207 protein-coding genes, 3 tRNA genes, 1 other RNA gene, 7 pseudogenes and 1 other annotated feature (2 of these 219 running past the window's edge) are annotated in these 230,151 nt (G+C 55.2%); of the genes and pseudogenes, 130 read left to right on the top strand and 88 right to left on the bottom strand.

Features of this window, described 5'->3' with window-relative positions; all coding sequences use genetic code 11:
* The 38 genes and pseudogenes from tssM (ACR8BN_RS11390) to ACR8BN_RS11205 all read left to right on the top strand — a co-directional run.
* Positions 1-2,340, top strand: a pseudogene (gene tssM, locus ACR8BN_RS11390) (type VI secretion system membrane subunit TssM) (it extends 1,289 nt beyond the left edge of the window).
* A gap of 14 nt (positions 2,341-2,354) precedes the next feature.
* Entirely contained in the window at positions 2,355-3,071 is a 717-nt protein-coding gene (gene tagF / locus ACR8BN_RS11385) for a type VI secretion system-associated protein TagF (RefSeq protein WP_434746947.1), read from the top strand.
* Positions 3,072-3,087: 16 nt separating this feature from the next.
* Positions 3,088-4,101, top strand: a complete 1,014-nt coding sequence (gene tssA / locus ACR8BN_RS11380; RefSeq protein ID WP_031292999.1) for a type VI secretion system protein TssA — start codon at positions 3,088-3,090, stop codon at positions 4,099-4,101.
* Between the two features lie 81 nt (positions 4,102-4,182).
* Complete coding sequence (gene tssB, locus ACR8BN_RS11375; RefSeq protein ID WP_010246114.1) at positions 4,183-4,716, top strand: type VI secretion system contractile sheath small subunit; 534 nt, start codon at positions 4,183-4,185, stop codon at positions 4,714-4,716.
* Entirely contained in the window at positions 4,713-6,212 is a 1,500-nt protein-coding gene (tssC, locus tag ACR8BN_RS11370) for a type VI secretion system contractile sheath large subunit (protein WP_434746946.1), read from the top strand. The genes tssB and tssC overlap by 4 nt, the downstream gene beginning before the upstream one ends.
* A gap of 138 nt (positions 6,213-6,350) precedes the next feature.
* On the top strand, positions 6,351-6,563 hold the full coding sequence (locus tag ACR8BN_RS11365) for a hypothetical protein (protein ID WP_434746945.1): 213 nt from the start codon (positions 6,351-6,353) through the stop codon (positions 6,561-6,563).
* 240 nt (positions 6,564-6,803) lie between these two features.
* Positions 6,804-7,286 carry an Hcp family type VI secretion system effector gene (locus ACR8BN_RS11360; RefSeq protein WP_031592956.1) on the top strand — a complete coding sequence of 161 codons (483 nt, stop codon included), beginning with the start codon at positions 6,804-6,806 and terminating at the stop codon, positions 7,284-7,286.
* 50 nt (positions 7,287-7,336) lie between these two features.
* Positions 7,337-7,828, top strand: coding sequence for a type VI secretion system amidase effector protein Tae4 (locus tag ACR8BN_RS11355; RefSeq protein WP_137228646.1), 492 nt, complete (start codon positions 7,337-7,339; stop codon positions 7,826-7,828).
* Positions 7,825-8,184, top strand: a complete 360-nt coding sequence (locus ACR8BN_RS11350) for a T6SS amidase immunity protein Tai4 family protein (RefSeq protein ID WP_434746944.1) — start codon at positions 7,825-7,827, stop codon at positions 8,182-8,184. Before ACR8BN_RS11355 ends, ACR8BN_RS11350 begins: the two co-directional genes overlap by 4 nt.
* A 9-nt stretch (positions 8,185-8,193) precedes the next feature.
* Entirely contained in the window at positions 8,194-8,589 is a 396-nt protein-coding gene (locus tag ACR8BN_RS11345) for a lysozyme inhibitor LprI family protein (protein WP_434746943.1), read from the top strand.
* Between the two features lie 396 nt (positions 8,590-8,985).
* Positions 8,986-10,857: a type VI secretion system-associated FHA domain protein TagH gene (tagH, locus tag ACR8BN_RS11340; RefSeq protein WP_434746942.1), complete on the top strand. Its 1,872-nt coding sequence runs from the start codon at positions 8,986-8,988 to the stop codon at positions 10,855-10,857.
* The gene (locus ACR8BN_RS11335; protein ID WP_010246078.1) at positions 10,854-11,645 is read left to right on the top strand and encodes a PP2C family protein-serine/threonine phosphatase; all 792 of its coding nucleotides are present in this window, start codon (positions 10,854-10,856) and stop codon (positions 11,643-11,645) included. The genes tagH (ACR8BN_RS11340) and ACR8BN_RS11335 overlap by 4 nt, the downstream gene beginning before the upstream one ends.
* 10 nt (positions 11,646-11,655) lie before the next feature.
* Positions 11,656-12,630, top strand: coding sequence for a hypothetical protein (locus ACR8BN_RS11330; protein ID WP_434746941.1), 975 nt, complete (start codon positions 11,656-11,658; stop codon positions 12,628-12,630).
* A gap of 16 nt (positions 12,631-12,646) precedes the next feature.
* Complete coding sequence (locus ACR8BN_RS11325) at positions 12,647-13,474, top strand: type VI secretion system accessory protein TagJ (RefSeq protein ID WP_425025430.1); 828 nt, start codon at positions 12,647-12,649, stop codon at positions 13,472-13,474.
* Positions 13,464-14,039 (top strand): type VI secretion system baseplate subunit TssE, encoded by a 576-nt coding sequence (gene tssE, locus ACR8BN_RS11320; RefSeq protein WP_010246069.1) that lies wholly within the window; start codon positions 13,464-13,466, stop codon positions 14,037-14,039. The genes ACR8BN_RS11325 and tssE overlap by 11 nt, the downstream gene beginning before the upstream one ends.
* 2 nt (positions 14,040-14,041) lie before the next feature.
* Positions 14,042-15,913, top strand: coding sequence for a type VI secretion system baseplate subunit TssF (gene tssF / locus ACR8BN_RS11315; protein WP_434746940.1), 1,872 nt, complete (start codon positions 14,042-14,044; stop codon positions 15,911-15,913).
* Positions 15,910-16,956 carry a type VI secretion system baseplate subunit TssG gene (gene tssG, locus ACR8BN_RS11310; protein ID WP_434746939.1) on the top strand — a complete coding sequence of 349 codons (1,047 nt, stop codon included), beginning with the start codon at positions 15,910-15,912 and terminating at the stop codon, positions 16,954-16,956. Before tssF ends, tssG begins: the two co-directional genes overlap by 4 nt.
* A gap of 54 nt (positions 16,957-17,010) precedes the next feature.
* Complete coding sequence (gene tssH / locus ACR8BN_RS11305; RefSeq protein ID WP_083068313.1) at positions 17,011-19,620, top strand: type VI secretion system ATPase TssH; 2,610 nt, start codon at positions 17,011-17,013, stop codon at positions 19,618-19,620.
* Between the two features lie 27 nt (positions 19,621-19,647).
* The gene (locus ACR8BN_RS11300; RefSeq protein ID WP_434746938.1) at positions 19,648-21,153 is read left to right on the top strand and encodes a serine/threonine protein kinase; all 1,506 of its coding nucleotides are present in this window, start codon (positions 19,648-19,650) and stop codon (positions 21,151-21,153) included.
* A 16-nt stretch (positions 21,154-21,169) separates the two neighbouring features.
* The gene (tssI, locus tag ACR8BN_RS11295) at positions 21,170-23,887 is read left to right on the top strand and encodes a type VI secretion system tip protein TssI/VgrG (RefSeq protein ID WP_434746937.1); all 2,718 of its coding nucleotides are present in this window, start codon (positions 21,170-21,172) and stop codon (positions 23,885-23,887) included.
* 13 nt (positions 23,888-23,900) lie between these two features.
* Entirely contained in the window at positions 23,901-24,461 is a 561-nt protein-coding gene (locus ACR8BN_RS11290) for a hypothetical protein (RefSeq protein ID WP_031592972.1), read from the top strand.
* 260 nt (positions 24,462-24,721) lie between these two features.
* Positions 24,722-25,156 carry a hypothetical protein gene (locus ACR8BN_RS11285; protein WP_434746936.1) on the top strand — a complete coding sequence of 145 codons (435 nt, stop codon included), beginning with the start codon at positions 24,722-24,724 and terminating at the stop codon, positions 25,154-25,156.
* Positions 25,157-25,233: 77 nt separating this feature from the next.
* Positions 25,234-25,596 carry a hypothetical protein gene (locus ACR8BN_RS11280; protein ID WP_109654369.1) on the top strand — a complete coding sequence of 121 codons (363 nt, stop codon included), beginning with the start codon at positions 25,234-25,236 and terminating at the stop codon, positions 25,594-25,596.
* Between the two features lie 58 nt (positions 25,597-25,654).
* Complete coding sequence (locus tag ACR8BN_RS11275) at positions 25,655-26,095, top strand: DcrB-related protein (protein WP_010246011.1); 441 nt, start codon at positions 25,655-25,657, stop codon at positions 26,093-26,095.
* Between the two features lie 3 nt (positions 26,096-26,098).
* Complete coding sequence (locus tag ACR8BN_RS11270) at positions 26,099-30,607, top strand: RHS repeat-associated core domain-containing protein (RefSeq protein WP_434746935.1); 4,509 nt, start codon at positions 26,099-26,101, stop codon at positions 30,605-30,607.
* A 17-nt stretch (positions 30,608-30,624) separates the two neighbouring features.
* Positions 30,625-30,840: a hypothetical protein gene (locus tag ACR8BN_RS11265; RefSeq protein WP_424997987.1), complete on the top strand. Its 216-nt coding sequence runs from the start codon at positions 30,625-30,627 to the stop codon at positions 30,838-30,840.
* 367 nt (positions 30,841-31,207) lie between these two features.
* The gene (locus ACR8BN_RS11260; protein WP_424997986.1) at positions 31,208-31,678 is read left to right on the top strand and encodes a hypothetical protein; all 471 of its coding nucleotides are present in this window, start codon (positions 31,208-31,210) and stop codon (positions 31,676-31,678) included.
* A 455-nt stretch (positions 31,679-32,133) separates the two neighbouring features.
* Positions 32,134-33,096, top strand: a complete 963-nt coding sequence (locus tag ACR8BN_RS11255; RefSeq protein ID WP_434746934.1) for a hypothetical protein — start codon at positions 32,134-32,136, stop codon at positions 33,094-33,096.
* Complete coding sequence (locus ACR8BN_RS11250; protein WP_434746933.1) at positions 33,096-33,677, top strand: hypothetical protein; 582 nt, start codon at positions 33,096-33,098, stop codon at positions 33,675-33,677. Before ACR8BN_RS11255 ends, ACR8BN_RS11250 begins: the two co-directional genes overlap by 1 nt.
* 429 nt (positions 33,678-34,106) lie before the next feature.
* The gene (gene dgcN, locus ACR8BN_RS11245) at positions 34,107-35,114 is read left to right on the top strand and encodes an N-acetyltransferase DgcN (RefSeq protein WP_434746932.1); all 1,008 of its coding nucleotides are present in this window, start codon (positions 34,107-34,109) and stop codon (positions 35,112-35,114) included.
* Between the two features lies 1 nt (position 35,115).
* The gene (dgcA, locus tag ACR8BN_RS11240) at positions 35,116-36,081 is read left to right on the top strand and encodes an N-acetyl-D-Glu racemase DgcA (RefSeq protein WP_434746931.1); all 966 of its coding nucleotides are present in this window, start codon (positions 35,116-35,118) and stop codon (positions 36,079-36,081) included.
* Positions 36,082-36,096: 15 nt separating this feature from the next.
* A complete protein-coding gene (locus tag ACR8BN_RS11235) occupies positions 36,097-37,962 on the top strand; it encodes an ABC transporter ATP-binding protein (protein ID WP_434746930.1) in 1,866 nt (621 codons plus the stop codon).
* A 22-nt stretch (positions 37,963-37,984) separates the two neighbouring features.
* A complete protein-coding gene (locus tag ACR8BN_RS11230) occupies positions 37,985-39,526 on the top strand; it encodes a glutathione ABC transporter substrate-binding protein (RefSeq protein WP_115758428.1) in 1,542 nt (513 codons plus the stop codon).
* An 82-nt stretch (positions 39,527-39,608) separates the two neighbouring features.
* A complete protein-coding gene (locus ACR8BN_RS11225) occupies positions 39,609-40,541 on the top strand; it encodes an ABC transporter permease (RefSeq protein ID WP_060680040.1) in 933 nt (310 codons plus the stop codon).
* Complete coding sequence (locus ACR8BN_RS11220) at positions 40,538-41,422, top strand: ABC transporter permease subunit (protein WP_033786129.1); 885 nt, start codon at positions 40,538-40,540, stop codon at positions 41,420-41,422. The genes ACR8BN_RS11225 and ACR8BN_RS11220 overlap by 4 nt, the downstream gene beginning before the upstream one ends.
* Before the next feature lie 2 nt (positions 41,423-41,424).
* Complete coding sequence (locus ACR8BN_RS11215) at positions 41,425-42,468, top strand: P1 family peptidase (protein WP_434746929.1); 1,044 nt, start codon at positions 41,425-41,427, stop codon at positions 42,466-42,468.
* Complete coding sequence (locus ACR8BN_RS11210; RefSeq protein ID WP_010669960.1) at positions 42,465-43,286, top strand: M55 family metallopeptidase; 822 nt, start codon at positions 42,465-42,467, stop codon at positions 43,284-43,286. The genes ACR8BN_RS11215 and ACR8BN_RS11210 overlap by 4 nt, the downstream gene beginning before the upstream one ends.
* Positions 43,287-43,688: 402 nt before the next feature.
* Positions 43,689-44,597, top strand: a complete 909-nt coding sequence (locus tag ACR8BN_RS11205) for a LysR family transcriptional regulator (RefSeq protein WP_434746928.1) — start codon at positions 43,689-43,691, stop codon at positions 44,595-44,597.
* 447 nt (positions 44,598-45,044) lie between these two features.
* On the opposite strand, the gene ACR8BN_RS11200 is transcribed toward ACR8BN_RS11205, so the two are convergent.
* Positions 45,045-45,758, bottom strand: a complete 714-nt coding sequence (locus ACR8BN_RS11200) for a hypothetical protein (RefSeq protein WP_434746927.1) — start codon at positions 45,756-45,758, stop codon at positions 45,045-45,047.
* 281 nt (positions 45,759-46,039) lie between these two features.
* Between ACR8BN_RS11200 and ACR8BN_RS11195 the strand changes: the two genes are divergently transcribed.
* Genes ACR8BN_RS11195 through ACR8BN_RS11185 form a run of 3 tightly spaced genes read left to right on the top strand, consistent with a single transcriptional unit; the run spans position 46,040 to position 52,009 of the window.
* On the top strand, positions 46,040-47,251 hold the full coding sequence (locus ACR8BN_RS11195; RefSeq protein ID WP_434746926.1) for a DNA cytosine methyltransferase: 1,212 nt from the start codon (positions 46,040-46,042) through the stop codon (positions 47,249-47,251).
* Complete coding sequence (locus tag ACR8BN_RS11190; RefSeq protein ID WP_434746925.1) at positions 47,248-50,217, top strand: ATP-binding protein; 2,970 nt, start codon at positions 47,248-47,250, stop codon at positions 50,215-50,217. Before ACR8BN_RS11195 ends, ACR8BN_RS11190 begins: the two co-directional genes overlap by 4 nt.
* On the top strand, positions 50,210-52,009 hold the full coding sequence (locus tag ACR8BN_RS11185; protein WP_434746924.1) for a response regulator receiver domain: 1,800 nt from the start codon (positions 50,210-50,212) through the stop codon (positions 52,007-52,009). Before ACR8BN_RS11190 ends, ACR8BN_RS11185 begins: the two co-directional genes overlap by 8 nt.
* A gap of 371 nt (positions 52,010-52,380) precedes the next feature.
* Here the strand turns inward: ACR8BN_RS11185 and ACR8BN_RS11180 are convergent, their stop codons facing one another.
* Positions 52,381-52,716, bottom strand: coding sequence for a hypothetical protein (locus ACR8BN_RS11180; RefSeq protein WP_434746923.1), 336 nt, complete (start codon positions 52,714-52,716; stop codon positions 52,381-52,383).
* A 33-nt stretch (positions 52,717-52,749) separates the two neighbouring features.
* Positions 52,750-52,935, bottom strand: a pseudogene (locus ACR8BN_RS11175) (acyl-CoA dehydrogenase); the annotation flags it as partial.
* Between the two features lie 64 nt (positions 52,936-52,999).
* Between ACR8BN_RS11175 and ACR8BN_RS11170 the strand changes: the two are divergent.
* From ACR8BN_RS11170 to ACR8BN_RS11160, 3 genes are all read left to right on the top strand, one after another.
* Positions 53,000-54,146 (top strand): IS3 family transposase gene (locus tag ACR8BN_RS11170; RefSeq protein WP_434746922.1). Its coding sequence is split into 2 segments (ribosomal slippage): positions 53,000-53,247 and positions 53,246-54,146, totalling 1,149 coding nucleotides; the frame shifts between segments, so codons are not numbered across the junction.
* A gap of 217 nt (positions 54,147-54,363) precedes the next feature.
* Positions 54,364-55,191, top strand: a complete 828-nt coding sequence (locus tag ACR8BN_RS11165; RefSeq protein ID WP_434746921.1) for a hypothetical protein — start codon at positions 54,364-54,366, stop codon at positions 55,189-55,191.
* A gap of 605 nt (positions 55,192-55,796) precedes the next feature.
* On the top strand, positions 55,797-56,705 hold the full coding sequence (locus ACR8BN_RS11160) for a hypothetical protein (RefSeq protein WP_434746920.1): 909 nt from the start codon (positions 55,797-55,799) through the stop codon (positions 56,703-56,705).
* A 273-nt stretch (positions 56,706-56,978) separates the two neighbouring features.
* Here the strand turns inward: ACR8BN_RS11160 and ACR8BN_RS11155 are convergent.
* From ACR8BN_RS11155 to pth, 3 genes and pseudogenes are all read right to left on the bottom strand, one after another.
* A pseudogene (locus tag ACR8BN_RS11155) lies at positions 56,979-58,162 on the bottom strand (tyrosine-type recombinase/integrase).
* 214 nt (positions 58,163-58,376) lie between these two features.
* Positions 58,377-59,468 (bottom strand): redox-regulated ATPase YchF, encoded by a 1,092-nt coding sequence (gene ychF, locus ACR8BN_RS11150; RefSeq protein ID WP_010245885.1) that lies wholly within the window; start codon positions 59,466-59,468, stop codon positions 58,377-58,379.
* 108 nt (positions 59,469-59,576) lie between these two features.
* Complete coding sequence (gene pth, locus ACR8BN_RS11145; protein ID WP_010245882.1) at positions 59,577-60,164, bottom strand: aminoacyl-tRNA hydrolase; 588 nt, start codon at positions 60,162-60,164, stop codon at positions 59,577-59,579.
* 255 nt (positions 60,165-60,419) lie between these two features.
* Between pth and ychH the strand changes: the two genes are divergently transcribed.
* On the top strand, positions 60,420-60,695 hold the full coding sequence (ychH, locus tag ACR8BN_RS11140; protein WP_010245880.1) for a stress-induced protein YchH: 276 nt from the start codon (positions 60,420-60,422) through the stop codon (positions 60,693-60,695).
* Here ychH and ACR8BN_RS11135 read toward each other — a convergent pair.
* The 4 genes from ACR8BN_RS11135 to lolB all read right to left on the bottom strand — a co-directional run bounded on the left by ACR8BN_RS11135 (position 60,692) and on the right by lolB (position 64,619).
* Entirely contained in the window at positions 60,692-61,843 is a 1,152-nt protein-coding gene (locus tag ACR8BN_RS11135; RefSeq protein WP_434746919.1) for a GGDEF domain-containing protein, read from the bottom strand. The two genes, ychH and ACR8BN_RS11135, sit on opposite strands and share 4 nt — an antisense overlap.
* Positions 61,844-62,057: 214 nt before the next feature.
* Complete coding sequence (gene prs, locus ACR8BN_RS11130) at positions 62,058-63,005, bottom strand: ribose-phosphate diphosphokinase (protein WP_010245874.1); 948 nt, start codon at positions 63,003-63,005, stop codon at positions 62,058-62,060.
* Between the two features lie 136 nt (positions 63,006-63,141).
* Entirely contained in the window at positions 63,142-63,999 is an 858-nt protein-coding gene (gene ispE / locus ACR8BN_RS11125; protein ID WP_031594612.1) for a 4-(cytidine 5'-diphospho)-2-C-methyl-D-erythritol kinase, read from the bottom strand.
* Positions 63,996-64,619, bottom strand: a complete 624-nt coding sequence (lolB, locus tag ACR8BN_RS11120; RefSeq protein WP_031594611.1) for a lipoprotein insertase outer membrane protein LolB — start codon at positions 64,617-64,619, stop codon at positions 63,996-63,998. Before lolB ends, ispE begins: the two co-directional genes overlap by 4 nt.
* Positions 64,620-64,835: 216 nt before the next feature.
* Between lolB and hemA the strand changes: the two genes are divergently transcribed.
* Genes hemA through kdsA form a run of 6 tightly spaced genes read left to right on the top strand, consistent with a single transcriptional unit; the run spans position 64,836 to position 70,157 of the window.
* Positions 64,836-66,092 (top strand): glutamyl-tRNA reductase, encoded by a 1,257-nt coding sequence (gene hemA, locus ACR8BN_RS11115; RefSeq protein ID WP_010669985.1) that lies wholly within the window; start codon positions 64,836-64,838, stop codon positions 66,090-66,092.
* Positions 66,093-66,134: 42 nt separating this feature from the next.
* Positions 66,135-67,217: a peptide chain release factor 1 gene (prfA, locus tag ACR8BN_RS11110; RefSeq protein ID WP_010245863.1), complete on the top strand. Its 1,083-nt coding sequence runs from the start codon at positions 66,135-66,137 to the stop codon at positions 67,215-67,217.
* Complete coding sequence (prmC, locus tag ACR8BN_RS11105) at positions 67,217-68,050, top strand: peptide chain release factor N(5)-glutamine methyltransferase (RefSeq protein ID WP_311975844.1); 834 nt, start codon at positions 67,217-67,219, stop codon at positions 68,048-68,050. Before prfA ends, prmC begins: the two co-directional genes overlap by 1 nt.
* Positions 68,051-68,073: 23 nt before the next feature.
* Positions 68,074-68,466, top strand: a complete 393-nt coding sequence (locus tag ACR8BN_RS11100) for a SirB2 family protein (RefSeq protein ID WP_434747583.1) — start codon at positions 68,074-68,076, stop codon at positions 68,464-68,466.
* Between the two features lies 1 nt (position 68,467).
* Entirely contained in the window at positions 68,468-69,277 is an 810-nt protein-coding gene (sirB1, locus tag ACR8BN_RS11095) for an invasion regulator SirB1 (RefSeq protein WP_010669988.1), read from the top strand.
* 25 nt (positions 69,278-69,302) lie between these two features.
* Positions 69,303-70,157, top strand: a complete 855-nt coding sequence (gene kdsA / locus ACR8BN_RS11090; protein WP_010669989.1) for a 3-deoxy-8-phosphooctulonate synthase — start codon at positions 69,303-69,305, stop codon at positions 70,155-70,157.
* Positions 70,158-70,215: 58 nt separating this feature from the next.
* Here the strand turns inward: kdsA and chaA are convergent, their stop codons facing one another.
* The gene (gene chaA, locus ACR8BN_RS11085) at positions 70,216-71,307 is read right to left on the bottom strand and encodes a sodium-potassium/proton antiporter ChaA (protein WP_039391743.1); all 1,092 of its coding nucleotides are present in this window, start codon (positions 71,305-71,307) and stop codon (positions 70,216-70,218) included.
* A gap of 373 nt (positions 71,308-71,680) precedes the next feature.
* Here chaA and chaB point away from each other — a divergent pair, with 373 nt between their 5' ends.
* Positions 71,681-71,911, top strand: coding sequence for a putative cation transport regulator ChaB (chaB, locus tag ACR8BN_RS11080; protein WP_010245846.1), 231 nt, complete (start codon positions 71,681-71,683; stop codon positions 71,909-71,911).
* Positions 71,912-72,137: 226 nt separating this feature from the next.
* Positions 72,138-72,812, top strand: coding sequence for a gamma-glutamylcyclotransferase (locus ACR8BN_RS11075; protein WP_434747582.1), 675 nt, complete (start codon positions 72,138-72,140; stop codon positions 72,810-72,812).
* A gap of 73 nt (positions 72,813-72,885) precedes the next feature.
* Here the strand turns inward: ACR8BN_RS11075 and ACR8BN_RS11070 are convergent, their stop codons facing one another.
* The 8 genes from ACR8BN_RS11070 to ACR8BN_RS11035 form a co-directional block, all read right to left on the bottom strand.
* Positions 72,886-74,313 carry a serine/threonine protein kinase gene (locus ACR8BN_RS11070; RefSeq protein ID WP_434746918.1) on the bottom strand — a complete coding sequence of 476 codons (1,428 nt, stop codon included), beginning with the start codon at positions 74,311-74,313 and terminating at the stop codon, positions 72,886-72,888.
* A 44-nt stretch (positions 74,314-74,357) separates the two neighbouring features.
* On the bottom strand, positions 74,358-75,311 hold the full coding sequence (locus tag ACR8BN_RS11065; RefSeq protein WP_010245838.1) for a hypothetical protein: 954 nt from the start codon (positions 75,309-75,311) through the stop codon (positions 74,358-74,360).
* Positions 75,312-75,325: 14 nt separating this feature from the next.
* Positions 75,326-76,102, bottom strand: coding sequence for a PP2C family protein-serine/threonine phosphatase (locus ACR8BN_RS11060; RefSeq protein ID WP_031590518.1), 777 nt, complete (start codon positions 76,100-76,102; stop codon positions 75,326-75,328).
* A complete protein-coding gene (tagH, locus tag ACR8BN_RS11055; protein WP_031590517.1) occupies positions 76,099-77,235 on the bottom strand; it encodes a type VI secretion system-associated FHA domain protein TagH in 1,137 nt (378 codons plus the stop codon). Before tagH (ACR8BN_RS11055) ends, ACR8BN_RS11060 begins: the two co-directional genes overlap by 4 nt.
* 36 nt (positions 77,236-77,271) lie before the next feature.
* Positions 77,272-77,970, bottom strand: coding sequence for a type VI secretion system-associated protein TagF (gene tagF, locus ACR8BN_RS11050; RefSeq protein ID WP_010245828.1), 699 nt, complete (start codon positions 77,968-77,970; stop codon positions 77,272-77,274).
* Between the two features lie 13 nt (positions 77,971-77,983).
* Entirely contained in the window at positions 77,984-80,098 is a 2,115-nt protein-coding gene (gene tssM / locus ACR8BN_RS11045; RefSeq protein WP_115765327.1) for a type VI secretion system membrane subunit TssM, read from the bottom strand.
* Entirely contained in the window at positions 80,098-81,315 is a 1,218-nt protein-coding gene (gene icmH / locus ACR8BN_RS11040) for a type IVB secretion system protein IcmH/DotU (protein WP_010669997.1), read from the bottom strand. Before icmH ends, tssM (ACR8BN_RS11045) begins: the two co-directional genes overlap by 1 nt.
* An 85-nt stretch (positions 81,316-81,400) precedes the next feature.
* Positions 81,401-81,892, bottom strand: coding sequence for a hypothetical protein (locus tag ACR8BN_RS11035; protein WP_010245819.1), 492 nt, complete (start codon positions 81,890-81,892; stop codon positions 81,401-81,403).
* Between the two features lie 488 nt (positions 81,893-82,380).
* Here ACR8BN_RS11035 and ACR8BN_RS11030 point away from each other — a divergent pair, with 488 nt between their 5' ends.
* The 7 genes from ACR8BN_RS11030 (at position 82,381) to cobA (ending at position 94,296) form a co-directional block, all read left to right on the top strand.
* The gene (locus ACR8BN_RS11030; RefSeq protein WP_039391751.1) at positions 82,381-83,595 is read left to right on the top strand and encodes a nitrate regulatory protein; all 1,215 of its coding nucleotides are present in this window, start codon (positions 82,381-82,383) and stop codon (positions 83,593-83,595) included.
* 262 nt (positions 83,596-83,857) lie between these two features.
* Positions 83,858-85,108, top strand: a complete 1,251-nt coding sequence (locus ACR8BN_RS11025) for a CmpA/NrtA family ABC transporter substrate-binding protein (protein ID WP_083068218.1) — start codon at positions 83,858-83,860, stop codon at positions 85,106-85,108.
* Positions 85,109-85,119: 11 nt separating this feature from the next.
* Complete coding sequence (gene ntrB, locus ACR8BN_RS11020; protein WP_010245811.1) at positions 85,120-85,992, top strand: nitrate ABC transporter permease; 873 nt, start codon at positions 85,120-85,122, stop codon at positions 85,990-85,992.
* Between the two features lie 10 nt (positions 85,993-86,002).
* Positions 86,003-86,791, top strand: a complete 789-nt coding sequence (locus ACR8BN_RS11015) for an ABC transporter ATP-binding protein (protein WP_163657407.1) — start codon at positions 86,003-86,005, stop codon at positions 86,789-86,791.
* Positions 86,792-86,801: 10 nt separating this feature from the next.
* Complete coding sequence (gene nirB / locus ACR8BN_RS11010; protein WP_434746917.1) at positions 86,802-90,866, top strand: nitrite reductase large subunit NirB; 4,065 nt, start codon at positions 86,802-86,804, stop codon at positions 90,864-90,866.
* Entirely contained in the window at positions 90,863-93,481 is a 2,619-nt protein-coding gene (locus tag ACR8BN_RS11005) for a nitrate reductase (RefSeq protein WP_434746916.1), read from the top strand. Before nirB ends, ACR8BN_RS11005 begins: the two co-directional genes overlap by 4 nt.
* Positions 93,481-94,296 carry a uroporphyrinogen-III C-methyltransferase gene (gene cobA, locus ACR8BN_RS11000; protein WP_115387617.1) on the top strand — a complete coding sequence of 272 codons (816 nt, stop codon included), beginning with the start codon at positions 93,481-93,483 and terminating at the stop codon, positions 94,294-94,296. Before ACR8BN_RS11005 ends, cobA begins: the two co-directional genes overlap by 1 nt.
* A gap of 546 nt (positions 94,297-94,842) precedes the next feature.
* On the opposite strand, the gene ACR8BN_RS10995 is transcribed toward cobA, so the two are convergent.
* Entirely contained in the window at positions 94,843-95,196 is a 354-nt protein-coding gene (locus tag ACR8BN_RS10995; protein WP_227024285.1) for a DUF6404 family protein, read from the bottom strand.
* Between the two features lie 109 nt (positions 95,197-95,305).
* Positions 95,306-96,118, bottom strand: coding sequence for a DeoR/GlpR family DNA-binding transcription regulator (locus tag ACR8BN_RS10990; RefSeq protein WP_010245789.1), 813 nt, complete (start codon positions 96,116-96,118; stop codon positions 95,306-95,308).
* Between the two features lie 352 nt (positions 96,119-96,470).
* On the opposite strand from ACR8BN_RS10990, the gene ACR8BN_RS10985 reads away from it, so the two are divergent.
* The 8 genes from ACR8BN_RS10985 (at position 96,471) to ACR8BN_RS10950 (ending at position 105,672) form a co-directional block, all read left to right on the top strand.
* Positions 96,471-97,268, top strand: a complete 798-nt coding sequence (locus ACR8BN_RS10985; RefSeq protein ID WP_163657413.1) for a GolD/DthD family dehydrogenase — start codon at positions 96,471-96,473, stop codon at positions 97,266-97,268.
* A gap of 55 nt (positions 97,269-97,323) precedes the next feature.
* Positions 97,324-98,259 (top strand): D-ribose ABC transporter substrate-binding protein, encoded by a 936-nt coding sequence (locus tag ACR8BN_RS10980; RefSeq protein ID WP_010670004.1) that lies wholly within the window; start codon positions 97,324-97,326, stop codon positions 98,257-98,259.
* Positions 98,260-98,304: 45 nt separating this feature from the next.
* On the top strand, positions 98,305-98,916 hold the full coding sequence (locus ACR8BN_RS10975) for a DUF2291 family protein (RefSeq protein WP_010245779.1): 612 nt from the start codon (positions 98,305-98,307) through the stop codon (positions 98,914-98,916).
* 10 nt (positions 98,917-98,926) lie between these two features.
* Complete coding sequence (locus tag ACR8BN_RS10970) at positions 98,927-100,459, top strand: sugar ABC transporter ATP-binding protein (protein WP_434746915.1); 1,533 nt, start codon at positions 98,927-98,929, stop codon at positions 100,457-100,459.
* Positions 100,460-100,686: 227 nt separating this feature from the next.
* Positions 100,687-101,754, top strand: a complete 1,068-nt coding sequence (locus tag ACR8BN_RS10965; RefSeq protein ID WP_010245772.1) for an ABC transporter permease — start codon at positions 100,687-100,689, stop codon at positions 101,752-101,754.
* An 11-nt stretch (positions 101,755-101,765) separates the two neighbouring features.
* Entirely contained in the window at positions 101,766-102,563 is a 798-nt protein-coding gene (locus tag ACR8BN_RS10960) for a glucose 1-dehydrogenase (protein ID WP_083068203.1), read from the top strand.
* Positions 102,564-102,736: 173 nt separating this feature from the next.
* Positions 102,737-104,170 (top strand): YchO/YchP family invasin, encoded by a 1,434-nt coding sequence (locus ACR8BN_RS10955; protein ID WP_181815140.1) that lies wholly within the window; start codon positions 102,737-102,739, stop codon positions 104,168-104,170.
* A gap of 272 nt (positions 104,171-104,442) precedes the next feature.
* On the top strand, positions 104,443-105,672 hold the full coding sequence (locus ACR8BN_RS10950) for a methyl-accepting chemotaxis protein (protein WP_223265938.1): 1,230 nt from the start codon (positions 104,443-104,445) through the stop codon (positions 105,670-105,672).
* A 194-nt stretch (positions 105,673-105,866) separates the two neighbouring features.
* Here the strand turns inward: ACR8BN_RS10950 and ACR8BN_RS10945 are convergent, their stop codons facing one another.
* From ACR8BN_RS10945 to ACR8BN_RS10935, 3 genes are all read right to left on the bottom strand, one after another.
* On the bottom strand, positions 105,867-106,067 hold the full coding sequence (locus ACR8BN_RS10945; RefSeq protein WP_227024284.1) for a hypothetical protein: 201 nt from the start codon (positions 106,065-106,067) through the stop codon (positions 105,867-105,869).
* 102 nt (positions 106,068-106,169) lie between these two features.
* Positions 106,170-106,664: a MarR family winged helix-turn-helix transcriptional regulator gene (locus ACR8BN_RS10940; RefSeq protein WP_411555682.1), complete on the bottom strand. Its 495-nt coding sequence runs from the start codon at positions 106,662-106,664 to the stop codon at positions 106,170-106,172.
* A gap of 322 nt (positions 106,665-106,986) precedes the next feature.
* Positions 106,987-108,531 carry a methyl-accepting chemotaxis protein gene (locus ACR8BN_RS10935; RefSeq protein ID WP_031590498.1) on the bottom strand — a complete coding sequence of 515 codons (1,545 nt, stop codon included), beginning with the start codon at positions 108,529-108,531 and terminating at the stop codon, positions 106,987-106,989.
* 551 nt (positions 108,532-109,082) lie between these two features.
* Here ACR8BN_RS10935 and ACR8BN_RS10930 point away from each other — a divergent pair.
* On the top strand, positions 109,083-110,639 hold the full coding sequence (locus ACR8BN_RS10930) for a putative bifunctional diguanylate cyclase/phosphodiesterase (protein ID WP_115758405.1): 1,557 nt from the start codon (positions 109,083-109,085) through the stop codon (positions 110,637-110,639).
* Positions 110,640-110,715: 76 nt separating this feature from the next.
* On the opposite strand, the gene ACR8BN_RS10925 is transcribed toward ACR8BN_RS10930, so the two are convergent.
* Complete coding sequence (locus ACR8BN_RS10925; protein ID WP_031590496.1) at positions 110,716-111,789, bottom strand: porin; 1,074 nt, start codon at positions 111,787-111,789, stop codon at positions 110,716-110,718.
* Positions 111,790-112,718: 929 nt separating this feature from the next.
* On the opposite strand from ACR8BN_RS10925, the gene ACR8BN_RS10920 reads away from it, so the two are divergent.
* The 6 genes and pseudogenes from ACR8BN_RS10920 (at position 112,719) to spy (ending at position 119,606) form a co-directional block, all read left to right on the top strand.
* Positions 112,719-113,939: an aspartate aminotransferase family protein gene (locus tag ACR8BN_RS10920; protein WP_115758403.1), complete on the top strand. Its 1,221-nt coding sequence runs from the start codon at positions 112,719-112,721 to the stop codon at positions 113,937-113,939.
* Positions 113,936-114,967 (top strand): arginine N-succinyltransferase, encoded by a 1,032-nt coding sequence (gene astA / locus ACR8BN_RS10915; RefSeq protein ID WP_031590495.1) that lies wholly within the window; start codon positions 113,936-113,938, stop codon positions 114,965-114,967. Before ACR8BN_RS10920 ends, astA begins: the two co-directional genes overlap by 4 nt.
* Positions 114,964-116,433 carry a succinylglutamate-semialdehyde dehydrogenase gene (astD, locus tag ACR8BN_RS10910; RefSeq protein ID WP_434746914.1) on the top strand — a complete coding sequence of 490 codons (1,470 nt, stop codon included), beginning with the start codon at positions 114,964-114,966 and terminating at the stop codon, positions 116,431-116,433. Before astA ends, astD begins: the two co-directional genes overlap by 4 nt.
* Positions 116,430-117,757: pseudogene (gene astB / locus ACR8BN_RS10905) on the top strand (N-succinylarginine dihydrolase). Before astD ends, astB begins: the two are co-directional and overlap by 4 nt.
* A 50-nt stretch (positions 117,758-117,807) precedes the next feature.
* Positions 117,808-118,803, top strand: coding sequence for a succinylglutamate desuccinylase (astE, locus tag ACR8BN_RS10900; RefSeq protein WP_163843409.1), 996 nt, complete (start codon positions 117,808-117,810; stop codon positions 118,801-118,803).
* A 308-nt stretch (positions 118,804-119,111) separates the two neighbouring features.
* Entirely contained in the window at positions 119,112-119,606 is a 495-nt protein-coding gene (spy, locus tag ACR8BN_RS10895; protein ID WP_010245731.1) for an ATP-independent periplasmic protein-refolding chaperone Spy, read from the top strand.
* Positions 119,607-119,679: 73 nt separating this feature from the next.
* Here the strand turns inward: spy and cho are convergent, their stop codons facing one another.
* From cho to ACR8BN_RS10875, 4 genes are all read right to left on the bottom strand, one after another.
* Positions 119,680-120,540, bottom strand: a complete 861-nt coding sequence (gene cho, locus ACR8BN_RS10890; RefSeq protein WP_434746913.1) for an excinuclease Cho — start codon at positions 120,538-120,540, stop codon at positions 119,680-119,682.
* A 67-nt stretch (positions 120,541-120,607) separates the two neighbouring features.
* Positions 120,608-121,498, bottom strand: a complete 891-nt coding sequence (gene yddG / locus ACR8BN_RS10885) for an aromatic amino acid DMT transporter YddG (RefSeq protein ID WP_434746912.1) — start codon at positions 121,496-121,498, stop codon at positions 120,608-120,610.
* Positions 121,499-121,558: 60 nt separating this feature from the next.
* Complete coding sequence (gene nadE, locus ACR8BN_RS10880; protein ID WP_010670018.1) at positions 121,559-122,383, bottom strand: ammonia-dependent NAD(+) synthetase; 825 nt, start codon at positions 122,381-122,383, stop codon at positions 121,559-121,561.
* A 118-nt stretch (positions 122,384-122,501) separates the two neighbouring features.
* Positions 122,502-123,704 (bottom strand): multidrug effflux MFS transporter, encoded by a 1,203-nt coding sequence (locus ACR8BN_RS10875; RefSeq protein WP_022625759.1) that lies wholly within the window; start codon positions 123,702-123,704, stop codon positions 122,502-122,504.
* A 302-nt stretch (positions 123,705-124,006) separates the two neighbouring features.
* Between ACR8BN_RS10875 and osmE the strand changes: the two genes are divergently transcribed.
* The gene (gene osmE / locus ACR8BN_RS10870) at positions 124,007-124,342 is read left to right on the top strand and encodes an osmotically-inducible lipoprotein OsmE (RefSeq protein ID WP_010245718.1); all 336 of its coding nucleotides are present in this window, start codon (positions 124,007-124,009) and stop codon (positions 124,340-124,342) included.
* Positions 124,343-124,408: 66 nt separating this feature from the next.
* On the opposite strand, the gene ACR8BN_RS10865 is transcribed toward osmE, so the two are convergent.
* The 6 genes from ACR8BN_RS10865 to hxpB form a co-directional block, all read right to left on the bottom strand.
* A complete protein-coding gene (locus ACR8BN_RS10865) occupies positions 124,409-124,801 on the bottom strand; it encodes a DUF6515 family protein (RefSeq protein ID WP_039391785.1) in 393 nt (130 codons plus the stop codon).
* Positions 124,802-124,989: 188 nt separating this feature from the next.
* A complete protein-coding gene (locus ACR8BN_RS10860) occupies positions 124,990-126,381 on the bottom strand; it encodes an L-cystine transporter (RefSeq protein ID WP_010670021.1) in 1,392 nt (463 codons plus the stop codon).
* A gap of 151 nt (positions 126,382-126,532) precedes the next feature.
* A complete protein-coding gene (locus ACR8BN_RS10855) occupies positions 126,533-127,123 on the bottom strand; it encodes a metal-dependent hydrolase (protein ID WP_434746911.1) in 591 nt (196 codons plus the stop codon).
* Positions 127,124-127,263: 140 nt separating this feature from the next.
* Positions 127,264-128,025 carry a 2-dehydro-3-deoxy-D-gluconate 5-dehydrogenase KduD gene (gene kduD / locus ACR8BN_RS10850; RefSeq protein WP_083068184.1) on the bottom strand — a complete coding sequence of 254 codons (762 nt, stop codon included), beginning with the start codon at positions 128,023-128,025 and terminating at the stop codon, positions 127,264-127,266.
* Between the two features lie 16 nt (positions 128,026-128,041).
* A complete protein-coding gene (kduI, locus tag ACR8BN_RS10845; protein WP_031590488.1) occupies positions 128,042-128,878 on the bottom strand; it encodes a 5-dehydro-4-deoxy-D-glucuronate isomerase in 837 nt (278 codons plus the stop codon).
* 173 nt (positions 128,879-129,051) lie between these two features.
* Positions 129,052-129,720, bottom strand: coding sequence for a hexitol phosphatase HxpB (hxpB, locus tag ACR8BN_RS10840; RefSeq protein ID WP_039391791.1), 669 nt, complete (start codon positions 129,718-129,720; stop codon positions 129,052-129,054).
* Between the two features lie 146 nt (positions 129,721-129,866).
* On the opposite strand from hxpB, the gene ACR8BN_RS10835 reads away from it, so the two are divergent.
* The gene (locus ACR8BN_RS10835; protein ID WP_434746910.1) at positions 129,867-130,403 is read left to right on the top strand and encodes a YniB family protein; all 537 of its coding nucleotides are present in this window, start codon (positions 129,867-129,869) and stop codon (positions 130,401-130,403) included.
* 12 nt (positions 130,404-130,415) lie between these two features.
* Here the strand turns inward: ACR8BN_RS10835 and ACR8BN_RS10830 are convergent.
* Positions 130,416-131,308 (bottom strand): annotated as a pseudogene (locus ACR8BN_RS10830) (fructosamine kinase family protein).
* A gap of 78 nt (positions 131,309-131,386) precedes the next feature.
* On the bottom strand, positions 131,387-131,704 hold the full coding sequence (ghoS, locus tag ACR8BN_RS10825; protein WP_434746909.1) for a type V toxin-antitoxin system endoribonuclease antitoxin GhoS: 318 nt from the start codon (positions 131,702-131,704) through the stop codon (positions 131,387-131,389).
* 350 nt (positions 131,705-132,054) lie between these two features.
* Here ghoS and ACR8BN_RS10820 point away from each other — a divergent pair, with 350 nt between their 5' ends.
* The 15 genes from ACR8BN_RS10820 to ACR8BN_RS10750 all read left to right on the top strand — a co-directional run bounded on the left by ACR8BN_RS10820 (position 132,055) and on the right by ACR8BN_RS10750 (position 145,861).
* On the top strand, positions 132,055-132,816 hold the full coding sequence (locus ACR8BN_RS10820) for a DUF481 domain-containing protein (RefSeq protein ID WP_031590484.1): 762 nt from the start codon (positions 132,055-132,057) through the stop codon (positions 132,814-132,816).
* 246 nt (positions 132,817-133,062) lie between these two features.
* A complete protein-coding gene (thrS, locus tag ACR8BN_RS10815; RefSeq protein ID WP_010245687.1) occupies positions 133,063-134,991 on the top strand; it encodes a threonine--tRNA ligase in 1,929 nt (642 codons plus the stop codon).
* Positions 134,992-134,994: 3 nt separating this feature from the next.
* Entirely contained in the window at positions 134,995-135,546 is a 552-nt protein-coding gene (gene infC, locus ACR8BN_RS10810; RefSeq protein WP_029519030.1) for a translation initiation factor IF-3, read from the top strand.
* 99 nt (positions 135,547-135,645) lie between these two features.
* Positions 135,646-135,843, top strand: a complete 198-nt coding sequence (gene rpmI / locus ACR8BN_RS10805; RefSeq protein ID WP_010245683.1) for a 50S ribosomal protein L35 — start codon at positions 135,646-135,648, stop codon at positions 135,841-135,843.
* A 44-nt stretch (positions 135,844-135,887) separates the two neighbouring features.
* Positions 135,888-136,244: a 50S ribosomal protein L20 gene (rplT, locus tag ACR8BN_RS10800; protein WP_003853267.1), complete on the top strand. Its 357-nt coding sequence runs from the start codon at positions 135,888-135,890 to the stop codon at positions 136,242-136,244.
* A gap of 117 nt (positions 136,245-136,361) precedes the next feature.
* Positions 136,362-136,487, top strand: a sequence feature (Phe leader region).
* On the top strand, positions 136,367-136,411 hold the full coding sequence (pheM, locus tag ACR8BN_RS10795) for a pheST operon leader peptide PheM (protein ID WP_106120997.1): 45 nt from the start codon (positions 136,367-136,369) through the stop codon (positions 136,409-136,411). It overlaps the preceding feature by 45 nt.
* Positions 136,488-136,558: 71 nt before the next feature.
* Entirely contained in the window at positions 136,559-137,542 is a 984-nt protein-coding gene (pheS, locus tag ACR8BN_RS10790; RefSeq protein WP_434746908.1) for a phenylalanine--tRNA ligase subunit alpha, read from the top strand.
* 14 nt (positions 137,543-137,556) lie between these two features.
* Entirely contained in the window at positions 137,557-139,944 is a 2,388-nt protein-coding gene (gene pheT, locus ACR8BN_RS10785) for a phenylalanine--tRNA ligase subunit beta (protein WP_039391798.1), read from the top strand.
* A gap of 4 nt (positions 139,945-139,948) precedes the next feature.
* On the top strand, positions 139,949-140,251 hold the full coding sequence (ihfA, locus tag ACR8BN_RS10780; RefSeq protein WP_003853259.1) for an integration host factor subunit alpha: 303 nt from the start codon (positions 139,949-139,951) through the stop codon (positions 140,249-140,251).
* Between the two features lie 179 nt (positions 140,252-140,430).
* A complete protein-coding gene (gene btuC, locus ACR8BN_RS10775; protein WP_031590482.1) occupies positions 140,431-141,414 on the top strand; it encodes a vitamin B12 ABC transporter permease BtuC in 984 nt (327 codons plus the stop codon).
* 50 nt (positions 141,415-141,464) lie between these two features.
* On the top strand, positions 141,465-142,010 hold the full coding sequence (locus ACR8BN_RS10770) for a glutathione peroxidase (protein WP_031590481.1): 546 nt from the start codon (positions 141,465-141,467) through the stop codon (positions 142,008-142,010).
* Entirely contained in the window at positions 142,011-142,760 is a 750-nt protein-coding gene (btuD, locus tag ACR8BN_RS10765; RefSeq protein ID WP_434746907.1) for a vitamin B12 ABC transporter ATP-binding protein BtuD, read from the top strand.
* A gap of 68 nt (positions 142,761-142,828) precedes the next feature.
* Positions 142,829-143,287, top strand: coding sequence for a C40 family peptidase (locus tag ACR8BN_RS10760; RefSeq protein ID WP_010245666.1), 459 nt, complete (start codon positions 142,829-142,831; stop codon positions 143,285-143,287).
* Between the two features lie 295 nt (positions 143,288-143,582).
* The gene (locus ACR8BN_RS10755) at positions 143,583-144,329 is read left to right on the top strand and encodes an EAL domain-containing protein (protein ID WP_250863658.1); all 747 of its coding nucleotides are present in this window, start codon (positions 143,583-143,585) and stop codon (positions 144,327-144,329) included.
* A gap of 80 nt (positions 144,330-144,409) precedes the next feature.
* Positions 144,410-145,861 carry a protein adenylyltransferase SelO gene (locus ACR8BN_RS10750; protein ID WP_434746906.1) on the top strand — a complete coding sequence of 484 codons (1,452 nt, stop codon included), beginning with the start codon at positions 144,410-144,412 and terminating at the stop codon, positions 145,859-145,861.
* A gap of 7 nt (positions 145,862-145,868) precedes the next feature.
* Here ACR8BN_RS10750 and ACR8BN_RS10745 read toward each other — a convergent pair whose 3' ends face one another.
* Together ACR8BN_RS10745 and ppsR are read right to left on the bottom strand one after the other, a co-directional pair.
* A complete protein-coding gene (locus ACR8BN_RS10745; protein ID WP_434746905.1) occupies positions 145,869-146,915 on the bottom strand; it encodes a 3-deoxy-7-phosphoheptulonate synthase in 1,047 nt (348 codons plus the stop codon).
* 151 nt (positions 146,916-147,066) lie between these two features.
* Positions 147,067-147,894 (bottom strand): posphoenolpyruvate synthetase regulatory kinase/phosphorylase PpsR, encoded by an 828-nt coding sequence (gene ppsR / locus ACR8BN_RS10740; RefSeq protein ID WP_010245652.1) that lies wholly within the window; start codon positions 147,892-147,894, stop codon positions 147,067-147,069.
* A gap of 438 nt (positions 147,895-148,332) precedes the next feature.
* Between ppsR and ppsA the strand changes: the two genes are divergently transcribed.
* Positions 148,333-150,717 (top strand): phosphoenolpyruvate synthase, encoded by a 2,385-nt coding sequence (ppsA, locus tag ACR8BN_RS10735; RefSeq protein WP_434746904.1) that lies wholly within the window; start codon positions 148,333-148,335, stop codon positions 150,715-150,717.
* 69 nt (positions 150,718-150,786) lie between these two features.
* On the opposite strand, the gene rprA is transcribed toward ppsA, so the two are convergent.
* Both rprA and ydiK read right to left on the bottom strand, forming a co-directional pair.
* An RNA gene (gene rprA / locus ACR8BN_RS10730) (antisense sRNA RprA) lies at positions 150,787-150,894 on the bottom strand.
* A gap of 292 nt (positions 150,895-151,186) precedes the next feature.
* Positions 151,187-152,305 carry an AI-2E family transporter YdiK gene (gene ydiK, locus ACR8BN_RS10725; protein WP_033767089.1) on the bottom strand — a complete coding sequence of 373 codons (1,119 nt, stop codon included), beginning with the start codon at positions 152,303-152,305 and terminating at the stop codon, positions 151,187-151,189.
* 205 nt (positions 152,306-152,510) lie between these two features.
* Between ydiK and ydiJ the strand changes: the two genes are divergently transcribed.
* A complete protein-coding gene (gene ydiJ, locus ACR8BN_RS10720) occupies positions 152,511-155,564 on the top strand; it encodes a D-2-hydroxyglutarate dehydrogenase YdiJ (RefSeq protein ID WP_434746903.1) in 3,054 nt (1,017 codons plus the stop codon).
* 33 nt (positions 155,565-155,597) lie between these two features.
* On the opposite strand, the gene ACR8BN_RS10715 is transcribed toward ydiJ, so the two are convergent.
* The gene (locus ACR8BN_RS10715) at positions 155,598-156,002 is read right to left on the bottom strand and encodes a hypothetical protein (RefSeq protein WP_031590472.1); all 405 of its coding nucleotides are present in this window, start codon (positions 156,000-156,002) and stop codon (positions 155,598-155,600) included.
* A 388-nt stretch (positions 156,003-156,390) separates the two neighbouring features.
* Between ACR8BN_RS10715 and sufA the strand changes: the two genes are divergently transcribed.
* From sufA to ACR8BN_RS10680, 7 genes are read left to right on the top strand one after another with little or no spacing between them, the layout of a single operon-like run.
* Positions 156,391-156,765 (top strand): Fe-S cluster assembly scaffold SufA, encoded by a 375-nt coding sequence (gene sufA, locus ACR8BN_RS10710; RefSeq protein WP_010245637.1) that lies wholly within the window; start codon positions 156,391-156,393, stop codon positions 156,763-156,765.
* A 7-nt stretch (positions 156,766-156,772) separates the two neighbouring features.
* The gene (gene sufB / locus ACR8BN_RS10705; protein WP_003853227.1) at positions 156,773-158,266 is read left to right on the top strand and encodes a Fe-S cluster assembly protein SufB; all 1,494 of its coding nucleotides are present in this window, start codon (positions 156,773-156,775) and stop codon (positions 158,264-158,266) included.
* Positions 158,267-158,308: 42 nt separating this feature from the next.
* The gene (gene sufC, locus ACR8BN_RS10700) at positions 158,309-159,055 is read left to right on the top strand and encodes a Fe-S cluster assembly ATPase SufC (RefSeq protein ID WP_010245631.1); all 747 of its coding nucleotides are present in this window, start codon (positions 158,309-158,311) and stop codon (positions 159,053-159,055) included.
* Positions 159,030-160,310: a Fe-S cluster assembly protein SufD gene (gene sufD, locus ACR8BN_RS10695; RefSeq protein ID WP_039391819.1), complete on the top strand. Its 1,281-nt coding sequence runs from the start codon at positions 159,030-159,032 to the stop codon at positions 160,308-160,310. Before sufC ends, sufD begins: the two co-directional genes overlap by 26 nt.
* Entirely contained in the window at positions 160,310-161,533 is a 1,224-nt protein-coding gene (gene sufS, locus ACR8BN_RS10690) for a cysteine desulfurase SufS (RefSeq protein ID WP_434747581.1), read from the top strand. Before sufD ends, sufS begins: the two co-directional genes overlap by 1 nt.
* A gap of 21 nt (positions 161,534-161,554) precedes the next feature.
* Entirely contained in the window at positions 161,555-161,971 is a 417-nt protein-coding gene (gene sufE / locus ACR8BN_RS10685) for a cysteine desulfuration protein SufE (protein ID WP_010245623.1), read from the top strand.
* Positions 161,972-162,026: 55 nt separating this feature from the next.
* A complete protein-coding gene (locus ACR8BN_RS10680) occupies positions 162,027-163,052 on the top strand; it encodes a L,D-transpeptidase family protein (RefSeq protein WP_115387596.1) in 1,026 nt (341 codons plus the stop codon).
* A gap of 81 nt (positions 163,053-163,133) precedes the next feature.
* On the opposite strand, the gene ACR8BN_RS10675 is transcribed toward ACR8BN_RS10680, so the two are convergent.
* From ACR8BN_RS10675 to ACR8BN_RS10650, 6 genes and pseudogenes are all read right to left on the bottom strand, one after another.
* Positions 163,134-163,370 (bottom strand): major outer membrane lipoprotein, encoded by a 237-nt coding sequence (locus ACR8BN_RS10675; RefSeq protein ID WP_009090492.1) that lies wholly within the window; start codon positions 163,368-163,370, stop codon positions 163,134-163,136.
* Between the two features lie 304 nt (positions 163,371-163,674).
* The gene (pykF, locus tag ACR8BN_RS10670; protein ID WP_010245613.1) at positions 163,675-165,087 is read right to left on the bottom strand and encodes a pyruvate kinase PykF; all 1,413 of its coding nucleotides are present in this window, start codon (positions 165,085-165,087) and stop codon (positions 163,675-163,677) included.
* Between the two features lie 344 nt (positions 165,088-165,431).
* Positions 165,432-165,508 (bottom strand) — tRNA-Val (locus ACR8BN_RS10665).
* Between the two features lie 11 nt (positions 165,509-165,519).
* A tRNA-Val gene (locus tag ACR8BN_RS10660) sits at positions 165,520-165,596 on the bottom strand.
* A 3-nt stretch (positions 165,597-165,599) separates the two neighbouring features.
* Positions 165,600-165,676, bottom strand: a tRNA-Val gene (locus ACR8BN_RS10655).
* Between the two features lie 152 nt (positions 165,677-165,828).
* A pseudogene (locus ACR8BN_RS10650) lies at positions 165,829-167,201 on the bottom strand (MATE family efflux transporter).
* A gap of 202 nt (positions 167,202-167,403) precedes the next feature.
* Between ACR8BN_RS10650 and ACR8BN_RS10645 the strand changes: the two are divergent.
* Complete coding sequence (locus ACR8BN_RS10645) at positions 167,404-168,063, top strand: riboflavin synthase (protein ID WP_010670039.1); 660 nt, start codon at positions 167,404-167,406, stop codon at positions 168,061-168,063.
* A 336-nt stretch (positions 168,064-168,399) separates the two neighbouring features.
* On the opposite strand, the gene cfa is transcribed toward ACR8BN_RS10645, so the two are convergent.
* Together cfa and punC are read right to left on the bottom strand one after the other, a co-directional pair.
* Positions 168,400-169,548: a cyclopropane fatty acyl phospholipid synthase gene (gene cfa / locus ACR8BN_RS10640; RefSeq protein WP_010245604.1), complete on the bottom strand. Its 1,149-nt coding sequence runs from the start codon at positions 169,546-169,548 to the stop codon at positions 168,400-168,402.
* A gap of 309 nt (positions 169,549-169,857) precedes the next feature.
* Positions 169,858-171,060 (bottom strand): purine nucleoside transporter PunC, encoded by a 1,203-nt coding sequence (punC, locus tag ACR8BN_RS10635; RefSeq protein ID WP_039391828.1) that lies wholly within the window; start codon positions 171,058-171,060, stop codon positions 169,858-169,860.
* A gap of 107 nt (positions 171,061-171,167) precedes the next feature.
* Here punC and punR point away from each other — a divergent pair, with 107 nt between their 5' ends.
* Positions 171,168-172,073, top strand: a complete 906-nt coding sequence (gene punR, locus ACR8BN_RS10630) for a DNA-binding transcriptional activator PunR (protein ID WP_010245598.1) — start codon at positions 171,168-171,170, stop codon at positions 172,071-172,073.
* On the opposite strand, the gene purR is transcribed toward punR, so the two are convergent.
* A complete protein-coding gene (gene purR, locus ACR8BN_RS10625) occupies positions 172,070-173,095 on the bottom strand; it encodes an HTH-type transcriptional repressor PurR (RefSeq protein ID WP_010245595.1) in 1,026 nt (341 codons plus the stop codon). The genes punR and purR overlap by 4 nt on opposite strands.
* Positions 173,096-173,376: 281 nt before the next feature.
* Between purR and ACR8BN_RS10620 the strand changes: the two genes are divergently transcribed.
* Positions 173,377-173,466: a YnhF family membrane protein gene (locus tag ACR8BN_RS10620; protein WP_010245592.1), complete on the top strand. Its 90-nt coding sequence runs from the start codon at positions 173,377-173,379 to the stop codon at positions 173,464-173,466.
* A gap of 47 nt (positions 173,467-173,513) precedes the next feature.
* On the opposite strand, the gene ACR8BN_RS10615 is transcribed toward ACR8BN_RS10620, so the two are convergent.
* Positions 173,514-174,311, bottom strand: coding sequence for a C40 family peptidase (locus ACR8BN_RS10615; protein WP_434747580.1), 798 nt, complete (start codon positions 174,309-174,311; stop codon positions 173,514-173,516).
* A gap of 365 nt (positions 174,312-174,676) precedes the next feature.
* Between ACR8BN_RS10615 and ACR8BN_RS10610 the strand changes: the two genes are divergently transcribed.
* Entirely contained in the window at positions 174,677-175,012 is a 336-nt protein-coding gene (locus ACR8BN_RS10610) for a Grx4 family monothiol glutaredoxin (RefSeq protein ID WP_170933470.1), read from the top strand.
* Between the two features lie 43 nt (positions 175,013-175,055).
* Here ACR8BN_RS10610 and rnt read toward each other — a convergent pair whose 3' ends face one another.
* From rnt to ACR8BN_RS10590, 4 genes are all read right to left on the bottom strand, one after another.
* Positions 175,056-175,724 carry a ribonuclease T gene (rnt, locus tag ACR8BN_RS10605; protein WP_010245582.1) on the bottom strand — a complete coding sequence of 223 codons (669 nt, stop codon included), beginning with the start codon at positions 175,722-175,724 and terminating at the stop codon, positions 175,056-175,058.
* A gap of 120 nt (positions 175,725-175,844) precedes the next feature.
* The gene (gene gloA / locus ACR8BN_RS10600; RefSeq protein ID WP_010245580.1) at positions 175,845-176,252 is read right to left on the bottom strand and encodes a lactoylglutathione lyase; all 408 of its coding nucleotides are present in this window, start codon (positions 176,250-176,252) and stop codon (positions 175,845-175,847) included.
* A 116-nt stretch (positions 176,253-176,368) separates the two neighbouring features.
* Entirely contained in the window at positions 176,369-177,466 is a 1,098-nt protein-coding gene (locus ACR8BN_RS10595) for an alkene reductase (protein ID WP_010245578.1), read from the bottom strand.
* A 50-nt stretch (positions 177,467-177,516) separates the two neighbouring features.
* The gene (locus ACR8BN_RS10590; RefSeq protein WP_039391834.1) at positions 177,517-178,113 is read right to left on the bottom strand and encodes a TetR/AcrR family transcriptional regulator; all 597 of its coding nucleotides are present in this window, start codon (positions 178,111-178,113) and stop codon (positions 177,517-177,519) included.
* A 175-nt stretch (positions 178,114-178,288) separates the two neighbouring features.
* On the opposite strand from ACR8BN_RS10590, the gene ACR8BN_RS10585 reads away from it, so the two are divergent.
* The 4 genes from ACR8BN_RS10585 to ACR8BN_RS10570 all read left to right on the top strand — a co-directional run bounded on the left by ACR8BN_RS10585 (position 178,289) and on the right by ACR8BN_RS10570 (position 180,694).
* Positions 178,289-178,528: a DUF1289 domain-containing protein gene (locus tag ACR8BN_RS10585; RefSeq protein WP_010245573.1), complete on the top strand. Its 240-nt coding sequence runs from the start codon at positions 178,289-178,291 to the stop codon at positions 178,526-178,528.
* A 68-nt stretch (positions 178,529-178,596) separates the two neighbouring features.
* The gene (locus tag ACR8BN_RS10580; protein WP_137227604.1) at positions 178,597-179,493 is read left to right on the top strand and encodes an aldo/keto reductase; all 897 of its coding nucleotides are present in this window, start codon (positions 178,597-178,599) and stop codon (positions 179,491-179,493) included.
* Between the two features lie 84 nt (positions 179,494-179,577).
* The gene (sodC, locus tag ACR8BN_RS10575) at positions 179,578-180,096 is read left to right on the top strand and encodes a superoxide dismutase family protein (protein WP_010245567.1); all 519 of its coding nucleotides are present in this window, start codon (positions 179,578-179,580) and stop codon (positions 180,094-180,096) included.
* 130 nt (positions 180,097-180,226) lie between these two features.
* The gene (locus ACR8BN_RS10570; protein ID WP_031590459.1) at positions 180,227-180,694 is read left to right on the top strand and encodes a hypothetical protein; all 468 of its coding nucleotides are present in this window, start codon (positions 180,227-180,229) and stop codon (positions 180,692-180,694) included.
* On the opposite strand, the gene ACR8BN_RS10565 is transcribed toward ACR8BN_RS10570, so the two are convergent.
* From ACR8BN_RS10565 to ACR8BN_RS10555, 3 genes are read right to left on the bottom strand one after another with little or no spacing between them, the layout of a single operon-like run.
* Complete coding sequence (locus ACR8BN_RS10565; RefSeq protein ID WP_208442748.1) at positions 180,695-182,695, bottom strand: FUSC family protein; 2,001 nt, start codon at positions 182,693-182,695, stop codon at positions 180,695-180,697.
* Positions 182,692-183,549 (bottom strand): efflux RND transporter periplasmic adaptor subunit, encoded by an 858-nt coding sequence (locus tag ACR8BN_RS10560; protein WP_143990165.1) that lies wholly within the window; start codon positions 183,547-183,549, stop codon positions 182,692-182,694. The genes ACR8BN_RS10565 and ACR8BN_RS10560 overlap by 4 nt, the downstream gene beginning before the upstream one ends.
* Positions 183,550-183,554: 5 nt before the next feature.
* On the bottom strand, positions 183,555-183,791 hold the full coding sequence (locus ACR8BN_RS10555) for a DUF1656 domain-containing protein (RefSeq protein WP_010245554.1): 237 nt from the start codon (positions 183,789-183,791) through the stop codon (positions 183,555-183,557).
* A gap of 150 nt (positions 183,792-183,941) precedes the next feature.
* On the opposite strand from ACR8BN_RS10555, the gene slyA reads away from it, so the two are divergent.
* Positions 183,942-184,379, top strand: coding sequence for a transcriptional regulator SlyA (slyA, locus tag ACR8BN_RS10550; protein ID WP_010245551.1), 438 nt, complete (start codon positions 183,942-183,944; stop codon positions 184,377-184,379).
* A 40-nt stretch (positions 184,380-184,419) separates the two neighbouring features.
* On the opposite strand, the gene slyB is transcribed toward slyA, so the two are convergent.
* Complete coding sequence (slyB, locus tag ACR8BN_RS10545; RefSeq protein ID WP_010245548.1) at positions 184,420-184,887, bottom strand: outer membrane lipoprotein SlyB; 468 nt, start codon at positions 184,885-184,887, stop codon at positions 184,420-184,422.
* Between the two features lie 282 nt (positions 184,888-185,169).
* Here slyB and anmK point away from each other — a divergent pair, with 282 nt between their 5' ends.
* Positions 185,170-186,291 (top strand): anhydro-N-acetylmuramic acid kinase, encoded by a 1,122-nt coding sequence (gene anmK, locus ACR8BN_RS10540; RefSeq protein WP_033767108.1) that lies wholly within the window; start codon positions 185,170-185,172, stop codon positions 186,289-186,291.
* Between the two features lie 46 nt (positions 186,292-186,337).
* On the opposite strand, the gene ACR8BN_RS10535 is transcribed toward anmK, so the two are convergent.
* From ACR8BN_RS10535 to ACR8BN_RS10525, 3 genes are all read right to left on the bottom strand, one after another.
* On the bottom strand, positions 186,338-186,571 hold the full coding sequence (locus ACR8BN_RS10535) for a DUF4060 family protein (protein WP_010245542.1): 234 nt from the start codon (positions 186,569-186,571) through the stop codon (positions 186,338-186,340).
* 229 nt (positions 186,572-186,800) lie between these two features.
* Positions 186,801-188,012 (bottom strand): diguanylate phosphodiesterase, encoded by a 1,212-nt coding sequence (locus ACR8BN_RS10530; RefSeq protein ID WP_031591516.1) that lies wholly within the window; start codon positions 188,010-188,012, stop codon positions 186,801-186,803.
* Between the two features lie 100 nt (positions 188,013-188,112).
* Positions 188,113-188,634, bottom strand: coding sequence for a GNAT family N-acetyltransferase (locus ACR8BN_RS10525; RefSeq protein WP_109653615.1), 522 nt, complete (start codon positions 188,632-188,634; stop codon positions 188,113-188,115).
* Between the two features lie 289 nt (positions 188,635-188,923).
* Here ACR8BN_RS10525 and ACR8BN_RS10520 point away from each other — a divergent pair, with 289 nt between their 5' ends.
* On the top strand, positions 188,924-189,157 hold the full coding sequence (locus ACR8BN_RS10520) for a hypothetical protein (protein ID WP_010670048.1): 234 nt from the start codon (positions 188,924-188,926) through the stop codon (positions 189,155-189,157).
* A gap of 151 nt (positions 189,158-189,308) precedes the next feature.
* Here the strand turns inward: ACR8BN_RS10520 and ACR8BN_RS10515 are convergent, their stop codons facing one another.
* Genes ACR8BN_RS10515 through ACR8BN_RS10505 form a run of 3 tightly spaced genes read right to left on the bottom strand, consistent with a single transcriptional unit; the run spans position 189,309 to position 191,155 of the window.
* Entirely contained in the window at positions 189,309-190,457 is a 1,149-nt protein-coding gene (locus ACR8BN_RS10515; protein WP_434746902.1) for an MFS transporter, read from the bottom strand.
* Positions 190,454-190,993: a TetR/AcrR family transcriptional regulator gene (locus ACR8BN_RS10510; protein ID WP_434746901.1), complete on the bottom strand. Its 540-nt coding sequence runs from the start codon at positions 190,991-190,993 to the stop codon at positions 190,454-190,456. The genes ACR8BN_RS10515 and ACR8BN_RS10510 overlap by 4 nt, the downstream gene beginning before the upstream one ends.
* A gap of 3 nt (positions 190,994-190,996) precedes the next feature.
* A complete protein-coding gene (locus ACR8BN_RS10505) occupies positions 190,997-191,155 on the bottom strand; it encodes a hypothetical protein (protein ID WP_161793188.1) in 159 nt (52 codons plus the stop codon).
* Positions 191,156-191,535: 380 nt separating this feature from the next.
* On the opposite strand from ACR8BN_RS10505, the gene ACR8BN_RS10500 reads away from it, so the two are divergent.
* A complete protein-coding gene (locus ACR8BN_RS10500; RefSeq protein ID WP_010670051.1) occupies positions 191,536-191,811 on the top strand; it encodes a hypothetical protein in 276 nt (91 codons plus the stop codon).
* A 114-nt stretch (positions 191,812-191,925) separates the two neighbouring features.
* Here ACR8BN_RS10500 and ACR8BN_RS10495 read toward each other — a convergent pair whose 3' ends face one another.
* The 4 genes from ACR8BN_RS10495 to treZ all read right to left on the bottom strand — a co-directional run bounded on the left by ACR8BN_RS10495 (position 191,926) and on the right by treZ (position 199,261).
* Complete coding sequence (locus tag ACR8BN_RS10495) at positions 191,926-192,690, bottom strand: SDR family NAD(P)-dependent oxidoreductase (RefSeq protein ID WP_163792768.1); 765 nt, start codon at positions 192,688-192,690, stop codon at positions 191,926-191,928.
* Between the two features lie 126 nt (positions 192,691-192,816).
* On the bottom strand, positions 192,817-194,892 hold the full coding sequence (gene glgX, locus ACR8BN_RS10490) for a glycogen debranching protein GlgX (RefSeq protein ID WP_434746900.1): 2,076 nt from the start codon (positions 194,890-194,892) through the stop codon (positions 192,817-192,819).
* 59 nt (positions 194,893-194,951) lie between these two features.
* Positions 194,952-197,480: a malto-oligosyltrehalose synthase gene (gene treY, locus ACR8BN_RS10485; protein ID WP_434746899.1), complete on the bottom strand. Its 2,529-nt coding sequence runs from the start codon at positions 197,478-197,480 to the stop codon at positions 194,952-194,954.
* Positions 197,477-199,261: a malto-oligosyltrehalose trehalohydrolase gene (gene treZ / locus ACR8BN_RS10480; protein ID WP_434746898.1), complete on the bottom strand. Its 1,785-nt coding sequence runs from the start codon at positions 199,259-199,261 to the stop codon at positions 197,477-197,479. Before treZ ends, treY begins: the two co-directional genes overlap by 4 nt.
* 426 nt (positions 199,262-199,687) lie before the next feature.
* On the opposite strand from treZ, the gene ACR8BN_RS10475 reads away from it, so the two are divergent.
* Positions 199,688-199,984: a hypothetical protein gene (locus tag ACR8BN_RS10475; RefSeq protein WP_434746897.1), complete on the top strand. Its 297-nt coding sequence runs from the start codon at positions 199,688-199,690 to the stop codon at positions 199,982-199,984.
* A 54-nt stretch (positions 199,985-200,038) separates the two neighbouring features.
* Here ACR8BN_RS10475 and ACR8BN_RS10470 read toward each other — a convergent pair whose 3' ends face one another.
* Positions 200,039-201,295: a mechanosensitive ion channel family protein gene (locus ACR8BN_RS10470; RefSeq protein ID WP_010245507.1), complete on the bottom strand. Its 1,257-nt coding sequence runs from the start codon at positions 201,293-201,295 to the stop codon at positions 200,039-200,041.
* A gap of 222 nt (positions 201,296-201,517) precedes the next feature.
* Between ACR8BN_RS10470 and ACR8BN_RS10465 the strand changes: the two genes are divergently transcribed.
* Positions 201,518-203,176: a methyl-accepting chemotaxis protein gene (locus ACR8BN_RS10465; protein WP_425021624.1), complete on the top strand. Its 1,659-nt coding sequence runs from the start codon at positions 201,518-201,520 to the stop codon at positions 203,174-203,176.
* 67 nt (positions 203,177-203,243) lie between these two features.
* On the opposite strand, the gene katE is transcribed toward ACR8BN_RS10465, so the two are convergent.
* The gene (katE, locus tag ACR8BN_RS10460; RefSeq protein ID WP_137227611.1) at positions 203,244-205,508 is read right to left on the bottom strand and encodes a catalase HPII; all 2,265 of its coding nucleotides are present in this window, start codon (positions 205,506-205,508) and stop codon (positions 203,244-203,246) included.
* Positions 205,509-205,897: 389 nt separating this feature from the next.
* Here katE and zinT point away from each other — a divergent pair, with 389 nt between their 5' ends.
* From zinT to ACR8BN_RS10445, 3 genes are all read left to right on the top strand, one after another.
* The gene (zinT, locus tag ACR8BN_RS10455) at positions 205,898-206,545 is read left to right on the top strand and encodes a metal-binding protein ZinT (RefSeq protein WP_022625726.1); all 648 of its coding nucleotides are present in this window, start codon (positions 205,898-205,900) and stop codon (positions 206,543-206,545) included.
* Positions 206,546-206,685: 140 nt separating this feature from the next.
* Positions 206,686-207,006 (top strand): type II toxin-antitoxin system RelE/ParE family toxin, encoded by a 321-nt coding sequence (locus ACR8BN_RS10450; protein WP_137227612.1) that lies wholly within the window; start codon positions 206,686-206,688, stop codon positions 207,004-207,006.
* Positions 206,999-207,283, top strand: a complete 285-nt coding sequence (locus ACR8BN_RS10445; protein WP_064704402.1) for a helix-turn-helix domain-containing protein — start codon at positions 206,999-207,001, stop codon at positions 207,281-207,283. Before ACR8BN_RS10450 ends, ACR8BN_RS10445 begins: the two co-directional genes overlap by 8 nt.
* 105 nt (positions 207,284-207,388) lie before the next feature.
* Here the strand turns inward: ACR8BN_RS10445 and ACR8BN_RS10440 are convergent, their stop codons facing one another.
* Positions 207,389-207,754, bottom strand: coding sequence for an MmcQ/YjbR family DNA-binding protein (locus ACR8BN_RS10440; protein ID WP_010245482.1), 366 nt, complete (start codon positions 207,752-207,754; stop codon positions 207,389-207,391).
* 101 nt (positions 207,755-207,855) lie between these two features.
* On the opposite strand from ACR8BN_RS10440, the gene ACR8BN_RS10435 reads away from it, so the two are divergent.
* Entirely contained in the window at positions 207,856-208,866 is a 1,011-nt protein-coding gene (locus tag ACR8BN_RS10435; protein ID WP_064704401.1) for a UV damage endonuclease UvsE, read from the top strand.
* Here ACR8BN_RS10435 and ACR8BN_RS10430 read toward each other — a convergent pair.
* The 3 genes from ACR8BN_RS10430 to ACR8BN_RS10420 all read right to left on the bottom strand — a co-directional run bounded on the left by ACR8BN_RS10430 (position 208,859) and on the right by ACR8BN_RS10420 (position 211,207).
* Positions 208,859-209,722: an SDR family oxidoreductase gene (locus ACR8BN_RS10430; RefSeq protein ID WP_434746896.1), complete on the bottom strand. Its 864-nt coding sequence runs from the start codon at positions 209,720-209,722 to the stop codon at positions 208,859-208,861. The two genes, ACR8BN_RS10435 and ACR8BN_RS10430, sit on opposite strands and share 8 nt — an antisense overlap.
* 89 nt (positions 209,723-209,811) lie before the next feature.
* Positions 209,812-210,660: a manganese catalase family protein gene (locus tag ACR8BN_RS10425; RefSeq protein WP_031591488.1), complete on the bottom strand. Its 849-nt coding sequence runs from the start codon at positions 210,658-210,660 to the stop codon at positions 209,812-209,814.
* 289 nt (positions 210,661-210,949) lie between these two features.
* Positions 210,950-211,207, bottom strand: a complete 258-nt coding sequence (locus ACR8BN_RS10420; RefSeq protein ID WP_022625723.1) for a biofilm development regulator YmgB/AriR family protein — start codon at positions 211,205-211,207, stop codon at positions 210,950-210,952.
* Between the two features lie 538 nt (positions 211,208-211,745).
* Between ACR8BN_RS10420 and ACR8BN_RS10415 the strand changes: the two genes are divergently transcribed.
* Complete coding sequence (locus ACR8BN_RS10415; protein ID WP_010245468.1) at positions 211,746-211,970, top strand: hypothetical protein; 225 nt, start codon at positions 211,746-211,748, stop codon at positions 211,968-211,970.
* Positions 211,971-212,079: 109 nt separating this feature from the next.
* On the opposite strand, the gene ACR8BN_RS10410 is transcribed toward ACR8BN_RS10415, so the two are convergent.
* Positions 212,080-212,331, bottom strand: coding sequence for a hypothetical protein (locus ACR8BN_RS10410; protein ID WP_033779254.1), 252 nt, complete (start codon positions 212,329-212,331; stop codon positions 212,080-212,082).
* Between the two features lie 336 nt (positions 212,332-212,667).
* Here ACR8BN_RS10410 and umuD point away from each other — a divergent pair, with 336 nt between their 5' ends.
* The 5 genes from umuD (at position 212,668) to ACR8BN_RS10385 (ending at position 215,871) form a co-directional block, all read left to right on the top strand.
* A complete protein-coding gene (gene umuD, locus ACR8BN_RS10405) occupies positions 212,668-213,087 on the top strand; it encodes a translesion error-prone DNA polymerase V autoproteolytic subunit (protein ID WP_031591483.1) in 420 nt (139 codons plus the stop codon).
* Positions 213,088-213,089: 2 nt separating this feature from the next.
* Entirely contained in the window at positions 213,090-214,358 is a 1,269-nt protein-coding gene (gene umuC / locus ACR8BN_RS10400; protein WP_109654322.1) for a translesion error-prone DNA polymerase V subunit UmuC, read from the top strand.
* 151 nt (positions 214,359-214,509) lie between these two features.
* Positions 214,510-214,785 (top strand): hypothetical protein, encoded by a 276-nt coding sequence (locus tag ACR8BN_RS10395; protein ID WP_033767133.1) that lies wholly within the window; start codon positions 214,510-214,512, stop codon positions 214,783-214,785.
* Positions 214,786-214,970: 185 nt separating this feature from the next.
* Positions 214,971-215,585, top strand: coding sequence for a TetR/AcrR family transcriptional regulator (locus ACR8BN_RS10390; protein WP_124889934.1), 615 nt, complete (start codon positions 214,971-214,973; stop codon positions 215,583-215,585).
* A 145-nt stretch (positions 215,586-215,730) separates the two neighbouring features.
* The gene (locus tag ACR8BN_RS10385; protein WP_237164958.1) at positions 215,731-215,871 is read left to right on the top strand and encodes a hypothetical protein; all 141 of its coding nucleotides are present in this window, start codon (positions 215,731-215,733) and stop codon (positions 215,869-215,871) included.
* A gap of 286 nt (positions 215,872-216,157) precedes the next feature.
* Here the strand turns inward: ACR8BN_RS10385 and ACR8BN_RS10380 are convergent, their stop codons facing one another.
* The 4 genes from ACR8BN_RS10380 to ACR8BN_RS10365 all read right to left on the bottom strand — a co-directional run bounded on the left by ACR8BN_RS10380 (position 216,158) and on the right by ACR8BN_RS10365 (position 217,931).
* Entirely contained in the window at positions 216,158-216,430 is a 273-nt protein-coding gene (locus tag ACR8BN_RS10380; RefSeq protein WP_064704398.1) for a hypothetical protein, read from the bottom strand.
* 444 nt (positions 216,431-216,874) lie between these two features.
* A complete protein-coding gene (locus tag ACR8BN_RS10375) occupies positions 216,875-217,105 on the bottom strand; it encodes a YgdI/YgdR family lipoprotein (protein WP_010245445.1) in 231 nt (76 codons plus the stop codon).
* A gap of 15 nt (positions 217,106-217,120) precedes the next feature.
* Positions 217,121-217,354: a YgdI/YgdR family lipoprotein gene (locus ACR8BN_RS10370; protein ID WP_039391948.1), complete on the bottom strand. Its 234-nt coding sequence runs from the start codon at positions 217,352-217,354 to the stop codon at positions 217,121-217,123.
* Positions 217,355-217,727: 373 nt separating this feature from the next.
* Positions 217,728-217,931 (bottom strand): hypothetical protein, encoded by a 204-nt coding sequence (locus ACR8BN_RS10365; RefSeq protein ID WP_003848989.1) that lies wholly within the window; start codon positions 217,929-217,931, stop codon positions 217,728-217,730.
* A gap of 188 nt (positions 217,932-218,119) precedes the next feature.
* Between ACR8BN_RS10365 and ACR8BN_RS10360 the strand changes: the two genes are divergently transcribed.
* The 4 genes from ACR8BN_RS10360 to pdxY all read left to right on the top strand — a co-directional run bounded on the left by ACR8BN_RS10360 (position 218,120) and on the right by pdxY (position 221,448).
* The gene (locus tag ACR8BN_RS10360; protein WP_010245432.1) at positions 218,120-218,434 is read left to right on the top strand and encodes an MliC family protein; all 315 of its coding nucleotides are present in this window, start codon (positions 218,120-218,122) and stop codon (positions 218,432-218,434) included.
* 25 nt (positions 218,435-218,459) lie between these two features.
* Positions 218,460-219,116, top strand: a complete 657-nt coding sequence (gene pdxH, locus ACR8BN_RS10355) for a pyridoxamine 5'-phosphate oxidase (RefSeq protein WP_311977016.1) — start codon at positions 218,460-218,462, stop codon at positions 219,114-219,116.
* A 140-nt stretch (positions 219,117-219,256) separates the two neighbouring features.
* A complete protein-coding gene (gene tyrS, locus ACR8BN_RS10350) occupies positions 219,257-220,531 on the top strand; it encodes a tyrosine--tRNA ligase (protein ID WP_010245429.1) in 1,275 nt (424 codons plus the stop codon).
* A gap of 56 nt (positions 220,532-220,587) precedes the next feature.
* Positions 220,588-221,448 (top strand): pyridoxal kinase PdxY, encoded by an 861-nt coding sequence (pdxY, locus tag ACR8BN_RS10345; RefSeq protein ID WP_010245428.1) that lies wholly within the window; start codon positions 220,588-220,590, stop codon positions 221,446-221,448.
* 83 nt (positions 221,449-221,531) lie between these two features.
* Here the strand turns inward: pdxY and gstA are convergent, their stop codons facing one another.
* Positions 221,532-222,137 carry a glutathione transferase GstA gene (gene gstA, locus ACR8BN_RS10340; protein ID WP_033757533.1) on the bottom strand — a complete coding sequence of 202 codons (606 nt, stop codon included), beginning with the start codon at positions 222,135-222,137 and terminating at the stop codon, positions 221,532-221,534.
* Positions 222,138-222,305: 168 nt separating this feature from the next.
* Positions 222,306-223,784 (bottom strand): annotated as a pseudogene (gene dtpA / locus ACR8BN_RS10335) (dipeptide/tripeptide permease DtpA); the annotation flags it as partial.
* A 669-nt stretch (positions 223,785-224,453) separates the two neighbouring features.
* On the opposite strand from dtpA, the gene ACR8BN_RS10330 reads away from it, so the two are divergent.
* Positions 224,454-225,149, top strand: coding sequence for a CTP synthase C-terminal region-related (seleno)protein (locus ACR8BN_RS10330; RefSeq protein ID WP_039391880.1), 696 nt, complete (start codon positions 224,454-224,456; stop codon positions 225,147-225,149).
* Positions 225,150-225,188: 39 nt separating this feature from the next.
* On the opposite strand, the gene ACR8BN_RS10325 is transcribed toward ACR8BN_RS10330, so the two are convergent.
* From ACR8BN_RS10325 to ACR8BN_RS10305, 5 genes are all read right to left on the bottom strand, one after another.
* On the bottom strand, positions 225,189-226,532 hold the full coding sequence (locus tag ACR8BN_RS10325; RefSeq protein ID WP_134160024.1) for an enolase C-terminal domain-like protein: 1,344 nt from the start codon (positions 226,530-226,532) through the stop codon (positions 225,189-225,191).
* Positions 226,510-227,853 carry an MFS transporter gene (locus tag ACR8BN_RS10320; protein ID WP_039391884.1) on the bottom strand — a complete coding sequence of 448 codons (1,344 nt, stop codon included), beginning with the start codon at positions 227,851-227,853 and terminating at the stop codon, positions 226,510-226,512. The genes ACR8BN_RS10325 and ACR8BN_RS10320 overlap by 23 nt, the downstream gene beginning before the upstream one ends.
* Positions 227,854-228,110: 257 nt before the next feature.
* Complete coding sequence (locus ACR8BN_RS10315; RefSeq protein WP_010670074.1) at positions 228,111-228,830, bottom strand: HPP family protein; 720 nt, start codon at positions 228,828-228,830, stop codon at positions 228,111-228,113.
* Between the two features lie 207 nt (positions 228,831-229,037).
* Positions 229,038-229,670, bottom strand: a complete 633-nt coding sequence (gene nth / locus ACR8BN_RS10310; protein ID WP_031591465.1) for an endonuclease III — start codon at positions 229,668-229,670, stop codon at positions 229,038-229,040.
* Positions 229,667-230,151, bottom strand: the 3' portion of a protein-coding gene (locus ACR8BN_RS10305; RefSeq protein ID WP_010245400.1) for an electron transport complex subunit E. The gene runs 220 nt beyond the window's last position; the window shows 485 of its 705 coding nt (coding positions 221-705); its start codon lies beyond the right edge, outside the window — the gene reads right to left on this strand; the stop codon is at positions 229,667-229,669. The genes nth and ACR8BN_RS10305 overlap by 4 nt, the downstream gene beginning before the upstream one ends.

The raw sequence follows: 230,151 nt of genomic DNA, 5'->3' as shown, positions 1-230,151 counted from the left end.
TAAGGTCGATAAAGAGTCGCCCATCCCGCAGAACAAAGGGCAGAGCTTCTTCCTGAAAGGGGTACTGGAAAATGTGATTTTCCAGGAGTCCGGTCTGGCGGGCAGCAACCGCTGGTGGGAGTTGCGCAACCGCGCCGGACTCTGGTCGGGCTATCTGGCGCTGCTGCTGATATTGCTGGTGGCCGGGGCGCTGTGGCTCACCAGCTACAGTAAAAACAAAGCCTATCTGCAGGAGATGGCCGCTAAAGCGCCTCAGGTTGAACAACTGGGCGATCAGCTTCAGCAGCAGGTCAATGGCGATCTCTTTGCGCTGGTGCCTTATCTCAACACTCTGTTGCACCTGCCGGAGAGCGCCGACTTCTCACTGGAAGCACCGCCGCTGACGCGCCGCATGGGGCTTTATCGCGGCACCGAGGTCAGCGATGCCACCCGTGCGCTCTACGACAAGGCACTGAAACAGCTGCTGTTGCCACAGGTGGCGCAGAACATCACCCGCTGGCTGCGTAATGACAACGGCAGTGATGCTGACTACAGCTACGAAGCGCTGAAGGCGTATCAGATGCTCTATCAGCCAAAGCACTACGATGGCAAATTCCTGCAGGCATGGCTGATGCTCAACCTGTCACGCGAACTGCCGCAGAACGTCACTCAGCAGCAGGTGAAACAGCTGGCGTGGCACCTGCAACAGTTGCTGGAGACGCAGATTCACTCGTCGCCGTATGCGAAGGATGAAGCGCTGGTAAAGCGCGAGCAGGCGCTGATTAATCAAATGCCGCTGTCACAGCGCGTCTATGGACGGCTGAAGCGCCTGCTGCAACGTGATGACAGCCTGCAGCCGGTGACGCTGGCGGCGTTGGGTGGCCCCCAGAGCGAGCTGGTGTTTTCCCGCAAAAGCGGTAAATCGGTCAATGACGGTGTGGCGGGTCTCTATACGCCGGATGGCTACTGGCAGCACGTGGATAAGCAGATTGCCCCTGTGACCCAGGCGTTATATCAGGACGATCTCTGGGTGCTGGGCGGCGCGGCGCCGCAGCAGAAAAGTGATCAGACGGATCTTGCGGTGCGCCAGCTCTACGTGCAGGACTATATCCGGCAGTGGGAGCAGTTCCTCAGCGACATTCAGCTCAACAGCAGCGCCGATCTGTCGCAACGCATCAACACTGCCCGTTTGCTGTCGGGCAACCATTCGCCGCTGCGCCAGCTGGTGATCAACCTCGGTGGTCTGCTGACGCTGAACCGGGCGCAGCCGGATGAGAAAACCGCGCAGGCAGCAAAGCCGTCGGATAACAGCGCCACCCGCACCCTTGAAGCGCTGTTTACCTCTCCCGAGGCCAGTGCCGCGCGCGGACAGGCTGCCACCCAGGCATCACCGGAGCAGGCCGTCGCGCTGCACTTTGCGCCGGTTCTGGAGCTGGCCCAGCCGCTGCAGCAGGGCAGCAAGGTGCTGGCGGTGGATGACTTCCTGCATCAGATTGATGATCTCTATCGCTACCTTACCGCCGTGCAGGATGCGGCGAACAGCGGGATGCCCCCCCGGCCAGCGATGCCATCAGTCGTCTGCAGGCCAGTGCCGGCCGTCTGCCGGGTTCATTGCAGAACATGGTTTCCAGCATGGCGGTGGGTGCCAGCAGCGACGCACAGCGCCGCGATATGGATAACGTCCGTAAGCGCATCACCATGGAAGTGGGCAGTTTCTGCCGCCAGGCGATCGCCGGTCGCTATCCGCTGGTTCGCTCTGCGCGCAGTGAGGTCACACCAGACGATCTGGCGCGGATGTTTGCACCCGGCAGCGGCATGATGGACAGCTTCTTCCGCGACAACCTGGCCAGCAAAGTCGACACCACCAACGCGGCGTGGCGCTTTACGCCCGGCATTGACGGTAAAACCCTGCCGGGTGGCGAAGCCCTGCTGCGGCCCTTCCAGCAGGCGCAGTCAATTCGCGATGCCTTCTTTGCCAATGGTGCGACCACGCCTGGCTTTCGCGTCACGCTGCGCACGGTAAAAATGGATAACGACATCCTTAACCTGACGCTGGATGTGGATGGGCAGATTTTACGCTACAGCCACGGACCGCAGGCGGTGCAGATGGTCAGCTGGCCCGGCCCCGGCGGCACCAGCCAGGTGCGGATGCAGTTGGGTCTGACCAACGGCACCACCTCCACGCTGGTCACCAGCGGTCCCTGGGCGCTCAATCGCTTCTTTGACCGCGCCCGGCTGACTGCGGCAGGCGGTCTGACCCGCGAAGCGAGTTTCAGCGTGGACGGTCATCAGGTCACGCTGTCGTTCACCCCTGGCAGCATTCGTAACCCGTTCCAGCTTCCCGGCTTTAGCTGCCCCTGAAACAGGACCCGACAATGACTCATTACGCTGCACCCTGCTGGTACGGCAAAGTGCCCAGCGCGGGCGACTTTGTGAAGCGCCGCTTCCCGGACGTGCTCTATCGCCAATGGTCCAGCTGGTTTCAGGTGGGCCTGCATCACTGGCAGAGCAGTCAGGATAGTGATAACGCCCCGTCGCGCCCGTTCCTCAACGCGCCGGTCTGGAATTTTGTGGTGCCGCCGATGCTGGGCAGTCAGCTGATTCAGATGGGCTGCCTGATTGCCGCGCGTGACAGCGTGGGCCGTAACTACCCGCTCTGCGCGCTGCGCCACTTCACGCCCGCCGAGTGGTCGCCAGCCCTGCTGGCGCGCTCCGGCGAGTGGTATCAGCAGGTCGGCAACACGCTGCTGCGGGTGGTGCAGGGCGGCGGGTCACCGGAGCAGCTGGATCAGGCGCTGATCAGCATTCCTCAGCCGCAGCCGCCGCAGGAGTCGGACGAGACGTCAGACATTCTCAACGTCATCGGGCATGGCGATACCCCTTCGACGCTGAACTGGACACTGCCGGGCGAGAACTTCGACCCGCAGTTCTACACCAGTTTCTGGTGGACCAATCAAAGCGACGGTTTCCCGCTTTATACCCAGGTTCACAGCGGTAATTTTACCGCCCAGCTCTTTTCGTTGCTGTTTGATCCGGCCGGTGGGGCAAAGCCGGGACGAAACGGACTTTATCCCCCGATGTTTGAATCCTGAGGCGACACGCATGACGATGAATACAGAGGCTCTGCTGGCTCCGGTGAGCGAGGACAATCCCGGCGGCGATAACCTGGAGTATCACGCCGATTTTCAGGCGATGGAGCAGGCCAGCGCCGGTAAAGCGGAGCAGCAGTTCGGCAATACTATCATTCCGGCAGAACCGGCCGACTGGAACAGAGTTGAGAAGCTGGCGATAGCGCTGCTGGCGCGCAGCAAAGATTTACGGGTAATGCTGGCGCTGACCCACGCCTGGACCGAACTGAAAGGGCTGCCGGGCTATGCCCAGGGCCTGAAGCTGATTGAACAGGCGTTGTTGCTCTACTGGGAGCCGCTGTGGCCCCGGCTGGAGGAGTTTGGCGAGCAGGATCCTTTCTACCGCATTAATGCGCTGGCGTTGCTGGGTGACAAAACCGATCTGAGCGGCGCGGTGCGTCAGTGCTGGCTGCTGCGCTATCCCTCTGACGGCATCACGCTGCGCGATGCGGCCGCCCTGTGCGACGGCAGTAAAACCGAAGTCGCGGACTATCCTGGAGGCCTGCCGCGTCTGATCGACGAACTGGCGCGCGGCGACCAGCCCGGTATTGAGGCGGTGCTGCAGATTCATGAGCGGCTGCAGACCATCTGCGAAACCGTGACCGAACGGCTGGGGGAAGCCGCGGTGCCGGAACTCACACAGCTGCGCAGACAGATTGCGCTGATCGCTGAACGTTGCCAGGCCACCGATCTGAATGCGCTGATCCCCACAGCCGCCGTGGAACAGCCCGCAGAAACCGCGGCATCGCCTGCACCGGCCAGCCCGCGCGCTGCCGCTGACTGGCGCACGGTGCAGATCAGTTCCCGCGCCGACGCGCAGCTGATGCTGGAGAAAGTGAAGCTCTACTTCACCCAGCATGAGCCGAGTCATCCGGCCCCGCTGATGATCGACCGTGTACAGCGCTTAATCGAGCGTGACTTTCTGGAGATCATCCGCGAACTGGCACCCGACGGCGTACATCAGCTGGAAACCATTTTCGGACGTCGCGATTAAGCAGGCGTGACGCACACACACTCAGCGGGACCTGCGCGCCTGCTGTGACACTTTATCCGCGCATCATGTATGGAGAAAACCATGGCAACAAGCAAATCCAGTGGGCAGAAGTTCATTGCCCGCAATCGCGCGCCTCGCGTTCAGATTGAGTATGACGTGGAAATTTATGGCGCGGAACGCAAAATCCAGCTCCCGTTTGTAATGGGCGTGCTGGCGGATCTGGTGGGTAAACCGCTGGAGCCACAGCCAGGCATTGATGACCGTAAATTCATGGAAATCGACATCGACAACTTCGATGAGCGCATGAAAGCACTGAAGCCGCGCGCCGCGTTCCAGGTAGACAATACCCTGAATGGCGAAGGCAAGCTGAACATCGATCTGACCTTTGACAGCATGGATGACTTTTCGCCGGACGCGGTGGCCCGCAACGTGGAGCCGCTGAGCAAGCTGCTGGAAGCGCGTACCCAGCTGGCAAACCTGCTGACCTATATGGACGGCAAAAATGGCGCAGAAGAGCTGATTGGTAAGGTGCTGCAGGATCCTACACTGCTGCAGGCCCTGACCCATCTGCCAAAGCAGGATGAGGCCACTGAAGGTAAGGAGCCGCAGGCATGACGCAGACTTCACAACAACCGCAGTCGCAGGGCGCAGCCAGTTTCAGTCAGGATGAGTTCAGCGCGCTGCTGAATAAAGAGTTCCGGCCAAAAAGCGATCAGGCACGTGCTGCGGTCGAAAGCGCGGTGAAAACCCTGGCGCAGCAGGCGCTGGAGAACACCGTTACCGTCTCCAGCGATGCCTATCGCACCATTCAGGCGCTGATCGCGGAGATCGACGAAAAGCTGTCGCAGCAGGTGAACCAGATTATTCACCATCCGGAGTTTCAGTCGCTGGAGAGCGCCTGGCGCGGCCTGAGCTATCTGGTGAACAACACCGAAACTGACGAGATGCTGAAAATCCGCTTTATGAGCATCTCCAAGCAGGAGCTGGGTCGTACTCTGAAGCGTTACAAGGGTGCCGGCTGGGATCAGAGTCCGCTGTTCAAGAAGATTTATGAGCAGGAGTATGGTCAGTTCGGCGGCGAGCCGTTTGGCTGCCTGGTGGGCGACTACTACTTCGACCACAGCCCGCAGGATGTTGAGCTGCTGGGTGAGATGGCGCGTATCGGCTCAGCCGCGCACTGTCCGTTTATCACCGGCACCGCGCCCGAAGTGATGCAGATGGAGTCCTGGCAGGAGCTGGCGAATCCACGCGATCTCACCAAAATCTTCCAGAACACCGAATATACTGCCTGGCGCAGCTTGCGTGAGTCGGAAGATGCACGCTATCTGGGTCTGGTGATGCCGCGCTTCCTGGCGCGTCTGCCTTACGGCATCCGTACCAACCCGGTCGACAGCTTTGACTTTGAAGAGCAGACCGATGGTTCGGATCATGGCAACTATACGTGGAGCAATGCGGCTTACGCGATGGCCGCCAACATCAACCGCTCCTTCAAAGAGTATGGCTGGTGCACCGCAATCCGCGGCGTGGAGTCGGGCGGGGCAGTGGAAAATCTGCCGTGCCACACCTTCCCGAGTGATGACGGCGGCGTGGATATGAAGTGCCCGACCGAAATCGCCATCAGCGATCGTCGTGAAGCCGAACTGGCGAAAAATGGCTTTATGCCGCTGGTACATCGCAAAAACTCTGACTTCGCTGCCTTTATTGGTGCGCAGTCACTGCAGAAGCCGATGGAGTATCACGACGCCGATGCCACCGCCAATGCCCGTCTGGCCGCGCGTCTTCCTTACCTGTTCGCCTGCTGCCGTTTCGCGCACTACCTGAAGTGCATCGTGCGCGACAAGATCGGCTCCTTCCGTGAGCGTGATGAAATGGAACGCTGGCTGAACGACTGGGTGATGAACTATGTCGATGGCGATCCGGCTAACTCCTCGCAGGAGACCAAGTCACGCAAGCCGCTGGCGGCTGCCGAGGTGAATGTGGAAGAGCAGGAGGATAATCCTGGCTATTACTCCGCGAAATTCTTCCTGCGTCCGCACTACCAGCTGGAAGGGCTGACGGTTTCTCTGCGTCTGGTCTCTAAGCTGCCGTCGCTGAAAAATGATAATGCATAAGGGCTGAAAGGGAGTCGTGATGCCGGGGATGACCTGGCATCATTCATCCTCTGAATTACAGGTTTATCAGGCGCGAAAGGTTTTTGCGCCTGATGGCTGACAGAAAGGTTGCTGAGATAAATGTCAGGGAGGAACAGGATGCTTAAAAAATCAGCTTTGCGCTTGCTGCATTATCTGCTGGTTTTTATTTCTTCTCTTATTTTAATCACCTGTGCAGGTTATTACCTTTTCTTCTGTGACTGGAATATCACGATAATGGGGAAAATAATTAACGGCATTATGATTACTACTTCAGTTACTGCATCGTTCGGTTTTTACTGGGCGGCGGATAAGCTAAGAGAAATTTATTAAGTGCATATCTGCTTCCTGAATGCCTGTCAGAACCTCGATTTCTCATCATGAGAAATGAATAAATCCATTGCCCGGCCCGGTGCCCGGCAACGCAATATCTGAAATATGGTTTATGACGATATTTCAGAAGCAAGGCAAAGGTAAAATATGGACTGTTTTATTCAGCCCCATGCTTTTCTTTTTGCCATATCCTTGCTTTTTTTGAAAGCAATAATCTCAACCAATAAAGAGTGAAAGATAATGGCTATTGATATGTTTATGAAGGTTGACGGAGTCACCGGCGAGTCTAAAGACTCAAACCACTCTGGCTGGACTGATATCACCTCTTTCTCATGGGGTGCTTCTCAGCCAGGCAACATGTCTGTTGGCGGCGGCGGCGGTGCCGGTAAGGTTAACTTCAACGACCTGCACGTTAATGCACTGATCGACAAATCCACCACGGCGTTGCTGAAGAACTGCGCAAGCGGTAAACATCTCGCTAAAGTTGAACTCTCAATCTGTAAAGCGGGTGGCTCTCAGGTTGAGTATGCACGCATTACCCTGGAAGACGTTCTGGTGACCGCTGTGAATTACAATGGCTCCGACAACGGCGATACCCTGGGAATGACCTACTCCTTCCAGGCTTCTAAAGTGAAGCAGCAGTACTGGGAGCAGAGTTCTTCCGGCGGCAAAGGCGCAGAGAGCAGCGCCGGCTGGGACATCAAAGGCAACAAAGAAGCGTAATATTTTATAGCCGCCTCCCCTTCGGGGGAGGCTTTAAAAGGAGTTCTGCTATGGCACATTTGAGACCTCAGTTTTCGGCCGCCTGGAATCGCTTCTCTGAAGTCAATGTAGGAGTAGAGAAGGTGGGGGAAATACTGGGTGGAAAAGTAGAGGCGAATATCACCGCCGGAATTTTCGAGAATGCCTGCCCAATAAGAATGAGCTATGTTCTTAATTACACTGGTGTTCATGTTCCCGCAAACAGCCGTTATGCGACCGTAACGGGTAAAGACAAAAAGCGTTATATGTTTCGCGTCAACGATATGATGGACTTTTTAGTCGGTGCGTTTGGTCAGCCAGACCTGACTGTGACCTCACCAAAACCCGGCTCATTTAACGGTAAGCAGGGGATCATTGTGTTTCAGGGGAGTGGCTGGAGCAATGCCCGTGGGCACGTGACACTCTGGAACGGCAATATCTGCTCTGATACCTGTCACTTCCTGGGTGGCGCAGAAAATGGTAGTTTTGTTCCTGATGTTGCCTCCTTGTGGATACTGAAATGAAAAAATTCCTGATGTTATTTGCTCTGACTTTATCTCCTGCGGCGCTGGCGATAACGCCACCGGTGCCAGACTCCTTTAAGCAACCGGAGATTTTCAGCAACTGGCTTCTGAACCGTTGTGCAGGAAAAGTTGCGACTGACAAGGCTTTCACCGATGATGCATTTAAAAGCGCGTCAGCCTGGTTAGAGGTAAGCCATCTCCCTGTTGAAGCATTCAGTGATGGTGATAAGTTAATCAATGCGTATCTGAAGATGAACCTGACTGGCTCGGTCACAGGAAACTTCAATATGATGAAATGCACGTTGCTTTCGCAAAGTCAGGATGCAAAAACTCTCTATAATAAGTATAAAAAATAGATATCTCATATGAAAAATTTTTTATTTTTAATGCTGTGTGTCTCAGTTATTTACGTTCCCCCCGTCCACGCGATGAGTGATTGCTCAAAGGGAAATAACGTTCAGGAAGCTAATGAATGTGCAGAAAAAAATAAAACAGAGTCAGAGCTGAATTTAAATAAAGAGTACAAGGCTGCGAAGGCTCGAATTGAGAAAATTTATAAGGGCCATGGTGAGGAGTCAAGCCAGTATAGAAGCGCCTTTGTTGATACTCAGCGTAACTGGCTTAAATACCGTGATAGTCAGTGCGGTCTTGAAGCCTATGCCGCTGAACAAGGCAGCGATGCTTATGTGAGTGCCATAAATTTCTGTATTGACCGTCTCGATCAGGAACGCACCGCGATTCTGAAGCAGTTGCCTTATTGATTATGCCTCTGGCTCATTTCTTTCCCGGCCTGACACACTCTTCATAGTGGATGGTGAATGTTGTGGTGCAGTGTCAGGCCAAAGCCTTATTGCCACCAGATGATCTTGTTTAAATGAAATTCATACAGGTCAATCATTTTTTATTTATATAAAATCAATGCCTATTCTTTTCCGTATTAACGTTGTGCCATTTTAATTCGAAAATTTATAAGCTGTGATGTAATGCATTTAATTTATTAAGCAGTTGCTCTGTTAATTTAATTAATAAATTTATCGCCACTATTATTTAAGATAAAAACAACTCCCAAAATTAAATCCCCCCGCTCTCTATACCCCGCGCCTTTCCCCGAGAGGTGCGCGGTATAGATGCCGAACCGCTAACCGCAGGAATCCGTTATGCGCTTTACGATAATAACGACTAAACCCGGCCAACAGCCGCCGCAAACTCATTGTGATTTCTTTCCGCCCGGCGGCACCATTGGTCGCGGCGTGGATAACAATCTGGTGCTGCCGGATGACGATCGCACACTCTCCCGCCTGCAGGCGATTGTGCACATCACGGCAAATGGCGAATGTCGCCTGACCAACCGTGGCAATGTGACGCGCGTGTTACTCAACGATATTCCGCTGGAACGCGGACGTCAGGTTGAGCTGCAGGATGGAGACATACTGGGCATTGATGATTACCAATTGCTGGTCAGCGATCTCAACAGTGTGCAGCAGCCGCAGAGTGAAAGAGCCGTTCCGCGTCCTGAGCCGGTGCAGCCCGTAGCACCCGTCCGCGAACCGTCAGCGGAAAAAGCCAGCACCACCGCCGCCATTCCCAGCGAAATCTGGGACAGCCTGGCGAAAGAGTTTTCGATTTCGGACGATCTCTCTAAACGCAAAGCTGCGCCAGAGATGCCCGAGGCCCATCCGCTGACCGCGCCCGCTCGTCCTGACCGAAATCCGGAAGATCCGCTGGCTCAGCTGATTAACGACGCGCCGCTGGATTATGGGCAGCAGCCAAAAAACAGCAGCCTGTTTGATGAAGGCGATGCGCTGTTCGGACAGCAGAGTATTTTTGACGACCGGACGCCAAGCACGCTGTCTGCTCAGCAGAACACGGCGCCACCGCAGGCTGAAACGCCTGCCGCTGAACTTGATCCGCTGAGCCTGTTTGACGGTGAGAGCAGCGTGGATGCGCGCAACCATGATGATCCGCTGGGTCTGATGATGGGCAACGCGGTGCCGCTGGCCCAGCCGGAGCTGACGACGCCGAAACCGGCCACGTTGCATGTGCCACCTCAACCGGTGGCAAAAACTGAGCCGATGGCCGCACGTTCATCGGAGCAGGATCCCGCCAGCCTGACCGACATGGATCACTCACCGCTGTTCAGATTCGACGAATCACAGCATGAGACTCACAGCCAGCCTCACCCTGAGGCACAGCAGCAGTCGCCGCTGATTGACGAGGCGCTGCCCGGCCAGTCTGACGCGATAAATCCACAGATCGACTACGGCGGAATTACGCTGCCCACGCCGCAAGCGGTACAGCGTACGCCATCCCCGACGCCGAAAGGGCGGTTGCGCATCGATCCCGTTGCTTCCGGTCGCCACCATGCCGCCGCTGCGCGCCCGACGACACCCAGCGAAAGCAGCGGTGATGCCCTAAAGGGCGAACTACTGGATGCGTTGCTGGAGGGAATGGGTCTGCGCGACCTGCAGCCGACGCCGCAATTTGACCGTGAGCAGATGCTGCAATTCGGGCAGATGCTGAGCATGTTTTCGCAGGGCACGGTGGCGCTGCTCTCTTCGCGTTCGATCCTCAAGCGCGGGGTGAAGGCAGACATGACGGTGATCCTCGACGACGCCAACAACCCGTTCAAGCTACTGCCTTCGGGCAAAACCGTCTTAATGCAGATGTTTGGCAGCCGGATGCCGGGCTTTATGCCGCCGCGTCAGGCAGTGCGTGATGCGCTGATCGATCTGCAGGCGCACCAGCTGGGCATGATCGCCGGTATCCGCGCCATCATCGCCTCAATGCTGCAATCCTTTAATCCGGAGCAGCTGGAGGAGGAGGCGCGTCAGGCGGGATCGGTGTCACGTATCGGCCTGCCTGGCAGCCGTAAAGCGGCCCTCTGGGAGCATTTTGTTGAGCGCTACGGCGAGACGGCGGGCGAGATCGAAGATGATTTCCACACCCTGTTTGGCGAAGCGTTCCTGCACGCCTATGACCTGGAAGTTAATCAGTACAAAGACTCACAAACCCACACGGATGACGCATGAATATCACTATTGCCTCGACGTCGAATCAGGGCGATCGCGCCAGTAACCAGGATCAGATCGGTGATGTCATCGGTAAGCGCTCGGCCTGCTTTGTGGTCTGCGACGGTGTAGCCGGGTTTCCCGGCGGGGACATCGCGGCATCGATTGCCCGCAGCAGCCTGCTGCAGTCTTTTGATGGCGATGCGCATCTCAATGCGCAGTCGATTCGTAACTACGTCAATCAGGCGAATCACGCCATACGCCAGCAGCAGAAAGCCAGCAGCGAACACAGCCGGATGGGCACCACGCTGGTCAGCCTGTTCATCGACCGCGACTACCATCTGGCCTGCTGGGCCCATGCAGGCGACAGCCGCCTCTATCTGTTCCGTCGCGGCTATCTCTATCTGGTCACCACCGACCACAGCCTGGTGCAGCAGATGAAAGATGCCGGACATCGCACCGAAGGCATCAACAGCAATCTGCTCTATTTTGCGCTGGGTATGGGCGATGAGCAGCGCGACGCCAGCTACAGCGAGGTGGTCGGGATTGAAGATGGCGACGCCTTTTTACTCTGCACCGATGGTTTCTGGCACGGCGTGACGCTGGAACAGATGCAGCAGTCGCTGCACATGGTGAATACGCCGGAAGAGTGGCTGACGCTGATGCAGCAAATCATCAGGAACGATCAGCCGGATCAGGGGCAGCAGGATAATTTCAGCGCGCTGGCCGTCTGGATTGGATCACCTCAGGACACCACCTTGCTGCACTCGCTCTCTGAAGCGGCGCAGTTCTTCCCTCTGCGAGATTGAGAACGCCAACATGAAATATGGATTACTGGGTCTGGCTGCGCTGCTGCTCAGCACGCACGCTTATGCTGAAAACTATCGCATCGTACAGTCCCCGGCACAGAAACTGGATGTCTGGATTGATGACGTAAAAAACAATCAGCTGTCGAGCTGGTGTAACAGCACCATTAACCTGCGCATCGTCACCCTGGGCGAAAAAAACGCCGCGGTGCTGAAAGATTTTCTGCCGCGCGTTGCCGGACTGATGGCGTCACAGTGTAAACCGCTGCAACAGTTGCACTGGCAACTGACCGATGCGCAGGGGAGTGAAATTGCTACTGGCAGCGCCGCCCGTGCGCAGCAGTGGAAAACCGTGGTGACGCCGCCCGTGACTCAACCGGTCCAGCCGACGGCTACGGCGGTCCCCGCAGACGCACTACGCAACGCCGCTCAGGCCGACACGTCGCCGTGGCTGCAATTCAGTCTGCTGGACGGCTGCCATTTCCGTACCTGGTGGCAGCACCCGGCACAGGGCAGCGCGCTGTTTGTTCCGGCAAATCAGGGGCTGATCTGTGGTTCGGATGGCTGGCTAAGCGGACACAGCCGCCTGACGCAACAGGGTAACGGCGCACCTGCGGCAGTCGGCGTGACTTTCGTGCAGGGTTTTCCGGTGATGGGGCTGAGCAATCAGTCGCCCACTGCCGAACTGCATATCACCACGGTCAACAGTGAACGCATGGTGCTGAGCAATGAAAAATCCCCGGATAGCTGGCTGATTCTGCCGTTCAGCAACCGCTTTAACGGCTGGCAGGCAACTCGTCAGGTGGTGGTGCAGATGCCCGTCAGCGAAGCGGCCGATCAGAGCGCGCTGCAGGCACGTCTGCAGGAAGTCCGTAAAGTCTGGTCGCCGTGGATCAGTGGCGATGCCGCGCTGAGCGTGCAGCTGGTGGAAAAACTCCATCCTGAACTGAAAGATCCCGCCGCTGCGGTCTACCGCACCCTTAACTGACGCAAAAGGAGTTTGCATGGAATCCTTACAACACCGTCTGGCCAGCGCCACCCTCGGTGAGACGCTCGCTGACGTGACCCGCCAGATTCAGGCAAATCCGGCGAATGCTGACCTGCGGGCCGCCTTTGTGCAGCTGCTCTGTCTTTCCGGCAACTGGGCGCGCGCGCAGACGCAGCTGCAATCCTGGCTGGCGTTAAGCCCACAGGCGCAACCGACAGTTAATCTGCTGCAACAGGCGATCGCCGGTGAGCTGCAGCGTGACGCGGTGCTGCGTGGCGAGGTCGACCCGGTGCTGCCGGGCAGCGCCTGGCACTGGTGCGACACACTGCTGGCCGCCTTGCAGGCCGAGGTAGCGGGTGATGTCGCGCGCGGCAGCACGCTGCGGGCTGAAGCGCTTGAGCTCGCGGCTGCCAATCCTGGCACCGCGACGCAGCAGGATCAGCCCACCGCATTCAGCTGGCTGATGGATGGCGACAGCCGTTTCGGGCCAGTGTGTGAAGTTATCAGTCAGGGCCGCTATTACTGGATCCCGTTTGCCGCCATTCGTGAGATGCAGTTTCAGGCACCCGCCAGCGTCACCGATCTGGTGTGGCGTCACACGCGTGTGCAGCTGGTTGATGGCAGCGAGCAGGTGTGCCAGATTCCGGCGCGCTATCCGCTGCTGGCGGCATCTGACGAACGTTTTCTGCGCGCCAGCGTCACCGAATGGCAGCCGCTGGGCGACGATCCGGACCAGTTCATCGGTCAGGGGCAAAAAATGTGGCTCAGTGACAGCGCGGAATTTTCGCTGCTGAGCCTGCAGCAGGTCGCGTTTGACAGCGTTGAGTCCGCCGATGAGCCATGATTCAGGCGCGCAAAACGACGGCTATGCCCAGCTGCATGGCGGCTTTCGCGCGCGTAAAAAACGCGATGCGTTAACCGCCCGCGACAAGCTGCAATCCTCGCTGCTGGATCGCCTGACCGACAACGCGCCGGATAAACAGCAGGAAGCGGATAACAGCATGCTGATCACTCACAGCACCCTGCGCCGCCACGTACTGCGCGATCTGCAGTGGCTGTTCAACACCATCAACAACGAAGCGCAGCAGGATCTCAGCGGCTTTGATCAGGTGCAGCGCTCTGTCTGGAACTTCGGTGTGGCACCGCTGGCCGGGCAGAACGTCTCCGATATCGAATGGCAGGATATGCAGCGCAAAATGACCAACGCCATTCTGCACTTCGAGCCGCGCATCCTGCCGCAGGGTTTACAGGTGCGCTGCGTCAGCGATCTCGGCTCGCTCAGCCTGCACAACGTGCTGTCGATTGAGATCAAAGGGCGGCTCTGGTGCGTGCCTTATCCGCTGGCGTTTCTGTTCCGCACTCAGGTTGATCTGGAGAGCGGTCATTTCGAACTACAGGATGCAGGGTAATCATGGACAGCAATCTGCTCGACTATTACAACCGTGAACTCGCCTACCTGCGTGAGATGGGGGCCGAGTTCGCTGCGCGCTACCCTAAAGTGGCAGGACGTCTTGGCATGCGCGGCATTGACGTGGCGGACCCCTATGTCGAGCGGCTGATGGAAGGTTTTGCCTTCCTGACGTCGCGCGTGCAGCTGAAGATGGATGCGGAGTTTCCGCGTTTCTCGCAGCGTCTGCTGGAGATGATTGCGCCATCCTATCTCTCGCCAACGCCGTCAATGGCGATCGCTCAGCTGACGCCGGACAGCCGCAAAGGCGACATCACCCAGGGCTTTCGCGTGCCGCGCGGCACCATGATGGAGAGCCAGAACCTGAAAAAAACCGGCGTGACCTGCAGCTACACCACCGCGCACGATGTGGTACTGCATCCGCTGCGCATCAGTGAAGCCAGTCTCGGCGGCGTGCCCGGCGATCTGCCCTCTGGCGAGCTGAAACTCGGCGGTCTGGGCGCGGTCAGTGCGCTGCGTATCCGCATCAGCTGCGAAGGGATCTCCTCGCTCAGTCAGCTCAGCGTGGACGATCTGATGCTGTTTCTCAGCGGCCCGGATATCCAGGCACTGAAACTGCTGGAGCTGCTGATGCAGCACCGGGTGGGAATCGTGCTGCAGTCGGTTGAGAAGCGTCCGCAGCGTCAGGTGCTGACGGATGACGCGTTACAGCAGCAGGGCTTTGCGCCGGAGCAGGCGCTGCTGCCGGACGATCTGCGCAACTTCGACGGCTATCGTCTGTTGCAGGAGTATTTCGCCTTTCCGGCGCGCTTCCAGTTCATCAGCCTGAGCCAGCTGGCCCCGTTTCTGCGCCGCTGCGACAACGCCATGGCGTTCGACATCATCATTCTGCTCGATAAGGCGGACAGCGCGCTGGAAAGCGTGGTCGATCACAGCCATCTGGCGCTGCACTGCACGCCGGTCATCAATCTGTTCCCGAAAACCGCCGAGCGCCTGAAGGTCAGCGACAGCCAGCATGAATATCATCTGGTGGTGGATAACATCCGTCCGCTGGATTATGAGGTGCACTCGGTGCAACGGCTGTTCGCTACGGTAGAGAGCAAGCGGGAAGAGCAGGTCTTCCGTCCGTTCTGGAGCACCTTCAGCGGTGACCAGGGCGATTACGGCGCCTATTTTTCACTGCGCCGCGAACAGCGCACGCTGTCAGAGCAGGCGCAGCGCTACGGCACGCGGACCGGTTACATCGGCTCAGAAGTCTTTTTGTCGCTGGTGGATGAGCATCACGCGCCGTGGCACGACGAGGTGCGCTATCTCTCAGCCGACGTGATGTGCACCAGTCGCGATCTGCCGCTGATGCTGCAGCAGGATCAGGGCAACTTCGTGATGCCGGACTCCATTCCGGTGTCGGAACTGAAGCTCTGCAAAGGGCCGACGCCTCCGCGTCCGGCGCTGGCCGAGGGACTTTCCGCGTGGCGGCTGATCAGCCATCTGCAGATGAACTACCTCAGCCTGATGGACAGCAGCGACGGAGAAGGCGCGGCGGCGCTGCGCCAGTTGCTGAGCCTCTACGCCAACCTGGCGGAAGCACCGGTCGCACGTCAGATTGACGGCATCCGCCACTGTACGCTCAGCGCGGTCAACCGCCGCGTGCCGGAACCGGGTCCGGTGGTGTTTGCGCGCGGCGTCAGCATCACGCTGGAAGTGGATGAGCAGGCATTTTCGGGAGCCAGCCCGTGGCTGTTCGGCAGCGTACTGGAGCGGGTCTGTGGCCGCCTCGTGGCGCTCAACAGCTTCACGGAGTTCACCCTGAACAGCCAGCAGCGTGGAGAAGTGGGCTACTGGCCGCCGCGCATGGGCCGGAAAGCGCTGATATGAGTGGCGAAAAGGTGATTTCGCTGCCCCGGCTCACCCGTCTGCCGGATGATTTCTGGCAGCGGGTGATGGCCGCGCCGTGGCGCTACGATCTGTTCCAGCTGCTGCGGCGGCTGGATGCGCAGGGCGGTCAGCGCTATCCGCTGGGCCGTGCGCCGCTGCCGAAGTTCGAATCGGTGCGCATCGGTCAGACGCCGTCACTGGCGTTTGCGCCCGCCACCGTCGCCAGCGCCACGCCGCGTGACGAGGCGGGACGTCATGAGCTCTCCATCTACAGCTTCGGCCTGTTTGGCCCCAACGGCCCGCTGCCGACCCATCTGACCGAATATGTGCATGAACGTATCGTGCATCATCAGGATCACAGCCTGTCGGCGTTTGCTGACCTGTTTCACCATCGCGCTACGCTGCTTTTTTATCGTGCCTGGGCCGATGCGCAACCGACCGTGTCGCTGGATCGCCCCGACGACAGTCGCTTCCTGAACTATCTCGCCTGCCTGGCGGGTATCGGTTTACCGGCCCAGCAGCAGGCCAGCTCGCTCAGCCTCCATGCCCGACTGATGCTGGTGGGCCACCTCAGCCGCCACGGCCACGATGCCGAAGGGCTGGTGCGCATTCTGCGCCACTACTTTGGCGTGCCGGTCAGGCTGACGCAGAACCTGCCGCACTGGCTGACGCTGGACAGCCGCGATCAGGCCCGACTGGGCGCGGGACGCCATATGCCCCGGCTGGGCGCTTCTGCATTTCTCGGCGTGGCGGTGCGCGACGTGCAGCACCGTTTTCGTCTGCACCTGGGACCGCTCAGCGCCGCGCAGTATGCCCGCTTTCTGCCGGACGCTCCCGGCGCGCAAGAAGTGCGCGACTGGGTGCGTCACTACCTCGGCATCGAAATGCAGTGGGATCTCAGCCTGATCCTGGCCGCTGACGAGGTGCAGGGTGTGGCGCTGGGTGGAGATGCCCGACTCGGCTATACCAGCTGGCTGGGGCATGCGCCGCAGCCGCAAGATCGTGAAGATTTTATGTTTGAGGTTGAGGCTGATTCGCGCTAGCCCAGCCGCTTTTCCTGTTACACAGCCTGCGTCTTTCATTGAAGAGAGCCCCCTATGTCAGAAATCAGCCGTGCCGTGCTATTCGGCAAACTGGATACGCTGTTATTTACCTCGCTGGAAAGCGCCACCGCCTTTTGCAAACTGCGCGGCAATCCCTATGTCGAACTGGTGCACTGGCTGCATCAGCTGATGCAGCAGCAGGATGGCGACTTACAGCAGGTCATCACACATTTTTCACTGGATGAAAAGGCCCTGACTCAGGACATTGTTGCCGCGCTGGATCGCCTGCCGCGCGGTGCCAGTGCGGTCTCCGACCTCTCCGAGCATATCGACAGCGCCGTTGAACGGGCGTGGGTTTACGCCTCGCTGAAATATGGCGCGACCCGCATTCGCGGCGGCCATCTGCTTATCGGCATGCTGAAAACCTTCAACCTGGCCAGCGTGCTGAAAGGCATCTCCGGTCAGTTCAGCCGCGTCAACGCCGATGCGCTGCTGGCGGAATTCGACACGCTGCTCAGTAACAGCAAAGAAGCGCAGCAGGCGCTGAGCGCACCGGCGGATGCTGGCGGCGCACCGCCCGCCGCCAGTGGCAGTACGCTGGCACAATATGCGCAGGACCTGACGGCGCGTGCCCGTGAAGGCCGTATCGATCCGGTGACCGGACGTGACGACGAAATCCGCCAGATGGTCGATATCCTGATGCGTCGTCGCCAGAACAACCCGTTGCTGACCGGCGAAGCGGGCGTCGGCAAAACCGCGGTGGTCGAAGGCCTTGCGCTGCGTATCGCGGCGGGCGATGTGCCTGCGCCGCTGCGCGATGTGCAGCTCTGGCTGCTGGACATCGGCATGCTGCAGGCGGGTGCTGGTATGAAAGGGGAGTTTGAAGCGCGACTGCAGGCGCTGATCAATGAGGTGCAGTCCAGCCCGACGCCGATTGTGCTGTTTGTTGATGAGATCCACACCCTGGTCGGGGCAGGCGGTCAGCAGGGCACCGGTGATGCCGCCAACCTGCTTAAACCGGCGCTGGCGCGTGGACAGTTGCGCACCATCGGCGCGACCACCTGGGCCGAATACAAAAAGTACATTGAGAAAGATCCGGCGCTGACCCGTCGCTTCCAGACCGTGCAGGTGCAGGAGCCGGATGAAGCCAAAGCGATTCTGATGCTGCGCAGCACCGTCAGCGCCCTGGAAAAACATCATCGGGTGCTGTTGCTGGATGATGCGGTCAGTGCGGCGGTGAAACTGTCGCATCGCTACATTCCGGCGCGCCAGCTGCCTGACAAAGCGGTGGCGCTGCTGGATACCGCCTGCGCCCGCGTGGCGGTCAGCCAGGGTGCGCAGCCCGCGGCGCTGGAAGATTGTCTTCACCGTCTGGCGGCGCTGGAGATTGAAGCAGAGATCATCGAACGTGAAATCCGGGTGGGCCTGGGCGACGCCACCCGCCAGCAGGCGATTGCAGCGCAGCGCACTGCGCTGGAAGCCGAGCGGGATGCGCTGCAACAGCGCTGGCTGCAGGAGCGCGAACTGGTCGAGACGCTGATTGCGTTGCGCGCCCGCTGTGTGACAGAAGAGGATGCGGCGCTGCGTGAACAGCGCGATGCGACGCAGCAGCAGCTTACTGCGCTGCAGGGCGACACGCCGCTGCTGTTTGCCGCCGTCGATGCAGGCGTGGTGGCTGCCGTGGTGTCGGACTGGACCGGCATTCCGCTGGGCAGAATGGTGAAGAATGAGATCGACGCGGTGCTGAATCTGGCCGATACACTGAACCAGCGGGTCATCGGCCAGCGTCACGGTCTGGATCTGATCGCCAGACGGGTACGCACCTCGCGCGCGCGCCTTGATAATCCCAACAAGCCGGTCGGTGTGTTTATGCTGTGCGGGCCTTCCGGTGTGGGTAAAACCGAGACCGCGCTGGCGCTGGCCGAGTCGCTGTATGGCGGCGAGCAGAACATCATCACCATCAACATGAGTGAGTTTCAGGAGGCGCACACCGTCTCGACGCTGAAAGGCGCACCGCCGGGCTACGTCGGCTACGGCGAGGGCGGCGTGCTAACCGAAGCCGTTCGCCGTCGCCCCTACAGCGTGGTGTTGCTGGATGAGATTGAGAAAGCCCATCCGGATGTGCATGAACTCTTCTTCCAGGTGTTTGATAAAGGCTGGATGGAGGATGGCGAAGGCCGGCACATCGATTTCCGCAACACCATCATCATTCTGACCTCCAATGTCGGCACGCAGTTAATCAGCGCGATGTGTGCCGATCCTGAACTGATGCCCGATCCCGACGCCCTGAGCACCGCGCTGCGTAAGCCGCTGCTGGAGGTGTTCCCGCCTGCGCTGCTCGGCCGCCTGCTGGTGGTGCCGTATTACCCGCTCAGCGACGCGATGCTGGCGGAGATTGTGCGGCTGCAGCTGGCGCGCATTGTGCGTCGTCTGGCCGAGAACCACGGCATTGAGGCGCAGATCGACGAGTCGGTGGTGAGCCAGATTGTGCAGCGCTGCACCGAAGTCGAGTCGGGCGGTCGCATGGTGGATGCCATCCTTACCAACACGCTGTTGCCACAGATGAGCCAGATCCTGCTGAGCGCCCATGCCCGCGATGAACGCTATCGCCGCGTCGATGTGCGTTGTGAGCAGGGTGAATTTGTCTGCCAGTTCGCGGTTTAAAGCCTGGCTATCAGAGAGTAATTGAATATGTCGGAACATGATCAACCCCTGAATGTCCCCAACGCCTTGCCGCTGGGTTACCGCTTCAATGAGTTTGAAATCAAAGAGGTCATCGGCGGTGGCGGCTTTGGCATCGTCTATCGCGCCTGGGATCACCAGCTTGAGCGTGATATCGCGATCAAAGAGTTTATGCCCGCCTCACTGGCAGTGCGCAGCGATGACCTGAATCTGGTGCTGCGCAGCGAGCGGTTCAGCAAGACCTTTCACGCCGGACTGAACAGCTTTATTCAGGAGGCGCGGCTGCTGGCGCGCTTTAATCATCCCAACCTGCTGCACGTGCTGCGTTTCTGGGTGCAGAACGACACCGCCTATATGGGCACGGTGTTCTACAGCGGCACCACGCTCTCGAACTTCAGCGAACGCAATCCGCAGTCGGTGAATGAGGCCTGGATCCGTCGCATGTTGCCACCGCTGCTGGGCGCGATCAAAACCATCCATGAAGCGGGCTATCTGCACCGCGATATTTCGCTGGATAACGTCCAGATTCAGAGCAGTGGCGAGCCGATCCTGCTGGACTTCGGGTCGGCGCGTAAAACTATCGGCAATCTGTCGGATGAGAGCGAGACGATGCTGCGTCCCGGCTATGCGCCGATTGAGCAGTACAGCGACAACGACGAGAGCGAGCAGGGCGCGTGGACCGATATCTACGCGCTGGGCGCGGTGCTGCATACCCTGATTACCGGTGCGCCACCGCCGGTCAGCGTGGTGCGCAGCATCGAAGATAACTACCAGCCGCTGGTGCAGCGTCGTATGGCGGGCTACTCGACGGCACTACTCAGCGCCGTCGATCGCGCGCTGGCGCTGAAACCGGAAGATCGCCCTCAGAGCATTGATGATTTTGCTGCGCTGATGGCGCTGCCGGAACGTGAACCGGAACCGCTGCTTAGCGCAACAATCAGCGGACCGGGCACCATGCTGGTGCCGATTGAAGAAGAAGAGGAGGTGATCAAACCCGCCTCGAAACTGAAAACGCTGCTGGGACACCGTTTTGCACTGCCGGGCCTGGTTGCCGCTGGCGTGCTGGTCGGCCTGGGCGCCGGTCTGCTGATGTCACGCGGTAACGAACAGACACCGCCGGCTGAGATCGCGCAGAACGACGCGTCTGCCGTCACCGTCGCGCCGGTTAACCAGCCGGTTGCCGCGCCACCAACCCAGGCTGAAGCCTCACCGGATACGGTTGCCAGCACTCCGGCTCAGACGTCTGAGCCCGCGCAGACCGCCGCGCGTGAACCCGATCCACAACCGGCACCACCGCCCGCGCCGGTCGCCCAGGTCTATATCCGTCTGCAGCAGGGTGAACGCGTTCAGGTGAACGGTCAGCCGCAGGCGCTGGTGCCGGCGGTGAATGGCTTCGCCACGCTGCAACTGGCACCGGGCAACTACACCTTTGCCATCAGCGGCCAGAGTGGCACCCGCGAACAAACGCTGAACATCAGTGAAGAAGGTGTCTGGTTGCTCGATCCACACAGTTAATAGTCAGGGATTACTTATGTTCTCACGCATTACTGCACAGCTGCCGGCGGACGGCCTGCTGTTCCATACCCTTAAGGGCACCGAGACGCTGTCCCGTCCGTTTGTGCTCACCGCTGAACTGCTGGCCACCGACGCGCGCATCGACCGCCACGCCCTGCTGGGGAAGCCGGTGACGTTTACGCTGCCGACCGATGGCCTGATGAACGCGCTGAGCCCGCGCTACCTCAACGGCAAAATCACCCGGGTGGCGGTGCGCAGCCAGGAGCTGAGCGGCACCCGCTACGCGGTCTATGCGCTGACGGTCGAGCCGGACCTGTGGCCGATGAAGCGTGACCGCAACCTGCGCATCTTCCAGAGTCAGACGGTGCCGCAGATTGTGCAGACGCTGCTGAAGGAGTACGGGGTCAACGTGGATACACGCCTGGCGGGTAGCTACCGGGTGTGGGAGTACTGCGTACAGTATCAGGAGAGCAGCCTGGACTTTATCAGCCGCCTGATGGAGCTGGAGGGGATTTACTACTTCTTCCGCCACGAGGCGGACAGACACACGCTGGTGCTGTGCGACGCGCCGGACCAGCATCAGGCGTTTCCGGGCTATGAGACCATCGCCTATCACGTCACCCCGTCGGGCGGCGTGGTCACGGAAGAGGGCATCAGCCAGTGGTCGCTGGCGGAGAGCGTGACGCCGGGCATCTACAGCACCGACGACTACGACTTCCGCAAGCCGAACGCCTGGATGCTGCAGGCGCGGCAGAACCCGGCGTCGCCGGTGCCGGGGTCGGTGGACGTCTACGACTGGCCGGGCCATTTTGTCGACCACAGCCACGGCGAGTCCTACGCGCGCATCCGTCAGGAAGTGTGGCAGGCCGAGCACCACAGCGTCAGCGGGTCGGGCACGGCCACCGGCATCGCGCCGGGCTTTACCTTCTCGATCATCAACGCGCCGCACTTCAGCGACAACGGCGAGTATCTGGTGACCTCGGCGACCTATGACTTTGCTGAAAACAGTTACGCCAGCGGCGACACCGGCGACAGCCGTCACAACATCCACTTCATGGTGCTGCCGTCGTCGGTGACCTACCGCACGCCGCCCGAAACGGCGTGGCCGAAAACGCACGGCCCGCAGACCGCGAAGGTGGTGGGGCCCAAAGGCGAGTCGATCTGGACTGACCGCTACGGCCGGGTAAAGGTGAAGTTTCACTGGGACCGGCTGGCGAAGGGTGACGACACCAGCTCCTGCTGGGTGCGCGTCTCCAGCGCCTGGGCGGGCCAGGGATTTGGCGGGGTGCAGATCCCCAGGGTCAACGACGAAGTGGTGGTGGACTTCATCAACGGCGATCCGGATCGTCCGCTGATCATCGGTCGGGTTTACAATGAGGCAAGCATGCCGCCGTGGGCGCTGCCGGCAGCGGCGACGCAGATGGGGTTCCTGAGCCGGTCGAAGGATGGCACGGCGGACACCGCGAACGCGTTAAGGTTTGAGGATAAGTCGGGTGAGGAACACCTGTGGATTCAGGCGCAGAAGAACATGGATACGCATGTTAAAAATGACGCCAGCCATTCAGTCGCCAACAATCACAGCCACTACGCGGGCGGCAATGAGCTCTACCGTGTCGAAACCAACCGTGTCCACGGTGTAAAAGGTGGCGAAGAGCGGCTGACCGGTAAGAGCAAACTCGATGCGGTGGTCGATACCTATGTAGTGGGTTCGGGGACTAAACTTCGCCTTGAATGCGGAGAGAGTGCTATCGAACTGAATGCGAACGGCCAGATCAATATTGTGGGCAAGGGCTTCAATATTTTTGTGCAGGGTGATGGTCATATCACCACCTCTGGCGGCAAACTGAACCTGAACACGGATGGCGCGAAGCCGGGCACAAGCGCACCGGGCTCCAGTCATAAACAAAACATCAGCCAGGCCGTAGAGAATCTGTTCCCGCCGAAGCAGAAAGGACAGGCGGCTCCGGCTGCGCCAAAAGCTGCGGCGGCACCGGCGAAAGGGGCGGCTGCACCGTTAGCCAATACTGCTTCTGGCGATAAGAAGAGCAAATATGACTACTCGGTAGATGAGATGGTCAAAAAACAAAAAGGGCTTAAAGCCACGCCGGTGAAATGGGATAAAACTAAAAAAGGCTTCGTAAACGCCACCGAGGACGATATCAAAAAATATGTCGATCCTGCCAACCACATGGAAGGCAAAGACAAATATCAGTTTGTGGATCTTTCCTCCTCATCTGGGATCAGTAAAGATGATATGAGCACTTTCCTTAAGGATAAGGGCACGCTGTCCGGTCAGGAACAGACTTATCTGGATGCGGCAAAAAAATATAATGTTAATGAAGCGTATCTGGCTGCCCATTCCGCGCTGGAGACGGGAAATGGCACCAGTGAGTTAGCCAAAGGCGTCATGGTTAATGGAACCAAAGTTTATAATATGTACGGCATAGGCGCGCTGGATGGCAATGCGGTGCAAACCGGCGCTAACTACGCTTATAAACAGGGCTGGACAACACCCGCGAAGGCCATCGATGGTGGTGCTAAGTGGATATCTGATAAGTTTGTTGGCTCTGGTCAGAATACTTTGTATAAAATGCGCTGGAATCCGGCCTCGCCGGGAACACATCAGTATGCGACAGATGTTAACTGGGCTACGGCTCAGACAACCAGCATGAAGAAAATGTTCGACAGTTTTCCGAATGCGAATCTTTCTTATGACATACCTGAGTTTAAATAAGGGACTGATAAAAATGATTTTTCCTATGAGAAAGGCAGTATTTTTGTTTGCGCTGCTGTTCCCTGCCGTTCAGGTAAATCTGGCTACTGCGGCGGCAAGCATTACGGCCCCTGCTGCCTTAACAGCCGCTGACTTTAGTGTGAAAATCAATAATCATCCTTTTACCTTAGGTGATAAATGGAGCGATGAGACTCAGAAGCAGGCGGGCACGCAGATAAGTGAAAACTTTGTTGGCGATGTGCCTGCCGGTGACACCAGTTTTAAGTACTACCAGCACAAATATGATGGTTTTGAAATCTACACTGCCAATCTGTTCTGGCAAAAAGAGCAGCGTGATATCGACAGCTACCTTATTGCACAGATCACCATCAACACTCCTGCGATCAAAACAGCGAGAGGCGTAGGACCAGGCGACAGCCAGGATGTGCTGGTCAGTAAATATGGTCAAGGCACAGTGGATGACAGTGATAATCAGCATTGGTTATATTATGATGCTGATAACAAACGCATGTCATTTCAGTTAGAGCATAAAAAAATCAGTCATATTATGATGACGATTAATACGGATGAATAATAACAACCCTGCGTGATACGTCACGCAGGATTAAATTAACTTATTAATCTTATTTTTTTGATTAAATAATTTTAAGTCCGCTAATAGGTTTTAATTTCCTGCTCCTGAAGTATGTGACCAATAAAATAAATGCCACATTCATTCAAGACCTGGTTAACTGTATACAACAGCATGCCATCTGGCGAGTTGAATGATTATTTAAAAAGAGAATAATCAATATGGTAAAACAGTGCTACTTAATTCACTCCTCAGGTAAAACTATGAAGTTATTTGTTAAAGTGATGCTCTTGATGATATTTATAGTTTGCCCGATAGGCATTGCAACAGCTTCAGGAACACAAGTGTCTTTTTCTCAGTACAATAGCTTAGACAATGTTTCAAAGATCTTTAGTGACCAGGATGTTGTCTCCACTTTAAAATCTGTTTTAGGTAATGAGTATAATGATTTCAGCCAGAACTTTGATGTTTTTGGAGAACCCCATAAAACAGATGGCGGCGGTATATTCGTTGAGGGCTGGTTAAAAGATCTCTATCTTGTGCAAGCATCCGCATTCGTGATACAGGCAGATGGCAAAGTGTATGCTGCCTGGATGATGCCTCAAAACAACAAAATACATTATGTCACTAACGCGCCTGAAGGTAACAAAGTTCAGGAGGATATAGCAAGCTGGTCTAAGCGTTTTGATAATGAATAGTCTGCCATCCAGGATGAGTAATTTAATCGATAATCGCGTGATAATTATATCTTAGCCAAGTTTCATGACAGGTTTAAATGATTAAAATTTTATGCATTTTAATGTTTTCATATCCGCTGATGACTTCTGCAAATGATTTTTGTCAACGGATGGCTAGTAACGCTAACGCAAAAGGCGTGCGTTTCGACAATACAGATAATGTCTACAGGGTTGGCGGGTCAGGACGGCTGCAATTTTATTCTGCACCTGATGGCCGTTGTGTAGAGAAAGACGTTTTTGTGGTGCCTGGCAATGAATTATATGCTTACGTCGAATATGGAAAATATTACAGCGTAATGTATGTGGCTAATGACGGAAATCAGGCTAATGGCTGGGTAGAAAAAGAAAGATTGATTGAATCACACACGGGTATCGCACCCGATTATGATGCAAATAAATAGTTACTCCTTCTGCTGTTAATAACATTACATTTTTACTTTCCCCATATGGATATCTATTATGCATTACCAATTCAATGAGGGCGCCTTTGCGCTTTTTCCTGCTGCCTGGCAGGACACCACCATGAATATTCTCCGCGATGAAGCCAGTGGGCTGGCATGGGTTGTGAGCCGTGGCGTTATTTCTGAGGGCAGTGATGCGGAAAAAGAGTTCCAGCGTCAGTGGGACACATTGCGGAGTCAGATGGGCCATATCCAGCAGACTGAATTTGTACGTTTGATGGCAGGTGTGGATAACACATTACACGCGGTTGAAGTTGAAACCGTATTTGACCGTAACGGGCAGGCAGTGTGGCAGAAACAGCTGGCTACACAGGTGCCTGACTCGAACATCTTAATGATTTTTACGCTCTCAGCCATGCGTCCATTCAATGAAGAAGACGGACAGCGCTGGAGTGCATTTAAACAAAGCCTGAGTCTGAACAATCCACGGAAAGCATAACCTATGGATAACCCTGCTGCCCGCGTGGGCGACGAGATCATTCACTCCAGCATTTTCGCTGATATCACAAGCATTGTGGCTGAAGGTGCGGCCTATGCCGTCATTGGTGCCGCAGTGGGTGCAGCTATCGTCTCGGCAGCGCCCCTGCTGGGTACAGGGGCGGCAGCGGCGAGTGTAGCAGCCGTGGGTAACAGTTGCCTGCTCAGCGGTATTCTGGGTGGTGTACTGGCCAATGCCGTTGGTCTGTCACAAGAGATCAGCAAAGCGGCCGATGGGCTGGGAAACATGATATTCCCGCCGTCACCCGCCGGAGTAATCGCCACTGGATCAGTGAATGTCTACGTTAATGGTCTTTTAGCCGCACGCGCGGCCGGGATGCTCACGCCCGGCGAGACACCGCCACCGGAACCACAATCGCCGCAGAGCTTCGCCGACTATGGCGGCATGTTGCTCTCTGCGGTCGGCCAGTTTGGCAGTGCAATGTGGCAGCCCACGGTAGCCTCCGCCGATGCGGGCACCTCTCCGCTGGAGCAGGACAAAGTGGCCTGTGAAAAACACAGCGCACCGCAATATCTGGCTCAGGGATCGAAAAGCGTCTTTATCAATGGCCAGCCTGCGGTGCGCGCAAAGGATAAAACCACCTGTGACGCCACCGTGAGCGACGATGTTTCCCCCAATGTCATCATTGGTGGTGAAACTGTCACGGTCAGAGAGATCAAAAGTGGCAAGGTGCCAGGTCTGGCCGTGATGATGATCGGCCTTTCCCTCATCCGTGGTCGCCCCAGTCAGATCATCAAAAACATGCCCTGCGCGCTGGCCGGTGCCGTGGGCGGTATGGCGGCGGACATGGCTATTAACGCGGCCTTCTCGTCGCTGTTTCCGGTTCATGCGGCGACCGGCGTCAAAGTCCTTAATGATGATGCCGAGCGCGATTTTTTCCTTCCAGGACGTTTCCCGCTCAGTTTTCAGCGCAGCTATAACAGTCTGACTCAGCGCGCTGGCTTGTTTGGTCAGGGCTGGGCCACGGTGTTTGACAGCTACCTGACGCTGGAAGGGAATCGGGCGACCTGGTTTGATGACAACGGGCGCGAACTGAGTTTTGACGTTCCCGGTGAAAAAGAGGTGCTCTACAGCATCAGCGAAGGGCTGATGGTACGGCGCAACGAGTCTGGCGATATCGCCATTGCCGATGACGACGGTGCGGTATGGCGTCTTTACAGACGCACGGCCGCTGATCCTCAGGTACTGCGGCTAACTTCACTGAGCGACGAGTACGGTAATGCGCTGGAGATGGGCTGGGATGAACAGGCCCGCCTGGTACGTATCCATGACGCGCCGCTGGCAATTGACGTCACGCTGCACTACGACGACAAACAGCATACGCGGCGCCCGACATCAGCCAGCCATTTTGATGGCGATCAGCACTGGCCACTGACGCGCTGGACCTACAATGATCGGGGCCAGCTTGCCAGCGTCACCGATGCCGCAGGCGTTGTCTCACGACGCTTCCGTTACAACGATGACGGGTTAATGGTCTGGCATCAGCTGCCGGGCGGGCTGGAGAGTGAATATCGCTGGCAGAAGCTGGATCACTGGCGCGTTGTAGAAAACCGCACCAACAGCGGTGATGGCTGCCACATGCATTACGATCTTGAGGCGGGCATCACGCGCGTGTCGACCTATGACGGTCAGCAGCGCGAACATCACTGGAATGCTGCGGGCCTCATCACCTGTTTTATCGACGAGCGGGGCGAGAAGTGGCGCTACGAGTGGGATGAAAACGAACTCCTGACGCGTCGCATCGATCCGCTGGGCAACGCGGTGAGCTTTACCTATGACGATCTGGGCAACCGTGTTGAAGAGAAGGATGCTGACGGTGGTGTGCAGGCGGTGCAATGGCTGTCACACCGTTCGCTGCCCACGGTTGTTGCCGGAGCAGACGGTTCCACAACGAAATACTATTACGATCCCCATCACGGCCTTGAACGCGTTGTTGATGCGCTCGGGCAAAGCACGCTCTATCAGCGGGATGAGTTCGGACTGGTTGTCGAGGAGACTGACGCAGCAGGTAACAGCTACCGCCGTGAGTTTAACGATGCCGGCCAGGTTATCCGTGAAACCGACTGTTCAGGGCTGACCACGCGCTACCGTTATCATCCCCTGGGCTGGCTCAGCTGTGTCATCGCGCCGGATGGTGAAGAAACCCGTTATCACTATGATGCAGCAGGCCGTCCTCTTCAGCTGGAACGCGCAGAAGGATGGGAAGAGCGGTTGCACTGGAGTGAAAACGGACTGCCGCTGGCCTATGAATCGGCTGATGGCAAGCGCAGTGAATTCCGTTACGACAATGTCGGGCGCTTGATCGCCAACCGTAATGCACAGGGTGAGACGGTTCAGCGAAGCTGGGACAGCCGTGGCCGGTTGACGGCGCTGCAAAACGAGAACGGCGAGCAGTATCAGTTCGAGTGGGGCGCAGATTCTCTGTTGCTGGCCCAGGTCGGGCTGGATGGCGTTGCCACGCGATACGACTATGATGCGGCGGGCCGCACGGTATCACGCACCTTTGCCGCCGGACATCCTCAGTCCATTACCCATCGCTATCACTGGAGCCGTGCGGGGCAACTGCTGGCGCGGACCACGCCGGAAGGCCAGACGCGCTATCACTACAGTGGCGGCGGCCAGCTGGGTAAAGTGTCGCAGCATCTGCCGCTGTCTGACACCGAGTGGAGCCAGCAGGCCGAGCAGGAGATTACCTTTAAGTATGATGCGCTGGGCCGCATCGTTACTGAGCAGGGGGAGCAGGGCGAACTGGCCTGGGAGTATGACGCGCTGGGTAACTGCACAGCCTTAACACTGCCGGATGGTCGTAATCTCAAGCAGCTTTACTATGGCAGCGGCCATCTGCTGAGCATCGCGTTAGACAACCTGCCGGTTACCGAGTTTACCCGTGACACGCTGCACCGGGAACTGAGCCGGACACAGGGCGGCCTGACCATGCGCAGTGAGTACGATCGGTTAGGCAGACTGCGCCGCCGTGACGTGTTTAAGGGTGACTCACAGCGACCTGCACCGCGCGTCTGGTCCCGCCGGCGCGACTTCGATTACGGCAACAACCTGATCCGTGAAGAGCGCGACGATAATCCGTTCAGCCAGACATTATGGAACTACGATAACGCCGGCCGGCTGTTGTCACAGGACGGTGCGCAGCCGGGTAATGAACAGTGGCGCTGGGATAGCGCAGGCAACCCGCTGGATCGCCATAGTGCCGCTCATGTCATGCACAACCGTGTCACTGAACTGAACGGTATCCGCTGGCAGTACGATATCCATGGCCGTACCACTGAGAAAGATGACGGTCACACCCGCTGGCGTTATCGCTATGATGGTGAGCATCGACTGACGGATGTGATCAGCGAGCCGCGGGACCGCAATAAGCCGCGCACTAAGGTGAGTTTCCGCTACGATCCGCTTGGGCGCCGCATCAGTAAAACCAGCCAGCAGCTTTTACAGGGAAGACCGTCTGGCAACGCCGTCACGACGCGCTTTGTCTGGGAAGGCTACCGCCTGCTGCAGGAAATCCACGACGGGATCCCGCTGACCTACGTTTACAGCGACAGCCAGAGCTATGAGCCGCTGGCGCGTATTGATGGTGTGGAAAGCCCGGAGATTTACTGGTTCCATAATGCGGCCAACGGAATGCCGGAGCTGCTGACTGACGGTGAAGGGCAAAAAGCCTGGGAAGGTATCAACAGCCCGTGGGGCAAGCTGCTGCGTGAATCCAGCCAGCGGATGCCGGTCGTTCAGCAGAACCTGCGTATGCAGGGCCAGTACCTGGACCGGGAAACCGGACTGCACTACAATCTGTTTCGTTATTATGATCCGGACAGCGGACGGTTTACCCAGCAGGATCCGATAGGGCTGGCGGGCGGGATCAACCTTTACCAGTATGCACCGAATGCGCTGGGGTGGGTGGATCCGTGGGGGTTGAGTTGTAAGAATGCGTGGAATGCATTCCAGAAAAACACTAAAGGTGTGTTCTCAAGTAGAGGGTGGGCGGCAAAAGCTTATAAGGCAGTTCGCGGTAGGGATAAAGTTACTAATCCTTTCCCTAATCCTAAAACTTACCTTGAACCTGCTTATGTCGCTAAGCATTTATCGATGTTTAAAGATGGTGTTTCTAAAATAACATGGGGTGTAAACCGTGCAGAAATAGGACCTCCTGATGGTCATTTCGTCATGCCTAGTTTTGTTGCAGATGAGATGATAGCTAAATCTGGCGGTAATATTGCTAAATTAGAGAATCTGTTAGGTTTAGAAAAAGGCGAATTAGGGAATTCTCCTGTTCGAGTTGATATACCAAGCCCACAAGGAGTAAGGATGCCAACCGGAAATGAGCCAGGAGCAAATGATTATTGGTTGCCGGGAGGTAAAACTTCAGGCGGTGTTCCAGAAGCTGTAATTGATCAAACACCTGTTAGTGATGCTACAATTACTGACATAATTAAAAAATAAATTTTAGCGAGAATGACATGAATAAAAAAATTTTTAGTGGTTATGGTATTGATATTGTAAAAAGAGATGGCTTTTTTTATATACAATATAACGATGGAAGTTTAGTAGGTAAAGAGATTGAGTCTAAAATAAGTGAAGATGAAGCTCTAAAAGCGCAAAAAAGCCCTAAAGATGCCTCTGAGATAATTCTTTTGACACAAAAAAGAGATGGGATTAATACACCCAGGTTTTAAAATATGTTGCTGAGGTTTGATGGAGTTTATAATTATTTTCCTTGAGCCTCAAAATTTTACTTTATTATAGCTATATGTTATAAACCACGCTTTTTGGGACCCGCTTTTTAATGAGGAAGGTGAAATGTAAATTCTATGTGTTTTTTTAAGATCACACCATTTGGTTGTCATCAGGCTTTGCAAGTTGGTTTGGATCCAAAAGTTCCAATGCGTTCAAAGGCAAGACTATATGAGGTTACAGAAGATATATATTTGTAGCCAGAAGGCGTGCTAAAGCTATTCCTAAACATGGAGAAGTAAGAGGACGGCAGTTCTATATACCGGAAGAGGCTCGGTTTAAACTGAAACCTGGAAAAGTAATTGATATATGAAAAAAATGATTTTAGAAGAGAATGGTGCTTTGCTTGTGGATGGAAGTAATATAGAAATTTCTTCTTACGAAAGATTTATTAATTCTTCGTTTTTTAAATCATCTGATGATCTTATAATTGTAGGGGAATATTATTTTTCTGCGAAAAATGTCATGTGGCACAATGAACCGTTCCATGTGCAATTTAGGCCTGCTGTTTTTTCTATTAATAAGAGCGTGTTCCTGATCAGTAAAACAGGTGATTTTTATAAAAGTCTATCTGATTGGGAAAAAAGAGCCAATGTAAAGGCTTTAAAGGAGGAAGAAAAAAGAATGTTTGAATGGATGCTAAATAGATATCCTAATAATTATAAGGGTGAATTAAAGGAACCTCCTTATGGTCATGTTTGGAGTTTTGAATGGGGGGAGATAACTGTACAGTCGGAAGAGAAATCATTTAATTGTGGGATATATATTGAGTGGAATTAATTTAAATTGTCAGTCCTATTGAGATGTTATTTGATAATGTTGGTGTAATAAAATCTTAACAAGATTCCATTATTTACAAGTTAGTCATTGATAATGAATACGAATGTCCGGTAGCAGTTTGTTTTGTGTTTCCGTAATGCTGACAGGAATAATAAATAGACTCACTGGCGATATTTTCATTATGATAAGGATTTCCTGATGAATGTTATTTCAGATGGTAAATAATCTGTTATAGTATTTTTCTGATGGAATTTATGGCTGCTGTTTGATGTCATTATTGCAGTGTTGATAAATAGAACAACTGGCATTTTTAATTCAATCAGAAAATGATAGGCTTGTTCGTGGATTGCATAATTACTGATATATAATCCTGGTGCAATAATGAGGAATTTTTCTCTTCGAGTTTAAGATCTAAACAACTCTATTTTATCATTATGAGCCTATAAGGAGATAACATGAACCTGCCAGGAATGAATCCCGAGAATAACTTACCGGGTTATGACATCGCCAGGATGACCGGTTATGGGGCACCTGATTTTGATTTCAAAGCGCTGGGTGCAGCAATGGATTGTACTCGGGAGTTTTATCAGGCTGGCATCATCTATGCAGATGGCGCACAGCGTTATCTTGTTCGGCCTGGTCAGCGTCATCCTAATGGTCAAAGTGGTATCGTTACACATCTGATTGTGACCAAAACGCCTAAGCAAGCCACAGCGTCTAATACGGGCAAGTCACTTAGTGAAGCCGTAAGCGTAACCTCAATGGGAACGGAGATTGCCTCGACCGTGCTTTCCTGTGGTGCAATGATTATTACTGCTGGCGTAGCGGTTATCGGCGCTTCAGCAACGCCTATAACCGCTGGCAGTAGCGGGGTGCTTGTTGCTATTGGTTATGCTGGCGCTGCCGCAACAGGCGTGCAATGTGTCAATGGTATTTACCGGGTATATGATCTGGTCGAAAACGGTGGTGAAAACGTAGCGTGGCTGGACTCTCAGGATTGGTACGTTGCCACTTCAACGTCCCTTGACCTTATTTCATTAGCCAGTGTGGGCGGTGCGTTAAAAGAAGCCCTGGCAACATGGCGAGCGATGAAATCAGTCTCTTCTTTAAAAGCAACGGAGTGGCTCAGGAACTATCCAAGGCAGGACCGGGCTCGCCTTACTGAATTAATCATTAAGGCACAAAACCCTGGTATAAGTAATAAAGAGCTTAAAGCCGCCATCCGTGCTGGACTTTATCCAAAGCGTTTCCCTGTAGAGTCGGTGCAAAAAGAACTTGTTAAGCAACTCGCGCAGGTTGTCACGAGCGCAGCGGCTGTGGCAGGCAGTGCTGTCAGTGGTATCATTGCTACTCCAGGTAACGTGCCACGTTCCGGGCGCTATATTGTGGGAACAATTCAATCACTGGCGGTATTTTAATGCAATTTCTATCATGGCTTGTCGGGCGAAGTATCACTGAACTACTGCAACATGGTCGCGAAATAGATCAGGTGATCGCACGGCAGGATGATTCCATACTTGCCCGTTCCACTTCAGAGCTCGAGCGCTATTTTAAACAGCCTTCTGAGGCGCTGCCCCGGCAAAATGGCTTCCCCGTTGCAATCGTGCTGATGCTGTTGCTGGTTGCATTTGCATTTAATCTGCTGACGTTTCTGCACGCTCTACCTCCGCTCAGTCCACAGATACATGCGTTGAGTTTTTTTGTTCCCTCGATCGTCGTTATAGGCGTGATACTCACGGCCAGTTACCTGCTTGCGCGAGGCCATACAGCCGGTGTGGCAGGGCTGGCTTACGTCTGTGCGATGTTGCTTATATCGACCGTTTTACTCTTGAGCTACAGCGTTGTTACGGCTAGCCACTCGGGCCTGTGGCTGATTCTGGCACTTGCGGCTTTGGTGGGTGCGCGCTGGATACTTAATGGGCAGGCTTTCATCCTGTTTGCCATTTACTGCCGGACACAACGCCTCGCCAGCGTCGCCCGGCAGCGGCGCATGAAATAACCCATACTGGTCTGCAGTTCTGTTATCGCGGAATACCCATTCCGCGACTCTGGTCATACCATCTACTTTCTCTCAAACCTGAGACCTGAAAGCAAAAACCGGGTGCAAGATGTCCAGATTAAGTATTGATAATGAGGGTAGCCCGAAGATTTACTGAACAGCTTTGTTACAGTAGCGGCCTTTTACCTTCTCCTGCTCCGGTCCATAGCCCATCCCTTCTGCCAGCATAAACATCTCCTTTTCCTATGGCTCGCCCCATATTTTAATCCATACCCTGTCCAATCCCCCTTAAAAACCTACCCATCATCACTATTACCTCTGGCTATAACCTGCTGTTATACCCTCCTGCTAAACAAGCATTCGTCACCTTTCAGAGCGCATGAAATAGTGGTTTCAGAACCTGATCTTTTGGCTGAAACGAGAGACAACATGCTAATCCCACAACCCTATTTACTCTTTCTTGGCGATGTTACCGATCCCCTTGCGGCAAAAACGGCGCGCGGTATTCATATCTGGCGGCCGGAGCAGTGCGTTGGCGAAATTAAACTGCCGGGCTGCACGGTCAGTCTGGGTCTGGATGAACTGGATATTCCCGGCGCCAAAGCGCGCGGCGCAAAAACGCTGGTGCTTGGCACTGCCAACGCCGGGGGCTACCTGCCAGCGCACTGGCTGGAAACGATCAAAGGTGCCATCAAAGCAGGCTTGAATGTGGCCAGTGGTCTGCATCACCGACTGGTGGATGAACCGGAACTGGTGGCGCTTGCGCAGGCTTCGGGTGTTGAGCTTTTTGACCTTCGTCATATGCGTCCAGCGCTCAGTGTGGGCAGCGGTAAGAAGCGTTCAGGTAAGCGGATACTGACCGTCGGTACGGACTGCTCAGTGGGCAAGATGTACACCTCACTGGCGCTGGAAGCGGCGATGCGCGCGCGTGGCCTGAAAGCCGTTTTTCGTGCCACGGGGCAGACCGGGATTCTGGTCGCAGGGGAGGGCATTGCTGTGGATGCGGTCATCGCTGATTTTATTGCCGGTGCAGCAGAAGCGCTGTCACCGGCGAATGACGAGGACCACTGGGATATCGTTGAAGGTCAGGGCTCACTGTTCCATCCCTCCTATGCGGGCGTGAGTATGGGGCTGATGCATGGTGCACAACCACACTGGCTGGTCATGTGCCATGAAATGGGACGACCTCACATGCGTCATTTGCCACACCAGCCCATGGTCAGCCTGCAGGTATGCGTTGAAGCCAATCTGCGTGCCGCGCAGGTTACCAGTGAGTCCGTTCAGCTGGCTGGCTTTGCTATCAACACCTCCAATTACAGCGAAGAAGAGGCGCTCGCTTATTGCGCCGAAATCAGCGCTGAGTTTGGCTTACCGGCCACAGATCCGGTGCGTTTTGGTATTGATGAGATCGCCGCACTGCTTCAGGAGCGTGGCTGAAATGAGAAAGTTGCAGATTGATGTGGTGGAGCTGCCGCTGGCGCGACCCTTTGCTATCGCACGGGGTACCCGCACCGCCGTGACGGTCATCCGTGTCACGCTGGAGCAGGAAGGATTCATCGGGCAGGGCGAATGTACACCAACGGCTCGCTACGATGAGACACCGGATAGCGTTAAGGCCATGCTCGAAGCGGTACGCACTGACGTGGAGTCGGGCCTCAGCCGTCATGATCTGCAACACCGCTTACCCGCCGGTTCAGCGCGCAACGTGCTGGACTGTGCGCTATGGCGACTTGATGCCGCACGGGCTAATCAAACGCTTTGGCAAAAGAGCACCTGCTCTCAGCCAGAGTCGGTCATTACGGCAGAAACCCTTAGCCTGGATACGCAGGAATGTATGGCTCTCGCGGCAGCGGATGCCGTATCACGTGGCGCCCTCCTGCTCAAAATTAAGCTCGACCGTAATGCGATCCTGGAAAAAGTAGCAGCGATTCGCGCGGCGGCGCCGCATGCCACGCTCATTATCGATGCCAATGAAGCCTGGTCGGGTCTGGAACTGGAAAGCCTGCTGGTGGCACTGAAGGCCTTCAACATCGCGATGGTGGAGCAACCCCTTCCCGCCGGACAGGATCATGACCTGAAACGTTTCAAACATCCCATACCGGTCTGTGCCGATGAGAGCTGCCATACGCGGGCGGATATTGCCGGATTACGCGATCGCTACGAGATGATCAACATCAAGCTGGATAAGTGCGGTGGCCTGACAGAAGCGCTGGCGATGGTGGATGAAGCGCGGATGCTCAATATGCGCATTATGGTCGGTTGCATGCTGGGCTCGTCACTGGCCATGGAGGCCGCATTGCCCGTCGCGGTTAACGCTGAGTTCGTCGATCTGGATGGCCCCATCTGGCTTGCCGCCGACAGTTCTCCTTTCCTGAGCTACTCCCAAGGCCGTATCTGGCTATAACTCTGTGAGGCGACGATGACGGACACACAACGTACTTCCCCTGCAACCCGCGCTGCCTCTGCCTCTCCCGTGCTGGCGATTCAGGATCTCAGCGTGTCGTTTCATGGACGCAGCGGTGAAAATCAGGCACTCAAAGGCATCAGTTTTGCCATTCATCCAGGTGAAATCGTCGCCGTCGTGGGTGAAAGCGGCTCAGGCAAATCTGTCACGTCGCTGGCTGTGATGGGCCTGCTGGCAAATAACGGCCGTGTCGATGGCGGCAGCATGCAGTTCCGCGACCGCAGCGGAAAAGTGCATGCGTTAGAAACGCTGGATGATGCTCAGCGCCGCACACTGCGTGGCCGTGAAATGGCGATGATCTTTCAGGAGCCCATGACCTCGCTGAATCCGGTGCTGCGCATTGATGATCAACTTACCGAGGCATTACGCGATCATCAGCAGTGCGACAGAAAGCAGGCCCATGCGCGGGTGCGTGAATTGCTGCGGCAGGTGCGTATCGCCGATGTGGACCGCGTCATGAAAAGTTATCCGCACTCGCTGTCAGGCGGCATGCGGCAGCGTGTGATGATTGCGCAGGCCCTTGCCTGTGATCCGCAACTCCTGATTGCCGACGAGCCTACCACAGCGCTGGATGTCACCGTACAGGCACGCATTCTCCATATTCTGCGTGAGCTGCAACGTGATAAACAAATGGCGGTTCTGTTTATTACTCATGATATGGGCGTGGTAGCGGAAATCGCCGATCGCGTAGTGGTCATGCTGCGTGGCGAAGTGGTAGAGCAGGGAACCGTGTCTGAGATTTTTGCCGCCCCGCAGCATGCGTATACCAAAGCGTTACTGGCGGCAGTACCAAAACTCGGCGATATGCGGGAACACACGTGGCCGCAACGCTTTCCTCTGCCCGGTGCCCGCGAGGCTGTGCAAGGCGAACAGCATACCGCTCGCTATGACGTGGCGCCGCTGCTGGATGTGCGCGGATTAAAAGTCTATTACCCGATTCGCAGCGGCATCTTATCGAGCCTGACGCATCACGTGCATGCGGTTGAGCAGATTGATTTCAGTCTGTGGCCAGGTGAAACCCTGGCCATCGTGGGTGAAAGCGGCTGCGGCAAATCGACAACCGGACGGGCGCTGATGCGCCTTATCAACAGTGAAGCTGAAAGTATTCACTTTGAAGGCAAGGAAATCTCTGACCTGAAAGAGGCAGAGTTCCAGCCGCTCCGCCGTGAAATTCAGATGGTGTTTCAGGATCCCTATGCGTCACTGAATCCCCGCCTGACGGTGGGTTTCACCATTGCCGAGCCGTTGCTGTTACATGGCATGGTCTCTTCGCTTGAGCAGGCTTCCCCACAGATAGATGCGCTGCTGAAGAGCGTCGGTCTCCTGCCAGAGCACGCGCGTCGTTATCCGCACGAATTTTCTGGCGGTCAGCGTCAGCGTATTGCCATTGCCCGCGCCATGGCGCTGAAACCGAAAGTGATTATTGCTGATGAAGCGGTATCGGCCCTTGATGTCTCGATTCAGGCGCAGGTGGTCAATCTGATGATGGATCTGCAGCAGCAAACGGGCGTGGCGTGGATTTTCATCTCTCATGATATGGCGGTAGTCGAGCGTATTGCTAATCGCGTAGCGGTGATGTACCTCGGTCAGATTGTGGAGCTTGGACCGCGTCAGTCGGTATTTAATCAGCCGCAACATCCCTATACCCAACGTCTGCTGGCCTCCGTGCCGGTAGCGGATCCCGAAAATCGTCAGCCCCGTATTTTCGATGACAGCGAAATCCCCTCGCCGTTGCGTAAGGTGGGCGAAACGGTCACTAAAACCCGATATCGGCAGGTTGCCCCCCAGCACTGGGTAGCTGACGGCATTGCATTGCAATAATCCTTAACGACCAGGAGAATTTATGAAAACGCTGTTTCGCCGTACTTCGCTCGCCCTCGCATTGACGACGACGCTGGTCATGACTGCGCAGGCACAGGATCTGCGCATTTCAATGTATGCCGATATCACGGGGCTGGATCCGCACGACACCTCGGATAATGTCAGCTACTCGGTTCAGAGCGGCATCTTTGAGCGCCTTTTCCAGTTTGATTCCCGGATGAAGCTGCAACCCTGGCTGGCGACCGGTTATACCTCTAATGACAGTGCCACCGAATTTACGCTGACGCTGCGCAAAGGCGTTACCTTCCAGGACGGTACCCCTTTTGATGCAGAAGCCGTCAAAGCGAACCTTGATCGTCTGGCAGATCAGAAAAAAGGGCTGAAGCGTAACAGCCTCTACAAAATGATTGATAAGGTCACGGTGCTGGCACCCGACCAGGTAAAAATCGATCTGAATCAGTCGTTCGGTGCCTTTATCAACACTCTGGCGCATCCTTCCGCGGTGATGTGGAGCCCGTCAATTCTTAAGCAATATCCGGACGAAGCGCAGTTGCGACTGCATCCGGTGGGAACCGGTCCGTTTACCTTTGTTGACTGGAAACCAGGCAAAGCCGTTACGCTGGCCAGATATGCAGGTTACTGGCAGCAGGGATGGCCAAAAGTCGACCATGTCATCTTCTCTCCGAGTCCCGAAGATGCGACACGTGTCGCCGCATTAAAGTCGGGTCAGGTGGATGCCATCTGGCCATTGCCTTCAGACCTCATCGCAGCCGTTCAGCAGGACAGCCACCTTTCCATTCAGCGCGATCCGAGCATTTATCTTTATTACATGGCGATCAACACGCAGCACAAGCCGCTGGCCGATGTTCGGGTGCGTCAGGCAATCAACTATGCGATTGACCGTAATCTGTGGCTGAAAGTGGCCTTTGCCGGTCTGGGCAAACCTGCCACATCCGCGATCCCGGAAGGCGTACAGTTCTATCAGAAACAGGGCGATCCTGATTACGGCTATGCGCCGGATAAGGCCAAAGCCTTGCTGAAAGCGGCGGGTTATCCGGAGGGACTGGATCTTAAGCTCTGGGTGACCAACGCCACGGCCAGCGTCCGTGCCGCTCAGGTGCTGAAAGCGCAACTGGCCACGGCAGGCATTCGTGCCACGGTAACACCGATGGATTCCGGCACGCGCAACGCTAAGTTGTGGGGCGTTCAGGACCCGAAAAAGGCGGAGTTTGACCTCTACTATGGCGGCTGGTCGACCTCTACGGGGGATGCCGACTGGGCGCTGCGTCCGCTGTTTGCCACCGAGTCCTGGGTTCCGACCTCGTATAACGTCTCCTATTTCAGTAACCCTGATGCAGATAAAGCGATTGCTGCCGGGCTGGCGACGGCCGATCCGGCAAAGCGTGGCATCGCCTATGCGCAAGCGCAAAAGGTGTTGTGGAAAGAAGCACCGGTGGCGTTCCTTGGCACGCCAGACAATCTGGTGGGCAAGCGCAACACGCTGAGCGGCGTTTCGATGCTGCCTGATGGTAATTTACTGTTCACTCAGGCGTCCTTTAAATAAGACGGTCTCTTCTTCCTCGTCCCCTGTCCGGAACGGATGAGGGACGCGAGGAGGCCAGTCGCACCTCATTTCAGGGAATGGCATGTTTGCATACATCATTCGCCGATTGCTGGAGATGATCCCGGTTTTGCTGGTGGTCTCGTTGCTGGTTTTCGGTTTTATCAAGCTCATGCCGGGCGACCCGGCGCGTATTTATGCCGGACCGGATGCGCCTGTTGAGGCGATCGAAGCGGCGCGTCAGCACCTCGGGCTTAACGATCCGCTGCCGCAGCAGTATCTCCACTGGATCGGCAGCCTGTTGCAGGGCGATCTGGGCACCACGTATCGCACCCAGCAACCGGTGCTGGAGGTAATCAAAGAGGGCTTCATGCCGACGCTGTGGCTCGCCTTAGCGGGTTTTACCTGGTCCGTCATTCTCGGTTTATTATTCGGCGTTATGGCTGCACTGAAACGTGGAAGATGGCAGGACTGGACGCTGATGAGCGTGGCGGTCGGCGGCATTTCGATGCCAGCCTTCTGGCTGGGGCTGTTGCTCATCCAGTTCGTCGCGATGCCTTTTGGGCTGTTCTCGGTCAGCGGCTTTAACAGGGCCAGCGATATAGTCCTGCCCGCCATCACGCTGGGTTCGTCGGTTGCGGCGGTAATGGCGCGCTTTACCCGTTCGGCGTTTCTTGAGGTGGCGCAGGAAGATTACGTGCGTACCGCCAAAGCCAAAGGGCTGCGTAACCGCCTGGTGACGTGGAAACATGTGATGCGTAATGCGCTCATCCCGGTAATTACCATGCTGGGCTTGCAGTTCGGTTTTCTGCTGGGCGGATCCATCGTGGTGGAGAGTGTTTTCAACTGGCCAGGATTAGGCTGGTTATTGATTGAGTCGATCAAAGCGCAGGATCAGCCGGTGATTCAGGCGCTGGTGATGCTGTTCGTCTTTGAATTTATTGTGATTAATCTGCTGGTCGATCTGCTTTACGCGGTGGTTAATCCGGCCATTCGTCTGCGACAGGAGCCAAAATGAGTATTCAATCGCTGACTGAAAATCCGCCTCAGATTATTCGTTCACCGTGGCGCGATTTCCTGCACGCTCTTGTGCGGAACCCTCTGGCGCTGGTCTCAGGCGGGTTTGTGCTGCTGTTGATTGTGGTGGCGATTTTTGCGCCCTGGCTGGCGCCCTGGGATCCCATGGCTCCGGACTGGATGGCGTTATCGTCGCCACCAACAGCGGCACACTGGATGGGGACCGACGAACTGGGGCGCGACCTGCTCAGCCGCATTATCTATGGAGCGCGGATCTCGCTCTATATCGGCGTGCTGTCGGTGACGATCGGCATGCTGGTCGGGGTCATGCTGGGCTTACTGGCGGGCTATTACGGCGGTTGGGTTGATATGCTGATCATGCGCGGTGCCGACGTATTATTCGCGTTCCCGGGTATGTTGCTGGCCATTGCGGTGGTGGCGCTGCTGGGGACGGGTCTGAACAATGTCATTATCGCCGTCGCGGTATTCAGCGTGCCGGTATTTGCCCGCATCGTGCGGGCTTCGACGCTCTCTCTGAAGCAGGCTGCCTATGTTGAAGCCGTGCGCTGTGCCGGTGCGCCAGACAGCGTCATTATTCTGCGGCATATTCTGCCCGGCACGCTTTCCAGCGTGATTGTCTATTTCACTATGCGCATTGGCACCAGTATTCTGACAGCGGCGGGCCTGAGTTTTATTGGACTGGGTCCGGAACCGGACGTGCCTGAATGGGGCAATATTCTGGCGATGAGCCGAAGCATGATGATGGCCGGATCGTGGCACATGAGCGTATTTCCGGGGCTGGCGATCTTTATTACCGTGCTGGCATTCAATCTGCTTGGGGATGCGCTGCGCGACACGCTCGATCCAAAACTCAAGGGCTGACTATGGATTTCCAACAATTGCAGCGTGAACTGCTGCTGAAACACTGGCGTGACCTGCGTCAGCTTGGGCAGCCGCGAAGCGCCTGCGGACCCACTAATCGAATCAGCGATGTTGCGGGCGTGCGTGTCGGACATTACACGCTGAATGAAGGCGAAAAGCAGACTGGCGTAACCGCTATCGCCCCGCCGGGCGGCAATCTGTTTCTCACGCCGCTGCCGTGTGGGGTTGAGGTGCTTAACGGTTTTGCGAAACCCGTCGGACTGGTTCAGATAGAGGAGCTTGGCGTGCTTCAGACGCCGATTCTGCTCAGTAACACGCTGGCGGTCGGCACGCTGTTTACCACGCTGGTGCGGGATGCCATCAGTCGTAACCCGGAACTGGGACGAACACTGCCCACGGTCAATCCGCTGGTGCTGGAGTGCAACGATGGCTGGCTGAATGATATCCAGGCGCTGGCCATCACTGAAGCGATGGCGCAGGAGGCATTGCAGACGGCCTCAGCAGACTTCGCGCGCGGCAGCGTCGGCGCAGGGCGCGGGATGAGCTGTTTCAGCCTCAAAGGGGGCATCGGAACCGCCTCGCGGGTTATTCCCTCGCTCAACGCCACGCTTGGCGTGCTGGTGCTGGCCAATTTCGGCGCACTGGAAGCATTAACGCTCGATGGCGTTCGGGCTGGCGAGATGATTGCGCCGCTGCTGGCCGGGGAGACGCCGCAGCTGGATGCCGGTTCGGTCATCATCATCATGGCGACGGATGCACCGCTGGACGCACGTCAGTTAAAGCGCATCGCGAAGCGAGCCGGTGCCGGCCTGGGACGGCTGGGCAGTTACTGGGGCCACGGCTCGGGCGACATTGCGGTGGCGTTTTCAACGCAACCTCTGCCGCAACCGCCACAGGACGACACGCTGGAGCCGCTGCTTGCTGCAGCGGCAGATGCAACTGAACAGGCTGTACTGGATGCTTTGCTGAGCGCTGAGGCTGTTACCGGCTTTCGCGGTCATCATCGCCCCTCACTGACGCAGATTCTGGATAGATTAACGACATGAAAATTTTTATCTCGGCCGACATTGAAGGCATCGCGGGGGTCATGCGCCCGGAGCAATGTACACCCGGCCACCCGGAACATCAGCTGGCCCGTGGTCTGATGGAGCAGGAAGTGAATGCCGCAATTGAGGGGGCTTTTGCAGGCGGGGCAACGGAAGTGGTGGTGGCAGACAGCCATGCGCAGATGACCAATTTGCGTGCGGAAAATATCGATCCCCGCGCCCGGCTGGTGCAGGGAAAACCCCGTGTCCTGTCGATGGTGGAAGGGATAGAGCAGCAGACGTTCGACGGGCTGTTTCTGGTGGGATTTCACAGCGCAGCAGGTGAACCCGGCGTACTGGCGCATACCATCAACGGCCGGGCATTCTGGCGTATCCATATCAATGGTCTGGTGATGGGAGAAACCGATATTTATGCGGCCGCCGCTGCTGAGCACGGCACGCCATTGCTGCTGGTCACCGGTGACGATCAGTTACAGAGCTGGATTGCGGAACACTACTCAGCAGTCAATTACGTCTGTGTAAAACGCGCCATTTCTCATACCTGCGCGGAATCAATCAGCCCACAAGCGGCACAGCGTGCGATCGCTGCCGCAGCAAGCGCCGCGCTGCAACATCCCCCTCAGGTGAGCACGAGCCGCCTGACGGCACCTTACGCTATGCGCCTTCAGGCCACTAAACCGGTGCTGGCCGATCTGTTCAGCCTGATCCCCGGCGTCACGCGCCTGGATGCCGTTACCGTGGCGTATCAGGCGGAGAATATGGAGACGTTAATCAGCTTACTCAGTGCATTCTCCTATCTGGCGAGTACTCAGTCGTAGCGACTTTATACCCGGGCTGCCTGCAACATCAGCCCGTCAAGCCCGCCGTTCCGGTTCTCCTGAAACCACGCTGCCAGGCACACGCCTGTATTGCGGACTGTGCATACGCATCTTCCCTCTGACGAGTCAGAATCGTTGCTGGCTTAAATCCGCTCAACTCGCGCTGCGGACCAGCGCTCCTTTAACTGCACCACGGCAGCGCGAAACCCGCTCCCTGCAGAGGCTTCAGACGGGACTGCCGGGTGCGGATGGGGGCGAGACAGGCAACTGAGCCTGCACCGGTTTTGCGGTACAGTTTTTGCAACAGGATAATGATTTCTTTCTCACCCTCCGCCCGGGCCTGATCGTGCAGCCTGTCGGAGAGGCCTTCGTTTTCGGTATTCCATCCAGGGTAAAATAGTCATGCGGCTCCGCCATATAGAGGTCTTTCAGGCCATCGTACAGACCGGCAGCATCAGCGCTGCGGCGCGCTTGCTTAATGTCTCGCAGCCCAATATCAGCCGTGTGCTGAATCATGCTGAGCAGCAATTGGGATTTGCGCTGTTTGAGCGACGTATACAGGGAATGAGTGTGACGGCAGAAGGACGACGCCTTCTGCCTGAAATAGACGATCTCTGCCAGCGCCTGCAATCTATCACCCAGCTCACGGAACAGCTGCGGCGGGGCGAAGGGCAGTTAGTTCGCGTCGGCGCGGCTCACGCTTTTGGTCAGATGGTTTTGGCACCCGCATTAGTCACCTGGCGGCAACAGATGGCCTCGGTCAGTGTCGAACTGGTCACCGAGCACTTTAGTACTTTATGCCAGATGATTCTGGATAATCAGCTCGATTTCGCGCTGGTTTTTGGTCAGCAGGTCGATGCGGATCTTCTGGCTGAACCTCTGTTTCAGTCTTCGATGGTCGCGTTGTTACCGCTCAATCATCCCCGTAATGAACCCGTTACGCTTGCGTGGTTATGCAACAATAATTTACTGATGATGCAGACTCAGGATCCGCTTGGACGCGTACTTCACCGAGCGCTGCGCGATAAAAAACTGAATCCCGCCGTGTCGTTGTCGATTAAAACCTATTCGGTCATTGCGGATATGGTGCTGGCAGGCGGCGGCACGGGCGTCGTGGATCTCTTCACCGCCTGTCGCTATGCCGAACAGCTAAAGCTGCTACCCATAGCACAGCCCCTGCCGTTTGAAGTGATGCTGATCAGCCGCCGTGACCAGCCACAGTCGCAGTCCACTCTGCAACTTAAGCAGGTGATCCGTAACAGACTGTGGGAGATCGCCCGGCAGTGTGAAACGCAGTTTATGGGTGGCTGAATAAGCGCCGCTTTCAGGTGAAGAGCAGGGGAAGATGGGTGTGCTCAGGCAGCATCAGATTCGCTCGCTGACTTTTGCACCAGAAATCGTGGAGCCCGAACAGTGAATCTTTTTTAAGGTAATGATTCCTGCATTGTTGAAATGTGCTGACAGAGACTATTGAGACGGCGTTGAAATAAAAAATCCACGCAGATGCGTGGATTTATTCTGTGATCTTCATGAGATTCAGTTAAACCCCATGAGACAACAATCTTTAATCAGACGTTGAACTGTGATTAGTTATTTATTCTTTTGATTTAATGTATTTTTATTTGATTTTTAATAATTCGTACTCATTTATGTACTCACTTTCTCAAAAGCAGCAATTTAGGAAGTATGGCATTCACTTTTGACCGAAAACTGGTCAAAAAATCCATGCGTTGGTGATCAATGGTGTCCATTACACCGTTATTCCCAAACCACCTCAGTTGCGAGATAGTTATGTATTACTGAGCGGACTGTCAGTATGCCTTGTTGAAATACCACGTATCGATAGATGTCATCTTGAACATTAACCCAACCATCATCTAAGTCTTGACCTGTCATGACACGAGTCATCATTCTACTTCCAACTTCTGGCCAGCCAGCAAAGGGTCCACCAGCTTCTTCGAAGTCGTTACGTTGGATTTGATTCATAGACATCAGCGGAACGGCACTTACAGAGACTGGATCGTCCAACATTGGCTCTCCGTACTCGTAGAAAGCATGGCCTCTGGCATTTTTCAAAATAACCCGATGTATGCGTTCTATTTCAGGTAGCCAAAGAATCTGCTGTCTGCCATATTCATCCACTGTAATCTGCTTAGCTGCCTGTAGTCGAGCAGCCAGGGATGGGTTACGTGTAAGTGCCCTCCCGATTTTTGGATTTCTCTGCGCTGAAGGGTCTGTGCTTCCTGCCTCCACACAACTCAGAAAAGTAACGAAGTACTCTTCATCCAATGAGAAGCCGGTATTACATTCCTTGCATACTTCGACTTGTGGTACATGGGGCGGCAGAGGTCTTTCTAGTAACCCTTTTGTCGGGACGTGATCTCTGTTGGTATGAAGGTCAATAATGGGTGAACTGCAATGGATACACCAGGCTTTGTGCCTATCATCGGTAAAATGCTCTATTTTTTCCATACATCCTCTCTAAATGTCATATTGCTATTGCTTTTTTGTTCTGTAAGCCACGCAGTTTCAACGATTAAAAAGTTACTGATGCATAAACCAGCCATCCCATATACATAGAAACTAGTATCAATCCTGTTGTTAGTCTCAGTAAAGAGTGTTTGGTGCTTTTGATATCATATAGATAACACGGATCACACGATTTTCTGCTAGTAACATTAACTGGGGGTATCTGATGCAAATGTTGCGTATAATGCTGGCATCAAAACTTGAAAAGTCTGAGTAAGATTAAATTGAAAGCTATTGATTTATTTGCTGGTGCGGGAGGTTTTTCGCTAGCAGCCTTTGAGGTTGGCATTGATGTTCAAGCTGCAATTGAACTCGATAAGCAAGCCTCTGATACTTATTACCACAACCTTGTTGAGAAGCTTGGCGCACAAACTCAGGTGTTCTCCCAAGACATCAATGATGTTGATATTGGCTCTATGATGAAGTTTCAGGGCATCAAGCAGGGGCAGCTTGACATTTTGCTTGGTGGTCCGCCATGTCAAGGGTTTTCATCACATCGTATTAACGATGCAGGAAAAGATGACCCAAGAAATGCTCTATTGATACGTTACTTTGACTTCGTTAAGAATCTAAGACCAAAAGTATTTCTGGTTGAAAATGTGCCGGGCCTCCTTTGGCCTCGCCATGCAGAGTATTTGAACAATTTTATCGCTCTCACGAGAGCACATGACTACCACATCGTTGGGGATCAACCCTTCATTCTCAATGCGAGAGATTATGGTGTTCCACAGAGCCGTAAGCGTGCTTTCATACTTGCAGTAAGAAAAGATATATGCACCGATGGTTTTGAATGGCCTCCAAAAGCGACTCATACCAAATCGGGTACAAGAGTGTGGTCAACATCTTCAACTGTGTTTGAACGTCCTCCTCAATCAGTATTAATTGAGCTGAAAGATAGGCTTATTGAGAAATTTGACTTCACAGTGGAAGATGCTGAAACCTGCATTAAGGCGTTAATGTGGGGCAAACCCGTAGCTTCCAATGATCCATGTCATGTTCATATGATGCATTCTCCTGAACTGACAGCTCTTTTTGAAAACACCCCTCTCTTGGGGGATAGAACTGAATCAGGAAGGATATTGGATTGCCATAAAAATTACAGTGGGCATCTGGATGTGTATGGAAGAATCTATCCCCATATACCATCGAATACTGTTACTACGGGTTGTAATAACCCTTCGAAAGGCCGTTTTGTTCATCCGTGGCTACCACAGGGGATTTCTCTTAGGCATGCGGCACGGTTACAGACATTTCCTGATGATTATGCTTTTTTGGGGGGATCAATGTCTGTTGCTAAACAAATTGGAAATGCTGTCCCTGTGGAACTTGGTAAAGTGCTGCTGGGATCAATAATGAAACTACTATCAACGCAGCCTTCCCATGAGGTTGAAGATAATGCCAGGGAAGTAGATTATGGTAAGGAATGTACAAAATGACGCAACATGTTACGTTTCAGACTAGAGCAAGGACGATTGACCATTTAGGGCGAGAACAGATAGCTGACTGTCCGACAGCTATATCGGAGCTTTGGAAGAACGCTTATGATGCTTATGCCAGACAAGTAAGTCTTCATATCTTTGATGGGGATATGAAGATTTCGGCCGTTGTTGATGATGGCCACGGTATGAATCGTAATGAATTTGAATCTAAATGGCTCATTGTTGGGACGGAATCAAAAACTAATGGTTTCTCTATTCCTGAATTTGATCGAGATGGTTTACCAGAACGTCCAAAGCAAGGTCAGAAAGGAATTGGTCGCTTGTCATCGGCAGCTTTGGGACCACTGCTATTACTCATCTCCAAACGAAAAAACAGTGATTATGTTGCGGCCCTTATAGATTGGCGGTTGTTTGAAAACCCATTCTTATTTTTGAATGATGTTCAAATCCCTGTCAGCGAGTTTAACCGTAAAAATGATCTATCAGAGGTACTTCCACAACTATTTGACCAGATGATGGGGAATATATGGGGTAGCTCAGATGATCCTGCGCGCACAAAACGGATCGCGGATGCATGGAGTGCCTTTAGCAAACAAGAAACTGAAGATGGATTAGAAGTTACTACTCAAGAAAAAATCGAAGAAACACTGATACAAGACGTATTCAAAGATGAGCATTTCAGCAAATGGGCAGTATGGTCGGGCGATTCGGCCCATGGAACAGCCATGTTTATCGCTGATGTTCAATATGACATCTATATCCAGTTATCAAATACCGACCCTAATCAAGCTGACGACACAGAGAAAAGTACTCGTGAGAGATTTTTCCAAACGCTTTCAAATTTCACTGACCCCTTTTCCCGTAATGATGAACCTACAATAGATAATTTTTCATACAATGTTACGGGTTGGATTAATAATACTCCAAGAGTTATTATTGGAGAGAATAGAGAATTTGATCTAAGAAACCTTGAAGATTTGGAACATATCATTGAGGGGGAAGTTGATTCTGATGGATATTTTAAGGGACGGGTTAAGGTTTTTGGAGAGTGGATTGAAGAATATACTATTAAACCAAAGCAAGTCTATAAAACACGAAAAGATAGTGCCTTTGGTCCTTTTCATATACGAATTGGAGCTTTTGAACGAATCTATAACAGTTCTTCACTAAATGAATCTCAACATGCGAACTTTATAGAACAATCAGATAAATATGGTGGTCTCAGAGTATATCGTGATGGGCTGCGAGTTATGCCATATGGAAGGGCTGATAGTGATTATTTTTCAATAGAAGAGCGCCGTTCTAAGAATGCTGGCCGATACTTTTGGTCGAATCGACGCATGTTTGGGCGTATCGCTATAACTCGCGAAAATAACCCTAATTTAAAGGATAAAGCGGGCCGAGAAGGATTTATTGAGAACCGCGCGTCTAAACTTTTTCGTGAAATTGTTGAAAAGATTCTTCTGGATTCTGCTGACAAACACTTTGGTAGGCTTGCAAAAGAACGACAAAGCACAATTGATGATCTCAGAGAAAAGAAAGCTCAGTTAAAGGCTGATGAGGATAGGAGTAAATTACTTAACAAGGAACGCACACGTATACGGATGTCAATAAAACGTAACATGGCATCTCTAGTAAACCTTGTAACCACATTATCTGAATTTAAAGATAATCTGGCAGGTAGATTGAGTTTAGATTCAATTGATGATCTACAAGCGCTTAAGAAAACTACCGATGAATTTATTGAGATAATTCAGAGTTATTCATTGAGTCCTATACCTACAAATCTTGGTCGTTTGGAAGAGGATTATCGGGCTTATAGGAAAGAGGAATTACTGTGCAAAGAGATGATCAAGGATCTCTCATATGCAATAAACAAAGCTATTGCGGATTCTACACAAAAAAGTGACTACGAAAAAGCACATGAAGTTTATCGTAGTAAACTGGCAAGTATCAATAATAGCATCACAAGATATGCTGCCCGCGGTAAAGAAATGCTCGTCAAGCAGCAAGTTGAACTCGAAGAGTTAATTAAAAATTGCCGAGAGCAATATAAACTTGTTATGGAAGAAAGTCTTGAGGACTTAGACCTTGCGAGAGTATCATTGCCAGCAGTGCTTGAGAAATTAGATTCCGAACAAGAGAAAGTTGAAATAGAGAATGCTCAAAAATTATCTCCATATGTTACAGCACTTGAGCGTATTAATGAACAGATTGATCTGGAAGGTCTCGCCATCCACAGCATGAATGAGTCCGTTCGTTATAGAGACGAATTAGCTCGGTTGCATTCGCTGGCGCAGCTCGGAATTACAGTCGAAATTATCGGTCATGAACTTGATGGATTAGATCAAGAGCTTACCTATGCATTGAAAGTGATAAAAGATGATCAGTTGACTCCTACCCAAGAGAAAAACATCGATGTAGCATTAAATTGCCATAACTCATTAATCGATAAGCTTAAATTTCTTTCTCCTCTAAAATTATCCGGGAAGAAAGAGATTCAGAAGATTACAGGTTTAGGTATAGAGGAATATATTACAGGGTATTTTTCTAAACAACTCTCGAACGCAGATATAAAGCTTTCATGCACTCCTGAATTCAGAAATATATCGATTATGGATTTGCAGTCACGAATCTTTCCAGTATTTATAAATATAATAAATAATTCTATATATTGGGTGCAGAGGCTCGAAGGCAATAATAAAGAGATATTATTATCATTTAGGGATAATGAAATATATATAAGTGATGATGGCCCTGGCGTAGATGTTGATGATCTCGGAAGTCTCTTCACACTGTTTTTCACCCGCAAGCAAAAAGGTGGAAGAGGTGTAGGGCTTTATCTATGTAAACAAAATCTGATGGCTGGCGGACATAGTATCCGTTATGAGGTTCGAGATACTTTTAAAAAACTTAGCGGTGCAAATTTTGCGATTGCATTTAAAGGATTAATCAATGACTGACATGACAACGACTTATCCTGAGCTCATAAATGAAGCTTTTATAAAACCTATCCGTAACGTCACAGTTATTGATGATGAATATCCTACTCTTATATCACTGATTGAGTCGCAAGGCCAAGTTATTAATGGTGATGCTGAGACTATTGCATTAAGAAATGCTAATACAGAACGTCTTAAAAAAATCATTAATATGTGTCATTCCGATTATAAGTGGAGTATAGATGTTTTTAACGGTGAATCACCAAATTTCGGAGGGGAGGTAGATATACCACCTCATATTCATCACAGCGATTTGATCGTATTAGATTACCATTTAGATGGTGATGCATCGGCAGATAATGGTGCGCGTGCGCGTAAAATCATCCAATCGCTTGATCGAAACAATCACTATAATATAACCTTGGTGCATACAAAAGGGTATGAGGACGACATTAAGGATGTTTTCATTGAGGTTTTGAAGGATTTTATGCGTGTTGACTCTTCCCATGTTCTCATTCCTTCAGACGATAAAGTTGAAGAAATGAACATCTGGTTAGATTCTCATGATGATGGTAGAGACTATCAATGGATTAACTCAGACATAAATCTACTTGAAGTCTTAAAAATATACTGTTCAGTAACTCCGGATAAATGTATTAATCCAAACAAACCAGAACATCCACTTCATGCTTTTGTGCCTGAGATAAATGATGTGGCACAAGAGTCAGGCTTAGATTGTTTCGATCTTATGAAATGGCGATTTCATGATATCCTGAAGCAAAATGAAATAGAGTTTGAGAAAAATGCCAGAGATGACTTAAGATGGTATTGGGGGAATGATACTAATTTTATTAGTACAGGTAAGACTTTCATTTCAGTTATTAGAAAGAGTTCGGAAAGTCCTAAAGACGAACTGATAGGTGCACTTAACATTGCCTTAACTAAACACAATGCATCACCGATGCATCTCTTGATGGCGAAAATGCGCTATGAGATGGATGAAAATGGCATTGAGCAAGCATCAAGAATCATCAGCAACAAATATGCCCAAGCTGGGTGGCTTTACAACCTTCTTAAAAATGCTGGTGATGATTCAGCTCACGATAAGGCGATTAATTTGCATTGGGAGCAGTTGGCAACAGCTTCACGATTAGTTCTTCGCGATTTTTCTAAAAAAATAATGACAGTAGCTGAGAATGACTGTCCTTCGAATGAGAAGGGGTTTGTTCAGAAATTTTTCAAAGAATGCATGGGCGATAAAAATCTAGCCGTAGGGCATCTTAATGCTTTCTCTTGTTCTTTGCCAGTAAGCAATGACCATCTTATAACGGGTACCGTTTTAGATATTGAAGGTGAAATATGGGTATGCATTACACCAGCCTGTGATTTAGTACCCAAACAAAAGATTACTCAATGGCAATCACGCATTGGTGAGTCTCATAAAGTTTTTAAAGCAGTAAGATTTGACAGTGCGAAATTGAGCAAGGCAAATAGTAATGCAAACTGTAATGAATATATCTACCTTAATATTGATGGTACACCAAAAGCCTATTGGTTGGGGAACGATAATCCGACTTGGGATACATTTTACGCAGGAAATTTAGGCCGCTATGGAGATGGGCATACTGTGACGCTAACTGCTGTTCGCGAAGATGCTACAGTTGATGGTAACCCATTAACTATACGGTCATTAGCTGCTCACGCTATTGCAGAGTTACGTTATGAGTATGCTCTGAATCTATTGCATAAGTTTGGTTCATCGCAGACCCGTGTAGGGCTTGATTTTCAGGAGCAAAACAGTATGTGGGCTTAGCACTTGATTTGAGTCCACCAGAACATTGTTTTTATACAGATATTAATTAATATGATATTCGGTTCAGGCTCGCAAAGTACTTCAAGTAAGAGCCTGAACACGTATAGTGGCTAAATATCATGTAGAAATGTATGATGATTGTTGGTGGCATCCTTTATTATCAATTGCATTAGCCATGTTAATTAAGGGTTGGGTTGAATGATTGCAGCTATATATAAAATAGAGCTAAGATGATGATGGTATTAAATAGATTTTGGAGGACGTTAACCCCCTGTCTATGGAATAAACCAAGAGCCTACTGGGGGCGGCTCTTGGTTAGCTTGTTACTATCTTAATTGATTGTTTTTTATTTTATCGCAAAGTGTGAAATTTTATAAACCTGACACGTTTATATAGAATCGTCCTTTACCCTCATCAGTTTTCTGTATTCGGTAGGTGATTGGCAAAGAATTTTGTAAATCTGGTTTTGTAAACGTTAAATCGGCCGCACACTGATAGACATCAAGACCTGATTCATGGCTAATTGTTCTGACATTTTCTACTGAAATCCGTACATCCCTATCTAGCGTCATCCCTTTCTCGATTGTCTTTCTGGCAATATCCACGACCAGATTTTTTGCATCATCACTACTACATTTTGGCGTTTTCTCGCCGCAGCCAGCCAGCAAACCAGCAGCAATTAATACCAGAAGTATTGCTTTTTTCATCTATAGTTCCTTCGTAAATTAATGATACTTTTATTACTCATTAAATAGACCATCCATTGCGCCTGCCGCAGAAGCCCCGCAGTATCCCTCGCAACCACGAGTCATCACGCTGGCCTTACCGTTTTTCAGTTCACTAATTACTGCAACACACTGGCTGTTATTGTCATTCCAGACCCAGCGACGCTTCTGGCTTTCTCCAGCAGCTATTTGCTGTGCTGTCTGAATCGCCACGGGTTTAACAGACACCTCAGAGTCATTTAAGATGGCTTAAAGAGAGGTGCACATGATCGGTAAGCGTTATCCCGAAGAGTTTAAAATTGAAGCAGTCAAACAGGTTGTTGATCGTGGTCATTCTGTTTCCAGCGTTGCAACACGTCTCGATATCACCACCCACAGCCTTTACGCCTGGATAAAGAAGTACGGTCCGGAATCTTCCACTAATAAAGAACAGCCAGATGCTCAGGCCGAGATCCGCCGTCTCCAGAAAGAGCTGAAGCGGGTTACCGACGAACGGGACATATTAAAAAAGCCGCGGCGTACTTCGCAAAGCTGTCCGACTGAGGTACGCCTTTATCCGTGACAACACCTGTTGCTGGCCTGTTCGCCTGCTCTGTCGGGTGCTGGATGTTCATCCCAGTGGCTTTTACGCCTGGCTTCAGCAGCCGCATTCACAACGCCATCAGGCAGATCTGAGACTGACAGGACAGATTAAACAGTTCTGGCTGGAATCGGGATGCGTCTATGGTTATCGCAAGATCCATCTGGACTTGCGGGACAGCGGTCAACAGTGCGGAGTCAACAGAGTCTGGCGACTGATGAAACGTGTCGGGATAAAGGCTCAGGTCGGATACCGGAGCCCGCGGGCACGTAAAGGCGAGGCCAGTATCGTGTCGCCCAACAGGCTCCAGCGGCAGTTCAATCCGGATGCTCCGGATAAGCGTTGGGTAACGGACATAACCTACATCAGGACCCACGAAGGCTGGCTGTATCCTGCCGTGGTTGTTGATCTGTTCTCACGCAAAATTATCGGCTGGTCCATGCAATCCCGGATGACAAAGGACATTGCCCTGAACGCACTGCTGATGGCTGTATGGCGGCGTAATCCCCAAAAACAGGTGCTGGTTCACTCGGATCAGGGCAGTCAGTACACAAGCCATGAGTGGCAGTCGTTCCTGAAATCACACGGCCTGGAAGGCAGCATGAGCCGTCGCGGTAACTGCCACGATAATGCGGTTGCAGAAAGCTTTTTTCAGTTACTGAAACGCGAGCGAATAAAGAAAAAGATCTACGGAACGCGGGAAGAAGCCCGCAGCGATATTTTTGATTACATCGAAATGTTTTATAACAGTAAGCGTCGACATGGTTCTAGCAATCAGATGTCACTGACAGAATATGAAAACCAGTATTATCAACGGCTCAGAAGTGTCTAGATTATCCGTGGCGATTCACACTCCATTATGATCTGCTCAAGTATCATTCAATTAAAGATACTCAACCTAGCGTACTCTGACATTGCTTTCTGCTTTAACTGGTGAGATAAAGAATGCGCAATGTAACGTGCTTGCAATAAGAGTTAATCGCAACTCATGATGGGAACAAGCCACTTTGGTATATTCGGTATAATCATAACCAGGTAATGTTAAGTCAATGAAGATACAGGTAGAGGTTTTTAATAATAACGTTGCAAAGAAAATCACAACTCCTGAGCTTAATGGGGAAATTTTTGCATTCGACAGAGATAATATTGATGCACTTGATAGATTAAATATCATTAATAAAACGCCAATGTGTTACATTCTTTATCACGATTATTATGATCGAAGCATTAATAAAAATGAAATATATATTGGTCAGACTGACACGGGAATGATAAGAATAAAAACACACCATAGGGAGAAAGATGACTGGAATAAAGGGTTGATAATTTTCTACGGAATGCCTTCGTTTGATGTAATATTCAAACTTGAAAGTGATTTAATTCAGTTAGCTAGAATTTCGTTGAAATACCATGTCTTGAATATAAAAAATGAAAGCAGAGGGAATTTGTGTGATTGTCAAGAGGAACGATATGATGTGTTCCTTGATAAAATTCAAGACGTATTAAATGCCATTAATATAGATATCTTTGCGAGAAAAATTGATGGTGCATTTACCTTTGATTCTCAAACCAACCTGAAAGCATCATTAATTAAATGCTCACCTCCTTACGAGATAATGGTTCTCGCAGGAAGCTTTGCTGAGGATTTTAAACTTGGATATACTGGGAATTTATTCAAGAAAAATAACGTAAGCACTGAGATACGTGAGAAGAAAACCACAATCATGAGTCGTAGAATAATAAGTGAACATATATCTGAAGCTAACTATTATACTTTCAATATTGACACGCATTTCATAATTGAAGAGGCTGAAAAAATGGCTTTGTATAAATTTAAAAATGTTAACGGATTAAGTATGCACAAATTTATTGACTAGATATATATCATATGTAATCTGATTTTTTGTTATGTTGGTTTTACAAGAACGAAGAGGAAATGAGGAGATTGATAAATCGTGACAAGCTCCTCGTCATTTATTAGCTAAAATCAAACCTACTTAACAGAATAAGTATCCTCTAATAAGTTTTTAGTACCGAGGGATTTGCACATTATAGTTAAAGGCCATTTAGCCCAAGCTTGCTTACCATCGATTAGCAGACGTAAAGTCTGCAATGTCAACTAATGAAACTGAGCGGATATTTGCACTTTTCTCTTTCGGTAATGCAGCAAACCAGCTGGAGCTAACTGAGCGTAAAACCCAGCGACTTATGAACCGCTTTAGTGAATCGTATGCTGCACGGTTAGTCAGCCTTCGTGATGGAAAGCCTGAAAATCATCGGTTTCCGGAAACTAAGTGCAATTTGATGCGGGTCAACGTACGCCATAATTATGGTAGATTATAGATGGTTGAGTGGGCTACAATAGCGTTGAAATTTTTTAGGTTTATAAAGTTAAGAATGTATCGAGATCCGAAAATTAATTATTGATTTCTATTGTCAAAAGAATTTATGCAAGGTGCAATTTATTAAGGAATGAATGATTGTGAATAAAATTATCAGAATCGACTTTTTAGAAGATACAGAGAAAGAGTATTATGCAGCACTCTCATGGCTCAATGATCTAGGAGTGAAAATAGACGCAAGTAGGCTGATGCAAACCTATAAGAGAGTAATAAAATCAAAAAAAGAGCAGTTGAGTCCCGATGAGGTTTGGTCATCATTGGAGTTACATGAAGCTCATGAGTTATATAAAACATTTTCTGAGCTTCCGGAACTACATGAGAACATTCGTGTAAATTTAAAGAAAATCATAAAGGGTCAATTATTTCTTAAGGACGAAGTAATATCAGGCACAGCTAACAATGGCCGAAATTATATGTTTGAGCTGTCGATGGTTGAGTACTTCATTAAACGCGAAATACATATTCGATTCGATTCCAAAGCAGATTTCAATATTGCCACCCCATCTGGTAATGTCTTCTTTGAGTGTAAAAGACCAGCATTAGAATCTACATTGCTAACAAACACGTTAGAGGCTTTCAAGCAGATTAATAATAGAGGAACGCCATCCGACTCAGGTGTGGTATGTATATCTTTGAGTCGAATAATCTGGGAAAAAATGAAGAGTGGGATATTAAACTCTAAACTAGATGATATAACAAGCTATGTGTTAAATTTAGCGAATGAAGAGTTAGGAACTATAAAACGGTGTTGGGACTTCAATAAGCATAAGAAAACCATATTAATTATCACTGATATCAAAGTTCCATTTGTGAATCCTGAAACCAATGATCTTTTATTTTTTCAACATAAAAACTTTAATTTTAGATATTGGGAGATGCACCTTGCCCCACCATGGAATTATGAAGTTATCACAAGGGGTATTATATCCAAGGCAATAATCAATCAATTTGAAAATGAAAACATGGCAAACCCTATAATGGCAAAGTAATCTGATCGCCTAACTGCGCATACTGCCCTCATAAAAAGATGGAAAATCTGCAGTGACCTTTTTTATGAACTTAAATTTTCAATTATTTCCATCTGGGGAAGTTTCGGGGTTTCTTGTTGAGGTATAATTATCTTTTGTGATTAGAATGTAAATCCTTTACTTGGGGTACAACTATTTCCACCACCGGCTGGGAGTATCCACAGTCCGCTCTTGGCACAAAGTGGACCCTGAGGAATGAGTTCTATCCTCGTGTTTCACTAAGTGCAATAAGTTCTACTCGAATTCTGCTACCCATTTGCCCAACATGTCAGCCCAATCCTGCATCATCACTTTACGTTCATCAAGATAGGTCGCATGGTTATATGTGCGGCGAACATTGTTAGTATCAGCATGTGCAAGTTGAGCTTCAATAGCATCAGGTCGATAGCTCATCTCGTTTAAACGTGTACTGCCTGTAGTTCTGGTAGCATTTGGGCTATAAGTACCACTCCAACCGAGTCTTTTAAGTAGCTGACGCAGTGAATGCGATGTCATCGGGCCACGTGGGTTATCTCGGCCCGGAAAAAGGTGCTGTCGATGCCCGGTTAATCCCCGTAGCGTTTTGAGCATTTTGACTGCTTGGGAGGGAAGGGGAATAACATGCTCTCTGCGAGCTTTCATGCGCGTCGCCGGAATGGTCCACAATGCGTTATCAAGATCGAATTCTGCCCATTCTGCCTCGGTGACTTCGGCTGGTCGCGCCAGCGTCCACCACATTAGCCACATGCAATAGTTAACCTGATATGTGCCGCGACTGTTATCAAAACAGCCTAATAGCTTCCCGATTTGCTGTGGATTCAATGCCTGTTTGTGCTGAGTTTTGTTTGCCGGAAGTGCCTTACGTACCGGCCAGACAGGATCACTGTCTGCTCTGAGCGTTGCTACCGCCAGCTCAAAAATGGATGAAATTGTACGTCGGGCTTCAGCGGCAACAGTTGGAGCGCCGCGTTTAGCGGTTTCCTGAAGAATTTTAAGAATGTGGTGTGGGGTTATCTCCCTGATAGGGAGCTTACCGATTGTGGGTAAAACCACACGTTCAAGCATATCCAGTCGGCGTGTTTTGGTAATTTCGGCCCAGTCTTTCATCTGCAACCACTCTTTGGCGATTAGCTCAAAGGTGTTAGATGCGTCATTGACCTTGCGGATCTTATCTAACTGACGAGCCTGTATCGGGCTAACTCCATCTGCAACTTGCTTTCTCGCTTGCTCACATTTCTCTCGCGCTTCGGAGAGCTTTACCGCCGGGTACTCACCCAACGCAAACATGCTTGATTTACCGTTGAGTTTAAACCGATAGCGCCATGCCTTTTTGCCATTGGGTTTTACTTCGAGGTAGAGACCATTAAAGTCGTTGATTCGATGAAGTTTTTCTTTCGGCCGGGCACTGCGGCACTGCGGCATTGCGTATCAGTGAGCATAGCGGGTCCTTGTCTATTTCTTATACCGTTATTGTACTCACCTAAAATGTTAATGGAAACGGATTGTACTCATCTATGTACTCATTTTAGACTGCGCTTCCATGAGATAACATGAGACAATGTGGAATAAAAAATCCACGCAAATGCGTGGATTTAATTGTTTTCTGTGATCTTCATGAGATTCAGTTAAACCCCATGAGACAACAATCTTTAATCAGACGTTGAACAGGAAGTTCATCACATCGCCATCTTTCACGATGTACTCTTTGCCTTCTGAACGCATCTTGCCGGCTTCTTTAGCACCTTGCTCGCCTTTATAAGCGATGAAATCTTCAAACGCGATGGTCTGGGCGCGGATAAAGCCTTTCTCGAAGTCGGTATGGATTTTACCGGCGGCCTGTGGAGCCGTCGCGCCAACCGGGATGGTCCAGGCACGTACTTCTTTCACGCCAGCGGTGAAGTAGGTCTGCAGGTTCAGCAGGGAGTAACCGGCGCGGATAACGCGGTTCAGGCCTGGCTCTTCCAGTCCCAGCTCTGCCATGAACTCGTCACGGTCTTCATCTTCCAGCTCAGCAATGTCCGACTCAACGGCGGCGCACACGGGCACCACGACTGAACCTTCCGCTTCGGCGATAGCGCGCACCTGATCCAGGTACGGGTTGTTCTCGAAACCATCTTCATTGACGTTAGCAATGTACATGGTGGGTTTCAGGGTCAGGAAGCTCAGATAGCGGATTGCCGCTTTGTCGTCCTCATCCAGATTCAGTGAACGCAGCATGCCCGCTTCAGAAAGATGCGGCAGGCACTTCTCCAGCGCAGCCAGCTCGGCTTTGGCATCTTTGTCGCCGCCTTTGGCTTTCTTCTGCACACGCTGAATCGCACGTTCACAGGTTTCAAGATCGGACAGCGCCAGCTCGGTGTTGATCACATCAATATCTTCAGCCGGGTTCACTTTACCCGCCACGTGGATGATGTTGTCGTTTTCAAAGCAGCGCACCACGTGGCCGATCGCTTCGGTTTCACGGATGTTGGTCAGGAACTGGTTACCCAGGCCTTCACCTTTTGACGCGCCTTTTACCAGACCGGCGATATCGACGAATTCCATGGTAGTCGGCACCACGCGCTGCGGCTTAACAATCTCAGAAAGCTGGTCGAGACGCAGGTCAGGCATCGGCACCACGCCCGTGTTTGGTTCAATGGTGCAGAAGGGGAAGTTAGCCGCTTCGATGCCCGCTTTAGTCAGCGCGTTAAACAGAGTGGATTTACCGACGTTCGGCAGGCCCACGATACCGCATTTGAATCCCATGGTTTGATACCCTTTATAACTGGATGGACAGTTCGCCAGAAGGCGGACTGTCGGAGACGAATTGAAAAATTTCGCGCATTATACACGGAATCACGACGATTCGGGCGTTTAAGCAGGCTTGAAGGCGTGCAGCCGGTTCATCGCCTTGATACGATCCTCTTTCAGCCACAGTTCGGTGCAGCGCGCCGCCTCATCAATGGCATCATCAATCAGCTTCTGCTCACTGGCGGGCGGCTTGCCCAGCACAAATCCGGTCACCTTGTTGCGATCACCGGGATGCCCGATACCGATGCGCAGCCGATGGAAATTGTTGTTGTTGCCCAGTTTGCTGATGATATCTTTCAGCCCGTTATGGCCGCCATGCCCGCCGCCCTGCTTGAACTTCGCCACGCCGGGTGGCAGATCGAGTTCATCATGCGCCACCAGGATCTCTTCTGGCGCGATGCGATAAAAGGTCGCCATCGCCGCCACGGCTTTCCCGCTCAGGTTCATAAAGGTGGTCGGCACCAGCAGGCGCACATCCTCTCCGGCTATCGCCAGGCGCGCGGTATAGCCATAGAATTTGCCTTCCTCTTTCAGTGACTGATTGTGGCGCTCAGCCAGTAAATCCAGATACCAGGCACCCGCATTGTGGCGCGTGGCGGCATATTCAGCGCCTGGATTGGCAAGGCCCACAATCAGTTTAATGCTGCTCACAATGATTATCCTGCTGTTATCGCGAAAGGGCGTTAGTTTACTTCGCCACGAGCGAGATGACAAAGTACAAGCATCGAAATGGTTCATGACGGTGATTAATCATTTTCCATCTGAATCAACAGGCTGCAATCAGGACCAGTTAATTATTTATGGCTGATGTGTGATCCAGTCCGCAACGTTATCGTCACCCATTGCCTAAGCTTATGGCACTTAACATTGTGTGCGGTTATTGACTCATATGGATGGAGGTGCAGCATGAAACATCAACACTGCCGCGTAGCGGGTAACAGCTTGATGGTACTGGGATTAGTCACAATGGTGCTGGGCGTGGGTTTCTCAATTATGAACCAGCTTCCCTCGCTTGATCTGCCAGATGCGCTGGCGCAGGGCGCAATCTTAGGCATCTTTGTTGGTGCAATGATGTGGCTGGTCGGGGCGGGTCTGAGTGGTCGTGAAAAGGTTGAAGATCGTTATTACTGGCATCGTCACTATGACAAACGTTGTCGCCGGTCGCACAATTCTCACCATTAACTGATGCCAGCAGTGACCGGATGCTGCGCGATGCGGTTCCGGCCGCTGGCCTTGGCGTGATAGAGCGCTTTATCCGCCAGCGTGAGTAAATCGTCAAAACCCTGCTGCTGATGTGTGACAGTGGCAAACCCAATGCTTACCGAATAGGCAATTGAATTGGGTTGTGACGCACAGACCTCCCGCCGAATTGTCTCGCACCAGGCCTCTGCCTCTGTTGCCGCCGCCGGAATTATCGCCGCAAACTCCTCTCCGCCCAGTCGCGCAAAACGCCCCTCGGCTGGTATCAGCCCTCTGACAATGTCGCAAAAGTGAATCAATATCTGGTCGCCCTGTTGATGGCCATACCGATCGTTAATGCTCTTAAAATGATCCAGATCGAACAGTATCGCGCTAAAGGGCCGGTTCTGACGGCGGCATCGCGCCACAATCTTCTCTGCTTCATTAAATAAAGCACGACGATTCCAGACGCTGGTCAGAGGATCGTGCATCGAGGCATGCTTTAAGACTGACTGCATCTGTTCATTCACCATGGCCAGGATAGTAAATGTCAGACCGATGACAAACAGAATCGATTCCAGGATGACGTAAATCGAGAAGTTTGATCCGCCAATGGCGCCAGGCAGCGTGCTGGGAATAGCGCTGTCCAGAAACAGGCGAGCGAGATGAAACAGCAGATGGATCCACAGCAGCAGCTGTGCAGGCCAGAAAGTTGCCTTTAACGTGTCACGTGCCAGCCAGACCAGCTGGATCAGTGCGGCAGTATAGGCGATGCAGGCGATGCAGAGCACCAGCACCCGTTTGGGTAAGCTGTAATAGAATGCCGGGAAACAGCAGAGGAGTGCCCAGAGCAGGGCGCCCAGCAGCCAGTGAGTGCCGATGGGCTTGCCGCAGAAGCGCCGGAACGCATTTAACAATCCGCCGTAAGCCAGCATCACTAAAACGTTACCCACTGCAACGGGCAGGAAATGCAGGCCACTGCTGCGCAGGCTACTTAAGAATACCGCAATCAGGGTAAAAACCAGCGACAGGCAGGTGAAGCCGAGAACGCGATCATACTGCGATCCGATCCAGGCAAAAAACATGATGATGCTCAGAAACCCCAGCACATAAAGCTCGCAGACAAATAACGTATAGATATCCAGGCTCATGGCGGTCAGGGTTCTTATGAAAAGTGCGCTGCAAATTACCACTTAACGGCACAGGGCAGAAGCGGGAAACGCGGCGTTTTATCAAAAGAGTGGGTGGCGTTGGAAACAGGCGATTTTGGGGAAATTTATCGCGAAAATATCAGAAAAGGAAGCGCGTTAATCGGGCACCCGGCAGGCATAAAAAAACCGGGCACAGGGCCCGGTTCCGCGAAGATTAATGCTCGAACATTGCCGAGATTGATTCTTCGTTACTGATGCGGCGAATGGCTTCGGCCAGCATGCCAGATAAGGTCAGCGTGCGCACATTCGGCAGTGACTTAATCTCCTGAGAGAGTGGGATGGTATCGCAGACGATCACCTGGTCGAGTACAGATTTACGCAGGTTTTCAACCGCATTGCCGGAGAAGATCGGGTGGGTCGCGTAAGCAAATACGCGTTTAGCACCACGCTCTTTCAGCGCTTCAGCCGCTTTGCACAGCGTGCCGCCGGTGTCGATCATGTCGTCGACCAGCACGCAGTCGCGGCCAGCAACGTCACCAATGATGTGCATCACCTGAGAAACGTTCGCGCGAGGGCGACGTTTATCGATGATGGCCATATCGGTGTCGTTCAGCAGTTTAGCGATAGCACGGGCACGTACTACGCCACCAATATCGGGAGAAACAACAATCGGGTTTTCCAGACCGATCTGCATCATATCTTCCAGCAGGATCGGACTGCCAAATACGTTATCAACCGGGACGTCGAAGAAGCCCTGGATCTGCTCGGCGTGCAGGTCAACCGTCAGAACACGGTCAACACCGACGCTGGAAAGGAAGTCTGCCACTACTTTAGCGGTGATAGGTACACGCGCGGAACGCACGCGGCGATCCTGACGGGCATAACCAAAGTAGGGGATGACTGCGGTAATACGACCAGCAGAAGCACGACGCAGCGCGTCGACCATCACAACCAGTTCCATCAGATTATCGTTGGTGGGGGCACAGGTGGACTGGATGATGAAAATATCACCACCGCGTACATTTTCGTTGATCTGTACGCTCACTTCACCATCACTGAAACGTCCTACAGCGGCGTCTCCCAGGCTGGTGTAAAGGCGGTTGGCAATACGTTGTGCTAGTTCCGGGGTGGCGTTACCAGCAAATAGCTTCATATCAGGCACGAGAAGAACCTCAGGCTTTGCGTCCAGAGAATGAACGGCATGACTGTAACCGGCGCGTACGGTCATGTGCGTTCACACGGGTGTGTTGATGCGAAACGTGCAGTGTCCGGAACGTGGTGACACTGTCACGCATTCGCTAATCGCCTCGCAGGGTACGCTGTAGCGGCGAAACATTTACGCCCCGGGCTACAAATGCGCGTACCCCATTCGGGGCAAGCTCCAGCACCTGGCGGGCAGCAGACTCGGTGTCGAATTCAGCAAACACACAAGCGCCCGTGCCAGTCAGGCGTGACGGCGCGTATTCTAGCAGCCAGGAAACAAGCTCATCAACCTCACGAAAACGTTTTCTTACCACTGCTTCACAATCATTGGTGAAGGGTGAGGCTAAAAGCGTCGATAAACTGCGCGATGGAGTATCTCGCGTCAGTTCGGGGTCGTTGAATACTACTGGGGTGCTGATATTCACGCCGGGATGGGCGACAAGATACCACTTTTCTTTCGGCTCTGCGGGATGAAGTTGTTCACCCACCCCCTGGGCGAAGGCCGCGAAGCCCTGGACAAACACCGGCACATCCGCGCCCAGCTTCACGCCCATCGCTGCCAGCTCATCCGGCGTGAAGCCGGTTTGCCACAGATGATTCAGCGCCACCAGTACGGTTGCCGCATCAGAGGAGCCGCCACCGAGACCGCCACCCATGGGCAGGTTTTTCTCAACGGCAATCTGCGCGCCCGCGTGAGCGGACAGGCGGTGGTTATCCTGCGCCGCCTGTTTCAGCATGTTTGCGGCGCGGACAATCAGGTTATCCGCATCCGCAACACCTGCCACGGGCGTTAACAGTGTAATCGAGCCGCTTTGATCGACGGTAATCTGCAACTGGTCACCGTAATCAAGAAACTGAAACAGCGTCTGCAGGTTGTGATAGCCGTCGGGACGACGGCCGGTGATGTAGAGAAAAAGATTCAGTTTTGCCGGGGCAGGCCAGTGGGTGATCATTGAACGGTCCAGCCGTCCATACGCAGTTTAATCCGCTGGTCACCCTCTTTCAGCTCCAGGCTCGAAGGCAGCGGCGGGGTGACTTTGCTGTCGTAGCCCCCGATAGAGACCTGCCAGTTCTGACCGTCGCGGCTGTAGTTCAGGCTGCTCAGCTGATAGCTCTCGTTGAGCTGATAGTCGGTGGCATCACCTGGCAGACCCATCATCCACTGGCGCAGATTCGCCAGCGGAATGTTCATGCCGGTCAGCTGCGAAATCATTTTCTGCGCATCGTTGCTGACGTAACGCTTGCCTTTGTTATCGACGATCTGTACCACCGAGCCCTGCGCATCCAGCTGCAGTTCGGTGCTGCCCAGCGGATTGGTCAGCAGCAGGCGATAGCGATCGGGCGCGGTCTGCTGCCAGTTGAAGCGGGCATAGACTTTCTGCTTGTCAGAAAGATAGGCAAAGGCGCCGCGGGTCTGATAGTGCGTGACCTTTGAGACCGCCTGCTGATGCTGTTGCCACTGTGGCGCGGTAACGCTGGGGCCCGGGCCTTGCGGTTTGTTGACGCTACAGGCTGCCAGCAGCACGCTGGCAAGGGGCAAAAGGCGCAACAGATTGCGTGGTGAATTAAGCATCAAGTGGTCATCTCCTCGGACACATTTATTATTCGTAACGGATAACGCTAACCGTCCCGGTTTTAACCGTCAATGCTGTTATGCAGCAAATTGAGCACGATCGGGTTAATCTTATTACAGTCATAGGCTTTGTATGGCTTTTCTTGATCTGCCGCATCTTGTAGAATGCGCCTCACAAAACCCTGACATTATTGGGACATCCCAACCAAAACCGCTATGACGCTGCTCGCTCTCGGAATCAATCACAAGACAGCCCCCATTGCTCTGCGCGAACGCGTCTCGTTCGGGCCGGAGACGCTTGAGCAGGCGTTAAACAGCCTGTTATCACAGCCAATGGTGCAGAGCGGCGTGGTGTTGTCCACCTGTAACCGGACTGAACTCTACCTGAGTGTAGAGCAGCAGGCCGACTTACAGGCGCGTCTGGTGAGCTGGTTATGCAATTATCATCAGCTGGATGAAGAGGATGTGCGAAACAGCCTCTACTGGCATCAGGATAACGAGGCGGTCAGCCATCTGATGCGCGTTGCCAGCGGACTCGACTCACTGGTGCTGGGCGAACCGCAGATCCTCGGTCAGGTGAAAAAAGCCTTTGCCGACTCATCACGCGGTCAGGCGCTGAGCAGTGAACTGGAACGCATGTTCCAGAAAACCTTCTCGGTTGCCAAGCGCGTGCGTACGGAAACGGATATCGGTGCCAACGCGGTGTCGGTGGCGTTTGCCGCCTGTACGCTGGCCCGTCAGATCTTCGAATCGCTCTCTTCCGTCAATGTCTTGCTGGTTGGCGCTGGTGAGACCATTGAGCTGGTGGCGCGTCATCTGCGTGAACATCAGGTCAAAAATCTGATTATCGCCAACCGTACCCGCGAACGTGCCGAAACACTGGCGTCGGAAGTGGGTGCAGAGGTGATCACCCTGGCGGAGATCGACGCCCGTCTGGCAGAAGCCGACATTATTATCTCGTCCACCTCCAGTCCGCTACCGATTATCGGTAAGGGGATGATGGAGCGCGCGCTGAAAGCGCGACGTAACAAGCCAATGCTGCTGGTCGATATTGCGGTTCCGCGCGACGTAGAGCCGGAAGTGGGCGACCTGCCTAACGCCTATCTCTACAGCGTGGATGACCTGCAGGCGATCATCGAGCAGAACCTGGCGCAGCGCAAAGCGGCCGCGGTTCAGGCCGAAAGCATCGTGGTTCAGGAAAGCAGCGAATTCATGGCATGGCTGCGCTCACAGGGCGCGGTGAATACGATCCGTGAATATCGTTCTCAGGCGGAAGAGATCCGCGCTGAGCTGGAAGGCCGTGCGCTGCAGGCGCTGCAGCAGGGTGCCGATCCGCAGAAAGTCATGCAGGAACTGGCGCACAAGCTGACCAACCGTTTAATACACGCTCCAACCAAATCACTTCAGCAGGCCGCCCGCGACGGCGATAATGAACGCCTGCAGATTTTACGCGACAGCCTGGGTCTCGATTAGGCACACCGCTGTCGCCACCTGTTACGGGAATCCCACATTTAAATGAAAACCTCTATAGTTGCCAAACTGGAAGCCCTGCAGGAGCGCCACGAAGAAGTGGAAGCGATGCTGGGCGATGCAGGCGTGATCGCCGATCAGGAGCGTTTCCGTGCGCTGTCACGCGAATATGCTCAGCTGACCGATGTGACCCGTTGCTTCCGCGACTGGCAGCAGGTGCAGGAAGATATCGAAACCGCGCAGCAGATGCTCGACGATCCTGAAATGCGTGACATGGCGCAGGAAGAGTTACAGGAAGCGCGTGAGAAGAGTGACGTTCTGGAGCAGCAGTTGCAGGTTCTGTTGCTGCCGAAAGATCCCGACGATGAGCGCGCCTGTTTTATCGAAGTGCGCGCCGGAACCGGCGGCGATGAAGCGGCGATTTTCGCCGGCGATCTCTTCCGCATGTACAGCCGCTATGCCGAAGCGCGTCGCTGGCGCGTGGAGATCATCAGCGCCAATGAAGGCGAGCATGGCGGTTACAAAGAAGTGATTGCCCGCGTCACCGGCGAAGGTGCCTATGGACGCCTGAAGTTTGAGTCAGGCGGCCATCGCGTGCAGCGCGTGCCGGAGACCGAATCCCAGGGCCGCATTCACACCTCAGCCTGTACCGTTGCCGTGATGCCGGAAATCCCGGAAGCGGAACTGCCGGAAATCAATGCGGGCGATCTGAAGATCGATACTTTCCGCTCATCCGGCGCAGGCGGTCAGCACGTTAACACCACCGACTCCGCTATTCGTATTACCCACCTGCCAACCGGTATCGTGGTGGAGTGTCAGGACGAACGTTCACAGCATAAAAACAAAGCCAAAGCGCTGGCGGTGCTGGGCTCGCGTATTCACGCTGCAGAGATGGCCCGCCGTCACGCCGCCGAAGCCAGTACCCGACGCAACCTGCTGGGCAGCGGCGATCGTTCTGACCGTAACCGCACCTACAACTTCCCGCAGGGCCGCGTGACCGATCACCGTATCAACCTGACCATCTACCGTCTGGATGAAGTGATGGAAGGGAAACTCGACAGCCTGATTGAGCCGATTGTTCAGGAGTACCAGGCCGATCAACTGGCGGCGCTGGCTGGTCAGGATTAATGGATATTCGTCACTGGCTGAAACAGGCGGTCGCCACGCTGTGCGGTGGTGACAGTCCGAAGCGTGACGCAGAGATCCTGTTAGGTTTTGTGACCGGAAAATCACGCAGCTGGTTAATCGCCTTTGATGAAACGGTGCTCAGCGATGAGCAGCTGACGCAGCTGGATAGCCTGCTGGCGCGTCGCGCCCGCGGTGAGCCGGTGGCGCATCTGGTGGGCGAACGCGAGTTCTGGTCGCTGCCATTGCGCGTCAATGACGCCACGCTGATCCCGCGCCCGGATACCGAACTGCTGGTTGAACAGGCGCTGGCACATCTGCCCGCAGCACCGGCAACCATTCTGGATATGGGCACCGGCACCGGAGCGATTGCGCTGGCGCTGGCCAGCGAGCGTCCCGATTGTCAGGTCACCGGCGTGGATCGCATTGAAGCCGCCGTTGAGCTGGCGAACAGTAATGCGCAGCAGCTCAGCCTCACCAACACCACCTTTCTGCTCAGTCACTGGTTCCAGGCGCTGACGCCACAGCGCTTTACCCTCATTGTCAGCAACCCACCCTATATAGATGCCAGCGATGTTCATCTGGAGCAGGGCGACGTGCGTTTTGAACCGCGCAGCGCGCTGGTGGCGGATGAAGCGGGACTGGCGGATCTGCGCACGCTGATCGAGCAGGCGCCCACATGGCTGCTGCCGGGTGGCTGGCTGCTGCTGGAACATGGCTGGCAGCAGGGCGAGGCGGTGGCCACGCTGATGCGGCAAAAAGGCTATCACGCCGTGCAAACCGTCGACGATTACGGCGGCAACCCGCGTGTGACCTTAGGTCAGTTCCCTTCATAAAAGCGCTTTGAAAAGGATTCATGATGTTAGCCTTTTATCCCCTGATTAAAAATCTGCACATCTTAACGGTGGTGCTTACCGTGACGCTGTTCCTGCTGCGGTTTTACTGGCTGCGCCGTGGATCGGCAATGATGACGAAACGCTGGGTGCGCATCCTGCCGCACGCTAACGACACCCTGTTACTGCTGACCGGCGTCTCGCTGGTGATGATTACCCACTTCTATCCCTTCACGCCGCAAGGAAGCTGGCTGACGGAGAAGCTTTTAGCGGTTATCATCTACATCGCCTTAGGATTTGTGGCATTGAGTCGCCGTCCACGCACTGATCGCACCCGCTGGATCGCTTTTCTGGTAGCGTTAATCGCCCTGGTGACCATCATTAAGCTGGCGCTGACCAAAATGCCGTTATGGGGATAGCATGACCTCGACCGAACAATTAGATTTCAGCCAGACACCGCTGTGTGAAGCGGTGATTGGTGCCACGCTTGCCATCCGCGCCGATTTCCCGGCGTTGTCGGTGGAAGCACAACTTGCGGCGTTAGTCGCCGAAGCACGTGACTATGTCAGCCATACCGAAGATGCTGACATGCAGCTCGAAAAGCTGCTGGAGCTGTTCTATCGCCAGTGGGGATTTTGCGGTGCCAGTGGCGTCTACAATCTTTCTGATGCTCTCTGGATCGACAATGTGCTGAAGACCCGTCGGGGCACGGCGGTGTCACTGGGCGTTATCCTGCTGCACATCGCCGCCGAGCTGGAACTGCCGCTGATGCCGGTGATCTTCCCGACGCAGCTGATTCTGCGCGCCGACTGGATTGATGGCGATAAGTGGATGATCAACCCGTTTAATGGCGAAACGCTTGACCGGCACACGCTGGAAGTGTGGCTCAAAGGCAATATCAGCCCGACAGCGCGTCTGTATGACGACGATCTCGACGAAGCCAAAACCGTCACCGTGATGCGCAAGATGCTCGACACGCTGAAAGCGGCATTGATGGAAGAGAAGAAGATGGAGCTGGCACTGAACGTCAGTCAGGTGCTGTTGCGTATCGATCCTGACGATCCCTACGAAATCCGCGATCGCGGTTTGATCTATGCGCAGCTGGAGTGCGAACATATCGCCCTGAATGATTTAACCTACTTCGTTGAGCAGTGTCCTGAAGACCCGGTCAGCGAAATGATCAAAGTTCAGATTCACGCAATCGAACAAAAACAGGTCACGCTGCACTAAGCGGACCCACTGAAAAGGAAAGGGCATGACACAGAAAGTCGTGAGTATTGGCGATATCAAAGTCGCAAACGATCTGCCATTTGTGCTGTTTGGCGGGATGAATGTACTGGAGTCGCGCGACCTGGCGATGCGCATCTGCGAACACTACGTTACCGTCACCAGTAAGCTTGGTATTCCTTACGTATTCAAAGCGTCATTTGATAAAGCGAACCGCTCCTCTATTCACTCCTATCGTGGCCCAGGCCTGGAAGAGGGGATGAAGATTTTCCAGGAGCTGAAGCAGGCATTCGGCGTCAAAATTATCACCGATGTGCATGAAGCGTCCCAGGCGCAGCCGGTATCTGAAGTGGTTGATGTGATCCAGCTGCCCGCGTTCCTGGCGCGTCAGACTGACCTGGTGGAAGCGATGGCGAAAACCGGCGCGGTCATCAACGTCAAGAAGCCCCAGTTCGTCAGCCCGGGTCAGATGGGCAACATCGTTGATAAGTTCGCTGAAGGTGGCAACGAGCAGGTCATCCTGTGCGATCGCGGCAGCAATTTTGGCTACGACAATCTGGTTGTCGACATGCTCGGCTTTAACGTGATGAAGAAAGTCACCAAAAACAGCCCGGTGATTTTCGATGTCACCCATGCGCTGCAGACGCGCGATCCGTTTGGCGCAGCATCAGGTGGTCGTCGTGCTCAGGTGGCTGAGCTGGCGCGTGCCGGTATGGCGGTCGGCATTGCCGGTCTGTTTATCGAAGCGCACCCGGATCCTGAACACGCCCTGTGTGACGGCCCGTCCGCGTTGCCGCTGGATAAGCTGGAGCCATTCCTGGTGCAGATGAAAGCGATTGACGACCTGGTGAAAAGCTTCCCGGAACTCGATACCAGCAAATAAGTTTGCTGCAAAAAAAGAGCGATTAATCGCTCTTTTTTTCGCCTGAAATCCGGTGACGTTACAGCATGATGGTCATCAGATAACCGATAAACAACGCCAGATGCGCGGCTCCATTCAGTACATTTGTGCGCCCGGTCGAGAAGGAGAGCTGACAGAGAAGCAGCGACGCCATCATAATCACCATCTGCGGCGGCTCCAGACCAAATATCAGCTCCTGTCCGGTCAGGGTGGCAATAATGGTTACCGCCGGTACCGTGAGTGAGATGGTCGCCAGCACCGAACCAAAGAAGAGGTTCATGGCGCGCTGCACCTGATTCATTAGCACGGCCTTAATCGCCCCCAGGCCTTCCGGTGAGAGGATCAGCAGGGCCACCAGGAAACCGGTAAACTGTGCCGGTGCATTCAGATCCGTCAGCAGGCTTTCCAGCGTATTAGCATTCATCTTGGTCACGGCAATGACCGCAATCAGATGCACGATCAGCCAGCTGGTATGCCAGAAGCTGCTGTGGGCCGACGGTTTGCCATGATGCGGGTCGCCATCATCGCTCTCATCTTCATGCTCATAGACAAACAGGCTCTGATGGGTTTTGGTCTGAATCAGCAGGAACACGCCATACATCGCCGCTGAAATCGCCGCGATCAGCAGTGCCTGAGTGACAGAGAAATTACCGCCCGGCAGTGCGTTGGGAAACACCAGCACCAGAATCGCCAGGGGAAAGATAGCGATCAGGTATTGCTTCACGCCCGCCAGATTCACGTATTGCGTCGCAAACTTATTACCGCCCAGCAGCAGCGCAAAGCCAACCAGTCCGCCGGTTACAATCATCACGATCGAATAGAGCGTATCGCGCATCAGCCCGGGTGCGGCATCGCCGGTCGCCATCAGCGCCGAGATCAGGCTCACTTCCAGAATCACCACGGAGAGACTCAGGATCAGAGAGCCATAGGGCTCGCCCAGCCGGTGCGCCAGTACGTCGGCATGTCGTACAACGCTAAAGGCGCTGCTCAGAATGGCAACCAGCGCCACTAAGTTGATACCGACTACAATCGGAAATGATGTGGTTGCACCAAAAAAATAGAGTATACCCAGCGTGATAAGGGGAAGTATCAGCGAGAATTCCTTGTGACGTGTTTTTTCATGTGAAGGCATTCACCATCCTCTCTGGTTAATGATTATCCGGACACAGCGAGTGCTGCTGTTAGAAATATAATCAGTTTTAGGGCAGGGCGCAGTTTATCTTTTCACCGGTCCGAACGGGAGAAATTTACGGCTTTTTACTTAAATTCAATAAATGGTCGAAGCGGTATTAACCTGAAGTTATCTCAAATATTGCAATATTAATCAGGCCACAACAACTTCTCTTTATCCATCTATCTGACCGAAAAATGCCGGAAAATCTGCTTATCATTGTAACTTGTGTGGCCTGTTTGTGGTTTTTAATTTGAAGTGGAGATAAGTGGCTGTTTGTATTTTTGTTCTGTTGCGCCAGGCTTAACAGGAATCCATAAACTGAGGAGCCGTTATGCCTTACTCTAAACGAACCGACTTACCTGACAACGTAAAACACGTGCTTCCCGCGCATGCGCAGGATATCTATCAGCAGGCATTTAACAGCGCGTGGGAAGAATATAAAGAGGCTAAGGATCGACGCGGCGATGATTCGCGGGAAGAGGTGGCGCACAAAGTCGCCTGGGCAGCCGTGAAGAAAGAGTATGAGAAAGGTGATGACGATAAGTGGCATCCTAAACGTTAACGCCGTCGCTAGCCTGTTCACGCCAAAGGGCCAGGATTATCTGGCCCTTTTTTTCATCTTCGCTATAAGGTTTATCTGGTTTTTTTTAACCTGCTACCGGAATCACGCTTGTAACCCCGCGCGGAAATAGATTAATGTCAATTTGATGAACGAAACGCAGCGCCGTTTTGGAGATCATGTTACAGGAGCCATTCTGCAGGACGCCGTTGACGTTGAGGAGGTCGCATTGCTTACCCGGGAATTTCTATTAAAAGCGGATTGTAAAACGTCGTTCGGGGATATCGAAGAGGCGTTGCTCTGGAGTTGCGAGCAGCGCGCGGCCTCGCTGGCAGCCACCCTGGCCTGTCGTCCCGATCACAGCCCGGTATGGATCTTTGGTTACGGCTCGCTGATGTGGAACCCGATTTTTGAGGCGGATGAAGTGGCGTCCGGTTCGCTGGAGGGCTGGCACCGTGCTTTCTGCCTGCGGCTGATTGCCGGACGTGGCACCGCCACGCATCCCGGCCGCATGCTGGCGCTGAAGCAGGGCGGCAGAACCACGGGTCTGGCGTTTCGTCTGCCGGAAGAGCGGCTGCATGAAGAGCTGGCGCTGCTGTGGAAGCGTGAGATGATCACCGGCTGCTATCTTCCTACCTGGTGTGAATTACAGCTGGAGGATGGTCGCAGCGTCACTGCGCTGACCTTTATTATGGATCCGCGTCATCCGCTGTATGAATCGGACTCCTGCCCGGAGGCGATTGCGCCATTAATTGCCGCGGCCACTGGCCCGCTCGGCTCCAATGCGCAATATCTGTTTGCTCTGGAAGAGGAGCTGACCCGGCGCGGCATGGAGGAGGAGAGTCTGAGCTGGCTGGCCCATCAGGTGCGGACACTGCAGCAAGCCTGCCTGAAGCAGGCCTGAATCGGGGCTTAAGCAGAGTAAAAGGGCGCGACAGTGTCGCGCCCTTTTACGATCCGGCTGCAGTTTACCGGGCTTAGTTACCCGGATTAATCAGCCATGTACCGGGCTTATCGATGGTCAGGGATTGTGTGTGCGTCTTACTGCCATTCTTAACGTCAATTTTGTACTGTCCCGCCGCCAGATTCAGCGCGGCAAATCCGCTGCTGCCCGGTTTTACCTCAACCGGCTGTCCGTTAAGCACCACGCTTTCACCGCTCTCCAGCTTAAGATAGACGGTCGCCAGCGCGGCCGGAACGGCAGCGGCTGACGGAATCGATGCGGGCGCCTGCGTCATGGCTGAGCTGTTGTTTACCACCTCTGGTGTGGCACTGTGGCGATTCGCCAGCCAGGTGGCGACAACCACGGCCAGAATAGCCACGGCAGCCAGGCCCAGCAATCCAGGCGACAGTTTACGCACCGTGCGCGGCGTCACCGGATCGGCGGACGCGGCGGCATGATTCATCGCCATTACCACCGGCGCAGCAGCCTCCACCGGCTCCTCGACAGGCAGAGCAGGCGATTCACCCGGCACCGGGAAGCTGTTTACCACTGCTTCCACATCACTGACCGGCAGATCAATCAACGCGGCAAAGGCATCAATCGTTTGTGGGCGATCGCCTGGCTTCATTGCCAGCGCGCAGTCGATGGCATGCAGCAGCGGCAGTGAGTAGCCTTCTGGCTGGCGTTCCACCAGCGGCTGATAATTATCTTCAATGCAGCGCACCACGCTGACCGGCGGCGGATTACCGGTAATCAGGTTATGCAGCACCGCGCCCAGGGCGTAGATATCGGTCCACGGTCCCTGTTCAACTTCACCCTCTTCGCTGTATTGCTCAATCGGCGCAAAGCCAGGTTTAAGCATGATTTCCGTTTCGTCAGAGAGGTTGCCAATCTCCTTACGCGCCGAGCCAAAATCGAGCAGAACTGGCAGCTGGTTCTCCTGAATCTGAATATTGTCGAGCGAGATATCGCGATGCAGATAGCCGGCCTGATGGATGGTGCTGATGGCACCCAGCAGAGGCGGCAGCAGGCGGCGGATCCAGGCTTCAGTGATCGACGCCGGGGTGGTTACCTGCCACTCTTTCAGCGTCATACCGCTGTAGTAGAGCGTGCCCATATAGGCTGTGCCGTTCTGCTCCCAGAAGCGCAGCACGTGCAGCAGTCCCGGATGATTAAAGCGGGCCAGCAGACGCGCTTCCTGAATAAAGCTGGTGAGCCCGGCATTAAACAACTTCTGGAAACGCTCACCGCGCAGCTCCAGCGTTAAATCGGCGGCACGGACTGCCAGCGACACCGGCATGTACTCTTTGATTGCAATAGTGCGTTCAAGCTGGTGATCCCACGCGCGATAGACGATGCCGAAGCCGCCGCCTCCGATCACTTCCTTGATCTCAAACTCATTGAAACGGTATCCGTCAGGCAGGGCATTCGGAACGGTTTTCGGATTATCATTTGCCGACATAGTGAACTCTCTGTACACGGCCTGCTCGCCAGGCTGCGCGGTAATTAATTGATGTTACGCCAGGCACCAATGGCAGGATCAACCAGATCCGCGTGCAGGGTGTCGATGAGTAACACATTCACTTTTTGCTGTGGCATGAAATAGGGCGCCCAGTGGCTGCGCAACGTATCAACTCGCGATTTCACAGCGTCAGCATCCTGCTGCGCAGCATTCTTATCCATCTTTATCAACAGGGCACCATTGAAGCGCCAGACATGTTGTTTGGCATCAAAGGGCAGCACCAGCCAGCTATCATTCGCATCCGGGCGTGTCACAATCATGCGCTGATTGTTCGCGGCGATAACCTCCAGCTTGCTGTCCGGGATCGTCAGATTGGCGATGGGATAGCCCTGATAAAAGGTGACTGCCACCGGCGTTGGGTGGTCCGGAGTCGCCAGCATCAGCTCACTTTTGCCTTCTGCCCAGCCATCCGGTGAGCACTGCTGCTTGCTGACATCCGGGATAAACAGAGTCTGGGCATTTTCATCCCAGGCGGTGCGAAAATGGCAGCCGCTGGGAAGATCAAAATGTTGCAGCGGCGTACTGTTGGCGGGCCGTGACAGGTCAAGCGGTGCAGCATTGCTCTCACTGGCGCTGGCTGTGGCATCTGCCATCACGATAGGACGCCAGTTCTGCAGCTTACTGGCGCTGCCGCTGGCCAGTACGCCACCCTCTTTACTGGTCATCTGCCAGGGTAGCTCGTCCAGTAATCCGCACTGATTAGCGAGCAGGGTGCCGACGCGCGGTAAAAAGGTGGTCAGCACCGCCGAATCCTTACTTTTGCCGGAGACGATGCGCAACGGCAGCGTCTCTTTGCACCAGTCGTCAGGCGCTTTACTCACCACATTATCGATATAGACTTCCAGCGCCAGGCTGGGGGAGTAAACAACCCGATAATTTTCAGCCTGGGCGTGAAAGGCAATCAGCAGGGTGATGATGCCGGGCAACCACAGTTTCATAAGGATCCTTGGAATCAAAAACGAGGCGGCAGAAAGCGCGCCGAATCAGCCAGTGAATAGAGCAGCGTTGCCTCCTCCGGCTCACCAATCCAGACCGCCAGTGCGCTGAGATTATCTTTCTTAACGTTGCGGCTCACCGCCTGTTCCATCAGAGCCAGCCACTCTTCGCAGGCATTCACCATGCGCAGCGCCTGTTCCATTTCATGACTGGCCAGATTCAGCCAGAAGCCATCGGTGCAGACCAGAAACGCGTCGCCATCCTCCAGCGCAATCTCCTGCGAAAAGCTTACTAAGCGAGGCGGTTCAGCGCCGAGCGCATTATAGAGTAAATTACTGTTAATGCCGGTATTTTCATAGCCCGCTTCTTTCAGCTGCTGGGCCAGACTGTGATCGCGAGTGACCTCATGAAGCACGCCGCGGCGGAAGTGGTAAACCCGGCTGTCACCGGCATGCGCCCACCATGCGCGCTGTTTTTCACGGTCAATAAACAGGGCCGCCAGCGTGGTGCTCATGCGTGAATATTTCGGATTTTTACCCTGTGCCTCATGCAGCGCTAAGCGGCACTGTTCAATCGCCTGATGGGTTATCTCCGGCGTCAGATCGGCGTGCGCCTGTAACTGGCTCAGCAGGGTGTCACGCACCAGCTGCGCCGCCATCTCGCCGCCGGGCAGACCGGCCACGCCGTCGCAGACCACAAAGCAGGCTTTACGCTCATCCAGCTCTGCGCCGGTGCGATCCTGATTATCATCGCGTAGCCCCTGCTGGCAGCGGCTGGCAAAAACGATTTTCATGGTTCATCTACCCGCGTCTGAGAGTCCTTATACTGATTCACCTCCATGTCATAGGCATGGAGAAAGGCCTCGCCAAACAGCGTATGGAAATCATCTTCGATCTCTCCGGCCGTACGTTGATAATTACGGGTAAAATAGTCCCACAGCGCCGCCTTTTTCATGGCGGAAAAGGGCATTTTTGACACCACGCCATCGGCACGCGCCTGCTCCTCCAGCCGCTGCGGATTAAAGGATTGCAGCATCGCCGCAATAATGGCGCGGATACCGGCAATCATCCCCAGCTGGTGGGCCTGCAAATCGACCAGGGCATCGCGTACCGCCTGTTCCGGCGGCATAAACCCGGGCATCTGGCTCTGGTACATCTGCATCAGCACGGTTTTGCCGGAGGGCAGGATCTTGAACGGGTTGTTGGCCTCATTCAGGATCATCGTCATGTCCGCTTTGACACCACGCTTGAGAATGGATCGGGAAGAGAGCAGCGCGACGGTGCCCTGGGAAAAGAGGCTCAGCATCCGGCCAGTAATGCGCATCTGCTCTTCATCTACCGGCGTGGCGTGACCGTTGCTCAGCCCCATCCCCTCCAGCAGTGCGGCAATCAGCCGATCCTGATCCACCGGCTGCGCCGTCAGCGCCCGACGCGGCTCGCTGGCCTGGGGGTCGATAGCCAGTCGCGCATCGTTGTGGCGCTCGTGGCGTGAAGGCGTTACCTCACTGACCAGCAGCCGATCCTCAACCTCATGATGTTCGTGAATGCCCAGCGGATTTGCGGGCTGAGCGCTGTCGCCAGCAAACAGCGCCAGCGGATCGCTCTGCGTGGCCTGGCAGGCGGGGTCTCGTACTTCCAGCGCATAGTCACCGATGCGCAACGCATCGCCATGCTTCAGCACGACCTGCATGCCGCGACCCAGGGTAATGCCGTTATGCTCCACCGGGGTCACGCTGCCCTGGTTCGTCAGACGGCACTCCCCGTCATGCGACAGGTGAACCAGCGCCTGCAGACGCGAAATGGCCCGAGTCTCATCTGGCAGCACCAGATCGTTGTCCTGACTGCGGCCAATGGTGCCGCCAGGCGGTTGAAACGCGACGCTTCTGACCGGAACATCCGTAGTGCATTGCACAATGGTAAATTGCATGAGTTATCCCAGATTGAACGGCAAACGCTTCCGGCCTCACTCGAACATGGGAGGATAGAGGCCATTACGTCCCGGCTGTGAACCTGCCGCCGGGTTAAACAGTAACGAAAACAGTTGCGCGGTGAGGTTGCCGCTGTGCTTGTGGGTCGCGTGGGCAAAACCATCACTGCGGTTACTCCACCAGTAGCTCATATGCTGCTGAGGGTCGAAACGTTCAGCCACTTCACGCCAGCTCAGCGTGCAGGGCAGATCCTGAAAACCGATCACATCCATGATTTCAGAGGGCTTCCTGGCTGGGACCAGCAGCGGTGGCAAAGCCTGTATCTGCTGCTCTAACTGCTCGCCGTTCAGCGGTGTCTGAACCGCCCGTAACAGTGTCGCGCCCAGATCCTGAAACCAGTCGCCGGAAATGGTCAGCTGAGCAGGATGCCACTGAGCCAGCGTGAAGCTGTGCAGGGCCAGCAGCGGCCAGGCGCGTCCGACGCGGTCACAGGAGGGCAGCAGACAGCCCATCTGTATCTGCGGTCGGGTCGCGGTAACCGGCAGCACAAAGTTCCACACTGGCGCGTGGAGAAAGTCCGCGCTGTAGGAATACGCCTGCTGATGCCAGTGCATTAATCCCTGCTGGAACCAGTGATTCCACGGGCTAATCTGTTGCTCGCTCAGTCGATGGTGCAGAAAGTCACCGGTCGACGGCAGCTTGCCATACCAGCCGGGGGCCGTGTAAGCAGCCATGTTCACCTCACCATTACTCGCTATGCGAGTTTGATTGCGGGGCCGGGTGCCGCGGCGCTACCGCCAGCATGCCGCCCGCCTGATCCGCAATTTTCAGATTCTCTGCAAGCTTGCGCATCATCAATGCATTATCACGTGCATAAGGCGACGACTGAATCTGCTGATCCAGCAACTGGCTCAGGTGCCAGTCAAGCTGCTGCAGGTCGCGGGCGCTTACCGTATCGGGCAGGGAGCGCTGTAAATTTTGCAGCAGCCAGGCCCGTAAAAACTCGCCATCATAATTACGCGGTTGATAGAGCATCTGATAGGCGCGCAGCGCATTGCGGCTGTAGGCGTTATCATCACCCGGGTCGTTGCGCAGGATATTCGTGATCTGCTGCGCCACACGCGGCAGCAACAAAGACTTAAGCGCATTTTGATAAAGCACCCAGGCGGCATCGCTGATCTGATTACCCCGGTATAAGCCCGCCCGCATAGTAAGCGGCGGATTATCGAGGGAAAAGCGCGCCGAGAGCGGCAACTTCACCAGGTTATTCAGAAAGGGTAGCAGATCAAAAATATTATCAGCAGGCTGATGAATCACCTGCTGACTTTGCTCACGGATAAGCGGTACTCGTGCGGCAACCTGCTGCAGATAGTGTTGATTCTGATAGTAACTGATGCCCCACAGGCTGGAGGCGATCAGCAGGGCGCCTGCCAGCACGCCGTAGCCAATCCAGTGGAACAGCTGATTACGGTACTCCCAGCGGCGATTACTGCCGGCCAGGCCGCTCTCTTTGAATATCAGATCGCTGAGCAGGTCACGAATAAAAAAGCTCTGGCCTTTGTTGCCGGGAATTGGACTGTTGCGATTAACGCTGTCCCAGGCCGCAATCGAGTGATCGCCCGCCTGACGCAACTGCAGTTTGCGGCTCAGTTCACCCATCACCCGATCAAACGGCAGTCCTTCCTGCGTTCCGCTGGTGAAGAAGAGGCCGCGCGGGCTCCAGGCGACCGCATCCTGATGGTCAGAAAAAACGATATCCAGATATTCGTTCAGCAGTGGACGCAGCGAGGCGAACTCCTGCGGAAAGAGGAAGCACTCAGCGCGCTCGTTCAGGTCGCGCTCATGGGTCATCTGCTCCGCCAGTTGCTGCTGGAGTTGCTGTTCCAGCCGCTGAAACTGCTGGCCAAAATGGCGATGCCAGTCATCTTTGTGCGGCTTGCCCAGCTCCCAGTTGAACGTGAAGCCCCAGATAGCGTCACGCCGCGCTTTATCAATCGAGCCGAAGTAGCTCATAAAGCCTTTCAGGAGATCGGTTTTGGTGACCATCACATAAACCGGGAAGTGAATACCGGTCTGCTGATGCAGTTCTGCCATGCGCTCACGCAGCGCGCTGGCCTGGGCGAAACGCGCCTCGGCTGAATCACTCAGCAGATCGGCGACGCTGATGGTCATGATCACACCGTTAATCGGCTGGCGGGTGCGATAGCGTTTCAGCAGGTTAATAAAACTGTGCCATTCCGCGGCATCTCGCACGCGCTGGCTCTCCTGCAACGCATAACGACCGGCGGTATCAATCAGCACCGCGCTGTCAGTAAACCACCAGTCACAGTTGCGGGTGCCTCCGACGCCGCGGACCGCATTTTTGCCCAGCGTATCGGTCAGCGGGAAATCGAGGCCGGCATTAAACAGCGCGGTGGTTTTACCAGCGCCGGGGGCACCCATGACCAGGTACCAGGGCAGCTGATAGAGATAATTAGCGTTAAAGCGTGAGAGCAGGTTCCCGCTGTGACGACGGCCAAACTGGGTGCGTTTCAGCTGCATCGCAGCTTCGCTGAAGCGCTGGTTGAGCCGCTCTTCGGTCATCTGACGTTCCGCCGGGTCGTCGTTGCCCGACAGCTGAAGCTGGGTCAGTAAGCGGCTGTTGAACCAGGCACGATAGAGCGACGGGATCAGCTGGAACAGGATCCAGAGAAAATAGAGAGCGCTCACGGTAAGCTGGCGAGGCAGTACGGGTTCCAGGGGGCGCGATTCGCCCCATGACCAGAACGGTCCCAGCATCCAGACCAGGCAGCTCAGCGCCGTGACGCCAATAAAGCTCCACAGCAGGCGATGCGTTAGCAGCAGGCGAAGGGAGGCGCGCATTATTGTGCTCCTTGATGATTACTGAGCGTTTCAGGCGCGGCAAACAGGGTGATTTCAACACGGCGGTTGCGGGTCCGGTTTTCGCTGCTGTCGTTGGGCAGCAAGGGGTCGCTGTCACCGCGGCCTTCGGAGCGAACCGTATGACCATCAGCCAGTTGCAGTTGTAACAACTGGGTGATGGCGCGGGCGCGGGCAAATGAGAACTCATAGCTGGAGGCAAAGCGGCTGTTATCCACCGGATGATCATCGGTAAACACCGACACCAGAATGGTCCCTTTGACATCTTTCATTGCGGTTGAGACGCGGGCCAGCAGGGCGCGCCCCACCGGATTGATCACCGTGCCCTGTTCGGCGAACAGTTTGTCCGCGGGGATGATCACTTTGCTGCCAAAGGCACCATCGCTCACCTCAAGCTGCCCGGCTGCAATCACATCATTCAGGCGCTGACGCAGATCGAGCAGCGCCTGCGGGGAAGAGGGACGACGGCCCGCGGTAATCTGCGGCAGCGGCGTCTGATAGATAGTACGCAGCAGCGGTTCGGCGGCATTGCCGAGACGCCAGTTCAGGCCGCTATAGATCAGGCAGCCGATCAGTGCGACCAGCATGGCACAGGCCCAGAGCGGCACCATCGGGCGGGCGAGGGTACTCACCAGCGGATGCACTTCAACCAGTGGCGGTTGCGCTGTCTGGCGCTGGGCACGCGTTTCGTCAATCAGGGTTTTCAGGCGTTTACGGATACCATCGCACTGGGCGCGACCATTTTCACTGCCGCGATAGCGGCCTTCATAGCCCAGCAGCAGACAGTATTGCACCACTTCCAGCAGCCAGAGGTGTTGTTGCGGGCTCTGTGAAATGCGCGACAGCAGTTGAAAGAATTTTTCGCCGCCCCAGCTTTCATTATGGAAGGTCACCAGCATGCCGTTGCCAGACCAGACGCCGCGCGTGCCCCATGGAGTTTGCGCAGCCGCTTCATCGAGCGCGCTGCAGATGCAGTAACGCGCGCCGATAATCATCTCAAACGGCAGCCCTGCCTGTTTACAGCGTTGTTCAAACTGGCGTATTTCATCGATCAGAGACTGGCGCAGGCCCGCAGGGTCATCGTGGGTGGCTGCCTGACGAATTTGCACCACCGCGTTCAGCAGTGGCGCCGCAGCCTGAAGTAAGAGATTCTCATTGCCTGAGGGGGTCGCCTCACGCGCAGGGGATTCCACAGTCATTAATTCGTGATCTTCCAGCCAATGGCAAATCCCTGTACCCGCAGCCCGGGACGGTTCTGCGGGCAATATGCGCCGGATTTCATATTCAGTCTAAGATCCAGGTCGCGGTATCGTTAGTCCGGCAGGCTTTGCTGGCGCCACCGACGGCCACACAGACCTGTTTCGTTTTGCGGGGACGGGGACGATCGCTCTGCACGGTGGCATCGTAACGGCTGCTTTCTACACCCGCTTTTAACGGCACATAACCGATCAACGGGCCGTCAGCCTGGTCAGCAATCGCCAGCCAGCTATGTTCCACATTACCTAATACTTCGAACGGCTTACCCGTTTCGAGATAGCGAACCACTTTGCCGCCGTAATCAGGCGAGGTCATGACGGATGCGCCATAAAGCGCCCGCCAGGTCTGATTGACCGGCTCAAATTCAGTCGGTGCCGCGACAGCGTGTCGATGGACCAGTTTGACGCCGTTAATTTCACTGGTGACCAGCGTATCGTCAGTGACGGGCGGCGGCGGGGCCTTACAGCCTGCCAGGGTAAGAACCGCCAGCAGCGTTAACGCAAGACTCTTTTTCACCATGTTCCTCGTGATCTCATCAAAGTATCTGCATATTGCCAGGCCCGATGCCAGGAGGCGATCTTTATCGCGCCGCATCGTGCCGAAATTCTGTTTTTAAAAAAAGGGTCAGATTACATCGGGATAGTAACGCATTCAGTTTACCTAAGACTTTTGAGAATTCAAACCATTGCACCCGCTGCCGATGCGTGATAGCAGGCGCTTTACGGGCGGGTTTCGGTATAAGAAAAGCGCCAGCTAAGATGATAGTTAAATCGAACTGAATTATCGCAGAGACAAACTGGTTGAGAACAGTGCCGCGCATTCTGACATGCAATGAATCCGATTGGAAACTATTAAGATTTACTAATAAATTATTGCCGAAAAAAATTATCAATTTGCGTTAAGAAACTTATCAAAATCAGATTTTACGCCCCTGCTCAGACCCTCTTTTTTCCGGAAAGCGGCACGCCTTTTGCTTCTGAAAGGTTTTAACCGCACTGAGGTGAGCAATGAGGGACGCCCTGACCTGGCTGCAGGCATCACGCGCGAGCGATATCGCCAGCCTGCAACGTCTTCTGGAAACCGGTGAGCTGATGGCTGCCGTCAGTGAACTGGTCCATCGGTTGCAGCGGGAACGCGGCGCAAACAACCTCTGGATCTGCTCTGGCGGAGCGCTGTTCAGCGCCGAGCGTCATGCCCGCCAGCAGGAGGTCAGCGCCGGCCTGGAGCATTTTTATCAGGCGCTACCGCCCGCCATAGCGCAGCCCGGCTACAGCCGCTTCTGTAACCTGATTGCCGCTGCCCTGCAGGCGCTGGCCGGACTGCCTGCGCTGCGCCAGCAAATCAGCCAGCGTGAGCTTGATCAGGCCGCGGCGATGGCCGCCTTTAACCAGGTCATCCGTACTTTACTCAATCTGGTGTTTGAGGCAGCCGACACAGCCAGCTATCCCGGCATCTCCCGTGCACTGATCGCCCTGTTCAGTTTTATGCAGGGCAAAGAACTGGCCGGGCAGGAGCGGGCCATCGGCTCAGCCGGCTTTGCGGCGCGTCAGTTCACCCCCGACCAGCGCAGCCAGATGGTCGCCCTGATTGCGGCACAGGAGCAGAGCTTTATCACCTTTCGGGAGTTTGCCGACAGCGCCGCGTGTGAATCCTGGCAGCCGCTGGCTCAGGCCAGCCGCGACATCGAACGCCTTCGTCGCATCGCCTGCACCGGCGGCCGTTGTGATGAGACCGGCGCGCTGCACTGGTTTTCCCTGCTCTCTGAGCGGCTGGATCAGATGAAAATGCTGGAGGATGCCCTGACGGCGACATTGATGCAGCGCTGCCGGGCTGCCATTGATCAGGCACAACAGCAGGCGGCAGGAAAAGTGGTGCAGGGCGACAGCAATTTTTCGCTTTACGTCTCCGGGGCGGACTGGCTGCCTGGCGCGGCGGCGCTCGACAGCGACGGTCTGGCCCCGCAGCTGGGGCGCTCGGTGCTATCGCTGATTGGCGAACAGTCGCAGCGTTTGCAGCAGCAGGCAGATGAACTGGCGGCGATGCGCGCCTCACTGGACGAGCGGCGGGTGATCGATCAGGCCAAACACTGGCTGATGCAGCAGCAGGGTTTCACGGAAGAGGCCGCGTGGCAGGCATTACGCAAAAGTGCGATGAATCAGAATAAGCGGGTACTGGAGATCGCGCAGGCGGTACTGGCGGTAGCGAAGACCCTGAGTAACTAACCCGGACGAGGTAGCTGCACAACCGTTGTGCGTGATCTGCGTCAGAAATGTGCAAAAACGGTTAATTTTTCAACAGTACGTCACCGCAGGTCGGCATTATGGCGGTTTCGGGGATCTGGCACACCCTTTGCTTAATCCCTACAGAGAGTACGCATTGCTCCCGCCAATGGCGGTGGGGTCAGTGCTTTGGATAAAGGCGTCCATCCGCAGGCTTCGGCTTGTCGGAGGACGCCTTTTTTTATTTCTGTTCAGGGGCAACATGATGAGCAAAACGCCATTTTCACTGACACGACGTCAGGCGCTGATCTCCGGCGCCGCGCTGGGTGCGGCCTGGATCGTTCCGGGATTACGAAATGCGGTCTGGGCAGCGGGATCAGATGCGCCAGAAAAAGCGCAGGTGCGGGTCGGCTTTATCCCGCTCACTGACTGCGCGCCGGTGGTGATGGCCTCTGTGAAAGGCTTCGACAAAAAGTATGGTCTCACATTGCAGGTCAGCAAAGAGGCGAGCTGGGCGGCGGTGCGCGACAAACTGACCTCCGGTGAGCTGGATGCGGCGCATGTGCTCTACGGCATGATCTACGCCCTGCAACTGGGCGTAGCGGGTCCGCAGCACGACATGGCGAACCTGATGACGCTCAACCATAACGGCCAGGCGATTACCCTGTCGAACCAGCTGAAAGCCAGTGGGGTCACCGATGCGGTCAGCCTGAAAAAGGCCATTGATGGCAGCGCTAAAGGCAGCTTTACCTTCGCCCATACCTTTCCGACCAGCACCCACGCCATGTGGCTCTACTACTGGCTGGCCAATGCGGGGATCCACCCGTTTGATGACGTGCGCACCGTGGTCGTGCCGCCGCCGCAGATGGTGATGAACATGAAAATTGGCAACATGAGCGGCTTCTGCGTTGGTGAGCCGTGGAACCAGCGCGCCATCAGCGACAACATCGGTTTTACCGCCGCTACCAGTCAGCAGATCTGGCCGGAGCATCCGGAAAAAGTGCTCGGCACCCGCGCAGAGTGGGTGAAAGAGAACCCTAACACGGCCCGTGCACTCACCGCCGCTGTGCTGGAGGCCGCGCGCTGGATTGATGCCTCGGACGACAACCGCCGCGAAACCGCGCAGGTGTTAGCCGGTCGCCCCTGGATCAATACCAAAGTGGAGACGTTACAGGGGCGGATGCTCGGTCAGTATCAGAACGGCCTGGGGCAGTCGTGGCAGGACGCTCACCCGATGCGCTTCTTTGACAACGGCAACGTCAGTTTTCCCTGGCTCTCAGACGGCATGTGGTTCCTGACCCAGATGAAACGCTGGGGCCTGCTGGCCAGCGATCCCGACTACCTCGCGGTGGCGCGCCAGATCAACCGCATCGACATCTACAAACAGGCCGCCAGCGCAGTCGGGCAGGTTGCACTGCCCGCCAGTGAAATGCGCAGCAGTACCTTCATCGACGGCAAGGTCTGGGATGGCAGCGATCCTGCCGCCTACGCCGCCAGTTTCGCTATCAAACGTTAAGAGAGGTTGCTATGAAAACTGACGCGCGCGCCCTGGCGCAGCCGGTGCAGAGTCACAACAGTGCCACCGTTATTCCGTTACAGGTCACCCCGAAAGCCGCAGCCCGTCCGGCGCGTCTGCGTCCGCTGTTGCAGCGCGCCATTCCCGCCACTGGTGGCCTGTTATTAATGCTGCTGGTGTGGCAGATCGCGGCGCTGTCGCAACCGGGTTTCCCTTCGCCTTACGCCACCTGGCAGGCTGCTCAGGTCCTGTTCGCTGACCCGTTCTACAGCAACGGCCCCAACGATCAGGGCATCGGCTGGAACGTGCTGGCGTCGCTGCAACGCGTCGGCATTGGATTCGGCCTGGCCGCGCTGGTCGGCATTCCGGCGGGCTTTTTAATCGGTCGCTTTAGCTTTATGGCGCAGATGTTCAATCCCGTCATCGCCCTGCTGCGGCCGGTGAGTCCGCTGGCCTGGCTGCCGATTGGCCTGCTGCTGTTTCAGCGCGCCGAGCCTGCCGCCAGCTGGACCATTTTTATCTGTTCGATCTGGCCAATGATCATCAACACCGCTGAAGGGGTTCAGCGTATCCCGCAGGATTACCTCAACGTGGCGCGGGTGTTACAGCTCTCTGAGTGGACGGTAATGCGCCGGATCCTGCTGCCCGCCGTGCTGCCCGCGGTGCTGACCGGGGTCCGTCTCTCTATCGGCATCGCCTGGCTGGTGATCGTCGCCGCCGAAATGCTGACCGGCGGACTGGGCATCGGCTTCTGGATCTGGAATGAGTGGAACAACCTCAACGTGGAAAACATTCTGGTCGCCATTCTGGTCATCGGCGTAATCGGGCTGCTGCTGGAACAGGGCCTGATGCTGCTGGTCCGTCGTTTTAGCTGGGATAAATAAGGAGAGCACGATGCAACAGATCATTCGCGTCCAGCAGGTCAGCCAGCGTTTTGCCACCGCCAGCGGCGAGTTTCTGGCGCTGGACAACGTCAGTTTTGATATTCACGAAGGGGAAACCCTGAGCCTGATCGGCCACTCCGGCTGCGGTAAATCGACGCTGCTGAACCTGATTGCCGGTTTAACCCGGCCCAGCAGCGGCGTGCTGCTGTGTGATAACCGCGAAATCACCGGCCCCGGCCCGGAGCGCGCGGTGGTGTTTCAGAACCATTCGCTGCTGCCGTGGCTGACGGCATTTCAGAACGTCGAACTGGCGGTGCAACAGGTGTTTAAAGGACGCTTCAGCAAAGCGGAGATGCGTGACTGGATCGAGCACAACCTTAACCGGGTGCAGATGAGCCATGCCATGAACAAGCGGCCCGGCGAAATCTCCGGCGGCATGAAGCAACGCGTCGGGATTGCGCGGGCGCTGGCGATGAAGCCACGCGTGCTGCTGCTGGATGAGCCGTTTGGCGCGCTGGACGCCTTAACCCGCGCCCATCTGCAGGACAGCGTGATGCGCATTCAGCAGGAGCTGAACACCACCATCGTGCTGATTACCCATGACGTGGATGAAGCCGTGCTGCTGTCAGATCGGGTGCTGATGATGACTAACGGCCCGGCGGCGCAGGTTGGCGAGATCCTCACTGTCGATCTGCCACGTCCGCGTTCACGGGTGGCGCTGGCGGATGAGCCGCGCTACCACCAGTTGCGACAGAAAGTGCTGCATTTCCTCTATGAAAAACAGACCACTGCGGCGTAAGGAACAGACCATGAAGCAACGGTTGCTGGTGATAGGTAATGGCATGGCGGGAATGCAGATGGTGGAGAGCCTGCTGCAACGTGCGCCGCAGCGCTACGCCATCACGGTCATTGGCCGCGAGCCGCACGGCAATTACAACCGTGTGCTGCTGTCGCCGGTGCTGGCTGGTGAAACGCCGTTCAGTGAAACGCTGATCCACGATCGCGACTGGTATGAGCGGCACGGCGTCACGCTGCTGACCGGCGAAACCGTGCTGCAGGTCGATCTGGCGGCACGTACAGTGCAGACCGATTATCGCCAGCTGCGCTGGGATCGACTGGTGTTTGCCACCGGTTCACAGCCCCGTTTGCCCGCCATTCCCGGCATCAACGCGGATTGCGTACTGGGTTTTCGCAGTATCGCCGACGTCCGGCAACTCCTGACGGGCCAGGGACCGGTAGTGGTGTTGGGCGGCGGTTTTCTCGGCATTGAAGCGGCGGCGGCACTCTGTGCCCGTGGACGTGAGGTTACGCTGGTTCATCACAAACCCTGGCTGCTGGATCGCCAGCTGGATGCAAAGGCGGGAGAGTTGTTGCTGACGTCACTCCAGCAGCGCGGTATCCGCTGCGTGCTGAACAGCGGACTCACGGCGATTGACGAGGCGGGTGTGACGCTGACCAGCGGTCGTCACTGCGCCGCCACGCAGGTGGTGATTGCCATCGGCGTTCAGCCGGAGATAACGCTGGCGCAGGCGGCGGGGCTGCCGTGTCAGCGCGGCATTCTGGTCGATGGGCAGTTACGCACAGCGCTCCCGTCGGTGTACGCCGTAGGCGAGTGCTGCGAAATTGCCGGCGAAACCTTTGGCCTGGTCGCACCCTGCCTGATGCAGGCGCAGATTCTGGCCGCGCAGCTGGCGGGGTCGCCACTGGCGGATTTTGTCAGCCAGCCGCAGGCGACGCGGCTCAAAGTCAGTGGTATTTCGCTGTTCAGCGCCGGGGACGTCAGTGAGGCACCCTCTATCAGCAGTTTTGATCCGATCTCCGGCGACTATCGCCGTCTGTTTCTTCGTCAGGGTCACCTCTGTGGCGTATTGCTCTCTGGCGACACCCGGCAGGGTCCCGCGCTGCTGGCGCGTCTGCTGCGCACCGAAGCTGTCACGCTCGAAGCCCTGTTCGATTCCCGTCAACCTGAACCGCAGCCGCAGGCTGCAGAGAGTCCTGAGATGAGTAAACCGGTATTAGCCGTGGTGGGTCACGGCATGGTCAGTCACCACTTTCTTGAACAGCTGGTTGCCCGCGAACTGCATCAGCACTACCACATCGTGGTTTACGGCGAGGAGCGTCAGCAGGCTTACGATCGGGTGCATCTGTCGGACTATTTCAACGGCAAAACGGCCGACGATCTGTCGCTGGTCAGCGCGGACTTTTTTACCCTGCACGGCATCGAACTGCGCAGCGGCTGCGCAGTCGTAGCGATCGATCGTCAGCAGCGCAGTCTGCGTGACAGCGCGGGCAATGAGCTGGCGTGGGATAAGCTGGTGCTGGCTACCGGCTCGCGTGCTTTTGTACCGCCGGTGCCGGGCCACGATGGCGAACGCTGCTTTGTCTACCGCACGCTGGACGACCTTGATGCCATAGCCGCATGCGCCCGCAATAGCCAGCGCGGCATCGTGATTGGCGGCGGCCTGCTGGGTCTGGAGGCGGCGAATGCGCTGCAGCAGCTCGGGCTGGAAACCCACGTGGTGGAGTTTGCGCCACGCCTGATGGCAGTGCAGCTCGATGAGGGCGGGGCGCTGATGCTGCGCCAGAAGATCGATGCGCTGGGCGTCACGGTTCACACCTCAAAACAGACCGAACTGATTGAGCGTCAGACCGACGGTAGCGTGGTGCTGCGCTTTGCTGACGGCAGCAGTTTACCCGGCGATCTGGTGCTGTTCTCCGCTGGTATCCGGCCGCGCGATGAGCTGGCACGTGAAGCGGGCCTGACGCTGGGACCGCGCGGCGGTATTGAGATCAACGATCGCTGCCAGACCAGCGATGAAGAGGTGTTTGCCATTGGTGAATGCGCACTGTGGAACGGTCAGATCTTTGGTCTGGTCGCGCCAGGCTATCAGATGGCACGCGTGCTGGCCGGGCATCTGGCGGCTGAATCCACCGCTTTCAGCGGCGCGGACATGAGTACCAGACTGAAGCTGCTGGGGGTGGAGGTGGCGTCGTTTGGTGATGCGCATGGCCGCACGCCGGGCAGTCAGCACTATCACTGGACCGACGGGCCAAAAGGCATCTACAAGAAAATCGTGGTTTCTGCCGACAGCACCCGGCTGCTGGGCGGTGTGCTGGTCGGTGACAGCAGCGACTACGCCACGCTGCTGCAGATGGTGCTCAATGAGTTACCGCTGCCCACCGCGCCAGAAAGCCTGATCCTGCCTGCACTGGCCGGTGCGCCGAAAGCGCCAGGCGTTGCGGCGTTGCCTGACAGCGCCCAGGTCTGCTCCTGTCACAACGTCAGCAAGGGCGATATCTGCGCGGCGGTGAAAGGCGGATGCGGTGAGATGAGCAGCATTAAGAGCTGCACCAAAGCGGCCACGGGCTGCGGCGGCTGCGCGGCGCTGGTGAAGCAGGTGATGGAGTTTCAGCTGGAAAACCTCGGTGTCGAGGTCAAAAAAGATATTTGCGAACATTTCAGCTATTCGCGCCAGGAGCTGTATCACCTGGTGCGGGCCGGTGAGTTCAAAACCTTTGATGCGCTGCTGGCGTCGCATGGGCGGGGGCAGGGTTGTGAAGTGTGCAAACCGCTGGTGGCGTCACTGCTCGCCTCATGCTGGAACGACTATCTGCTAAAACCGGCGCATCTGCCGTTGCAGGACACCAACGATCGCTATTTTGCCAATATCCAGAAAGATGGCACCTATTCGGTGGTGCCGCGCGTCCCGGCGGGCGAAATCACGCCGCAGGGGCTGATCGCGATTGGCGAGGTGGCGGCGCGTTACGATCTCTACACCAAAATCACCGGTGGTCAGCGTATCGACCTGTTTGGCGCGCGGCTCGATCAACTGCCCGATATCTGGCAGACGCTGCTGGCGGCGGGTTTTGAAACCGGTCACGCCTACGGCAAGTCGCTGCGTACTGTGAAGTCCTGTGTGGGGTCGACCTGGTGCCGCTACGGCGTGCAGGATTCAACCGCTTTCGCCATTGCGCTGGAGAACCGCTACAAGGGGCTGCGCGCCCCACACAAGATCAAGATGGCGGTATCGGGCTGTACCCGCGAGTGTGCGGAAGCGCAGAGCAAAGATATCGGGGTGATCGCCACGGAAAAGGGCTGGAATCTCTATGTGTGTGGCAATGGCGGCATGAAGCCGCGCCACGCCGACCTGTTCGCCAGCGATCTTGATGATGCCACGCTGCTGCGTTATGTCGACCGCCTGCTGATGTTCTATATCCGCACCGCAGACCGGCTGCAGCGCACCAGCGTCTGGATGGACAATCTGGAAGGCGGCCTGGACTATCTGCGTCAGGTGGTGATTGAGGATAGCCTTGGACTGGGCGAGACGCTGGAGCAGGAGATGCAGCGGGTAGTGGACGCGTATCAGTGCGAGTGGCAGACCACGCTGGCGGACCCGTCGCGACTTGCGCTGTTTACCCCTACGGTCAACAGCGATCGCCCGGATGAGACGCTGCACTACAGCCGGGTGCGCGGTCAGCGTCAGCCGGAGGCCGTTGCCGATCATCCGCTGCTGCAGATGCCCGCCGAGCCGTGGAGTGTTGTCTGCCCGCTGGAGGCGATTCCGCAGCAGGCGGGGATCGGGGCGCGACTGGGTAGCGAACGTGTTGCGCTGTTCCGCTTTGGCGATGCGCTTTTTGCGCTGGAAGATCGCGAACCCGGCAGCGACGCCAGCGTGCTGTCGCGCGGGATTCTGGGCGATGTGGGCGGCGAGCCTGTAGTGATCTCTCCGCTCTACAAGCAGCGGATACGGTTGCGTGACGGACAGAGCCTGGATAACCCGCAGCATCAACTGCGCTGCTGGCCGGTGAAGCTGGAAGCGGGTCAGATCTGGCTGGCAAATCGCCCGCTGGATCAGCTGGCGCAGGCATCATGAACAGCACCTGTCCCTATTGCGGCGTCGGCTGTGGTGTCTGCGTCACGCCGCAGGGACCTCATCAGGCAACCGTAATTGGCGATCCGCACCATCCCGCGAATGCAGGTCGGTTGTGCGTCAAAGGCGCAGCGCTGGGCGAGACCCTGACGCCGCAAGGACGTTTGCTGAACGCCGAGATTAACGGGCAGCGTGTCAGCCTGGACGCTGCGCTGGATGCGGCGGCGGCAGGATTACGCGCGGTGATTGATCAGTATGGCCCGCAGGCGGTGGCGTTTTACGGCTCCGGCCAGCTGTTGACCGAGGATTACTACGTCGCCAATAAGCTGATGAAGGGCTACATCGGTGCAGCCAATATCGATACTAATTCGCGGCTCTGCATGGCGTCGGCGGTGGTTGGTTATAAGCGGGCGCTGGGGGCCGACGCGGTGCCCTGCTGCTATGAGGATCTGGAGCAGGCCGACCAGGTGCTGCTGGTGGGGTCTAATGCTGCCTGGGCGCATCCGGTGGTGTGGCAGCGGCTGATGCAGGCGAAGCTGCAACGTCCGGCGATGCGTATTGTCGTTATCGATCCGCGGCGCACGGCGAGTTGCGATCAGGCCGATCTCCACCTGCCGTTGCGGCCCGGCAGCGATACGGCGTTGTTTTCCGGTCTGCTGCACTGGCTGGCGCAGCAGGATGGCATTGATACCAGCATGTTGCCGCACCTGAATGGCGTGGACGAGACGCTGACCGCCGCAGCGCAGTGGGATGTGGCGCGAGTGGCAGAGGCATGTGACTTAACCGTGCAGCAGGTCGCGCACTTTTTCCAGCTTTTCAGCCAGCACGATCGGGTGCTGACGCTATGGTGCATGGGGATTAATCAGTCCGCCACCGGCAGCGACAATAACCAGGCGATTCTTAATCTGCATCTGCTGACGGGCAAAATAGGCCGCGCGGGCTGTGGTCCTTTTTCGCTGACCGGACAGCCAAATGCCATGGGCGGACGGGAGGTGGGTGGCCTGGCGAATCAGCTGGCGGCGCACATGAATTTTACTGAAGCGGATTGCGAACGGGTGCAGCGTTTCTGGCGCAGTCCGGCCATTGCCCGGGAACCGGGGCTGACTGCGCTGGATCTTTTCCGGGCACTGGCGGATGGCACGGTGAAAGCAGTGTGGATTATGGGCACCAATCCGGCGGTGTCGATGCCGGAGGGCAACCGCGTCGCGCAGGCGCTGGCGGCCTGTCCGCTGGTGATTGTGTCAGATGTGATGGCGCAGACCGATACCAGCGCCTTTGCCGATATTCTGTTGCCCGCCCAGGGATGGGGCGAGAAAAACGGCACGGTGACCAATTCCGAGCGGCGTATTTCACGTCAGCGCGCTTTTGCCGCCGCACCCGGTGACGCCCGGCCTGACTGGTGGTTGCTGTCGCAGGTGGCCCAGCGTTTAGGGTTTGATAAAGGCTTTAACTGGCAGCATCCGGCAGAGATTTTCCGTGAGCATGCGGCGTTGTCAGGTTTTGAGAACCGGGGCGATCGGGCGTTTGATATCAGCGGCCTGGCGCAATTGAGTAACGCTGACTGGGATGCGCTGCGTCCGGTGCAGTGGCCGGTTAACGCTGCCTGTCCGCAGGGCAGCGCCCGGCTGTTTGGCAATCGTCGGTTTTTTCATCCGGATGGTAAGGCCCGGTTGCGGGTGCCGGCCACGCCCGTAGTCGCCCCGCGCGAACCGTCGTATCCGTTGCTGATGAATACCGGACGGGTGCGCGATCAGTGGCACACCATGACGCGTACCGGGCTGGTGCCGCGTCTGATGCAGCATTGCGATGAACCGTTTGTCGCGCTGCATCCGGCTGATGCGGCAACGTATGGCGTGACGGCCGGTGGACTGGCGCGGGTGCAGTCTGTTCAGGGCTGGATTAGCGTGCGGGTGCGTGTCGATGCCGGGATGCGTCGGGGCGAGCTGTTTGTGCCGATGCACTGGAACCGGCAGTTCAGTCAGCAGAGTCACGTCGATTTGCTGGTGGCCGCCCGTGCCTGTCCGTTTTCGGGGCAGCCCGCGCTGAAGCAGACGTCGGTGCGGATTCTGCCGTTGAGGGTGAGCTGGCAGGGCTGGCTGTGGCAGCGCGAGATAGCGCAGCCCACAGGGTTGCGTTACTGGGCGCGTACCCCCTATCCGGCGGTGCAGCGTTATGCGGTAGCGGGCGAGGGTTCGCCGCAGGTCTGGCTGGACAATCAGGTTGTTCTTTCAGGCTGTCACAGGCAGATTGCGACCGGCAGCGGCAATGATTACCGGTTGCTGGCATGGCGTGATGGCGAGTTGCAGCTGGCGTTTTATGCTGGCTCTGTGTTGCCGTCGATTGATAGTGCGTGGGTCGCCGAGGCCTTTAGTCATGCGCCGCAGGATGCGGCAGGGCGGCACAGTGTACTGGCAGGACAGCCCGCGCAGGGCGCGGCCACGGGACGGATTATCTGCAGTTGTATGGCGGTGGGTGAGCAGACGATTTTACAGGCGGTGGCGCAGGGGTGTCGTACAACTCAGGCGTTGGGCGAAAAGCTAAAGTGCGGCACGCAGTGCGGCTCCTGTATTCCGGAGCTGAAGCAGTTGTTGCTGTCCGAAGTGATGTCGGAGGAATAATGACACGAGCAATTGATTCTCTGGATAAGTTACTGGCCCCGGTGGATGCCGTGTCGCAACAGGGCGCGGTGTGGCTGGTGGGTGCGGGCCCTGGCGATGTGGAACTGCTGACCGTTAAGGCGTTGCGGTTGCTGCAGCGTGCTGAGGTGGTGGTATATGACCGTTTGGTGAGTGACGCGGTGATGGCGGAGGTGCCGGAGCAGGCGTTGTGTATCGATGTGGGTAAGCAGCCGGGGCAGCATGGTCTGAAGCAGGCGCAGATTAATCAGTTGCTGGTGGAACTGGCGCGCAGTGGACGCAATGTGATCCGGCTGAAGGGGGGCGATCCGTTTGTTTTTGGTCGCGGAGGCGAGGAGATGGTGAGCGTTCAGCAGGCCGGGATTCGCTGTGAGGTCGTACCAGGGATTACGGCGGCTGTGGGCTGTGCGGCAGCCAGCGGGATTCCGTTGACGCATCGGGATTGCGCGCAGTCTTTGCGGTTGATTACCGGGCATGGGCGGAACGGCGAGCCGCAGCTGGAGGCGGCTGCGCTGACGGCGGTGAATCAGACGCTGGTGTTTTATATGGGGTTGAGCTGGAGTGCGTCGATCAGTGCGCAGTTGCAGGCGCAGGGACGTGATGCGGAGACGCCGGTGGCGATTATTGAGAATGGGACCCGGCCCGATCAGCGGGTGTTGATTACCACGCTGGGGGGATTAGCGGAGACGGTGGCGCGGGATAAGCCGGTGTCTCCGTCGTTGCTGATGGTGGGTGAAGTGGTGCGGTTTTATCGGGCGGATTTGCAGGTGGGGATGCAGGTGCAGGCGGTGGGGTGACGGGGCTGCAGGTGCGGGCTTTTGCTGGCAGGCAGGAACGGTGTGGCAAGACGGTGCGGCGTGCAGGAAAGGCCTGCCTGATCGCAAAGGGATCCCGCATCCCTGCGGACTGGGCTCGCCATCCATGGCTCGCACACTTTGCTCTTCAGGCAGGCCTTACCTGCACTGTTGGCATTGGTGCGGGGTTTTACGGGAGCGGGTCGGTATTAGGTGCAGGTTTGTTAGGGTGAGAAGGCAGGAATGGTTTGAAGAGCCGGTGAGTCGTGCAGGAAAGGCCTGCCTGATCGCAAAGGGATCCCGCATCCCTGCGGACTGGGCTCGCCATCCCTGGCTCGCACACTTTGCTTTTCAGGCAGGCCTTACCTGCACTGTTGGCATTGGTGCGGGGTTTTGCGGGATCAGGTCTGGATTGAGTGCGGTTGATGAGAGTGGAAGTGCCCGAGCAGGGCGAAAAGAGCAGTGAAGTGTGGGAAGGCAGGCTGGGGTTGGCAAGACGGTGCGTCGTGCAGGTGAACTGTATAAAAGACGACGGAGCTTTAGCTGGCTTTAAAGCTCCTCCCACGCAGGCAGGTTGTGAACTTTTTTTCGATATGCGTGAAACAGTGCCATTGTCGTACCGAAGAACAGACCTGCGATCAGATTGGGTATCAGCGAATAATTGTCGTCAGACACGCCCGGAAGAGAAGGCAATAAGAGCAGCAGTGGCATCATCAGCGTGTACATGCTGCCAAACACTACAAGATTGAGCCAGAACGGAGTAAAACCCGGGGGTGGAAGATGGATATTCATTTTCCATAACAAACGATGTAATGGCGGAGCAGAGTTACTCGGCCACATTTTCTTCGCTGCCATCAGGGCTAAAGCCCGCGCTTTCCTGCGCTCGAAAATCTCGTTTTTCATCGTTTTATCATCCGTTACATCCCTGCTTAGCATTCGCTCTGGAGCGTAACTTAATCCTGTGGCTGTCTGATGACAGCGAGTGGCTGAATCGATATTGTTTCGACAGGCATTACATCGCCCGCTTCAGCGGCAGCGGGGCCACCAGCACTTTCACGCCTAGTGCTTCAAACGCTTTGACCTGCGCAGTGCTGATGCCGCTGTCGGTGATCAGGTAGTGGATATTGCTCCAGTCACAGGGCAGCGCGAACATCGAAACCTTGTCTATTTTGCTGGAGTCAGCGACCACATAAACCGTGCTGGCGGATTTGATCATTGCCAGTTTCACCTTGATGTCGGTTTCACTGGGGAAGCTCAGGCCCAGACGCGGCGAGATGCAGGCGGTCGCCAGGAAGAGTTTACCGGCCAGCACGTTTTCGAAGAAGCTGGCCGCCTTTTCGCCGGAGGTAGAGAGCGTCGGAAATTTAAAGGTGCCGCCGGTCAGCAGGATGTTGATCCCCGGCTCGCCGCCCAGTTTCAGGGCGATATTCACCGCGGTTGTCACGACCGACAGGCGGCGGATGTGGCTGATGGCATCGGTGATCGCGGTGGTCGTGGTGCCGGAATCGAAAATCACCGTGTCGCCATTTTCGATATGCTGCGCCGCCAGCCGGCCAATCGCCTCTTTCTCTTCCAGATGCGTCTGCCGCTCCAGCAGCATCGCCCCGGTATTCTGTTTGCCCGTCATCAGCGTCGCGCCACCATGATAGCGCTGAACAAAGCCCTGTTTTTGCAGCATGCGCAGGTCGCTGCGTAAGGTGGCTTCGGTCAGTCCAAAGGTCTCCGTCAAAGCTTTCACCGTGACTGTGCCATCCTCACGGATCATCTCCAGAATTTTCTCGCGGCGTTGCTGCATGTCAGCGAACTGCTCACTTTTGCTTTTCAATCGAAATGCTCCCTTTTCCAATAACCTGAGAAGTCGGGCGAACAAGGTCTTTGTGGCTGAGTTTAACGCGCCATTTTTATGAATGCGAGATAGCCTGATCCGGCCTTGGCTTTCGAATGAAAATGTAAAATGTGCAGGCTATTGAATCTCTCACGCTTTCCGGATTCTAGCCAGCTGCCTTTATTTCGGGACTGGAAGCCAGATCACGTCTTTTCAATCAGATAAGCCGCTTTGCAGGGCAGATGGTCGAAATTTGATCTGCTCCACACAACATTTCTTTTCGATAGCTTATATTTTTGTTCGAAAATGAGTGAATCAACGGCATCGGCAAAAATCTGAGGGGAAGAGTGGGATGAGTGGTGAATATGACGTAAACCTGCGCTACGGCGTGGATACCGCAATGAATCTGGCCGGCAAAGTGGCCGTCGTGACCGGCGGGCTGGGTGGTATCGCGATGGCGACCAATGGCATGTTGCTGGAGAAGGAAGCGAGTCTGGCACTACTCTATCCGCCGTTTGAAGCAGAGAAGGTCGCCAGCCTGAAGGCAGACTTCCCCGGCGAGCGGGTGCAGTTTGTCTGCTGTGACGTTACCGATCCCGCGTCGGTTGAACAGGCTTTTAACGATGTGGTTTCCCACTATGGCCGGATCGATATCCTGGTGAACTGCGCAGGCTACGTGATGCTGCAGCCGGTGATCGAGACCAATTTTGCCGAGTGGCAGAAGCAAATTGCGGTGAATCTCACCGGGCCTTTTCTCTGCTCACAGGCCGCCGCACGGCTGATGATCCGTGCCGGTGCGGGCGGCAAAATTATTAATATCGCCTCCCAGGCGGCATCCATCGCTATCGACAACCATGTCGCCTACACCTCAGCCAAAGCGGGCCTGCTGGGCATGACCAAAGTGATGGCCAAAGAGTTTGCTCCGCATCGCATCAACGTTAACACCCTGTCGCCCACCGTGGTGCTGACGCCGATGGGCGAAAAGGCCTGGCGCGGCGAGAAGGGCGAGCAGATGAAGAAGCTGATTCCGCTCGGACGCTTTGCCTATACCGATGAGATCGCCGCTGCGGTGCTGTTTTTCGCCAGCAACGGCAGCGACATGATCACCGGCGCCGATTTGATGATCGATGGGGGCTTTACCATCTGGTAAGGCCAATCCAGCACCCGGGAATTCATACCCTGCCATAACGATAAGAGAGAACATCATGAAAAACCGTACCTTGCTGTGCACTGCCGTGGCTGCCTGTCTGGTTTCGCAGGCGGCGTTTGCCGCCGAAAAGGGCACCATTATGATTCTGGTTAACTCACTCGATAATCCCTACTACGCCTCCGAAGCCAAAGGCGCCAATCTCAAAGCGCAGGAACTGGGTTACAAAACAACGGTGCTGTCGCACGGCGAAGATGTGAAAAAGCAGAGCGAACTGATCGACGCCGCTATCGGTAAAAAAGTGCAGGGTATCGTGCTGGATAACGCCGACTCTACCGCCAGCGTGGCGGCGATAAAAAAAGCCAAAGATGCCGGAATTCCGGTGGTGCTGATCAACCGCGAAATCCCGGTGGATGACGTGGCGCTGGCGCAGATCACCCACAACAACTTCCAGGCGGGTTCAGACGTTGCCAACGTCTTTGTTGAAAAGATGGGCGAAAAGGGCAAGTACGCCGAACTCGCCTGTAACCTGGCGGACAACAACTGCGTGACACGCTCGAAATCGTTCCATCAGGTGCTGGATCAGTATCCTGATATGCAGAGCGTGGCGCGTCAGGATGCCAAAGGCACCCTGATCGACGGCAAGCGCATTATGGACAGCATCCTGCAGGCACATCCGGATGTGAAAGGGGTGATCTGCGGTAACGGCCCGGTGGCGCTGGGCGCCATTGCCGCGCTGAAGGCGGCCGGTCGCAACGATGTGATCGTGGTGGGCATTGATGGCAGCAACGACGAACGCGATGCGGTGAAAGCGGGCACGCTGAAAGCCACGGTGATGTTGCAGGCGCAGGCGATTGCCGCTGAAGGGGTGACCGATCTCGATAACTTCATTCAGAAGGGCGTGAAGCCGGAAAAACAGCGGGTGATGTTCCGCGGCATTCTGATTACCCCGGAAAACGCTAAAGGTGTACAGGACTTTAACTACAAGTCGTAATTAAACGCTGTCGCGCCTGCGAAAGCGGGCGCCAGGGAGAAGATGATGTCCCGAAGAGTCTGGCTGACGCTGGTGGTCTTGCTGTTAAGCGGCTGCAAAATTGTGTCGCAGCAGGAGCTGGCTGCCCTGAAAAATCCCCCCAATCCGAAAATGGCGAACATCGACCAGCTCTGGCAGCAGAAACTGGTGCCACAGGTTCAGGCAGAGGCTAAACCGCTGGCGACGCTGATGAAGTCGCTGCAGTCTGCCAAAGACTTCGACAGTGCCTGTCAGAGCTACGGCTATCGCAGTCAGGCTGAGAATCCCTGTGTCTTCAGCGTCTCGGTCAGCGGCGAGGTGACCGCCGTGAATACCACGTCACGCAGCGGGAAGATGACCGTGAAAGATGAATCAGGTGACAGCGTCACTATTCAGGTGGGGCCAATCATTCGTGGCACCGCTTTGCGGGATGTCTACAAAGGCGTGAGCTATCAGGACTTCAATGACCAGGTGCTGTTTGGTGATTACGGCAAGGCGATTAACCAGCACGCCTCCACTCTGATGCAGCAGTTTGCACCGAAGGTGGGCGATAAAGTGAGGGTCTCCGGCGTGTTCAGCAGCTGGGACATTCCGCAGCAGCTGCCGGATATCACTCCGGCTGCGATCACCCGGCAATAAGGAGCGGCAGATGCAAAATCCTCAACCGCAACAGTCCGGCGACGTGATTATCGAAACGCGCAACGTGTCGCGTCTTTATCCCGGCGTGACCGCGCTCGATCAGGTCAGTTATCGGGTCTACCGCAATAAAGTCAACGTGCTGATCGGTGAGAACGGCGCCGGTAAGTCCACCATGATGAAGATGCTGGCAGGGGTGGAGACGCCGTCGTCGGGCGAGATTCTGCTGGATGGCAAGGTGGTGTCGCTGAGCTCCACGCATCAGGCGGAGAAGCAGGGGATCAGCATCATTTTTCAGGAGCTGAATCTGTTTCCCAACATGAACGTGATGGACAACATCTTTATCGCCAATGAGTTTTTCCAGCGCGGGGTGATCAATGAAAAGTATCAGTACGCGCTGGCAAAGTCGCTGCTGGAGCGGCTGCAGCTGGATGTCGATCCTTACGCGCCGCTGGGTGAGCTGGGTATTGGTCATCAGCAACTGGTGGAGATCGCCCGGGCGCTGTCGAAGGATACCCGGGTACTTATCATGGATGAACCGACCAGCGCCCTGAGCCAGTCTGAAGTGAAAGTGCTGTTTAACGTCATCGATCAGCTTAAGCGACGCGGTGTCACCATTATCTACATCTCTCACCGGCTGGAAGAGCTGATGGAGATTGGCGATCACATCACCATTTTCCGCGATGGCCGTTTTATTAGTGAGCGCGAGGTACGGGACGCCAGCGTGCCGTGGATTATCGCCCAGATGGTGGGTGACAAGAAAAAGCAGTTCGACTATCAGCCTGCGCCACAGGGGGAAACGGTGCTGGAGGTAGAGGGCCTGACTGCGCTGCATCAGAACGGCGGTTACAAGCTGAATGAGGTCAGTTTTACGCTGCGCAAAGGCGAGGTGATCGGCATTTATGGCCTGCTGGGGGCCGGACGCACCGAGCTGTTTAAGGGGCTGATTGGCCTGATGCCCTGTCAGTCAGGCCATGTTCGGCTGGCGGGCAGGGATCTGGCGAAACGCAGCTTCCAGCAGCGGCTGAAAAGTGGCATAGCGCTGGTGCCCGAAGATCGCAAAGGCGAAGGGGTAATTGAACTGATGTCGGTCACCGCCAACATGACGCTCTCTGACTTCAGCCTGCGCGGTTTTCGACGTGCGCTGGGGCTGTTGAATCCTGCCAGGGAGCAGCAGCGGGTCAGTGAGATGATCGGCCATCTGGCGATTAAAGTCAGCGATCCCGACCTGCCGGTCACGGCGCTGAGCGGCGGTAATCAGCAGAAGGTGGTGCTGGGTAAAGCGCTGATGACCGGGCCACAGGTGGTGCTGCTGGATGAGCCAACGCGCGGTATCGACGTGGGTGCCAAAACCGACGTCTATCACCTGATTGGCAATCTGGCACAGCAGGGGCTGGCAGTGATGTTCTCCTCGTCTGAACTGGATGAGGTGATGGCGCTGGCGGACCGCATTTTAGTGATGGCCGATGGCCGGATTACTGCCGATCTGCCGCGCGCAGCGGCGACGCGAGAACATCTGATTGCGGCATCAACCCCGCAGGATTAAGAGCCTGACCCATCAGGCTATTTTATTTGTCCGTCTGAACCTGGGCAGAGGTCACACAGGCTGCTTTAGCAACCTGAACGCCCGTCAGGGCGGCCCTGAAGGGGCGAGCACAGCGAGTAGTCCTGACGTACTGCGTGTACGTGCCGGTTGTTCCGCGCTGTCCGTGTCCAGACTGCCTGAAACCATTACGCCTGGTGGGCCAGGCTCTAAGCTGGCCGGAGAATTTCATGAACCAAAAATATCTGCTCTATATGTACCTGCTGAAGGCCCGCACCTTTATTGCGTTGCTGATTGTGGTCGGCTTTTTCAGCGTGATGGTGCCGAACTTTCTCACCCCCTCTAACCTGCTGATCATGACGCAGCACGTGGCGATTACCGGCCTGCTGGCCATTGGTATGACGCTGGTGATCCTGACCGGCGGTATCGATCTCTCGGTGGGTGCGGTCGCCGGGATCTGCGGCATGGTGGCGGGCGCACTGCTCACCAATGGCATCCCGTTGTGGGGCGGCAATACGCTGTTTCTCAACGTGCCTGAAGTGATTCTGGTCGTGGCCATCTTTGGCGTGCTGGTGGGACTGATTAACGGCACGGTGATCACCCGGCTGGGCGTTGCACCCTTTATCTGCACCCTGGGCATGATGTATGTGGCGCGCGGTGCGGCGTTGCTGTTCAACGACGGCGGCACCTACGCCAACCTGGTGGGAGTGCCCGCGCTGGGCAACACCGGCTTTTCGCTGCTCGGTTCCGGCACCGTACTGGGCGTTTACCTGCCGATCTGGCTGATGCTCGGCTTTTTACTGCTCGGCCTCTACCTGACGCGCAAAACCCCGCTGGGTCGTTATATCTACGCCATTGGCGGCAATGAGTCCGCCGCGCGACTGGCGGGCGTGCCGATTATCAAGGTGAAAGTTTTTGTCTACGCCTTTTCCGGCCTCTGCGCCGGACTCGTCGGGCTGGTGGTGGCCTCTCAGTTGCAGACCGCGCACCCGATGACCGGCAACATGTTTGAGATGGACGCCATTGGCGCCACCGTGCTGGGCGGCACAGCGCTGGCGGGTGGACGTGGCCGGGTTTCCGGCTCGATTATTGGCGCTTTCGTTATCGTCTTCCTGGCGGATGGCATGGTGATGATGGGCGTCAGCGATTTCTGGCAGATGGTAATCAAAGGTCTGGTGATTGTGACTGCGGTGGTCATCGACCAGTTCCAGCAACGTCTGCAAAGCAAAGTGGTGCTGCTGCGTCGCCATGAAAAAAAGCAGCAGGCAGCCCCCCTTACTGATGTTCGTCACAGTTAACAGGAGCGATTATGACCCGCGAACAACGTGGAAAAACAGTGGTGATAACCGGTGCCTGTCGTGGCATCGGGGCCGGGATCGCGGCGCGTTTCGCCCGCGACGGGGCCAGGCTGGTGATGGTGTCGAATGCTGACCGGGTGTTCGCTACAGCTGACCAGCTTCAGCAGCAGTATGGCAGTGAGATTCTGGCGCTGCAGGTCGATGTCACGGATGAAGCTGCGGTGCAGCAGCTCTATCAGCAGGCCTTTGAACGCTTTGGTCAGATTGACGTCTCGATACAGAATGCGGGCGTGATCACCATCGACCGCTTCGACACCATGCCGAAAAGCGACTTTGAGCGGATTCTGGCGGTTAACACCACCGGCGTCTGGCTCTGCTGCCGTGAAGCGGCGAAATATATGGTGCAGCAGCGCAGCGGCAGCCTGATCAACACCTCATCGGGGCAGGGACGACAGGGCTTTATTTACACGCCGCACTACGCCGCCAGCAAAATGGGGGTGATAGGCATTACCCAGAGTCTGGCGCTGGAACTGGCGCCGTGGAACATTACGGTCAACGCTTTTTGTCCCGGCATCATTGAGAGTGAGATGTGGGATTACAACGATCGCGTCTGGGGCGAGATCCTCAGCAGCGAGGAGAAAACCTACGGCAAAGGGGAACTGATGGCGGAGTGGGTGCAAAACATTCCGCTGAAGCGTGCTGGTCAGCCGGAAGATGTTGCCGGCCTGGTGGCGTTTCTGGCATCAGAGGATGCGCGCTACATCACCGGGCAGACCATCAATGTGGATGGCGGTTTAATCTTCTCCTGATGCGGTGAGAGATCGCAGGTCTGCTATAAACGCAGGCCTTTTTCTGACCCGGACTTTTCTGTTATATGCACAATTCGCCGCTGCTGTCCTGCATCGCCGTCACAATATGTTAAGGTAATAGCTGATGATTTTTCTTTAATTGCAGCTACGAACTAATCAATGTGCCGGGTGACATGATACGGAAAACAGGGGTTCTCTCTTTGATTGCGCTGTCGCTGACTGCCACGCAGAGCGCCCGCGCTTTTCAGACTGAAACAGCGGTGTCAGAGACGCCATTCGACGATCCTGCGCGCTACAGTCAGTCGCTGCCGACGCTCGGCGGTGCCAGCGATCAGGATGAAGAGTGGAGCAAAAAGCTGGCGGCCGTGGCCAAAAGTATCGGTGAAGCGAGTAACAACAGCGACAGCAATGTCACGTTTGGTCAGCAGGCGGGCGTCTGGGCGTTCAATCATCTGCGCGATGAAGTGGCCGATCGGGTTGAGAGCGAAGGGCAGTCACTGCTTTCCCCTTACGGCACCGCGCAGCTGGATCTGAAAGTCGACATGAACGGAAACTTCACCGGTACCGGCGGCGATCTCTTCAGCGCACTGGCCGACGAAAACAGCCGGCTCACCTTCAGCCAGCTTGGTCTGCACGATACCGGCGATGGCCTGGTTGGCAATGCGGGACTGGGGCAACGCTGGGATGCCGGTGACTGGCTGCTGGGTTACAACGGCTTTGTTGACCGCGTGTTCAGCAGCGGTCTGCAGCGCGCCTCTGTGGGCACGGAAGCGTGGAGCGATTCAATGCGCTTCTCAGCCAACTATTATCAGCCGCTTTCCGGCTGGAAAAATCTGGGCGATTCGCAGCAGCAGCGCATGGCGCGCGGCTACGATATTACCAGCCAGAGCTATCTGCCCTTTTATCGTCAGTTGGGCGTTTCGGTGAGCTATCAGCAATATCTGGGTGAGAATGTCGATCTGTTTAACAGCGGCAACCGCTATCACAATCCCTCCGCCATGTCGTTTGGCCTCTCTTACACTCCCGTGCCGCTGGTGACGCTGTCCGCTACCCATAAAACCAGCAGTGCCGGTGAGAGTCAGGATCAGCTGGGGCTGAAACTCAACTATCGCTTTGGCGTGGCGCTGCGACGTCAGCTCGATGCCGGAAACGTCGCTGAGGCGCACTCCCTGCGCGGCAGCCGTTACGATACCGTCACCCGCAGTGATACGCCGGTGCTCGCTTTCCGTCAGCGCAAAACGCTGTCCGTGTTTCTGGCAACACCGCCCTGGCAGTTAAGCAGTGGCGAGAGTCTGCCGCTGAAGCTGCAGGTGCGCGCCAGCAATGCTATCAAGGCGGTAAGCTGGCAGGGCGATACGCAGGCACTGAGCCTGACACCTCCTGCCAGTAACGCCGATCCGCAGGGCTGGAGTGTGATCTTACCGCAGTGGGATCCGTCGCCAGACGCCAGCAACGAATATCGCCTGTCGGTAACGCTGGAGGACAGCAAGCAGCAGCGTGTGACCTCTAACTGGATCACCCTGAAAATTCAGCCACCGATGACCGTGGACGAGGCCCCGCAGAACGATCGCTATGATTTGATGGCTCCCGGTGGCGCCACACTGTAGCGAGCAGGACGACGCACGTTGCCGGATGTGTTTGCCCGGATGGTGGGCGGGCCGATCCTGCACCGCGCTACCAGTAACATTATGTTGCAATCATCATCCGTGACTATCACAGCGATGTATAACGCGCGTCGCCTGAATGCCGATAACTACAGCAATTCCAACTTCTTCTGGTCCTGCTGATGCGTCTGAATTTTCTGAAATGCCTTCTCCCTTCTTTTTATCGTCAGCGTGGCTTGCATTCTGCCGCGTCATTCCAGTCGCTGGGGCGCGCTATGCCCGTAATTGAGTTCACGCCTGCTGGAATTATTCAGAAAGCCAGTCCGCTATTTCTGGCCACCATGGGATACCGGGCAGATGAAATCGTGGGTCAGCATCACAGCATGTTCTGTCCGGCTGCACTGGTTAACTCACCAGAATATCAACGTTTCTGGCAACGCCTGGCGGCAGGCGAAAGCTACAGTGACAAATTTCTGCGGCTGGCCAGCGGCATGCGTCCGGTCTGGCTTGAGGCGAGCTATATTCCGGTGACTGACCGACGCGGCAGAGTCTTTAAAATTATTAAAATTGCCGCTGATATTTCTGAAAGGATGCAGTCATCCCTGGAGCAGACGTCGATCATTAATGCCATCAGCCGCTCCATGGCGGTGATCGCCTTCAGCCCTGACGGGCACGTACTCGAAGCAAACGACAACTTTCTCAAGGCCACTGGTTATCAGGCTACTGAGGTAATAGGGCAGCATCACCGGTTATTCTGTTCAAAGAGCCTCTCTCAGAGCGATGAATACCGCCAGTTCTGGGCGCGACTGAATCAGGGCGAATTCTTCTCGGGTCAGTTTCCCCGCCTTAACCGGCGTGGCGAACCGCTCTGGCTCAGAGCGACCTACAATCCGGTGTTTAACAGTGACGGACAGCTCACTAAAATTGTTAAATTCGCCAGCGATGTTACGGAACAGGTGCTACGTAATCAGCAGGAGTCTGATGCGGCGTTAAAGGCATGGAATATGGCCGCTCAGACGCGGGGAAGCGCACAGGCGGGTGCGGATGTTATCGACAACAGCATTCAGATGATCAGCCAGATTGCCGCAGAGATGAGCGTTGTGTCGGCAGATGTTACCCGCCTTAACAGCCAGTCTGACAGCATTGATGGCATGGTTGAAACCATCAGACGTTTTGCCATGCAGACCCGACTTATTGCACTTAATGCCGCTATTGAAGCGGCGCGGGCAGGCTCGTCGGGCCGCAGTTTTGCTGTGGTGGCGGCAGAAGTCCGTAACCTGGCAGCCTCAGTCAGTAGCGCGACTGAGGAGATTGAACGGGTAGTGGCGGGGAATAATCAGTTGGCCAGAGAGGTTTTGCGGGGGATTGAAACCTCGCTGGCGAGTACCAGTCAGGGCGTTATGCTGATGCGTGAAGCGGGAGAGGTGATTGCCAGCATTCAGAAAGATTCAGAGCGCGTGGAGAATGCCGTGAAAGAGGTTGCCCGAGCGGCACAGGGTGAATAAAGGCGTTTAAGCCGGGCGGATGAAAGGGCCGGTAGAGGGGTGGTCCTGCCTAAAAGGAATTAACAGGCGAGTGTTATGCTGTTAAACAGGACCGCCCGGCTGCACCCGGACTTTTATGTATTCCGCGCAAAAATATCGCAGCTGATAGGTGTTCAGGCGATTAAAAAGCCGTCGTTCAGCCGGTCAGTGACACTTCAGCGAATCATGGCCATCACAATACGCACGGCTCTGGCGTAGACCTCTCGCTGACCGTTTACCGACCGTGCTTGCTGATGCTGCAGGAATGCGATTATTTCGTGTATGCCTGCCGTCTTGCCTGACTTCAGCAGGCTCGACACAGCCTCTCCTACCACGGCGTGGACGTCAGCCATATCTGCCGGTTTATCAGTACTCAATAGAAACTCCAGCGCAACCGTTCTGCTGAATAGCATCTGAAGGGGCAACACTCAGGCGATTCAGCTTTCTCAGCCTGCTCACAGGTTTATGATAAGCCGGCATCATGGCAGGGCCTTAAGCAGCTTTTCACGCAGGGTTGCCACCTGAGTCGTCAGATCACCGAGTTCGCTACAGGCGGTATCCATCACCGAGATCATATCAGCCGGGACGCCAGCCGCCGCGACTTTAAGCTGGTGGCCCTGTTCTGTCAGAGAGACCAGCACCCGGCGCTCATCATTTCCCGTGTCACGCTGGCGGCAGATAATGCCCGCGCTTTCCAGCCGCTTCAGAAGCTGGCTGAGCGTGCCGGAATCAAGCCGGACGCGTGCACCAATATCAGAGACGGTCTGGCGATCTTTTTCCCACAGCACCAGCAGCACCAGATATTGCGGATAGGTCAGACCCAGCGGTTTTAACCGCGACTGATAGAGCTTTGTCATGGCAAGTGAGGCGGAGTAGAGCGCAAAACAGAGAAACTGGTCGATGGTTTCAGGCGCTGCACTGGCGGGAGGCGTATCGGAGAACCCCGCGGGTTCATCATTCATATCTTTACTCATTCTGAGTCCGGGGTGGGACAGCCAGACCCCAGGCTGTTGGACAGCCGTGAAGTCTCGCGAATAGTATCTCGGGGAGATGTTGATTTCGGCAGCATCTCTTTTCTGGTTTACAACACCAGACCTTTAAGCGCTATCGCAGCGGGAGAAAAAGCCTTTAGCTGCGACGCCGATTGAAAGTCGGCACAGTATTGAGTCAAATTAAATTGAAGTCAATATAACCGGTCGCAACCCTTGCGCGCAACGTGCGCCGGGTGCAACGCCGCGAAGATCGGCAGGACAATTTCAGCATTTAACCCAGGCTGAAGCCGCCCGCCGATAGGGCTTATACGGTGAAGGTCTCTACCATGCCGCGCAGGTCGCGCGCCTGGGCCAGCAGTGACTGCGACGCAGAAGAGGACTCTTCCACCAGCGCGGCGTTATTCTGCGTGACGCCATCCATCTGACTCACCGCAATACTGACCTGGGAGATGCCCTGCATCTGTTCTCCGGAGGAGAGGGAGAGGTTGTCCATGGCATCGGCCAGTTCACCGACGCGGCTGACAATCTTCAGGATGCGCTCACCCGTTCCGGCCGCCACGGTCACGCCATCTTCGACCTGCGTCACGGCCTGCTCAATCAGCTGCTTAATGTCGCGTGCTGCGGTGGCGCTGCGCTGGGCCAGCGAGCGGACTTCACCCGCGACCACGGCAAATCCGCGACCCTCTTCACCGGCGCGTGCCGCTTCGACGGCGGCGTTGAGCGCCAGAATATTGGTCTGGAAAGCGATGCCTTCAATCACTGACGTAATATCGCGCACCCGAACGGCACTCAGCGAAATGTCATGCATGGTTTCTGACAGGCGCTGGACATCTGCTTCGCCCGCATGGGCCAGGGTGGCGGCCTCGCGCGCTGAACCGGCAGTCTGCTGCGCGCCCGCGGCGTTGCTTTTTACCGTGGCGGTGAGTTGCTCCATACTGGCGGCCGTTTCCTGCAGCGCAGCAGCCTGCTGCTCGGTACGGGATGAAAGCTCGGTATTGCCCTGCGAAATCTCATCGGCCGCCAGCGCCACCGAGGCGGATGCCCCTTTAATCTGCGTAACCAGTTCGCGCAGGTTGGTCTGCATGCCGCTGAGCGAGGCAAGCAGGCTGGTGCTGTCGCCACGGCGCAGCGTGACCGGCGAGGTGAGATCACCGGCGGCAATCGCAGCAGCCAGCATCTGAGCCTGCACCGGTTCGCCGCCCAGCTGGCGCATCAGTATCCGCACAATAAACGCGCAGGTGACGACGGCAGCCAGCACGGAGAGCACCGCCAGGATGATCAGTATCCAGGTGGTGCGGGCGATGGCGATGCCGTTATCCACTACCGCATCCCGGCTGCTGCGCATCTCAAGCTCGGTCAGATCGTTTATCGCCTTCAGCAGGATCTGTTGAGCCGGACGCGCCACCTTTAACAGATAGTCGGTGACCTCCTGCTGACGATTTTCCATCCCCAGTTTTCCGGCGGTCATCAGCGTGGAGAGGGCGGCCTCTTCAGTGGACTCGATTCTGCTCATCGCCTCACGTCCAGCCTGTCCGGAGTCGGTCTGCATCATGCCTGAGAGTGCTTCGCGGTTGCTGATATAAAGCGCCCGCTGTTTTTGCAGACGTTCCCATTCTGGCTTCATAGCAACAGGATCGGTCAGCAGAGCAAGGTTACGCACCGCGATTGCCATATCCCGCACGCCACCGCGCATATCCAGCACCGTCTGGTACTTTTTCAAACGGACATTAACCACCTCATCCATACCATCGCGAGCGCTATCCAGCGCGTGAATCGCGGTGCCGGTACAGATAATAAACAGCAGAATAAGCAAGCCAAAACCTGCGCTAAGGCGCGTTGAAATTTTCATCTCTCTTTCCGGGAAAGTTTATTGGATAAACCGGTATCGGCAGGAGAGAGCACTTCTGGAGAGTTACGTTTAACTAAATTGATCGCTATTTAATTTCGTGCGATTAAAAATCGCACGTATTCTCACCCATTTAGTTCAAAAAATCATAATCGGGGTAAGAGTAAAAATTCGGCCAATATCCTGATAAATCGCTGTTTATTGCCTTGTGAGTGTACGCCTTTTCGCGCGGTGCAGCGGCGCGATACGCCAGCGGCGTAACCCGTTAAAAACACCGTAATGCACAAATTTAACCGGACGGCCCTGTTAATCTGGCCGCTGCTGCCGATAGAACACTATTCGACATTGATGACGTAACCGAGACGCATCGGGCTTCGCAGAACGTCTGTCTCACTGCCGTAAGGCGGGTGAGAACGTGCGAATGCGATGAGTAAAAATAGCGGAGGGGTGATAATTGTCGGCTGCTTAGCAGGCATTGTATGAGAAGTACGCCCCGGTTTCTTACTGAAAATTAAAACAAAACTCTGACACTTTCCATCACCGGGAACTAACGCATGCGCCTGAAACTTTTCTGGCTCGCAATGCTGAATATTGCGACCATCATTTTACTCTCCACGCTGTGGGAATTCGGGCTCGAGGCGTGGATCTCCAGCCTGCTGGGCCTGAGCTATGATCCCGATTTTGAAACCAGCGAGCGGCTGCGGTTTATCCTGACCTCCACCTCGTTTGCCGGACTGGCAATGATTATTCCGGCGCTGCTTATCGCGGGTCTGATCCGCAACACGCTGCGTGCGGAAAAAAATGCGCTCAGGCTGGCCGGAACTGATGCGCTGACGGGGGTCATGAATCGCCGATCGTTCACTGCACACATTGCTGCGCTTGATGCCGACGGGACGCCCTACACCCTGACGCTGCTCGACATCAATGACTTTAAGAATATCAATGACCTGAACGGTCATCGTCAGGGCGACGCCACGCTTGTCGCGCTGGCCAATCTGCTGATCGCCTCGGCGGGTACCGGGAGTCAGGTGTTTCGCATCGGTGGGGATGAATTTGCCATTGTTGCCCAGGCTTCACAGGCAGAGCAGGCGCTTGCCGCCGCCGAAAGCTTCTGCCAGCATGCGGCATCCATCCGGACCGGTCCGCACACCTTCCTGAGCCTTTCCGCAGGCATTGCCAGTTCAGCCTGCACGGGTCAGGCCGATGTAGTGCGGGCGGCGGATCTGGCGCTGTACGAGGCGAAGCAGGATAAGTGCGCCGGTCTGGCACGATTCTCCCCGGACATGGAGCTGCGCTTTCGCCAGCGGGAAAGGCTGGAGCAGGAGGTTGTTGCCGCCGTTAGCGGTCATGCCATCGTTCCCTTTCTGCAGCCGCTGGTTTCACTGCGCACCGGTAACATTACCGGCTTTGAGATACTGGCGCGCTGGATCACTGCGTCCGGTCAGACGGTTTCACCTGCAGAGTTTCTGCCAGTGGTGGAGCGGCTGGGGTTGATGGACAGCATGACTGTGGCGCTGCTGCAGGATGCTGTCAGTGCAACCCGGGCATGGCCAGCCGGCCTTTGCCTGTCGCTGAACATTACCCCCGAGCAGTTACTGAGACCGTCGCTGACCAGCTGTCTGTCCAGTATTATGCAGCATGCCGGGCCGGTAATGCTGGAACTTGAAATCACCGAACAGAATGTCATGGCCATTTCTGACGATGCCCGTCAGGCGATCCGTCTGCTGAAAGAGGCCGGTATCGGAGTGGTGCTGGATGATTTTGGCACCGGCTACTCCAACCTGTCGGTTTTGCTGGGGCTGGGTATTACCAAAATCAAAATTGACCAGACCTTTATCGCCGGAATCGTGACCGGATCTGAGCAGCGAAAAGTGGTGGAAACGCTGCTGGCACTCTGTCAGGGGCTTAATGTGATTATTACTGCAGAGGGCATTGAGGATGTCGCCACGCTGAGGTGGCTGAGAAAGCGCGGCTGTGATTACGGTCAGGGATATCTCTTCAGCCGTCCGGTACCTGCCGGGCAGGCCACCACGCTGCTGGCGTCCGCTAACGTGGAGGAATTGATGCAGGAAGAGGCGGTGGCCGTTAGCTTAGTCAGGTCGCTGGGCTGAAAGCGCGTAGCACTCTCTGTGGCCGGGATTAAAACAATAAACGGGCCCGGCGTTCAGAGCCGGGCCCGCTGTCACATCAGAACTGGTAAATCAGACCCAGGGCTGTGATGTCGTCGGTCGCCAGGCGAAGCGGATTGTTATCTTTCAACAGGTTGATGCGGTATTCACCATAGACCGACATGTTCTTGTTGAAGTAGTAAGTGGCACCCACGGCGGTGTATTTAATGATGTCGGCATCGCCGATATTCTCAATTTCCTTGCCTTTGGATGAGACGTAACCCACGGACGGACGGAAGCCGTTCAGGAACTGATACTGCGCCACGGCTTCAAAGTTCTGCGCTTTGTTAGCGAAACCGCCGGTTATCGGCGTGGCATTCAGGGTTTCACCGTACATGGCAGCCAGATAGACCTGGTTCGCATCATATTTCACCGAGGTCGCCCAGTGCTGGGCTTTTTCGCCTTCTCCGCGTGCGGCAGCGTTCTGCGCCGTGGTGCGATCCAGGCTGGCAAACGCGCCGGCAAAGCTCAGGCCGAAATCGAAGTCATAGGAAGCGGAGAGGGCGAAGCCGTCGCCGTTAGAACGACGTACGCCGTCAATGTTACTGCTGCGATCGTTTTTGCCCTGATACTGCGCGGCAAGGTTTAAGCCGTCGACCAGACCAAAGAAATTGCTGTTACGCCAGGTCAGCACACCGGTTGAGCGGCCAGAGAGGAAGGCGTCGGTATAACCGGAGTCGCCGCCGAAGAACGGCAGCATATCGGTATAACTCAGCGCGTCATAGACCAGGCCGTAGTTACGTCCGTAATCCAGCGAACCTGCCTCGCCAAACTTCAGGCCAGCATAGCCCAGACGGGTACGGTTGGTGGCCTGTGCGTCACTGCCCTCGGAGTTATGCAGACTGTACTGATACTGCCAGAAACCGTAGCCGGTAAGCTGGTCAGTAATCTTTGTCTCGCCTTTAAAGCCAAAGCGGGCATAAGAGGAGGTATCACCATCGTTGTTGTTGTCGTCAGAAAAGAGGTGTGACACGTTAATCTTGCCGACCAGATCCAGCTTATTGCCATCCTTGTTATAAACTTCTGCGGCCTGCGCGGAGGAGAGACCGATCAGTAACGGCATGACAGCCGCCAGTAAAGTGCGCTTCATCATTTAATTATTACCCTGTATTCATTAATTATTATTCCCCTGATGTGGGGTGAAAAGAAAATGACACAAAAAGACAAAAGTACAAAGTGCAATAAAAGTAACAAAATGTGATGTCTATATTCAGCTGATGGATAACAGCGAGGAACAGAAGATTAAATAGTAAAGTAATAAGATTTTCTTCTAATAAGTAATTATGAGTAATATGATTTTATATCTATATTTATCAATAGTTTATTCTTTTAAATGGTGGTCTTAAAGAGGCTTTTTTTGTACGTTTTTAAATCAATGTAACCCCTGATTAAATTATGGATGATTATCCGATAAGAATAACCTTATAAGGCTTTTATCCTAACCATTAGTCTGCGTATTAATATTTGTTCATCTTTATGGAATATTCTTTCTGGCCCGATAATCACCTCCGGAATAATAGTCAGAGTTGCTGATTAAATATTGATCACCCTGTTTATAAAATAGCCTGAAAAAGATACGCAGATTAATGTGTCTGCAGGGGGAAATGAAAAACTTTTGTTAAATAAAGCCAGGGTGTTCTGAGATTTCCGGGCGAGTTCCCCGTGTAATCGCTGCACCAGCGCGAGGCAAACTGCGCTAAAACAGGGCAGTGGAGGTGCTTTTCTGGAGAGATAATTTATCAGCGATCACAAAAGCGATATTTCATCCCGTGAATGCATAATTCTGCTGTTTAAAACCCGGTTCTGGCGCTGCAATCAGACAACTATTCACTATATATGCAAATTAATTGAATATTGTCAGCATGTAACTCATTGATATTACGTCGTGAAGACCATTTTATGCATTAATTCTCTGGCTGGCACGTTAACTGCACTCTACAGTAAGGCTGCACTACAACATCTTTTAACAATTCTAAAACATAAGCTTTACCCGGCCGGTAAAGTAAAGCAGGAGAGTGGGTTATGGCACTGCACGTTTCACGTCACGATTTCGATCAATGGATGATGCCGGTTTATGCGCCTGCGACTTTTATACCGGTTCGCGCGGAAGGCTCCACCGTCTGGGATCAAAACGGCAAAGATTATATCGACTTCGCCGGTGGCATTGCTGTCAATGCGTTAGGGCATGCGCATCCGGCATTACAACAGGCGTTGCAGGAACAGGCCGCACGTTTATGGCACACCGGTAATGGCTATACCAACGAACCGATCCTGCGACTGGCGAAGCAGCTGATCGATGCCACCTTCGCTGACCGGGTGTTCTTCTGTAACTCCGGGGCGGAGGCGAACGAAGCGGCGCTGAAGCTGGCGCGCAAGGTGGCACATGATCGTGTCGGTCCGCATAAAAGTGGCATCGTGGCGTTTAAGAATGCATTTCATGGCCGCACCCTGTTTACGGTAACAGCCGGTGGTCAGCCCGCTTACTCAAAAGATTTTGCGCCGCTGCCGCCAGAGATCCAGCATGCCCCGTTTAACGATCTGGCTGCGGCGGCTGAACTGATTAATGACCATACCTGCGCAGTCATTGTTGAACCCATTCAGGGTGAAGGCGGCGTGCTGCCTGCCGATCCGGCATTCCTGCGTGGATTGCGTGAACTCTGTGATAAGCATCAGGCTCTGCTGATTTTTGATGAAGTGCAGAGCGGCGTTGGCCGTACCGGTTCGCTTTATGCCTACATGCATTATGGCGTCACGCCGGATGTGCTCACCAGCGCCAAAGCGCTGGGCGGCGGCTTCCCGATTGGTGCGATGCTGACGCGCGAAGATCTGGCGCTGGTGATGGGCGTTGGCACCCACGGCACCACCTATGGCGGCAATCCGCTGGCGGGCGCAGTGGCAGGTAAAGTCATGGAGCTGATCAACCAGCCTGAACTGATGGCGGGTGTAACAGAACGTCACCAGTGGATTGTGGCGGCACTGGATGAGATCAACCAGCGTCTGCATCTGTTCAAAGAAGTGCGCGGTCTTGGCCTGCTGATTGGCGCGGTGCTCAGCGACGATTTTGCCGGTAAAGCCAAAGCGATCAACCTTGCCGCCGCGGAAATGGGCGTCATGGTGCTGATTGCGGGTGCCAATGTGGTGCGTTTTGCCCCGGCGCTGAATATCAGTGAGCTGGAAGTGAAGCTGGGCATGGCCCGCTTTGCCGAGGTGTGTGAAAGCCTGGTGCGAGGGTCAACATCATGATGGTAATCCGTCCGGTTGAACGCGATGACTTAAGCCAGTTGATGGCGCTGGCGGGCAAAACCGGTGGCGGGCTGACCTCGCTGCCGGTCGATAGCGCCACGCTACAGGCGCGTATCGATCGATCGCTGCAGACCTGGGAGGATTCTCTGCCACGTGCCGAGCAGGGCTATGTCTTTGTGCTGGCCGATAGCGAAGATAACCGCGCCGTCGGCATCTGCGCCATTGAGGTGGCGGTGGGGCTGCAGGATCCCTGGTACAACTTTCGCGTCGGTACCCAGGTGCACGCCTCAAAAGAGCTGAATGTTTATGCCGCGCTGCCCACCCTGTCGCTGAGTAACGACCATACCGGCAGCAGTGAGCTCTGCACGCTGTTTCTCGATCCCGATTACCGTGATGGCAAAAACGGCTATCTGCTGTCGAAGTCACGCTTCCTGTTTATGGCCAATTTCCGTGAACGTTTCACGAACCGGGTGGTGGCCGAGATGCGTGGCGTCAGCGATGAGCAGGGCCATTCGCCGTTCTGGGAGAGCGTTGGCAGCCGCTTCTTCTCTATGGAATTCAGCAAAGCGGACTTCCTTAGTGGTACCGGACAGAAATCGTTTATCGCTGAACTGATGCCGAAACATCCGCTCTACATCGACTATCTGACACCGGAAGCGCAGGCGGTGATTGGACAGGTCCATCCGCAAACCGCGCCTGCGCGGGCGGTGCTGGAAGCAGAGGGCTTCCGCTACCTCAATTATGTCGACATTTTTGATGGCGGCCCGACACTGGAGTGCGACATCGATCATATCCGCGCCGTGCGTAAAAGCCGGCTGCGCAGCGCAGAACGGGGCGAAAACCCGGCTGATGGCCCGCTCTGTCTGGTTGCCAATAGCGATTATCGCCAGTTCCGTGTGGCGCTGATTCCGGCAAAGGCTGACAGCGACAGCGTGCAACTCACGGATGAACAGATGCAGGCGCTCCATTGCCAGCCGGGCGACAGCCTGCGTGTGGTGACGCTCTGCAAAGAGGAGAAAACAGCATGACACATCTGATAAATGGACAATGGCTGGACGGTGATGCTGAGATTCTGACGAAAGCGGATCCGGTCAGCGGCGAGACGTTATGGCAGGGCCACGCGGCCTCAGCCGCTCAGGTCACCGCAGCCTGCGAGGCGGCGCGCGACGCATTTCCAGCCTGGGCCAGACACCCGCTGGCGGAACGGCAGGCGATCGTTGAGAAATTTGCCGCCGGGCTTGAGGCGCATAAAACGGCGCTGGCGGAAACCATCGCCCGTGAAACCGGCAAGCCGCGCTGGGAAGCGCTGACCGAAGTGGGCGCGATGATCAACAAAATCGGCTTTTCGGTGAAGGCATACCATAGCCGCACCGGTGAGCAGCATGAAGGCGAAAGCTCGCTGCGCCACCGCCCGCATGGGGTGCTGGCGGTGTTTGGTCCCTATAACTTCCCGGGACATCTGCCAAACGGCCATATCGTTCCGGCGCTGCTGGCGGGCAACTGCGTGGTATTTAAACCCAGTGAACTGACGCCGCTGACCGCCGAAAAAACCGTTGAGCTCTGGCTGGCTGCGGGCCTGCCTGCCGGCGTGCTGGCACTGTTACAGGGCGGACGTGAGACCGGTCAGGCGCTGGCCAACTGCCATCAGATTGATGGCCTGCTGTTTACCGGCAGCGCCCATACCGGCTACCAGCTGCATCGCCAGTTTGCCGGTCAGCCTGAAAAGATGCTGGCGCTGGAGATGGGCGGTAACAATGCCCTGATTGTTGAAGATCCGGCGGACACTGATGCGGCTGTCAACATCACGTTGCAGTCAGCGTTTATAACCGCCGGTCAGCGCTGCACCTGCGCGCGGCGTCTGCTGGTCAAACGCGGCGATGCAGGGGATGCGTTTCTGCGGCGGCTGGTGGAGGTGGCGGGGCGACTGCAACCCGCCGCCTGGAATGCTGAACCGCAGCCGTTTATGGGCAGCGTGATCTCCACCGGCGCGGCAGAGAAAATTATGGGTGAGTGGCAACGGCGGGTTGAGGCGGGCGGCAAGGTGCTGCTGGCGATGCGCTGGCCGGATCGCCACAGTGCCATCCTGACGCCAGGTATTATCGATTTAACCGGCGTGCAGGGCATTCCGGATGAAGAGGTCTTTGGTCCGCTGTTAGGCGTAGTCCGCTATGAGACATTTGAAGAGGCGATTGCGCTGGCGAACCAGACCCGTTATGGCCTGTCGTGTGGATTGATCTCGCCTTCACGCCAGCAGTTTGATCAGCTGCTGCTTGAAGCGCGTGCCGGTATCGTCAACTGGAACAAACCGCTGACTGGCGCAGCCAGTACCGCACCGTTTGGCGGCATTGGTGCCTCGGGCAACCATCGCGCCAGCGCCTGGTATGCGGCGGACTACTGCGCCTGGCCGATGGCCTCGCTGGAGACGCCTGACCTGACGCTGCCCGCCACGCTGTCGCCGGGCCTCGATTTCTCCACCCAGGAGACGACGTCATGAAGGCAACCGAGGCCAACTTTGATGGGCTGGTGGGGTTAACACACCACTATGCCGGGCTGTCGTTTGGCAACGAAGCCTCGACCCGCAATCAGCTGCAGCCGTCGAATCCCCGTCTGGCGGCAAAGCAGGGGTTGCTCAAGATGAAAGCGCTGGCCGATATGGGCTATGTTCAGGGGGTGATTCCGCCGCATGAGCGGCCCAATATTGCGGCGCTGCGCCAGCTCGGCTTTGGTGGCAGCGATGAGCAGGTGCTGGCTGCGGCCGGGAAAACTGCGCCGGGATTACTCTCCGCCGTCAGTTCAGCCTCGGCGATGTGGGTCGCCAATGCTGCCACGGTCTCGCCGTCAGCGGACAGCCTTGATGGCCGGGTTCACCTGACGGTGGCGAACCTTAACAACAAATTCCACCGTGCGATAGAAGCGCCGGAAACGGCCTGGCTGCTGCGTTCCATCTTCCGCGACGATCGCCATTTTGCGGTGCATGATGCTTTGCCGCAGGTGGCGATGTTTGGCGATGAAGGGGCGGCGAACCATAACCGGCTGGGCGGCGCTTATGGTGAGCGCGGCGTGCAGCTGTTTGTCTATGGCCGCGACAGCAGCCATGAGGGCAAAGCCCCGCAGCGCTATCCGGCACGTCAGACCCTGGAAGCCAGCGAGGCGGTCGCCCGTCTGCATCAGCTCTCACCGGAAAGCGTGCTGTATGCGCAGCAGAATCCTGCGGTGATCGATCAGGGCGTGTTCCATAACGATGTGATTGCGGTGAGTAACCAGCAGATGCTCTTCTGTCACCAGCACGCCTTTGTTAATCAGCCTGAACTGCTGGCGCAGCTTCGGTCGCGCGTCCCCGGTTTTGTGGCGCTGGAAGTGCCGGAAAATCGGGTGTCAGTGAAAGATGCGGTGGAGACCTATCTGTTTAACAGTCAGTTGCTGAGCCGTCCCGACGGCACCATGATGCTGGTGCTGCCGGAGGAGTCACGTCAGCATCCGGGTGTCTGGCGCTATCTGTGTGAACAGGTTGAGGCTGACACGCCACTCAAAGCCCTGAAGGTGTTTGATCTGCGCGAAAGCATGTATAACGGGGGGGGCCAGCCTGCCTGCGTTTGCGGGTGGTGCTGACACCACAGGAGCAGCAGGCAGTGAATCCGGCGGTGCTGATGAACGATCGGCTCTTCAGCACGCTGAATAACTGGGTTGACCGTCATTACCGCGATCGCCTGACCCAGGCCGATCTGGTCGACCCACAATTGCTGCGTGAGGGACGCGACGCGCTGGATGAACTGACGAAGCTGCTAGACTTAGGAAATGTATATGCATTTCAGCAGTGAAGGAGGGGGCAGCACAGGCTGCCGCCTGCTCAGGGCGAAAAGGAGGAACGATGCAGGACTTTTTACAGCAAACGCTCTCCGGCGAGGCGCCGCGTAAGCGTAGTGGTGAAACGGCGCATCTTCGCTGGCAATGGTTGTATCACGGCATACTGTTGATGGAGCCGACGGTGCCGGTTAAACAGGCGCTGGTGCTCTCTGCCGGGATCCACGGCAATGAAACAGCCCCGGTAGAAATGGTGAACCAGCTGGTTAATCCGCTGCTGCGGGGCGAAAAGCCATTACAGCAGCGCATGCTGGTGATTCTGGGTAACCCCTCAGCGCTACGCGCTGGTAAGCGCTATGTGCGTTATGACATTAACCGGCTGTTTGGCGGACGCTGGCAGCAGATTGATGATGGTGATGAGGCCCGCCGCGTGCTGCGGCTGGAGCAGACGCTGGAGACCTTCTGGCAGCTGGGCGAGTGCGATGAAACGCGCTGGCATCTCGACATGCACACGGCTATTCGTGGCTCTTATCATCCTCAGTTCGGCGTAATGCCGCACAATGAACGCCCCTGGCCGCCCGCGTTTCTTGACTGGCTGGCCGCTGCCGGGCTGGAAGCGCTGGTGTTCCATCGCTCGCCGGGCGGCACCTTTACCCACTTCAGCTGCGAGCACTTCGGTGCGGCCAGCTGTACCCTGGAGCTGGGCAAAGCGCTGCCGTTTGGCGAAAACGACCTCAGTCAGTTCAGTGCGGCACAGCAGGCGCTGGCGTCTTTACTCTATGGCGAAGCGCTGCCTGCGGCAGCGGTTAAACCGCGTCACTATCGGGTCGCGCAGCAGATCACCCGACTGAGTGAGCACTTTACGCTGCATATGTCGCCGGAAACGCTGAACTTTACCGCGTTTCCACAGGGGACGTTGCTGGCGGAAGATGGTCGCACCCGCTATTACGTGCAGCAGGCGCGGGAGTATGTGCTGTTCCCTAACCCTAACGTGGCCGCCGGGCTGCGTGCCGGACTGATGCTGATTGAAGAGAGCGAACAGACCCAGGCGCTGCCGGTCTGATAGCGGTTGTTAACAGCGCAGACCATCGGCGCTAAAAAACCGACAGGAAAAGTGGAAGATCGGCTTCCGCTTTCCTGTCGTAACCCTTACACTCCTCCATGATTTCTGCCAAATTCGCTTTAAATTCATAAACATTTTCAATTCCTCACGCCTTTCTTCTTATTCTCTTCATGATTGCCCGATTTTTATCTTTTATGCTTTCACGGCTTTACTCAGACTCTGAGTAGTTGACGTTCAGCGTCGTATGCTTGTTTCCGAAGACGCGACAGAGTGCTGTCGTCATTATCATGAATTATAAGGACACTATTATGCGCAAACTGACTTCCCTTTTACTGGCTTCTTCGCTGGCGTTTGGTGCAGCCAGCGCCGTCCATGCAGCCGCTGACAACCTGACTCCACCGCCAGCAGGCAGCGAAAAAGCGATGCACAAGCCGCCAATGCGCCACGGCATGGAGATGATGTTTAAAGGTCTGAACCTGACCGACGCGCAGAAAACTCAGATGCGCGACATCATGAAAGAGAGCCACAAAGATATGAAACGCCCGTCACTGGACGAGCGTCGTGCGGCCCACAGCATTATTGCCTCTGACAGCTTCGACCAGAGCAAAGCAGAAGCGCAGGCAGAGAAGATGTCCGCCAATGCCAAAGAGCATGCGCTGAAGATGCTGGAAACCCAGAACAAGCTCTATAACGTGCTGACGCCGGAGCAGAAGAAACAGTACAACGCTAACTTTGAAAAGCGTCTGACTGAGAAAGGCCCGCACGAGGGCAAAATGGCACCGCCAGCAGAACCGGCTGAATAACACTCGTTAAGCGAACGTTCTGAGACCGCCGGCGCTGTCCACTGAAGGTGAGTGGGCAGCGTCGGCGGTTTTTTTATAGCGGCAGAATAGGGTAGGCACCTGACAGAATCGGGCGGCAGAGGATTTTGTAGCCGTCGTGATCAAAACCGCCTTTGGGCCGCTGCAGTTTTCTGGCCTCATCCATGCTGCTGACCGAACCGAGATAGAACCAGTGGTCGATAACGTGGATCTGCGTCATCTCTTTGCCTTCTTCCACCAGCCCCACGGCACCCTGCCACGGCCAGCAGAACACCCGCACGTTTTCCAGCGCCTCCAGCAGTCGATCCTGATGATCGCTGACCGGCTCTTTACCACAGCAGGCCCCGGCGCAACGGCGCAGTGCCGAGCGGAAGCAGCCTCGCCCCGCACTCAGCGCTTCCAGACCCAGCAGGCCATGACAGAGCTGATACTCATCCGCGAGTTGCTTGAGCCGTTCCAGCGCGGCGAAGCGACTGCGATAGAGCCCAAACAGGTTGGGGGACTGACTGAAATCGAGGTCTTTTGCGTAGACCACATTCGGTTTGCCATCGGTAATCTGCAATGAACAGAGCTGCCGGTTTTTGCGCAGTCGCTTATTGAACAGCGGCTGCTGGGTTTTGATCATCTGCGCTTCCAGCAGCAGCGCGCCGAGGTCGCCCGCGGTATGGATCCAGCTCACACGCCGCGACTGGCGCAACATTTTCGCCTCATCCGGGGTGCGGAAATGGGACATCACCCGCGAACGCAGATTCACACTTTTACCGATATAGAGCGGCAGCGACTCACTTTCGCCATGAAAGGTATAGACGCCAGGATGATTTGGCAGGCCTTCCAGCCATTCACGCAGGTGTTCGGGATATTGATAAATTGCATTCGCGTCGGGTTCGGGGCGAAGTATGGCAGAACGTCTGACCAAGATGGACTCCATTTACTGGTTGTCCATACAGCATAACAGGCAGGTGAAATGATCGCCAGCCGTCTGGTTACAGAGACCGTGTTGCCCGCCAGCAGATCAGCGAGCCGAGCGTGATCATCGCCACGCCCTGCCAGAAGGCCAGCGGTGGCGTCAGGCCGAGCCACAGCGATCCCAGCAGGGCCGACAGCACCGGCGTAAAGTAGGAGGCGGTGGCCAGCAGCGTCAGATTGCCCTGCTGAATCCCGTGATTCCAGGCGGAATAGGCGATGGCGGTGGAGAGCCCGACAAACAGCACCTCCAGCAGCGGCACCAGCGTAAAGGTCATCGGTGCAGTGTGATCGCTGAAGGCATATTTAAGCCACAGCGCCAGGGCGGTCAGGATAAAAAACAGCGTGACGCCATTGGAACCACGGGCAAAGCGGCGGGTGAGATTGTTGTAGAGCGCCCAGGTCAGGGCGGCGATAAAGGCCAGCGCATAGGCGACCGGGTTGCGCAGCATATTCTGCCACAACAGCGCCGGCGATCCGCTGCCGCTGCCTTTCATTACCCAGACGATCCCCAGCAGCGACAGCAGCAGTCCTGGCCACAGCCAGACACGGAAACGCTGCTGATTAAACGGGATCGCCAGCACGATGGTCAGGCAGGGCCAGAGATAGTTAATCATCCCCAGCTCCAGTGACTGGCTGCGATCGCTGGCCAGCCCGATGGCCAGCGCCAGACAGATTTCATAGCCGACAAAGAGTACGCCCCCCAGCCACAGGTAGATGGCGGGCATTGCGCCAGGTCTGGGCAGGCCCCGGGTCAGGCAAAGAAGACACGCCGTAGTGGTGTAGATCAGCGCCGCGCCGCCGGTGGCGCCAAAGGCTTCACTGACGCTGCGCAGCAGGCCAACGGTCGTACTCCAGAGCAGAATGGCGACAAGCCCGAGGAGGGTCGCGCGCGAAACGGTGGCAGGCATGCAGCGATCAACAAAGTCAGTGAGAGAAGCCTCCCTTGCCGCGGCAAGGGAGGGGCAGGATTACTTCCAGAAATCGTCGAATACCGTGATCGGCGGACGACGTTTGTGCTCGGTTTTCTGATACCAGCCTTCGATGATGCGGGCGCTGTCAGGATTGATGCTTTTGCCTTCCAGGTAGTCATCAATCATCTCATAGGTGACGCCCAGCGCCACTTCATCCTGCAGGCCTGGACGATCATCTTCCAGATCGGCAGTCGGTTTCTTCAGATAGAGATGCTCCGGGCAGCCAAGGTGTTTCAGCAACTGCTTGCCCTGACGCTTGTTCAGGCGGAACAGGGGATTGATGTCCGTGCCGCCATCGCCATACTTGGTGAAGAAACCGGTCACGGCTTCAGCCGCGTGATCGGTGCCGACCACCACGCCTTTGGTCATGCCGGCGATGCTGTATTGCGCTTTCATCCGCTCGCGGGCTTTTTCATTGCCGCGGACAAAATCGGAAAGCGTAATACCCGCCTCTTTCAGCGCGCGCTCACTGGCCAGCACCGACTCTTTGATGTTTACCACCAGCGAACGGTCGGGTTTGATAAAGGCCAGCGCGTCCTGACAATCCTGCTCATCCGCCTGCACACCATAGGGCAGACGCACGGCAATAAAGGTGTAGTCGTTATCACCGCTCTCCTGACGCAGTTCGGTGATCGCCCGCTGCGCCAGCGCGCCCGCCAGGGTTGAATCCTGACCGCCGCTGATCCCCAGCACCAGCGTTTTCAGGCCGCTGTGACGTTTCAGGTAGGCTTTAAGAAAATCGATGCTGACGCGCACTTCCTGGTCGGCGTCGATAGTGGGCTTCACACCCAGGGCTTCAATAATTTCCTGCTGCAGTGACATGAACTTCTCCTCAGGTCAGTGGCCTGTCGGCTCGATGCGAACGTTTTATTAAAGCTAACGTGCCTTTGCGAAAACAACAAGCCAAAGCGGTAACTGATTGCCGTGAAACGTTGCGAAATCAGTGAGTTTTTACCTGCGGCAGCGGTTTTTTCGCCAGCACGCTAAACATCAGAATTGCCGTCATAAAGCAGCCAAAAATGGTGGCGCACATGCTCAGCACCGAGGTGCCGCCGATGCCGGTGATCGGCACGGTAATCGCACCCAGCGTGAACATCGTGACGCCAATCACCGCGGAGGCGCTGCCAGCGCGATGGCCCTGACTCTGCATCGCCAGGGACGAAGCGGTGGTAGCGATAACGCCGTTGCTGGCAATGGTAAAGAACAGTGCCACCAGCAGCAGCGCTAACGGGGCATGCAGCAGCGCGGCCAGCAGCAGCAGACTGGAGGCGACAAAGGCCAGCGTCAGTCCGCCTTTCAGCACCCGATATTCGCCCCACAATGGACAGAGGCGTGCGCTGGTCTGTGAAGCAATCACCAGGCCAAACCCATTGGCCGCAAAGCAGAAGCTAAAGGCCTGAGGCGAAAGACCATAGAGTTGTTGCAGCACGAACGGCGAGGCACCGATGTAAGCGAACATGCCGGACATCATAAACCCCTGGGTCAGGCAGAAGCCCATAAAGGGGCGATGGGTAATCACCTGACCCAATGCCGCGTAGGCGGAGAATATCGAACCTTTACTGCGGCGTGCCTCAGGCAGGGTTTCATGCAGCTTCCAGCGCGCCAGCAGGATCAGCAGAATGGCAATGCCGCCCAGCACCATGAAGATGCCGCGCCAGTTTAAAATCGTCATCAGCACGCCGCCTAATACCGGTGCGCCGATCGGTGCCAGACCGTTGACCAGCATCAGCAGAGCGAAGAATCGCGTCAGCTCGTGGCCGCTATACATATCGCGTGCAATCGCCCGTGACAGCACCGCGCCGCCCGCACCCGCTAATCCTTCGAACAGCCGCGCCAGCAGCAGTTGGTTAATATCCTGCGCCAGCGCACAGCCCATTGAGGCGATAAACAGCAACACCAGTGACAGGGTCAGCGGGCGCAGGCGGCCGAACTTATCGCTCATCGGGCCAAAGAGCAGCTGGCCGAAGCCGAGACCTAGCAGGCCAGCAGTCAGACTCAGCTGCGCGGTAGCGGTTTCGGTATGCAGATCCTGCGCCATTTGTGGCAGTGCAGGCAGATAGAGGTCGATGCAGAGCGGGCCCAGTGCGGCCAGCAGACCCAGCGTAATGGCATAAACCAGGCGATTGGAGTGTACAGGGGTCATTTATCCTCGGGATTGTCAGCGATGGGGTAAACAGAAAGCGGGTAAGGCAGCGAAACACAGCGTCTGGTAACGTGACATTTACGCCAGTCTGCGACTGCGCGGATGACGTTGCAGTCTCGGAAAACGGGGCGCTATCGGGTACCTGTTTTGCCGGGCAGTATACGTCTGCGTTGACAGCAAAACAGCCTTCTTTACGAAATTCTGACATGTGACAGGCCACTAATTGTTCGTCATAAACTTGATAAATCAGCATTTATGTTCCAGGCTTGTTTCCACATGGACAATAAATGAGGAACAACAAGATGAATAAAGTGATGGGATGTATCGCTGCGGCGCTGACGCTGGCTGCACTGTCTGGTTGTACGACTTACGATCGTGCGGAAAGCTACGTGACTAAGCCAGTGGTAAAGGATGTTAAAAAGGGTATGACCCGTGATCAGGTTCGTCAGATCGCCGGTACGCCTTCGACTGAAATCACCATGGTTCACGCGCGCGGCACCTGCCAGACTTATGTACTGGGTCAGCGCGACGGTAAAGCTCAGACTTACTTCGTGAGCTATAACGACACCGGCCGTGTCATGAACTACGGCTTCCAGAGCTGTGCGGAATATGACACCGATCCGCAGGTTCAGCAGTAACTATTAGCACCCCTGAATAGCAAACGGCCCGTCATTATGACGGGCCGTTTTTCGTTGTGGCGATGACTACAAACCTGCCGGGCGCGGCACCTCAACATAATCGCCATCGATCTGCCGCTGGTAGAAGTGGCCAGCCTGCACATAGAAGCGTTTGCCGTTAAAGTCGAGTACCCGCATTTCACTGCTGACCCGCGACTCTGCAGGCGGCTCTGCCACCACATACTCATCACCGTGACGCTGATAATAATTGCCGTTGAGCAGATAGTAGGTCAGTCCGCCTATCAGCACCGCGGTTGCGGCTTCAGGCAAAAAGCGCACCGGCCCGGGTCCGCCCCAGCGTGGCCCGTGGCCGCCATGGCGGCCCCATCCACCCGGCGGGCCCCAGTCGCCAGGATGGGCGAAAGCCAGAGCGGGTGTCAAAAGCGTCAGCGTCAGAAGCGAGGCGATTATCTTTTTCATCAGGTGTTCTCCTCATAAGACTGGATGCAGAATTCGCTTTTTACCCGGCAAAGACAAGCACTAAAGCGGCGATTTTTCGCCTGTTTACCATGCTTAACGCTTTCTTAACGGCGTTGCCATTAATGGGGGAGATTATGGAGAAGAAGGGCGGGAATAACCTGGCGCGGGCGCGCCAGGTTCAAAGCAGATTAGCGGTGCGCCAGTTCGGCGTTGTCGTCGCTTTCCAGGACGCGCTTATCGGTCAGACCTAACCAGCGACTGGTCAGAGAACCGGCGGTCATGGAACCGTTGACGTTCAGGGCTGTACGACCCATATCGATCAGCGGCTCAATGGAGATCAGCAGCGCCACCAGAGTGACCGGCAGACCCATCGCAGGCAGGACAATCAGCGCCGCGAAGGTTGCACCACCGCCAACACCGGCAACGCCTGCTGAGCTCAGCGTCACGATCCCGACCAGCGTCGCAATCCACAGCGGGTCAAACGGGTTAATCCCGACGGTTGGCGCAACCATCACTGCCAGCATGGTTGGATAGAGACCGGCACAGCCGTTCTGGCCGATAGTGGCACCAAAAGAGGCCGCAAAGCTGGCAATCGACTCAGGCACGCCAAGACGACGGGTCTGGGTCTCGACGCTCAGCGGAATGCTTGCTGCGCTGGAGCGGCTGGTGAAGGCGAAGGTAATAACCGGCCACACTTTACGGAAGAAGCGCATCGGGTTGATACCATTTACCGACAGCAGCAGGGCGTGGACACCAAACATGATGGCCAGACCGAGGTAAGAGGCGACCACAAAGCTGCCCAGCTTAATGATGTCCTGCAGGTTAGAACCGGCAACCACTTTGGTCATCAGCGCCAGCACACCATAAGGTGTCAGCTTCATCACTAAACGCACCAGCTTCATGACCCAGGACTGCAGCGTATCGATCGCGACCAGCACGCGCTGACCTTTAACTTCATCATCTTTCAGCAACTGCAGTGCAGCTACACCCAGGAAGGCGGCGAAGATGACGACGCTGATAATCGAGGTCGGACTGGCGCCGGTCAGATCGGCAAACGGGTTTTTCGGGATAAAGGAGAGCACCAGTTGCGGCACGGTCAGGTCAGCCACTTTGCCGACATAGTTGCTCTGGATCGCACTGAGACGCGCAGTCTCCTGCACGCCCTGAACCAGACCTTCTGCACTCAGGCCAAACAGGCCGGTCACAAAGACGCCGACCAGCGCCGAAATCGCAGTGGTAAACAGCAGTACGCCAATTGTCAGTACGCTGATTTTTCCCAGCGACGAGGCGTTATGCAGACGGGCGACCGCACTCAGAATGGAAACGAACACCAGTGGCATTACGACCATCTGCAGCAACTGGACATAGCCATTACCGACGATGTTAAACCAGCTGATTGACTCTTTGACCACTGCGCTGTTTTCGCCGTAGATCAACTGCAAAACCAGGCCGAACAGCACGCCGATCACCAGACCGGTCAGCACTTTTTTCGACAGGCTCCAGTTCTGACGGCTGAAGCGAGAGAGCAATACCAGCAGCACCACAAAGGCTACGATATTAAGCGTAAGAGGAAGGTCCATACTGAAACTCCAGAGTAATGCGGCCTTTCGCTCTGGAAAGGCCGCATAATGTTAATCACGAATTAAGACAGCAGGAATGGTAACAGCAGGCGAAGAGGGTGCCTTATATCCAAATGGCATGGTTTATAACTTTAAGGTGTTTTGTGCTGATTTATTGCGCAGTATGACTGGAAATCAACCGTCCGACGCCATTTTGTAGCGTATCGAACAGCTGTGACGGCCAGCCGTTTGCACCAAAAGATGGCATGCCTACCGGAAACCAGAGCGCATAACCCACCAGTCCCAGACACAATGCCCGCTCAAGCTGGTTGCCTTTCTGGCTGCGCAGAATCGGCAGCCGGAAGCGCCAGCGGCAGGGCCACAGCAGCGGAACCCCGGCAGGCGTCAGCATATCGGCCACAATATGGCTAAGGTAGCCCAGCGTCAGACCCTGCAGGACATCAGTGGGTATCGGCGACGACCGGGGCAGGTTTATCTGAAAAAGCCACAAACCAGCGGCTATCGCCAGCAAACTGTGGGTAAAGCCGCGATGGCCGAACGCGCGCGCAATAGGATGAGAGAGCCAGCGCAGTCGCTGTCCCAGCAGAGATTTAGGGTGATCGATATCGGGCAACAGACATGTCAGCAGGGCTGAGGGAACAAGATGCCACCAGTCGGCTTGCGCCAGCACCGGTGTCAGCTCAGCACGCTTCGCAAAGATAGCGCTGGCAATGGCAAAAATGATGTGGCCTTCGCCCGTCATGATAGAACCTGGTTGCAAAGAAAACTGTCGATGCATCCAGTATAGGGATTTATCCAGTAAATGAGAACATGTGACGCTGTAACGAAGCATGAATATTATTAACAAGGCGGACAGCGATGAAACACCGTCCGCCATTAAGATTAACGCGCCAGCCAGCCGCCATCCACTGCCAGGGTATAGCCATTCACGTAGTCAGATGCGGAAGAGGCCAGGAAGACCACCGGGCCCATCATGTCATCCGGCACGCCCCAGCGGCCTGCCGGAATACGCCCCAGAATCTCTTCACTGCGCGACTCATCATTACGAAGCTGTTCCGTATTGTTGGTGGCCATGTAACCGGGAGCGATGGCATTGACGTTAATGCCATGTTTTGCCCACTCGTTCGCCATCAGACGGGTCAGCCCCATCACGGCACTTTTCGACGCCGTATAAGAGGGCACCCGGATACCGCCCTGGAAGGAGAGCATGGAGGCGATATTGATGATCTTGCCGCCATTACCCTGCGCGATAAACTGACGGGCAACCTGCTGTGACAGGAAAAACAGGCTCTTGCTGTTAAGATTCATCACGTCATCCCAGTCCTGCTCACTGAAATTCAGTGCGTCTTCACGGCGGATAATGCCGGCATTGTTGACCAGAATGTCAATTTTACCGGCAGCGGCCAGCGCCTGTTCAACCACTGAGGCCACCACGCTGGTCTGCATCAGATCGGCCTGCACCGGCCAGAACCGGCGACCCAGCGCCTCCACTTTACTTTGGGTATCATCCGGGCCATCACGGTTAACGCCGACGATATCACAACCCGCCTGGGCCAGACCCAGCGCCATACCTTGCCCTAAACCGGTGTTACAGCCGGTCACCAGCGCGATTTTACCTTCCAGGTTAAACGTACTCAGTACCATGGTATTTCTCCTCTGCTCAGCGCAGTTCACTGATTTTGACGTGGTCCATGTCATCAAAGACCTGATTCTCACCCACCATGCCCCAGATAAAGGTGTAACGCTGGGTGCCGACACCGGCGTGAATTGACCAGCTGGGTGAGATCACCGCCTGCTCGTTGTGTACCAGCAGATGGCGGGTTTGCTGCGGTTGCCCCATCATGTGGAAGACGGCGCACTCTTCGCTCATATCGAAGTAGAAATAGACTTCCATGCGGCGTTCATGGGTGTGGCAGGGCATGGTGTTCCACAGGCTGCCTTCATCCAGTTTGGTTAAGCCCATGGTGAGCTGACAGGTGGGCAATACATCCGGCACGATAAATTTGTTAATGGTGCGGCGATTGGAGGTCGCGGCATCACCCAGCGTCGCGGTGGCCGCTTCCTGCAGCGTGATCTTCTTGTCCGGGAAGGTGCTGTGTGCTGGCGCACTGTTGTAATAGAATTTGGCCGGCTGCGCCGGGTTCAGGCTGCGGAACAGCAGGTTGCGCGCACCTTTGCCGATGTAAAGTGCCTCTTCGTGACCGATTTCCCACGCTTTACCGTCAACTTCTACCAGACCCGGGCCGCCAATATTGATCATGCCCAGCTCGCGGCGTTCAAGGAAGTAAGAGACGCCCAGCTGTTTTCCCATCTCATCACCGATAGTGACCGGATTATTCACCGGCATGACGCCGCCAATAATGATGCGGTCGATATGGCTGTAGGTCAGGGTGTAATCATCGGCAGTAAATATCTTCTCAATCAGGAACTCGCGGCGCAGTGCTTCAGTGTCGAGTTGCTTAGCGTGATCGCTGTGAATGCTTTGACGAACGTCCATCTCAGGCCTCTCTGCAGGTCAGGTTATTCATGCCCCAAACGGGGACGCTTTGGGCATCTTAGGCAGAGCGGGATAGGAATTCAATAAAAATGAAACGTTGTTTTATTTTTTGCGGGTCAGATCAAGCGACAGGTGCAACAGGCAATAAAAAGCCCGCCATAAGCGGGCTGATATTATCCCTGCAGATGCTGCAGGCTAAGCTGGGTCAGATTGTCCAGCCGGACATCCGCCAGCGCCCAGCGGGGATCGTCACGGTGTTCGGCGGCGGGCACCACAATCGATCGCATACGCGCTGCTTTGGTGGCGATCATGCCGTTAAACGAATCTTCCAGCGTGACGCAGTTGAGCGGATCGATCGCAAGGCTGGCGGCGGCGTTGAGATAGACCTGGGGATGAGGCTTGCTGTAGGGCAGCGCTTCTGCTGAAGCCAGTACGTCGAAATAAGGGCGCAGATTGAAGATCTCCAGCACCTGTTCCAGCATCTTTAGCGGCGATGCGGAGGCAAGGCCGATTTTCAGCCCATGTTCCCGGCACAGTTGCAGCGCCGTTTCCACGCCCGGCAGCAGTGGCCGCGTCTGATCCACCAGCGTCATGGCGCGCGTAATAATCCGCTCAGTGACCTCCTGCTGAGAGGGGCCATGCCACGGCAGCGTTTCGTACCACATCCGAACAGTCTGATCGATGCGCAGACCCAGGGTATCGGGCATTTCACTGCGCCGTGACAGGTCAACATCCAGCGTTGAAAAGATATCCAGCTCAGCCTGATCCCACAGAGGCTCAGAATCGATGAGTAAGCCATCCATATCAAACAGGGCGGCAAGGACAGGGCGGTGATAAGGCATCAGGGGGTCTCCTTTTAAAGTCAGCTTTACCTTAACATCATTCTTTGCGGGCGCACGCTCTGCCCGACAGGCCACGCTTTATTTGGGAAATTTCACCGTTGGCAGGTAAACTGACGGCAAATTGGATTCCGGGTTCAGGAGATATTATGACCTATCAACAGGCTGGCCGTATTGCCATCCTCAAGCGAGTGGCAGGCTGGGTGCTCTTTTTAGTGGCGCTGCTGTCGACCATTATTTCTGTATTGAGCTTTATGTTTAAGCATAGCGAAAAGCAGCCAGGCATTGATGCCGTCATGCTCGATTTCGTCCACGTCATCGTCGATATGCTGCGCTTTAACATGCCATTCCTGAATGTCTTCTGGCATAACTCGCCGGTACCGGAATTTAACGGTCAGATGAACCTGGGTTTCTGGCTGATCTACATTCTGATTTTTGTCGGGCTGGCGCTGGAGTCATCAGGCGCGCGGATGGGACGTCAGGCGCGTCACGTCAAAGAAGGCATTGAGGATCAGATGATTCTGGAGCAGGCAAAAGGCAGTGAAGGGCGTAGCCGTCAGCAACTGGAAGAGAAGGTGCGCGTACCTCGCCACACCATCTTCCTGCAGATCTTCCCGCTCTATGTCCTGCCGGTGGTGATTGCGATAGCCGGTTATTTTGCGCTGTCGCTGCTGGGCTTTATCTGACAGCGAGCTTTGTCAGGCCGGTCTGGCCTGACTGGCGCCCAGCGCATCCTCATCCAGCAACTGGCCAATGGCGAACTGTGCATCGCCAGGCCAGTGCCCGCCAAAGACGTTAGCCCGGTTGAGCAGATAGTAGAGCTGGTAGACCGGCAGACGCTGCGAAAAACCATCCGGTAACGGCCACACCGCCTGATAACCGTCGTAAATCTGGCGAGGCAGGTCAGGGTACCAGCTCAGCATGGCTAAATCGCACTCACGGTCGCCCCAGTAGCAGGCAGGATCGAACAGCCAGGGGCCGCTCTCACTGCTGGCGCAGTTAGCCGGCCAGAGATCGCCATGCAGCAGCGACGGCTGCGGATGATGTGACGCGAGCACCCGCTGCACGCAGGCAACGATCAGCTCTGTATCCCCGTACTGAATTCCCTTTTCTGCCGCCAGCTGCAGCTGCCAGCCAATGCGCTGTTCAGCAAAAAAACCGACCAGCGTCGCAGCCAGCTATTGGGTTGGGGCGTCGTGGTGATGTTATTGTCGAAATCGAGGCCGAACTGCGTCTGCTCGCTCCACTGATGCAGATGCGCCAGTTGCTGACCCAGCTGATACGCACTCTGCTCATCAAGCGGCTGTGGCCTGATATATTCCAGCAGCAGAAAGCTCTCCTCGCGATGATGACCCACACCATAAACTTTAGGCACCCTTACCGTGCCGGTGCGCGCCAGCAAATCCAGCTGGTCTGCTTCCCAGGTAAAGAGCGACAGCATATCGCGACTGTTACTTTTGACGAAAACGTCATGATCACCGTAGCGGATGTGCCAGGTGGGATGGATATCACCCCCCGCGAGGGCGTGACGTTGAGTGATTTCGGCGTTGCCTAATTGCTCGCTTAACAGACGACTAATGGCTGACCACATTGGGCTATCCTCGTTATTCGCTGCGTAAGTTCGATTGTGTTGCGTAAATATTCACCAAAAACCGTGTGATTGCACCCTTTATTCTGGCGCCGGGGTGACAGGGCGATGATCGGCAGCATCGCGCAGATACTCTTCGAAGGTCGTGACGGTCACCTCGGGTTCCTGACCCAGCGCGCTTTCACCGGCCGCAGTGACCTGCTGCCGCAGCTCCTCAGCCTCCAGCGTGCTGACGATGCCATAGCTGTTCGTACCAAGTTCATGTGGATGGCCGTCGTCATCTGTCATCGTGGTCGTGAAACCTGCGGCGGTCATTGCGCTGCTCAGTTCTAGGATGTCACTTAAGCCTGACTCCTGATAGTGAAAGGTCACGATATAGCGGGTTAAGGTGTTGCTCATGAGGCACCTCCGGGGAAGGGAAACTGAACTGAGCGTAGACCATGGTGAAAAATCAGGCGAATTATGAAGGAGATGCTGCGTGTGTGACGTGATGCATAGCGTAAATTCGTGTCAGGAGCCAGCAGCATAACGTAAAAATCTTCTGCCGTTGCGTCTGGCTTTTCGTTTGGGCAGCACTATAATGCGCGACGTTAATAAGATGAGTCCCAATTAACAGGGGTTGTCAGGGTGATTCCAGGCATTTTGTGTAAGTTAATAATTTTTTACAAAACTTACCGTAAATTGCATTGAATGCCCGGCAAAACGCTTCAGACTCTCCGTTTTTTAAACAGTCGCACGGATCACATTTAATGAAAGCCTATAACAAGCTGTCTGCTGTTCTTTTGCTCTCCGCCGGAGCTTTCTGTCACCAGGCAATGGCCGATAACGCCGTATTTACGTCAATGGATGACCCTTCAACAGCTAAAAAGCCTTTTGAAGGTTCTGCTGCTGCGGGATATCTGGCGCAAACCGGTAACACCACCAGTTCATCAATGACGGCTCAGACCAATATGACCTGGTATCAGTCATCTATGGCTTACAGCTTGTGGGGTAACGCAGCCAACACCTCGTCAAACGATGAGCGCTCTTCTGAAACTTACAACATCGGGGGTCGTTCACGTTACAACCTTAACTCGTATGACTATCTGTTTGGACAGGCGAGCTGGTTAAGCGATCGTTTCAATGGTTACGATTCACGCGACGTGCTGACAGCCGGTTACGGTCGTCAGATTCTGAATGGTCCGGTGCACTCGCTGCGTGCGGAATTGGGTCCGGGTGTACGTTATGACGATTATCACGCTGGCGGTCATCAGACTAAAGCGCTGGGCTATGGCGCAGTCAGCTATCAGTGGCAGCTCACCGACACCACTAAATTTATTCAGGGCGTGTCAGTGCTGAGCAGCTTCGGAGAAGACACCACGGTGAACTCCGAAACTGGCCTGCAGGTGGCTATCAACAGCCACTTCGCGCTGAAGCTGGCTTACAACGTCAGCTGGAACAACAATCCGCCGGAATCGGCACCTGATCGTACCGATACCAAAACCTCAATCATGCTCTCTTACGCAATGTAAGTGCATTTTTGCAGCAGCATTCACAGCGGCCTGACAGTATGTCAGGCCGCTTTTTTTTGATTTCTCCAGGGCTTAGCGAAAAAGGGATGGGTTTTTCTCGCCGGGGAAAACTGCTATCATCGGCCCCGCACTGAAATCCTGGCGACATTCCGACAATGTGGGTCTGATATCACGCCAGGTCACTAATTTTACATTACGTTGCATGTAGGCTTTCGTGTGGCTTACCACTGCAAATAAGGATATGAAATGCCTGTAATTACGCTTCCTGATGGCAGCCAGCGCGTGTTTGACCGCCCTGTCAGTGTGATGGATATTGCGCTGGACATCGGTCCTGGTCTGGCGAAAGCCTGTATCGCCGGTCGTGTTAACGGTGAACTGGTTGATGCTGTTGATCCCATCACCGAAGATGCCGCCGTAGCGATCATTACCGCTAAAGATGAAGCGGGTCTGGAAATTATCCGTCACTCCTGTGCGCACCTGTTAGGGCATGCGATTAAACAGCTGTGGCCGGATACCAAAATGGCGATTGGCCCGGTCATTGATAACGGCTTCTATTATGATGTCGACATCGATCGTACCCTGACCCAGGAAGATATCGACCTGCTGGAAAAACGCATGCATCAGTTGGCTGAAACCAACTACGATGTGGTGAAGAAGAAGGTCAGCTGGCAGGAAGCTCGCGACGTCTTTGCGGCGCGCGGCGAAATTTATAAGACCACCATTCTTGATGAAAACATCAGCCATGACGATAAGCCTGGCCTGTATCATCACGAAGAATATGTCGACATGTGCCGCGGTCCGCACGTGCCGAACATGCGGTTCTGCCATCATTTTAAACTGCAGAAGATCTCCGGTGCCTACTGGCGCGGCGACAGCAACAACAAAATGCTGCAGCGTATTTATGGCACCGCATGGGCAGATAAAAAGCAGCTGGCAGCCTATCTGCAGCGTCTGGAAGAGGCGGCGAAGCGTGACCATCGTAAGATTGGTAAGCAGCTGGATCTCTACCATATGCAGGAAGAAGCACCAGGCATGGTCTTCTGGCATAATGACGGCTGGACCATCTTCCGCGAGCTGGAAGTGTTTGTCCGCAGCAAGTTAAAAGAGTACCAGTACCAGGAAGTTAAAGGTCCATTCATGATGGATCGTGTCCTGTGGGAAAAAACCGGGCACTGGGAAAACTATAAAGAAGCCATGTTCACTACCTCATCTGAGAACCGTGAATATTGCATCAAACCGATGAACTGTCCTGGGCATGTTCAGATCTTTAATCAGGGTCTGAAATCCTACCGTGACCTGCCGCTGCGTATGGCAGAGTTCGGCAGTTGTCACCGTAATGAACCCTCAGGCGCGCTGCACGGCCTGATGCGTGTTCGTGGCTTTACCCAGGATGATGCACACGTCTTCTGTACTGAAGAGCAGGTGCGTGACGAAGTGAACAGCTGTATCCGCATGGTTTATGACATGTACAGCACCTTCGGCTTTGAAAAGATTGTGGTGAAGTTATCCACCCGTCCTGAGAAGCGCATCGGTACGGATGAGATGTGGGATCGTGCCGAGGAAGATCTGGCTGCGGCGCTGAACGAAAACAATATTGAGTTTGAGTTCCAGCCAGGCGAAGGCGCGTTCTACGGTCCTAAAATTGAGTTTACTTTGTACGATTGTCTTGATCGCGCCTGGCAGTGCGGAACAGTTCAGCTAGACTTCTCCCTGCCAAAACGCCTTGAAGCAACCTACGTGGGTGAAAACAATGATCGTCAGACGCCAGTGATGATTCACCGTGCGATTCTGGGGTCAATGGAGCGTTTCATCGGTATTCTGACCGAAGAATTCGCCGGTTTCTTCCCAACCTGGCTGGCACCGCTGCAAGTCGTGGTAATGAATATTACCGACGGACAAGCAGAATATGTTGAGTCTTTGACGCGTAAGCTGCAGAATGCTGGCATTCGTGTGAAGGCAGACTTGAGAAATGAGAAGATAGGCTTTAAAATCCGCGAGCACACATTACGTCGCGTCCCTTATATGTTGGTCTGCGGTGATAAAGAGGTGGAATCTGGCAAAGTTGCCGTTCGCACCCGCCGTGGTAAAGACCTTGGGTCGATGGATGTCGATGTGTTTGTTGAGAAGCTTCAACAAGAGATTCGCAGCCGAAATCTTCAACAATTGGAGGAATAAAGTATTAAAGGCGGAAAACGAGTACTACCGACGCGTCCGAACAAAATCAACAGTGAAATCCGCGCAACTGAAGTGCGCTTAACAGGCATGGATGGCGAGCCGATTGGCATTGTCACATTACGCGAAGCTTTGGAAAAAGCCGAGGAAGCGGGCGGCGACTTAGTCGAAATCAGCCCGAATGCCGAACCGCCGGTCTGCCGCATCATGGATTACGGCAAGTTCCTCTATGAAAAAAGCAAATCTTCTAAGGAACAGAAGAAGAAGCAAAAAGTTATTCAGGTTAAGGAAATCAAATTCCGTCCTGGAACCGATGATGGCGACTATCAGGTCAAACTACGCAACCTGATTCGCTTTCTGGAAGAAGGCGATAAAGCCAAAATCACGCTGCGTTTCCGCGGTCGTGAGATGGCGCACCAGCAGATCGGTATGGAAGTGCTTAACCGCGTCCGTAAAGACCTGTGTGAAGATCTGGATTTGGCCATTGTCGAATCCTTCCCTTCGAAGATCGAAGGCCGCCAGATGATCATGGTGCTCGCTCCTAAGAAGAAACAGTAGGCTTTCAAGTAACACTAACCGCGCAGCGTTCGCGCTGTGCGGTTAACTGTTCGCCTGTCTGGGTCATGTTATTAACAATGCGAAGTGGATATTTTTAAAATGCCAAAGATTAAAACTGTACGTGGCGCGGCCAAGCGCTTCCGGAAGACCGCTTCTGGCGGCTTCAAGCGTAAACACGCAAACCTGCGTCATATTCTGACTAAAAAATCTACTAAGCGTAAACGCCACCTGCGTCCGAAAGGCATGGTGTCAAAAGGCGATCTGGGTCTGGTTATTGCCTGCCTGCCGTACGCATAAGTAAATTTTTTTCATTAATTCAGAATATTAAACAGGAGAGCTAAATGGCTCGTGTAAAACGTGGTGTAGTTGCTCGCGCACGTCACAAAAAAATCTTAAAACAAGCTAAAGGCTATTACGGTGCACGTTCACGTGTTTACCGCGTTGCCTTCCAGGCTGTTATCAAAGCTGGTCAGTATGCTTACCGTGACCGTCGTCAACGTAAGCGTCAGTTCCGTCAGCTGTGGATCGCGCGTATCAACGCAGCGGCACGTCAGAACGGCATGTCTTACAGCCGTTTCATCAATGGTCTGAAAAAAGCAGCCATTGAGATTGACCGTAAGATCCTGGCCGACATCGCGGTATTCGATAAAGTGGCATTCTCTGCACTGGTCGAAAAAGCGAAATCAGCCCTGGCGTAAGTCAGATGGAAAAGGGAGCTTGCTCCCTTTTTTATTGCCTGTAACTTACGCAAAAGATTGACATTTTCGGCGCTGAGCATTTCAATAGACCCCCTGTATCGCATGACAAGGTAACCGCAAGCATGAACGCTGCTATTTTCCGTTTCTTTTTTTACTTTAGCGCCTGACATCCAGGGGCTTTTGCGCATAAGAAAAGAAACGAAAAATCGCGCTAAAAGCCTCCCTCGTGGAGGCTTTTTTGTTTCTGGCGCTAGCATATTGGACCGGCAGGTCCCAACGAGAACTGACCAGCCTGACTGGAAAAAGAGGAAACTATGTCCCAACTCGCAGAACTGGTGGCCAGCGCCACGGCGGCCATCGACGGGGCGACGGATATCGCCGCCCTTGACGCGGTGCGCGTCGAATACCTGGGTAAGAAAGGACATCTGACACTGCAGATGACTACGTTACGCGAGCTGCCAGCCGAAGAGCGCCCGGCAGCGGGTGCGGTAATCAATGAAGCGAAGCAGCAGGTCACCGAACGCCTGAATGCGCGCAAAGATGCCCTGGAAGCTGCGGTGCTGAATGCCCGTCTGGCTGAAGAGACCATTGATGTCTCCCTGCCAGGTCGTCGCATTGAGAATGGCGGCCTGCATCCGGTGACCCGCACCATGGATCGCATTGAGACCTTCTTTGGTGAGTTAGGCTTTGGCGTCGTAACCGGGCCAGAAATTGAAGATGATTACCATAACTTCGATGCGCTGAATATTCCTGCCCATCACCCGGCCCGTGCCGATCACGACACCTTCTGGTTCGACGCCACGCGCCTGCTGCGTACCCAGACGTCCGGCGTGCAGATCCGTACTATGAAGGCTCAGCAGCCGCCGATTCGCATTATTGCGCCGGGCCGCGTTTACCGTAACGATTACGATCAGACCCATACCCCGATGTTCCATCAGATGGAAGGGCTGATTGTGGATAAAAACATCAGCTTTACCAACCTGAAAGGGACACTGCACGATTTCCTGAACAACTTCTTCGAAGAAGATCTGCAGATTCGTTTCCGTCCCTCCTATTTCCCGTTTACTGAGCCATCAGCAGAAGTAGACGTCATGGGTAAAAACGGCAGGTGGCTGGAAGTGCTGGGTTGCGGCATGGTTCACCCTAACGTGCTGCGCAATGTCGGCATCGATCCGGAAGTCTACTCCGGTTTCGCCTTTGGTATGGGCATGGAGCGTCTGACCATGTTGCGCTACGGCGTGACCGATCTGCGTGCCTTCTTTGAAAATGATTTACGTTTCCTCAAACAATTTAAGTAAGGGCAGGATATCCAATGAAATTCAGTGAACTCTGGTTACGCGAATGGGTAAATCCAGCCCTGGACAGCGCTGCGCTGTCTGAACAAATCACTATGGCCGGTCTGGAAGTCGACGGCGTTGATCCGGTTGCCGGTGCCTTCCACGGCGTCGTGGTCGGGGAAGTGGTGGAGTGCGGCCAGCACCCGAATGCAGACAAGCTGCGTGTGACCAAAATCAATGTGGGCGGCGATCGCCTGCTGGATATCGTTTGTGGCGCGCCGAACTGCCGTCAGGGACTGAAAGTCGCCGTCGCCACCGTAGGTGCCGTGCTGCCAGGTGATTTCAAAATCAAAGCGGCCAAACTGCGTGGCGAGCCGTCTGAAGGCATGCTCTGCTCTTTCTCCGAGCTGGGAATTTCCGACGACCACAACGGCATCATCGAACTGCCAGCCGATGCGCCGATTGGCACCGACATCCGCGCCTACCTGCAGCTTGATGACAACACCATTGAAATCAGCGTCACGCCTAACCGCGCTGACTGTCTGGGTCTGATCGGTATCGCCCGTGATGTCGCCGTCCTCAACGGTTTGCCACTGAACGTGCCGGAGATGCAGCCGGTCGCTGCGACTCTGAACGACACTTTCCCGATTCAGGTTGATGCGACAGAAGCCTGTCCACGCTATCTGGGCCGTGTAGTAAAAGGCATAAACGTTAAGGCGCCAACGCCATTGTGGATGAAAGAGAAGCTGCGTCGTTGTGGTATTCGTTCTATCGATCCGGTGGTGGATATCACTAACTACGTTCTGCTGGAGCTGGGTCAGCCGATGCACGCCTTCGATCTCGACCGCATCGACGGCGGTATCGTGGTGCGTATGGCGAAAGAGGGCGAAAAGCTGACGCTGCTGGATGGCACTGAAGCCAGCCTGCAGAGTGATACCTTAGTGATCGCCGATCATCAGAAAGCGCTGGCGATGGCTGGTATCTTTGGTGGCGAACATTCGGGCGTGAACGGCGAAACGCAGAACATCCTGTTCGAGTGCGCTTACTTTGATCCGCTCTCTATTACCGGCCGCGCCCGTCGTCATGGTCTGCATACCGACGCGTCACATCGCTACGAGCGTGGTGTTGATCCGGCGCTGCAACACACCGCACTGGAGCGTGCTACCCAGCTGCTGCTGTCAATCTGCGGCGGTGAAGCGGGCCCGATCATCGATCAGACTCATCAGTCCGCCCTGCCTGTACCAGCGACGATTACGCTGCGTCGTGAAAAGCTGGACCGTCTGATTGGCCACGTGATCGCGGATGAGCAGGTTACTGACATTCTGACGCGCCTCGGCTGTGAAGTGACCGTGGGTGAAGGACAGTGGCAGGCCGTCGCCCCGAGCTGGCGCTTCGATATGGCGATTGAAGAAGATCTGGTTGAAGAAGTGGCCCGTATTTACGGCTACAACAACATTCCGGATGTGCCGGTACAGGCGGGTCTGGTGATGACTCAGCATCGCGAAGCGAATCTGTCGCTGAAGCGCGCGAAAAACCTGCTGGTGGACAAGGGCTATCAGGAAGCGATTACCTATAGTTTCGTCGATCCGAAAATTCAGCAGTTGCTGCACCCGGGTGAAGAGGCGCTGTTGCTGCCGAGCCCCATCTCCAGCGATATGTCGACCATGCGTCTCTCACTCTGGACCGGCCTGCTCAGCGCGGTAGTCTACAACCAGAACCGTCAGCAGAGCCGCGTGCGCCTGTTTGAGAGCGGCTTACGCTTTGTGCCGGATACCCAGGCAGATTTAGGCATCCGTCAGGATCTTATGCTGGCTGGCGTCATCAGCGGTAACCGCGTTGAAGAGCACTGGGATCTGGCGCGCCAGACAGTTGACTTCTATGATTTGAAAGGCGATTTAGAATCGCTGCTCGATTTAACCGGCAAACTGGATGACATCAGCTTCCGTGCTGAAGCGAATCCGGCGTTGCATCCAGGACAGAGCGCGGCGATTTATTTGCATGATGAACATATCGGATTTATCGGTGTGGTTCATCCTGAGCTGGAACGTAAGCTTGATCTCAATGGCCGCACCTTAGTCTTTGAACTGCTTTGGAATAAGGTCGCAGACCGCGTCCTGCCTGACGCGCGCGAGATTTCTCGCTTCCCGGCGAACCGTCGTGATATTGCCGTTGTGGTGGCTGAAAACGTCCCCGCAGCAGATATCATCGCGGAGTGTAAGAAAGTTGGCGTAAATCAGGTAGTTGGCGTAAACTTGTTTGACGTGTACCGCGGTAAGGGCGTTTCTGAGGGCTACAAGAGCCTCGCAATCAGCCTGATTTTGCAGGATACCAGCCGGACACTCGAAGAAGAGGAGATTGCCGCGACCGTTGGCAAATGCGTTGCGGCATTAAAAGAGCGATTCCAGGCAACCTTGAGGGATTGAACCTATGGCGCTTACAAAAGCTGAGATGTCAGAGTACCTGTTTGAGAAACTCGGGCTGAGCAAACGCGATGCCAAAGAGTTAGTAGAGCTGTTTTTCGAAGAGGTACGTCGCGCTTTGGAGAATGGAGAACAGGTAAAACTGTCTGGGTTTGGTAATTTTGACCTGCGTGACAAAAACCAGCGTCCTGGCAGAAACCCGAAAACGGGTGAAGATATTCCGATTACTGCGCGTCGCGTAGTAACGTTCCGCCCAGGACAGAAGCTGAAAAGCCGCGTAGAGAACGCTACACCCAAAGAGACTGACTGAATTTCAGCGTTTCAAAAAGGCCGCGCAAGCGGCCTTTTTTCATGGTTTCAGTAAGCAGCAATCCCGCTTCCCGCACCCGTTAATCTCCCTGACAGCAAAATGCAAACCGCCTCATCTGCCTTTCTTTTTTCTGCAATCCCTCTACAATCAAATCTCTGTTTTCTCAGCTAATCCTGCTTATGTCTCTGCTCGACCAGCTCGCGCGCCAGGCCGACCAGCGCGGCCAGAAATGGCTTATTGTGTTAGCACTTACGCTCTCTGCACTGCTCTGTCTCAGCCTGTGTGCCGGTGACAGCTGGATCGCGCCCTCAGACTGGTTCACGGAAAGCGGCAGGCTTTTTGTCTGGCAGTTGCGGCTGCCCCGCAGCCTGGCGGTGGTGCTGGTCGGGGCATCGCTGGCGGTATGCGGTGTCGTAATGCAGGCGCTGTTTACAAATCCGCTGGCGGAGCCCGGCCTGCTCGGTGTCTCGAACGGTGCCGGTATTGGCCTGGTGCTTGGCGTGCTGCTGGGCAGCGGCTCACTGTGGAGCCTTGGTCTGGCGGCGATGGCCGGTGCGCTGATTATTACGCTCATCCTGCTGCATTTTGCCCATCGTCAGCTCTCGGTCACCCGGCTGTTGCTTACCGGCGTGGCGCTGGGAATTATCTGTAGTGCCATCATGACCTGGGCGGTCTACTTCAGTACCAGCCTAGATCTGCGCCAGTTGATGTACTGGATGATGGGGGGCTTCAGCGGGATTGACTGGCGCTATGGCTGGATGATGCTGGCGCTGCTGCCGGTGATGCTGGCCCTGGGGGCGACCGGGCAGATTCTTAATCTGCTGGCGCTGGGCGAGACATCTGCCCGCCAGCTCGGACTGTCTCTCTTCTACTGGCGTAATCTGCTGGTGCTCGCCATGGGCTGGCTGGTCGGCATCAGCGTCGCGATGGCCGGTGCTATTGGTTTTGTCGGACTGGTGATCCCGCATCTGCTGCGTATGAGCGGCATCAGCGATCACCGCTATCTGCTGCCGGCATCGGCGCTGGCTGGCGCAGGTGTATTACTGGCAGCCGATATTGTGGCTCGTCTGGCGCTGACGTCGGCAGAATTACCGATAGGTGTCGTGACGGCGACACTGGGCGCGCCGCTGTTTATTATTTTACTGGTGAAATCTTCACGCTAGCTTCGGCTGGCGACTCTGCATCCACAACAGCATCCACAACAGGAAACCGCATGAACATATATCAAACTGAACTGGTTACGCTCGATGGGGAAAAAACCACGCTGTCACAATGGCAGGGCAAGGTACTGCTGGTGGTCAATGTTGCCTCGAAATGTGGTCTGACGCCGCAATATGAAGAGCTGGAGAACCTGCAGAAAGCCTGGCAGGATCAGGGCTTCAGCGTACTCGGTTTTCCCTGCAACCAGTTTCTGGAGCAGGAGCCGGGCAGCAGTGAGGAGATTAAAACCTTCTGCAGCACCACTTATGGCGTCACGTTCCCGATGTTTGCCAAAACCGACGTGAATGGCGCAGGCCGCCATCCGCTTTATGCCCAGCTGATTGCGGCCCGACCTGACGCAGTGCGCCCGGAAGGCAGCGGCTTTTACGAGCGCATGGAGAGCAAAGGACGCGCGCCGAAAGAGCAGGGCGACATCCTGTGGAACTTCGAAAAATTCCTTATTGGCCGTGACGGCAGCGTGATCCAGCGTTTTGCACCTGACATGACGCCGGAAGATCCGATCATTCTGGAAACCATTAAGCAGGCGCTGGCAAAATAGATGCTGTTGCGCCTGCAACAGGCCGCCCTCCCCGGACGGCTGCTGCCACTGACCGGTGAGCTTGCCGCCGGTCAGCTGCTGCACGTGGCAGGCCCGAACGGTGCAGGCAAAAGCACCTTACTCAGTGTGATTGCGGGACTGCAACCCGCCTCCGGCACGGTGCTGCTGGACGGACAGCCGCTGAGTGACTGGAACGGCGCGGCGATGGCCCGGGTTCGCGGCTGGCTGCCTCAGCAGCAGGCACCGCTGAGCCAGATGCCGGTCTGGCACTATTTGCGTCTGCATCTGAAACAGGCGGGGGGGCAGGCAGACAATCGCCTCAGCACGCTGCTGAAACGGCTTCAGCTGCAGGATAAGTTATCGCGTTCACTGACCCGGCTCTCCGGTGGTGAATGGCAGCGCGTCAGGCTGGCGGCGGTCTGTATGCAGATTGATCCCCACACCAATCCACACGGGCGGCTGCTGATCCTTGATGAGCCCATGACCGCGCTGGATATCGCCCAGCAAAAAGCGGTGGACGATCTGATTGCCGACCTGTGCGCGGCGGGCATCAGCGTTATCGCCAGCAGTCACGACCTCAACCACAGCCTGCAACAGGCGGATCGGGTCTGGCTGATGGATCAGGGAGAGTTGATTGCGCAGGGTGAACCGGCTGAGGTTCTGACGCCGCAGCGCCTGACACCGATCTACCAGATTGCTTTCCGGCAGCTTGAACTTGAAGGACGCACGCTGCTGACCGTATTGCCCTGACACTTGCTACCCGGCGGGCTTTACCGCTACATTAAGCCGGTTGCAACTTCTGATAAGGACATTTGGCGATGCGCCTGGGTTTGCTGATTTTAGTTCTGCTGCTGACGGGATGCAGTCATCACGCTCCGCCGATCAATGGCCGTCTTTCCGATTCGATCACCGTGATTGCGGAACTGAACGATCAGCTCGGTAACTGGCGTGGTACGCCTTATCGCTATGGCGGCATGAGTCGTAACGGGGTTGACTGCTCCGGCTTTGTCTATCTGACTTTCCGGGATAAATTTGCGCTGCAACTGCCACGCACCACCTCAGCACAAAGCGATATTGGCACCCGAATCAGTAAAGACGAGCTGCTGCCAGGCGATCTGGTCTTCTTCAAAACCGGTCGCGGGGAGAATGGCCTGCATGTGGGCATTTATGACACCGATAACGCCTTTATTCATGCCTCAACCAGCCAGGGTGTCATCCGCTCTTCGCTCGACAATGTCTACTGGCGAAAAGTGTTCTGGCAGGCGCGTCGTATTTAAACGCAGGTCCGGGGAATCAGACTTAAGTCCAATTTTAAATAGAGTTAAAACAGAGAGTAAAAGGTTTATTTTAAATGACAGTTATTGAGCGTGGGTTTTAATAAACATAATAAACGCTTATTTAATTCCACTAATAACCGCTGTTTTATCGCCACTATTTGGCTTAAGGGTGATCGCCTGCTGCCAAACGGCAATGGAAGAGTAAAGAAGTTTGTCTCTTCAATGATTTGGCACTATTGCCTGCGCCGGACCATTACTATACGATATCACCATCGCCGCATATTCTGGCATTAAAATGAAAATTCATCTTTCGGCCGACTATCAGTCGGAAATCTGGTTTTATCCTGTCTGTGATGTTAATGGGCGACTCACCGCTGTCGAGCTGGTCACGCAGTTTGTGCATGAAAGTGCCCCCATCACCCTGCCACAGGATCTGTTGCTGCCGCAGCTCGATGAGTCGCAGCAGCTGCGCCTGCTGCAAAGTCAGATTGGATTGCTGGAGCAGCATCGCGGCTTTTTTGAAGCGCATACTGTGTCAGCATTTATACGTATTGATGAAGGCATGGCCCGGACGCTGCTGGCCAGCGAATTAGTGATGCGCAAAATAAAGCAGTTGCCATTCATTCTGCTGAATATTACTGAAACGTTTCCGCAACTAAAACTGGGGAAGAATAATCCCCTGCTGGCAAGCCTGCATGCTGAGTTTAATTTAGCGATTTCTCATTTTGGCGCGGGTAAGACCCCCTCTAATGCGGTCTACGATAATTTATTCAGCTGCATCTGCCTGGACAAAGAGTTTATTCATTCGCTGGCAAAGCGCGCTTCATTCGTACCGTTTCTTCAGAGCATTATCGATAATTTCCGCGCCCATTGTGACCGGCTCATTATTTGTGGCATTGATGACGACGTGCTGCTGGATAAAGTCAGCCAGCTGAGCGGTGCCGAGTTTCAGGGTGCGCTCTTCCCGGTGGTAAAATCTGACGCGCTGCATTCGCTGATCTGCGCCGACGATCGTGTGCCATCCGCGCAGCATCCCGGCTGATACTTCCTGTTAATCCCCGCTATCAGCGTTACACTAGAGGGCTAACCTTAAGTAACGCTGAGCATCGCACGGGAGAAACAATGTCCTCAGGCAAGGCCTCTTTTGACAACACCTGGTTTCGTGAACTTACCGGATGTTACACCGCGCTGAACCCCACGCCACTGGCAGGCGGACGCCTGCTATATCATAACGCACCGCTTGCAGCCTCAATGGGGCTGGATAACGCGCTCTTTGCCGATAAGGGTCATGCCGTCTGGCACGGTGCAGCACTGCTGCCAGGCATGCAGCCGCTGGCGCAGGTCTACAGCGGCCATCAGTTTGGCGTCTGGGCGGGCCAGCTGGGCGACGGACGCGGCATTCTGCTGGGTGAGCAGCGTCTGGAGGATGGCAGCAAGCTGGACTGGCATCTCAAGGGCGCAGGCCTGACGCCTTATTCCCGCATGGGCGATGGCCGTGCCGTGATCCGTTCCAGCGTTCGTGAGTTTCTCGCCTCGGAAGCGCTGCATCATCTGGGCATTCCCACCACGCGTGCGCTGACCCTGTCGATAGGTGATGAGCCGGTCTACCGCGAAACAACAGAGCGTGGCGCGATGCTGATGCGCATTTCACCGAGTCATCTGCGTTTCGGTCATTTCGAGCATTTCTTTTACAGCCAGCAGCAGGAGAAAGTGCAGCAACTGGCCGACTACGCCATTCGCCATCACTGGCTGCATCTGGACGCTGAAGCAGATCGCTATCAACAGTGGTTTACCGACATTGTGTTACGCACTGCGCGTCTGATTGCGCTGTGGCAGAGCGTGGGCTTTGCTCATGGAGTGATGAACACTGATAACATGTCGATTCTGGGTCTGACCATCGACTATGGCCCCTTTGGTTTTCTGGATGATTATCAGCCCGACTTCATCTGTAATCACAGCGACTATCAGGGGCGCTACAGCTTTGAAAATCAGCCAATGATTGGCATGTGGAATCTTAACCGGCTGGCACATGCGCTGTCGGGTCTGCTGACCACCGAGCAGTTGCGGACGGCACTGAGCGCCTACGAACCTGAACTGATGCGGGTCTGGGGCGAACGGATGCGGGCGAAACTCGGTCTGCTGACGCAGCAGAGCAGCGATAATGAGATTCTGACCGATCTGCTGGCACTGATGACGCAGGAGCATAGCGATTACACCCTGACGTTCCGCCTGCTCAGTGAGACGCAGCAGGCTGAAAGCCGTTCACCGCTGCGGGATGAGTTTATCGATCGTGAGGCGTTTGATAGCTGGTATCAGCGCTATCGCAGCCGTCTGATGGATGAGCAGGTCAGTGATGAAGAACGCCAGGCCGTGATGAAGGCATCCAATCCGGCGGTGATTCTGCGCAACTATCTGGCGCAGCAGGCCATTGAAGAGGCGGAGCGGGGAGAGCAGGGGGCGCTGGCACGTCTGCATCAGGCGTTACAGCAACCCTTTAGCGATCAGACAGCCGCTGAATATCGTCAGCGGCCGCCAGACTGGGGCAAAACCCTTGAAGTGAGCTGCTCCAGCTGATGCAGACTCAGAGGCGGTGAGAAACCGCCTCGGCCAGCAGGGCGAGCACCTTTTCGCTCTCCTGCCAGCCGAGGCAGGGATCGGTAATCGACTTGCCGTAGACCAGCGGTTCGCCGCTGACGACTTTCTGATTGCCCTCTTCCAGGAAGCTTTCAATCATCACACCGGCAACGGCCTGCGATCCCGCTTTAATCTGTTCTGCCACCTCTGCCGCGACATCCATCTGACGACGATGCTGCTTCAGGCAGTTACCGTGACTGAAGTCGATCACCAGCTGCTGTGGCAGATTAAACGCCGACAGACTTTCGGCCGCGGCGGCAACATCACTGGCATGATAGTTAGGCTGTTTGCCGCCACGCAGGATCACATGACCATGCGGATTACCGCTGGTCTGATAGATGGTCATCTGGCCCAGCTTATCGGGCGAAAGGAACATGTGGCTGGCGCGCGCGGCGCGAATCGCATCCACGGCAATCTGTACGTTACCATCGGTGCCGTTTTTAAAGCCGACCGGGCAGGAGAGGGCCGATGCCATTTCGCGGTGGATCTGGCTTTCGGTAGTACGTGCGCCAATCGCGCCCCAGCTAATCAGATCGGCAATAAACTGGCCGATCACCATATCCAGGAATTCCGTGGCGGTAGGCAGGCCCAGCGCGTTGATATCAATCAGCAGCTGGCGGGCGATGCCTATGCCGCGGTTCACATCGTAGCTCCCATCCAGATCGGGATCGGAGATTAAGCCTTTCCAGCCCACTACGGTGCGCGGCTTTTCAAAGTAGGCGCGCATCACAATCTCCAGCCGATCTTCATAGCGGCGGCGTAACGTGTTCAGACGCTCAGCATATTCCAGTGCCGCTTTCGGGTCGTGCAGCGAGCAGGGGCCAATCACCACCAGCAGGCGGGGATCTTCGCCAGTCAGAATACGGGCAATACGTTTACGGGCAGAGGTAACATTGTCGGCAATTGCCGGAGAGACAGGATGCTCAGCCGCCAGGCTGGCGGGGGTAATCAGACTACCAATGCGTGCGGTACGCAGTTCGTCGGTTTTGTTCATGGGATTCTCGAAAACGGTTCTTCGCAGCGGTGAAATACCGGGAAGTGATGGTGGTCACAATAAACCATTAGTCTGCGAATTCAACCCGGAATTTAATAATGAAATCAAAAGCGACGGCAGCGCCGCTTTACAGTTCAGCGCCGGTTACCCATCAGTACATGCGGCGAGTCAGGCCCATAATGTCGAGAATTTTGGTCGCAATCTCCTCCACCGAGTAGTTGGTGCTGTTGAGATAGCGGATTTGATGGGTACGAAACAGCGCTTCCACTTCGCCCACCTCCAGCCGGCACTGACGCATCGAGGCGTAACGGGTATTTTCCGCCCGCTCCTGACGTATCGCAGCCAGCCGTTCCGGGTCGATGGTCAGCCCGAACAGTTTATTCTGATGCGCGCGCAGCGCGGGCGGGAGTTTAAGGTTATCCATATCGTCGGCAATGAATGGATAGTTGGCGGCGCGAATACCAAACTGCATCGCCAGATAGAGGCTGGTGGGTGTTTTGCCACAGCGCGAGACGCCTAACAGAATCACCTGCGCATCTTCCAGCCCGCGCAGCGAGATGCCGTCATCATGCGCCAGGGTGTAATCAATGGCCGCGATACGTGCGTCATATTTGCCCAGGTTACTGGCATCCAGTCCATGGGTACGGTGTGCCACCGGCGCGGGCGATAGCCCCAGCTCCTGCTGAAGCGGGGCGACCAGCGCCTGGACGATATCCTGACAAAAGCCGTCACTTTGTACGATGATGTCGCGCACTTCCGGCGTCACGATGGAGAAAAAGACCAGCGGCCGGACGCCGCTCTGCTGATAGAGCGCGTTAATCTGGGCTTTAACCGCCAGCGCCCGCTGAACATTTTCCACAAACGGCAGCGTCAGGCTGGTGATATTGACCGGAAACTGCGACAGCACCGCATGACCCAGCACCTCAGCCGTAATGGCCGTACCATCGGAGATATAAAAAACGCTTCTGTCAGTTGTCATAACGAAATCAGCCTCAGACAAGAGTGAGCGTTCAGCATGGGCCATGCGATTAAATAAATCATCTCTGATTTTAATTTCTGGAATGTCTGTCCGGATTATTTGTCTGCCGTTTCATCACGATACTAAAAATGAAAAGCGGGTTCGTTGAGCCAGAATTCTTTTTTAATCCGTCGTTAAGCCGCAAATAGCCACGCAGTTGTTGCGCAACAAAACAGAATGCTTAAGTGGCTGAAAATCTGCCATTTCCTGTGGCATCAATCATTTAGAGAAAAAAGGCGACTTTGCGCAACAGCAAAATAATGCGCTCACAATTCCGAATCTGTGGCTGAAATTCTGCTTTAACGATTCAACAGATCGTTATCGGGGGGGTGATATGCCAGGCTGAAGACAGATTACTCCCTGTGTCCATTCATTGATAATTGATAAAGGATAAGCTCAATGTCCAGTAAAGGCGAACAGCCACTCGTGCTCTGGTATAACCAGCTTGGCATGCATGATGTTGACCGGGTGGGAGGCAAAAATGCCTCTCTGGGTGAAATGATTACTAATCTGTCGTCGCTGGGCGTTTCCGTGCCCAATGGTTTCGCGACCACATCGTATGCTTTTAACCTGTTCCTCGATCAAAGCGGGCTGAATCAGCGTATTTACGCGCTGCTGGATGAGACCGACATTGATGACGTTGATGCGCTGGCAAAAGCGGGTAAGCAGATTCGTCAGTGGGTCGTGGAGACACCGTTCCTGCCCGAGCTGGAGTCCGCCATTCTGGACGCCTATAAGCAACTTTCTGCGGATGATGATGCCGCGTCGTTTGCCGTGCGCTCCTCTGCAACCGCAGAAGATATGCCTGACGCCTCTTTTGCCGGCCAGCAGGAAACCTTCCTGAATGTACAGGGCATCGACGCCGTAATGGTGGCGGTAAAACATGTTTTCGCCTCGCTGTTTAATGACCGCGCTATCTCCTACCGCGTGCATCAGGGCTATGACCATCGTGGCGTTGCGCTCTCTGCGGGAATACAGCGCATGGTGCGTTCAGACCTGGCCGCCTCGGGTGTGATGTTCACTATTGATACCGAGTCCGGTTTTGATCAGGTGGTCTTTATCACCGCCGCACTGGGGCTGGGGGAAATGGTGGTGCAGGGTGCCGTTAACCCGGATGAGTTCTATGTCCACAAGCCAACCCTGGCAGCCGATCGTCCGTCGATTGTGCGCCGCAATATGGGCTCGAAAAAGGTTCGCATGGTCTACGCCGATTCCCAGGCGCATGGCGAGCAGGTGCGGATCGAAGATGTGCCTGAGGCCGAACGCGACCGTTTCTGCCTGAGCGATGAGGAAGTGCAGGCGCTGGCGAAACAGGCGGTGCTGATTGAACAGCACTATCAGCGCCCGATGGATATTGAGTGGGCCAAAGATGGGCACACCGGCAAACTGTTTATCGTTCAGGCGCGCCCTGAAACCGTACGCTCAAATGGTCAGGTCATGGAGCGTTATACGCTGCAGGGGCAGGGCAGCGTTGTCGTGGAAGGTCGTGCTATCGGTCATCGTATTGGCGCAGGCGTGGTGAAGGTCATCCACGATATCAGCGAAATGAACCGCATTGAAAAAGGCGATGTGCTGGTGACCGACATGACCGACCCGGACTGGGAACCGATCATGAAAAAGGCGTCAGCGATTGTAACTAACCGCGGCGGACGGACCTGTCATGCAGCGATCATCGCGCGTGAGTTGGGCATTCCGGCAGTGGTGGGCTGTGGTGACGCCACCGACCGGCTGAAAGAGGGGCATAACGTCACTGTCTCATGTGCCGAAGGTGATACCGGCTACGTCTACGATCAACTGCTCGACTTCGACGTCACCAGTTCGCAGGTCGATTCACTGCCTGAACTGCCGCTGAAGATCATGATGAACGTGGGCAACCCCGATCGCGCCTTTGATTTCGCCTGTCTGCCTAACGAAGGCGTGGGTCTGGCGCGGCTGGAATTTATCATTAACCGCATGATCGGCGTCCACCCTAAAGCGCTGCTGGAGTTTGACCAACAGACGCAGGAGCTGCAGCAGCAGATCCGTAAAATGATGAAAGGATTTGATGATCCGGTGGAGTTTTATATCGCTCGCCTGACTGAAGGAATTGCTACGCTTGGCGCGGCTTTTGCGCCGAAACGCGTAATTGTCCGACTTTCTGACTTTAAAACCAATGAATATGCCAACCTGGTGGGTGGTGAACGCTACGAGCCAGAAGAGGAAAACCCGATGCTGGGATTCCGGGGTGCGGGTCGCTATGTCGCTGACAGCTTCCGGGACTGCTTTGCGCTTGAGTGCGAAGCCGTGAAACGTGTTCGCAACGAAATGGGCCTGACGAACGTCGAGATTATGGTTCCCTTTGTGCGCACCGTTGAGCAGGCGAAGGCCGTGGTGGAAGAGCTGGGGCGTCAGGGACTGAAGCGCGGCGAGAACGGGCTGAAGATCATTATGATGTGCGAGATCCCATCCAATGCCCTGCTGGCGGATCAGTTCCTGGAGCACTTCGATGGCTTCTCTATTGGCTCAAACGACATGACTCAGCTGACGCTGGGGCTGGACCGCGACTCTGGCGTCGTCTCCGCGCTGTTTGACGAGCGTAACGAGGCCGTGAAGATGCTGCTTTCAATGGCGATAAGGGCGGCGAAACAGAAGGGGAAATATGTCGGAATCTGTGGGCAGGGGCCGTCAGACCATCAGGATTTTGCCGCATGGCTGATGGAAGAGGGCATCGACAGTCTGTCACTGAACCCGGACACGGTGGTGGAGACCTGGGTGAGTCTGGCGCAGTTAAATAAAACAGCCTGATACGGGTTGTTAGCACTCTTCAGGGCCCGCTATGCGGGCCTTTTCTGTTTATATCTGGTCGGATTCAGGCAAAAAAAAAGCCCATCACAGGGGATGGGCAAAGACTACACACAGCAATTCTTTACTCTACTCAGGGGAATGAGATTGTCTGGAAATCATCAGGTTGATTTCGAACATAGGAAACATGTTATTCATACGGCTGGCTGGCGTCTTTAAGAATCCTCTTATTAGTTTAAAGCCAATAATCTTTTGTGACCTTTACTTCGCCATTTGGCTTAAGAAACAGTGCAGAAAGTAATCTTTTTTGGCCCGAAAAGGTCACTTTCAGGCCAAAGGTGGCTTTTTTCTTAAAAAGCGCTAATGAAAAATGGAATTTATCTGATCTGAGAGAAGGGGTGCGGTTAATCATCATTAACCGCACTAATCAATGCTTATGGGTGGTTGCGGCGCAACGGGTTATTGCACCCCATCATGCAGCAGGCGGGATATCATCGTGATCGGCCAGGGCATCAGCCACGGCCAGTTGGTCACTATCGGGGGCAGGCGCTTCGTGAACCCAGACGGAAACCAGACGGTAGGAGACCGCCAGAACCACCGGCCCGATAAACAGACCAATCATCCCGAACGCAAACAGTCCACCAATAACACCAGAAAGAATCAGGATCATCGGCAGATCGGCACCCATACGGATCAGCATCGGTCGCAGCACGTTATCCATTGTGCCGACCACACAGCTCCAGACCAGCAGCACCGTTCCCCATGTCGTATCTCCGCTCCAGTAGAGGTAGATAATGGCGGGAACCAGCACCAGCAGCGGGCCGAGCTGTACCAGACAGCAGAGGATCATCAGTACCGTCAACAGCGTGGCGTAAGGAATGCCGGAGATCGCCAGACCGATACCGCCCAGCACGCCCTGCACCAGCGCCGTCACCACTACGCCAAGCGCCACGGCACGAATGGACTGCGCCGCCAGCAGTACGGCGGCATCACCGCGCCGTCCCGCCATGCGGAAAGCAAAGTGACGAATGCCCTGGGCAGCCTGTTCGCCACGCCAGTAAAGCAGCACGCTGAACAGTAACATCACGCCCAGATGGATCATAAAGCGTCCGAAATGACCGGCCTGCGCGACAAAAAAGCCGGTGGTACGGCCGATATAGGGCTGTATTTTGGCCATGACGCCGGCACCGCCGCTCGCCACCAGCGTGTCATAACTGACATAAAGCTTCTTGCCGACCATCGGTACATCGTTGAGCCATAACAGTCGCGGCATCATATGCCCCTGAGTAACCCAGGCAATCACCGGCGCGCTGTTATCAATCAGGCTGCTGACCAGCAGGGCGATAGGGATAATAAACAGCAGCAGCAGCAGCAGTGTCATCACGATCACCGCCAGGGAACGGCGTCCCCATAACAGTCGCTGGAATTTCAGCATCAATGGCCAGGTGGCAATCACCACCATGCTGGCCCAGGCAAAGCCCAGAATAAACGGCTGCACGACCCATAAACAGGCGACAATAAGCAGCAGAATGAACATCAGGGTGAAGAGTATTTGCGGTAAATCCATATCCCGGTACTGGCTTTTCATCATTGACTCATAACCTCGTCTTAATCCTTCATTTTCAGGCATTCGGATGCCCGTTTTTATCATGATCTATTTGCTGAGGATTAAACAGAGTCGCGGAGAAAGGTTTTTGCCTTTTCTGAAAAAAGGGCAGGCGCAGGAAAAATATGATAAAACGAGAAATCGCTAATCTATAAACGCAAACGTTTACAACACCTTCGGTCAGACAATAATGATCCCACAGATTTCGCAGGCACCGGGCCTCGTTCAACTGGTGCTGACGTTCCTTGAGTCGTTGAAAGAGCAGGGTTTTACCGGTGACATGGCAACCAGCTATGCCGATCGTCTTTCACTCTCCACCGATAACAGTATCTATCAATTGCTGCCCGACGCGGCGCTCTTTCCGCGCTCGACTGCGGATGTTGCGTTGCTCGCCCGTGTGGCCGCAGAAGCGCGCTTTGCCAGTCTGGTATTTACCCCGCGCGGCGGCGGTACCGGCACCAACGGTCAGTCGCTGAATCAGGGGATTGTGGTGGATATGTCGCGCTACATGAACCGCATCCTCGAGATCAATACGGATGAGGGGTGGGTGCGGGTTGAAGCGGGGGTGATCAAAGATCAGCTTAATGCCTGGCTGAAGCCATTCGGCTTTTTCTTCTCGCCGGAGTTATCCACCAGTAACCGTGCCACGCTGGGCGGCATGATTAATACCGATGCGTCCGGCCAGGGCTCGCTGGTCTATGGCAAAACCTCGGACCATGTGCTGGGCCTGCGCGCCGTGCTGCTGGGCGGCGATATCCTTGATACGCGGCCAATGGCCACCGCGCTGGCTGAAACCCTGGCGCAGACGGCAACTCCCGAAGGCCGGCTCTATCAGCAGGTGCTGACGCGCTGCCGCGAGCATCGTGCGCTGATTCTGGAAAAGTTTCCAAAGCTGAATCGGTTCCTGACCGGATATGACCTGCGCCATGTCTTCAGCGACGATATGCAGACCTTTGACCTGACGCGCCTGCTGTGCGGTGCAGAGGGAACGCTGGCCTTCGTCACGGAAGCGCGGCTTGATATCACGCCGCTGCCTAAAGTGCGGCGACTGGTGAATATCAAATATGACTCCTTTGACTCAGCCCTGCGCAATGCGCCGTTTATGGTGGAAGCGCAGGCGCTCTCGGTAGAGACCGTTGACTCAAAGGTGCTGAACCTGGCACGCGAAGACATTGTCTGGCACTCAGTGCGCGAATTGATCGCCGATGTACCCGACAAAGAGATGCTGGGTCTGAATATTGTTGAGTTTGCGGGTGACAACGCCGCGCTGATCGATCAGCAGATTGAACAGCTTTGTGGCCGCCTTGACGCACTGATGGCACAGCAGCAGGGCGGCGTGATTGGCTATCAGTTCTGTAACGATCTGGATGGCATTGAACGCATCTATAACATGCGTAAAAAAGCGGTGGGTCTGTTGGGAAATGCCAAAGGCCGGGCTAAACCGATTCCCTTTGTGGAAGATACCGCGGTCCCGCCGGAAAAACTGGCGGACTACATCGTCGAGTTTCGCGCGCTGCTCGACAGCCACGGGCTGAGCTACGGCATGTTTGGTCACGTCGATGCAGGCGTCCTGCATGTGCGTCCGGCGCTGGATATGTGCGATCCGCAGCAGGAGATGATGATGAAACAGATCTCCGACGAAGTCGTAGCGCTGACAGCGCGCTATGGTGGCCTGCTGTGGGGTGAACATGGCAAAGGGTTCCGTGCCCAGTACAGTCCGGCATTCTTCGGTGAGACGCTGTTTAACGAATTGCGCCGCATCAAAGCGGCCTTTGATCCGCTCAATCGCCTGAATCCGGGCAAGATCTGTACGCCATTCAACAGTAATGATGAAATGATGCAGGTCGATGCGGTGAAGCGCGGAACCTATGATCGTCAGATTCCGTTAACGGTCCGGGATGAATGGCGTGGCGCGATGGAGTGTAACGGCAACGGGTTATGTTTTAACTTTGATGCCCGCAGCCCGATGTGTCCCTCCATGAAAATCACCCGCAACCGCATTCACTCGCCCAAAGGACGGGCAACGCTGACGCGGGAGTGGCTGCGGCTGCTGGCCGGGCAGGGCGTCGATCCGCTAACCCTGGAAAAGCAGCTGCCTGAAAATCGCCTGTCGCTTCGCGCCCTGATTGCCCGCACCCGCAATAGCTGGCACGCCAGCAAAGGGGAGTATGACTTCTCGCACGAGGTGAAAGAGGCGATGTCGGGCTGTCTGGCCTGCAAAGCCTGCTCTACCCAGTGTCCGATTAAAATTGACGTGCCCGCTTTCCGCTCGCGCTTCTTACAGCTCTACCACACCCGGTATCTGCGTCCGGTCAGCGATCACCTGGTGGCAGCAGTAGAGGGCTATGCGCCGCTGATGGCGAAAGCACCGAAAGTATTTAACTTCTTCCTGCGCCAGCCGTGGCTGAAAGAGATAAGTAAAACCCATATTGGTATGGTCGATCTGCCGCTGCTTTCGGCCCCTAATCTGAAACAGCAACTCAGTGGTCATCCCGCCATGAACATGACGCTGGAGCAGCTGGAAGGGGTGTCAGCCGCTGAACGCGCAAACTGTGTGCTGGTGGTGCAGGATCCCTTTACCAGCTTCTATGAGGCGCAGCTGGTTAACGATTTTGTCAGGCTGATTGAGAAACTGGGCTACCGGCCCGTGCTCCTGCCATTCTCACCAAATGGCAAAGCGCAACATGTGAAAGGCTTCCTGCAACGTTTCGCCCGCACGGCGTCCCGCACCGCCGATTTCCTGAATCGGGTGGCAAAACTGGGGTTGCCCATGGTCGGTGTCGATCCGGCTACGGTGCTCTGCTATCGCGATGAGTATCGTCAGACGCTGGGCGAATCACGCGGCGACTTTAATGTCCTGCTGGTGCATGAGTGGTTAGAGCGTGCTCTGGCCGGGCGTGACGTGCAGGTCGCGGGCGGAGAATCCTGGTATCTGTTTGCACACTGCACAGAGGTGACCGCGCTGCCCTCCACGCCGAATCAGTGGCAGGCGATCTTCTCCCGTTTTGGCGCGAAGCTGGAAAACATCAATGTTGGCTGCTGCGGTATGGCAGGCACCTACGGTCACGAAAGTAAGAACCTTGAAAACTCGCTGGGGATCTACGCGCTCTCCTGGCATCCCCAGCTTCAGCGACTGCCACGCCAGCGCTGCCTGGCCACCGGCTATTCGTGCCGCAGTCAGGTCAAGCGTGTAGAGGGCAACGGAATGCGTCATCCGCTTCAGGCATTGTTAGAGCTAATGTAAAAAAATTGTGCGCGACGTCACGGCCTGGCTGGATTAGAATATCCAGCCTGCGTGACGCATAAAGTCACTTTGCAACGCAGTGGCCTGGTTCCACTCCCCGACCATTGCCAGTTGATGGCAGAGGCGGGTCAGGGACAATCGCGCCAGTTGATAAGCCTGAAGGCGAAACAGGCGATCACGATCGCTGTTTCCCATCTCCTGCACCAGTCGGTGATGCAGTTTACCCATGGCATGCAGGTAACTCTGGTCGTCACCGTTCAACTGGCAGATTTCTGCCATATCCTGACAGGCATCGTTAAACTGACGTAGCTGATGAATCGAGCAGTCGGCCCGGTCGAGCTTTGCCTGCGCCATATAAAAGTCGACGGTGATATCACGCACCGCAAACTGATATTCGTCGATTTTGTGCTGCAGCCAGGCTGAGACAGAAAGCGTCATAACGCCACCCTGAATGTGAATGATAATAATTATCATATTCAATTGGACTGTGATTGCAATTGGCTGGCAGAAAAATTTATCGATTTATCCTGCCTGTCGGTATAATCGGAAATAACAATCTGTTTACATCGCAGAAAGGCGTAACCTATCAATAAGCATTTTTATCAAAAATGGTTATTTAAAAAAGAGTGATTTATTAATAGGTTAACACTGGCTTATTTATGCTGACGCTCTCACCACAAGGTGAGCTGAAGAGGCTATGCTTAATAATTAAGCAAATAAAACCGCACAAGATGATTATCCCTGCAAAACAAGAGGTTGAAGTGATTGGTCAGATCACTACCATAGGGGGATAGCCTGAAAAGGTCCGGACTCAAGAGGTATCAACATGGCATCCGTTAATACAGACTCTTTCTCACCCGACGATTTTGTCTGGAAAGGGCTGACGCTGACTGAAACCGCAGCGCAACAAATTCTCAATCTGGCGGCTCAGGACCCCGATGTCAAGGGTCTGCGGCTTGGCGTAAAACAATCCGGCTGCGCCGGTTTTGGTTACGTCATGGATCTGGTGAAAGAGCCAGTCGAGGATGATTTGCAGTTCTCATTCCATGGCGCAACGCTGTTTGTGCCGCTACAGGCGATGCCATTCGTTGATGGCACCGAACTGGACTACGTTCGTGAAGGCCTGAATCAGATTTTTAAATTCAATAACCCTAAAGCTCAGCACGCCTGCGGGTGCGGTGAGAGCTTTGGCGTCGAGTAAGTGAAATATGTCACGACACAGCGAAACATCTGACGATGTACAAATCTGGGAAGGCAAGCTCAACTACAAAGAGGGCTTCTTTACCCAACTGCAAACCGAAGAATTTGCCAACGGCATCAATGAAGATGTGGTGCGGGCGATCTCGGCCAAGCGTAACGAGCCAGAGTGGATGCTGGAGTTTCGTCTTAAAGCGTTTCGTGCCTGGCTTGAAATGGAAGAGCCACACTGGCTGAAAGCGCACTACGAAAAACTCGACTACCAGGATTACAGCTACTACTCCGCGCCTTCCTGCGGCAACTGTGATGACAGCTGCGCGTCAGAACCCGGTGCAATGCAGGCTTCAGGCAGCGCGCCAGCCAGCGATTATCTGACGCAGGAAGTGGAAAACGCCTTTAATCAGCTGGGTGTCCCGGTGCGTGAAGGCCGTGAAGTGGCGGTTGATGCCATTTTTGACTCCGTTTCGGTGGCGACCACCTATCGCGGCAAGCTGGCGGAGCAGGGGATTATCTTCTGTTCCTTTGGCGAAGCGATCCAGGAGCACCCGGAGCTGGTGAAGCAGTATCTCGGCACGGTTGTTCCGGCGAACGATAACTTCTTTGCGGCGCTGAACTCAGCGGTCGCCTCTGACGGCACCTTCGTTTATATCCCGAAAGGGGTGCGTTGCCCGATGGAGTTGTCGACCTATTTCCGCATCAACGCAGCGAAAACCGGTCAGTTCGAACGCACCATCCTGATTGCCGATGAAGACAGCTACGTCAGCTACATCGAAGGCTGTTCAGCGCCAGTGCGTGACACCTACCAGCTGCACGCGGCCGTGGTGGAAGTCATCATCCACAAAAATGCCGAAGTGAAATATTCGACTGTTCAGAACTGGTTCCCGGGCGGCGAAGGTGAAGGGGGTATCCTGAACTTCGTGACCAAGCGTGCGCTGTGTGAAGGCGACCACAGTAAGATGTCCTGGACGCAATCTGAAACCGGCTCTGCTATCACCTGGAAATACCCAAGCTGCATTCTGCGCGGGGACTACTCGGTGGGTGAATTCTACTCAGTGGCACTGACCAGCGGTCGTCAGCAGGCCGATACCGGCACCAAGATGATCCACATTGGTAAAAACACCAAATCGACCATTATCTCCAAAGGGATTTCGGCCGGTAAAAGTCAGAACACCTATCGCGGGCTGGTGAAAATCATGCCAACCGCGACCAATGCCCGTAACTTTACGCAGTGTGACTCGATGCTGATCGGTCCTGATTGCGGCGCACATACTTTCCCGTATGTGGAAACCCGCAACAATACCGCTCAGCTTGAGCATGAAGCCACGACATCACGTATCGGCGAAGATCAGATGTTCTACTGTCTGCAACGCGGTATCAGTGAAGAAGACGCCATCTCGATGATCGTGAACGGCTTCTGTAAAGACGTATTCTCGGAGTTGCCACTGGAATTTGCTGTGGAAGCCCAGAAATTGTTAGCCATCAGCCTTGAGCACAGTGTGGGCTGATGCCGTCACACGCGTTGCCGGAAGCAATGTGAAGGAATAAGTATGTTAAGCATTAAAGATTTGCAGGTCAGTGTTGAAGATAAAGCCATTCTGCGTGGCCTGAATCTCGAAATTAAACCCGGCGAAGTGCATGCCATCATGGGCCCGAACGGCTCAGGTAAAAGTACCCTGTCAGCGACGCTGGCAGGCCGTGAAGATTATGAAGTGACCGGCGGTTCGGTCAGCTTCAAAGGTAAAGATCTGCTGGAACTGGCCCCTGAAGAGCGCGCCGGTGAAGGCATCTTTATGGCATTCCAGTATCCGGTAGAAATTCCGGGCGTCAGCAACCAGTTCTTTTTACAGACCTCGGTCAATGCGGTACGCAAATATCGTCAGCAGGAAGAGCTGGATCGCTTCGATTTCCAGGACTTCATTGAAGAGAAAATTGAGCTGCTGAAGATGCCGGCAGATCTGCTGACCCGCTCAGTCAACGTCGGCTTCTCCGGCGGTGAGAAGAAGCGTAACGACATCCTGCAGATGGCGGCGCTGGAGCCGGAGCTCTGCATCCTGGATGAGACCGACTCAGGCCTGGATATCGATGCGCTGAAAATCGTGGCGAATGGCGTAAACAGCCTGCGCGACGAAAAACGTGCCTTTATCATCGTGACCCACTACCAGCGTATTCTGGATTACATCAAGCCAGACTTCGTTCATGTTCTGTATCAGGGCAAAATCGTGAAATCTGGCGACTTCTCGCTGGTGAAACAGCTGGAGGAGCAAGGTTATGGCTGGCTTACCGACGAAGAGTGATTCTGCGCTGCAACAGTGGCATCACCTGTTTGAGTCGCGTGGCGACGTGCGTTCTCTGCAGGCGCAGCAGCACTGGCAGCAACTGATGCGCGTTGGCCTGCCAACCCGCAAGCACGAAAACTGGAAGTACACGCCGCTGGACACCTTACTGTCTCAGCAGTTTGTACTGCCTGACGCGCCGCAGACCCTGAGCGCTGAACAGGTTGATGCACTCGCGCTGCCGCTGGATGCGATCCGTCTGGTCTATGTTGACGGTCAGTTCCAGCCAGCCTTCAGCAGTCGCGACTGCGATCTGTTTGAGGTTCAGCACAGCGTGGCCGCCGAGCGCCGTCCGCTGCCTGCTGCGGTTCAGCCTGAAGTCTTCCTGCATCTGACTGAGAGTCTGGCAGAAGAGGTGACGACCCTGCGTCTGGCGCGCGGTAAATCCGCTGCGCGTCCGGTCTATCTGCTGCATATCACCAGCGGTCAGCAGACGGGTATGAACACGGTTCACTATCGTCATCACCTGCAGCTGGAAGAGAGTGCAGAAGCGGAAGTGATTGAGCACTACGTTTCACTGGATGAGCGCGCCCATTTCACCGGCACGCGCTTTACCTTTGCGGTAGGCGACAATGCAAAACTGACGCACACGAAGCTGGCCTTTGAAAGCAGCGCCAGCTATCACTTTGCGCATAACGATCTGGTCATTGGCAACGATGGCCAGGTCAGCAGCACCAGCTTCCTGCTGGGTGCCGGGCTGTCGCGTCACAACACCAGTACCCAGCTGAACGGCGAAAACACCACGCTGGCGATCAACAGCCTGGTGCTGCCGGTGAAACAGGAAGTGGCGGATACCCGTACTTACCTGGAGCACAACAAGGGCCACTGCGTCAGCCGCCAGATGCATAAAACCATCGTGCGCGATAAAGGCCGTGCGGTGTTTAACGGCCACATTAAAGTGGCACAGCATGCGCTGAAGACCGACGGGCAGATGACCAACAACAACCTGTTGCTGGGCAAGCTCTCAGAAGTCGATACCAAACCGCAGCTGGAAATTTATGCGGATGACGTCAAGTGCAGCCACGGTGCCACCATCGGTCGTATTGATGATGAGCAGATGTTCTACCTGCGTTCGCGCGGTATTGAGCAGGATGCTGCGCAGACCATGATTATTCATGCGTTTGCCGCAGAACTGACCGAGACACTGGAAAATGAGGTGATGCGTCAGGCCGTGCTGCAGCGTATCGCGCAACGTTTTCCCGGAGGCGACATATGATGAACTTCGATCTCGAACGCGTCAGGGCTGATTTTCCTATCCTGAAGCGTGAGGTCAACGGTCATCCGCTGGCCTATCTTGACAGTGCGGCCAGCGCACAGCGTCCACTCTCGGTGATTAACGCCGAGAGTCATTTCTATCAGTACGGCTATGCGGCCGTGCATCGTGGTATCCATACGCTGAGCCAGCAGGCGACCAGCGACATGGAGAACGTGCGCGATCAGGCTGCCCGTTTTATCAACGCGCAGTCACAGGAAGAGATTGTCTTCGTTAAAGGCACCACCGAAGGCATCAATCTGGTGGCGAACACCTGGGGCAGCAGTAACCTCCAGGCTGGCGATAACCTGATCATCACTGAGATGGAGCATCACGCCAATATCGTTCCATGGCAGATGCTGGCCCAGCGCAACGGCGCAGAAGTGCGGGTCCTGCCATTAAATGACAACGGTGAGTTGGCGCTGGAGCAACTGGCGGGGCTGATCGACAGCCGTACGCGGTTGCTGGCGGTGACGCATGTATCAAATGTGCTCGGCACGATTAACCCGGTTAAAGCGATCGTTGCTCAGGCAAAAGCCGCTGGTGTGGTAACGCTGGTGGATGGTGCCCAGGCGGTGATGCATGACAAGGTTGATGTGCAGGATATCGGCTGCGACTTCTACGCCTTCTCCAGCCATAAACTCTATGGCCCGAACGGCGTGGGTATTCTCTACGGCCGCAAAGCGCTGCTGGATGAGATGCCACCATGGGAAGGGGGCGGTTCAATGATTGAGCGCGTCCTGCTGCCCACCGGCACCACCTGGAATAGTGCGCCGTGGCGCTTTGAAGCGGGTACGCCGAATACCGGCGGCATTATCGGCTTTGGTGCGGCAATGGCCTATGTGCAGGCGCTGGGACTGGATACGATTCATCAGCGCGAGACGGCACTGATGAACTATGCGCTCGATAAGCTGGGTACCGTTCCGGATATTCAGATCTACGGGCCACAGTCACGAGCTGGCGTTATCGCCTTCAATCTCGGTAAACACCACGCCTACGACGTCGGCAGCTTCCTGGATCAATATGGCATTGCCATCCGCACCGGACATCACTGCGCGATGCCGCTGATGCAGCATTACAATGTACCGGCGATGTGCCGTGCCTCCTTCACGTTCTACAACAGTGAAGAGGAAGTGGATCGTCTGGCTGCCGGTTTGACGCGCATTCATCGTCTGCTGGGCGGCTGAACAGTTTTAACGGAGTCACTGATGGCGAATTTGCCTGAAAAAGAGAAACTGGTTCGCAACTTCAACCGTTGCGCCAACTGGGAAGAGAAGTACCTCTACATTATTGAGCTGGGTTCAAAGCTTCCGGAATCTTCTGAAACCTTACACCAGCCGGAGAACGTGATTTCGGGTTGTCAGAGTCAGGTGTGGATCAGAATGACCCCGCAGGCGGATGGTTCCATTGCGTTTGAAGGCGACAGCGATGCCGCTATCGTTAAAGGACTGATTGCTATCGTATTTAGCCTCTATCAGAACCTGCCGCCCGCCGATATCCTGGCGCTGGATGTGCGCCACTGGTTTGGCGAACTGGCACTGATGCAGCACCTGACGCCCACCCGGTCGCAGGGGCTGGAGGCGATGATTCGGTCTATTCGCCATACCGCTCAGAACCTCAGCTAAGTTACACTCCACAGACGCCATCCGGCGTCTGTTTTTTATCTGACGAGAAAATTGCATGAAACCTGCTTTACGTTTAGCCGGTGCATTGCTGCTGACCTGCTTTGGGCTCTCTGCATCCGCGTTCGCCACCGAATATCCGCTGCCACCACCTGACAGTCGCCTGATTGGCGAAAACGTCCTGACTCAGGTTCCTGACAATAAACAACCTCTGGAAGCGATTGCGGCGCGCTACCAGGTCGGCCTGCTGAGCATGCTGGAGGCGAATCCCGGTACCGATCCCTGGCTTCCCAAAGCGGGCACGCAACTGACGGTTCCACTGCAGATGATCCTGCCCGATACGCCGCGCGAAGGGATTGTGGTGAATCTGGCCGAGCTGCGTCTCTACTACTACCCCAAAGGGGAGGATAAGGTCATTGTCTATCCCATCGGCATTGGCCAGCTGGGTGCGGCCACGCCAGTGATGGTGACGCAGATCAGCCAGAAGATCCCTAATCCTACCTGGACGCCCACGGCGAACATCCGCAAACGCTACGCCAAAGAGGGCATCACGCTGCCTGGCGTAGTTCCCGCCGGACCGGATAACCCGATGGGGCAGTTTGCCATGCGTCTGGCGCGCGGCACCGGCCAGTATCTGATCCATGGCACTAATGCGAAATTCGGCATCGGCATGCGCGTCAGTTCAGGCTGCATCCGTCTGCGTTCAGAAGATATCGAAGCGCTGTTTAATTCAGCTCCGAAAGGGACGCGGGTACAGATCATCAATCAGCCGGTGAAATACGCTGTAGAGCCGGATGGGAAACGCTACGTGGAAGTGCATCAGCCGCTGTCACGCAACGACAAGGACGATCCGCAGACCATGCCGATTGCACTCACTGCCGGAGTGAAGCAGTTTATGAAAAGTGAGAAGAGTGATAGCGCGCTGATTAAAGCCAGCTTAGCACGACGCTCAGGCATGCCTGTGCTCGTCAGCAGTGGGGAGCCGGTGCAGAGTGATACCGTGCCGCCTGCGGGGCTGGAGAGCGCATCTGTGGGGGCTGATAGCCCGGTGACACAGGCTGAGGGCAACGCGGTTCAGCCCTGACCGGATAAGTGCCTGTGAAGGGCACTGAATTCGGAGCAAAAAAAATGGCGCCATAAAGGCGCCATTTTTAAACCAGAACTCTTACTTACGGTAAGAGTGAGCCTGGTTGTCCAGACGCTGGTTAGCGCGTGCTGCGTCATCTTTAGCAGCCTGAACGTCTGAACGCACTGCGTTCACGTCGTTGCTCAGCTGGTCAACTTTAGCGTTCAGAGTCTGAACGTCTGAAGACAGCTGGTCGATTTTAGCGTTGCTTGAGCAACCAGCCAGCAGAGTTGAAGCCAGAACTACCGCGCCCAGTACCAGTTTAGTACGATTCATTATTTATACCCTCTAGATTGAGTTAATCTCCATGTAGCGTTACAAGTATTACACAAAGCTTTTTAAGTTGAGAATAAATTTTTGATGAGAAGATGCTTAAATTTGATCGTTCGCTCAAAGAAGCAGCGAATCACAGAATATGATAAAAAAATTTAGCGAAAACAGAGAGATTTAATCGGATTAACCTTAATATTAAGAGTATTTGAATAGTTATTTTCGATTGGAATTTTCTGACATTTGGTTTAAGTAGAAATAAAAAAAAGCGCCCGATAAAGGCGCTTCAAAATAATGGTCAGAGAGAGTTTTACAGAACGTGTACAGAAGCGGTGTTGGTAGTTCCGCTTGGTACTAATGCACCTGACACCAGCACCACGACATCGCCTTTCTGGCCGTAGCCACTTTCCAGCGCCGCTTCTTTACCCAGACGATAGAAATCATCGGTTGAAGCGATCTCTGTCACCAGACGTGTCTCAATCCCTTTGCTCAGGATCAGCTGACGGGCAGTCATCGGATTGGTGGTCAGCGCCAGGATGGTCGCATTCGGGAAGTATTTACGCACGGCTTTAGCAGATTTACCCCCTTCGGTAGCAACCACAATCAGTGGCGCTTCCAGCTTCTCAGCGGTCTCTACAGCACCACGGCAGACAGCTTCTGTGATACGCATTTTGCGGTTATCACTCTGGCTGTCGATGCGGGACTTCATCACGCGATCGGTACGCTCACAGATGGTCGCCATGATGGTGACCGACTCCAGCGGATAACGGCCTTTGGCGCTCTCACCTGACAGCATCACAGCATCGGTACCGTCAAGAATGGCGTTTGCCACGTCACCGGCTTCTGCGCGGGTAGGGCGCGGGTTCTTGATCATGGAATCGAGCATCTGGGTAGCCGTGATGACCACTTTGCGTGCTTTATTACATTTTTTGATCATCATCTTCTGCGCGAAGATCACTTCTTCAACCGGGATCTCAACACCCAGGTCGCCACGCGCAACCATGATGCCGTCTGACGCTTCGAGGATTTCGTCGAAGTTGTTCAGGCCTTCCTGGTTTTCGATTTTGGAGATGATCTGGATATGCTCGCCGCCGTTCTGTTTCAGGTGCTCGCGAATTTCCAGCACATCTGAACGTTTACGGATGAAAGAGGCGGCGACAAAGTCTACACCCTGCTCACAACCAAAAATCAGGTCGCGCTTATCTTTTTCGGCCAGTGCTGGCAGCTGGATAGAGACGCCTGGCAGGTTAACGCCTTTGTTTTCACCCAGATCGCCATTGTTCAGGACTTTACACACCACGGTATTTTCAGTGACTTCGGTCACTTCCATACCAATCAGGCCATCATCGACCAGCACCGTGTTGCCGATTTTCAGGTCAGCAGTGAAACCCGGGTAGGTCACCGCAACGCGCTCGCTGTTGCCAATCACGCTCTGATCTGTAGTAAAGGTAAAAGTCTGACCCGCTTTCAGAGCCGCATCGTTGCCGCCTTCCAGTTTCATGGTGCGGATTTCAGGGCCTTTGGTATCCAGCAGGATAGCGGCCTGACGGCCGGTTTTTTGCATAACGGCACGCATGTTGGTGATGCGTTGACCATGCTCAGCGTAGTCGCCGTGAGAGAAGTTAAGACGCATAACATTCATGCCAGCTTCAAGCAGCTGAGTCAGCATCTCTTCGGATTCGGTTTTCGGGCCAATTGTACAAACGATTTTAGTCTTTTTCATGACGGATTTTCTGTAAGTTGTGATGGATGAATAAGGGCGGAATCCGATGGCAGCGCATCGAAGTGAAATTTCTGATTGAGACTGAAAAGGGCAGTACTGAGTAAGAATAGGTGACGAAGGCCAGGCGTGCAGGGAAGTTGTGCGGTTACGGTTGGTAACCACCACGCTGTTGTTGCGCAAATCATTTGAGTTATCGCAGTAAGCACGTGATCGCTGAAACCTTTCAAGTAAGCAACGCGGGACAGTATAGACGCTAAGTATGCGAAAACCAATCAAAAAGCAGAAGGGGGAAGCGATGCAGATCAATAAAAGTGGAGTTGCGCAAGCTGAAGGAATTCTGAAAGTGGTGCGCTCTAATGGACTCGAACCATCGACCCCCACCATGTCAAGGTGGTGCTCTAACCAACTGAGCTAAGAGCGCATTCTGAATATTGGTGCGTCCGAGTGGACTCGAACCACCGACCCCCACCATGTCAAGGTGGTGCTCTAACCAACTGAGCTACGGACGCACTTGGTGCGCTCTAATGGACTCGAACCATCGACCCCCACCATGTCAAGGTGGTGCTCTAACCAACTGAGCTAAGAGCGCAACATGCTGTCAGGGCGACAGCGGGGACGAATATTAACGGCAGCGTGTGAGGCTGGCAAGGGGAAAATGGTTTTTTCGCCATGACTGCACAGCAACTGTGCTAACCGTCGTTTTTTTCGTCATTGCGGGCCATGAATGACCCGCCTCGAACGTTATCGTGCTGCACGCGTCAGGATAATTTCCGCCGGTGATTGCTGTAACCGTCTGATGCGCCAGAGCATCATCACCGCAGCCGAGGTCAGACCGATAATAAAGCCGCACCAGAAGCCCGCAGGACCCATGCGCGGCACCAGCCAGTCGGTCAGCGCCAGCAGATAACCGGCGGGCAGCCCCAGCAGCCAGTAAGCGATAAAGGTAATAAAGAAAATCGACCGCGTATCTTTATAGCCGCGCAGGATCCCGCTGCCAATCACCTGTATCGAGTCTGAGAACTGATAAATTGCCGCCAGCAGCATCAGCTGTGCCGCCAGCGTCACCACTTCAGGGTTGTCGTTATAGAGCAGGGCAATCTGATGACGAAATGTCACGGTAAAAATGGCGGTCAGCGCCGCCATGCTGATGCCAACCCCCTGGGCGGTCCAGGCCGCGACCCGTGCCTGCTCGGTGGAGCCCTGGCCCAGACGATAACCGACGCGGATGGTGGTCGCGACACCCAGCGACAGCGGCAATACGAACATCAGTGAACTGAAATTGAGCGCAATCTGGTGGCCGGCCACGTTAACGATGCCCAGTGGCGAAACCAGCAGGGCGACCACGGCGAACAGTGTGACCTCAAAGAAGAGTGCCAGCGCCACTGGCAATCCCAGTGTCATCAGGCGGCTCAGAATCGGACGGGAAGGGGGGACCAGCGGCTCTCCATACGGATATCGCGCATGCTACCCATCCGGCGCACCCAGTAGCGCATGCAGATAAACATCACCCAGTAGACCGAGGCGGTCGCCACGCCGCAGCCGACACCGCCCAGGGCAGGCATGCCGAAGTGGCCATAGATAAAGACATAGTTGAGCGGGATGTTGAACATCAGGCCTAAAAAGCCCAGCACCATGCCGGGTTTGGTTTTCGACAGCCCCTCGCACTGATTGCGCAGCACCTGGAAGAAGAGGTAGCCTGGCGCGCCGAACAGCAGGGCATGCAGATAGCCTTCTGCCTTCAGCGCCAGCACTGGATCGATGTCATGCATCGCCCGGATAAGATAACCGGCATGCCACAACAGCACCATAATCAGCAGGGAGACGAAAAAGGCAAGCCAGTATCCCTGGCGGATCTGTTCACCGATGCGTTCGCGGCGGCCAGAACCATTGAGTTGCGCAACGGTGGGCGTCAATGCAAGCAGAAGACCATGACCAAACAGGATGGCCGGTAGCCAGACAGAGGTGCCGACAGCAACGGCGGCCATATCCGTGGCGCTGACTGCGCCGGCCATAATGGTATCCACAAATCCCATTGCGGTTTGAGCCACCTGAGCAAGGATGACCGGAATCGCAAGGGCCAGCAATTGACGCGCTTCTGTTAAATACTTCTGCACGTTAACACCTGACTTATTGAATGAATTAAAAGGGGCAGGAAGCCCGGGGAATTTCGCGAGCTAGTGTAACTGGCGTAACAGAATTCGCCAATCTTTGTCACACAATGCGGTTTGCTCCGCTATAAAGCGGCGGCGCGGGCTGAAATCTAACAGCCGACCTGAGCTGTGATAAACTAGCGTAAACTTCGCAGAGGCAAAGACTATGTTTACCGGTATTGTGCAGGGCACCGCAGAAATCGTGTCCATTGAAGAGAAAGAACTGTTTCGTACCCACACTGTCCGCCTGCCGGAAGAGCTCTTACCGGGTCTGGCGCTGGGCGCATCCGTAGCCCATAACGGTTGCTGTTTAACCGTAACGGCAATTGAAGGCGACCGCGTCAGTTTTGATTTAATTAAAGAGACATTGCGGGTAACTAACCTTGGCGATTTACGTCAGGGCGATGTGGTCAATATTGAGCGTGCAGCGAAATTCAGCGATGAAATAGGCGGACATCTGATGTCTGGTCATATTATGACCACCGCTGAAATCTGCAAGATTATCCAGTCAGAACATAACCGCGAGGTCTGGTTTAAAATCCAGGATGCGGCGCAGATGAAATATATTCTGCATAAAGGGTTTGTCGGCATCGACGGTATCAGCCTGACGGTAGGCGATGTGACTAAGACTAAGTTCTGCGTCTATCTGATCCCGGAAACGCTGGAGCGTACTACGCTGGGGGCGAAGACCTTTGGCGATCGGGTGAATATTGAAATCGATCCGCACACGCAGGCAATCGTGGAGACCGTTGAGCGGGTATTAGCACAGCGCGATGCCGCGGCGGCGATGAGCATGCTGACCGGCCAGTCAACGACAGAGAGTTAATAAAAGGCGCGTAAGCACCGCAGACAGCCCAATCGGTTTTACTCTGTCAGCACTATAAAAGCGCAGGGCGCCGGGTCAGAAGAGGAAAGCGTCCAGCCGCCCGGATAAAAACGCCGGGAGCGTTTTTGAACAACGCAAAGCGTTGGCCCGGCAACGGGCGCACCTCAGGGATGAGGTGCGTAATCGCGTGGGCCGGGCGTGTCAGGGATGACAGGTTTTGCGACTTTCCGATCTGACCCTGTTCCTTGCGCAACGCTTCCTTTTAAAGCAAAACAGGCCAGTCTTATAAAGTCTTTGGCCGGGGTAGCGCTTTCTTAATTGCCCGCTTTTTAACCCCTACCGCGCCACCCGTAATCCCCCCTCTACACCGCGACTGAACACGATCTGCCACAGCTGAATATCACGCGCCCGGAAGGCACCCGCACAGGCATTCAGATAATAGGAGAACATCCGCTTAAAGCGTTCGCCATATTTATCGGCCAGCTCTGGCCAGGCCTGCAAAAAGCGTTCATGCCAGGCCATCAGTGTTTTGTCGTAATCTGCGCCGAAATTGTGCCAGTCTTCCAGAATAAAATGGGGCTCGCTGGCATCGGCCACATGGCGCACCGAAGGCAGGCAGCCGTTGGGGAAGATATATTTATCGATCCAGGGATCGACACTCATATCGGTTTTAATCGCGCCGATGGTGTGAAGCAGGAAAATACCGTCAGGCTTTAAATTACGATCGACCACGTCAAAATAGGTCGCGTAATTTTTCGGCCCGACATGTTCAAACATACCCACCGACACAATACGATCAAACTGCTCATTCAGATCGCGATAATCCTGCAACAGAATCGTGACGTCTAATCCGCTACAGCGCTGCTGCGCCAGTTTCTGTTGTTCGGCGGAAATCGTCACGCCATGCACTTTAACGCCATAATGACGTGCGGCAAATTCCGCGAGTCCGCCCCAGCCACAGCCGATATCCAGCAGTGACATTCCGGGTTCCAGCGCTAATTTACGGCAGATCATATCCAGCTTGGCTTCCTGCGCCGTCGCCAGTGTCGTCGCCTCTTTCCAGTAGCCACAGGAGTATTGCATGTACGGATCGAGCATCAGTGAAAAGAGGTCGTTGCCCAGGTCGTAATGCTCTTTACCGACAATCCACGCCCGCTTTTTTGACTGCAGATTGGTTAAGCGTGCGGCGGCAATGCGCAGCGTATCTTTAAAGTGATGAGGCAGCTGCTGATCGAGTTTATGCTTAAGTACCTGATGGAAGAAAATATCCAGCCGGTCACACTCCCACCATCCATCCATATAGCTCTCACCGAGCCCAAGAGAGCCCTCCTGCAGAACACGTTTAAAAAAACCAGGATGATTAATATGAATATCCCAGGGACGTGAACCATTAATTTCGATATCCGCTTTTTCCAGCAGTTCATGAACGATGCGATACCAATGGTTTTCTTCGAGGCTCACTTCTTCTGCATAAGATGAACTCATAGATTTTCCACCACCTGTCCAATCTGAACCTGAACAAAGAGTAGCCAATTTATTCAGGCATTGAGAAACGATGCGGATGGCTCCGCAACCGGTTATTTGTGTGATACAGAGGACTGGAACAGCCTGCAGCAGGTCGGGTAAGGTGAGAATAACGCGCGCGAATACCGTCCCGGCAGCAGGGTGCCAATCAGATTATTACGTTATTATATTGTTGATTTATTACAGATTTGTTGACCCGGATGAGTATATGCTCACGCGGGTCAATATTCAATAACTTATTGTTAGGGCGCTAACTAAAAAGTCAGTGTGTCACTGATTATCCTGGCAGGCAGGTTGCGCAGAGGCAACAACAGTTTGTGCGCTTGCGGCACGCTGCATGGCGTAACCCATCAGCGCCAGCACAATTGTCACCGTCATCATCAGTGTAGTGGTAAATAGCGGCTGCGTTAAACCGGCCGATACCGCCAGGCTGGCAGCGAAACAGAGTCCTAACTGCAGTGTATTCTGCAACGCGGCGGCTTTACCGGTAGCTGTCGGGAAGGGCATCAGCGCACTGGACACCACAATCGGATAGATCGCGCCGTTAGCCAGCGCCATACCGCAGAACGGAACCATCAGACTCACCAGCGTGCTGCTGCCAGCAAGCGCAACAGCAAACAGCGCCAGGATGCTCAGGCTGTAGACGCCCAGCAGCCAGGGCAGCAACTGTGCGCCGTTAAAGCGGTTGAGCAGGGTGCGACAGCCGAAACCGCCAATTAAAAAGGCGAGCGTCTGGGGCACATAACTCAGACCGATATCGGCGGGCGACAGACCCAGATCCGCCAGAATAAAGGGCGATCCGGTCAGCCAGGCAAAGAAGCTGGCGGAGCAGGCGGAATAGATCAGCACGTTGCCGCTGTAGACCCGGGATTTAAGCAGCGTGAAAAAGCCCGGCTGCGCACCTTTTTCTCCCGCTGCCTTGCGCACGGTGGGCAGACGCAGCGTGGTCAGAATCAACGCCACCGCAATCAGGGTCAGCACCAGGAAAATCGAACGCCAGTGGAAGTGGCCGATCAGCCAGGCACCCAGCAGCGGAGCCAGCGCCGGAGAGAGCGCAACCAGCGGCATAATGGTGGCAAAGACTTTGTTAGCGCGTGCTGCAGGATAGCGATCCACCACCAGCGCCTGCCAGCTTACGGCAGCGGCACAGACACCAATCGCCTGGACAAAACGCAGCGCCAGCATCAGATAGATATCATTCACCCACAGCATGCCTGCGCAGCCAGCGCCAAACATGGCCAGTCCGGCCAGCAGCACCGGTTTACGGCCGATGCGATCGGAAAGCGGTCCCCAGAAGAGCTGACCCACGGCGAAGCCGCCCAGGAAGAGACTCATACTGGCGCTGATCAGACCGGGTGAAGTGTTAAAGGTTTGCTGCATCGCACCAAAGGCGGGCAGGTACATATCAGTGGCTAAAAAGCCCAGCATGCTCAGCAGGGCAAGGTAGGGCATAAACCCTTTATTCGACAGCATCTGATTCTCATTTTTGCAGGATAAACGCGGCAGAGTGTAAAAGGTGCGTTTGCTGCTGTGAAACGGTAATATTTGCCGATTGCTGTTAAAATTTTTGAAGGAAAATTATGTGGTCAGAATATGCATTAGAGGTGGTTGACGCTGTCGCCCGTGGAGGGAGCTTCAGCGCCGCCGCGCAGGAGTTACATCGTGTGCCCTCTGCCATCAGCTATACGGTGCGTCAGCTGGAAAACTGGCTGGCGGTACCGCTGTTTGAACGGCAGCATCGCGAAGTGGTTCTGACCCCGGCGGGTGAGCATTTTGTCCGGGAAGGACGCAGCGTCATCAAAAAAATGCTTGCCACCCGGCGACAGTGTCAGCAGCTGGCTAACGGCTGGCGCGGCCAGCTAAGCATAGCCGTTGACCGTATCGCTAAACCTCAGCGCACCCGACAACTGGTCAAAGATTTCTATCGCCACTTTCCCGATATGGAGCTGATCATCAGCTATGAAGTCTTTAACGGCGTCTGGGATGCGCTGGCCGATGGCCGGGTGGAAGTGGCGATTGGTGCCACGCAGGCAATACCGGTGGGCGGACGCTTTGCTTTCCGGGATATGGGCACGCTTAACTGGCGCTGCGTGGTTGCGCCCGACCATCCTCTGACACAGGCGAGCCAGATAGATGATGACACGCTGCGTAGCTGGCCGTCCCTGGTGCTGGAAGATACTTCACGCGCACTGCCGCGTCGTATGACATGGACGCTGGATAACCAGCGCAGGCTGGTGGTGCCGGAGTGGCAAACCGGGCTGGAGTGCGTGCAGGCGGGATTGTGTGTGGCGATGGTGCCGGGCCATCTGGCCAGGCCACTGCTCGACAGTGGCGAGCTGGTTGAACTGACGCTGCCGGTGGCGTTTCCGGACAGCCCATGCTGCGTCAGCTGGGCAGAGGATCGCGCATCACCGGCGACAGGCTGGTTGCTCAGCTATCTGGGTGATGCGCAAACGCTTAATCAGGAGTGGTTAAGCGAGCATTAACGGCGATAGTCGCGGAATGGGCCATCGGCCACGGAACGGCGCTCAATCAGCGTCGGATGGACCTCAATCGTTTGTGACACTTCGCGCTTACTGGTAATGCGGTCCAGCAGCATTTCCAGCGCTTTCTCACCCAGCTGGGCTTTAGGCTGATGCACCGTGGTCAGGGCCGGTGCAAAATAACGGGCGTTGCGCACATTGTCATAGCCGATCACCGAAATATCCTGGGGGACGCGCAAACCCATCTCGTCGGCGGCGCAAATCGCGCCCATCGCCATGATGTCACCGCCACAGAAAACCGCCGTCGGACGCTGCTTCTGCGACAGGATCTGCTGCATCGCCTGATAGCCTGACTCCGGCTCAAAGTCACCCTGCACAATCCACTCGGCGCGTGGCTGAATACCCGCTTCTTCCATCGCCTTCAGGAAACCAGCATGACGTCCGCCACCGGTGTTACGCTCCATCTGACCGGGGATAGCACCAATATCCCGGTGTCCGCGTTCAATCAGATAGCGTCCCGCCAGATAGCCGCCCTGGAAAGCATTATCCAGTACCGTGTCGGTGAAGTCGGCGCGCGACTCGCCCCAGTCCATTACCACCATCGGGATATTGCGATTCTCTTCCAGCATCTGCAGCAGATCGTCCGGATATTCAGAGCACATCACCAGCAGCCCATCGACGCGTTTCTGCGCCATCATGCTGAGATAGGCGCGCTGTTTTTGCAGATCGTTATGCGCATTACCCAGAATCAGCGTATAGCCTTTGTCAAAACAGTGATTTTCAACCGCTTCGATAATTTCAGCGAAATAGGGCGCTTCGCTGGAGGTGGCAAGCAGGCCCAGTGTCTTGGTGTGGTTCACTTTCAGGCTGCGCGCCACGGCGCTCGGCGAGTAGTGCAGTTCTTTAATCGCCTGCCAGACCGCGTTGCGCGTCTCTTCAGCCACAAAGCGGGTTTTATTGATGACGTGCGAAACGGTGGTCGTTGAGACGCCAGCGCGTTTCGCCACATCTTTAATTGTTGCCATGAAAATCGGACTCCAGTGCTTATCTAACTCTATGATAAGCGTAGTGTTAAACGTTTGCGTCTGCTCAGGGTTTTTTCCGCAAAAATGCAGCTTTCCTGGCCAGTAAACAGGCCGCTGGCGTAATAAAAACGCCTGAAAACGTGCGCAAACGGAATCAGGGTTGCGCGCGTTGCGCAACAAAGGCGGGATTCTAACAAGGCTGAACGGATAAAACGAGATTTTTACCGGGCCCTGTGGGAAAATGCGATACCCCTGCTAATTGTGTGACTAAGGAGGAAGCAATGAGTACCGATCTTAAACTGGCTTTAATGACCACCGCGGGCTGTCTGCTGATGATTGTGGCCTTTAGTTTTACCGCTATTCTGCACTAATAAAAAAAGCCGGGATTATCCCGGCTCTCTTCTGGTTGTTCCGCTGCTCAGCGTATGGTTTTCGGCGTCATCACCCGACGGGCACCAATATAGTGGCGCTGCCAGTAATCTTCTCCTAACGCGCTGATCTGAATATCTTTGCCGGTGCGTGGCGACTGGATAAACTTGCCATCACCCAGGTAAACGCCGACATGGTCCGCAGTACCGCGTCCATTGATACGGAAGAAGACCAGATCGCCTTTCTCCAGCGACTCACGCTTGATCGGCGCGGCGTCACGCAGGTGGTACATCTCGTTAGCGGTACGTGGGATTTTAAACTTCACCAGATCTTTATAGGCGTACCAGACCAGGCCGCTGCAATCGAAACCGGTATGGGGAGAGGTACCGCCCCACTGATAGGGTTTACCCAACTGACCCATCAGCTTGGTCATCGCGGTTTCGCGGGCCTTCTGATAGCGCTGACGGTGAGATTTGCTCATCTTAATCGTGCCGGTCTCGCTGGTGGTGACCTCAGCGGTTTTCAGCAGGCGCTGATGACCATAACGTTTTTTCTCTTTGTTCTTACTGAGACGGGCGGTTTTTAGCGAGGTCTTCTTAGCAGGCGTCTGTTTCGCGGTGAGTTCGACTTTTTTCAGTTTTTTTGTTTTTAATTTTTGAACCGGGCTGAGGCGAGTCTTTTTCGTCACCGTTTTCACCGGGCGACGCTTGCGACGCTCATCTTCGCGTGCACTCTTTTTCTCTGCTTTATGCGTACTGACGTTCACCGGCGCGTGAGGCGACGCAGCGGCGATGTTGAAAAACAGTTGCGCAAAGGCCAGCATGAAAAACGTAATGATTAAACGCATAGTCCGTTGATTAGTTAAGTTGTCAGGGCCACTACGCACCGCGACAAAGTTGAGATTAATCTGATCCAGGATCAGCGCCCAGGCCATTCTAGTCCAGTTCTTTTAAAAACTGTAATGCCTTTTAATATTAATCTTTGCAACTCACATAATCGTGCTGAAAATGAACATTTTCAGCGTCTTATATCAACGAAATTATTACGAATTATTAATCTGTTACCTGCTGTTAATAATCAGGTATTCAGGTGTTCCGGAGCATGACTTAACAATGATGGCGATTTAATCGGGCAGCGATCAAAATCTCGTTTTCAGTCACGCTGCGAAGTCGCTACAATAAACAAACACGATGTGACGAATTAAGGAAGGCAATTATGAGTACTGTAGAAAAAATTCAGCGCCAGATCGCAGAAAACCCGATCCTGCTGTACATGAAAGGTTCCCCGAAACTGCCAAGCTGCGGTTTCTCTGCACAGGCGGTGCAGGCGCTGTCAGCCTGCGGTGAGCGTTTTGCTTACGTGGATATTCTGCAGAACCCGGACATTCGTGCCGAGATGCCGAAATTCGCTAACTGGCCAACTTTCCCGCAGCTCTGGGTCGATGGCGAGCTGGTCGGTGGATGCGACATCATCGTTGAGATGTTACAACGTGGTGAGCTGCAGACGCTGATCAAAGAGACCGCAGAAAAATTTAAAGAAGCAGAATAAAAAAAGGCCGACATCATGTCGGCCTTTTTCATTGCGGCATCCCTTATGCGGATGTCGTGGCTTCTGCATCGCCTTCCGCGAAGGGCAGTGGCCAGCCGCCTAACCGTTTCCAGCGGTTCACCAGCTCGCAGAACAGCGTTGCCGTCTGCTGAGTGTCATAGAGCGCAGAATGCGCCTGCGTGCTGTCAAACTCCATTCCCGCCGCAATACAGGCCTTCGCCAGCACCGTCTGACCCAAAACCAGCCCGCTCAGGGCCGCGGTGTCAAAGGTGGCAAACGGGTGAAACGGATTGCGCTTCAGGCTGGCTCGTTCCGCCGCCGCTGACATAAAGTTCAGGTCGAAAGTGGCATTGTGCGCCACCATAATGGCGCGATTGCAGCCGCTGTCTTTAATGCCCTTACGCACCATTTTGAAAATAGCGTGCAGCGCCTCATATTCACTGACCGCGCCGCGCAACGGATTGCTGGGATCGATGCCGGTAAAGGCCAGAGCTTCGGGATGCAGCAGCGATCCGACAAAAGGTTCGACGTTGAAATGCAGCGTCTGGTCAATCTGAATCCATCCCTCTTCATCCATCTTCAGCGTGATAGCGGCAATCTCCAGTAACGCATCGGTTTGCGCATTGAAACCCGCGGTTTCAACGTCGATCACCACCGGATAGAAGCCACGGAAACGTTGATTGAGTGCATTAGGGGAATTCGATTCAGACATCAGGATCTCGTTGCAGAAAAAGGGCAGCGCGTATTATGGCAAAAAACGGGGCCGGGTGCAGCAGATGAAGCGCAGAGAAGGGGATTCAGCCCACCCGATCGGGCAGGCTGACAGGCAGGTTTAGTTGCCGAGGCCGTTACCGGCATCTTTGTTTTCGATCAGCTCGATTTTGTAACCATCGGGATCTTCAACAAAGGCAATAATGGTGGAGCCGCCTTTAACCGGGCCAGCTTCACGCGTCACGTTGCCGCCATCTTTGCGGATACGTTCGCAGGCCGCTGCTGCGTCATCAACGCCCAGCGCAATATGACCATAGGCATCACCGAGGTCATACTTATCGACGCCCCAGTTATAGGTCAGTTCGATCACCGCACCTTCGCTCTCGTCGGTGTAGCCCACAAATGCCAGGGTATATTTGTATTCGGTGTTTTCGCTCTGACGCAGCACGCGCATGCCCAGCACACGCGTGTAGAAATCGATTGAACGTTGCAGATCGCCAACGCGCAGCATGGTATGAAGTAAACGCATAACATCCTCTTTTAAATAAAACGCCATCGCCCGATGACTCAGGCGCTAAGTATAGCGATGAAAATCGCTATTGAATAATGGCTGCCGTCATCATCCCGGACGGCAGCCCGAACCGGTTACAGCGTCGGGTAGTCGATATAACCTTCCGCGCCGCCGCCGTAGAAGCTTTCCGGACGCTGTGGATTGAGTGGGGCATCCTGCTGCAGACGCTCAACCAGATCCGGGTTAGCAATGTAATCGCGACCAAACGCAACCGCATCGATCAGACCGCGACCAATCAGGTCATCCGCTTTCTCAACGGTATAGGCACCGGCACCAATGATGGCACCCGGGAAGAGATCACGCACTTTCTGACGGAAGGCGTCGGTATAAGGCTGACCGCCGGCCCAGTCTGGCTCGGAGAGGTGCAGATAGGCGATATTGCGTTTTGCCAGCTCGCCGATATACCACAGCGCCGCTTCCTCTTCATCCGGGCCGTTGTCCAGATTCTGGAAGCTGCCGATAGGTGAGACGCGAATACCAATGCGATCGGCTGACCAGTTAGCGATCACCGCATCAACCACTTCCAGCGCAAAGCGGCCGCGTTTTTCGATGCTGCCGCCATATTCATCAGTACGCTGGTTTGAGCCTGGTGCCAGGAACTGGTGCATCAGGTAACCGTGCGCCGAGTGCAGCTCAAGCAGGTCAAAGTCCGCTTCACGCGCGTTGGCTGCGGCCTGGCCAAAATCTGCCACGATCTGCTTAATCTCTGGCACTGTCAGCTCACGCGGCGTTGAGGTATCTTCGCGATAGACGCTGCCATCTTCAGCACGCAGTGAGGTACGGGTGCCAGCGGCAATCGCCGATGGCGCAACCGGTGCTTTGCCTTCCGGCTGCACGCTGTTATGTGAGATACGACCGGTGTGCCATAACTGTACTGCGGTGTGACCGCCAGCCTGATGCACGCCTTCGTTAATCGCTTTCCACGCTGCAATCTGTGGCTGAGTATGTAAGCCTGGCGCACCGGCATAGCCTTTCGCCTGGAAAGAGATCTGGGTCGCTTCGGTGATGATTAAACCGGCGCTGGCGCGCTGGCGATAATATTCAGCCATCATCGGGGTAGGGATGTCGCCTGGCTCAATGCTGCGCAGACGGGTCAGCGGTGCCATAAATACGCGGTTTGGGACAGTAATTGCACCGACTTTTAGCGGACGAAACAGCTGGGTACTCGCCATAATAGCTCCTGATTAGTAGACCAGTCGTCTACAAACATGTTTTTTAAAAATCAGTGGCGTTCAAGCCACTGTTCGATGGTACTCAATGCCAGACGCAGTGGCTGCGCCTCGCGGGAAATTTTGCTCTGCAGGCTGGCACCCAGCCACAGCAGCGACAGCAATTCCGCCATCTGCGCGGGGGGCTGCGGCAGGCTCAGCGACTCCTGCTGCTCTGCGGCAATCAGGGTCCGGGCGTAGAGTGCCGTGATCTTTCCGGCACCCTGCTGCAGTGCATCACGCATCGGCTCTGAGAGATCGCACACCTCCGCGGAGACTTTGACGCCCAGACAGCCTACGATGTGGCCCTGCTGAACAAACAGATCAACGGCAGCACGAAAGTGGTTAAGCAGGCGCTCACGCGGCGTGCCATCGGTCTGGTTAAGCTGCAACGCCACATCCTGCAGGTAACGCGCAAAATAGCGTTCCAGTAACGCCACGCCAAACGCCTCTTTAGAACGGAAGTAGTAGTAGAAGGAGCCTTTCGGCACCGCCGCCTGCGTCAGCAGTTCGCTGAGGCCCATTCCGGTAAAGCCGCGTTGCAGACAGAGTTGCTCACCTGTCTGGAGCAGGTGTTCGCGGGTTTCGTTGCGTTGTAGCGTCTTATTCATGGCAGTGAGATTAGTAGACCAGTCGGTCTAATGCAATGCAACCCTTTATATTTGGCACAGAGTGTTCACTCCTGAGTCAAAGAACAGGATTAATTCTGGCCGGGTGGGGCTTACTTCCTGCGCAACCAGGCTACGCTTTTTACTGGACTGTTTATTCTGTGAATCCGGAGGCGTGGTGGCTGAGCAGCTTGAGTTTTTCCCGGTTCCCAGCCCCTGTCGCGGCATCTGCCAGACTGATGCGCGCGGCTACTGCCTGGGATGTTTACGCAGCCGCGATGAGCGGTTCAACTGGCTGCGCTTCAGCGATGCGCAAAAGCGTGAAGTCATTCGTCTTTGTCAGCAGCGGCGTCAGCGTCTGCAACGGCAACAGAAAGGCGAGGAGCCGCACGCGCCACAACAGCCGGAGTTATTCTGACGACTTTGCGCTTTCCGTTATACTCTCTGACACGCTAATTTCAGCCAACGCGCAACAGGGAGAACGTCATGTTAGAACCGCAAGCCATCGCTTCACAGGGGCCCGATTTTTCACCGCTGGTCATGGGGTACTGGCGTCTGATGGAGTGGGGGATGTCACCACAGGAGCGGGTCGCCTTTATTGAGCACCATGTGAGGCTCGGCATCACCACCGTTGACCATGCGGACATCTACGGTGACTACCAGTGTGAGGCGGCGTTTGGCGAGGCACTGAAACTGGCACCTGGTTTGCGCGACCAGCTACAGATTGTGACCAAGTGCGGCATCGCCACCCGCGCCCAGCCTGAGCATCAGATAGGCCACTACATTACCGACAAACGTCATATCCTTCAGAGTGCTGAAAACTCACTGCGCCATATCCATACCGATCGTCTCGACCTGTTGCTGATCCATCGTCCCGATCCGCTGATGGAGGCTGACGAGGTGGCCGAAGCCTTTATGGCGCTGCATCACAGCGGCAAGGTTCTGCATTTTGGCGTTTCCAACTTCTCACCATCACAGTTTTCCCTGCTGCAATCCCGCCTGCCGTTCTCGCTGGTGACAAATCAGCTGGAGATCTCACCGGTGCAGCAAAGTGTGCTGCTGGATGGGTCGCTGGATCAGTGTCAGCAGCTGCGTATTCGTCCGATGGCCTGGTCCTGTCTGGGTGGCGGCCGCCTGTTTAACGATCCCCATTTCCAGCCGCTGCGTAACGAACTGGAAGTCGTGCGGCAGGAAACCGGTGCCACCAGCCTGGATCAGGTGGTCTATGCCTGGATACTGATGCTGCCATCTCGCCCGCTGCCAATCATCGGCTCAGGTAAAACGGCGCGGGTCAGCGAAGCCGCCGGGGCACTGGATTTATCCCTGTCGCGTCAGCAGTGGTTCCGTATTCGCAAGGCGGCGCTGGGATTTGATGTGCCCTGAAGCGTAAAACTGCGTCAATCTCCGGCAAAATAGCGCAACAGCGACCAGACTTATCTCAAACCCTGGTATGCAAATGGAGTCACCATGAAAATGAAAGCAGTTGCCTTATTCGCACTGATCGCCTGCGGCTCAGCACAGGCTGCCAGCGAGCAGGTTACGATCCATCAGGTTACCGCTGAAGGGATTGGAAAATCGCTGGGCACCGTTAAGATTGACGAGACACAGTATGGTCTGCAGTTCACGCCGGATCTGCAGGGGCTTCAGCCAGGCATTCATGGTTTCCATGTCCATGCCAAAGGCAGCTGTGAGCCGGGCGAGTCTGAGGGCAAAGTGGTCGCCGCCGGTGCGGCGGGTGGGCACCTTGATCCGGCCAACAGCGGCAAACATCTGGGGCCTTATGCAGAGGGGCACCTGGGCGACCTGCCCGCAGTCTATGTCGATGACAAAGGCAGCGCCACTTATCCGGTGCTGGCGCCGCGTCTGAAATCGTTAAAAGAGATCAAAGGCAAAGCGCTGATGGTGCACGTCGGCGGTGACAATCATGCAGACCATCCTAAACCGCTGGGCGGTGGCGGGGCACGCTACGCCTGCGGTGTCATCTGAGTTTCCGGGCGGCAGGCGATGGCCGCCCGCTTTTCTCCTGCCTGTTTATGAATTGTTGTACCATCCCTGACATTTCCCCCCTATGATATTGATTCAGGTAAGAAAGCGTGATGGGGAAAGGAGCAGGAAAATGAAATTCAAGGGCGCATTACTGCTGTGTCTGCTGCTGGTGGGATGCGATAAACCCAATGATACGCAACTGGTCACCGAAACCGGACGCGAACTGCAGCGCACCATTGATACCAACCCGATGCGTATCACCTGTGAAAAGATCGCGAAGGGTCGTGAATGGCTGAGCCGCAATATGGTGCATAAGCTGGAAGCGCAGGGTTGCGATCAGGTCTTTCGCAGCGCCACCGAAACCAATTTCACGGATAGCACCATCTATCGCCGCACCATGACTATGGTGTGCGGTGGCATTCATGGTCAGAGTTTTACCGGTACCGAACTGACACGCCGGTTTATCTTCTCACCCGATGAGAAAGTGCTGGTGATTGAACCGATGACCGAAATGGATAAAACCCGCTTCGAAGGCCATAAAACGCTGCAACAGCTGCAGGATGATTTTAACCGGCAACAGCAGCAATATTGCCAGTGATCACTCCGGCACCGCCTGCTTCAGTTGTGCCAGTGAGCAGCGTAACCGCCAGATAATCCCCGCCAGCTCGCTGGCCTCGTTGCTTTCCCGCGCCAGTAATGCGGTGATGGTCTCCTCCAGCTCCGTCAGCATCCGATCCAGCGAGCTGTGGCGGACGCCTCGGCTGCTGATAATCTGCTGTAAATCTTGCAGGCAGTGATCGCGAAACCCCATCAGTGCGGCTGAACCGGTGCGCCATTCACGCAGCTGCCAGACAATATGCGAGCAGTTGAGCAGCACCACGCCCCAGCGCAGTAGCCAGACGCGTGCCTGCTCGTCCCGGCTGTGACTGAGCTGGCTGATACGGTGGTAAATCTGCGATTCGAAGCGGCTCTCGCTGAGCCGGGGCCGCTGCCGCAGCTGATCAAGAAACGTCAGCCGCAGCGCCCGGATATGTCGTCGGCTGCGCCGCGCATCGGAGCTGGGTCGCAGAATCTGGAACGCCAGCCAGGCGAGCAGCACCCCGCAGACTTTGGCGATGTTATCGTTAAAGAAGTCCTGATAATCCCAGGTGGGCGGGTTAGTCACCGCGATAAACGAACCCATAAAGACGATGAACTGTCCCCACATCCCGGCGCGCTGTTTCTGCTGCAGCTTAAAGAGTTGCAGCGTCACCAGCAGCGGGAACAGAAACAGCAAAAACTGCCACAGCTGACTAATCTGCACCATCAGCCCAAACTTCATCACAAAACTAAACGCAAACAGCCACAGCAGGGTTTTCAGCAGCAGCGTGACGCTGCCGCCAGGTGAGGGTGATGAAGCGTAGAGCACACAGGCTATGGCGGTTAAGGTGAGCGCGGCGGCACCGGAAGACCATTGCGTATTGATCCAGAAGGCGCAGCCCAGCACGATAACGCAGAAAGTACGCAGGGCGCTCCAGCCCGCCTCGGCACTGTCACTGTCGCGCGCCAGCGCCGGAACCGGCGGTGGCTGAAAGCGGGTGTCGGCATCGGCGCGATCCAGCAGGCGGATCCAGCGCTGCACGTTGAGGTACATCCAGCAGAAGTAACGCAGCCGCTGACAAAAAGCGCGCTGCCGGTAGTCGCCATCCGCTGCCGGGGTTACGCTGCGCAGGATTTGCGCCAGACGATATTTATCACACGCCGGTTTCGCCAGCTCCGCCAGCAGTTGTTGCAGCGCCTCAAACAGCGCCTCTGGCGCGTCGGGCCAGTTCAGCAGCATACGTCGCAGGCTGGAGAGCACGCTGGTGAGTCGCAGCTGCTGGTGCAGCACATAGTTCAGCACGTTGTTCTGTCGGCGAAAGCGGTAGTGGCTCCAGAACGCCTGAATCCGCAGCAGATTCATGGTCAGGATCTGGCTGATGACATTTTCATGCGCGGTCCGGATGGTCTCGCTGGCTGAGGGCTGCAGCAGTAACACCGCATGTTCCAGCAACCGGGCATGCATCTGTTTCAGTGAGGTAATCAGCGTCTCACCATCGGAGGTACTGGGCAGTACCATCATCATCAATCCGGCGCAGAGAATGCCGGAGATCACCTCGCAGACACGTGCCTGAGCGATGGTCCATAGCGAGGTGATATCGGTGATATTAACGCTGCTAAAGGCGATGATGGCGGCGGTGTAGCCCGCCAGCGAAAAGGCGTAGGCGACGTTATTCTGGTAGTGGTTCGCTATGCCGGTGCAGAGCGCCAGCCAGCCGGCAATGGCGAAGGTAAACAGCCACGGCTCATTAAGCGTATGTCCGGCGATCAGCAGCGCAGCGCTGGCCCCCATCAGACTGCCAACGATGCGCCCCAGGCTTTTACTGATCGCGCCGCCGACGGTGGGAAAGCTAATCACGGCGGCAGAGGTCATTGCCCAGTACGGCTCATCAAGATCCAGTGCGTAGGCGATGCTCAGCGCCAGACACATCGCAATAGCGTTTCGCAACGCATAGCGCCACTGGCCGGCGTTAGCCTTAATCCAGGGCAGTTGATCCCAGGCCAGCCACTGAAAATTCATGGCTGGATGGTGATGGTGCAGCTGGTTCCCGCCACCAGGTCTGCATCGGCAGGGAGCGGGTCGAGACGAATGCGCACCGGTACCCGCTGCGCCAGCCGCACCCAGGGCACGTTGGGTTTGATATCGGGCACCAGGCCGCTGTCGGTCTCAATGCTCTGGTCATAGATGGCGCGGCCAATGCTATCCACCTGACCCTGCAGCCGCATGCCATTACTGTAGAGCACCACCTGGGCCGCTGCGCCTGGGTGAATATGGCGCAGTTTGGTCTCTTCGAAGTAGCCCATTACGTAGTAAGAGTGGCTGTCGACCAGAGCAAACAGAGGCGAACCCGCTGTGGCATAGTTGCCGGGACGCAGCGTCAGATTGGTGATCCAGCCATCCGCCGGTGCGGTCAGCGTCGTCTGCTGCAGATTCCAGCGCGCCCGTTCCCACTCCGCCTGTGCCGCTTTGGTGCTGGCGGCCGCCGCGCCGGCGCTTAATCGCGCGGCATCAAGGTCCTCTGCGGAGATGATGTTGCGCGGCAGACTGCTGCGACGGTTAAATTCATGCTGCGCTTTCGCGAGATCCGCCTGCGCTTTGCTGAGCTGGGCGGCGGCATTGTCGAGCGCGATCTGCCACGGCACCGGGTCCAGCGTTAACAGCAGCTGGCCCTGATGCACAAACTGATTGTCTCTGACCTTCAGTTGCGTAATCCGGCCCGACACCTGAGGCGTGATATCCACCAGCTCTGCCCGTACTTTCCCGTCACGGGTCCAGGGCGACTGCATGTAGTAGTTCCAGAGCCAGCCACCGGCCAGCAGCGCCAGGGCAAACACAATCAGCGTGGAGAAGTATTTTACCGCGTTAAATTTCATATCGATTATCCGTGACCGATGAGCCAGAGTGCGGCGGTAACGCACAGCACAAACAGGGAGAGATCAAACAGGGTGGGATGCCAGACATCGCCGGAGTAGATCCAGCCACGCACCAGAGGGTGGATCAGCAGCCAGAAAAAGAAGCCGAGGATCACCGCTTTGAATATCGGCGGGAAAAACAGTGAGGCGCCCACCACCAGATCGGTCAGCGGATTCGCACCTGAAAAAGCAGGAGTGAGCACGTGATAACATCCTTCGTTAACCCAAACAGCAGAGTGAAAGCGCTGCCACGTTATGGTGGCCTGGTCCGGGATTTGTAATTTGTCCTGTAAACTCGCAGAATAGTGTAAAATCTGGCTTGATAGCTAGCAAGCTAATTATAAGGAGATGAAATGGATACGCCCCTCGGAACGGATTTATCTCGCCTGGTGCGCATCTGGCGCGCGTTGATTGATCAGCGGCTGAAGCCGCTTGAGCTGACTCAGACTCACTGGGTGACGTTGCACAATATTCATCAACTGCCGCCCGAACAGTCGCAGATTCAGTTAGCCAAGGCGATTGGTATTGAACAGCCTTCGCTGGTGCGCACGCTGGATCAGCTGGAAGAGAAAGGATTAATCACCCGTTCGACCTGCGCCAACGATCGTCGTGCCAAGCGCATTAAGCTGACGCAGCAGGCCGAGCCGATTATCGAACAGGTTGAGAGTGTGATTGATGAGACGCGGGATGACATTTTGTCCGGCATCAGTCGGGAAGAGATCAGTCAGATGGTGACGCTGATCGCCCGGCTTGAGAAAAACATTCTCGAACTTCAGCATAAAGAGAAATAAAAAAACCGACGCCCAGGCGTCGGTTTTTTGTTTAGCTTCATTAGCGAGGTGAAACCGTCACCTGGCTGCCGTTGGATGCCATCACAACACGCTGGCCAACAGAGTAACGCGTGGCGGCCTGTTTCTGAACCACCATGATGGTGTTGCCATCATCCTTACGGATTTCCAGCTCAACGCCATCGGTTTTATTGACTGCGCCCTGTACGCCCTGGCCTGCTACGCCACCCAGAACCGCACCACCGGCTGTCGCCAGGCTACGTCCGCTGCCGCCGCCAATGGTGTTGCCCAGGAAGCCACCCAGCACCGCACCACCGATAGCACCGATGACATTGCTCTCATCGCCGCCCTGGATTTTCACCGGACGTACTGAGACTAAGGTACCGTACGAAACGCTCTGCACCTGCTTAGCTTCACTGGCACTGTAGGTATCACCCGACAGCGTACTGGTATTGCTACAACCTGCCAGCATAACACCGGCCAGAGCGACCACAATTACACGCTTAATCATTTGAAACTCCTTTAGTCGAGAAGGTGCCACGTTTACCGCTGTATCCTGCTCACAGTATAAGACACAAACCTGGCAAATTAATCCCTGTCCGAATAAAACACGGCTGGACGAAGCATAGACTATGCAGGATCAACAATAATTCAATCGTGGATTAAAAATAGTCCCATTACGTTATCAGTCAGCACTATTGGATAAAAAGAATTTAATCATAGAATTAGCGATCATTATTTGTCAGGCTAACCGCAGATGAATCGCACTTCCCGCCGGAAGTAAGGAATGGCTATGAAATCAGGACGCTATATTGGGGTAATGTCAGGCACCAGCCTGGATGGAGTGGATGTGGTGCTGGCTGCCATTGATGAAAATATGGTGGCGCAGCAGGCGAGCTACTGCCATCCGATGCCACCAGAACTGCGTCAGGCGATTCTGGCGATATGTCAGGGACAGTCCCTGACGCTGTCGCAGCTCGGCCAGCTCGATACCCGCCTCGGCCAGCTGTTTGCTGAAGCGGTAGTGACATTAATGAAGCGCGAATCGCTTGACGCCAGCGATATCACGGCGATTGGCTGTCATGGTCAGACCGTCTGGCATGAGCCGCAGAGTGACGCACCCAATACGCTGCAGATTGGCGATCATAACCAGATCGTGGCGGCCACCGGCGTTACCGTGGTAGGGGATTTCCGCCGCCGTGATATGGCGCTGGGCGGGCAGGGCGCGCCGCTGGTGCCTGCCTTTCATCAGGCGCTGCTGATGGATGCCACTGAACGCCGCATGGTGCTGAATATTGGCGGCATCGCCAATCTCTCGCTGCTGATTCCGGGTCAGCCGGTGCGCGGCTTCGATACCGGCCCCGGCAATATGCTGCTGGACGCCTGGATCTGGCGTAATCAGGCTCAGCCGTATGACAAAGATGCGCAGTGGGCGCGCAGCGGGTCAGTGATTCCGGCACTGCTGGAGGCGCTGCTTCGTGAGCCCTGGTTTGCGTTGCCGCCGCCGAAAAGCACCGGGCGCGAACATTTCAACCTCAGCTGGCTGGAGCAGCATCTGCGCTATTTCCCGGGTCTGGCTGCGCAGGATGTGCAGGCAACGCTGGTCGAGCTGACCGCCATCACCATCACGCAGCAGGTGTTACTCAATGATGGCTGCGATCGTCTGCTGGTGTGTGGCGGCGGCAGCCGCAATCCGCTGCTGATGGCACGTCTGGCAGCGCATCTTCCGGGAACGGAAGTAACAACTACCGATGCGGCGGGTGTCAGTGGTGACGATATGGAGGCGCTGGCGTTTGCCTGGCTGGCTTTCCGCACGCTCTCCGGCCTGCCGGGCAATCTGCCTGCGGTGACGGGCGCACGGGAAAAAAGCGTGATTGGCGCAATCTTTCCGGCGAATTCACTCTACCGACGCTAAGCGGGGAGTCGGGGGCAATCTGCCCCCGCAGAATTACAGGCGGCCGTCAGGCGGCGCCGGAGAGATGCGTCAGGTTGCGAACGCCAGTAATCACCGAGGCAACCATGGTTTCACGTCGGGTAATCACCTCAACCTGATAAAACCGGCTGCGGTAGGCGATGGAATAGATAACGGGATGGTACTTATTACCTTCTCCGTAGCGGGAGTAGTGCGCTTCCAGCGCACGGGTCGCTGCGAGAATATGGGAGGGTTCTTTATCACCGCGGATGATTTGCTTCATTCAGTTCCTCAAATGCTGTCCCTGGAGTCACGTCGCACGCATGGCGCGTAGCGCTGGCCTAAACACTGAACATCTGACTGCTAAACATTTAATCACTGACTGGGTAATGACTGACTCTGCCGCGGGAAGATGACAGAAAGATGATCCCCCGGGGCTGTTAATTATTTAGCAGCCGCCGGGTGATCCAGCAAGGCAGGAAATCGCAAATTCATCCAAATCGCAGGGGCGGTCAGATCAGCTCCGGCCAGGCCACGGCCGCAACGCCATTAAGTTCAGGTGTTGAGAACAGAAAGCCCTGAAACTGGGTCACGCCTGCCGCTTCAAGCCACATCCACTCTTCCGGCTGTTCAATACCCTCGGCGATAACACCGATCTCCAGCGAGGAGCAGCATTTCAGAATGGCATGAATGATCGCCTGCTTCGGCCCACTTTTATGCACATCAGCGATGATGGTACGGTCGATTTTAATCTTGTCGGGCTGAATGCGCGTCAGCAGCGACAGGCCGGCAAAACCGGCACCGAAATCATCCAGCGCCAGGCTGATGCCAGCCGCCTTCAGCTGCCTGATGGCCGCTTCAAAGGCCTCAGGCTGCGAGATAATTTCATTCTCGGTGAATTCAACCATGATCTGCTCTGGCACCAGTCCCTGCGCAGCAATCTCATTCAGCAAAAACGGGACGGCGTCGGGCACTTCCACCAGCGTCATCGGCAGCAGATTGATCGACAGAGTCATGCCCTCAATCCCCAGCTGCTTCGCCTGCGCGAAGGCGATCTTTTTCGACCTCAGATCGAGCTGATAGAGCTGCTCACGTGACAGTCGGGCAAAATAGTCGAGCGGCGGTTCACCCTGCGGACCGCGCAGCAGCGCTTCCAGCGAGACGATTTCGCAGGCGAAGGGGTCGACGATCGGCTGAAAAGCAAAGCTGACCTCATCCGCAGCCACCAGCGATGCGTTGCCTTCACGCTGTTCTGACTCGTCACGGATAAACGTCCAGCCGCTGGCAGCAGGGATCTCAAAATAGTTCTCTTTTTCCCGCGCTTCGACAAAGGTGCGCAGGAACTGCAGTGCGCGATCGGCATAGGTCATCTGATACTTTGTGGTGCACTTTGCCAGCACCGCCTCCAGTACCGTCTCTTTATCATGCAGTCGCAGATCGAACAGCTCCATACCGACGTGGCCAAAACGGCGTGCCGGGGCGTAATCGCGCAGCAGTTCAACCAGATTATGATGGCGAGGATCCTGGCAAATCCGGCTGTAGACTGCATTGACCGCCGCCTCGGGGCCTTCCAGCAGCTGGAAAAAATGCGTGCCATTGAATAATAAAATTCCGGTGATGCTGGAGGATTTATTGATTTTATTCGCTTTCAGCGCCAAACCATTCAGGATCTCAAGCGGCACATGTTCGGTAATGTGGCTGCGATAGATGATTGTCGACAACATAAAGATTTCCGGAATTTTTTATTTTTTGTTATGGCACCTTACCAGAAGCTTCTTCCGGGGAAAACGAGGGCCAGTACGTCTTTCTCACTCTGACTCTGTTTTAGTCAACCGGCAGCGTGGTATCGCCCGTTCCCAGAGAGCGCTGCATAAAAACGGTATCCAGCCAGCGACCCTGTTTGAAACCCACCGAGCGCAGGATACCTGTCATTTCAAAGCCTGCGGCGCGATGTACGGCAATCGAGCCCTGGTTCTCGCTGTCGCCGACGTTGGCGATCAGCTGGCGGAACCCTGCCTGCTCAGCCCAGCGGATTGCATGGTTTAACAGGCGCGAACCGGCTCCGCGCTTCTGAAATCCGGGATCGATATAAATTGAGTCTTCCAGCGTATGCCGGTAGGCATGGCGCGGACGATAAAGTGTCAGATAGCAGAACCCACGTACTTCTCCGTCGCTGACGGCGATAAACCACGGCAGGCCCGCCTGCTGAATCTTCCGCATCCGCTCGCCAATCTCTGCCGCATCGGGCGGCACTGTCTCAAATGAGCCGGTGCCGTTAAGGACATGCCAGGCGTAGATCTGCTGAATCGCCGTGATGTGGCGTTCATCTGCCTCAAAAATTTCCATTATGCGGTTTTGCCCCGAAAGTCTGCACCTGGTGAAAAAACAACGGTATAGCGGGCGATGTGAGGGCGCAATATAAATATTACGCGCTCATAAAAATTTATGAGTGCGTCGTTCTCCAGGATTATTCCTGGCAGGAAGCAGATAAAAAATCACGTCGGTTTAGTGCCACTACTGAATGGTAATTAAGCCTATTCTGAAAACAGCGTCAGCCGGATGATCCGGGCCGGCGTTAAGGCTATTATCGTCGCGGTTCTGATGAGATTGATTTATTAACTGGAGGCGCGGCGTGATGCGATTTGTTGATTTTCTGAATAGTAAGCAGGGGCTGCGTGCAGCAAGAAATCACTGCTTTGAATTAAATGGTGTGGTACTGGGTCATTTTACTGCGTTATTCCTGCATGATAACCAGATTATTTTTACCAAAGATGGTAAGCAGTGTGCTGTGCCTTATTATCTGGGTCCCGAAGAAGATTTGCTTCAGCAGAAAATAAATCCACGCATTAAAAATATCCGCGCGATCTGAACGGCATCCGCGATGAGCTTATCGCTTCAGCCAGAACACCCGCGTAATAGTTTTTCATTAACCGGGCGATAATATTGGCGCTGTCTGATAAATAGCATCAACGCTGTTTCTACCTTCCCTGTTTTCTGCCAACCCATTCGTTTACGCCTGCTTATTTACCCGACTCGCTGCTGTTCTGCGCGGGCACAATAAACAGCAACAGCAGGGCGCTGACCGCAAACAGCGTCAATGCCGTACTGGCACCCAAAGAGGCGTAGAGCTGACCAAACAACAGCGATCCCGCTACCTGGCCCACCGCCAGCATAAAAAACAGGATGCCGACGCCGGTCGCCGGATCTTCAGCAGTGGCACGTGCGCCCCACACCAGCAGCACGCCCGATAGCGTGACGTAACCTGCGCCACAGCAGGCAACCGCGATCGCTAAGCCGGTGGATTCGCCCCGACTCCAGGCCAGCACCAGCAGTGGCACTGCCATCCCGCACAGTGAGAGCCGGTATACACCCTTCAGCCCGATACGGGCAGCGACCGGCCCGGTTGCCGCACCCACGATGCCTGCGCCTCCGGCAATCAGCCAGAGTAAGCGGGCGGTCTCCTCATCAACACCGACATGCTGTCGCAGCAGCGCTGACCCAAAGCTCCACCAGGCTGCACTGACCAGACCCGAAATCAAGGCTATACTCATCAGCCGATGCATGCAGCGGCGATACAGTCGCTGGTGCCAGTGACGCACTCTGGTGGGGCGACTGGCGGCGTGACCCGATAACACGCGCATCACCGGCAGCACACAGGCCAGCGACAGCAAAGCGAACAGCAGACAGGCGGCACGCCAGCCGCCGGGCAGAACGCTCAGGATGACCACCGTCAGGATAATGCCCGCGCTGGTGCCGGCATTGATCAGGGTATTGATGCGCGACTGACCTGCAGCAGGAATTCGATCACTGACCGCCGCCGCCAGGGCAGGTGAAGCCAGACCGGCACTCAATCCGGCAATAAAGAGTCCGGCCGCCAGCAGCAGCGTTGATGAGGCACAGGCGAGCAGCAGCAGACCCGCCGTCGCACTGAGTGAGGCCAGCAGCGCCGTCAGCCGGGTGCCATAGCGATCCGCCAGCGCGGCTGCGGTAAGAATGGTGAGGCAATATGCCACAAAGCTGCAGGCTGACAGCATACCCGCCTGCAGCGGGTTGAACGGGATCTCCGCTGAGATAGCGGGCAGCATCAATCCCCATGAGAAGCGCGCCATGCCATAGGTCACGGCGATCAGGCTGAAGCCGGTCAGCGCCAGCGCGATGGACGCTCTCATCCTTTAGCCCTGTTCTGAAGTAACTGACTGACGACCTGCGCCGCCTGTTGAGCAGCGGCGGGACCGGTGATCAGCGCCGTGGTAATGGCACCCTCAAAGAGTATCCAGATGGCATCACTCAGCGACTTATCTTCAGCACCGCGCAGATGCGTCACACAATGGGTGATATAAGCCCGCATCGTGGCCCGGAAGGCCAGCGCCTGAGCGGCCAGTTCGCTGTCCCGCTCGGCATACTCTCCCCAGGCTTTAAGAAAGAAGCAGCCCCGGGCACCGTTCGCTGCCGTCCACTCGCCCAGCACCCTGAACAGATGCGCTATCGCATCAGGCTGTTGCGGTGGCAGCAGATCGGCCATAAAGCGCTGCTCGCGGGCGTCGAGTACCGCTGCGGTCAGCGCTTCGCGTGAGGCGAAGTGATGATAAAGCGTACGGGTAGAGACGCCCGCTTCGCGACAGAGTTGGTCGGTGCTGGTGGCGTGGAAACCGTGGGTGTAGAAGAGCCGCTCGGCGGCCTGGATGATATCGTTTCTCTTTTGCATGCTTTAAAAGTAAACCGATCGTTTTACTTTTTCAAGCCGGTCGCTGTTAATTACGCCCGCCGGTATTGATAAATCCCTGATGCCAGGGGAGCTGGCGTTCCGCTTAAAGGCACGCTGTGCACCGCTTTCACTCTTATTCAGCTTCAGTTTATCAATACTCATAATTACCCCTGTGGGGGTTATCTTTTTCAGCTTCTGCACTAATCATATCTGAGTAGCGTGTCACCCCTGTCGCGCGGGTTTATTTTATAAATCATTGTTTTTTAAATTTTATTTTGTTTTTTGCTTTTTTAATAATGCATTAGCAGTATAAATGAAAGCGGGGCGACAGAGAGGGTGAAGGCGTTACAGCGCGTGGAATGCCTGAAGCGACATAAGCAATGAAAAAGGGCATATTCTCAAAGTCAGCCAGACTTACGCAATAAAGTGGTTTTAGGGATAATTCTCAGTTAGTTTAATAAAGCTTCAGATTACAAAAAAAACCTCTTACGAATTTTGGTTCGTTTTTTAAGATACATACAGCAACTATCAGGATGACTACCATGCTCAAAGCCAGCTACTATTATCTGTGCCCGCGTCCCATGGGTGGATGGATTTTACACAAAGAAGGTTGCGTTAATTTGTCAAAGAACGATAAACGCGTTTTTATTGGTTCGCTTTATACCCGCCAGCAGGCGCTGGCCGTGGCGAAAGTTCACCACGCTAATGCCATACTCTGTAATGCCTGTCTGAGCACCTTTATTTGCCCGACCAGCAGCAGCACGGCAATTAAACCTGCACGCGCGGCAACGCCAACCCGCCATACGCCAAAACATTAATTTTTATGCAGGGGGTTATTGTTCTGCTGTGGCAGAAGGATAATAAAGCGAATTAATGCTGCGGGCCGGTTAGAATAAAAAAAGGCAGCGTAAAGACGCTGCCCTGTTCTTTATTTATGCCTGTTTAGGCTGGCCATTTGAGGCGGTAATTCCGCCATCGACCGGCAGATTAACGCCGGTAATATAACTGGCTTCATCGCTGGCAATAAAGAGAATGGCACGGGCGATATCATCCGCTTCACCGGCCCGGCGCAGTGGAATACGGTCGTAAAAGCGCTCCAGCAGCTCCTGATCCTGTTTGGCATCTTCGGTCAGATCGGTAAAGGTAAAGCCGGGACAGATTGCATTGACCCGTACGCCATCTGCGCCGTAGTCCATCGCCAGCGCACGGGTGAAGTTGGTAATCGCCCCTTTAGCCGCGTTGTAGATGCTCATGCCCCAGTCGCCGCCTAAGCCGGAAACGGAAGAGATGTTAACCACGTTGCCTTTGCTCTTTAACAGGGCAGGCATGAAATAGTGTACGCCGTGGAAGACCCCATCAAGGTCAGTTTTCATCAGGGTTTTCCATGCGTCGAGATCGACTTCATGAATGCGGCCCTGCACGATGACGCCGGCATTATTTACCAGCACGTCAACACGGCCATACTTCTTCAGCACGGTTTCTGACAGCTGTTTAACCTGTGCGGCTTCTGAGACGTCGCAGGCAGCCACCAGATGATCGCCTGGCGTCATGTCGGCCAGCGTCTCTTCCAGTTTCTGCGCGGTACGGCCCACCAGCACCACTGATGCACCCTCTTCAGCGAAGCGTTTTGCGCTGGCTTCGCCAATGCCGGATCCGGCACCTGTCACAACCACAACTTTCTGCGTAAATCTGGACATTATGCCTCCTTTTCAGCATCAATTCTCACTGTTAACAACCGGTTAAGCCTGGCAGCGATCGCCAGAAATACAAGCGCAGCGCGAAATGCGCTGCGCCAGATGACGGCTATTTAACCGGGTCAGCGGCTATGGACGTCTGAACAGGGCGAAGCTGCGTCCTTCCAGTTCGAAATCCTTCTCTTTGGTGATCACCAGACCGCGCTTTGCGGTGTCGCTGGTGGTCAGTTCCAGCACCCAGCCGCCTTCACCAAACTGCGGGATCTGGAACGGTACATTGCCTTCAAACGGATTGAACAGCATCAGGACGTCGTGCCAGATGCCTTCCTCAGTCTGCAGATCAGGTCGGCCGATATAGACGCCCAGCGTTGAGCCTTCATCCCACTGCTCAGCCTGCTGGAAGCCGCCACCGGCGTTAAACCATTTGATATCCATGCCATCACGCCAGTTTTCACGGCGCAGTAACGGCTGCTGAGCACGTAACTTCAGGATCTGGCGGGTGAACTCGCGCAGCGCCTCGGCAGATTCCGGCAGGTTATCCCAGTGTACCCAGGAGATTTCGCTGTCCTGGCAGTAGCCATTGTTGTTGCCCATCTGGCTGCGGCCAAATTCGTCGCCCGCCAGCAGCATTGGCGTACCGTGTGAGAAGATCAGCGTGGCAAGGAAATTGCGCTTCTGACGCTCGCGCACCGCGTTGATGCCTTCATCATCGGTCGGGCCTTCAACCCCGTAGTTGTAAGAGCGGTTGTCGTTGTGGCCGTCGTTGTTGTCTTCGCCATTCTCCGCGTTATGTTTGTCGTTGTACGACACCAGATCGTTGAGGGTGAAGCCATCGTGCGCGGTGATAAAGTTGACGCTGGCCCATGGACGACGACCGTGCTGATCGTAGAGATCGCCGGAACCCAGCAGGCGGGCAGCAAAGTCTGTGGAGACGTTGTTGCCTTTCCAGTAGTCACGCACCGTATCACGATACTGATCGTTCCATTCTGCCCAGCCTGGCGGGAAGCTCCCCACCTGATAGCCGCCCGGACCGATATCCCAGGGTTCACCAATCAGCTTTTTCTGCGACAGGACCGGGTCCTGCATGATGGCATCGAAGAAGCCGCCGCGCGGGTCAAAACCATCAGGCTCGCGACCGAGAATCGTACCCAGGTCGAAACGGAAGCCGTCGATATGCATTGATTCTGACCAGTAACGCAGCGAATCGAGCACCATCTGCAGCACACGCGGATGCGAGGTGTTGACGGTATTACCGGTACCGGTGTCGTTGATGTAATAGCGATGCTGGTCTGGCAATGTACGATAATAGGAGAAGTTATCGATGCCTTTAAACGACAGCGTTGGCCCCAGCTCATTCCCCTCGGCGGTGTGGTTATAGACCACGTCGAGGATCACCTCAATACCGGCATCATGGAAGGCTCGCACCATGTCACGGAAGCCCTGAATGCCGCGCGGCCCAAAGTAGCGGGTGGCGGGTGCAAAGAAGTTCAGCGTGTTATATCCCCAGAAGTTTTTCAGCCCTTTATCCAGCAGGTGCTGGTCATCCGGGAACCAGTGTACCGGCAGCAGTTCGACCGAGGTAATGCCCAGGCTTTTGATGTAGTCGACGGTCGATTTGTGGCTCATGCCGTCAAAGGTGCCGCGCATTTCAGGTGGCAGGGCGGTGTTGAGCTGCGTGAAGCCCTTAACGTGAGTTTCATAGATGACGGTTTTCGGCCACGGCACATTCGGGCGGTTTTTATGCTGCCAGTCGAATTCGTTGGGATCGATAACCCGGCACTTTGGCGTAAACGGCGCGCTGTCGCGGCTGTCGAAGGTCAGATCTTTATCGTCATGATAGAGATCGTAAGCGAAGTGCGCCTCGTTCCAGGCGATGTCACCCGCCAGTTCACGGGCGTAGGGATCGAGCAGCAGCTTGTTCGGGTTAAAGCGATGACCATTTTCCGGGTCATAGGGGCCATAAACGCGATAGCCATAGAGCGCACCGGGCTGCAGGCCGGGAATATAGCCGTGCCATACTTCATGGGTATATTCCGGCAGCTCCAGACGGGCAATTTCCGTTTTACCGCTGGGATCGTACAGACAGAGTTCAACCCGCTCGGCGTGGGCGCTGAACAGGGCGAAGTTCACACCCTGACCATCAAAGTTGGCCCCCAGTAAATGGCTGTATCCCGCCGTAATTTCAAAACGCTGACTGTTTGACATTTATGCCTCGTTATTCAATGAACAGATTGACGCGTAATAAAAAAAGTTCTTTCCGGAATTCACTGCGCCACCAGCACGGCACACCACTGCGATGCCAGCCCGGTAAGCGGCAACTGGTCGCCCGCAGCCACCGTTTTACCGGTCAGCACATCCTGGTAGCGACGCTGGCCCAGTGCGGTGGGCAGCGCAATGACCGTGTCAGCCCAGCGTGCAGCGGGCGGCTGGTCGAGATTCTCCGGCAGCTGGTTAAAGACCCGGCGTGACACAACCACTATCACCGCCTGATCCTGTCCGGTGCGGGCAAAGGCCAGCACATTATTCTGCTGCTCGCCCTCTGCCGACAGTGCCAGATAGTCACCGTGGCGGAACAGGGCAGGCTGCTGCTGACGCAGCCTCAGCAACTTCACAATCGCCTGCTGATTGACCTGGCCACGCAGCCAGTGCGCCTCACTGCTGTCGTGCTGTGGCGCGTTAAGCATCGCCGCCAGCGCGTCGAAATCGGGTTCGCGGCGGTTATCGGGATCAACCAGGCTGAAGTCCAGTGCCTCGCTACCCTGATAAATATCGGGTACGCCAGGCGCCGTAAGCTTCACCACAGTCTGTGTCAGACTGTTAACCAGACCGGCACGCATAAAGGGTTGCAGCGACTGGCAGAAGTCATTGAGGAAGGTGCTGTTGGCGGGCGCAAGCAGGTGACGGGCATAGTCCAGCACCGCCTCTTCATAGGCGTCGTTGTTGTCAGCCCAGTCGGTACGCAGCTTGGCTTCACGCAGCGCTTTTTCCACATAGACCACAAAGCGGGCTTCCAGCGCCGCCAGACCTTCCGCATCCTGCGGCTGCAGGGTGGTTGGCCAGACGCCCGCCAGCGCTTCATACAGCATCCACTCCACGGCCGGTTCGGGTGCCGGACCATCTTTCAGGCGCACGACCTGATCGTGGTTCATCTCCCGCCAGCGGTTGACGCAATCCGCCCAGCGTTGCGGCGCTTCGGTAAGGGTATAGAGTCGCGCACGCGCATCTTCACCGCGCTTGGTGTCGTGTGTGGAGGTGCCCGACAGCGCATCGGGCTGATGTTCGCGCCGCGCCTGCATTTCAGCGTGAAACTGATCCAGCGAGAAGTGGCGCGCCAGCGGTTCAGCGCCGACTTCATTCAGCGCGAGCGCCATGTGCTGACGGAAGAAGAGGGTATCTTCCACCGATTTCGCCATCAGCGGTCCGGTCAGCTGCTGGAAGCGGGTGCGGAATTGCGTGGCATCGTCGCGAGCGGAGTCGGCAACCTCTGCGCGCAGAATATGGGTCAGGAAATCAAGCGCCTGACTGTCGGGCGCATGGGCGCTGGCTTTCACCTCGCTGACCACCTGTTGCAACAGCGCGGTGTCGGCTGGGGTCAGGCCCTGCGGCGTACCGTAGGTGCGATAGACCGGGAACGCCACCAGCAGTTCACGCAGCGCATTCTTCAGTTCCGCTTCCGGCTGTGGCGTGCCTTCTGCGTCGGCAATCTTCAGTGCCAGCTGCAGTAACCGGTTAAATTCACCGGCAAAATTGCGGTTTGCCATCAGCAGTTTGGCGGCGCGCAGCTCCGCTTTCATATCAACGGTTTTACCGATGACGGCCTGATACGCTTTGCGCAGTCCGCTCAGCTGATCGCTGTCGACCAGCAGATTGGCGAGCGCGGCCATAAATTCATATCCGGTGGTGCCGGAAACCGGCCATGCATCAGGCAGCTGTTCATTGTCACCCAGGATTTTCTCCACGGTGAGATAGCAGTCGGGACCGGCAGCCTGGCGTAACTGTTCCAGATAGCCGTGCGGATCGGCCAGGCCATCCACGTGGTCGACGCGTAAGCCCTGTACCGCACCGCTGTGAACCAGTTCAAGGATCAGCTGATGCGCGGCATCGAAGACCGTTTTGTCTTCCACGCGCACGCCCACCAGACCGGTCACTTCAAAGAAGCGACGGTAGGAGAGATCGTTGGGCGCATCGCGCCATGACATCAGCCGCCACGGCTGCTGGTCATGCAGTTCAGCAATCTCTGCCGCGTCGCGCAGGGCGAGCACCGCTTCTTCCCGATCCTGCCAGGTATCAGGTGCCAGCGGATAGAAATTGTCGAAGTAGGCCAGCGCCGGTTTGCCGGTCTGCGGATCGCGCTTCACGCTGATCTCGCCGTTGGCCAGCACCGCCTCAAAGGTGTCACCGAGGAACGGCAGCGTCAGGCGGCGTGACCAGTCGATATCGAAGTAATGCGCATAGCGGCTCTGTTCGCCATGCTCAATGACGTCGCGCCACCACGGGTTCTCCAGCGAGGCGGCCATATGGTTGGGCACGATGTCGAGGATCAGCCCCAGCCCGGCCGCTTTCAGCGCGGCAGCCATACGATCAAATCCTTCACGGCCGCCAATCGACGGCTCGATCTGGTTAACGTCGGTCACGTCATAGCCGTGGGTCGATTCAGCGGTAGCGCTGAAGATCGGCGACGCGTAAAGATGGCTGATACCCAGCTGTTTCAGGTAGGGCACCAGCGCCGCCGCACGGTCAAACGTCATGCCGTTGCGGAACTGGATGCGGTACGTTGCGGTTGGAATATTCATTCTGCTTCTCTCTTAGCCAGACGCACCACGATAGCGTTGGGACTCAGTTCGCTGGCGGCCTGCGGCCAGGCAAACAGCGTTTCGCCGGGCAGCTCGGGGATCGGCTGTGTGCTGTTGCCAACGTTCAGCGCCAGTGACAGCGTGCCCTGCGGGAAGTCCCAGCGCACCGCGAGGAAACCTTCCGCCGTTTTCACCACCTGACCGGCATCGCCACCGGCGGTCTGCAGCAGCGGCACGATATGTTGCTGACGCAGGGCCAGCAGCTGACGCGTCAGCGCCAGCCACTGCTGACCTTCCGGCGTTTCTGTTCGCTGCCAGTTAAGCTTCGACTGTTCAAAGGTGGTGACATCGTTGGGATCCGGCACAGTTTCGCCGTGACCGGCATGGCCTTCAAACTCTCTGGCGCGACCTTCACGCACCGCTTTGGCCAGATCGCCGTGGAAATCGGTGAAGAACAGGAACGGCCGGGTTTCGCCATACTCTTCACCCATAAACAGCAGCGGAATATGAGGCGAGACCAGTAACATCGCCAGCAGCACCTGGGTGCGCTCTGCACCGGCCAGGCTGATGAGCCGTTCGCCCTGCGCACGGTTGCCCGTCTGGTCATGGTTCTGAATAAAGTCGACAAAGGCGACCGGCGGCTGGCTGCTGCTTTTCACGCCGCGTGGCTCGCCCGACTGCGGCGAGACTTCGCCCTGATAGACAAAGCCTTCTGCCAGCGCCCGCGCTACCCGCTGTTCCGGCTGGTCGGCGAAATCCTGGTAATAGGCGTGGCTTTCACCGGTTGCCAGCACATGCACGGCGTTGTGAAAGTCATCGTTCCATTCGCCGGTAAACAGCGGAGCGTCCCCGTTTTCGTCACGCGGATGCAGGAAGGTGACGTTACGGCAATCTTCGGTGGTCAGATGAATAGGGCGGTCGGTAATCGAGGCGCGGATGCGCTCAGCAATGTCAATCAGCACATGCTTGTCGCTGGGATCGTCAATCTGATCGATGGCGTCAAAGCGCAGGCCATCCAGATTAAACTCCTGCAGCCAGTAGAGCGGCGCTTCCACGATATAGCGGCGCACCGCATCAACGTCATAGGCGATACCGGCACCCCACGGCGTCTGGCGCTCTTTGTGGAAGAAGTCTGGTGAGAGCAGTGGCAGATAGTTGCCCTCCGGGCCGAAGTGGTTCAGCACGATATCCAGCACTACCGACAGCCCGTGTCCGTGTGCTGCGTCAATAAAGGCTTTAAAATCATCGGGAGTGCCGTAGGCAGCATGCGGTGCATAGAGCAGCACGCCATCGTAGCCCCAGCCGCGATGACCGCCGAACTGCGACACTGGCAGCACTTCAATCATGGTAATGCCGGTTTCAGCCAGCGTTGGCAGCTTCTCAATCGCCGCCCGGAAGGTGCCCTCAGGCGTAAAGGTGCCGATGTGGAGTTCATACACCACCGACTCCTGCCATGGACGACCCTTCCAGCTCGTGTTCTGCCACTGATAAGCGTCAGGATCGATCACCAGCGACGGGCCATTGACCTCTGCTTTCTGAGCGCGGGCGGCGGGATCGGGCACCGCTGTACCATCGGCCAGCACAAAATCATATTCGGCATTGGCTGCCACACCGGCGACCTGAGTTTCAAACCAGCCGTCAGCCTGCGGCGTCATCTCAATGTCTTTACCGGAGAGCCGCAGCGTCACGCGTTGCTGACCGGTTGCCCAGAGGCGGAAACGCACCTCGTCGCTGGCAACCCGTTCAGCGCCCCAACTTTTAAAAAAAGATTTGGATTCCATTCAGTTGCCTCATTTAGCCTGGAAATGCGCGATGGTGGCCACCGCACGAAAAGGATGTCGATGACGCAAGCGTCAAAAAATCTTAAAGCTATCAGCGAGACCAGGAGGCCAGGTGGGCTGGCGCGTCTCTTCAGTCAGAAAGCCGGACTGGTATTCAGCGTGGTGTGGCGGAAAACGGGCCGTGAGACCGCTTCCACGCGGCATACAGAGAGTAATCATAGACTAAGATGTTGCAATCGCAGGGCGGCAGGGGGTGGAGAGGCATTAATTTGCGTGAATTGCTGTGAATCTGCATCCGGCGGGGCGAAAGCAGGAACCAGGCGCAGAAAAGCCTGCCGGATGGCGCCGATTCGCTATAAGCTAATGCGCGATGGCGCAGGTCGCTCCGGATGACCTGCGGCGCTGAACACTTCAGAAGGATGTTACGTGAGGAAAATAGTTCTGTTATCCGCGTTGTTGTTGCTGGTCTCCGCCTGTTCTAACCGGGTCGGACACAGGCTGGACAGCAGTAATCTGCAGCAAATTCATGCCGGTCAGACCACCAAAGCCCAGCTGATCGCGCTGTTCGGTCAGCCTGACAGTGAAACGCCTTACCCGGACGGGCAGCGGTTGCTGAAGTGGACCTACAGCGAGGCGCGCACCCTGAATACCACCGAAGGGCAGACGCTGACCGTGCAGATGAAAAATGACAAAGTGCTGAACTATGCGCTGAGTAAAAGTTAATGCGCTGAGCAAACGTGAATCACGGCGGCGGCAGATCGCCACCGCGCATTCTGGTTACTGCCCGCCGCTCTGCTGTGCATCCCGGCTGTCGGGGCGCGGCTGAGCCAGACGGGCAAAATCGGATCCTGCCGGATGCTGATAAATCTGCAGCTCAAAGTGGCGGGCCATCGCGTAGATATACTCAAAGATCGCTGCCTGAGTATTTTCATAATCGGCCCAGAAAATAGAGGAGGTGAAGCAGTAGATCTCCACCGGCAATCCATCCGGCGACGGTTTCAGCGGTCGCACCACGATATACATCTCTTTCTGAATGTCGTCACGCTGCGCCAGCCAGGCGGTCAGGTATTTACGGAACACCATCAGATTCGTAATGCCGTTCTCCATAAACCAGCGGTCGCCCACGGCATTGATATCACGTCCATCCAGCAGCTCAGTGATCGATTCGCCAGCGAGGCGGATCTGGCTCATCGCCTGCAGCATCTCCTGATTCACAAAGGTGATCGACTTCTGATCAAGATAAAAGCTGCGCATGATGCGGCGTGCGCCCGAAGAGAACATCGCCTGCCAGTTGGTGTAGGTCTCGGTCAGGAAGTTCTTGGTCGGGATGCGCGAAATGGTGTTGTCCCAGTTGCGGATGGTGATGGTATGCAGGGCAATATCGATCACTTCACCACTGATATTTCTGTCCGGCATCTCAATCCAGTCGCCCAGTTGCAGCACATCGTTAGAGGAGAGCTGAATATTCGCCACCAGCGACAGCAGCGTATGCTGGAAGATCAGCATCAGCACCGCGGCGACCGCACCCAGCGAGGAGATGATAATCGCCGGTGACTTGTTGGACATAATCGCCAGAATCATGATCGCGGCGATAATATGCACCAGAATTTTGCCGATCTGGATATAGCCTTTGATCGAGTGATTCTTGCGTTTTGATTTGCGCGAATAGGAGTTGTTAACAATCTCCAGCACTTCGTTGAAGAAGATCGACAGATAGACAAAAAACAGGATGCCGCAGATGGTCTGAATCGCCACTTTCAGATTTTCAGGCAGGCCCGGCATAAACTGCAGGAAATTGTAGACCACAATCACCGGCACAAAATTTGACAGCTTCTGAGAGAGGCGGACATCTTTATCCAGCGGCACGCCCTTTTTGTGGCTGCTGAAAAAGACCTTCCTGATCACTTTGACGATGAAAAATTTGCAGATCAGGTGAGTGACCATCCCGGCCATAATCAGCAGCAACAGGCTGAAGCTGATCGAAAGTACCCTGTTTCCCTCAATAAAACTCATCAGACTCTGAATGTAATGCATGATAACCACGTGCAAAAAAGATAAGGGGCGAATTCAACCACAGCACGGGGACGGTTGTTAAGCGCCGAATGCGTTCAGGCTGAGCCGCACCGCTTTTTTTGCGTAACGGCGCGCTGGCAGTACCCTCCATCCTGCGGATTGTTACCTTCTCTGGTGCAACACTCAGATAAACGCCGCGCTGGCCGATAACAGCTTTATCTCCTCTGATATGAGCCTGCGGACATGCTTAAAAATCTCAAAATCACTCACGGTATCGCTGCTGTTCTGGTGGTCTTTGTGGCGTTACTGACCCTGACCGGATTTCTGTTCTACAACGGCGTCTCAAAAGCCGACAAAAACTTTGTGGCGGCAGAGCAGCTTACGCTGCAGCAGCAGCACCTGAGTGATGCGGTAAAAACCCTGATTAAAACCCGCGTCACCATCAACCGCGTGGCAATCCGTTTCCTGAAAAATCAGCAGGATCCAAAATCACTGGCAGCTATGGCTGCGCTGCTGGAGCAGGCTGGAAAGTCTGCTGCTGCTGCCGATGCGGACTTCAAAGCCTGGCAGGCGCTGCCGCGCAAAGAGGGCCAGGGTGAAGCCCAGGCGACGCAGGTGCAGACCGCCTACCAGCAGATGCGTGACACCATGCTGGCCTCCATTAACTTTCTGAAGCAGGGCAACTACGCGGGCTACGGCAACCTTGAAGCACAGGCGGCGCAGGACCAGCTCGACAGTGCCTATGAGGCCTGGCGTGCAGTGAACATCCAGCTGATGAAAGCGTCCTCGGAGCATAACCAGCGTAGCCTGACGGATGCGCTCTGGGCGCTGCTGACTATTGGCCTGATCACCGGCGTGATTGGGGTCGCGGTCTGGATTGGGCTGCAGAAATTGCTGATTGGCCCACTGGGCAGGCTGACCGGCCATATGCGCGCCATTTCGGGCGGTGATCTGACCTCCGATATTCAGCATGAAGGCCGCAATGAGATGGGCCTGCTGATTCAGGAACTGCAACAGATGCGCGATGCGCTGGTGGTGACCATTACCTCAGTCGATGACGCCACCCGCTCTATCTTTACCGGTGCAGCGGAAATCTCTGCGGGCAGCACCGATCTCTCTTCCCGTACCGAACAGCAGGCTGCCGCGCTGGAACAGACCGCAGCCAGTATGGAGCAGCTCACCTCAACGGTGAAACTCAACGCAGATAATGCGCAGCAGGCGACCACGGTAGCGAAAGAGGCTTCAGCCACGGCCCTGCAGGGTGGTGAGACTGTCGCCCGGGTCATCGCCAACATGGATCAGATCAGCGAAAGCTCGAATCAGATCGCCGGTATCATCGCCATTATCGACAGTATCGCCTTCCAGACCAATATTCTGGCGCTGAACGCCGCCGTTGAAGCCGCGCGTGCCGGTGAACAGGGTCGTGGATTTGCAGTGGTAGCGGGTGAAGTGCGCTCGCTGGCCGGACGCAGCGCCAGCGCTGCTCAGGAGATCCGGGGACTGATTGACCGCTCAGCTGAGCGAATTAAAACCGGTGCCGGTCATGCTTCTCAGGCGGGTGTCGCGATGGAGAGCATCGTGACGTCGGTAAGCCGCGTCACGCAGCTAATCGAAGAGATTGCGGCCTCCTCGACTGAACAGACCCGTGGCATTGAGCAGGTCTGCAAAGCAGTCTCGGAAATGGATGGTGTGACGCAGCAGAACGCCGCGCTGGTGGAGGAGTCCGCGACTGCCGCCGCCTCACTGGAAGAGCAGGCGAGCTACCTGCGTAAAACGGTATCGGTATTCAAAACCGGCACTCTGCAGGTGGCGTTCTCTGCTGCGCCGGTGGCGAAAGCCCTTGCCGTGCCAAAACTTCAGCCTGCCCGCCTGGCGGACAACGATAACTGGCAGACCTTCTGATAAAAAAAACCGCCCCAAGGGCGGTTTTTTATTTTGTGACGCGGCATGCGGTATCGTGCCGCTGACATCAGGCCGGGACGGACCGTGCCTTCTGGCTGCGTGACCAGACGCGATGCGCTTTCATCGCCTGAGTGAACTCAGACATCAGCGCGCTTTCCGCCGAGTCGCCCTGCACAATCCCTTCTTCCTGATCCGCATCTTCCAGACCGAACTGCGCTTTAAAGCGGCGCGCTTCGCCCACCAGACCAATCACCTTGAGGTGCTTGTAGGCTTCCAGCAGGAAGTAACGGGCATCGCCGCTCAGCAGCAGGGCATCGATATTGCCATCCGGCACCATCACCGCATCAAAGGTCAGAGAGGGCAGACCGGCGAACGTCGCATCGACCGGCAGCACTGAACCGTCATCGGCGCGCACCTGGCCCATATGCGGAGCCAGCAGTTTGGCGTGAACACCCACCGCTTTCAGCGCCTGCAAAATCGCCAGCACATCAGCCGCCTTCACACCATCGCTGAGCAGCAGTGCGACCTGGCGACCTTTGATCTCGCCATCCGGAATGGCGTAGAGGCTCAGGCTGTCATCTTTGGTCAGGCCATTCACCGGCGCAGGCGGCTGAATGTTGAGCTGCTCATCCGTCAGAGCGAGCCCCAGGTTATCCGCCACGCCCTGCGCCAGTTTAGTATCAATGCGTGCCAGATGATCCACCACACGCTCACGGATATAAGCACGCGCCACTTTACTCAGTTCAAACGAGTAGGCACCAATGATGTGCTGCTGCTCGACTTCAGTCTGGCTCAGCCAGAACAGGCGCGGCTGCGCATAATACTCACCAAATGAGGGGCTGCGCTCGCGCACTTTATGGCCCTCAATCCGCTCCTGATAGCTCTCGAAGCCGCCGCCTTCTGCAGCAGGTGGAGTTTCACGCGGCCAGTTATCGTTGATCGAGTTCGGCTCGTAGTTCGCCGGATTGGTGTCGATATCCTGACGATGCATGCCCTGACGCTGGAAGTTATGGTACGGGCAGGTCGGACGGTTGATCGGGATCTCATGGAAGTTCGGTCCGCCCAGACGACTGATTTGCGTATCGGTATAGGAGAACAGACGACCCTGCAGCAGCGGATCGTTGGAGAAATCGAGGCCCGGCACGATATGGCCTGGGTGGAACGCGACCTGCTCGGTTTCAGCAAAGAAGTTGTCCGGGTTACGGTTAAGTACCATCTTGCCGACAATCTCAACCGGCACCAGCGCTTCCGGGATCAGCTTGGTGGCATCCAGAATATCGAAGTCAAATTTGAACTCATCCTCTTCCGGGATCAGCTGCAGGCCCAGTTCATATTCCGGGAAATCACCCGCTTCAATGGCTTCCCACAGATCGCGGCGATGGAAATCGGGATCGCGACCGGTCAGTTTCTGTGACTCGTCCCACAGCAGCGACGCTTTACCGGCCACCGGCTTCCAGTGGAAACGGACAAAGGTCGCTTTACCTTCTGCGTTAATCAGGCGGAAGGTGTGAATACCAAAGCCTTCCATGGTGCGATAGCTGCGCGGAATACCCCGGTCAGACATCGCCCAGATAACGTTGTGCATGGTTTCCGGCTGCAGAGAGACGTAATCCCAGAAGGTGTCATGGGCGCTCTGGCCCTGCGGGATTTCGTTATGCGGTTCCGGCTTAACGGCATGCACAAAGTCAGGGAATTTATGCGCATCCTGAATAAAGAACACCGGCGTGTTGTTGCCCACCAGGTCAAAGACACCCTCTTCGGTGTAGAACTTGGCGGCGAAACCGCGAATGTCACGCACGGTATCAGCCGATCCGGCACCGCCCTGAACCGTGGAGAAACGCACGAAAACCGGCGTAGTCTGCTCGGGATCGCTGAGGAACTGCGCTTTGGTCAGATCTTTCAGGGAGCGGTAAGGCTGAAAATAGCCGTGTGCGGCAGAGCCACGGGCGTGAACGATACGTTCCGGGATACGCTCATGGTCAAAGTGCGTGATTTTCTCACGCATAATAAAGTCTTCCAGCAGCGTCGGACCGCGCGAACCGGCACGCAGTGAGTTTTGATCGTTGGCGATGCGTGTGCCCTGGTTGGTGGTGAGGGCGCGGTCGGTGCCGTTTTTGCGGCTGGCTTCAAGCTGGTCAAGTTTGGCGTTGTGCGTCTGAGGCGCTTTCAGGCTGCCGGGGGCGGTGGGTTGCTTACCTGGCGGGGTCGGTTCGGCTGGGGGCTGATGCGAACCATCCTTCGGTGCCAGTGAACCCAGGCCCGGCTCTGAGGATTCCGGACCGGTGGTGGGGGCGCGCTCGCTCAGGGGTTTCTTCTCTGTTTCTTTCGACATTAATCCATGCTCCAGCGGTTATTTTACTTTCGACGACACTAAATATAGAACAACCTGAACAATACTGAGGTTAAACCGGGCATTTAACTGCGACGACTGTGCCTTTTTTGTCCGCCTGAAATGCGCACTTATCTCTTAATGCAGATTACCGTTTCGCTTATTCATGCCTTGTGCCGTCTGGCTTAACGTCGTATCAGCCCGCGCCTGCTATATGGATAATGTGCTTTCAGAGGATGCAGAATCTGCCGCCGCAGGAGGCGTTCATGGCCTCATGCAGGGCGTTAAACGATTAATAAAATTAATGCTGGCGTTTGCTGCTTTTGGTTGAGATTAGAAATGTTATATCATAACATTTCATTTTGTAACGTTGACCGGGGTATCAGACTTTGATGAATCATGCAGGTAAATGGATTGGGCTACTGGGCGCACTGTTAGTCAGCCAGCCGTCGCTGGCACACGGCACGCATGCACATGGAAAACCGCTGTCAGCCCTGGAGCAGAAAGCGGCAGAAGGGGTTTTTGCTGACAGCGATGTGAAAGATCGTCCGCTCGCTGACTGGGATGGCCTGTGGCAGTCGGTTTATCCGCTGCTGCAAAGCGGCGAACTGGACCCGGTCTGGCAGAAGAAAGCGCAGCAGGATCACAGCAAAACGGCAGAGGAGTATAAAGCGTATTACCGCAAAGGCTACGCCACCGACGTCGATACCATCGGTATTGAAAATGGCGTGATGGAGTTCCACATCGGCGATCAGGTCAGCGCCTGCCACTACCGGTATGCGGGCCACAAAATCCTGACCTATACCTCAGGTAAAAAAGGGGTGCGCTACCTGTTTGAATGCCAGGACGCGGGCAGCAAAGCGCCGAAATATGTGCAGTTCAGCGATCACACCATCGGGCCGCGTAAATCTGCCCATTTCCATATCTTTATGGGCAACGATTCTCAGCAAGCCCTGCTGGCGGAGATGGATAACTGGCCGACCTATTATCCTTACCAGATGATGAACTCACAGGTCGTGGAGGAGATGCTGCATCACTGAGTGCGGGGCCGGTGTTAGATGCCACGCTGTTCAGGGCTCTTACGCAAGGATAGCGACTGGATTCATTTCCCCCGTCTGAGGAAATATAGATCCTTGAGTTAAGTTAACTCATGAGTTAACTTAACTCCAACGGAGGATCTATGTTTGAGATAACGATACACAAGGACGCGCTCACTGAAATTAAGGCAATGCCAGAGATGCTCCGGGCTAAGCTGGCCCGGCAAATAGATAAACTGGCTGCCCGTGGAACTGATTTGAGAGAGCCGGATACCAAACCGTTAGGGTCGGGTTTTTTTGAGCTCAGGGCAAAGGCCAATGAGATTGGGCGAGCGGTGTATGTTTACCAGAAAGGCAGACGTATTTTTATCCTGAAAGCTTTTTTGAAAGAGACAAAGAAAACGCCAGCAGCAGTCATGACGGCAGCGGCGCACCGTTTAGAGGAGATGTTAAACGATGAGTAAGAAATCAGTTGCGTGGAAGACGGCCCGCAAAGAAATTTTATCTGATCCGGCTGTTCGCGAACATTACGAGGCAGAAGTTCGGGCAGAGCACCTGCGCGAGCAGTTAGCCAAATGGCGGGAAAGCGCCGGAATGACCAGCGCTCAGGTCGCGGAGGCGCTCGGTGTCAGCCCGTCGGCAGTGTCACGCACCGAGCGTCGCGCAGATAAAGCCACAGTTGAAACACTCGCCCGCTATGCCCGTGCCTGTGGCGTTGAAAATCCCCAGATCTCTCTTTGATTGAGAGATGACGGCAGGTGCCAGAACAATGCTGGCCCTGCTATTTATCTTGCCTGCTATCAAGCAAACTTTCTTTCCGGTGCACACGCACCCCCTCCACGGGTTTTATCCCACCCAGGCCGGGCGGCGCGAGGCGGGTATACCCTTAACCACACGCTGATACGAATCCTCAACCAACTGCTGAATCAAGCCAGGCGAGAGGTCGTCACCGGGATAGGCCGTGATCCAGTGACGTTTATTCATATGATAACCGGCGGTGATCGAGGGATAGATCACCCGGTGCAGCTCCGCCTGCTGCGGCTCGCATTTCAGGGTGATAATCGGCACACCCCGCAGTTCGGTCAGCAGTAAAAACACTTTTCCACACACTTTATAGACCTGATGTTCCGGCCCGAATGGATAGCTGCATTCGGCGGCGGGCAGCCGCTCAGCCGCTTCAATGGCGATGCGCTGGATCTCATGACCCTGCATAGTGAGTCTCCCTGTGATTATTCAGCCTGAGTCTGCGGCCCGCGACTGGCTGGTCGCCAGGGGCCTGTTACACTTCTGATAAGCATAAATCAGGAGCAGACATGAAATTAGGCTTTGCATGTAAGTATCTCAACAGCGATGGCAAACAGTTTTTCCCGTTTCGCGCCACCACCCGTAAACGGTTTCTGAGTTTATCGCACGATGAACGTCATCAGCTGATCTATGAGATTACCGTCACTAACCTCAACAATCTCTACCTGACGCTTGAGCATCTGGCCACCTTACCTGAGCCACTCAGGATGATGCGCATCGGCAGCGATCTGTTACCGCTCTATACGGTCCCCGAGGCCACGCCACTGTTCACCGAATTTCTGCCCGAACTCTATCCGCTCTTTGCCCGCTGTGGCGAGCTGGCGCGGGCGCATCACATCCGGCTCTCATTCCATCCCGGACAATATACCGTGCTCGCCTCCGATAATCCCGATGTGGTGGTGCGTGCGCTGGAGGATGTGGAGTATCACACGCTCTGCGCCTGTCTGATGGGATATGGCAAGACCTTCCAGGATTTTAAAATCAACATTCATATGAACGGCAAGGCGGGATTCGACGGCTTTAAACGGTCATTTAATCAGCTCAGCCCGGAAGCGCGGCGGATGCTGACGGTGGAGAATGATGAGATCTCCTGCTCGCTGGATGACGTACTGCAGGCAGCACCGCTCTGTCCGGTGGTGCTGGATATTCACCATCACTGGGTAAAAGAGAGTGAGTTTATTCAGCCGGATGACGCGCGTGTTGCCAGGGCCATCGATTCGTGGCGCGGCGTGCGGCCGGTGCTGCACTATTCGATTTCGCAGGAGGGGATGATTCCGCAGCAGGGCTGGCCCGATCAGCAGCAGCTGGGCGTGAGTAAAAGCAAGCTGCGGGCGCACTCTGACTACTTCTTTAACCCGACGCTGAATGCATGGGCACTGTCGTTTCAGGATTTCGATATCATGTGCGAAGTGAAAATGAAGAATCTGGCGCGGGAACAACTCTACCAGTGGGGGATAACGCAGAAGCTGATCACTCATCCCCTGGCCGAAGAGACCAGGGAATCGGCGAACGTTAAATAATGGCCACACCGCCCGTTACGGCGATGGTCGCACCTGAAATGTAGCTGGCTTCATTACTGGCCAGCATCACATAGGTTGGCGCCAGTTCAGCAGGCTGACCGGCACGCTGCAGCGGCACTTCGCTGCCAAAGTTCTTCACCTGTTCAACCGGCATGGTCGACGGGATCAGTGGCGTCCAGATAGGGCCGGGCGCGACCGCATTGGCACGGATACCTTTTTCAGCCAGTAAGGCTGCCAGGCCGCCAGAGAAATTAACGATGGCGGCTTTGGTGGCGGAGTAGGCGAGCAGCTTTGGTTTCGGCTGGTCAGCATTGATCGAGGCCGTATTAATGATCGATCCACCAGCAGGCATATGCCGTGTTGCCGCTTTAGTGATGTAAAACATCGCGTAAAGGTTGGTCTTCATGGTCCGGTCAAACTCTTCGTCGCTGATCTCATCCAGCGATTCGCGCGTCATCTGATACGCCGCGTTGTTCACCAGAATATTAATCTCACCAAAGGCTTCGACGGCTTTATCGACCAGGGCGTTGCAGTGTGACGCCTCGGTAATATCGCCAGGCACCAGAACCGCTTTCTGTCCCGCTTCTTCAACCAGTCGGGCGGTATCCTGCGCATCCTCATGTTCATCAAGATAAGAGATCAGGACATCGGCCCCTTCCCGGGCAAAGGCAATGGCAACAGCCCGGCCAATGCCGGAATCGCCACCGGTAATAATGGCTTTTTTCCCCGCCAGGCGGCCGGAGCCCTGATAACTCTGCTCGCCGTGATCGGGCTGAGGCTGCATAGCCGCGGTTTTACCCGGTGGCGTTTGTTGCTGTTCGGCAAAAGGGGGTTGCGGGCGTTGAGTCGATGACATGAATATTCCTCCATAAAAATCCGTTAGCGTAAAACAGCCGGTCTGGCTCACACCGCGCGGTGTGGCCCAGACCGGCTCGCCTGTGCCAGTTAAGGCTTCGGTGACGTAATGCCGTCAATCTGCTCAGACTGCGCACCAGAACCGGGACGGGCATTGCCGAGCAGCGGCTCATCGCCCAGCATATCTGGCTGCTGTTTCGCGCTGAACTGACCATGGCCATCGTAAGCCGGGCCACTGCTCCAGCGACCTTCCGGCAGCGGTTTATCCAGCGAGGTATTCAGGCAGTAGTAAGAGTGCTCCTGCGCCTCATGTTCCTGCGGGAAGCTGTTCGGGATCGGCAGCGACGCGTTCAGTCCGCCCATCTCTTCGATCACCGCCAGCCACTGCTGCTGGTGCATAGTGTCACGGGCGATCAGGAAGGAGAGGAAGTCCTTCATGCCCTTGTCTTCCGTCATGTTGTAGAGGCGGGTAGCCAGTACGCGGCCCGTGGCTTCTGCGGTGACGTTAGCCAGCATATCGGCCGCCACGTTGCCGGACGCATAGATATGACTCATATCAAAAGGCACGCCGTTGGCGTTAACCGGCATCGCTGCCAGACCGGAAGAGAGGATATGGCGCGGGTTCATTCCGCCCAGAATCGCATTAACCACCGGATCTTTCGCTGACGCTTCCTGGTAAGAGAGCGGGGCGCCTTCAAGGTTAAGCGCCACGGCGTAGCCCAGCATCTCGATATGGCTAAGCTCTTCGGTGGCGGTCGAGATCAGCAGATCACGAATCCGCACATCACCGCGCGCGCCCATCGCCTGGAAAAAGTATTGCATCGCTACACGAATCTCACCTTCGACGCCGCCGATGGCCTGCTGGAGCAGCATGGCAAATTCTGGATCGGGTTTTTCTACACGAACCGGGAATTGAAGTTTTGATGAATGATGAAACATGATTATTTTCCTCGTCTGTGTTTGCAGTGGATGCAGAAAAAGCCTGGACACAGATATCGGATAAATAAAGCGAAACGAGAGCATTTAATCGGAATTTCAGGTTGAATAAGTGGCGAAAATGGTGAATTTCCGAGCTATATCTGGTCCGGCGGGGCAGGCAATCTTAGCGGTGAGAAGGGGACAAGTGATTCAGTGCAGGAGAAATAAAAAAAGCCCCATAACAGGGGCTGATTCCGGACGGGAAAAGCATCCATGCTAATTCGCGTTCCCTCATAACAGACACAGATTTTTAGCTGTCGCTGGTCGCCGAAGCGCGCTGCAGAACATGTTCAAGCGCCTGACGGTAAATATCCTGCTTAACCACGTCACGCTCACTCTCCAGGCGGTGAATCAGGCCCAGCACAATGTCTTTATCGGAGACATGGGTTTTCGCATGGGCGAGTTCGGCATGGACTGCGGCAATAACCTGTTTTTCAGTGGTCAGCGCTGTGCCAGAGTTCATGAAGTAATCAGAAATCTGAGACTCTGTATTCATCGTTGTTTGCATGTCAGGCCTCATAAGAAATGGGGGGAAGAACGCGTCGATTCAGATCCGGTAACCGGCTGACGCAAAAAAAATGCATCTGAAGGTGGAAATCCACAACACCTTCAGATGCGGTGCAAAGCACCTTTCGTTACAAGTGATTTAACATCACGAGACAAAGTTATACAAGAATCGCAAAGTTGTACAATGAAATTTGACAAAATTTAACTGGTCGGTGATGTATTTCAAAAGTATGTTTAAAGTGAAAAAAGAGGTTTTCGATGGTTAATTGAATAAATACAGCGGGTTGGTGAGGTTTTCAGAGGGCGGCGATTTTCAGACCAGCAGGCTGGAAATTATGCTGACGACACATCAACACGTTAAAACCGCTTTTTTCCGCAGATTTCAGCCAAAGTTGTACAGGTTTCAACGCTGGAAAAGTGGCGGGTGCGATTGTGCTGCTGCAATCCTGGCCGTCTGACAGGCCATGCCGCATAATTCACTTCCCACGCCTGATGCAGAAGGCTAAGGTTGACCCCTTATTTATCACAAGGAAATGATCATGGTTCACGACTATTTCGCAATTCCGCCTGCGGGCATGACTCAGGAACAACATAAACGTTCGGTCGCTGTGGCTGCTGCTCTGTCAGTGGCAAAAGAGTCCGTCAGCGCCTCCACCTCGGCAACCGGCTCAAAAACCGCCTGGGATCTGCAGGCCGTGGCGAATGAAGTTGCTAATCTGGCCGACGCGATTCAGGATGCGCTGGAGAGTGACAGCGAGGTGTAAATACTAACCGGTATCGTCTGAGGCTGCTGCGGAGGCGGTGCAGGGGAGGACGGTGGCAGCGTTCAGGAGCCGATAAAGTCCGGCAATCGGACGCTGCCGGAAAGTCCGCTTATTCCATTGCGGGTGGCTCATATTTAATATACTGACGCAGGGCATCATGGATAGCCTGGTTATTGCCCTCTTCCAGACCGCGTTCGGCATACTCTTTCGCCAGCGCCGCCAGTACATCGTCAAACTTCCCTTTGTAATTGAGATTATTCAGCGCAATTTGCTGACCGAGTATCGCTTTTAATACCGTAGTCTCAACCGTTAACTGCGCAACTGCCTCTTCCAGATGTTTGATTCGATCGTCGTCTGCCATAACCCCTCCATGCTTAAAAAAAGCAGAATAACCAGCCCGCCCGTAATATTCAAACCTCTCCGAATGCCAGAGAAGTGTTGTCAGATTTTCCTTAAGTAAAAATAATCAGCCGGTGAATTTATAAGATTCTTTACTGTAAGAAGAAATCGACGCTATTCCTGCGGTGCGGCGAAAGTAACCCGTTTCCGCTTACTCTGACGGCAATGCGAAAAAACGTTTAAAAAAAAGTGCATTACCATCAACCCTTTCGCTTAAAGATGTCCCATCTCACTTGATTAAAAGGGGGATTAGCTATTACTGTGTTTATATACAGTAATCTGAAAAAGGAGCGAAATTATGGAATTCATTAAACCTGCGGACATTCGTGCCGTTATGCCTTTACCGCTATATATCGAACGTGTGCCGTGCGGATTTCCATCCCCGGCGCAGGATTATGTCGAACAACGCATTGATCTCAATGCGCTGATGGTCCGGCACCCCAGCGCCACCTATTTTGTCCGGGTCAGCGGCGAGTCAATGATTGAGGCGGGCATCAATGATGGTGACATGCTGGTGGTCGACAGTTCACTCACCGCCTCACACGGCGATATTGTGGTCGCCGCGGTCGAAGGTGAATTCACCGTTAAACGTCTCCAGCTTCATCCCTGCCTGCAACTGATGCCGATGAATACCAAATTTAAACCGATCGCTATCCAGACCGAAGATGCGCTGGAAGTGTTTGGCGTTGTAACCTTTGTTATTAAAGCGACCCACTGACCATGTTCGCGCTGGTCGATGTGAACTGCTTTTACGCGTCGTGTGAAACCGTTTTCCGGCCTGACCTTAAAGGTAAACCGGTAGTAGTGCTGTCGAACAACGACGGCTGCGTGATTGCGCGCAGCGCCGAGGCAAAGAAAGCCGGCATCAAAATGGGCGCGCCCTATTTTAAAATGCGTGAAGAACTAACGCGTCACGCGGTGCAGGTTTTCAGCTCAAATTATGCGCTCTACGCCGACATGAGCCATCGGGTGATGACCATACTGGAAGAGATGGCGCCGTCGGTGGAGATCTACTCAATCGACGAGGCCTTTATGGATCTCACCGGCGTGCAGAACTGTATGGCGCTGGAGACCTTTGGCCATCAGGTCAGAGAACGAATAGGCAAAGAGACCCATCTGACCGTGGGCGTCGGCATTGCCCAGACTAAAACGCTGGCCAAGCTGGCGAATTTTGCGGCCAAAAAGTGGAGCAAAACCGGCGGCATTGTCGACCTGTCGAACCCTGAACGACAAAAAAAGCTGCTGGCGCTGATTGATGTGGCGGAAGTCTGGGGCGTGGGTCATCGGATCGGCAAACGGCTCAACGCTATGGGCGTTATGACGGCAAAAGATCTGGCCGATCAAAGCACCGAGGCCATCCGCAAACAGTTCAGCGTCGTGCTGGAGCGCACTGTCAGAGAGCTGCGTGGCGAATCCTGTCTGGAGCTGGAGTCAGTGACGCCGGTAAAACAGCAAATTATGTGTTCGCGTTCGTTTGGCAGCCGTATCTCCGACTACGGTCAGATGCGCGAAGCCGTCTGCGCGTATGCCGGGCGCGCGGCGGAGAAGCTGCGCCGTGAGAATCAATATTGCCGTCAGGTAGGGGTATTTGTGCGCACCAGTCCGCATGCGACTGACGAACCCTTTTATGGCAATCAGTCGATGGAGCAGTTGCTGATTCCGACGCAGGACACACGCGACATCATCAGAGTTGCCATGGCCTGTCTGGATAATATCTGGATTGAGGGACATCGCTATATGAAGGCGGGCATCGTGCTGGGGGATTTTTTCAGCCAGGGCGTGGCTCAGTTTGATCTGTTTGACGAACATCAGCCACGCCGCAACAGCGAAGAGCTGATGAAGCTGATCGACACAGTCAACAAGCTCGGCAGCGGGAAGCTGTGGTTTGCCGGACAGGGGATAAACAAAGCCTGGTCGATGAAACGCGAGATGCTGTCGCCTGCCTATACCACCCGGATAACCGATCTGCCTGTGGTTGCGCTTAAGTGAACGCTGACCCGATGCTCCTCTGCTGCTGAAGCCGCGGCCTCTGCTAAAAGCTTTTTTTATCACGCGATTAAAGTGGCAGGAAGTTATGCTTTGCCTGACCCGATGAGTAGTTTTTCATCGGGTACTTTAAGAAAATTACCAAGTAAATATAATGGATTTCAGGCAGTTTGAAGCCAGAGTGATGCTCTGGCCCGCAATACATTTCACAGCAATCATAAAATCCCGCCATCATGACGAATATGAGATTTATGCGATCGACGATAACAGCAATATAAAAACCCGACTCTTTCTATGTTTTGCTGACAATGAAAACCACGCCAGCCTGCTTATTAAGCAATTTACGTTATGGCTGATAAAAATAAACGCGCTGAAGCGCAGCCAGCAGCGGGAAAAAGGCCGCACAGAGACAACATCCTTATCTGAATGAACCGCGTCCGGCTTGCACCGCAGACCAGACTGCGGCTGGTCAGACAGCGGCGAATCATATTAACGCGTCCGGGAAATAACGGGCCGTCTGCGCGTGACGGGCGACGGACGGCCTATCTTGTTACCCGCGCCTGGGATAGAATCGCCATTGATTTTGACAGCAACACACCCCCCAGGCCGGTAACAATGACCACGACAGCCACAACGTATAAAAACAAAGAGCGGGGACGCCCCAGAGAGTTCGGGATCGAACAGGCTCTGGATCACGCCATGATCGTTTTCCGGCAAAAAGGTTATCACGCGGCCTCAATGAACGATCTGGGTGAGGCGATGCATCTCTCCGCAGGCAGCATCTATAAGGCGTTTAAAGATAAGCGCTCGCTCTTCCTGCTGGTATTCGAACGCTATCTGTTGCTGAGAAATAGTGAGTTGCGCCGTCGTCTGGCACCCTGTGCCAGCGGGCGGGGGAAAATAACCGAGCTATTGCAGTTTTACCTGGATTCGGCACGTGCCACAGAGGGTCGTTGCGGCTGTCTGGTCGTCGCCAGCGCGATTGCGCTGCAGACGATGGATCAGCCACTCGCGCAGCGCATTGATGAGGTCGTTCAGCGTAATCAGCGCTTCCTGGTCTCGCTGCTGGAGCTGGGGCAACAGGATGGATCTATCGATAACACGCTGGACAGCGAGGCGGCAGCCGGTTTAATTCTCTGCATTGCTTTTGGATTGCGGGTGGCAGGTAAGATCAGCGATGTGACTAACGAAGAAAAGACGCTGGCGCTGGCATTGAAAGTACTGGGGTAACCAGGCAAGACCGCTCGATCAGTAAACAGATTTCCCGGACCAGGGCTTCCAGACAGAGAAATTCTGCACTCTCCTTTCCCCTCATCTGATTATGTGCCAGGCTTTCACGCTTTATCCTGTAGCGAAGAAAATTAAGGCGCGTTTCGTGAAAACCTCAATCATACTGACACTTGTGGCAGCCATTGGCTGTTCTGTTTTTGCCGCCCGTGGTGGGTTTGAAACCCCTACAGCGAAACATCCAAAAACGCTGCAGGTGACTGAAAACGGGGAGCCGCTGACGCGCTGACCGTAACGGCAGGTGGGGAGAGGCCGACGATGGCCGGTTAACGGCCAGACCGCAGGCTGATGAGTGCAGAGTAATGGCACTCATCAATGGGTGTCTGGCCGTTTCAGGCCGTGACGGGAGCCAGGTGCAGAGCATTGCAATTCACGTACTGGTCACGTTCTGGCCGACATGCACTATTCCACTGCCACGCTGCCACGCTTCCACTGCCACGCTGTCCCGGCGTCTCTGTCCGAGAGGCCAGGCGCGCGCCCGGCACCCAAAATAAACAGCAATGACCCGCCCATAACTAACGATAATCTTTAAGATTAACCGGTGCCTGTCCGGTCTCGACCAGCCAGTTTAATTCCGCACGGTCGCGCGTTGAGGATTCGATAAAACCTTTGAGCCAGTTCCGCGCATCGGCAATCTGCGTGACCCGCTCATCGTTGCGCTCCTGTTCGGCCATGTCGCTCAACTGGCGAATCAGTGCTACCAGCGTAATTTCCTGTTCGTCAAATGCCAGATTAATTGCAGCTTCACCAAGAATCATATGACCGGTTGTTTTGTCGTGATAAACCATCTGCACCCTCCTGATTAAGTAGCGATATAAAGAGTCTAGTTAAAGGCGCTCCGGACTAAAAGGTGGGAAACAGCAGGGCGCTGTGATTAAAATTTACCGAAAATAAAGTGAACCTTTAAGCGAGGCGGTAAACCACTCATATCAAAGTATAAAAGCTGGCCGAGGTTATTCTTCAGAAATAAACTGAGCTATTATGCTGGTTAAAAACACGGTGAGTTGCCGGAAATTCAGATAAGGGCGGGGCGGCGAATGTCGTTATCAGATTATTATCTGCACGACTACCCGCACGGTTGCCTGTCATATTATTGCCACGCCGCAGCAGATATTTCTGATTTGAAAACTACCGGGGAATAAAACCAGGCCTGTGTGCCACTTCGTGGCCAGGCGCAGACAAAAATAAAGCCGCCCATGGGCGGCTTTATACATCGGGCAACAGCGATCGGGTTATTTCTTCGGTACTTCAGAGACCGCTTTGACGTCCGCTTTATTAATCTGCTGCTTCACGCCATTTGCATCGGTATAAGCCAGCAGGCCGGCATCCGATTCAGAAGGCTTGCCATCACTAATAATGGTGCGTCCATCGTTAGTCTGAATCGCATAACTGGTACGGGTGCAGCCGGTTAATACGGTCATACCAATCAATGCGGCGAGAGGTAAAATCAGCGCTTTTTTCATCTTATTCACCTTATATTAGTTGTCGAGTTCACTCATGTTACTGATCTCGTTACGATTGATCTGCTCAGTTTTTCCTGTCTGAGCATCGCGGTAAGAAACCAGACCAGTATCTGAATCAATCTGCGGTTTGCCATCGGTGACAATCGTGCGGCCATCGGTGGTCTTAATCGACTGGTTTGAGGCACAACCTGCCAGCGTACCTAAAGTGAGAGCCAGCAACGCGACGGCTGACAGGGATTTCATTTTCATTTTCATTTTTTCTGCTCCATGAAGTATATCCGAACGTTTACAGCATAGTCGGCTTTATCAGGTTTGCTGGCTCTGCCGCGTCTCGCTGCCTGTTTTTTAAACAAAACCGGAGTGTATGGTGCTGATTAGGGGGCATGGCGGCGTGAAATAGCATTTATTGCAAATGTACCCAGCCGTTCTGTGCCATTTCAGCAGAGGATGCGCTGTATCAAAATAAGATCGATGCTGAGGCGGGAAATAAGCCCGGCAGCCAGAGCGGATATTTCCGTAGAAGCCGGAATAGCTGTGCGGAAATAGTCAGCATCGGGGTGAATGTCTGGCGGGATTCACAGGTCCGATACCTTGAAGGCTATCGGACCTGTGGAGAAGGGGATCAGAGGATGGAGTCTTCGCCCGCTTTGGCGGCCGCTTTTTCTGCTTTCATGGCGCTGACCGGGTCTGATGCGCTCAGCCAGCGGTCAAATTTCTGGTAGGTGTCGATAAAGGTTTTAAAGTAGCTGCTGGCGATGGTGGCATTCTCTTTGTGGTTCATAAACGCCACTGCCAGCTTAAATGCATCTTCGTTATCAAATTTCATGTTTGTCTTCCTCGCTTAAGATCTATAGAGCGTAGCTGAGAACGCGGCCTGTGCATTCAGACAACCGTCTGAAAAGGCGCAATAATTCAGCCTGACTGACAGCATCTGCCAGATTGGCGTGGATTCCCACTTACTTCGTGCGCAATCCTTCTTATAATGCCAGCTTCACTCGTGAAGGAGACCCGCTTATGTTGAAAGGATTAACCGTTGCCGCGGTGCTACTGCTGTCAGGCTGTAGCCTGATGCATAAACAGCCGCCGTCGCCGCAGACCCTGCACTATCGCTGCGGAACCATGCCCCTGACCGTGACGCTGGACGAGGCGCAGCAGCAGGTCAGTTTCATCATGGATGGGCAGCCTCTGACGCTGAAGCAGACGGTATCCGCTTCCGGCGCACGCTACAGCGATAATACCTATGTGTTCTGGTCCAAAGGAAACGGCGCTTTTATCGAACGTAACGATAAAATTGTCGTGAATGATTGTGAGCTGCAACCTGCCAGCTGACTTGTTATCTGAATAGGCGAGCATTATGAGCGACAGCGAAACGCTACACACCATTGCCCATCTGCGGCGTGAATATACCCGCGGCGGATTGCGTCGTAAGGATCTGCCGGACGATCCGATCACGCTGTTTGAACAGTGGCTAAGCCAGGCCTGCGAGGCAAAACTGCCCGATCCTACCGCCATGACCGTGGCAACCGTAGATGAGCAGGGCCAGCCGTGGCAGCGTATCGTGCTGCTGAAGCACTACGATGCGCAGGGCATGGTGTTTTACACCAACCTCGGTAGCCGTAAGGCGCTGCAGCTGGCACACAATCCGCGCATCTCTCTGCACTTCCCGTGGCACTATCTGGAGCGTCAGGTGATGGTGCTGGGTGAAGTGGAGAAACTGTCGCCCCTCGAGGTGCTGAAATATTTCCACAGTCGTCCGCGCGACAGTCAGATTGGTGCCTGGGTGTCGAAGCAGTCGAGCCGTATTTCGGCACGCGGTATTCTGGAAGGAAAGTTCCTGGAGCTTAAACAGAAGTTCCAGCAGGGCGAAGTGCCGCTGCCCAGCTTCTGGGGTGGCTACCGGGTGAAATTTCACACGATGGAGTTCTGGCAGGGTGGCGAACATCGTCTGCACGATCGTTTCATCTATCAGCGCGATCACGACGGCTGGAAAATCGACCGTCTGGCACCCTGAATCTGCGCGATTCGCCCCTATCAGCGCTGGCACAGAAAGCGTCAGCGCTTTATGCTATAACCCTGATTTTTTTCGATTCCGCAACTCAGCGGAAAGCTGTGTACCAGCATAGGTGCAGTCTGATCAATTTGGAGTCAGTAATGACCAGCAGTAACCTGATACAACAATTGCAGGAGAGGGGCCTAATCGCCCAGGTGACGGATGAAGACGCGTTAACAGAGAAACTGGCGCAGGGGCCAATTTCGCTCTATTGCGGCTTTGACCCCACTGCTGACAGCTTGCACTTGGGCCATCTGGTACCGCTGCTCTGCCTGAAGCGTTTTCAGGATGCCGGCCACAAGCCGGTGGCGCTGGTCGGTGGTGCAACCGGCCTGATTGGCGACCCGAGCTTCAAAGCCGCAGAGCGTAAACTTAATACCAGTGAAACCGTCAACGAATGGGTTGAAAAGATCCGCCAGCAGGTGGCGCCATTCCTCGACTTCGATTGCGGCAGCAACAGCGCTATCGCTGCCAACAACTACGACTGGTTTGGCGGCATGAACGTGCTGACCTTCCTGCGTGATATCGGCAAGCACTTCTCCGTTAACCAGATGATCAATAAAGAAGCGGTGAAGCAGCGTCTGAACCGTGACGATCAGGGCATCTCCTTTACCGAGTTCTCCTATAATCTGCTGCAGGGCTATGACTTCGCCTGCCTGAACGAGCTGCACGGTGTGTCGCTGCAGATTGGCGGTTCTGATCAGTGGGGCAACATCACCTCCGGTATCGATCTGACCCGTCGTCTGCATCAGAATCAGGTCTTTGGCCTGACCGTTCCGCTGATCACCAAGTCTGACGGCACCAAATTCGGTAAAACTGAAGGCGGCGCTGTCTGGCTGGATGCGAAGAAAACCAGCCCGTACAAGTTCTATCAGTTCTGGATCAACACCGCGGATGCTGACGTCTATCGCTTCCTGAAGTTCTTCACCTTCCTGAGCATGGAAGAGATCAACGCGCTGGAAGAAGAAGACAAAAACAGCGGCACCGCGCCACGTGCGCAGTACGTGCTGGCTGAGCAGGTGACGCGTCTGGTACATGGCGAAGCGGGTCTGTCGGCGGCGAAACGCATTACTGCCAGCCTCTTCTCCGGATCCGTGAGCGAAATGACCGAAGCCGATTTTGAACAGCTGGCGCAGGATGGTATGCCAACCATCGTGCTGGGCGCTGACGATGATCTGCAACAGGCGCTGGTAAAAGCAGAGCTGGTGCCGTCCCGTGGCCAGGCGCGCACCATGATCGGCTCCAATGCCGTTTCACTGAACGGTGAAAAGCAGTCCGATGCGGAGTACCGCTTCAGCGACAGTGACAAACTGTTTAACCGCTATACGCTGCTGCGTCGCGGCAAGAAACATTACTGCCTGATTAACTGGCAGTAAGATTTCAGGGCCGGTTTCCGGCCCTTTTTTATGGCAAGGCAGGACAGGGCAAACAAGTGAAAAATATTTTAGCGATTCAGTCGCACGTTGTTTTTGGTCACGCTGGTAACGCGGCGGCTGAGTTTCCGATGCGCCGTATGGGGGCAAACGTCTGGCCGCTGAATACCGTGCAGTTTTCCAACCATACGCAATATGGCCACTGGACCGGCACGGTGATGCCTGCAACGCATTTAACCGACATTGTTAAAGGCATTGCTGACATCGACCGCCTGAAGACCTGTGACGCGGTCCTGAGCGGTTATCTGGGCTCGGCAGAGCAGGGCGAGCAGATTCTGCAGATTGTCCGTCAGGTCAAAGCGGCCAACCCGAATGCCTGGTACTTCTGCGATCCGGTCATGGGTCATCCGGAGAAAGGCTGCATCGTGGCACCGGGTGTGGCGGAGTTTCACTGCAAAATGGCGATGCCTGCCAGCGATATTATCGCCCCGAACCTGCTTGAACTGGAGATGCTGAGCGAACGCACCGTCACGGACGTCGACGCGGCGGTAGACGCTGCGCGGGCGCTGATTGCCCAGGGACCACGCGTGGTGCTGGTGAAGCATCTGGCGCGTGCGGGTCGTCGCAGCGATCGCTTTGAAATGTTGCTGGTGACGGCTGAAGATGCCTGGCACATCAGCCGTCCGCTGGTCGATTTCGGTGTCCGTCAGCCGGTCGGCGTGGGCGATCTCACCAGCGGTCTGCTGCTGGTTAATCTGTTGCATGGCAAATCATTGCAGGATGCGCTGGAGCATGTCACCGCAGCGGTGTACGAGGTGATGCTGAAAACCCATCAGATGGGCGAATATGAACTGCAGCTGGTGGCGGCACAGGATGCCATCGCCACGCCGACGCAGCACTTCGCGGCAGAAAAACTGTAACGCATCAGGGCCGGTTAGCGTGAGCCTGCGCAGGGAACACGGTCAGATTCAGTGAACAGGGCCGGATAACCGGCCCTGTTCACTCAGGCTAAGCCTTCCGCTTTAAGCGCCGCCTGCACCGCAGGACGTTCCGCGACACGATCAAACCATGCGCCCAGCGCCGTAAAGCCGGATAAATCCAGTCCCAATGCTTTTGCCCAGCGCGTCACCACAAACAGATAGGCATCCGCCACGCTGAAATGCAGCCCCATCAGCCACTGTTTGTCGCGCAGTGACTCATCGACATAGCGGAATTTTGCTTCCAGCTGGCTGCGGGTCTGCGCTTTCACCTCATCGGAGTAACCTGGGCGAAACAGGGGACCAAAGCTTTTATGCAGCTCACTGCCGATGTAGCTGAGCCACTCCACAGTGTGATAACGCGTCAGGCTGCCAACCGGTGCCAGCAGATGGCGATCGGGCTTCAGATCCGCCAGGTACTGAACAATGGCGACGCCTTCTGTCAGCACAGAACCGTCGCTGAGCTGCAGCGCGGGCACCTGACCTTTAGGATTGATTTGGCGGAAGTCATCGCCCCGTTCAGTGATTTTTGTGGCCAGATCAACGCTCACCTGAGTGAAGTCGAGTCCGCATTCACGCATAACAATATGGGGTGAGAGAGAGCAGGCACCCGCTTTGCAAAACAGTTTCATGACCAGGTACTCCTTGTTGCAATGGGATAATTGCATAGTAAAGAGTCAAAGCGGGATTACCAGTGACAAAGATCAGGGATCTGCGAAGGGCGTTGCGGCAAGCCATAAAAAAAGCCGGGCAGAGCCCGGCTTAGCTGAAGTGCAGCGTGAATTACGCCTGCACGTTATTTTTTTCGCGTCCGGATCCTGCGCCATGCGGTTCAGCATCGGCGCCGTAATCAGCATCAGCAGGGCGATCACCGCCGTCACGATACCAATCTGCTGGAATACGCGGCTGTAGGTCGCCAGCGAAATCAGTGGATCGGTAACGTTTTCAGGCACGGCCATCAGGTTTGCCACTTTACCGGCAATCACTGCCGCGCCAGCGGTAGTCAGGAACCAGGAACCCATGATAAAGCCCATCAGACGCTGAGGCACCAGCTGTGCCACCATCGCCAGGCCGAGGCCAGAGATCATCAGCTCACCGATACTCTGCAGCGCATAGCTCAGGATCAGCCAGTTAACGGAAACGATACCGGCATCGCTGGCGAACTTCGCACCCACCGGCAGCACCAGGAACGCAGCGGAGCAGAGCACCATACCAAAGGCAAACTTGTGCGGCATCGGCAGTTTATCGCCCAGCTTGTTATAGAGCGCCGCCAGCAGCGGACTGGCCAGCATAATCCAGAACGGGTTCAGCGCCTGGAACTGCTCGGGGGCAAAAGTAATGCCGAGAATGGTGTGCTCAACGTTGCGGATAGCAAAGAAGTTGAGTGACGTTGGCATCTGCATATAAAGCACGAAGAACAGAATCGCTTCGACCATCAGCAGGAAGGCAACAATCATCTTACGACGTGCCGCACCCTGCAGTGCAAAGGCCTCTTTAGCAAACACCAGCACGATACCCAGGGCAATCACCGCCAGCACCAGTCGTGCGATAGACTGGTGATGCAGCATCCAGTTGGCCAGTGCAATCAGTACGACGATGCCGACCAGCGTCATCAGCAGTTTTCCGACCTGCAACGGCGCGAAATCGGGTTTAGAACCGTAGTCCTTAACCATGCGTTTGCAGAACAGGAAGTTAAACAGGGTGATGATCAGACCGATAACGCACAGTGAGAAGGCTACGCTATAACCATATTTCGCCGCTAACCACGGTGTCAGCATCATTGAGAAGAGTGAACCGATGTTGATCGACATATAGAACATGGTGAAAGCGCCGTCGAGACGCGGGTCATCTTTGTCATAGCAGGTAGAGAGCAGCGAAGAGGGATTTGCCTTAAACAGGCCGCTACCCACCGCGATGGTCGCCATACCGATGTAGACAATGCTGACGTTATGACCGGAGAATGCCACCAGCGCATAGCCCAGCGCCAGCACCAGGACACCCAGCACGATGACGCGTTTGGTACCCAGCACCTTATCACCGAGCCAGCCGCCAATCGCGACCAGACCATACACCAGCGCACTGAATGAAGAGAACAGGGTAATGGAGTCTGATTCAGACAACCCCAGTTGCTTCACCAGGTAAACCGCCATAATGGCCTGCAGGCCATAGAAGCCAAAACGTTCCCATAACTCAATCGAGAAGATTAAGTAGAACGCCTTCGGCTGTTTAAACGCATTGAGACTGACAGCCTCATCAGTGTGTTTGTTTGCAGTTGACACATGTACCTCAGTTTTTTCATACCCTGTTTCGGGACAGGAATTAAGTCCGCGTCATGTGAGTTTTCCATGCGCAAGATTGTTATTAGAAGGGAAAAGCGGCGACTAATTTGGCTGATTACGGGCGGCAGGGCAAGAATTTTCTGACAACCCACCCGACCCTGAAATGTTGGGTTAAAAAACTTATAGCAAACTGTTAATTGGTTTTTAATTTTGAGTGTGGTGAAAATAGCAGTGCATAAGCGCTGGATAAGCGCCTTGCACTGGAGAGTATTAACATTAACTGCTAATGCGAGGTTAACCAGATAAATAGTTCGCTGAATGATAATCAGGCAGCACTAACGGCAGGTTGCTGATTAATTCACAGTCAATCTGCCGAATTATCGGACATTACACGCCCGGCATTGCCGGAAAAAACGTCAAATGATGATCCTGTGCACAAACAGATGATTTATTTCAGAAAGGAAAAAAAGAAACCGGTTGCGTCGTCTCGTCTGACGCGGGAGCTGAGGGTGCTCGCAGACGCTGGCAAGATAAAAATCAGCTCAGTCTGCCGGTGAAAAGCTGCCCGTGCGTGTTAAAAAACCTGTCACGATAATCTGCTTTCAGCTCACCCTCGACAGAAAATTAACATTACTGTAACCTCTCAATTTCCCCGAGAAGGATCTGTTTATGTCGTCCCCCCTGCGCTTATCCCTGGTTGGTGACTACCGCGCCGATGCGGTTGCCCATCAGGCTATCCCCCTTGCTATTGAACGTGCTGCCCGCTGGCTGAATATCACCGCTGAAGCGGAGTGGATCGCCACTGACCGACTGGATGAGTCAGAACTGCAACTCAGCGATGCCGTCTGGGTGGTGCCCGGTAGCCCCTATCGAAATGATGCCGGCGTGTTTGATACACTTCGCTGGGTGCGTGAAACCGGAAAGCCTTTTCTTGGCTCCTGCGGCGGCTTCCAGTATGCGCTGATCGAGTATGCGCGCAACGTACTGGGCTGGCAGGATGCCAGTCATGCCGAGACGGACACCGGGGGGAGAATGGTGATTGCCCCGCTGAGCTGCTCGCTGGTGGAACAGCGCGGCGCGGTGAGGTTCGAACCCGGGTCACGCATTGCCAGAGCCTACGGCGTGCTGGAGAGCGATGAAGGTTATCACTGTAACTTCGGTGTTAACCCGGAATTCAGTGCAGCGCTGGGCGATAATACGCTGCGCATTACTGCCTGGGACAACGCGGGCGATGTGCGTGGCGTTGAGCTACCGGATCATCCATTTTATGTCGCCACGCTGTTTCAGTCGGAACGCGCCGCACTGCAGGACAAAGATTCTCCGCTGGTGATTGCCTGGATGCAGGCGGCGCTGGCGCAACGCTAAACGCGATCACCCTGTGACACTGTCACAGGGTGATGCTCGTCAGCGCAACATGGCCGGGCGTTTTGCGTTAAAGGACCAGTTATCGATCAGAAACTGCATGCCCAGCGCATCGTTTCGGTTTTTGTCCGGTAGCGAGTTGTAGAGCGCATGTGCCGCTTCAACTCGCTCCATATTCAGGGTAATCCCCAGCCCTGGACCCTCTGGCAGTTCCAGATAGCCATCCCGAATCTGCGGCGCATGCTGCGTCAGCTGCTGCCCATCCTGCCAGATCCAGTGGGTATCAAAGGCGGTCAGGCGATCACCCGGTGCGGCGGCCCCCAGATGCGCCACCATCGCCAGCGACACGTCAAAGTGGTTGTTTGAGTGGCAGCCGGTGGTCAGGCCCCACTCATGGCAGAGCTGCGCCACGGTATGCGCGTTACGCATCGTCCAGAAGTGTGGGTCGGCCAGGGGGATGTCGATGGCATTCAGCTGCAGCGCATGCTGCAACTGTCGCCAGTCGTTGGCGATCATATTCGTGGCAACCGGAATGCCGGTGGCCCGCCTGAATTCTGCCAGCGTTTCCCGACCGGAATAGCCATGCTCCGCGCCACAGGGATCTTCCAGATAGGGAATGCGGCCCGCCAGCTGTTTGCCATAATAAATGGCCTCATCCAGCGACCAGCTGGCGTTGGGATCAACCGTTACCCGCGCCTGCGGGAAGCGCGCCAGCAGGGCATTGACCGTCTCCACTTCCACTTCGCCGTGATGGACACCGCCCTTGAGTTTGAAATCGCGGAAGCCATAGCGATCCGCTGCCGCCTCCGCCAGCCGCACCACGCCTTCCGCGTCCATCGCTTTCTCATGACGCAGTTGCAGCCAGGCATCACCACCCGTGTGGCCCGCCTGATAGTTCATGCTGGTCAGATTACGGTCGGCGATATAGAACAGATAGCCGAGGACCGGCACCCGATCGCGCTGTTTGCCGCTGGCAAGTAACTCGGCCACCGGCAGATTCAGGTGCTGACCCAGCAGATCAAGCAGCGCCGCTTCAATCGCCGCGGTGGCGTTGTAAAACTTCTCCGGATTCATCTGCGGAATATGAATGTCGTCGGTATGCGCGGTCTGCTGGTGTCGTGCGTCGCTGGCAAACAGCGTGGCGATGGTGGCATTCAGCCGCAGGAGTTCGCTGCCCTCAATCTGCGGACGAAAGCGCTCAAGCAGCGCCAGCGTTGAAGCGTGACACGGACTTTCGCCGACGCCGGTACGGCCAGCCGAGTCAGTCAGGATCACCAGGATACGGGTAAAGTAGCAGTTGTGTGCGCCGCCAATGTTCAGCAGCATGCTGTCATATCCGGCGACCGGCACTACCCGCATTGTTTTAATGACTGGACTGTCTGACATGTTGATTCTCCATAGGATCAAGGGAAGGCGGGGATGGCTTGCGGCGCAGCAGCAGCCACAGCCCGGTCAGCAGCGAGACGCTGGTCAGGGCATAGAGACCGCCGGTAGTAGAGCCGGTCTTCATCTCCAGATAGCCAAACACCGTCGGTGCGAAGAAGCCGCCAAGGTTGCCAACGGAATTCACCAGCGCAATGCCGGGCGCGACAATCGAGGCGGGCAGCTCTCCCTGCGGCATCGGCCAGAAAAAGGTCGCACTGACTTTCGAGCCGATACAGGCCACGATCATCGCCAGGAAGCCAAACCACGGGGAACCCAGCGTGGCCATAAAGGTGCCGCAGGCCGCGACCAGCATGGCGACACCCAGCGCTTTATCGAGCTTGTCGCGGTGGCGGTCTGAAAAGCGGCTCAGCAGGTTAATGGCGATAATGGCGCACAGCCAGGGCACGGCGGTGAGAATGCCGATGCCAAAACTGCTGAAGCCCTGAATGCGCTGAATAATCTGCGGCAGCCAGAACACCAGCGTATAGCCGGTCATGGTCATAGTGAAAAAGATCGCGCAGAAGAACAGCAGGCTGCGATTACGTAGCAGCGACATTTTGCCTGGCTCGCGGTTAAGCTCGTCACGCTGCGCCTCTTCATTCTGCAGCTGCTGCATCAGCGCCTGTTTCTCCGCGGCACTCAGCCAGCGCGCCTCGCCAGGTCGTGACACCAGTACCCAGGCGGCCAGAATGCCGACCAGCACCGACGCACCGCCTTCGAGAAACATCACCCACTTCCAGCCAGCAATCCCCAGGAAATTGTGCATCATCAGGATCGCGCCGGTGATGGGGCCGGAGAAGAGAAAGGCGCCAGCGGTGGCACTCAGCACCATCGCGGTGGCACGGCCGCGCCAGGCATTGGGCACCCACTGACGGAAATAGAACAGCACGCCAGGAAAGAAGCCTGCTTCCGCTACGCCAAGTAAAAAACGCAGCAGGTAAAACTGGATCGGTGAGGTGACGAAACCGGTCAGGACCACCACCAGTCCCCAGGTAATCATAATGCGCGTCAGCCAGACGCGGGCGCCAAAGCGCTTCATCATCAGGTTGCTCGGCACCTCAAACAGCGCATAGCCAATAAAAAAGAGGCCCGCGCCCAGCCCAAAGGCCGCCGCGCTGATCCCGGCATCGGTGCGCAACTCCGCTTTGATAAAGCCAATATTGGCGCGGTCGATCTGGTTAATAATCAGCATCACCACCAGCATCGGGATGATATGGGTGAAGAACTTTTTGATGGCGGAGGCGATCAGCTCATCGTGCTGTGGGGACAAGGCGCTATCCATCGGTCTTCCTCGTGAGAAACGTAAAGAAGAGCAAAGTGTAGGGCGCTGAAAAGGCCAGCTCTATGGGCATCTGCCCAGGAGCCGATGGGCGTACGGCCAGGACGGTTGTGTTATCAATATGTTATGGAGTGGCGTGGGCGAAGCGGCAGAGTAAAACTGTGGCAGCGATCAACTTCTTAAGCCCAGGGTTCAGAGGAGACCTGAATGCCAGAAGTCGCGCCGACACTGAAAGATGTGCCAGTGTCGGCAGACAGGGTTCAGCCACTGAACTGACGGCGCTGGGCAATCTCTTCAGCACGCAGCAGCAGCGCCTGTAAATCATCCTCGTCTATATCCAGCAGTTCACCGTCCTGCAAAGCCTGATGCAGATCCGCACGCGTCAGCGGGACCGGCATGGCTACCGGATCGGGTTTAACTTCTTCGGGGGCCAGCGGATGCGGATAGCGACGACCGGCCAGATTATTAAACAGCAGAGCCAGCAGGGCCAGGGTCAGTGAATTGAGCAGGATCGGCGTCAGGACAAAGTGATATCCAAGCTGCTGCACCGAAGGGCCGCCCAGAATAGCGGTCAGCGCAACGGCACCGCCGGGCGGATGCAGACAGCGCAGCTGGAACATTAACAGGATCGCCACACAGGCTGCGACGCCGCAGGCAAGGGCAGGATCAGGGATCAGCTGGCTGACGGTAACGCCCGCCAGCGCTGACAGGCTGTTGCCGCCGACGATTGCCCACGGCTGAGCCAGCGGACTGGCGGGCAGACCAAAGAGTAAAACCGCCGAGGCACCGACCGGCGCGACAAACCACAGATTCAGCTCGCCCAGCACCCAGTGGCTCAGCAGGCTGGTCAGGATCAAGCCGATACCGGCACCCAGTCCGGCGATCACTACATGCTTTTTACTCACTGCCAGCGGATGTGGCCAGAGGCGCGCCAGAAACAGGCGCAGAGGATGGCTTCCGGCAGAAGCGCTTTTGTTCATTACTTTACTCACCGTGTCATAACATTTTCTTATCGTCAGGGGCGGCGATTCTCCATCATCAACATCAATGTAACAACCCGACAAACTGTACCGTTATTCGTACGAACAGGGAGAGCAGCGAAAAGGGGGATCAGGCAGGAGACGCGTCAGCAGCGGTGATCGCCGGATAATAAAAAACCCGCCGCAGCGGGTTTCTCGTCAGTGCAATCACTCGACTTTGTCGGGATACTCGCAGAGATCTTCAATCAGGCAGGAGCCACAGCGGGGTTTACGCGCCACGCAGGTGTAGCGGCCGTGCAGAATCAGCCAGTGATGGCAATCAACCTTGTACGCCGCCGGAACCACCTTCAGCAGCTTCTGCTCCACCTCTTCCACATTCTTACCCGGCGCAAATTTCGTCCGGTTGCTGACGCGAAAGATATGGGTATCGACGGCAATCGTCGGCCAGCCAAAGGCAGTGTTGAGCACCACATTGGCGGTTTTACGGCCGACACCGGGCAGGGCTTCCAGTGCCGCACGATCTTCCGGCACTTCGCCGTTGTGCTGCTCAAGCAGAATGCGGCAGGTTTTAATCACATTTTCCGCTTTGCTGTTAAACAGGCCGATGGTTTTAATGTACTCCTTCACGCCATCCACACCCAGCGCCAGCATCGCGGCAGGCGTATTGGCCACCGGATAGAGCTTTGCGGTGGCTTTGTTCACGCTGACATCGGTCGCCTGCGCCGAGAGCAGCACCGCAATCAGCAACTCAAACGGTGAGCTGAAGTTGAGTTCGGTGGTCGGATGCGGATTATTCTGCTGCAGCCGACGGAGAATTTCGGTCCGTTTGGTCTGATTCACACCGGTTTCCCGACGGCGTCCTGAGGGGGCGCGGTTTCGGCCGCCTGAGCACGCAGTGCTGCCCGCTGTTTCATCTTCTGATCGATCAGATATTTACCCGCCAGCATCATGCCCAGACCGATAAAGGCGCCTGGCGGCAACATTGCCAGCAACATTGGCGAATCGAAATGGACCACTTCGATACGCAGCGACTTCGCCCAGGGACCGAGCAGCTGGTCGGCACCGTTAAACAGCGTGCCGCTGCCGATAATTTCGCGCAGCGATCCCAGCACCACCATAGCGCAGGTCGCGCCCATGCCGATGGCGAAGCCATCCAGCGCGGCAAGCGGAATGCTGCTTTTAGAGGCGACGGCTTCAGCACGACCGACCACGATGCAGTTGGTCACGATCAGCGGGATAAAAATCCCCAGCGACTGATAAAGACCATAGGCATAGGCGTTGATTAGCATCTGTACGCAGCTCACTACCGAGGCGATGATCA

It is taken from the genome of Pantoea sp. Lu_F5_004 (assembly GCF_051136245.1).
GTDB classification, from domain to species: Bacteria; Pseudomonadota; Gammaproteobacteria; order Enterobacterales; family Enterobacteriaceae; genus Pantoea; species Pantoea agglomerans.
The sequence above is the reverse complement of the archived record's forward strand: the minus strand, read 5'-3'. Positions and strand labels throughout refer to the sequence as shown.

What these genes read in the sequence shown, in the direction of transcription:
- ACR8BN_RS10465 (WP_425021624.1), top strand. Translation starts at nt 201,518, where the DNA reads ATGCTTAAAAATCTCAAAATCACTCACGGTATCGCTGCTGTTCTGGTG.
- ACR8BN_RS11275 (WP_010246011.1), top strand. Translation starts at nt 25,655, where the DNA reads ATGCATTACCAATTCAATGAGGGCGCCTTTGCGCTTTTTCCTGCTGCC.
- ACR8BN_RS10620 (WP_010245592.1), top strand. Translation starts at nt 173,377, where the DNA reads ATGAGTACCGATCTTAAACTGGCTTTAATGACCACCGCGGGCTGTCTG.
- pheT (WP_039391798.1), top strand. Translation starts at nt 137,557, where the DNA reads ATGAAATTCAGTGAACTCTGGTTACGCGAATGGGTAAATCCAGCCCTG.
- btuD (WP_434746907.1), top strand. Translation starts at nt 142,011, where the DNA reads ATGCTGTTGCGCCTGCAACAGGCCGCCCTCCCCGGACGGCTGCTGCCA.
- ACR8BN_RS10435 (WP_064704401.1), top strand. Translation starts at nt 207,856, where the DNA reads ATGAAATTAGGCTTTGCATGTAAGTATCTCAACAGCGATGGCAAACAG.
- ACR8BN_RS10375 (WP_010245445.1), bottom strand. Translation starts at nt 217,105, where the DNA reads ATGAAAAAAGCGCTGATTTTACCTCTCGCCGCATTGATTGGTATGACC.
- ACR8BN_RS10410 (WP_033779254.1), bottom strand. Translation starts at nt 212,331, where the DNA reads ATGGCAGACGACGATCGAATCAAACATCTGGAAGAGGCAGTTGCGCAG.
- ACR8BN_RS10395 (WP_033767133.1), top strand. Translation starts at nt 214,510, where the DNA reads ATGGATTTCAGGCAGTTTGAAGCCAGAGTGATGCTCTGGCCCGCAATA.
- ACR8BN_RS10925 (WP_031590496.1), bottom strand. Translation starts at nt 111,789, where the DNA reads ATGATGAAGCGCACTTTACTGGCGGCTGTCATGCCGTTACTGATCGGT.
- ACR8BN_RS11100 (WP_434747583.1), top strand. Translation starts at nt 68,074, where the DNA reads ATGTTAGCCTTTTATCCCCTGATTAAAAATCTGCACATCTTAACGGTG.
- ACR8BN_RS10860 (WP_010670021.1), bottom strand. Translation starts at nt 126,381, where the DNA reads ATGGACCTTCCTCTTACGCTTAATATCGTAGCCTTTGTGGTGCTGCTG.
- ACR8BN_RS11330 (WP_434746941.1), top strand. Translation starts at nt 11,656, where the DNA reads ATGAAATATGGATTACTGGGTCTGGCTGCGCTGCTGCTCAGCACGCAC.
- ACR8BN_RS11345 (WP_434746943.1), top strand. Translation starts at nt 8,194, where the DNA reads ATGAAAAATTTTTTATTTTTAATGCTGTGTGTCTCAGTTATTTACGTT.
- ACR8BN_RS11260 (WP_424997986.1), top strand. Translation starts at nt 31,208, where the DNA reads ATGAAAAAAATGATTTTAGAAGAGAATGGTGCTTTGCTTGTGGATGGA.
- ACR8BN_RS10645 (WP_010670039.1), top strand. Translation starts at nt 167,404, where the DNA reads ATGTTTACCGGTATTGTGCAGGGCACCGCAGAAATCGTGTCCATTGAA.
- ACR8BN_RS10470 (WP_010245507.1), bottom strand. Translation starts at nt 201,295, where the DNA reads ATGCATTACATTCAGAGTCTGATGAGTTTTATTGAGGGAAACAGGGTA.
- sufB (WP_003853227.1), top strand. Translation starts at nt 156,773, where the DNA reads ATGTCACGACACAGCGAAACATCTGACGATGTACAAATCTGGGAAGGC.
- ACR8BN_RS10510 (WP_434746901.1), bottom strand. Translation starts at nt 190,993, where the DNA reads ATGCAAAAGAGAAACGATATCATCCAGGCCGCCGAGCGGCTCTTCTAC.
- ACR8BN_RS10970 (WP_434746915.1), top strand. Translation starts at nt 98,927, where the DNA reads ATGCAAAATCCTCAACCGCAACAGTCCGGCGACGTGATTATCGAAACG.
- ACR8BN_RS10750 (WP_434746906.1), top strand. Translation starts at nt 144,410, where the DNA reads ATGTCCTCAGGCAAGGCCTCTTTTGACAACACCTGGTTTCGTGAACTT.
- gloA (WP_010245580.1), bottom strand. Translation starts at nt 176,252, where the DNA reads ATGCGTTTACTTCATACCATGCTGCGCGTTGGCGATCTGCAACGTTCA.
- ACR8BN_RS10985 (WP_163657413.1), top strand. Translation starts at nt 96,471, where the DNA reads ATGAGTGGTGAATATGACGTAAACCTGCGCTACGGCGTGGATACCGCA.
- tssA (WP_031292999.1), top strand. Translation starts at nt 3,088, where the DNA reads ATGAATACAGAGGCTCTGCTGGCTCCGGTGAGCGAGGACAATCCCGGC.
- slyA (WP_010245551.1), top strand. Translation starts at nt 183,942, where the DNA reads ATGGATACGCCCCTCGGAACGGATTTATCTCGCCTGGTGCGCATCTGG.
- ACR8BN_RS11235 (WP_434746930.1), top strand. Translation starts at nt 36,097, where the DNA reads ATGACGGACACACAACGTACTTCCCCTGCAACCCGCGCTGCCTCTGCC.
- ACR8BN_RS11290 (WP_031592972.1), top strand. Translation starts at nt 23,901, where the DNA reads ATGATTTTTCCTATGAGAAAGGCAGTATTTTTGTTTGCGCTGCTGTTC.
- ACR8BN_RS11200 (WP_434746927.1), bottom strand. Translation starts at nt 45,758, where the DNA reads ATGGAAAAAATAGAGCATTTTACCGATGATAGGCACAAAGCCTGGTGT.
- ACR8BN_RS10935 (WP_031590498.1), bottom strand. Translation starts at nt 108,531, where the DNA reads ATGAAAATTTCAACGCGCCTTAGCGCAGGTTTTGGCTTGCTTATTCTG.
- spy (WP_010245731.1), top strand. Translation starts at nt 119,112, where the DNA reads ATGCGCAAACTGACTTCCCTTTTACTGGCTTCTTCGCTGGCGTTTGGT.
- ACR8BN_RS11060 (WP_031590518.1), bottom strand. Translation starts at nt 76,102, where the DNA reads ATGAAAATCGTTTTTGCCAGCCGCTGCCAGCAGGGGCTACGCGATGAT.
- ACR8BN_RS10440 (WP_010245482.1), bottom strand. Translation starts at nt 207,754, where the DNA reads ATGCAGGGTCATGAGATCCAGCGCATCGCCATTGAAGCGGCTGAGCGG.
- ihfA (WP_003853259.1), top strand. Translation starts at nt 139,949, where the DNA reads ATGGCGCTTACAAAAGCTGAGATGTCAGAGTACCTGTTTGAGAAACTC.
- ydiK (WP_033767089.1), bottom strand. Translation starts at nt 152,305, where the DNA reads ATGATGAAAAGCCAGTACCGGGATATGGATTTACCGCAAATACTCTTC.
- ACR8BN_RS10500 (WP_010670051.1), top strand. Translation starts at nt 191,536, where the DNA reads ATGCTCAAAGCCAGCTACTATTATCTGTGCCCGCGTCCCATGGGTGGA.
- ACR8BN_RS10520 (WP_010670048.1), top strand. Translation starts at nt 188,924, where the DNA reads ATGCGATTTGTTGATTTTCTGAATAGTAAGCAGGGGCTGCGTGCAGCA.
- umuC (WP_109654322.1), top strand. Translation starts at nt 213,090, where the DNA reads ATGTTCGCGCTGGTCGATGTGAACTGCTTTTACGCGTCGTGTGAAACC.
- ACR8BN_RS10820 (WP_031590484.1), top strand. Translation starts at nt 132,055, where the DNA reads ATGAAAGCCTATAACAAGCTGTCTGCTGTTCTTTTGCTCTCCGCCGGA.
- ACR8BN_RS11225 (WP_060680040.1), top strand. Translation starts at nt 39,609, where the DNA reads ATGTTTGCATACATCATTCGCCGATTGCTGGAGATGATCCCGGTTTTG.
- treY (WP_434746899.1), bottom strand. Translation starts at nt 197,480, where the DNA reads ATGAATATTCCAACCGCAACGTACCGCATCCAGTTCCGCAACGGCATG.
- ACR8BN_RS10560 (WP_143990165.1), bottom strand. Translation starts at nt 183,549, where the DNA reads ATGAAATTTAACGCGGTAAAATACTTCTCCACGCTGATTGTGTTTGCC.
- pykF (WP_010245613.1), bottom strand. Translation starts at nt 165,087, where the DNA reads ATGAAAAAGACTAAAATCGTTTGTACAATTGGCCCGAAAACCGAATCC.
- tssI (WP_434746937.1), top strand. Translation starts at nt 21,170, where the DNA reads ATGTTCTCACGCATTACTGCACAGCTGCCGGCGGACGGCCTGCTGTTC.
- ACR8BN_RS11190 (WP_434746925.1), top strand. Translation starts at nt 47,248, where the DNA reads ATGACGCAACATGTTACGTTTCAGACTAGAGCAAGGACGATTGACCAT.
- astA (WP_031590495.1), top strand. Translation starts at nt 113,936, where the DNA reads ATGATGGTAATCCGTCCGGTTGAACGCGATGACTTAAGCCAGTTGATG.
- ACR8BN_RS10715 (WP_031590472.1), bottom strand. Translation starts at nt 156,002, where the DNA reads ATGACGCTTTCTGTCTCAGCCTGGCTGCAGCACAAAATCGACGAATAT.
- ACR8BN_RS11030 (WP_039391751.1), top strand. Translation starts at nt 82,381, where the DNA reads ATGAGGGACGCCCTGACCTGGCTGCAGGCATCACGCGCGAGCGATATC.
- slyB (WP_010245548.1), bottom strand. Translation starts at nt 184,887, where the DNA reads ATGATTAAGCGTGTAATTGTGGTCGCTCTGGCCGGTGTTATGCTGGCA.
- ACR8BN_RS10680 (WP_115387596.1), top strand. Translation starts at nt 162,027, where the DNA reads ATGAAACCTGCTTTACGTTTAGCCGGTGCATTGCTGCTGACCTGCTTT.
- ACR8BN_RS10565 (WP_208442748.1), bottom strand. Translation starts at nt 182,695, where the DNA reads ATGAATTTTCAGTGGCTGGCCTGGGATCAACTGCCCTGGATTAAGGCT.
- tagF (WP_010245828.1), bottom strand. Translation starts at nt 77,970, where the DNA reads ATGGCTGCTTACACGGCCCCCGGCTGGTATGGCAAGCTGCCGTCGACC.
- ACR8BN_RS11070 (WP_434746918.1), bottom strand. Translation starts at nt 74,313, where the DNA reads ATGTCGGCAAATGATAATCCGAAAACCGTTCCGAATGCCCTGCCTGAC.
- ACR8BN_RS11355 (WP_137228646.1), top strand. Translation starts at nt 7,337, where the DNA reads ATGGCACATTTGAGACCTCAGTTTTCGGCCGCCTGGAATCGCTTCTCT.
- ACR8BN_RS10950 (WP_223265938.1), top strand. Translation starts at nt 104,443, where the DNA reads ATGCCCGTAATTGAGTTCACGCCTGCTGGAATTATTCAGAAAGCCAGT.
- ACR8BN_RS10855 (WP_434746911.1), bottom strand. Translation starts at nt 127,123, where the DNA reads ATGACGGGCGAAGGCCACATCATTTTTGCCATTGCCAGCGCTATCTTT.
- astD (WP_434746914.1), top strand. Translation starts at nt 114,964, where the DNA reads ATGACACATCTGATAAATGGACAATGGCTGGACGGTGATGCTGAGATT.
- ACR8BN_RS10330 (WP_039391880.1), top strand. Translation starts at nt 224,454, where the DNA reads ATGTCGTCCCCCCTGCGCTTATCCCTGGTTGGTGACTACCGCGCCGAT.
- ACR8BN_RS11215 (WP_434746929.1), top strand. Translation starts at nt 41,425, where the DNA reads ATGGATTTCCAACAATTGCAGCGTGAACTGCTGCTGAAACACTGGCGT.
- nirB (WP_434746917.1), top strand. Translation starts at nt 86,802, where the DNA reads ATGAAGCAACGGTTGCTGGTGATAGGTAATGGCATGGCGGGAATGCAG.
- ACR8BN_RS10325 (WP_134160024.1), bottom strand. Translation starts at nt 226,532, where the DNA reads ATGTCAGACAGTCCAGTCATTAAAACAATGCGGGTAGTGCCGGTCGCC.
- chaA (WP_039391743.1), bottom strand. Translation starts at nt 71,307, where the DNA reads ATGCCTTCACATGAAAAAACACGTCACAAGGAATTCTCGCTGATACTT.
- sufD (WP_039391819.1), top strand. Translation starts at nt 159,030, where the DNA reads ATGGCTGGCTTACCGACGAAGAGTGATTCTGCGCTGCAACAGTGGCAT.
- ACR8BN_RS11220 (WP_033786129.1), top strand. Translation starts at nt 40,538, where the DNA reads ATGAGTATTCAATCGCTGACTGAAAATCCGCCTCAGATTATTCGTTCA.
- ppsR (WP_010245652.1), bottom strand. Translation starts at nt 147,894, where the DNA reads ATGACAACTGACAGAAGCGTTTTTTATATCTCCGATGGTACGGCCATT.
- glgX (WP_434746900.1), bottom strand. Translation starts at nt 194,892, where the DNA reads ATGTCAAACAGTCAGCGTTTTGAAATTACGGCGGGATACAGCCATTTA.
- ACR8BN_RS10425 (WP_031591488.1), bottom strand. Translation starts at nt 210,660, where the DNA reads ATGTTTCATCATTCATCAAAACTTCAATTCCCGGTTCGTGTAGAAAAA.
- ACR8BN_RS11065 (WP_010245838.1), bottom strand. Translation starts at nt 75,311, where the DNA reads ATGAAACTGTGGTTGCCCGGCATCATCACCCTGCTGATTGCCTTTCAC.
- ACR8BN_RS10745 (WP_434746905.1), bottom strand. Translation starts at nt 146,915, where the DNA reads ATGAACAAAACCGACGAACTGCGTACCGCACGCATTGGTAGTCTGATT.
- kduD (WP_083068184.1), bottom strand. Translation starts at nt 128,025, where the DNA reads ATGGTACTGAGTACGTTTAACCTGGAAGGTAAAATCGCGCTGGTGACC.
- ppsA (WP_434746904.1), top strand. Translation starts at nt 148,333, where the DNA reads ATGTCCAGTAAAGGCGAACAGCCACTCGTGCTCTGGTATAACCAGCTT.
- tagH (WP_434746942.1), top strand. Translation starts at nt 8,986, where the DNA reads ATGCGCTTTACGATAATAACGACTAAACCCGGCCAACAGCCGCCGCAA.
- sodC (WP_010245567.1), top strand. Translation starts at nt 179,578, where the DNA reads ATGAAAATGAAAGCAGTTGCCTTATTCGCACTGATCGCCTGCGGCTCA.
- kduI (WP_031590488.1), bottom strand. Translation starts at nt 128,878, where the DNA reads ATGGACGTTCGTCAAAGCATTCACAGCGATCACGCTAAGCAACTCGAC.
- ACR8BN_RS10415 (WP_010245468.1), top strand. Translation starts at nt 211,746, where the DNA reads ATGGTTCACGACTATTTCGCAATTCCGCCTGCGGGCATGACTCAGGAA.
- ACR8BN_RS10450 (WP_137227612.1), top strand. Translation starts at nt 206,686, where the DNA reads ATGTTTGAGATAACGATACACAAGGACGCGCTCACTGAAATTAAGGCA.
- ACR8BN_RS10525 (WP_109653615.1), bottom strand. Translation starts at nt 188,634, where the DNA reads ATGGAAATTTTTGAGGCAGATGAACGCCACATCACGGCGATTCAGCAG.
- btuC (WP_031590482.1), top strand. Translation starts at nt 140,431, where the DNA reads ATGTCTCTGCTCGACCAGCTCGCGCGCCAGGCCGACCAGCGCGGCCAG.
- ACR8BN_RS10390 (WP_124889934.1), top strand. Translation starts at nt 214,971, where the DNA reads ATGACCACGACAGCCACAACGTATAAAAACAAAGAGCGGGGACGCCCC.
- punR (WP_010245598.1), top strand. Translation starts at nt 171,168, where the DNA reads ATGTGGTCAGAATATGCATTAGAGGTGGTTGACGCTGTCGCCCGTGGA.
- nadE (WP_010670018.1), bottom strand. Translation starts at nt 122,383, where the DNA reads ATGTCACTGCAGCAGGAAATTATTGAAGCCCTGGGTGTGAAGCCCACT.
- ACR8BN_RS10760 (WP_010245666.1), top strand. Translation starts at nt 142,829, where the DNA reads ATGCGCCTGGGTTTGCTGATTTTAGTTCTGCTGCTGACGGGATGCAGT.
- dgcN (WP_434746932.1), top strand. Translation starts at nt 34,107, where the DNA reads ATGCTAATCCCACAACCCTATTTACTCTTTCTTGGCGATGTTACCGAT.
- ACR8BN_RS10535 (WP_010245542.1), bottom strand. Translation starts at nt 186,571, where the DNA reads ATGAAGCAAATCATCCGCGGTGATAAAGAACCCTCCCATATTCTCGCA.
- tssC (WP_434746946.1), top strand. Translation starts at nt 4,713, where the DNA reads ATGACGCAGACTTCACAACAACCGCAGTCGCAGGGCGCAGCCAGTTTC.
- rpmI (WP_010245683.1), top strand. Translation starts at nt 135,646, where the DNA reads ATGCCAAAGATTAAAACTGTACGTGGCGCGGCCAAGCGCTTCCGGAAG.
- ACR8BN_RS11285 (WP_434746936.1), top strand. Translation starts at nt 24,722, where the DNA reads ATGAAGTTATTTGTTAAAGTGATGCTCTTGATGATATTTATAGTTTGC.
- ACR8BN_RS11270 (WP_434746935.1), top strand. Translation starts at nt 26,099, where the DNA reads ATGGATAACCCTGCTGCCCGCGTGGGCGACGAGATCATTCACTCCAGC.
- ACR8BN_RS10865 (WP_039391785.1), bottom strand. Translation starts at nt 124,801, where the DNA reads ATGAAAAAGATAATCGCCTCGCTTCTGACGCTGACGCTTTTGACACCC.
- ACR8BN_RS10770 (WP_031590481.1), top strand. Translation starts at nt 141,465, where the DNA reads ATGAACATATATCAAACTGAACTGGTTACGCTCGATGGGGAAAAAACC.
- ACR8BN_RS10515 (WP_434746902.1), bottom strand. Translation starts at nt 190,457, where the DNA reads ATGAGAGCGTCCATCGCGCTGGCGCTGACCGGCTTCAGCCTGATCGCC.
- umuD (WP_031591483.1), top strand. Translation starts at nt 212,668, where the DNA reads ATGGAATTCATTAAACCTGCGGACATTCGTGCCGTTATGCCTTTACCG.
- purR (WP_010245595.1), bottom strand. Translation starts at nt 173,095, where the DNA reads ATGGCAACAATTAAAGATGTGGCGAAACGCGCTGGCGTCTCAACGACC.
- ACR8BN_RS10995 (WP_227024285.1), bottom strand. Translation starts at nt 95,196, where the DNA reads ATGAAAAACGAGATTTTCGAGCGCAGGAAAGCGCGGGCTTTAGCCCTG.
- ACR8BN_RS10365 (WP_003848989.1), bottom strand. Translation starts at nt 217,931, where the DNA reads ATGAAATTTGATAACGAAGATGCATTTAAGCTGGCAGTGGCGTTTATG.
- yddG (WP_434746912.1), bottom strand. Translation starts at nt 121,498, where the DNA reads ATGCCTGCCACCGTTTCGCGCGCGACCCTCCTCGGGCTTGTCGCCATT.
- prfA (WP_010245863.1), top strand. Translation starts at nt 66,135, where the DNA reads ATGAAAACCTCTATAGTTGCCAAACTGGAAGCCCTGCAGGAGCGCCAC.
- ACR8BN_RS10315 (WP_010670074.1), bottom strand. Translation starts at nt 228,830, where the DNA reads ATGAACAAAAGCGCTTCTGCCGGAAGCCATCCTCTGCGCCTGTTTCTG.
- zinT (WP_022625726.1), top strand. Translation starts at nt 205,898, where the DNA reads ATGAATCATGCAGGTAAATGGATTGGGCTACTGGGCGCACTGTTAGTC.
- tagF (WP_434746947.1), top strand. Translation starts at nt 2,355, where the DNA reads ATGACTCATTACGCTGCACCCTGCTGGTACGGCAAAGTGCCCAGCGCG.
- ACR8BN_RS11360 (WP_031592956.1), top strand. Translation starts at nt 6,804, where the DNA reads ATGGCTATTGATATGTTTATGAAGGTTGACGGAGTCACCGGCGAGTCT.
- tssF (WP_434746940.1), top strand. Translation starts at nt 14,042, where the DNA reads ATGGACAGCAATCTGCTCGACTATTACAACCGTGAACTCGCCTACCTG.
- ACR8BN_RS10930 (WP_115758405.1), top strand. Translation starts at nt 109,083, where the DNA reads ATGCGCCTGAAACTTTTCTGGCTCGCAATGCTGAATATTGCGACCATC.
- ACR8BN_RS10580 (WP_137227604.1), top strand. Translation starts at nt 178,597, where the DNA reads ATGTTAGAACCGCAAGCCATCGCTTCACAGGGGCCCGATTTTTCACCG.
- gstA (WP_033757533.1), bottom strand. Translation starts at nt 222,137, where the DNA reads ATGAAACTGTTTTGCAAAGCGGGTGCCTGCTCTCTCTCACCCCATATT.
- ACR8BN_RS11015 (WP_163657407.1), top strand. Translation starts at nt 86,003, where the DNA reads ATGCAACAGATCATTCGCGTCCAGCAGGTCAGCCAGCGTTTTGCCACC.
- ydiJ (WP_434746903.1), top strand. Translation starts at nt 152,511, where the DNA reads ATGATCCCACAGATTTCGCAGGCACCGGGCCTCGTTCAACTGGTGCTG.
- pdxH (WP_311977016.1), top strand. Translation starts at nt 218,460, where the DNA reads ATGAGCGACAGCGAAACGCTACACACCATTGCCCATCTGCGGCGTGAA.
- ACR8BN_RS11250 (WP_434746933.1), top strand. Translation starts at nt 33,096, where the DNA reads ATGCAATTTCTATCATGGCTTGTCGGGCGAAGTATCACTGAACTACTG.
- lolB (WP_031594611.1), bottom strand. Translation starts at nt 64,619, where the DNA reads ATGCTTAATTCACCACGCAATCTGTTGCGCCTTTTGCCCCTTGCCAGC.
- ACR8BN_RS11035 (WP_010245819.1), bottom strand. Translation starts at nt 81,892, where the DNA reads ATGGTGAAAAAGAGTCTTGCGTTAACGCTGCTGGCGGTTCTTACCCTG.
- rplT (WP_003853267.1), top strand. Translation starts at nt 135,888, where the DNA reads ATGGCTCGTGTAAAACGTGGTGTAGTTGCTCGCGCACGTCACAAAAAA.
- tssB (WP_010246114.1), top strand. Translation starts at nt 4,183, where the DNA reads ATGGCAACAAGCAAATCCAGTGGGCAGAAGTTCATTGCCCGCAATCGC.
- ACR8BN_RS10755 (WP_250863658.1), top strand. Translation starts at nt 143,583, where the DNA reads ATGAAAATTCATCTTTCGGCCGACTATCAGTCGGAAATCTGGTTTTAT.
- ACR8BN_RS10675 (WP_009090492.1), bottom strand. Translation starts at nt 163,370, where the DNA reads ATGAATCGTACTAAACTGGTACTGGGCGCGGTAGTTCTGGCTTCAACT.
- ACR8BN_RS10380 (WP_064704398.1), bottom strand. Translation starts at nt 216,430, where the DNA reads ATGGTTTATCACGACAAAACAACCGGTCATATGATTCTTGGTGAAGCT.
- ACR8BN_RS11135 (WP_434746919.1), bottom strand. Translation starts at nt 61,843, where the DNA reads ATGAGCCTGGATATCTATACGTTATTTGTCTGCGAGCTTTATGTGCTG.
- ACR8BN_RS10875 (WP_022625759.1), bottom strand. Translation starts at nt 123,704, where the DNA reads ATGACCCCTGTACACTCCAATCGCCTGGTTTATGCCATTACGCTGGGT.
- katE (WP_137227611.1), bottom strand. Translation starts at nt 205,508, where the DNA reads ATGTCGAAAGAAACAGAGAAGAAACCCCTGAGCGAGCGCGCCCCCACC.
- hemA (WP_010669985.1), top strand. Translation starts at nt 64,836, where the DNA reads ATGACGCTGCTCGCTCTCGGAATCAATCACAAGACAGCCCCCATTGCT.
- ACR8BN_RS10965 (WP_010245772.1), top strand. Translation starts at nt 100,687, where the DNA reads ATGAACCAAAAATATCTGCTCTATATGTACCTGCTGAAGGCCCGCACC.
- tssM (WP_115765327.1), bottom strand. Translation starts at nt 80,098, where the DNA reads ATGCGCGCCTCCCTTCGCCTGCTGCTAACGCATCGCCTGCTGTGGAGC.
- ACR8BN_RS11205 (WP_434746928.1), top strand. Translation starts at nt 43,689, where the DNA reads ATGCGGCTCCGCCATATAGAGGTCTTTCAGGCCATCGTACAGACCGGC.
- ACR8BN_RS11335 (WP_010246078.1), top strand. Translation starts at nt 10,854, where the DNA reads ATGAATATCACTATTGCCTCGACGTCGAATCAGGGCGATCGCGCCAGT.
- tssG (WP_434746939.1), top strand. Translation starts at nt 15,910, where the DNA reads ATGAGTGGCGAAAAGGTGATTTCGCTGCCCCGGCTCACCCGTCTGCCG.
- tssE (WP_010246069.1), top strand. Translation starts at nt 13,464, where the DNA reads ATGAGCCATGATTCAGGCGCGCAAAACGACGGCTATGCCCAGCTGCAT.
- ACR8BN_RS10530 (WP_031591516.1), bottom strand. Translation starts at nt 188,012, where the DNA reads ATGTTGTCGACAATCATCTATCGCAGCCACATTACCGAACATGTGCCG.
- tyrS (WP_010245429.1), top strand. Translation starts at nt 219,257, where the DNA reads ATGACCAGCAGTAACCTGATACAACAATTGCAGGAGAGGGGCCTAATC.
- ACR8BN_RS11265 (WP_424997987.1), top strand. Translation starts at nt 30,625, where the DNA reads ATGAATAAAAAAATTTTTAGTGGTTATGGTATTGATATTGTAAAAAGA.
- rnt (WP_010245582.1), bottom strand. Translation starts at nt 175,724, where the DNA reads ATGTCTGAATCGAATTCCCCTAATGCACTCAATCAACGTTTCCGTGGC.
- ACR8BN_RS10975 (WP_010245779.1), top strand. Translation starts at nt 98,305, where the DNA reads ATGTCCCGAAGAGTCTGGCTGACGCTGGTGGTCTTGCTGTTAAGCGGC.
- ACR8BN_RS10920 (WP_115758403.1), top strand. Translation starts at nt 112,719, where the DNA reads ATGGCACTGCACGTTTCACGTCACGATTTCGATCAATGGATGATGCCG.
- ghoS (WP_434746909.1), bottom strand. Translation starts at nt 131,704, where the DNA reads ATGAGCAACACCTTAACCCGCTATATCGTGACCTTTCACTATCAGGAG.
- ACR8BN_RS11300 (WP_434746938.1), top strand. Translation starts at nt 19,648, where the DNA reads ATGTCGGAACATGATCAACCCCTGAATGTCCCCAACGCCTTGCCGCTG.
- ACR8BN_RS10505 (WP_161793188.1), bottom strand. Translation starts at nt 191,155, where the DNA reads ATGAGTATTGATAAACTGAAGCTGAATAAGAGTGAAAGCGGTGCACAG.
- ACR8BN_RS11350 (WP_434746944.1), top strand. Translation starts at nt 7,825, where the DNA reads ATGAAAAAATTCCTGATGTTATTTGCTCTGACTTTATCTCCTGCGGCG.
- kdsA (WP_010669989.1), top strand. Translation starts at nt 69,303, where the DNA reads ATGACACAGAAAGTCGTGAGTATTGGCGATATCAAAGTCGCAAACGAT.
- ACR8BN_RS11180 (WP_434746923.1), bottom strand. Translation starts at nt 52,716, where the DNA reads ATGAAAAAAGCAATACTTCTGGTATTAATTGCTGCTGGTTTGCTGGCT.
- anmK (WP_033767108.1), top strand. Translation starts at nt 185,170, where the DNA reads ATGAAATCAGGACGCTATATTGGGGTAATGTCAGGCACCAGCCTGGAT.
- ychF (WP_010245885.1), bottom strand. Translation starts at nt 59,468, where the DNA reads ATGGGATTCAAATGCGGTATCGTGGGCCTGCCGAACGTCGGTAAATCC.
- thrS (WP_010245687.1), top strand. Translation starts at nt 133,063, where the DNA reads ATGCCTGTAATTACGCTTCCTGATGGCAGCCAGCGCGTGTTTGACCGC.
- ACR8BN_RS10430 (WP_434746896.1), bottom strand. Translation starts at nt 209,722, where the DNA reads ATGTCATCGACTCAACGCCCGCAACCCCCTTTTGCCGAACAGCAACAA.
- ACR8BN_RS10320 (WP_039391884.1), bottom strand. Translation starts at nt 227,853, where the DNA reads ATGGATAGCGCCTTGTCCCCACAGCACGATGAGCTGATCGCCTCCGCC.
- punC (WP_039391828.1), bottom strand. Translation starts at nt 171,060, where the DNA reads ATGCTGTCGAATAAAGGGTTTATGCCCTACCTTGCCCTGCTGAGCATG.
- sufA (WP_010245637.1), top strand. Translation starts at nt 156,391, where the DNA reads ATGGCATCCGTTAATACAGACTCTTTCTCACCCGACGATTTTGTCTGG.
- ACR8BN_RS11280 (WP_109654369.1), top strand. Translation starts at nt 25,234, where the DNA reads ATGATTAAAATTTTATGCATTTTAATGTTTTCATATCCGCTGATGACT.
- ACR8BN_RS10595 (WP_010245578.1), bottom strand. Translation starts at nt 177,466, where the DNA reads ATGGCGAGTACCCAGCTGTTTCGTCCGCTAAAAGTCGGTGCAATTACT.
- astE (WP_163843409.1), top strand. Translation starts at nt 117,808, where the DNA reads ATGCAGGACTTTTTACAGCAAACGCTCTCCGGCGAGGCGCCGCGTAAG.
- ACR8BN_RS11210 (WP_010669960.1), top strand. Translation starts at nt 42,465, where the DNA reads ATGAAAATTTTTATCTCGGCCGACATTGAAGGCATCGCGGGGGTCATG.
- ntrB (WP_010245811.1), top strand. Translation starts at nt 85,120, where the DNA reads ATGAAAACTGACGCGCGCGCCCTGGCGCAGCCGGTGCAGAGTCACAAC.
- ACR8BN_RS11005 (WP_434746916.1), top strand. Translation starts at nt 90,863, where the DNA reads ATGAACAGCACCTGTCCCTATTGCGGCGTCGGCTGTGGTGTCTGCGTC.
- cfa (WP_010245604.1), bottom strand. Translation starts at nt 169,548, where the DNA reads ATGAGTTCATCTTATGCAGAAGAAGTGAGCCTCGAAGAAAACCATTGG.
- sirB1 (WP_010669988.1), top strand. Translation starts at nt 68,468, where the DNA reads ATGACCTCGACCGAACAATTAGATTTCAGCCAGACACCGCTGTGTGAA.
- ACR8BN_RS10570 (WP_031590459.1), top strand. Translation starts at nt 180,227, where the DNA reads ATGAAATTCAAGGGCGCATTACTGCTGTGTCTGCTGCTGGTGGGATGC.
- tagH (WP_031590517.1), bottom strand. Translation starts at nt 77,235, where the DNA reads ATGCAATTTACCATTGTGCAATGCACTACGGATGTTCCGGTCAGAAGC.
- dgcA (WP_434746931.1), top strand. Translation starts at nt 35,116, where the DNA reads ATGAGAAAGTTGCAGATTGATGTGGTGGAGCTGCCGCTGGCGCGACCC.
- ACR8BN_RS10445 (WP_064704402.1), top strand. Translation starts at nt 206,999, where the DNA reads ATGAGTAAGAAATCAGTTGCGTGGAAGACGGCCCGCAAAGAAATTTTA.
- ACR8BN_RS10980 (WP_010670004.1), top strand. Translation starts at nt 97,324, where the DNA reads ATGAAAAACCGTACCTTGCTGTGCACTGCCGTGGCTGCCTGTCTGGTT.
- ACR8BN_RS11365 (WP_434746945.1), top strand. Translation starts at nt 6,351, where the DNA reads ATGCTTAAAAAATCAGCTTTGCGCTTGCTGCATTATCTGCTGGTTTTT.
- ispE (WP_031594612.1), bottom strand. Translation starts at nt 63,999, where the DNA reads ATGATCACCCACTGGCCTGCCCCGGCAAAACTGAATCTTTTTCTCTAC.
- sufC (WP_010245631.1), top strand. Translation starts at nt 158,309, where the DNA reads ATGTTAAGCATTAAAGATTTGCAGGTCAGTGTTGAAGATAAAGCCATT.
- treZ (WP_434746898.1), bottom strand. Translation starts at nt 199,261, where the DNA reads ATGGAATCCAAATCTTTTTTTAAAAGTTGGGGCGCTGAACGGGTTGCC.
- prmC (WP_311975844.1), top strand. Translation starts at nt 67,217, where the DNA reads ATGGATATTCGTCACTGGCTGAAACAGGCGGTCGCCACGCTGTGCGGT.
- ACR8BN_RS10420 (WP_022625723.1), bottom strand. Translation starts at nt 211,207, where the DNA reads ATGCAAACAACGATGAATACAGAGTCTCAGATTTCTGATTACTTCATG.
- ACR8BN_RS10955 (WP_181815140.1), top strand. Translation starts at nt 102,737, where the DNA reads ATGATACGGAAAACAGGGGTTCTCTCTTTGATTGCGCTGTCGCTGACT.
- ACR8BN_RS10360 (WP_010245432.1), top strand. Translation starts at nt 218,120, where the DNA reads ATGTTGAAAGGATTAACCGTTGCCGCGGTGCTACTGCTGTCAGGCTGT.
- ACR8BN_RS10590 (WP_039391834.1), bottom strand. Translation starts at nt 178,113, where the DNA reads ATGAATAAGACGCTACAACGCAACGAAACCCGCGAACACCTGCTCCAG.
- ACR8BN_RS11255 (WP_434746934.1), top strand. Translation starts at nt 32,134, where the DNA reads ATGAACCTGCCAGGAATGAATCCCGAGAATAACTTACCGGGTTATGAC.
- pheS (WP_434746908.1), top strand. Translation starts at nt 136,559, where the DNA reads ATGTCCCAACTCGCAGAACTGGTGGCCAGCGCCACGGCGGCCATCGAC.
- icmH (WP_010669997.1), bottom strand. Translation starts at nt 81,315, where the DNA reads ATGACTGTGGAATCCCCTGCGCGTGAGGCGACCCCCTCAGGCAATGAG.
- ACR8BN_RS10835 (WP_434746910.1), top strand. Translation starts at nt 129,867, where the DNA reads ATGACCTATCAACAGGCTGGCCGTATTGCCATCCTCAAGCGAGTGGCA.
- ACR8BN_RS11230 (WP_115758428.1), top strand. Translation starts at nt 37,985, where the DNA reads ATGAAAACGCTGTTTCGCCGTACTTCGCTCGCCCTCGCATTGACGACG.
- osmE (WP_010245718.1), top strand. Translation starts at nt 124,007, where the DNA reads ATGAATAAAGTGATGGGATGTATCGCTGCGGCGCTGACGCTGGCTGCA.
- ychH (WP_010245880.1), top strand. Translation starts at nt 60,420, where the DNA reads ATGAAACATCAACACTGCCGCGTAGCGGGTAACAGCTTGATGGTACTG.
- hxpB (WP_039391791.1), bottom strand. Translation starts at nt 129,720, where the DNA reads ATGCCTTATCACCGCCCTGTCCTTGCCGCCCTGTTTGATATGGATGGC.
- ACR8BN_RS10960 (WP_083068203.1), top strand. Translation starts at nt 101,766, where the DNA reads ATGACCCGCGAACAACGTGGAAAAACAGTGGTGATAACCGGTGCCTGT.
- ACR8BN_RS10940 (WP_411555682.1), bottom strand. Translation starts at nt 106,664, where the DNA reads ATGAGTAAAGATATGAATGATGAACCCGCGGGGTTCTCCGATACGCCT.
- ACR8BN_RS11185 (WP_434746924.1), top strand. Translation starts at nt 50,210, where the DNA reads ATGACTGACATGACAACGACTTATCCTGAGCTCATAAATGAAGCTTTT.
- cobA (WP_115387617.1), top strand. Translation starts at nt 93,481, where the DNA reads ATGACACGAGCAATTGATTCTCTGGATAAGTTACTGGCCCCGGTGGAT.
- chaB (WP_010245846.1), top strand. Translation starts at nt 71,681, where the DNA reads ATGCCTTACTCTAAACGAACCGACTTACCTGACAACGTAAAACACGTG.
- sufE (WP_010245623.1), top strand. Translation starts at nt 161,555, where the DNA reads ATGGCGAATTTGCCTGAAAAAGAGAAACTGGTTCGCAACTTCAACCGT.
- tssH (WP_083068313.1), top strand. Translation starts at nt 17,011, where the DNA reads ATGTCAGAAATCAGCCGTGCCGTGCTATTCGGCAAACTGGATACGCTG.
- ACR8BN_RS11025 (WP_083068218.1), top strand. Translation starts at nt 83,858, where the DNA reads ATGAGCAAAACGCCATTTTCACTGACACGACGTCAGGCGCTGATCTCC.
- ACR8BN_RS11325 (WP_425025430.1), top strand. Translation starts at nt 12,647, where the DNA reads ATGGAATCCTTACAACACCGTCTGGCCAGCGCCACCCTCGGTGAGACG.
- ACR8BN_RS10615 (WP_434747580.1), bottom strand. Translation starts at nt 174,311, where the DNA reads ATGCGTTTAATCATTACGTTTTTCATGCTGGCCTTTGCGCAACTGTTT.
- ACR8BN_RS11165 (WP_434746921.1), top strand. Translation starts at nt 54,364, where the DNA reads ATGAAGATACAGGTAGAGGTTTTTAATAATAACGTTGCAAAGAAAATC.
- ACR8BN_RS10370 (WP_039391948.1), bottom strand. Translation starts at nt 217,354, where the DNA reads ATGAAAATGAAATCCCTGTCAGCCGTCGCGTTGCTGGCTCTCACTTTA.
- ACR8BN_RS10495 (WP_163792768.1), bottom strand. Translation starts at nt 192,690, where the DNA reads ATGTCCAGATTTACGCAGAAAGTTGTGGTTGTGACAGGTGCCGGATCC.
- sufS (WP_434747581.1), top strand. Translation starts at nt 160,310, where the DNA reads ATGAACTTCGATCTCGAACGCGTCAGGGCTGATTTTCCTATCCTGAAG.